Consider the following 230686-nt stretch of genomic DNA (forward strand, 5'->3'; position numbering starts at 1 on the left):
CGTGGTCCGGTGCGCACGGCGGCGGGGTCGGGCAGGGTGAGAGCCATGATCAACGTCGAAGGACTCACGCGCACCTACGGCGCGTTCACCGCGGTGGACGACGTCAGCTTCACCTGCCAGCCAGGCCGGGTCACCGGCTTCCTCGGCCCCAACGGCGCCGGCAAGACCACCACCATGCGGGTCATGGTGGGCCTCACCCCGCCGTCCCGCGGCCGCGTCACCATCGGCGGCCACCTCTACCGCGACATCCCCAACCCCGGTCGCCACGTCGGGGTGCTGCTCGACGCCTCCGCCCAGCACGCCGGGCGCACGGGCCGCGAGATCCTCACCCTGGGCGCCCGCACGATGGGCCTGCCGGCCTCCCGCGTCGACGAGATGCTCGCCCTGGTCTCGCTCGACGAGAAGGAGGCGCGGCGCCGGCTGCGCAACTACTCCCTCGGCATGAAGCAGCGCCTCGGCATCGCCCACGCCCTGCTCGGCGATCCGTCGGTGCTGATCCTCGACGAGCCGGCCAACGGCCTCGACCCCGCCGGCATCCGCTGGATGCGCGGGCTGCTCAAGGGCTACGCCGAGCGCGGCGGCACCGTGCTGCTCTCGAGCCACCTGCTCCACGAGGTGGAGATCATCGCCGACGAGATGATCCTCATCGGCCGCGGCAAGATCGTGGCCCAGGGTGACAAGGCCACGCTGCTGGCCGGCGCCGAGCAGCAGAGCACCAACGTCACCTCGCTCGACAACGAGCGCCTCGCCGGGGCGCTGACCCAGCGCGGGCACACCGTCACCCCCGCCGGGCCGGGGCTGCGTGTCGACGCCTCCCCGGTCGAGGTCGGCCGCGCGGCCGCCGAGCACACGATCGTCCTCACCGACCTGCGCGCCGGCGACGGCGGCCTCGAGGACCTGTTCCTCGACCTGACCTCCGACACCCAGCGCGACTCGCTTCCCGAAGGAGCCCGAGCATGAGCACCGCCACGAGCACCGCACCCGCCGCCCCCACCATGGACGTCTCCTCGACGCCGCACGTGCCGATGACCCGGCTCGCGGGGGTCGAGCTGCGCAAGGCGCTGGACACCCGCGCCGGGCGCTGGTTCGCCGTCTCGATCCTGCTGCTCGTGCTGGCCGTGCAGGTCATCTACGCGTTCGCCGCCCCCGACGACGCGAAGGACTTCGGTGACTTCCTCGGGATCGCCGGGGCCGTGCTCGGCTACTTCATGCCGATCCTGGTGATCATGCTGGTCACCAGCGAGGCCAGCCAGCGCAACGGCCTGGTGACGTTCACCCTCGAGCCGCGGCGCCCGCGAGTGGTCGTCGCGAAGTTCATCGCCGGGTTCGCGCTGGCGCTCGGGCTGGTGGTGCTCGCCTCGGTCGTCGCCGCGATCGGCACCCTGGTCGGCTCGGCCACCGGCGGCGGGGGGGCGTGGGAGGTCGACGGCAACCTGCTGTTCAACGGCTTCGTGCTGGCCAACGTGATCGGCGTCCTCGTCGGCTTCGCCATCGCGACCCTGCTGATGAACACCGCCGCCGCCATCGTGGCCTACTTCGCCTACAGCCTGATCCTGCCGATCGCGGTCGGCATCCTCGGTTCGCTCAGCGAGGGCTTCCGGGACCTCGCGCCGTGGATCGAGTTCAACACCGCGCAGACGCCGCTCTTCTCGGGCGACTTCACCCCGACCGGCGAGCAGTGGGCGCAGCTCGCGGTGTCGGGCACGATCTGGCTGGTCGTGCCGCTGGTCCTGGGCATCCTCCGGCTGCTGCGCATCGAGTTCAAGTAGGCGCTCGCCGCCTGCGGGCGCCGGCGGCGGGCTGGCTAGGGTCGGGGCCATGACTGCACGCGAGGACGGCCGCGCCGACGACGAGCTCCGCCCGATCACCATCACCCGCCACTGGCTCGACCACGCCGCCGGGTCGGTGCTGGTGGAGTTCGGCCGCACCAAGGTGCTCTGCGCGGCCTCGGCGTCGCAGGGCGTGCCGCGCTGGCGCAAGGGCTCGGGCCTGGGGTGGGTGACCGCGGAGTACGCGATGCTGCCCGCGGCCACCCACACCCGCTCCGACCGCGAGTCGGTCAAGGGCCGCATCGGCGGGCGCACCCACGAGATCAGCCGGCTCGTGGGGCGCTCGCTGCGTGCGGTGATCGACTACCGCGCGCTGGGGGAGAACACGATCAGCCTCGACTGCGACGTGCTGCAGGCCGACGGCGGCACGCGCACCGCCGCGATCACCGGGGCCTACGTCGCTCTCGCCGACGCCTGCGCCCACCTCGGGGTCAGTCCTCTCACCGGCTCGGTCGCCGCGGTCAGCGTCGGCATCGTCGACGGGGTGCCGCGCCTCGACCTGCCCTACGTCGAGGACGTGCGCGCCGAGACCGACATGAACGTGGTGATGACCGGCACCGGCAGCTTCGTGGAGGTGCAGGGCACCGCCGAGGGCGCGCCGTTCGACCGCGCCGAGCTCGACGCCCTGCTGGGCCTGGCCGAGCGCGGCTGCGCCGACCTGACCCGCCTGCAGGCCGAGGCGCTGGCCTCCGGGCCCCGTCCGTGAGCGGTGGCACGCCCACCCCGCCGCGGGTGTTCCTGGCCTCGCGCAACGCCAAGAAGGTCGCCGAGCTCGAGCGCATCCTGCGCCTGCACGCCCCCGGCGTGCAGGTCGTGGGGCTCGACGACCTCGCCGGCCTCGGGACTGCGGACTACGACGAGCCGGTCGAGGACGAGCCGACCTTCGAGGGCAACGCGCTGCTGAAGGCGCGCGCCGGCCTGGCCGCCACCGGGCTGCCGTCGCTGGCCGACGACTCCGGGCTCTGCGTCGACGCGCTGAACGGCATGCCCGGCGTGCTCAGCGCGCGGTGGTCGGGCCCGCCCAAGGACGACGCCCGCAACAACACGCTGCTGCTGGCCCAGCTCGCCGACGTGCCCGACGTACGCCGTGGCGCGCACTTCGCCTGCGCGGTGGCGCTGTGCCACCCCGGTGGCGAGGAGGTGGTGCTCGGCCGGATGGACGGGTGGGTGCTGCGCGAGGTGCGCGGCGACGGCGGCTTCGGCTACGACGGGCTGTTCGAGGCCGCGGAGCAGCCCGGTCGCAGCACCGCCGAGCTGACCCGCGAGGAGAAGGACGCGATCTCCCACCGCGGCCGGGCGCTGCGCGAGCTCGGCCCGCTGGTCGGCCGGCTGCTGGCCTGAGCCGCGACGGCGGTACCGTCGCGCCGTGACCAGGCACTTCTTCGTCCGCAGGAACCTCGCCCGGCTGCTGCTGCGCCTCTCGCGGTGGCGCACCACCGGCACCGTGCCGCCGAAGGGCATCCTCGTCGGCGCCCCGCACACCTCGAACTGGGACTGGGTGCTGACCATGCTGCTGGCGTGGGACAGCAGCGTGCAGATCCGGCTGCTGGTGAAGAAGTCGTTCTTCGTCGGGCCGCTCGGCGCGTTCTTCCGCGCCACCGGCGCCGTCGAGCTCGACCGCGACGACCCGGGCGCCACGATGCGGGCGCTGCTGGCCGACGCCGAGACCGACGACTCGTTCCTCCTCGGCCTGGCCGCCGAGGGCACCCGCAGCCGCGGCGAGCACTGGAAGTCGGGCTTCTACCGCATCTCCCAGCAGACCGGGCTGCCGATCACGCTGGCCTTCATCGACGCCCCCTCCCGCACCGTCGGCTGGGGCCCCACGTTCCCCACCACCGGCGACGTGCGCGCCGACATGGACCGCGTCCGGGAGTTCTACGCCGACAAGCGCGGCATCAACCCCGACGACTTCACCCCGCCCCGGTTGCGCGAGGAGGGCTGAGCGGGCGGTTTCCCCGGCCGGCCGGGGAAACCGGAACTGGGCGGCTGAACTTTCGGCCACCAAGAGGCAGCTTCCGCCGCGCCGGCGGGCAACCGCGGCCCGGGCTGTCGTCGTACGGCGGCAGCGTGTGCGCCCGGAGAGATTCGAACTCTCACTGGACAGGACCTAAACCTGTTGCCTCTGCCGTTGGGCTACGGGCGCCGGCGGCCAGTATCCCGTCCCGGCCTCAGGCGCCGAGGCCGAGGTCCTTGCGCAGCTTGGCGACGTGGCCGGTGGCGCGCACGTTGTACTGCGCCAGCTCGATGGTGCCGTCGGCGTCCACGACGAAGGTCGAGCGGATGACGCCCTGGACGACCTTGCCGTACATCGTCTTCTCCCCGAAGGCGCCCCACCGCGTCATCGACTCCTTGGTGGGGTCGGAGAGCAGCGTGATCGTGAGGCCGTCGCGCTCGCGGAACTTCGCCAGCTTCTCCGCCTTGTCGGGGGAGACGCCCAGCACCTCGTAGCCCGCCGCGCGCAGGGAGTCGAGGGAGTCGGTGAAGTCGCAGGCCTGCTTGGTGCAGCCCGGCGTCATCGCGGCGGGGTAGAAGTACACGACCACCTTGCGCCCGCGCAGGTCGGCCAGCGACACCGTCGCGCCGGTGTCGTCACTGAGCACCAGGTCGGGGGCGGGGTCGCCGGGGGAGAGGCGGGCGGGGGCGGTCTCGCTCATCGGGGGCTCCTGGTGGCTGCGGGGGACGTGCCCTATCGTTGCTGTCGCGAACGATGTGCAACAACGCGACATGGGCAACGACCCATCCGTCGTGGGTGTCGGCCACGAACCGTAGCCGACGCCGACAGCGGCGCCCGACCGTCCCGCAGCAGCCCGCACCAGCCCGCAGCAGCCACCACCGGCACCCTGAGCAGCAGGAGCACCCATGCACGTGCCCGACGGATTCCTGGACGCACCGACGTCCGTCGTGACGGGGGTCGTCGCGGCCGCCGCGGTCGGCATCGCCCTGCGCGGCGCGCGCCGCGAGCTCGACGACCGCACCGCCCCGCTGGCGGGGCTGGTCGCGGCGTTCGTCTTCGCGACCCAGATGCTGAACTTCCCGGTGGCCTCCGGCACCAGCGGCCACCTGATGGGCGGCGCGATCGCGGCGGTGCTGGTCGGGCTGTGGACCGGGGTGCTGTGCACCAGCGTGGTGCTGATCGTGCAGTGCCTGCTCTTCGCCGACGGCGGCATCACCGCGCTCGGCACCAACGTCGTGCTGATGAGCGTGGCCACCTGCGTCGTGGGCTGGCTGGTCTTCCGCGGCCTGCAGGCCGTGCTGCCCAAGAAGCTCGCGCTGGTGCCGTTCGCCGCCGGCGTGGCGGCGTTCGTCTCGGTGCCGGTGGCCGCGCTGGTCTTCGTCGGCCTGTACGCCGTCGGCGGCACCGCCCCGCTGCCGCTGGACACCCTCACCACCGCGATGCTCGGCGTCCACCTGCTCATCGGCCTCGGCGAGGCCGTGATCACCTTCCTCGCCGTCGGCGCGATCATCGCCGTGCGCCCCGACCTCGTGCACGGCGCCCGCGGCGTGCTGGCGCGCCGTGAGCTCGAGATCCGCACCCCCGCCGGGGCCGGCGCGTGAGCGCCGTGCGCCGGGTCAGCACCCGCGCCGTCGTCCTCGGCGTCCTGCTGGTCAGCCTGCTGCTGGCCGGCGTGGTCAGCCACTACGCCTCGGCCGACCCCGACGGGCTCGCGAAGGTGTCGCAGGACCAGGGCTTCGCCGACACCGAGACCGACCACGCCGCCGGTGACGGCGTCTTCGCCGGCTACGGCAGCAGCTTCATCGACGACGAGCGCCTCAGCGGCGGCGTCGCCGGTGTCGTCGGCGTGCTCGTGGTGCTCGGCGTGGCCGGCGGCCTGACGCTGCTGCTGCGCCGCCGCGCCCGTGAGAACGCCGCCGGCGCCGGCGCCCCGTCCGCGGAGGACCAGCCGGTCGCCTAGGCGACCGGCGAGCGTCATGGGTGCCGGACACGGGCACCGGCTGCACTTGCACGCGCACTCCCCGGTGCACCGGTTCCCGGCCCACCTGAAGCTGGTGGTGCTGGTCGGCTTCATGGTGGTCGTGGTGGCCACGCCCCGGGAGTGGTACCCGGTCTACGGGCTCTACCTGCTGCTGGTCGCCGCGGTCGTGCGGCTCTCCACGGTGCCGCCGACGTACCTGCTCAAGCGGATGGTCGTCGAGGTGCCGTTCGTCGTCTTCGCGCTGCTGCTGCCCTTCGTGGCGCACGGCCCCGACGTCGAGGTGCTCGGCGTCGCGGTGAGCGAGCCCGGCCTGCTGGCGGCGTGGGGGCTGCTGGCCAAGGCGACGCTCGGGGTGCTGGCCAGCCTCACCCTGGCCGCCACCACCGAGCCGCAGGACGTGCTGGCCGGCCTGGAGCGGCTGCGGGTGCCGCAGCAGCTGGTGCAGATCATGGCGTTCATGATCCGCTACCTCGACGTGGTGACCAGCGAGATGGCCCGGATGAAGGTGGCGCGGGAGTCGCGCGGGTTCACCGCCCGCAACCCCGCGCACTGGCCGGTGCTGGCCCGCTCGATGGGTGCGCTGTTCATCCGCTCCTACGAGCGCGGCGAGCGCGTGCACCTGGCGATGCTCTCGCGCGGCTACACCGGCAAGATGCCCTGATGACCCCTGCGCCCACCGACGCCTCGGACGACGACCGCCCGGTCCTCGACGTCCGTGGCCTGGCCTACGCCTACCCCGACGGCCACCAGGCCCTGTTCGGCGTCGACCTCGACGTGCGTCGCGGCGAGCGGGTCGCACTGCTCGGGCCCAACGGCGCCGGCAAGACCACGCTGGTGCTCCACCTCAACGGCATCCTGGGCGCCGGGTCGGGCACCGGTGCCGGCACGGTCGCGGTCAGCGGCCTGCCGGTGGTCAAGGAGAACCTGGGCGAGGTGCGCCGCCGCGTCGGCATCGTCTTCCAGGACCCCGACGACCAGCTCTTCATGGGCTCGGTGCGCGCCGATGTCGGCTTCGGCCCGGCCAACCTCGGCGTCAAGGGCGCCGAGCTCGAGCGCCGGGTGATGGCCGCGCTCGACCAGGTCGGCATGGCGGAGTACGCCGACCGCCCGCCCCACCACCTCTCCTTCGGCCAGCGCCGCCGGGTGGCCGTGGCCACCGTGCTGGTGATGGAGCCGGAGATCCTGGTGCTCGACGAGCCGTCGTCCAACCTCGACCCCGCCTCGCGCCGCGAGCTCGCCGACGTGCTGCGCTCCCTCGACGTCACCGTGCTGATGGTGACCCACGACCTTCCCTACGCCCTCGAGCTGTGCCCGCGCGCGGTGGTGCTGCACGACGGCACGGTCGTGGCCGACGGGTCGACGTACGACGTGCTGACCGACGACGCCCTGATGCGGCGCCACCGTCTCGAGCTGCCGTTCGGCTTCGACCCGCGCACGGTCGGGCCGCCGCCCGGTGGTCGCCGGTGACCGCGGGTGACCGCCGAGGACCGCCGTGCCGGCGCAGTTGGTAGCGTGCACGTCGTGAGCCACCAAGCGAGTCCGCCGCCCAGCTCCCTCGAGCGCGAGATCGAGGAGACCCGAGAGCGCCTCGCGGGCACCATCGACCAGCTGCTCCACCGGGCCAGCCCGAAGACCATCGCCGGGCGACAGGCCTACTCCGTGAAGGCCCACTACGTCGACCCGGCCACCGGCCAGCCGCGCACCGACCACATCCTCACCACCGTCGGCATCGTCGTCGGCGCCGTGGTGGCCCTCGTGGTCGTGCGCCGGGTGACCCGCTGAGGGTGACCGGCCCCGCTCCGGTCGGGAGGGGTTGAGGTGGCCGACAAGCTGCCGATCAAGATGCTCCACGACCGCGTGCTGGTGGAGCTCGACGCGGAGGCCGGTGAGCGCCGCTCATCGGGCGGGATCGTCATCCCGGCCACCGCCGCCATGGGCGGACGGCGCCTGTCGTGGGCGCGGGTCGTGGCCGTCGGGCCGCACGCACGCGCCGTGGAGTCGGGCGACCGCGTGCTGTTCGACTCCGACGACAAGTCGGAGGTCGAGGTGCACGGCGAGCTCTACGTCGTGATGCGCGAGCGCGACGTGCACGCGGTGGCCGCCGAGCGCGTCGGCGACGAGGCCACCGGGCTGTACCTCTAGCCGCTCCGTGCCTCTGGCCGCTCCGGCCGGCCCGGAATAGACCTCGGCGGGCGACCGCTCAGCGGGCGACCGGGGTGGCCGTGCCGGCGGTGACGATGTCGTCGGGCGCAGCGTCCGTGGCCTCCGACGGGCGCAGGTCGCCCTGGGGGTCGACCCGGTCCGCGGCGGGGTCGTGCACGTCGGGGATGCGCAGCGCCGCGAGGGCGGCGACCAGCATGCCGGCGCCGAGCAGCGCGAAGCCGATGGTGTAGCCGCGCTCCACGGGGAACCCCTCCGGGCTGATCTCGGCGGTCACGATCCCGGCCATCACCGCCGAGCCGATGGAGCCGCCGATGGTGCGGATGTTGGCGTTCATCCCGCTCGCCACGCCGGTCTGCTCGCGCGGCACGCTGGCGATCACGACGCCGGCCAGGCTGGAGAACACCAGCCCCGAGCCGACGCCCTGGATCGTGGTGGCGGCGTAGAGCTGGGCCGTGGTGTCGTGGAACAGCGCCATCGAGGCGAACGCCACCGCGTTGAGCAGCGTGCCGGTGACGATCACCAGACGGGCACCGAAGCGGCCGATGAGGCGCGCGGTGAGGAACCCGACGAGGAAGCTGGCCACGGCGCTGGGCAGCAGCAGGTGGCCCGACTCGGTGATCGTGGCGTCGAAGCCGTAGCCGGCCTCCGACGGGGTCTGCAGGAACTGCGGCAGGAAGCCGAACGACGCGAACATGCCGAACCCGACGAACGCCGCGACGACGTTGGTGGTCCACACCCCGCGCAGGCGCATCATCTGCATGTCGATCAGCGGCACCGGGACCCGGGTCTCGACGCGCATCCACAAGGCGGCCAGCACGACGGCGGCGGCGAACAGCCCGAGCACCTCCGCGGAGCCCCAGCCCCACTTGTTGCCCTGGCTGACCGCGAGCAGCAGGGCGACCAGCCAGCCGGCGAGCAGCACGGCGGGCACGGCGGGCAGGCGCCCCGGCGTACGCACCGGCGACTCCGGCACCAGCAGCAGCGCGCCCAGCGCGGCGAGCGCGGTGGCGACCATCGGCAGCCAGAACAGCCAGTGGTAGCCCAGCGACTCGACGATCGGGCCCGCGATCACGATGCCGGCGCCGAAGCCGACGGCGGTCAGCGAGGCGATGACGCTGAGCGCGCCGGTCACCCGTCCGGTGAACTCGTCGCGGATGATGCCGAACGACAGCGGCAGCACGCCGCCGCCGAGGCCCTGCACGACCCGCGCGACGATGAGCCAGCCGATGCTGGGCGCGAGCGCGGCCATCAGCGAGCCGACCGCCAGCGCGCTCAGGGTCACCACGAGCATCTTCTTCTTGCCCACGGCGTCACCGATGCGGCCCAGCAGGGGCGTGGCGATGGAGGCGGAGAGCAGGTAGGCGGTGAGCACCCAGGTGACCGTGGTCTGGTCGGTGTCGTACTCGAGCTGGATCGTGGCCAGCACGGGCACGATCAGCGACTGCAGGAGCGAGAACGACGAGACCGCGACGGTGAGGACAGCGAAGGTGACGGCCTGGTTGCCGCGGATGCTGGGTGACACGGGTGCGCTGCTCCTGGGGGGTTGGTTGTGCTGGTCAACCGTCACGGAACAGCAGGTCAGGCTCGGTTTGTTCCCGGCACCAGCAAGACGTGGGCCGGGTCACCCCACAGGGGGGACGCCCGCAGGGGTGGACCGCCCGGGGTCGGGACGACGGTACGGTGCTCGCATGTTGAACATCATTGGTCTCCTCGTCGTCGGTCTGATCATCGGCGCGCTCGCCCGTCTCATCAAGCCCGGCCGTCAGTCCCTCGGCATCCTCGGCACCCTCGTGCTCGGCGTCGTCGGCGCCCTCATCGGCGGCCTCGTCGCCTCGTTCCTCGGCTCGGGTGACATCTTCGAGCTGAACATCATCGGCTTCGTCGTCGCCGTCATCGCGGCCTTCCTGCTCATCGGTCTCGCCGAGGCCGTCATGGGCAAGAACAAGTCCCGCTCGCGGGTCTGACCCCCACGCTCCACCGCGGCCGGACTCCACGCTCGGCCGCCGGACCGACCGGCACCCTGATCCCACGCCGGACCTGGTCGGCCCACCGCACGACCTGAAGCACCGACGCCCCGCTGCGCACTGCGCAGCGGGGCGTCGTGCTGTTCCGGGACGCTGCGCCGTCCTGGGCAGGACGCTCAGGCGCCGGCGAACGCGGCGATCGCGGCGCTGGAGAAGGCGGGGAGGTCGCCGGGGTTGCGGCTGGTCACCAGCGGGAAGCCCACCGGGCAGGTCACCGACTCCTCGTCGGTCCAGGTGCCACCGGCGTTGGTGACGTCGGTGCGCAGGCTGGGCCAGCTGGTGAGCGTCTTGCCCTCCAGCACGCCGGCCTCCACGAGCGTCCACGGCCCGTGGCAGATGGAGGCCACCGGCTTGCCGGCGTCGGCGAAGGCCTTCACGAGCGCCACTGCGGCGGCGTCGAGGCGCAGGGCGTCGGGGTTGGTGGTTCCGCCGGGCAGCACCAGGCCGTCGAAGTCGTCGGCCGAGGCGTCGGCCACGGCGAGGTCGGCCTGGTAGGTGCCGGCCTTGTCGACGTCGCCCTCGAACGCCTGCACCGTGCCCTTCTCGGGCGCGATCAGCACGGTCTCGGCGCCGGCCTCGTCGAGCGCACGGCGGGGGTCGGTCAGCTCGACCTCCTCGACCCCGGAGTTGGCGACCAGGAAGGCGATGCGCTTGCCGTCGAGCTCGGGCATGGGGTGACCTTTCGTCGGGGGCAGTCAGCACGGGTCGGCGACGCCGGCCCGTGCTCCCACCCTGCCCCGCCCCTGCGGTGGCCCCACCGCCCGTGGGGGTGAACCTCGCGGGACGGGCGCGAGCGGGCGGGACGGGCCGGGGAGCGGGCGCGGGTCAGCGCGCGGGGAGCGGAGCGCGCAGCAGCCGGCCGCTCCACGTGCCGCGCACGGTGCGGGTGGCGACCATGGCCCAGGCCAGCGCGAGGGCGGAGAGGAGCACCACGGCCACGGCGCGCAGCGCCACCGAGCCGGTGGCGTCGGCCAGCGCGGCGGTGCCGGTGACGACGGTGCCGACGGGGAACGTGAACGACCACCACGGCAGGCCGAACGGCAGCCCGCCGGGGCCGCGCGCGGTGCGCCAGGTGAGGACGCCGGCGACACCCAGCCAGGCCATCGCCGCACCCCAGACCGGCAGGCCGTAGAGCAGCGTGAGCCGCGCCAACGCGTCACCCCACGCCCCGGGCAGCACCTGGGGCGCCAGCGCCCCGAGGTGGTGCACCGCCGTCACCGACTGCCCCAGCGGGCCCAGCACGATGAACAGCGTCGGTACGGCGGCGGCCGGCCCGGCGCCGTACCGGACGACGCGGCGCAGCACCATCGGCACCACCACGACGCTGGCGGCCAGGGCCACCGCGGCGAGCAGGTAGCAGGCCACGAGCAGGCCCTGGCGGGGGAGGCCGGCCGGCAGGTGCGGCACGAGCAGGGCGCCGGTGGCCGCGCTGACCATCGGCGGCACGACCGGCATCAGCCAGGCCCCGCACGCCGCGTCGGGGCCGCGGCCGTGGTGGGCGCGGGCCACCAGCGGGACGACGACGGTGGTGGCGAGGCCCAGCAGGGTGCCGAGCGTCCAGAGCACGACGTCGGCGGCCAGGGCGGCCCGGACGCCGACGACCTCGTGGCCGACCAGCAGCGTGCCGGCGCCCACCGTCATCAGCGCCATGGCCGGTGCGCCGTAGAAGTGCGCGGTGACGGGGTGGCGCAGGTGGGCGCGCGCCGCGGCGGGGTGGGTGAGCGCGTGGGCCACCGTCGCGGCGGTGACCGCCAGGAGCACCAGCACCGACAGGGCCCACGCCGCGAGCGCGAGGGCGGTGCGCCCGGGCAGCGCCACGGGAGCCCCGACCAGGGCCACGGCGAGGATGCCGGTGCCCATCACGGGGGCGAACCAGTTCGGCCCGATGTGCCCCACCGGCGACGCACCGTCGAGCTCGGCCAGGAACCCGCCCCGTGTTCGCCTCGTGGTGGGGGTGGCGGGCGTGGCGGGCGTGGCGGGCGTGGCGGGCATGGCCGTGGCGGCGCCGGCAACGGAGACGGCGTCCGTGCTGGGGTCCGTGCTGGGGTCCGTGCCGGCGCCTGCGGTGACGGCCCGCTCGGGGGTGGCCGCGGCGGGGGCGAGGTCGGCGGCGGGCGCTGCCGGTCGGGGGAGCGCGAGCGGGGCGGTGGTCACGACACCAGCCTGCGGCGGCGTACCGCGGGCCGGTAGCGACCGCGGCGCTGTGTGCTCACAGGGTGGCGCTGTGGGCGGGCGGGTCGGTCGGGTCGTGTGCCTGGCAACGCGTCGGGCCGCGTCGTTGGGCACACGACCTGCGTGCGGCCACCGGGGTCGCTGTGTCTCCGATCGGTGGTCCGGGGTCGTGTGCCTGAGGGCGCGTCGAGCCGCGTCGTGGGGCACACGACCCGGTTCCATCCCTCCGCCGGGCAGCGGGCAGCCGGTCGGCGGGGTCGTGTGCCTGGGGGAGCGCTGGGCCGCGTCGTGGGGCACACGACCCGGTCCCGTCCGTCCGCTGAGCAGCCGGTCGGCGGGGTCGTGTGCCTGAGGGCGCGTTGAGCCGCGTCGTGGGGCACACGACCCGGTCCCGTCCGTCCGCTGGGCAGCTGGTCGGCGGGGTCGTGTGCCTGGCGGAGCGTCGGGCCGCGTCGTGGGGCACACGACCCGGCTCCGCGACCCCAGCCCGCCCGCCCGACAGGGCAGCCGGCGCACCACGGACCCGGAAGGCGGTCAGCGGGTCACCTCCCGGGAGCGCCCGGGCCCGCCTCGGACGCGCCGCCCGGTCGGATCGCCCCGAGGAGCCCGGGGCCGCCCTCGACGACGAGGACGTCGGAGCCGGTCACGACGTCGGCGTCCGCGAGCTCGCGCAGCACGGCCACGATCACCTGGTGCTGGGCGACCCGGGTCTCCATCTGCCTGGCCCCGGACCAGAAGCGCAGGTCCATCCGGACCGTCGCCGAGCCCACCCCTTGCAGCAGCGCCTGCGGCGCCGGCTCGTCCAGCACCTCCGGCACGCCGCGCATGGCCGCCTCGGCCACGTCGGCGGCCCGCGCGAAGTCGGCTTGGTCGTCGATGTCGAGGGTGACGGTCGAGCGCACGTGCTCGAAGCCGGTCTGCACCGTGACCACCTCGGAGTGGACCACCGCGTTCGGGACGAGCGCCTTGCGACCGTCGAAGGTCCGCACGACGGTGCTGGTCAGGCTGATCTCGATCACGGTCCCGGCGACGTCGCCCACGGCGATCTGGTCGCCCACGCGGAAGATGTCACGGGCGAGGATGACGATGCCGGCGAACATGTTGCCGAGGACGGTCTGGAACGCGATGCCGGCGGCGATCGACAGCACGCCGATGCCCCCGAGGGCGTTGACCGGCTTCACGCTGGGGAACACCAGGGTCAGCGCGGCGGCGACCGACAGCACCACCACCAGGGTCTGCGCGAGCGAGGCGAACATCGAGCTCGCGCTGGGGGAGCGACCACGCCACCGCAGCACGTGCCCGGTCGCCCACTTCGCGGCCCGACCCACCACCCAGCCCGCGACGAGGACCCCACCGCCCAGCAGCAGGGCCTCCCCGGTGACGGGCGGCAGGTCGATCGCCGCCACGAGGGCCGGTGGGGTCGGCGGTGCGGGGGCCGTCATGACCCGACCCTCGCACACCGCACCTGCGGGGTGGTGGGTCGTGGCGTGGCCTCCGCCGCGGCGGAGGCCGTGGCCGAGGGACCCGGTCAGGCGTCGGGTGCGGTGACCCGCCGCGTGTCGCTCAGCTGGGAGCTCGGCCACGCGCTGACGGCTCCGAACACCGTGAGCAGCGCCGGCAGCAGCAGCGCCCTGACCACGAGCACGTCGATCATGATGCCCACGAACATGACGAACGCGAGCTGCCGGAAGGGCACCAGCGGCACCACGGAGAGGATGCCGAAGCTCGCCGCCAGGGCGAGTCCCGCCACGAAGATCGCGACGATCGTGGTCGGCATGACCGCCCGCACCGACTCCCGCAGCGGATGTCGACGAGCGTGCTCCCAGACACTGCCGACCGCGAAGATGTTGTAGTCGGACCCGAACGCGAGCAGCAGCACCGCGGCCGCGAACGGCACGTAGAACGTCAGCCCCGCCCCCGGGTCGAGCTGGCCGAAGAGCAGCATCGTCAGCCCGAGCGCCGCGCCGAGCGAGAGGACGCTGCCCACCAGCAGGTACAGCGCGGCGACCACCGCGCGCAGGAACAGCACGAGCATCAGCAGGTTGGCCCCGAGCGCGGCGACCGCGAGCCGCTTGAGGTCGCCGCCGGTCTGGCCGACGATGTACGCCGCCGTGGCGGTGTCGCCGGCGAACCCGGCGGCCGAGGTGCTGACCCCGCTGCTGGACACCAGCGCGTCGAGGTCGGCATCGAGCGCGTCGAGCGTCGAGATGGCGTCGGCGCCGAGGGCGGGGTCCTCGAGCACGACGAGGAAGCGGGCGGCCGAGCCGTCGGCCTTGACCAGCACGTCGCGGGCCAGGCGCGGGGTCACGTCGCCGGGGCCGAGCACGCCGGCGACACCCGGCCGGTCCTCCAGCAGCGTCTCGAGCCGCGCGAGCTCGCGCCCCTGGCGGTCCAGGCCGTCACCCTCGACCAGCAGCGTCGTCGGCGACAGGATGCCCGGCGCGAAGCCCGTGCGTGCGGCGTCGGCGGCCCGGGCGACGCCGGTGTCCTCGGGCAGCGACCCCACGAAGGACACCCCCAGGCTGAGCCCGAGGAGGGGAGTGGCGGCCAGCCCGAGGCCGGCCACGCACGAGGCCGCCACGACTGCGGCGCGTCGTCGCGACCCGGTGAGCCAGACGATGAGCGCGGCGACCCGGGACCCGTCGTCCGGGTCACCTGCCGGAGGCGCGTCGGTGCCCGTGCCCACGGTGCCCGTGTCGGCGGGCGTGCCGGCGCCCGCGCCGGCGGGACGGGGACGGTCGGGCCAGAAGCACCACCGCCCGAGCACCGCCATCAGGGCGGGCACCAGGGTCACCGCGACCACCAGGCCCACCAGCACGGTGAAGACCAGGGCCGGGCCGAGCGCGCGGAAGAACGTCGACTCGGCCACCAGCAGCGCACCCGTGCCCGCGGCGACGGCGAGCCCGGCAACGACCACGATCGGCCCGAAGCTGGTGGCCGCCGCCCGCGCGGCGTCGAGGGAGGTGCGCCCGCGACGGAGCTCACGGCGCATGGCGGTGAGGTAGAAGACCACGTAGTCGGTGACGACGCCGAGCAGCAGGGCCACCACGACGGGTTCGAGCTCGCTGGGGCTCGAGACGCCCAGCGCGGTCGTGAGTGCACCGGAGACCCGCAACGTCATCACGTAGGCCACCCCGGCGCACAGCACGGCCACCAGCGGCGCGACCACCGACCGCATCGCGACACCGACGATGAGGACGATCGCCCCCAGCGTGAGGAGCTCGGCGAGCGGCAGGTTCTCCCGGATCAGGGCGCCCTGGGCGGCACGGGCGGGGACCGAGCCCGACACCCCGACCACCGAGTCGCGCTCGCCGAGGAAGCGCTCGCCGTACCGGCGGGCCTGGCGGGTCTGGGTGCCGAGGCCGACGTCGGGACGGAACAGCAGGTAGGTGATCGCGGTGGTGTCGCGCTCGGCCGAGGAGGGGAACACCCCCAACGCGTTGCTCAGCGGCAGCGCGCCCTCGATGCGCTCCAGGCCCGGGAAGCGCCCGCGGGTCACGGCCGCAGCAGCGGTCGCCGTGCGCCCCTGGTCGTAGACCGACAGGCCCGCCGGGTCGCGCTGCACCAGCGCGGTGCGGCCGATCAGCGGGAACCCGAAGAGCTCGACGCTGCGCAGCTCGGTGGCCACGGCGGGGGTGTCGGAGGGGACGAGCCCGTTCAAGCCGTCGCTGCCCTGCGAGGAGGGGAGTGACGGCAGCACGAACAGGGAGGCCAGGACCGCCGCGGCCCAGCCCGCGATGACGACCCACCGCAGGCGCACGAGCCACCGTGCGGTGGCCCGTGCGACACGACCCCCGTGGTGGTCGGGCGGGTCAGGCGCGTTCACCGGAGCGGCTCAGTCCGAGTCGGGCGAGCTCGGCGTCGGCGAGCCCGCGATGGCGGCCCTCGGCCAGCGCCTGCCACGGGTCGTCGTCGAGGCGGCGCACCTCGCTCCACGACAGGTTGCGCACGGCTCGTTCGGCGAGGTGCCGGTCGAAGCGCGCGTCGGCGCCGGGGCCGCGCAGGACGCGGGCGAGGTCGTCGCGCTCTCGACGGCGCGCCCCGCGCAGCGGCAGGTAGAGACCGACGACCGGTGCGGCCGGCATCACCGCGACGGCGAGGCCGAGCAGCACCGCGAGCTGGCGCAGCTGGCTCTCCACCTGCTGCCCCCGCGCCTCGATGTCCTCCCCGGCAGCGGCGGTCTCCTGCCCCAGCTCGGCCGGGCGCTCACCCACCACCGGCACCTCGCGCAGCGACTCGAGCGCCGCACCGGCGGAGCTGATCGCGCTGCCGGAGCGCGAGACGGTGTCGCCCAGCTCCGACAGCTGCCACGTGGTCCAGGCCGACCAGCCGCCGATGACGATCCACAGCACCGTCCACGCCACCACCGCGCCGTCGAGGAGTCGTATGGTGCTCTCGTCGGCAGTGCGTACGGACAAGGCCATGCCGGACAACCTAGCGGCGGTCGGCCGGCTCGTGCGTCGTGCGGGGCGCCGGGTGTCGCTCCCGGTGGCCGCCACCGGTCGACAGGCCACCAGCAGACCAGGACACCAGCACACCAGGGAGCCCGGGCATGAGCACGTCACACGAACCTCCTCCGGCCGGTCCCCGGCCCGCGAGCCGGTGGGCCGTGGCGGTGCCCGCGCTCGCCCTGCTCGTGGGGCTGGTCCTCGGAGGCCTCGTGGTGGGGGTCGCCCAGGACGGCGAGACCGGGGACGACGCCCGGCCCGACGCGAGCGACGTACCGACGGCCAGCCCGAGCGACGACCCCGCCACGGCGGTGGTCGTGCCCGACTCCTGCCTCGACGCGGCCGAGACCGTGCAGCGCGCGACCGAGCTGATCAGGGGCGGCATCGGGTCGATCCGCGACTTCCGGGCCGACGAGATCATCGACCTGCTCAACTCGCTGGAGGACCTCGACGCCCTGGCCCGCGAGCAGGCCGGCACCTGCACCGGCACGACCGTCACCGACGCCCCGCTCGACTCGGGATCGCCCTCGCCGACGTCGTCCCCCTCCGCCGGTGGGTGACCTCCGCCGCTGGACCCGACGCCCGCGTCCGGCCCGGTCGGCCCGCCGTGCCGGGCTCGTGCGGGGGCGCATGGGGTAGGAAGGCCCCATGTGGTTCGACACCTGGTCAGACGTCCTCCGCGTGGTCCTGGTGGGCCCGGCCGCCTACGTCTTCCTGGTGGTGGTGCTGCGTACGTCGGGCAAGCGCACGCTGGCGAAGCTGAACGCCTTCGACCTCGTCGTCACCGTCGCGCTGGGGTCGACCCTCGCCACGATCTTCCTCAGCTCCGACGTCTCCTGGACCGAGGGGGCCTTCGCCCTCGCCGTGCTCGTGGCGATGCAGCTCCTCGTCGCGGGCTCCACGGCGCTGGTGCCCGCCTCGCGGGCGGTGCTGACCGCCAGGCCCACGGAGGTGCTGCGTGACGGACGGCTGCTCGACGACGCGATACGCCGGCAGCGGTTGACCCCCAGCGAGGTGCGCCAGGCCGTCCGCTCGTCGGGCGTGGGCGACCTCGCCACGGTCGGGTCGGTGGTGGTCGAGAGCGACGGCACGTTCAGCGTGATCCCCGCGGGGAAGCTCGGCGACCGTTCGGCGCTGCAGGACCTGGACGGCCCGGCGACGGGCTCCTCCTCCTGAGGCGGCCCCGGGCGGTCCGTCGCCTCGGGTCTGGCCTCGGGTCGGCGGGTCGTGTGCCTGGGGGCGCGCTGGGCCGCGTCGTGGGGCACACGACCCGGGTTCGCGGGGCAGTCGCGCAATGGGCCAGTCGGATAGTCGGGTCGTGTGCCTGAGGGCGCGCTGGGCCGCGTCGTGGGGCACACGACCCGGATTCGCCGGGAGCCCGGGGTTCGCGGGGCATCCGGGCAGCGGGGCAGTCGGGCTGTCGGGTCGCGTGCCTGGGGGCGCGCCCGGCCGCGTCGTGGGGCACACGACCCCCTCCACCGACCCACCGGCGGACGGTTGACGAGGAAGGGTCGGGAACGACGACAGCCCCTGGCCGGTGGGCCAGGGGCTGTGGTGTCGGTACGGCATCAGGGACTCGAACCCCGAACCCGCTGATTAAGAGTCAGCTGCTCTGCCAATTGAGCTAATGCCGCGCGGTGAAGCGAGGAAGACGTTACCAGCGGCCGACCGGGCAGCGAAATCGAGCCGACGGCTAGCGGGAGGCCAGCACGGCCTGGGCGGCGTTGTGCCCGGCGATGCCGGACACGGCGCCGCCGCGGCGGGCGCCGGAGCCGCAGAGGAGCACCGCGTCGTGCCCGGTCTGCACGCCCCACTGCTCGGCGGGGGTGTCCAGGCGGGCGCGGGCCGGGGCCCAGGGCCACTCGAGGTCGCCGTGGAAGATGTGGCCGCCGGGCATCGCCAGGTCGGCCTCGACGTCCTGGGGCACCTTGGCCTCGATGCAGGGCCGGCCCTCGGCGTCGCGGGCGATGCAGCCGGCCAGGGGTTCGACGAGGTGCTGGTCGAGGGAGGCGAACGCCCGGGCCACGGCCTCGGCCTTCGCGGCCTCGCGGGTCGCGGGGTCGGCGAACAGCGAGGCGGGGGTGTGCAGGCCGAAGTAGGTGAGCGTGTGGGTGCCGGGGGCGGCCGACCCCAGGATGGAGGGGTCGGTCAGCGAGTGGCAGTAGACCTCGCCCGGCAGGGCCGAGGGCACCGCGCCGCCGGCGGCCTCGGCGTGGGCGCGCTCGAGCTGGGTGTAGTCCTCGCCGAGGTGGAGGGTGCCGGCGAAGGCGACCGCGGGGTCGACCCCGGAGCGCAGCGCGGGGAGCCGGTCGAGCAGCGCGTTGATCTTCAGCTGGGAGCCCTGCGGCTTGGTGGCGGCGTCCTCGCCCTGGCCGAGCAGGATCTGCAGCACCCACGGGGCGACGTTGGCCAGCACCCAGCGCGCCTGCACGGTGTGGCGCTCGCCCCCGGCGTCGTAGTCGACCTCGGCGCCTCCGCCCTCCCCGCCGGGGCGCACCGCCGACACCCCGGCGCCGGTGAGCAGCTCGGCACCGGCCCGCCCGGCCGCGGCCGCCAGCGCGTCGGTCACCGCGCCCATGCCGCCGACCGGCACCCGCCACTCGCCGGTGCCGTTGCCGATCAGGTGGTAGAGGAAGCAGCGGTTCTGCACCAGCGAGGGGTCGCGCAGCGAGGCGAAGGTGCCGATGAGCGCGTCGGTGGCGACGACGCCCCGCACGGTGTCGTCGCGGAAGCGGCGCTCCACGGCCTCGCCCAGCGGTCGGGCCACCAGGTCGCGCCAGATGTCGGGGTCGACGCGGTCGCGCAGGTCGCGCTCGCCGGGCAGCGGCTGCAGCAGGGTCGGGGCCACCGCGTGGGCGAGGTCGGCGACGTCGGCGTAGAACTCGCGCCAGGCGGCGTACTCCTCGTCGCCCCCGGTGAGGTCGCGGAACGACTGCGCGGTGGCGGGGCCCTCGGGGCGCTCGACGAGCAGCCCACCGGCCCGGCCGTCGCGCAGCCACGGGGTGTAGGAGGCGGTGGGCCGCGACTCCAGGCGCAGCCCGAGGTCGAGGTCGGCCGCGAGCGCCTCGGGCATCAGCGAGACCAGGTAGGAGTAGCGCGACAGCCGCACGTCGTGGCCGCGGAACGCCGGGGCCGAGACCGCCGCGCCGCCGGTGTGGTCGAGCCGCTCCAGCACCAGCACCGACAGCCCGGCGCGGGCCAGGTAGGCCGCCGAGACCAGCCCGTTGTGCCCACCTCCCACGACCACGACGTCGTAGGAGGACCGTGCCGCACCCGTTGCGCTCATCCGGTCACGGTAGTGCGCGCCCGCCCCGACGGGCGGCGACGGGCCGGGCTAGCGTCACCCACCATGGTCGGACCCGCCCGCACCCGCCGCCCCGCGCACGGCGTGCCGCACCTCGTCGTGGTCGGCATGTCGGTGCGCGAGGTGGCGGCGCGGCCCGCGCTGGTCGACCTCGCCGCCGCCCACGGCGGGTCGGTGGCGTTCCTGCAGCAGGGCGATCCGTCGGTGTCGCGCGAGCTGACCCGCCTCGCCGACGCCGGCGCGACCCACGTCGTGCTGGTCGGGGTGTCGCTCGGCCCGCTCGCGCCGGGCGTCTCCTGGCTGCGCCGGGTGGCCACCCACTGGTGGCGCGAGCGCGGCGGCGCCCCGGACGGCGACCACGGCGACCACGGCGACCACGGCGGCGCGCCGGAGGTCGCGGTGGCCCCGACGCTGCTCGGCGCCCCGGGCCCCGAGCCCGCCGCACTGCGCGCGGCCGTGGCGGCCGCGAGACCGGTCGACGGCGCCGGTGCGGGCCTCGACACCGCCGCGGGAGACGGCGTGCCGGCGCACCGGCGCCAGGTGCTGGTCTGCCGCGGGCCGCGCTGCACCGCCCGCGGCTCCGACGACACCGCCGCCGCCGTGCTGCTCGCGACGATGGCCCACGACCTCGGCGACGACGACGTGCTGCTCACCCAGACTGGCTGCCTGCTGCCCTGCAGCCACGGCCCGGTGGTGGTCGTGCAGCCCGACGACGTCTGGTACGCCGACGTCGACCCGCAGGTGGCCGGGCGGGTGGTGGCCGAGCACCTGGTCGGCGGCGCCGTGGTGGGCGACCACCGGCTGCCGCGGGCACCGGGCGGCGGGCGCGCGGTGGCGCCCGGCTCGGACTAGGCTGCGGCCACACGTCTCGTGGACCCAGGAACCCGGTGCGGCAGCGATGCCCAGTCCGGGGCGGTTCCGCCACTGTGACGCCGCCCCCGCCGTCCTCGGCCGGCGAGGTCGGCCCAGCCAGATACTGGCCACGGGACTCCGCCACTACTGCGGGGCGAGAACCCCGAGGAGGCCCTGTGCGCATCGCGCTGCTCTCGACGTCCGACACCGACCTGCTCTCGGCCCGGGCCTCCGGCGCCGACTGGGTGTGGGCCAACCCCGCCCGGCCCGGCCACCAGTCGATGGCCGAGGTGATCGAGGGCTGCGACCTCGTCGTCGGCCGGGTGCTCGGCTCCCCGCAGGACCTCTGCTCCGGCTTCGCCCGCATCCGCGCCACCGGGATGCCGATGGTGGTGCTGGGCGGTGAGCAGCAGCCCAGCGCCGAGCTGATGGAGCAGTCGTCGGTGCCGATCGGGGTGGCCGCCGAGGCCCACCGCTACCTCGCCGAGGGAGGCCCGGCCAACCTGCGCGAGCTGCACGCCTTCCTGTCCGACACCGTGCTGCTCACCGGCGAGGGCTTCGCACCGCCAGCGGAGATCCCCGCCTGGGGATGGGCCCGCGACGTGCCCGTCGACCCCTCCGCCGACGCCCTCCCGCGCGTCGGCGTGCTGTTCTACCGCGCCCACCAGGCCAGCGGGAACACCGCCTTCGCCCACGCCCTGGCCGACGCCGTCGACGCGACCGGGCGCGCGGTCGGCGTCCCGGTGTTCTCCAGCAGCCTGCGCTCAGCGCCCGACGAGCTGTACGCCGCGCTCGGCACCCTCGACGCCCTCGTGGTCACCGTGCTGGCCGCCGGCGGGTCGACCCCCGCCACGGCGAGCGCGGGCGGCGACGACGAGGCCTGGGACGTCGAGCGGATGGCGGCCCTCGACATCCCGGTGCTGCAGGGGCTGTGCCTGACCAGCAGCCGCGCCGAGTGGGAGGCCTCGGACGACGGGGTGAGCCCGCTGGACTCCGCGACGCAGATCGCGATCCCCGAGTTCGACGGCCGCATCATCACGGTGCCGTTCTCGTTCAAGGAGGTCGACGAGGACGGGCTGCCCCGCTACGTCGCCGACCCCGAGCGGTGCGCCCGGGTGGCCGGGATCGCCGCCAACCACGCCCGGCTGCGGCGGGTGCCCCCCGCGCAGCGCCGGGTGGCGCTGATGCTCTCGGCGTACCCGACGAAGCACAGCCGGGTCGGCAACGCCGTGGGCCTGGACACCCCCGTGTCGACTGTGCGGCTGCTGCGGCGGCTGCGCGACGAGGGCTACGACCTCGGCCCCGCCGGGGCGGTGCCCGGCCTCGACCTCGACGACGACACCGAGGCCGGCGACGCCCTCATCCACGCCCTGATCGAGGCCGGCGGGCAGGACGAGGAGTGGCTGACCTCCGCCCAGCTCACCGACGCCCACGTGCGGATCACGAAGGCGCAGTACGACGCGTGGACCGCGGAGCTGCCGGCGGCCCTGCGCGACGCCGTCGTGGCCACCTGGGGCGAGTCGCCCGGCGGGCTGTTCGTGGCCCCGTCGGTCGACGGCAGCGGTGCGGGCGAGATCGTGCTGGCCAGCATCCAGGCCGGCAACGTCGTGCTGCTGATCCAGCCGCCGCGCGGCTTCGGGGAGAACCCCGTGGCGATCTACCACGACCCCGACATGGCGCCGTCGCACCACTACCTCGCCGCCTACCGCTGGCTGCGGGCCGACACCAGCGAGGGCGGCTTCGGCGCCCACGCCGTGGTGCACCTGGGCAAGCACGGCTCGATGGAGTGGCTGCCGGGCAAGAACGCCGCGCTGTCGGCGGCCTGCGCCACCGACGCCGCGATCGCCGACCTGCCGCTGGTCTACCCGTTCCTGGTCAACGACCCCGGCGAGGGCGCCCAGGCCAAGCGCCGCGCCCACGCCGTCATCGTCGACCACCTGATCCCGCCGATGGCGCGCGCCGAGACCTACGGCGACATCGCCCGGCTCGAGCAGCTGCTCGACGAGCACGCCAACATCGCGGCGATGGACCCCGCCAAGCTGCCCGCCGTGCGCGGGGAGATCTGGCAGCTGATGAAGGCCGCCGAGATGCACCGCGACCTGGGCCTCGACGAGCGCCCCGACGACGAGGAGTTCGACGACTTCATCCTCCACGTCGACGGCTGGCTGTGCGAGATCAAGGACGCCCAGATCCGCGACGGCCTCCACGTGCTCGGCCAGGCCCCGGCGGGGGAGGCGAGGGTCAACCTGGTGCTGGCCATCCTGCGCGCGGCGCAGGTGTGGGGCGGGCAGAGCGCCTCGGTGCCAGGGCTGCGCGCCGCGCTCGGGCTGAAGGAGGGCGCCGAGGCCGTCGTCGCCGTCGACGCCGTGGAGGAGCAGGCCCGCGCGCTCGTGCTCGGCATGGAGGAGGCCGGCTGGGACGTCGCCGCCGCCGCACGGCTGCACGCCGACCCCGAGGTGCAGCGGGTGCTGGCCTTCGCCGCCACCCAGGTCGTGCCCCGGCTGGCCGGCACCACCGCCGAGCTCGACGCCGTGGTGCACGCCCTCGCCGGCGGCTTCGTGGCCGCCGGGCCGTCGGGCTCGCCGCTGCGCGGGCTGGTCAACGTGCTGCCGACCGGGCGCAACTTCTACACCGTCGACCCCCGCGCGGTGCCCTCGCGGCTGGCCTGGCAGACCGGCGTCGCGATGGCCGACTCGCTGGTGCAGCGCTACCTCGACGACACCGGCGCACACCCGACGTCCGTGGGGCTCTCGGTGTGGGGCACCAGCGCGATGCGCACCTCCGGCGACGACGTGGCCGAGGTGCTGGCGCTGCTCGGCGTGCGGCCCACCTGGGACGAGGCCTCCCGACGGGTCAGCGACCTCCACGTCGTGCCGCTGGAGGAGCTCGGCCGCCCCCGCATCGACGTGACGGTGCGGATCTCCGGCTTCTTCCGCGACGCGTTCCCCCACGTCGTGGCGATGCTCGACGACGCCGTGCGCCTCGTCGCCGGCCTCGACGAGCCCGACCACCTCAACTTCGTGGCCGCGCACGCCCGCGCCGACCTCGCCGAGCACGGCGACGAGCGCCGGGCCACCACCCGCATCTTCGGCTCCAAGCCGGGGTCGTACGGCGCCGGCATCCTGCAGGTCGTGGAGTCGGGCACCTGGCGCGACGACGCCGACCTCGCCGAGGTCTACACCGCCTGGGGCGGGTTCGCCTACGGCCGTGGCCTCGACGGCGCGGCCGCCGCCGACGACATGCGCGCCAACTACCGGCGCATCAAGGTGGCCGCGAAGAACGTGGACACCCGCGAGCACGACATCGCCGACAGCGACGACTACTACCAGTACCACGGCGGCATGGTCGCCACCGTGCGCGCGCTGACCGGCACCTCGCCGCAGGCCTACGTCGGTGACTCCACCACCCCCGACGCCGTGCGCACCCGCACCTTGCAGGAGGAGACCAACCGGGTCTTCCGCGCCCGGGTGGTCAACCCCCGGTGGATCGGCGCCATGCAGCGCCACGGCTACAAGGGCGCCTTCGAGCTGGCCGCCACCGTCGACTACCTGTTCGGCTTCGACGCCACCACCGGCGTCGTACACGACTGGATGTACGACACGCTGGCCAAGGAGTACGTGCTCGACGAGACCAACCAGGCGTTCATGCGCACCTCCAACCCCTGGGCGCTGCGCGGCATCGTGGAGAAGCTGCACGAGGCCGTCGACCGCGGCCTGTGGGAGGCACCCGACCCCGACGTCCTCGCCGCCATGCAGGCGGTCTACCTCGACCTCGAGGGCGATCTCGAGGACCGCCACTCGTGACCGCGTACGGTCAGGCCCTTCGGTGGTCGAGTGCCGAGGAGCCCCAGCGACGAGGTGTATCGAGACCTCCGACGCGCGCGCTGGGTCTCGATACGCTCGCTGGCGCTCGCTACTCGACCAACGAGGAGAGGGGTACGACCTGGCCCGTCCGAGGCGGGGGCCAGCGATGAAGCGGGTGCGGGTGATCGGGGTGGGGCCGGGCGACCCCGACCAGGTCACCCTCGAGGCGGTGCGGGCGATGCGCGACGTCGACTTCTTCGTGGTCTCCGACAAGTCGGCGGGCCTCACGTCGCCGCGCGGGGGCATGCCCGACCCGCTGGTGGTCGCCCGGGAGCGGCTGCTCGACCGCCACCTCGACGCCCCGCCCGTGGTCGTGCGCGTCGACGACCCGTCGCGCGAGCGGCGCCCCGCGCGCACCGGCACCCAGGAGCAGTACGCCGCGGCCGTCGAGGCCTGGCACGACGCCCGCGCGGCGGCGTACGAGGCGGCGCTGCGGGCCCACGACGGCGCGGCGGGGTTCCTGGTGTGGGGCGACCCGGCGTTCTACGACTCGACGATCCGGGTGCTGGAGCGGGTGGGACGACGGCTGCCACTGAGGCTCGACGTGGTGCCGGGCATCTCGTCGGTGCAGCTGCTCGCGGCGCGCCACCGGCTGGTGCTGCACGAGGTGGGCCAGGCGCTCCACGTCACGACGCGGCGCCGGCTGGCCGAGGCCGTCGCCCCGCCGCCGCACGGGCAGGGCCAGGACAACGTGGTGGTGATGCTCAACCGCGTCGTCGAGCTCACCGGCCCGGCGCTCGACCTGGGCGACTGGTCGATCTGGTGGGGCGGCAACCTCGGCACCGCCAGCGAGGAGCTGGTGGCCGGGCGGGTGCGCGACGTCGCCGGCGAGGTCGACGCCGCGCGGGTGCGGTGCAAGGAGGCGGCCGGCTGGGTGATGGACATCTACCTGCTGCGCGCCCCCGGCCACGACGCCGCCCCCACCACCGGCGAGGGGGACCTGCGGTGAGCGGGCTGCTGGTGGCCGGCACGACCTCGGACGCCGGCAAGTCGGTGGTGACCACCGGGCTGTGCCGGGCGCTGGCCCGCCGCGGCGTGCGGGTGGCGCCGTACAAGGCGCAGAACATGTCGAACAACTCGATGGTCACCCGGGCCGGCGGCGAGATGGGCCGGGCCCAGTGGGTGCAGGCCCTGGCCGCGGGGGTGGAGCCCGAGGTGGCGATGAACCCGGTGCTGCTCAAGCCGGGCTCGGAGCGACGCAGCCACGTCGTGGTGATGGGCCGGCCCGCCGGCGCGGTGTCGTCGCGCGACTTCGTCGACGGCCGGCGCCACCTCGCGGCCGCGGCCCACGCGGCGTACGACGACCTCGCCGGCCGCTTCGAGGTGGTCGTCGCCGAGGGCGCCGGCAGCCCGGCGGAGGTGAACCTGCGCGCTGGCGACTACGTCAACATGGGGCTGGCCCGCCACGGCGACCTGCCGGTCGTGGTGGTGGGCGACATCGACCGCGGCGGGGTGTTCGCGGCGTTCCTCGGCACCGTCGCGCTGCTGGAGCCCGCCGACCAGGCGCTGGTGGCCGGCTTCGTGGTCAACAAGTTCCGCGGCGACGTCGGCCTGCTCGAGCCCGGGCTGGCCCAGCTCGCCGCGGCCACCGGGCGCCCGACGTACGGCGTGCTGCCGTGGCGCCCCGACGTGTGGCTCGACAGCGAGGACGCCCTCGACCTGGAGGGACGCCGCTCCACCGGCGCGGCCACCGTGGTGGCGGTGGTGCGCTGGCCGCGGATCAGCAACCTCACCGACGTCGACGCGCTGGGCCTCGAGCCCGGCCTCGACGTGCGGTTCGTCTCCACCCCGCAGGCGCTGGCCGGGGCCGACCTGGTGGTGCTGCCCGGCACCCGTGCGACGCTCGCCGACCTGGCCTGGCTGCGCGCCCGTGGCCTGGACACCGCGGTGCTCGCGCACGCCGCGGCGGGGCGGCCCGTGCTCGGCATCTGCGGCGGCGCGCAGGTGCTGGGACGCCGGATCAGCGACCCCGACGGCGTGGAGGGGGAGGCCGGTGCCGAGGTCGACGGGCTGGGCCTGCTCGACCTGCACACCACCTTCGGCGCCGACAAGGTGCTGCGCCGCCACGAGCCCGCGGGCTACGAGATCCACCACGGCCGGGTGGTGGGTGAGACCCGCCGCGGCGCCGTGCAGGCCACGATGGTGCACGGCCGGCTCGAGGACGACGACCACCGCGCGGCGTTCCTGCGCGACGCGCTCGGCGTGGGGTCGACCGTGTCGTTCCCGGCCGCCCGGGAGCGCCGTCTCGACCTGCTCGGCGACCTGGTGGAGGAGCACCTCGACGTGGACGCCCTGCTCGCCCTGGCCCGCGGCGGCGCGCCCGCCGGTCTGCCGTTCCTGCCGCCGGGCGCCCCGTCGCTGCCCGGACCGGCGCCTGGTGCTGTGCCGTGAGGGTGCTGCTGCTCGGCGGCACGGGTGAGGCCCGGGCCCTGGCGGCCGCGCTGGTGGCCGACGGCGTCGAGGTGGTGTCGTCGCTGGCCGGGCGGGTGGCCCGCCCGGCGCTGCCGGAGGGCGACGTGCGCGTCGGCGGGTTCGGCGGTGCGGAGGGGCTGCGCGCCCACGCCCGCGGGTACGACGCGGTGGTGGACGCCACCCACCCCTTCGCCGCCCGCATCTCGGCGCACGCCGCGACCGTCGACGTGCCGCTGCTGCGCCTGGCCCGACCGGGGTGGGCCGACGCGCCCGGCGCCGCGGGGTGGCACTGGGTCGACGGCCACGACGACGCGGCGGCCCGCGCAGCGGCGCTCGGCCGGCGACCGTTCCTCACCGTGGGTCGCCAGGAGCTCGGCCGGTTCACCTCACCGCTCGCCGACCGTGCGGTGCTGGCCCGGGTGGTCGACGCTCCCGAGGTGGCGGTGCCGGCGCCGTGGAGCGTGCTGCGCAGCCGCGGGCCCTACCGTCTCGCCGGGGAGCGGGCGCTGCTGCGCGCCCACCGCGCCGACGTGCTGGTGACCAAGGACTCCGGCGGTGCGCTGACCTGGCCCAAGATGGCGGCCGCCGACGCGCTGGGCGTGCCGGTCGTCGTCGTACGGCGCCCCGCGCCACCGTCCGGGGTCGCCGCCGTCAGCGACGTCGCGGCCGCGCGCGCCTGGGTGGGCGCGCAGCGAGGGGGAGCACCGCGAGGAGCGCCCCCAGAGCGACCCGGCGGGCCAGCCGCCGGGCGCGGGTGACGTCGTGAGGGTCCGGGTCGCGCCCGTCGCCGAGCAGGGGCCGCTGCTCCACGCGCGTGGGGTAGACGGTCTCGCCGCCCAGGCGCAGGCCGAGCGCCCCCGCGAACGACGCCTCCACCGGGCCGGCGTTGGGGCTCGGGTGGTGGCGGGCGTCGCGCCGCCAGGCGCGCACGGCGCCGGCGCGGTCGTCGCCGAGCACGACCGCGAGCAGCGCGCAGAGCCGCGCGCCGGGCAGGTTGAGCAGGTCGTCGAGGCGGGCCGCGGCCCAGCCGAACCGCTCGTGGCGCGGGGTGCGGTGGCCCACCATGGCGTCGAGGGTGTTGGCGGCGCGGTAGCCCAGCAGCCCCGGCACGCCGGCCACGGCCCCGAGCAGCAGCGGGGCCACGACCGCGTCGGAGGTGTTCTCCGCCACCGACTCCACGACCGCGCGGGCCACGCCGGCGGCGTCGAGCACGGCGGTGTCGCGACCCACGAGGTGGGTGAGCCGGCGGCGGGCGTCGTCGAGGCGGCCGGCGCGCAGCAGCGCGTCGACGGCTGCGGCCTCGCGGTCGAGCGACCTGCCGCCCAGCACCACCCAGGTCGCGCCCGCGGTCACCGCGACGTGCCGCAGGGGGCGCTCGCGGACGGCGCGTTCGACCACCGCGCCTCCCACGCCGGTCACGCCGACCAGCACGGCGGCGTACGCCGCGCCGCGCGCCCGGTCGTCGGCCCACCACCGCCGCTCCAGCGCACCGGCCACCGCCCCGAACCCCGCGACGGGGTGGCCCCGGGCAGGATCACCCAGCAACCGGTCAGCGGCGACGCCCACCGCGAGCCCGAGCGCCCGGCTCGTGCTCACCGCAGCGACCCGCGCCTGGCCGGCGTCCGGGCCGGGAGGACGACCAGAGCGACCAGGAGGACCCGATGAAGGTGCTGGTGACCGGGGGAGTGCGCTCCGGCAAGTCGTCGCACGCCGAGGCGCTGCTGGCGCCGGAGGTGTCGACGACGTACGTCGCACCCGGGCCGGCGCTCGACGACGCCGACTGGGCCGCGCGGGTGGCGGCCCACCGCGACCGCCGCCCGGGGGCGTGGTCGACGGCCGAGACCGGCGACCTCGCCGCGGCGCTGCGCGACGCCGACGGGCCGGTGCTGGTCGACTGCCTCGGCACCTGGCTGACCCGGCTGCTCGACGACGCCGGCGCCTGGGAGGCCACCAGCGAGGAGCAGCTGATGCTGGTCGAGGACCGGCTCGCGTCGTTCACCGACGCGCTCGGGGCGCACGCCCACGACGTGGTGGTGGTGACCAACGAGGTGGGGCTCGGCGTCGTGCCGGCCCACCGCTCGGGGCGGGTGTTCCGCGACCTGCTCGGCCTGGCCAACCAGCGGGTGGCCGCGGCGTGCGACGAGGTGCACCTCGTGGTGGCCGGGCGCGTGCTCCGGCTCTGACCCGTGCGACGCGCGGTCGCTCACGACAGCACCACCAGCAGCACGGTGAGGGCGAGCTCGACGCCGGCGCCGTACACGTCGCCGGTGACCCCGCCCAGGCGGCGGGTGGTGCGCCGCACCAGCAGCGCCACCGCGGCCACGGCCAGCACCACCGCCACCGCGCCGCGCGCCCAGCCGGCGCCGGCCGCCTCCGCGGCTACGGCCACCGCCAGCAGCACCACGCCCCACACGGCCGCGGCCGCGAGCGGCGCCACGGTGCCGGTGAACCCGGCGCCGAGCCCGTCGGGGCGCGCCGGTCGCACCCCCCGCAGGCAGGTCAGCACCAGCGCGACGCGCGAGCAGCACACCAGCAGCCCCGCCAGCAGCGGGCCGTCGTCGAGGCGCAGCAGCGAGGCCAGCGCCGCCACCTGCGCCACCGCCAGCACGACCGTGGCCAGCACGCCGGCGGGCCCGGACGTGCCGGTGCGCATCACCTGCAGCGAGCGCTCGGGGTCGTAGGAGGCGGTGAGGCCGTCGGCGGTGTCGGAGAGGCCGTCCCAGTGCAGGGCCCGGCTGCCCGCGGCCAGCAGCCCGACGGCCACCGCCGCCACGGCCAGGGGGGCGAGCCCGGCCTCGCGCCCGGCCCAGCCGACCGCGGCCACCAGCAGCCCGAGCGGCACCACCGCGAGCGGGGCCAGCAGCATCGCCCGGCCGGCCACGGCCCGGTCGACCCGGCCCGGCGGGGCGACGGGCAGCGCGGTCAGCGTGCCGACCGCCAGCCGCCACGAGTCACGCACGCGCGTCACGCACCGGCGTCGGGGGTCTCGGGCGGCAGCAGCTCGGCGAGCAGGGCGACGTCGCGCAGCAGCGCGACCGCCCCCCGCAGCAGCGGCACCGCGGCCACCGCGCCGCTGCCCTCGCCCAGGCGAAGGCCGAGGTCGAGCAGCGGCGCCAGCCCGAGGGCCTCCAGCGCGAGTCCCTGGGCCGGCTCGGGGGAGCGGTGCCCGGCCACGCACCACGCCGCGACGCCGGGGTGCATCCGCTCCGCGACCAGCGCGCACGCCACCGACATCAGCCCGTCGAGCAGCACCGGTACGCCGAGCGAGGCCGCCTGTGCCACGAAGCCGACCGTCGCAGCGAGGTCGGCGCTGCCCAGCGCGCCCAGCGCCTCGCGGGGGTCGCGGGCGCGGTCACCGACGCGGCGCAGCGCGGTGTCGACGACGTCGCGCTTGCGGGCCAGCGTGGCGTCGTCGACGCCCGTGCCGCGGCCGGTGACGGCGGCGGCGTCGAGGTCGAGCGCGGCCGCCACCAGGCAGGCGGCGGCCGTGGTGTTGCCGATGCCCATGTCGCCGGTGAGCAGCAGGTCGGCGCCGGCCGCCACCTCCTCGCGTGCGGTGAGCCGTCCGGCCTCCAGCGCGGCGTCGAGCTCGGCGGGGGTGAGCGCGTCCTCCAGGTGCAGCGCGCCGCTGCCCCGGCGCACCTTGCGGGCCCCGACGGCCGCGGCCACCGCGGGCGGCAGGTCGCCGAGGTCGCCGTCCACGCCCAGGTCGAGCACCCGCACGTGCACGTCGTGGGCGTGGGCCAGGGCCGACACCCCGGCGCGTCCGGCCACGAACGTGCGCAGCATGGCGCCGGTGACGGCCGCCGGGTAGGCCGAGACGCCGTGGGCCGCCACGCCGTGGTCGCCGGCGAAGACGACGAGCCGCACGTGGGTCAGCGGTCGGGGCGGCACCTGCCCCTGCGCGGCGGCCAGCCACGCACCCAGCTCACCGAGGCGCCCCAGCGCGCCCGCCGGGGTGGCCAGGGCCGCCAGCCGCTCGGTGGCCTCCGCCGCCGCCGCCGCCGACGGCGGGTCGATCGTCGGGTCGACCTGCGGCGTCCCCCCGGGCGGCGTCACAGGCTCGCCGCCAGCTCGCGGCGGGCGCGCACGGCACGCTCCTGCTCACCGAGGCGGCCGACGGCCACCGCCAGGCCGAGGGTGAGCACGCCCCACAGGGCGCCGAGGGTCAGCAGCGACCCGCGGCGGAACGACCAGAGCAGGTCGGCCGGCACGTCGCCGGCCGACGCCGCCGCGGGCAGCAGCGCCCCGGCGACGACGACCACGGCGAGGTAGAGGCCGAGCCCGGCGCCGACCGCCAGGGGGACGCCGTACGACCCCTCCAGCCGCCGGGCGAGCTGTCGGGCCAGCAGCACGGCCGCCACGGCGGCGATCAGCGAGAGCGCGACGTAGGCGAAGTACTGCCCGGTGCGGGCCCCGATGGTCTCGGCGCTGCCGACGCCGGGCGGCAGCGCGGGGTACTTCAGGAACGGCACGAGCGCGAACGCCACGAAGCCCGTGCCGCCCACGAGCGCGGCGGTGGGCCCGGGGCGCAGGCCGCCGAGGCGGCCCACCGCGAGCGCCGCGGCGAGCGCCAGCAGCCCGCCGAGGGCGGTGCCGACGGCCACCGAGCCCAGCAGCAGGCCCCAGGTGCGCTGGGTGCTGCGCGAGACGACGGCGTCCGTGCCCTCCCCGCCCTCGCCCGCGGCGTGGTCGTGGGGGGCGGTGCCCTCGTCGTGGTGGTGACCGGCCCCGCCCTCGAGGGCGACGGCCGCCTCCAGCGACGGCTCGCCGGCCCAGGTGGCCACCAGGAAGGTGGCGCAGCCGGCCAGCAGGCCGACCAGCAGGCCACGCACCAGCAGGGCGCGGGCGGTCATCCGGGGGGTGCGACGGGTCGGTCCGGGGTCGCCCCCGGTGGTGCGTGTGCTCATGGGGAGTCCGTTCGGGAACCGGTGCCAGGGCGCGCCGCAGCGCGCCCCGACCACCGAGGAGGTGGCGGGGTGGGCCGGACGGGGCTCAGTGGCAGGGGTAGCCGAGCAGGTGGCGACCGTCGTGCACGAGCTCGTGCAGCGCGGTGCCGGAGAGCAGCGACACCGCGCCCTGGTCGGTGCTGACGAAGAACAGCACGAGGGTGGCCAGCAGGCCGCCGAAGAGGGCCCAGGGGGCCAGCTCGGCGAGCGGCACCGTGGGCACCTGGGCGGTGCCGGCGAGCGTGCCGGTGACGGGGGCGGAGAGGGGAGCAGACGACGACATGGGTCCTCCTGAGGGATGGGTGCGTCCCTGACGGATCGGATGGATTGACGGACACTCGGGTCTGACTCCAGCCGTCCGTGGCGACCCGTGGGTCGGCCTCGGAGGAGCTGTCACAGTAGCGCGACTGTGCCGGATTCCCACCGGCTTCCTCGTGCCCGCGGGCTCACCCTAGGGCACGTCGGCGCCCCGTGGGCCGCGCGGGCTGCACGCGTCGGTCGACCCGGCACGGCGCCGGGTGTTCACCTCGGTGTGGCTGACTGCACGGCATGAAGTCGCTCACACGGGGTACTAGTTGCGTCCGGCTGGAGGGCCGGCACAACCGGGGGCTCGAGGGAGGGTGGTCGTGATGGTCGCACCAGCAGCAGGACGACGAGGGAGCACGACCGGCCAGGAGGCGTGCGGGTGAGCCCGCGCCCCGTCCGGCCCGCCACCCGGTGGAGGGCCTGAGGTGGACGCGCGCCTCCACGAGTGGTTCCGCCGGCGCACGACGTCGGGCCCCGACTGGGACCGCCGGGCTCTCGCCGCCGCCAAGAACGGCACCACCACCAGCGTCGTGCTGCCCGCGCGCAACGAGGAGGCCACCGTCGGCCCGATCGTCGAGCGGCTGCGCCGCGAGCTGGTCGAGCGGGTGCCGCTCATCGACGAGCTGGTCGTCATCGACTCCGGCTCCACCGACGACACCGCCCGCATCGCCGCCGAGGCAGGTGCCCGCGTCGAGCGGCAGGAAGCCGTGCTCGACCACCTCGTCGACCAGCCCGGCAAGGGCGAGGCGCTGTGGAAGTCGCTGCACGTCACCCGCGGCGACATCGTCGCGTTCATCGACGCCGACCTCGAGGACTTCGACCCGCAGTTCGCCGTCGGCCTGCTCGGACCGCTGCTCGCCGACCCCGGCGTCGAGTTCGTCAAGGCCTTCTACGACCGGCCGCTGCAGAGCGGCCAGACCCTGATGCCCGCTGGCGGCGGCCGGGTCACCGAGATCCTGGCCCGCCCGCTGCTCAACCTGCACTGGCCGGCGCTTGCCGGCATCGTGCAGCCCCTCGCGGGGGAGTACGCCGGGCGCCGGCGGCTGCTGGAGCGGCTGCCGTTCCTGTCGGGCTACGGCGTGGAGATCGCGATGCTGATCGACGTCCTGGAGTCGGTGGGCCTCGACGCGATGGCCCAGGTCGACCTCGGCAGCCGGCGCCACCGCAACAGCTCCGACGCCTCGCTGGGGCGGATGGCGGCGCAGGTCTACCTCGCGCTGCTCTCGCGCATCGAGCTGCACGGGGTCGGCGTGCTCACCACCGAGCCGACGCCCCGGCTCACGCAGTTCGCCCGCGACGGCGCGTCGTTCGTGCCGGAGACCCACGACGTCTCGGTGATCGAGCGCCCGCCCATGGTGACCGTCGACGCCTACCGTCGCCGGTTCTCCGAGGTCGGTCAGTGGGTCTGAGCGTCCTGGTCAACGCCGGTCCCTGGCTGCCCGTCCCGCCCGAGGGCTACGGCGGCATCGAGGCGGTGGTCGCCACCCTGGTGCCCGAGCTGCGCGCGCGCGGCGTGCGGGTGGTGCTGGCGACCGTCGGCACGAGCACGCTGGAGGTCGACGAGGTGCTGCCGGTGCTGCCCGAGCCGTGCTTCGCGCGCATCCAGCAGCCCTACAACCAGGTCTCGGGGGTCGCCCACGCCCACATGCAGGGCGTGGTGGCGGCGCTGCGCGACGGCCTCGAGGTCGACCTCGTGCACGACCACCTCGAGGTGGTCGGCCCCGCCGTCCTGGGCGCCATGGGCACCGCGGCGCCGCCGACGGTGCAGACGCTGCACTGGGACCTGGGCAAGCACCAGGAGTTCTACTCCTCCTTCGACGGCCGCGGCCGGGTGCGGTTCGCCGCCGTGTCGCAGTCGCAGCTCGACCGGGCACCTGCCGCGCTGCAGGCCCAGACGATGGGGGTCGTGCCGCTGGCCTCGCCCGACCCCGACCCGTCGACCGGGCCGGTCGCGCGCGGCGACCACGTGCTGGTGCTGGCGCGGATCACTCGCGACAAGGGCCAGGACGTCGCCGTGCGCGTGGCCGGGCGCGCCGGCGTGCCGGTCGTGCTGGCCGGGCCGGTCGCCGGCATCGGCGACCCCGACGAGCTGCGTCGCCGCGTCGCCGAGGGCGACCCGACCCTGACCTCCCACCCGGACGTCCGCTTCTTCTGCGACGAGGTCGCACCGCTGCTCGACGGCGAGACCGCGCGCTGGGTCGGCGGGGTGGCCGGGACCGAGAAGGAGCACCTGCTGGCCTCGGCCCGGGCCCTGCTCACCCCGATCCGCTGGGCCGAGCCCGGCGCCACAGCCGTGGTCGAGGCGCTGCGCCGCGGCGTACCGGTCGTCGGCACCCCGCTCGGGGTGCTGCCCTCCCTCGTGGAGCACGGGCGCACCGGCTACCTCGCCGACACCGAGGAGGACCTCGCCGCCGCGCTGGGCCGCCTCGACACGATCGACCCCGACGACTGCCGGGCAGCCGCCCGGCGGTGGACGCCGGCCGCGATGGCGGCGTCCTACCTCGACCTGTACGACCGACTCCTGGAGGACACCACCCCATGACCACCCGCATCCTGATGGTCGGGGCCGGAGGTGTCGCCCGTCGCCACGTCGAGGTGCTCGCCGGCCTCGACGGCGACGCCCGCACCGAGCTGGTCGGCGTCGTCGACCCCGCGGCCGAGACCGCCGAGGCCCTCGCCCGGGAGGCCGGCACCACCGCCTTCGCCGAGGTGGGCGCCGCCATCGAGGCCACCAGCCCCGACGCGGTCTACGTGTGCGTGCCGCCGTTCGCCCACGGCGAGCCGGAGCGCGCCGCGTTCGCGGCCGGGCTGCCGCTGTTCGTCGAGAAGCCCGTGGGCCTCGACGTCGCCGCCGCCGAGGAGCTGGCGGCGCTCGCCGCGCAGGCCGGCGTGGTCACCGCCACCGGCCACCACTGGCGCTGCCTCGACGTGCTGCCCCTGCTCGACGACCTGCTGGCCGGCGGGCCCGTGCTGGCCAGCGGCTGGTGGCTCGACAAGCGTCCGCCGGTGCCGTGGTGGGCGCGCAGCGACCAGTCCGGCGGCCAGATGGTGGAGCAGGTCGCGCACGTGCTCGACCTGTCCCGCCTGCTGCTCGGCGAGGCCGACGAGGTCTGGGCCGCCGGGGTGCGGCGCGACGCACCGCCCGCCGGCTCCGGCCAGCCCGAGGGCGACCGCGGTGACGTCGACGACGCCACCGCCGCGGCCGTGCGCTTCGCCTCCGGCGCGGTGGCCACCTACACCGCCACCTCCGCGCTGCGCGCCAAGCACGGCGCCGGGCTGCGGCTGGTGGCCGACGGCGCCGTCGTCGACGTCGACGAGACCGGGCTGACCGTGCACCGCGGCACCGACACCCAGCACCACCCGGTCACCGCCGACGCGCGGGTGCTCGTCGACCAGGAGTTCGTGCTGGCCGTGGCCGGCCACGGCCCCGCGCCCCGCTCGTCGTACGCCGACGCCGTGGAGACCCTGCGCCTCTCGCGCGCCGTCGCCCGCTCGGCGGCGGAGGGCCGCGCCGTGCGCGTGCGCACCGACGGGGCGGTCTCGTGAGCACCCTGCAGCGGCTGGTGGCCCTCGGGCCCGGCGAGCTGGTGCTGCGCGAGGAGACCGTCCCGGAGGTGCCCGAGGGCGGGCTGCTGCTCGAGACGGTGGCCACCGGGCTGTCGGCCGGCACCGAGATCACCTTCCAGCGCGGCGACAACCCCGCGCTCACCACCCACCACGACCCCGAGCTGGGCCTGTTCGACCCCAGCCGCTCGGCGCCGGGCACCGCGTGGCCGGTCACCAAGCTGGGCTACATGGAGGTCGCCCGCGTCGCGCAGTCGCGCGCGCCCGGCTTCGCCGAGGGCGGGCTGGTGGCGGCGTCGTACGGCCACGCCACCGCCCACGTCTCCGACCCGGTGCGCGAGCACGTCGTGCGCCTGCCCGACGACCTCGACCCGCTGCTCGGCGTGTACGTCGCCCACCTCGGCCCGATCTGCGCCAACGGCCTGCTGCACGCCGCTGCCGACCTCGTCGGGCCCGGCACCACCAGCCTGGCCGACGGCGTGGCCGGACGGCGCGTCGTCGTGGTCGGCGCCGGCCTGATCGGGCTGATGAGCGCGCTGATGGCGCGCCACCACGGCGCCGAGGAGGTGGTGGTCGTCGAGGACGACGAGCGCCGCCGCGCGGTCGCCGGGCGGCTCGGCCTGGAGACCCTCGACGGAACGGGCGGCGCCGGTGGCTCCGGCGACGACCCCGCGCGGGCGCTGAAGACGCGCTGGCGCCACGGCCCCGGCGACCACGGCGCCGACGTCGTCCTGCAGTGCCGCGGACGCACGGCGGCGCTCGACACGGCCCTGCGGGCCGTGCGCCCGCAGGGCACCGTGGTCGACCTGGCGTTCTACACCGAGCCCGCCGCCGACCTCGTGCTCGGCCGGGAGTTCCACCACAACGGCCTGCGGCTGGTGTGCGCCCAGATCGGTCGCACCCCCCGCGGCACCGCCCACGCCTGGGACCGCCAGCGCCTCTCCGCCGCCACCGTCGACCTGCTGCGCCACGAGGGCGCCGCCGTGCGCGAGCACCTCGTCACCGACGTGCTGCCCCTCGCCGAGGCGCCCACGCTGATCGCCGAGGTCGCCGACCGCCGGCGTCACGTCGTCTCCGCGGTGTTCACCGTCGGCGACTGAGCCGCGCCGCTCCTCTGCTCGCCGCCGGGGCCGGGGCTGGGGCTGGCGTCATACGGATGGTGGAGTCGCATCCACGGTTCGTATGACGTCCGGCTGCTCGCGGGCGCGGCGGTCGGGGGGCTGGGGCTTGCGTCATACGGGTGGTGGAGTCGCATCCACGGTTCGTATGACGTCCTACTGCGTGCGGGTGCGGCGGTCGGGCGGGCTGGGGCTTGCGTCATACGGGTGGTGTAGTCGCATCCACGGTTCGGATGACGCACCACCCCGCCCCCAGCGCGGGCCCCGACCCCGGGAGACGCGGACGAGGTGGGGCTAGCCTTCAGGGCATGGCCCGCCCTCCCGCGCCCCCGCCGCGTCCCGACCGCACCCCGTGGATCGTGGGTGGGATGGGCGCCGTGCTGGTGGTGCTGGCGGTGCTGCTGGCAGTGGTCGGTCCGGTCGACGCACTGGTGATCGGCACCGGCCTGATGGGGCTGCTCGGCATCGGCATCGCGTTCCGGATGCGCAACCTGCAGCAGCGCGGCGTCCCCATCCGCTGACCGCGCCGCACGGCGGGAGCGAGGCGAGCGCCGACGCCGGCACCGAGGGGGCGCAGGTCAGCGCAGCGCGGCGAGCGCGGCCAGCACCCGGTCGGTGACGTCGGGCGGGCGCACGGCGAGGCGCACCCAGGTGTCGTCGAGGCCGGGGAAGGTGTCGGCGCGTCGTACGGCGACGCCGGCGTCGCGCAGCCGTGCGTGGGTGCCGGCGCCCGGGCGGGCCAGCACGAACGACGTCGACGACGCGACGTGGTCGACGCCGAGGCCGGCCAGGCCGCGCTGCAGGTGGGTGCGCCACGCCGCGACGTCGCGGGCACGGCGGGCCGACTCCGCGCGGGCCTGGTCGCCGGCGCAGGCCACCATCACCGCCGCCGCGGTCGTCGAGACCGACCACGGCACCTGCTCGCGGCGCAGGGCGGCCACGGTGCGGGGCGTGGCGAGCAGGTGGCCCGCCCGCACGCCGGGCACGGCCCACTGCTTGGTGAGGCTGCGCACGACCACGAGCCCCGGCAGGCGCGTCCCGGCCAGCGACTCGGGCTCGCCGGGGTCGGTGTCCATGAACGCCTCGTCCACCACCACCACCCGGCCGGGGCGCAGCAGCGCCCGCACGGCGACGGCGGGGTGGAGCACGCCGGTGGGGTTGGTGGGGTTGCCGAGCACGACCAGGTCGGCGTCGTCGGGCACCTGCGCGGCGTCGAGGGCGAACCCGTCGTCCGCCGCCAGCACCACGGAGGTGACGTCGTGGCCGGCCCGCTCGAGCGCCGCGTGGGGCTCGGTGAACTGCGGGTGCACCACCACCGGACGCCGCCAGGGTCGCCAGCGCGCCACGAGCGAGAACGCCTCGGCCGCGCCGGCGGTCGCCAGCACCTCGCCGACGGGCCGGGCGTGCCGCGCGGCGAGGGCGGCCTCCGCGGCGCCGGCGTCGGGGTAGGCGCCGACGTCGGCCAGGCTCGCCCGCAGCGCGTCCTCCAGCCAGGGCGGGCGCGGGCCGGGGTGCACGTTGACGGCGAGGTCGATCAGGGGGCGCACGGCGTCGCGCAGCTCGACGTCGCCGTGGAAGAGCAGCGGGTCGCGCGCGGGCTCAGCCACCGCTCGGGCCCGCGTGGGCGTGCACGGCGTCGGCGAAGCGCTGCGCGAGGTGGGGGTGGCCGGCCCAGTGCGTGTGCAGGTAGGAGGCGTGCAGGGTGGCGGTGCCGAAGCCGACGGCCTCGCCGTCGACCACCCAGGTGGCGGTGTCGCCGGCCACCGGCTCGACGTGGGTGCGGTGGAACTCGTGCCCGGTGACCTGCTCGCCGCGCCGGGTCAGCAGGCTGTCGCCGGCCGCGGTGGCCGTGGGGTAGCGCATGGTGAGCCGCGGCGTCATCGCGGCCGCGGCGGGCAGGGCGCCCACCATGGGGGCGCCGTCGAGGGTGTGGCAGAGGTAGAGCAGCCCGGCGCACTCCGCCACCGTCGGCACCCCGGCCAGCACGGCCTCGCGCAGCCCGCGGCGCAGCGGCTCGTTGGCCCCGAGGTCACCGACGTGCACCTCGGGGAACCCGCCGCCGAGGTAGACCCCGCTGGTGCCGGGCGGCAGCGCCGGGTCGCGCAGCGGGTCGAAGCCGACGACGTCGCAGCCGGCGGCGCGCAGCAGCTCCTCGGTCTCGGCGTAGCGGAAGGTGAACGCCCGGCCCCCGGCCACCGCGACGACGGGACGCCGCCGCCCGCCCGCGTCCGCCGGCGGGGCGACCACCGCCGCCGGCGACCACGGCCCGGCGTCGAGGTCGGGGGCGGTCGCGGCCAGCGCCAGCACGGCGTCGAGGTCGACGTGGGCGGCCACGTGGTCGGCGAGGTGGTCGAGGGCCTCGGCCGACAGGTCGCGCTCGGCGGCCGGCACCAGCCCGAGGTGGCGCGACGGCGCGGCGACGCCGGCGTCGCGCGGGATCGTGCCGAGCACCGGCAGGTCGATCGAGGAGCGCACCTCCGCGGCGTGGCGGGGCGAGCCCGCCTGGTTGAGCACGACGCCGGCCACGGTGACCGAGGGGTCCCAGGTGGCCATGCCGTGCACCACCGCGCCGATCGAGCGCGACGAGCGCGAGATGTCGACGACCAGCACGACGGGGGAGGCGGTCAGCGCGGCGACGTGGGCGGTGGAGGAGAAGCCCCGGCCGCCGACGCGGCCGTCGTAGAGCCCCATCACGCCCTCGACCACCGCGACGTCGGCCGGCGCCGGCGTCCGCGCGCCGTGCAGCAGCAGCGGGACGACGAGCCGCTCGCCGACCAGGTGGGGGTCGAGGTTGCGTCCGGGACGTCCGCAGGCCAGGGCGTGGTAGCCGGGGTCGATGTAGTCGGGGCCGACCTTGTGGCCGCTCACCGCGAGGCCGCGGCGGCGCAGCGCGGCCATCAGCCCGGTGGAGACCGTGGTCTTGCCCTGCCCGGTGGACGGGGCGGCCACCACGACGCGGGGGAGCCGGGTGGTCACCACTCGATCCCTCGCTGGCCCTTCTGGCCGCGGTCCATCTGGTGCTTGACCTTGGTCATCTCCGTGACCAGGTCGGCGGCCTCCACCAGGGCCGGGTGGGCGCGCCGGCCGGTGACCACGACGTACTGGCGACCGGGCCGCTCGCGCAGCGTGGTGACGACGTCGTCGACGTCGACCCAGCCCCACTCCATCGGGTAGGTGAACTCGTCGAGCACGTAGAGGTCGTGGCGCTCCTCGGCGAGGCGGCGCTTGACCTCCGCCCAGCCCTCGGCGGCCTCGGCGGCGTGGTCGGCCTCCGAGCCCTCCTTCCGCGTCCACGACCAGCCGGCGCCCATCTTGTGCCACTCCACCGGTCCGCCCTCGCCGGTCTCCCGGTGCAGCTCGCCGAGGCGCTCGAGCACGCTCTGCTCGCCGATGCGCCACTTGGCCGACTTCACGAACTGGAACACCCCGACGTCCCACCCCTGGTTCCAGGAGCGGATCGCCAGGCCGAAGGCGGCGGTCGACTTCCCCTTGCCGTCGCCGGTGTGCACCATCAGCAGCGGCTGGTTGCGCCGCTGGGCCGTGGTGAGGCCGTCGTCGGGGACGACGACCGGCTTGCCCTGCGGCATCAGGCCACCCGCTCGCGCACGCTGGCCGCCAGCACGTCGGCGCTCACCCGCGCCAGCGGCACGTGCTCGGCGCCCAGGTGCTCGGCGAGCACCCGGCCCAGGCCCAGGCGCATCGCGCCCGACTCGCAGTCGACGAGGAGCGCGGTGGTCCCGGTGGCGGCGAGCGCCGCCGCGGCCCGGCGCGAGCGGGCCACGGCGTCGGGGCCCGACGTCGCGCGCCCGTCGGTCACCACGACCAGCAGCGGACGTCGTCGCGGGTCGCGGCGGCGCTCGGTGGCCAGCACCCGGGCGGCCTCGACGAGGCCCTCGGCCAGCGGGGTGCGCCCGCCCGCGGGCAGCACCTGCAGCCGCGCGGCGGCCACGTCGACCGAGCGGGTCGGCGGCAGCGTCAGCTCGGCGCCGCTGCCGCGGAAGGTCACCAGGCCGACGGTGTCGCGGCGGCGGTAGGCGTCGAGCAGCAGGCTGAGGATGGCGGCCTTCACCTGCTCCATCCGCGTGCGGGCCGCCATCGACCCCGAGGCGTCGACGCAGAACAGCACGAGGTTGGCCTCGCGCCCCTCCCGCACCGCCACCCGCAGGTCGTCGGGCGCCAGCCGCAACCGGCCCGACGTGCGTCCGCGGGCGGCCTGGTGGGGGGCGGCGGCCCGCACGGTCTCGGTCAGGTGCAGCGCGCCGCGCAGCCCGGGCTCGCTGCCGACCCGGCGTCCGGAGTCGGTGGTCGCGCGGCTGCGGCCGCCCGCCTCGCCGCGACCGGTGCCGGCCACGGTGAACAGCCGGGCGCGGTACGTCGACCCCGCGGACACCGTCGTACCCGTGCTGGTGGGGGTGCCGGCGGGGGTGCTGCTGGGGGTGCCGCTCGGGGCGTCGCCCGAGGGGCCCGCGTCCGCCGGGCCGGCCTGGGCCGTCGCGTCGCCGTCGGCCTCGCCGCTGGAGGCCCCACCGGCGTCCGGCCCGGCGGGGGACTGCCCCTGCCCGCCGGGCCCGTCGCCGGGCCCGCCCGGCGCGCCCGGACCGTCAGCGGGCCCGGCGCCGGGCTCGCCTCCGGGACCGTCGCCCGGCCCGTCGCCGTCGGGGGTGGGGTCGGTGCCCGGCTCGGGGCCGAGCACGTCGTCGAGGAGGTCCTCGTCGAGGCCGGGGGCGTCGAACGGGTTGCGCCGGCGCCGGTGGGGCAGCGCCAGGCGGGCGGCGGCGCGCACGTCCTCCACGGTGACCTCGCGGCGTCCGTGCCAGGCGGCGTGGGCCACCGCGGTGCGCGCAGTGACCAGGTCGGCGCGCAGGCCGTCGACGTCGAAGGCCGCGCAGAGCTCGGCGATCCTCAGCAGCACGTCGTCGCCGAGCACCACCTGCGCCAGCAGCGCCCGCGCGGCGGCGACCCGTGCGGTGAGCGCCCGGCCGGCGTCGTCCCAGCGGGCGGCGAAGGCCTCGGGGTCGGCGTCGTGGGCCATCCGGCGGCGCACCACCTCCACCCGCAGCGCCGGGTCACGGGGCGCGGCGACCTCCACGGTGAGCCCGAAGCGGTCGAGCAGCTGCGGGCGCAGCTCGCCCTCCTCGGGGTTCATCGTGCCGACCAGCACGAACTGCGCGGCGTGGGTCAGCGAGACCCCGTCGCGCTCCACGGTGGCGCGGCCGGTGGCGGCGGCGTCGAGCAGCACGTCGACGAGGTGGTCGTGGAGCAGGTTGACCTCGTCGACGTACAGCACGCCGCGGTGGGCCCGCGCCAGCAGCCCGGGCTCGTACTCCGCCCGCCCCTCGGCGAGGGCCTTCTCGAGGTGCAGCGAGCCCAGCACGCGGTCCTCGGTGGCCCCGACGGGCAGCTCCACCAGCCGCACCGGGCGCGACTCGACCGCGGCGTCGGCGGCGAACGGACCGTCGGGCGAGAGCGGGGCGGCCTCGCGGGGGTCGGAGGAGAACCGGTCGCCCGCGACGACGTCGACGGGGGGCAGCACGCCGACGAGGCCGCGCACGATCGTCGACTTGGCGGTGCCCTTCTCGCCGCGCACGAGCACGCCGCCGATCTCGGGCGACACGGTGGCCAGCAGCAGCGCGAGGGACAGGTCCTCGGAGCCGACGACAGCGGCAAAGGGGTAGTGCGTTGGCATGAGAGGCTCCCGCTCGTCCGCCATCGGATGGACGCCGCGAGGCCGGTCTTCGGACTTCCCGGGTCGACGTCTGCACGTCGCCCGGGTCACCGCAGCGGGCCTGCGCCGGATTCTCACCGGCTTCCCGGATTCTCCCCCGGAGGGGCACCTCGTGGCTGTGGCCGCCACGATAGCGTCACGCTGCGTGACCCCCGACCCGCGCCCCCCGGGGCCCTCCGAGGCCCGGCAGCCGGCCCTGGAGCCGGCCCCGCAGCCGGCCCCGCAGCCACCCCCGGCCGGGCACCGCGCGGGCCGGGTGGTGGTGGTCGGCGTGGGTGCCGACGGGTGGGCCTCCCTGCCCGAGGAGGGCCGCGAGCGCGTGCTCCGCGCGCCCGTCGTGCTCGGCGGGCGGCGCCACCTCGACCTGCTGCCGCCGGCCGGGGTGCAGGTGCGCCGGGCCTGGGGCCGGCCGTTCCACGACTCGCTGCGCGCCGTCCTCGCCGAGCACGCGGGCGACGACCTGGTCGTGCTGGCCTCGGGCGACCCGTTCGTCTCCGGAGTCGCGTCCACGCTGCGCGCCCTGCTGCCGCCCGGGGCGCTCGAGGTGCACCCGGCGGTGTCGTCGGTGTCGCTGGCCCGGGCCCGGATGCTGTGGGGCGCCGAGGACTGCGAGGTGGTCACGCTGGTGGGCCGCGACGTCGACCTGCTGCGCCGCCACCTCGCCCCGGGCAGGCGGCTGCTCGTGCTGTCCTCCGACGCCGGCACGCCCGCCGAGGTGGCGGCGCTGCTGGTGGAGGCCGGCCACGGCACCACCGCGATGACCGCGCTCGGCGACCTCGGCACGCCGCGCGCGACGCGCGTCGAGGGCACGGCCGGCCACTGGCACGCCGCGGTGTCGCCGCTGCACGTGCTGGCGCTCGAGGTGGGCGGCGCCGGGGTCGTGCCCGCGGTCGGCGCGTGGGCCGCCGGCCTGCCCGACGACGCCTTCGAGCACGACGGCCAGCTCACCAAGCGCGACGTCCGCGCGGCGGCCCTCGCCCGGCTCGCCCCCCGCCCCGGCGACCTGCTCTGGGACGTCGGTGCCGGTGCCGGCTCGGTCGGCATCGAGTGGCTGCGGGCCCACCCCACGCTGCGGGCCACGGCGTTCGAGGCCGATCCCGCCCGCGCCGAGCGGGCCCGGCGCAACGCCCGGCGCCTCGGGGTCCCGCACCTGCAGGTGCACGAGGGCCGGGCCCCCGGCGTGCTCGACGGAGCGCCGCGCCCCGACGCGGTCTTCGTCGGCGGCGGGGCGACCGCGCCCGGCCTGCTCGGGCTGTGCCGCACCCGCCTGCGCCCGGGAGGCCGCCTGGTCGTGCACGGCGTGACGCTGGAGACCGAGCAGCTGCTCGTCGCGGCGTACGCCGAGCACGGCGGCGAGCTGACCCGCCACGCCGTGGAGAGCGCCGCACCGATCGGCTCGTTCACCGGCTGGACGCCGGCACGCGCCGTCACCCAGTGGGCCTGGACCGCCCCGGCCGACCGTCCCGAGGAGACCCCGTGACCCCCACCGCCCCGCCCGTGCACTTCGTCGGCGCCGGCCCGGGCGCGGCCGACCTGCTGACCCTGCGCGCCGCGCGGTTGCTGGCCGAGGCCGACGTGGTGCTCTACCCAGGCACCTACCTCGACGCCGAGGTGCTCGGCCACTGCCGCGACGGCGTGTGCCTCGTCGACACCCAGGGGCTCGACCTCGACGCGATGACCGCCGAGACCACCACGGCCCACGCCGCGGGGCTGGGCGTCGTGCGCCTCACCAGCGGCGACCCGTCGCTCTACTCCGCGCTGGCCGAGCAGACCCGCCGCCTCGACGCCGCGGGGGTGCCGTGGGACGTGACCCCCGGCGTCGCGTCCTACGCCGCGGCCGCGGCGCTGGTGGGACGCGAGCTGACGGTGCCGCTGGTGGCGCAGTCGGTGGTGCTGACCCGCGCGCAGGCCCGCTCCACCGCGATGCCGGAGGCGGAGTCGCTGGCGGCGTTCGCGGCGACCGGGGCCACGCTGGTGGTGCACCTCGCGGTCACCCGCACCCGTGAGCTGATGGCGCAGGTCGCGCCCCACCTCGGTGACGACTGCCCGGTGGTCGTGGTGCACCGCGCCAGCCAGCCCGGCGAGCTGGTGCTGCGCGGCACCGTGGCCGACGTCGCCGGGGCCGTCGAGGCGGCCGGGCTGCGCCAGGCCGCCGTCATCCTCGTCGGGCGGGCCCTGGAGCGCGACGCCGAGGGGTCGGGGGAGTCCTACCTCTACTCAGCCGGGCGGCACCGCCCGTGAGGTCCACACCCGCCCGCCGGCGGTGACCCGGGTCTGCGCCGAGCCGACGAGCAGCAGGCACTTCATGTCGATGCTCGCGGCGTCGAGGCCGCCCAGCGTCGTCACCGAGAGGCTCTCCTCGGCGCGGCCGACGTCGCGGCCCACCACCACCACGGTGTCGGCGGGCAGCCGCTCCAGCAGCGTCTTCTGCGCCCGCACCACCTGCTCGGTGCGCGAGCGCGACGCCGGGTTGTAGATCGCGAGGACCAGGTCGGCCTCCGCCACCGCGCGCAGCCGCCGCTCCACCACCGACCACGGCTTGAGCCGGTCCGACAGGCTCAGCACCGCGAAGTCGCCGCCGATCGGGGCACCGGCCCGGGCCGCCACGGCCTGCACCGCGCTCACCCCCGGCAGCACCCGCACGTCGACGTCGGCGTACGCCGGGTCGTCGGCGGCCTCGAACACCGCCGCGGCCATCCCGAACACCCCCGCGTCGCCGCCGGAGACCACCGCGACCCGCTCGCCGCGCTGGGCGAGGTCGAGGGCCAGCCGGGCGCGGTCGAGCTCGACGGTGTTGCCCGAGGAGTGCCGGGTGAGCCCGGCGCGCTGCGGCACCCGGTCGACGTACGGCGCGTAGCCCACCACGTGGTCGACCCCGGCCAGCGCCTCGTGCGCCTCGGCGGTGAGCCACCCCTCGGGGCCGGGACCCAGCCCGACCACCAGCAGCTCGGCGGCCGGGCCGGCCGTGGCGGGCGCGCTGCCCGCGAGGGGGTCGGGGCGTCGTCCGGCGGGCGCGGCGTGCCGGCTGTCACCGGGCACCACCACCAGGGAGAAGTACGGCACCTCGTCGGCGTCCACGTCGGCCACCGGCATCCGTCGCTCGCCGGGCATGGAGGCGCGCTCCACGTAGACGGCGTGCTCGAGCCGACCGGCGGCCGCCAGCGCCCGGCGCACGGCGGGGAAGGTGCGGCCCAGCTTCATCACCACCGCGCCGTCGGTGTCGGCGAGACGACGGGCCAGCTCCGGCTCGGGGAGCGTGCCGGGCAGCACGGTCAGCACGTCGGTCTGGCGCACCAGCGGCAGCGCCGCGGCGGAGGTGGCGGCCGAGAACGCCGGGACGCCCGGCACGACCGCGGTCGTGAAGCGCTCGGCCAGCGCGTCGTGCATGTACATGAACGAGCCGTAGAACAGCGGGTCGCCCTCGGCGAGCAGCACCACGTCGCGACCGGCCTCCAGGTGGGCGGCCAGCCGCGCCGCCGACTCGGCGTAGAAGTCGGCCAGCGCGCCGGCGTAGCCGCCGGGGTGGTCGGTGGTGCCGGTGGTGACGGGGTAGCGCAGCTCCACCTCCACGACGCCGGGGCGCACGTGGGCGTCGGCGATGCGCCGCGCGTGCGACTGCTTGCCGACGCCGGCGTGGTAGGCCACCACGTCGGCCTCCGCGACCAGCCGCGCGGCCTTCAGCGTCATCAGCTCGGGGTCGCCCGGGCCCACGCCCACGCCGTGGAAGCGGCCGGACCCGGGCGTCGGGCCCCCAGCGTCGAGAGGGTCCACGGGGTCCACCGGGCTCACTCCTCGTCCTGGGCGAGGGCGTTGACGGCGGCCGAGGCCATCGCGGAGCCGCCGCGGCGCCCCCGCACCGTGACGAACGGCAGGTCGATGCCGTGGTCGTCGTGGAACGACGCCAGCGCCTCCTTCGACTCCGCCGCGCCGATGAACCCGACCGGGCAGCCGATCACCGCCGCCGGCCGCGGCGCCCCGTCGAGCAGCATCTCCAGCAGGTGGAACAGGGCCGTGGGGGCGTTGCCGATGGCCACCACCGCGCCGTCGAGGTGCGGCTCCCACAGCGAGACCGCCGCGGCCGTGCGGGTGGTGCCCCAGGCCGCGGCCAGGCCCGGGACGCGCTCGTCGGGCAGCAGGCACCGCACGTCGTTGTCGCGGGGGAGGCGCCCGGCGGTCACGCCCATCGCGACCATCCGGGCGTCGGTCAGCACCGGCGCGCCGGCACGCAGCGCCGCGCGCGCCGCGCCGACGAGGTCGGGGTGCACGACGAGGTCGTCGACGAGGTCGGTCTGCCCGCTGGCGTGCACCATGCGCACCGCCAGCCGCTCAGCCGCGGCCGGCACCCGGTCGAGGCGGGTCTCGCGGCGGATGGTCGCGAAGGAGTCGGCGTAGATGGCCGGGCCGTCGTCGACGTAGGCGTAGCGCCGCGGGGGCCGGGCCGGCCGGGGGGGACGGGGCGCGCCGACGGAGGCGGGGTGGTCGGGGGTGGTCGGCACGTCGCTCACCGGGTCACCTCCGGCACCAGCACGCCGCGCCAGGGCGTCACGACCAGCACCCCGCCGTCGGGTGGCCGGGCGGTGAGCCCGGTGAGCCCGTCGACCAGGGCGGGGGAGAGCACGCCGTCCGGCGCGGCGACGTGGCGCCCGCCGGGCACCTCGCCGTACGGCAGGGGGTCGCTCGACACCTGCGTGCGGACGTCGCGCGCGACCGCCGGCCGGAGGGGAGCGGCGAGCTCGTCGACGTGCCAGGGCGCGGCCTCGCCCTCGCCGCGCGCCTGCAGGAACAGCCGGGCGAGGTCGAGCAGCCGCGGCGCGGCCTCGTCGAGGGGCACGACGGGCCCCCACCCGTGGCTGCCCACCCGCAGCTGGGCGGTGCGGTCGTCGAGGGCCACCAGCCCCAGGTCGGTGCGGCGGGCGACGAGGTCGCCGCGGCCGTCGTCGAGCACGAACAGGAAGCGCCCGGGCAGCGACGCCAGCGCCGGGTCGGCCCGCAGGCCGGCGTCCAGGGCCCAGGCGACGGGGCGCAGGTCGGCGCGGCCGCCGGACAGCCCCGACTGCGGCGACACCATGAGGTTGCGCACCAGCTCGTGGGTGCGCGAGGGCAGCAGCCCGGTGGCGCCGAGGTCGGCCACCACCTCGGGCGGCAGCCGGTCGTCGTGGTGGGGCAGGCCACGCACCTGCAGGTTGGCCCGGGCGGTCAGGTGCACCGCCCCGTCGCCGTGGCGCTGCGCGACCTGCGACAGGGCGGCCAGCGCGGCCGGCGTCACCTCCCCGCCCACCAGTCGCAGGCGCACCAGCGCGCCGTCGTCGGCCACCCACGGCCGCAGGACGCCGGGGCACCGGTCGTGGCGTCGCCGTACGGCGGCAGGCGAGTGCGGCTGGGCCGGCTGGTCGGGGGCCGAGCGGGGCGCGGGGGACGGGCGCGCGGGGGCAGGGGGGATGCGTCGCATCGGGTCGCTCTCGAGGCCGGGGCTCGTGCGCGAAGCCCGTCACGACCTCACGGCGGGCGCCGCGAGGGCCAGCAGGTCTTCGGACTCGGGATCACCCGGCACGGAGCACCTTCCCGGACTCGCGTCCAGTGGCCTGTCGTGAGACAGAAGCCCCGCCCGTCACCCTCACCGCTGCGCGTCAGTCCCGGATTCCCACCGGGTTCCCTGACCTCCACGACGGCTGCCGTGGAGGTCGACTGGCGCTGCGCACGATACCGGCCCGTGGCCCGGCGGCCAGCCCCCGTCCCGTGCGCGTCCTCAGGTCAGGCGGGGCCGACGTCCCCGCGCGGCACCGGGCCGACACCGCTGCGCCGGCCGGGAGCCATCGCGGCGTGCCGCTGCCCGGGGCCGGGGCCGTCGCTGGACGCGAGCGCGTCGGCGACCAGGCCGGTGGCGAAGGCGTAGACGGTCTTGTGCACCAGGTCGACCACGAGCTCGGTGCGCGGCCACGTCTGCGGCGGGGCGCCGACGCCGGTGGCGTTCTCCAGCACCTGGTCGTTGGTGAACCGCACGACCGCGAACATCGCGGAGGCCACCGGCCCGCGCAGCCCGACGTGCGCCATCACCGCACGCAGCACGCCGGCCACCGCGCCCTGGCCGTGGTGCATCGTCGCGTTCAGCGCCGGCGACGGGTCACCGCTCTCGGCGCGGCCGGTGAGCCGGGCCAGCACCAGCCCGGGCACGGTCGAGTCGGGTCGCCCCGTGATCCGCTGCTCCACCTTCTCGGTGACCGTCATCGCCACGCCGCCCGCGAGCCCCGCGAGGAGCCCCTGCCACACCACTCGTCCGACCATCACCCCTGGTACCCGCTCGAGCCCTGCGTCACGCGGCGCGGGGCCGCGCTGCGCCGGGTGGTCCACAGGCCCACGGCGAGCAGGACGCCCCAGCCGGCGAACAGCGGGTCCCACAGCAGCGCATGGCCGAGCAGGGCGGGGCGGTCAGGGCCTTCGGCGTCCGCGGTGCCCCCGACGGCACCGCCGAGCACCAGCCACGCGCCGACCGTGTTGGCGAGCCCGTAGGCGACCAGGACGACCGCGCCGGCCCAGGACGCCGCGCGCCACGCCGTGCGCCCGGGCAGCCGGCCCGACTCCACCAGCAGCGGCACCACGGCTCCGGCGACCTTGACCAGGGCGACCACCGACAGCACCAGGAGCGCGGTGGTCGGCGCCTCCGAACGCCAGTCGAGCGCCCACCGGCCGACCGTGTCGAGCAGCCAGGAGCCCCCCAGGGCCCAGTAGGCGCTGAACGCCCCGTGGACCAGGCCGGCAGCGCAGGCGAGGACCAGCCAGCCGTTCCGAGAGCTCGACACGGCTCGACGCTACGGCCGGAGGTGCTGTACGGCCAGGTCCGGTGTCACGCCGGGGAACGGAGAAGGCCCCCGACCCGCACGTGCGCGGATCGGGGGCCTTCTCGTCGGGGTGAGTAACGGGACTTGAACCCGCGACATCTGCCACCACAAGGCAGCGCTCTACCAGCTGAGCTATACCCACCAGGTGCCTGTTCCGAGCCAGCCGGAACCGCGCGATGAAGTGTAGGGGACCTGCCCGTCGGCCGGGAAATCGCACCCCCGGCGCGGTGGGGACGAGGGGGGCGGTGACTACTCCGCGGCGGGGGCCACGGCGGCGTCGGCCGTGCCGGCGGTGGCCGCGGCGCTCGCGGTCGCGGCGGCCGGGGCGGGGTCGCCCAGCCCGGTGAGGGAGCCGCCGTGGGTGGCCGCGATGCCGCGGGCGGTGTCGCTGTCGGGTCCGGGGGCGCCCACGAAGACGGCCTCGCGGTAGTAGCGCAGCTCCTCGATGCTCTCCTGGATGTCGGCGAGCGCGCGGTGGTTGCCGCGCTTGGGGGGAGCGGCGTAGTAGGCGCGGGGGTACCAGCGCTTGGCGAGCTCCTTGATGGAGGAGACGTCGACGATGCGGTAGTGCAGGAACGCCTCGAGGTCGGGCATGTCGCGGGCGAGGAACGAGCGGTCGGTGGCCACGGTGTTGCCGGCCAGCGGCGGGCGGGCGCCGTGGCCGCAGTGCTTGCGCACGTAGGCCAGCACCTGCTGCTCGGCGTCGGCCATCGAGAGCCCGCCGTCCAGCTCGGTCAGCAGCCCGGACTTCTCGTGCATCGCGCGCACGAAGTCGCTCATCTGCTCGACGGCGCCCGCCGGCGGCTTGACCACCAGGTCGATGCCGTCGCCGAGGACGTTGAGCTCGAAGTCGGTCACCAGCGCGGCCACCTCGATCAGGGCGTCGGCACCGAGGTCGAGCCCGGTCATCTCGCAGTCGATCCAGACCAGTCGATCACTCATGGGCGCACCCTACGCCGACGGGCGGCCTCGGCCGGCCCGCACGGTCGACCCGCCCGGGGTCTCAGCGCAGGCTCAGGCGGGACACCTAGAGTGCAGGCGATCCGCGTCGAGACCCGCGTGACCACCCCACCCGACGTCGACCGTCCCGGTCGACCAGCCGAGCCGGAGCCGCCCGATGGCCAAGAAGTCCACCGACCAGGGGCGCTCCGCGCGTGCCGCCGAGGCGCTCGAGGCGCAGCGGCGCTCCGAGCGGCGCCGCACGATCCGCAGCATCACCCTGGTGGTGCTGGCCCTGGTGGTCGTGGTCGGCATCGGCGTAGTGGTGCAGGCCCTGCGCGGCCCGGGCGACGTGACGGCCGCCCCCGCCGGGCAGACCGACTACGGCGTGACGATCGGCGACGCCGACGCCGAGCACGAGGTCATCATCTACGAGGACTTCCTGTGCCCCTACTGCGGCCAGCTCGAGGCCGCCACCAGCGACGACCTCGCCCAGCTGGCCGAGGACGGGTCGCTGGTCGTCGACTACCGCCCCTTCAACCTGCTCAGCGGCATCAGCGACTACTCCGCGCGCGCCACCAACGCCTTCGCGGTGGTGCTGGAGGAGAGCGGCCCCGAGGTCGCGAAGGAGTACCACGACCTGCTGTTCGAGAACCAGCCGTCGGAGTCGGGGCCGTTCCCCGACGACCAGGCGCTGCTCGACCTCGCCGTCGAGGCCGGCGCCGAGGAGGGCGACGTGAGCGACGGGATCCTGGAGGGCGCGAAGTCCGACTGGGTCGAGGAGGCCACCACCGCGGCCCGCGACGCCGGCGTGACGGGCACCCCCACGGTGGTGCTCGACGGCGAGGTCGTCTCGGGCGACCCGCAGGACGTCCTCGACACCATCGAGGAGACCGTCGGGTGAGCGACCCCGACCTGCGCTCCTTCATCGCCGGCCTGCCCAAGGTCGAGCTGCACGTGCACCACGTCGGATCGGCGAGCCCCGACATCGTCAGCGAGCTCGCCGAGCGCCACCCCGGCACCGTGCCGAGCGACCCCGACCGGCTGCGCGAGTTCTTCGCCTTCCGCGACTTCGCCCACTTCATCGAGGTCTACCTCGCGGTCGTCGCGCTCGTCCGCACGCCCGAGGACGTCCGCTTCCTCACCTACGAGGTGGCCCGCGAGATGGCCACCACCCAGTCGCTGCGCTACGCCGAGCTGACCTGCACGCCGTACACCTCGGTGACCGCGCACGGCGGCCATCCCGGCATGGCGATCGAGGCCTACACCGAGGCCATCGAGGACGCCCGGGTGGCCGCGGAGCGCGACCACGGGCTGGTGCTGCGCTGGATCTACGACATCCCCGGGGAGTCCGGCCTGCCCGCCGCCGACGCCACCCTCGACCACGCGCTGCGCCACGGCTCGGACGCGCTCGTGGGCTTCGGCCTCGGCGGCCCCGAGGTCGGCGTGCCGCGCCCGCAGTTCCAGCCCCACTTCGACGCGGCCCGCGCCGCGGGGCTGCACAGCGTGCCGCACGCCGGGGAGACCACCGGCCCGCAGACGGTCTGGGACGCCGTACGGCTGCTCGGTGCTGAGCGCATCGGGCACGGCACGTCGGCGGCGCAGGACCCCGCGCTGCTGGCCCACCTCGCGGCGCACGACATCGCCCTCGAGGTGTGCCCGTCGTCCAACCTCGCCACCCGCGCGGTGCCCGACCTCGCCGCGCACCCGCTGCCGCTCTTCCGCGACGCCGGGGTGCCGGTCACGATCGGCTCCGACGACCCGCCGATGTTCTCCACCACCCTCAACCGGGAGTACGAGCTGGCCGCCGGCATGCTCGACCTCGACGCCGAGGGCGTCAAGGACCTGGCCCGCGCCGGGGTGCGCGCCTCCTTCGCCGACGCCGCCACCCGGGCCCGGGTGCTCGCCGAGATCGACGCCTACGCCGGCTGAGCCCGGTCCAGCCGCGGGGGTCTCCACACCCCCCATCGCCGGCGCTCCTCGAGGACGGCCCCCGCGGCGGCCTCGCTCGGCCCGGTCGGCCCGGGGCTGACGTCATCCGAGTCGTGGATGCGACTCCACCTCTCGTATGACGCACGCACCGCAGCCCGTGCCCAGACCGCGCCCGCCCCAGACCGCGCCCGCCCCAGACCGCGCCCGCCCGGGCGGAGCGGTGGGGTCAGAGGCTCACCGGCTCCTCGACGAAGTGCTCGACCGGGGCGGCGAAGTGCGCGAGCACCCGCTCCGACAGCGTCTGCACCTGGCTGGCGTGGGAGCGGACCGCGCGCTGCTTGGCGGCGAGCACGTCGTCGTCGAGGGGCAGGCAGACCAGGCGGTCCCAGGGGGCGTCGTCGGGGTGGGAGCGGGGCCAGAGCCCGACGGGGTACTCCAGCAGCCGGGCCCCCGAGCGGGCGGCCGCCACGGCCGCGGCGCGGCCGGCGGCCTCGTGGTCGGGGTGGCCGTCGTGGCGCCACGGCGCGGCCACGATGGTGCGCTCGCCGGCGCCGACGAGGTCGGTCAGGCTGTCGGCGACCGTGTCCTCCTGCGCCGCCACCTCGCCGTCGGCGGCCCCCAGGAACACCAGGGGGCTGCCGGGCGCCAGCTCCGCGAGCGCGTCGTCCATCTCGGAGAGGCGCGTGGTGGCCAGGGCGTGCCGGGTGACGCTGCGGTCGGGGCGGTGGCTGGCCTCGCCCGCGGTGAGCAGGACGACGTACACCGCGACGCCGTGGCGTGCGGCGGTGGCCATCAGGCCGCCGGCGCCGAGGCTCTCGTCGTCGGGGTGGGCGCTCACGACGACCAGCCGGGTGCAGGGCTCCTCGCCGTTGACCAGCTCGACCCGCGGCACCGCGCCGTAGCGCGGGTGGGCACGCCACTGCGCCACCGTGGCACCGGGCGGCGCAGGGGGCGCGGCGGGGTCGCCGGCGGGGTCGCCGGCGGGGTCGCTGGCGCGCTCGCTGGGCGGGCCGGGGGAGTCCGACGAGGCCGCGGGGCCGCTCGGTCGGCCTCCGGGTCCTGACGGCGTCGTCACCGGCCGGACGTTAGATCTGCCGCGTCGTGTACCGCTTCGCCTCCGCGGGTGAATAGGGTCACCCCATGTCACCCCACGACGGACCCCGGCGCGTAGCGGTGGTCAACGACTACGAGATCGTGGTCGCCGGCGTCGCCGCCCTGCTGGCGCCGCACTCCGACGTGGTCACCGTGGTCGAGCTGGACGCCGGCCGGTCGGTCGCCAGCGACGTCGACGTGGTGCTCTACGACACCTTCGGCCAGGTCGACGGCGTGGGGGTCGACCTCGGGCAGCTGACCCGCGGCTCCGGCGCCAAGGTCATCGTCTTCAGCTGGAACGTGCAGGCCGAGCTCGTGGAGCGCGCCCTGGCCCGGGGGGCGGCGGGCTACCTCTCCAAGGAGGCCGAGGCCGCCGACATCGTGGCCGCCATCGACCGCGTCTGCACCGGGCACGTCGTCCGCCCCGGCCGGGCCGGCGCGCCGGCGGGCTCCGACGACCTCGCGGCGGCCGACGCCCCGGGCAGCGCGGGCGGCACCGCCGGCTGGCCGGGCCGCGAGTTCGGGCTGTCGGCGCGGGAGGCCGAGGTGATCGCGCTGATCACCCAGGGACTGTCGAACCAGGAGATCGCCGAGCTCTGCTACCTGAGCATCAATTCGGTGAAGACCTACATCCGCACGGCCTACCGCAAGATCGAGGTGTCGCGTCGCGCGCAGGCGGTGGCGTGGGGCATGCAGCACGGCTTCGCTCCCGACCGGGTGCGGGTCGTCGGGCCCGGGCGCGGCTGAGGGTGCCCGGACCGTCCCCCACGGGGGGTTCGTCGAGCCGCTGCTGGGTGCGTGCGGGAGGATCGGGGCATGGCTCACGCTGAGCAGGGCGCCGACGGCACCGAGTCGCTCGACCGTCTCGTCCTCGACGCCCTGCCAGACCCGGTGTGGGTGATGAGCGACGCCGGTGTGACCGTGGCGGTCAACCACGCCTGGACGGTGCTCTACGGCCTCGGCCGCGAGCAGGTCGAGGGCCGCTCGGTCAGCGCGGTGGTGGGTGAGGAGCTCGCCGAGCGGATCGTGCGCCACCTCGGTGAGCTGGCCGCCCGCGGGAGCGACGGCCGCGAGGCCTTCCACCGCTCCACCCTCCCCGGCGGCCGCACCCACCCGACGTTCCTGCGGGTGAGCGAGGTCGTCGGCGCCGACGGGGCGCGGGTGGGCTGGCTCCACCGGTTCTGCGACGTCACCGAGGACCGGCTCGGCGTGGAGCGGCTCCAGGCGCGCGAGTCGCAGATGGCCGAGGTCCGCACGCTGGCCGCGATCGGCACCTGGTCCTGGGACGTGCTCGGCGACGTCATCGAGATCGACGTCGCCCCCCTCGCCGGCACCGCGCTGGCCAGCGCCGCCGGCACCCTCGACGTCCCCGAGGACGACCTGGCGACGTCCGGCGGCAGGCGCCTACGGCTCACGACGGAGCAGTTCCTGAGCAACGTGCACCCCGACGACCGCGACGGCGTGGTCGCCGCGCTCGAGGCCGCCGTCGAGGCCGGCGACACCGTCGACTGGCAGGCCCGTGTCGTCAGCGGCGGCGACGCGGTCACCTGGCTGCGCAGCCGCGGCCGCATCACCCGAGACCGCTCCGGGCGGGCCATGACGGCCGTCGGCGTCGTGCAGGACACCACCCTGACCAAGGTCACCGCCGAGCGGCGGGCCCTGTCGCTGGCGGTGGCCACGGCGGCCAACAGCGCCACCACGCTCGCCGACGCGGTGACCTCCGCCGGCGCCCTGCTGCGCAGCATCGAGGGCCTGCGCCCCGTCGCGGTCGTGCGCTCCGGCGACCACGGGATCGAGCTGTTGCTCCCGCCGACCGTCGAGCTCCCGGTCACACCCGCGACCCGTGACCTGGTGGTGGGTCTGATCACCGAGGCCATCGAGGGCGCCGCCACGCGCGTGGGCCGACTCGAGTCGGGCGTGAACATCGTGGTGACCCCGGTCGTCACCGACAACGGCGTCCCGTGCGTGCTGGTGCTGAACACCCTCGCCGTGACCGACCCCACCGACGACGTCGCCACCATGACGCAGGTGGCCGCCGTCCTGGCCCACGTCGCCGACCGCGAGCTCGACGCCGCCCGGCTCGCGCAGGCCCGCGACGAGGCGCTGGGCGCGTCGCGGGCGAAGTCGGCGTTCCTCGCCACGATGAGCCACGAGATCCGCACCCCGCTCAACGGCATCATCGGCCTCGGCGAGCTGCTCGCCAGCACCGACCTCGACGTGCGCCAGCGACGCCTCAGCCAGGGGGTGGGCCAGGCGGCCCGCACGCTGCTCGCCCTGGTCAACGACATCCTCGACATCTCCAAGATCGAGGCCGGGCGCCTCGACCTGGAGACCGTCGACTTCTCCCCGCGGCTGGTGCTCGAGCAGAGCGCCGGCTTCGTCACCGAGCGGGCCCGCGAGAAGTCGCTGGAGCTGGTCGTCTCCTGCCACCCCGGCGTGCCCGAGCGGGTCTCCGGCGACCCGGTGCGCTTCGGCCAGGTCATCTCCAACCTCGCCTCGAACGCGGTGAAGTTCACCTCCACCGGCGAGGTGTCGATCCGGGTGGAGCCGCTGCCGCTCGACGGGTCCGACCCCGGCGGCCTGCGGGTCGAGGTGCGCGACACCGGCTCGGGCGTCGACCCCGCCGACCAGGTGGCGATCTTCGACTCCTTCGCCCAGGCCGACTCCTCCACCACGCGGCAGTACGGCGGCACGGGCCTGGGCCTGTCGATCAGCCGGCAGATCGTCGCGGCGATGGGCGGGGAGATCGGCGTCGACAGCGTGCCGGGGCAGGGGAGCACGTTCTGGTTCACCGCACGGCTCGCGCCGGCCGGCGACCCCCAGCCGCGCGGCGCCTCCGACCTGGCCCGCGCGGTGGCCGGGCTGAAGGTGCTGGTCGTCGACGACAACGAGACCAACCGGTTCATCCTGGTCGAGCAGCTCACCGCCTGGCAGGTGACCACGGAGGCGACCGAGTCACCGTTCCGGTCGCTGGTGCTCCTCGAGGAGGCCGCCCGCGACGGCGTGCCGTACGACGTCGTGCTGCTCGACTACATGATGCCGGGCGCCGACGGCGAGCAGGTGGCGCGCCTGGTGCGGGCCGAGCCGCACCACGACCGCACCCGCATCGTGCTGCTCACCTCGGCGGTGGAGCCCGAGAAGGCCATGCTGCGCGGCGCCGGCATCGACCTGTGCCTGATCAAGCCGGTGCTGGCCTCCCACCTGCTCGACGCGCTGGCCACCGTGGCCGCCCCGCAGCACGACGAGCCGGTCGTCGAGGCCGGCACCGGTGCGGCCCCGGCGGGCCGGGCGCTGGTCGTCGAGGACAACGCCGTCAACCAGATGGTGGCCCAGGGCCTGCTCGAGCGGCTCGGGTACGACGTCGTGGTGGTCGGCGACGGCGCCCAGGCGCTGCGTGCCGTCACCGCGGAGCCGCGGGGCTTCGACCTGGTGCTGATGGACTGCCAGATGCCGGTGATGGACGGCTACGACGCCACCCGGGCCATCCGCGCGCTGCGGCTGCCGGGGCCGCGGCTGCCGATCATCGCGATGACGGCCTCCGCCGTGGCCGACGAGCGGCAGCGCTGCCTCGACGCCGGCATGGACGACTTCCTCACCAAGCCGGTCGACGTGGCCCACCTCGACGCCACCGTGTCCCGCTGGGTGGCCCCGGCCCCCGGTGCGGCAGCGGCCGGGCCGGGCGACGAGGTGGGTGCGCCGGACGACGTGCCGCCCGGGGAGCAGGGGGTGCTCGACGTCCCCCACCTCGACGAGCTGGTCGACCTGCTGGGCCCGGAGCGGATGCGGGCGACCGCGGCCCGCTTCGCCGAGCGGGCGGGCGAGGTGCTGGCCGAGCTGCGCGAGGCCGTACGGGTCGGTGCGTGGGAGGAGGCGTCGCGCACGGCCCACGGGCTGCGGGGGAGCGGGGGCAACCTGGGACTGGTGCAGGTGCACCGGCTCGCCGGCGACGTGGAGGAGGCCGCCCGTGGTGCGGCCGCCCCGCCTGCGGGGCTGCTGCACGCCCTGGAGGCCGCCGTCACCGTCGGCACCGAGGTGCTCGACCAGCGCCTCGGCGGTGCCGGGAGCACCGACGACACCTCGCCGGACTGACCCGCCTGCCCCGTTGCAGGGCCGCGATGCCTCGCCCGTAGGGGTGGAAGTGGGTCCCCCCTGGATGAGCAGGTCGACCTGGCCCTCGCCCGTACGGGCGAGGCTCCGGATCGTGGGCTGTCGGAACCGCCATACGGTGTATACCTTCGAGAACGTGATTACCCCTACGCCTGTCATCGTGACGCTCGTGGACGACTTCCACGTCGTGCTCCCGGGCGTCCGGGCCCTCCTGGAACCCTTCCGCAGCCGCGTCCAGCTCATCGAGCTCGGTGACGCGCTGGTCGACCCGTCGTCGCTCGACGTCATCCTCTACGAGCCCGTGCGGCTCTCGCAGAGCAGCCACTCCATGCTCCGCTCGCTGGCGACCTCCAGCAGCGCCCGCGCCGTGGTCTACACCTGGCGCGAGCACGCCGGGCCGGCCGCCGGTGCGCCCGCGGCGCAGCGGCTCTCGAAGTCGATGACCGGTGGCGAGCTCGTCGCCGGCATCGAGTCGCTCCACCGCGGAGCGCCGACCGGCCTCGGCGTCCCCCGCCCCAGCGTCGACCGGTCGGCCCAGGCCCTGGTCGCGGGCCGCGGCGGCACCGTCGACAGCGGGCTCACCCCGCGGGAGGCGCAGATCCTCGCGCTGATCACGCAGGGCTACACCAACGTCGAGATCGGTCGCAAGCTCTACCTGTCGATCAACTCGGTGAAGACCTACGTGCGCGGTGCCTACCGCAAGATCAACGTCGAGCGGCGCACGCAGGCCGTGGCGTGGGGCCTGCAGCACGGCCTCGGCGACGCCGAGATGGCGCGCCAGCCCAGCGGCACGCGCGTCTCCTGACGTCCCGGGGGTCCCGGCCGCCGGGGTGAGACCCGCCGTGTCCGGCCGCCCGGGAGGCGGCGGACGTCGCAACGACGAGCCCGAGCTCGGGTCGTTGCGCCGCCGGTCGGTGCTTCCCCCCTGCACCGACCCCGGCTCAACGACGCACCCGCCGGTGGGTTACGCCCTCGTCCCGACCTGTCCTGGTCGGCCCGTCGACCCCGCCGGAGGCGTGGTCAGGCCAGTCGCAGGCGCGTGGCCGGCACCCAGGCGCGGACCACCCGCCACGACCCGTCGGTGGCGCGCACGGGGCTCGTGGTGAGCCCCTCCCACGCGGTGCCGGTCCGGCGCCACTCGGTGAGCAGCCCCGGCACCACCTCGTCGTCCGCGCCCGCGTCGTCGGCCGCGCCGACCCAGACGTGCCGTGCGGGCGCGTCGGCGGGCTGCGGGAAGTCGCCGCCGCGCGGACGGCGACCCATGTCGGGCGGGGTGTGGTGTCCGAGCGCCGTCATGCCCCGATGCTGCCACCGCGACGGTCGACCGGGCACGGCGGTGGGGCGGGCCGCCGGCGCACCGCGCAGCCCCTAGACTTCCGCCCGGACCGGTACGACGTGGAGACGCCGGGCGCCCGCGCCCGTGCCCCCACCTCGCCCGGTCCCGGCCCCCGTAGCTCAGCTGGATAGAGCAGCGGCCTTCTAATCCGCCGGTCGCAGGTTCGAGTCCTGCCGGGGGCGCCCGCCCGGCACGAGCGGGCTGCGACGTCGGTGACGCGGACCCGGCGCACGTGGCATGCTCGACGGGCCGCGCCCAGGGCGGCGTCACCCGACCGCTCCGGGCCTCGTCGCGACCGGTGCCCCCGGTCGCCCGCAGGAAGGACCCCCACGTGTCGTCCACCCGCCGAACCCCCTCTCGAGCAGCCGCCCGGGCGACCCGGGCCCCGAGGCACCTCGACCGCGCCGTGGCACCGGTCGTCGGGTCCCTCCTCGTCGTCGCCGGGGTCTGCGTGGTCCCGCAAGCCGCGCAGGCCGGCGGCGCTGACTCGGCCCCCGTGGTGTCCGTCGTGCCCGGTGGCGAGTGCGACCCCCGCAGCGGGACGGTCGTCGTGCAGGTCACCGACGAGGGCGCCTCGAGCGACGACGTCGTGGTGTCGGTCGAGTCCTCCGACGACGGTGTGGCCCTCGCCTGGTCGTCCCCCACGCCCGAGGCCGGTCAGCACACCGTCACCCTCGTCCGGCGGGGCGAGGGCACGGCGACGGTGACGGTGTCGGCCGAGGTCGGCGGCCAGACCGGTGCGACCGACCTGCGGGTCGTCGTGGGCACCGTCGGCCGCGACGTCGTCGGGCGCACGGCGCGCACCGACGTCGTGCTCGGTCTGCGTGGCGCCGACACGCTCGCCGGGGGCCGAGGCGTCGACCTGCTCTGCGGAGGCGTCGGGCGCGACACCGTGGAGGGCGGCGGAGGCGCCGACGTCGTCGACGGCCGCGCCGGCGACGACGTCCTGCGCGCCGGTCCGGGCGACGACCTGCTCGTCGCCGGTGACGGCGACGACCTCCTGCGTGCGGGTGACGGCGACGACGCCCTCGTCGGCGGGGCAGGCTGGGACAGCCTGTGGGGCGGGCCCGGGCGCGACCAGTTCGACGGTGGGTCGGGCGGCGACTCCTACTACGACTTCATCCCGGGCGACGACACCGACGTCAGCCGGTAGCCGGCCGGCCCGGCGGTGGCCGCACCGGATCAGGCGAGGGTGACGCGGCGCTCCTCGCGGAGCACCCGCATCGACGCGGCGATGGTGAGGGCCACGGTGACGACCGTCAGCGACGTCATCAGCAGCGGCTGCAGGAGCGCGAAGGTCTGCACGCTGAGCGACTCCAGGAGCCAGAAGCCGAGGGCGCTCTTGGCCAGCCCGACGGCGCCCCACATGAGGGTCAGCCGCCAGAACAGCCGTCGCAGCCGCGGACGCTCGGCGAAGCCCTGCTGCAGGGGGTAGAAGTCGTGGGCCAGCCGGGCCACCACGGGCGTGGCGGTGCCGAGCGAGACCAGGAACAGGCAGGCCACCACCGCGTCGCTGACCACGGGCTGCAGGAAGTAGACGTAGGTGTTGCCGGTGGACATGGTGAACACGGTGCGGATCGTCAGCACCGACACCGTGAGGGCCAGCAGGCCCGACATGGGCCGGCCGGTGGCCCAGCGCCACACGATCGCGGCATAGCTCCACCCCAGCGCCGCCAGCACCGCCGGGGTCACTCCGGCGCTGACCAGCATCACGTAGAAGAGCGCAGCCGGCACGACGCACGCCACGAGCAGCGTCGAGGCCACCCGGGAGGCGATCGCGACGAGGCAGGGGTGCTCCTGCTCGGGTACGGCGTCGGGGTGCGGTGTGGTCGGAGGTGCGCTCTGCAGGGTGGTCATCGCGGGCCCCCCGGGCTGTGTTCTCCGGCCGCCGCCGTCCCGGGGGGTGGCCGCGGCGGGGGCCGCGGTCGTCGTCCCGGACCCCCACTGTAGGCAGACGCGGACGCGCGGCGGCATCGCGTCCACCGGTGCAGCAGCGAGGTGGGGGCCTCAGCCGATCAGCCGGCCCATCCACTCCTCGACGTCGGAGGACGTGCGCGGCAGCGCCTCGGAGAGGTTGCGCGAGCCGTCGGCGGTGATCAGCAGGTCGTCCTCGATGCGGATGCCGATGCCCCGCAGCTCCTCGGGCACCAGCAGGTCGTCCTCCTGGAAGTACAGCCCCGGCTCGACGGTGAGCACCATGCCCTCGGCGAGGTCGCCGCGGGGGTAGACCTCGGTGGAGGCGCGGCCGCAGTCGTGCACGTCCATGCCGAGCATGTGGCTGGTGCCGTGCAGGGTCCAGCGCGAGTAGACCTTGCTCGCGGGGTCGAGCGCCTCCTCGGCGCTCACCGGCAGCAGGCCCATGTCCTCGAGGCCGTGGGCGAGCACGTGCATGGCGGCCTCGTGGGCCACCAGGAAGCGCGCGCCGGGCCGCAGTGCGTCGATGCCGGCCTGCTGGGCGGTGAAGACCAGGTCGTAGAGCTCGCGCTGCACGGCGGTGAAGCGCCCGTCGACGGGCAGCGTGCGGGTGACGTCGGCGGTGTAGAGGTCGCGGCCCTCCACGCCCATGTCGAGCAGCACCAGCTCACCGGGGGTCACCGGGCCGGAGTTCTCGATCCAGTGCAGGGTGGTGGCGTGGCGTCCGCCGCCGACGATCGAGTCGTAGCCGATGTCGTTGCCCATCGCCCGCGCGCGGCGGAAGAAGGTGCCCTCGATCCACCGCTCGCCGTGCTCGCGCACCTGCGGCCACTCGCGCACCGAGTCCTCGAAGCCCAGCGTGGTGATGTCGCAGGCGTCCTGCAGCTGGGCCACCTCCCAGTCGTCCTTCACCAGGCGCAGCTCGGAGGCCACCCGGGCGAGGTCGTCGTCGAGGGAGCGGTCGGCGGCGACCAGCCCGTCGACGGTGGAGGAGACGCCGCGGTGCACGCGCGTCTTCGCCGACGTCGCCGTCAGGTCGTCCTGCAGCCGGTCGACGTGGCGCACCTCGAGGCCCAGCGACGACGACATCTCCTGCAGCGACGGACGGCGTCCCGCCCACAGCTCGCCGTACTGGCGGTCGCGGAAGAACTCGTCGGTCTCGCGGGAGGAGCGCGGCCGGGCGTAGAGCACGGCGTCGCCGTCCTCGACGACGAGCACGGCGTCGCTGGTCTGGTTGCCGGTGAAGTAGGTGTGGGCGGTGTCGGGGCGGAAGCGGTAGTCGGTGTCGTTCGAGCGCACCTTGAACCCCCCGGCCGGCAGCACCAGGCGCTCGCCCGGGAACGCCTCGGCCAGGCGCGCTCGACGGGCCGCGGCCAGCTCGGCCACCGGGTGCAGCGGCAGGTCGAGCTCGCGCTCGCCCCAGCCCGTGCGCATGAAGGCGGCGTACGCCTCCGGCACGGCGGGGTCGTGCGACTCGGTGGCGGGGGTGCTGCTGGCCTGCTCCGCGGAGGTGTCCTCGCTCATGGACCTCACTGTAGCGACGCCGCCGGCCCGCCGGGCGGTGCGCCGGAGGGCCCCAGGGCGCCCGACCGATAGGCTCCGCCCATGTCCGCCCCCCGCCGCGAGAGTGTCGCCTTCACGGTCGTGGTGGGCGTGCTGGTGGTGCTCGGGGCGCTGCCGGTGCTGCTGGTGATCGCGCTCTCGGGCGCCCCGAGCTCGCTGGCGCTGGCCACCGCCCTCGCCGCGCTGCCCGTCGTCCCGCTGGTGGCCTGCTACCTGTGGCTCGACCGCTACGAGCCCGAGCCCCGCTCGCTGCTGCTCCTGGGGCTGCTGTGGGGCGGCTTCGTGGCCACCGCGGCCGCGCTGCTGGTGCAGGGAGTCGGCGGCCTGGTCGTGGGCTTCACCGAGGCCGCCAGCATCGCGGTCGTCGCGCCGGTGGTGGAGGAGCTCAGCAAGGGCGCCTTCCTGGTGCTGCTGCTGTGGTGGCGCCGTGCGGAGCTCGACGGCGTCCTCGACGGCATCGTGTACGCCGGCATGGTCGGCATCGGCTTCGCGTTCGTCGAGAACATCCTCTACCTCGCCGCGGCCTACAACGGCACCGCCGGCACCGGCCCCGGCGGCACCGAGGCGCTGACCACCACCTTCGTGCTGCGCTGCCTGTTCAGCCCCTTCGCCCACCCGCTGTTCACCACCTTCATCGGCATCGGCGTCGGTCTCGCGGTCTCCTCGCGCAGCGGCGTCGTGCGGGTCCTCGCACCGCTGGCCGGCTACGCCCTCGCGGTGCTCGCCCACGGGCTGTGGAACGGCTCGACCCTCTACGGCTTCGGCGGGTTCGTCGCGGTGTACGTCGTGCTGGTGCTGCCGGCCCTGGTCGCAGTCGTGTGCCTCGCGGCCTGGGCGCGCGGGCGCGAGCGCCGCATGCTGACCGCCGCCCTCGACGACGCCGCCCGCCGCGGGCTGGTGCCGGCCACCGACATCGCGTGGGTCGTCGACCTGCGCGCGCGCCGCGAGGCCCGCGCCCACGCCCGCCGTACCGGCGGCGCCACCGCCGAGCGGGCGATGCGCGACTACCAGCAGGCCGCCGTGGAGCTCGGGTTCCTGCACTCCCGCTACCTGCGCGGCACCCCTCCTCCCGACTTCGCGGCGCGCGGGCAGGCCCACGTGGCCCGCATCGGCGCGGCCAGGCCGGCCATCGCTTTCCCCGGACAGGTGGTCCCGACACGATGACAGCCCCGACCGACGGCCCCAGCGCAGGCAGCTCGAGCGGCCTGAGCGGCCTCAGCGGCGCCGACGCGCAGATGCTCACCGCCCTGGTGCGCCTGCGTGGCGCGCTGCAGGCCGTCGCCCTCCCGCTCGACGTGCCCGGTGCGGCGGCCCAGCGCACCGCGCAGCGCGAGATGGTCGACCAGCTCGAGGACTACGTCATCCCGCGGGTGATGACCATCGACGCCCCGATGCTCACCGTCGTCGGCGGCTCCACCGGCGCGGGGAAGTCGACCCTGGTCAACTCGCTGGTCGGACGGCGGGTGACGCAGCCGGGCCTGCTGCGCCCGACCACGCGCTCGCCGGTGCTGGTCCACCACCCCGACGACCGGGAGTGGTTCGGCCAGGACCGGCTGCTGCCCGACCTCGCCCGCGTCGACCACGCGACCAACGACCCCGACGCGCTGCAGCTGGTCGCCTCCGACACGCTGCCGGCCGGGCTGGCGATCCTCGACGCCCCCGACGTCGACTCGGTGGAGGAGCGCAACCGCACCCTGGCCGCCCAGCTGCTGGCCGCCGCCGACATGTGGCTGTTCGTGACCTCCGCGGCCCGCTACGCCGACCAGGTGCCGTGGGACTCGCTGCGCGGCGCGGCCGACCGGGCCACCGCCGTCGCCATCGTGCTCGACCGCACCCCGGCCGACGCGGTGCAGACGGTCTCGGCCCACCTCGCACGGATGCTGGCCTCGCGCGGGCTCAAGGACTCCCCGATGTTCGTGGTGCACGAGGGGCCCGTCGACGAGCAGGGCCTGCTCCCGCCCGACCACGTCGTCGACATCCGCGGGTGGCTGGCCTCGCTGGCCGAGGACGCCGACGCCCGCACCGCCGTGGTCAAGCAGACCCTCGACGGCGCCGTGCGGGCGCTGACCCACCGGGTGCACCCCGTGGCCGACGCCGCCGCCGAGCAGGCCACCGCCCTGGCGTCGCTGCGCACCGACGTCGACCGGGCCTACGACGAGGCCGCCGCAGGGGCCACCGCCGCCACCGCCGACGGCACCTTGCTGCGCGGGGAGATCCTGGCGCGCTGGCAGGAGTTCGTCGGGACCGGCGAGCTGCTGCGCTCCCTGGAGAACCGCGTCGGCTGGATCCGCGACCGCGTGGTCAACGCCGTGAAGGGCAAGCCGCAGCAGGCCGAGCGGGTGACCGTGGCCGTCGAGTCGGGTCTCGAGCTGCTGGTGCTCGAGCACGCCGAGGCCGCCGCCGAGCGCGCCGAGCAGTCGTGGAAGCGCACCGGCGCCGGCCAGGGCCTGCTCGACGCGGCCGGGCCCGACCTCGGGCGGGCCTCGCGCGACCTGCGCCGTCGTGCCGAGCGCTCGGTGCGCGAGTGGCAGGACGAGGTGCTGCAGATGGTGCGCGACGAGGGCGCCGACAAGCGCTCCACCGCGCGCTTCCTGGCGTTCGGCGTCAACGGGCTGTCCGTGGCGCTGATGGTCGTGGTGTTCTCCAGCACCGGCGGGGTCACCGGTGCCGAGGTCGGCATCGCCTCGGGCTCGGCCGTGCTCGGCCAGAAGCTGCTCGAGGCCGTCTTCGGCGACCAGGCGGTGCGCCGCCTCGCCGAGAGCGCCCGGAGCCGACTCGACGAGCGGGTGCGGGGGCTCCTCGAGGCCGAGCGCGACCGCTGGACCGGCGTCCTCGACGGGCTCGACCTCTCACCCGGGGCCGACGAGCGGCTGCGGCAGGCCGCCCGGCGCGTCGACGACGTGCGCTACGCCAGCACGCGTCGCGAGTCCTGAGGCCGCCGGAGCGGGCGCCCGCGGCGAGTTCGCCCTGCCCGCCACCGGCGGCGTCGGGACCCCCTAAGGTGTGGGGACCGACGCGACCGTGCTGCTGAGTGGGAGAACATGACGTCCTTGCTGGAGGGGGCCAAGAAGCTGGCCACCCGGGGCACCGACATCGGCGCCCGGATCGAGGGCCTGGCCACGGCGACCGAGGCGGCGCGCGGTCGTCTCGACGACGCGCTGCTCGACGGCACCGCGGCCGTCGCCGAGCGCGCCGCGGGTCGGCTGCGGCTCTCGGCCACCCACACCGTCGTCGGCATCGCCGGCGCCACCGGCTCGGGCAAGTCGTCCACGTTCAACGCGCTCACCGGCCTGGAGCTGTCCGCCGTCGGCGTGCGGCGCCCCACCACGTCGTGGGCCACCGCCTGCGTGTGGGGCAGCGACGGCGCCGAGGAGCTGCTGGCCTGGCTCGGCATCCCGCCGCGCCACCAGACCACCCGCGACTCCATGCTCGACACCCGCCGCGAGGGCGGCGCCCTCGACGGCGTCGTGCTGCTCGACCTGCCCGACCACGACTCCACCGAGGTGGCCCACCACCTCGAGGTCGACCGGCTCGTCGAGCTCGCCGACATGCTGGTGTGGGTGCTCGACCCGCAGAAGTACGCCGACGCCGCGATCCACGACCGCTACCTCGCACCGCTGGCCACCCACGCCGAGGTGATGGTGGTGGTGCTCAACCACATCGACAGCGTGCCGGAGGACCGGCGCGCCTCGATGATCGACGACGTGCGCCGCCTGCTCACCGCCGACGGCCTGCCCGACGTGCCCGTCATCGCCCTCAGCGCCCGGCACGGCCTGGGCCTCGACGAGCTGCGCGGTGAGATCGAGCGACGGGTGCGGGCCAAGAAGGTCACCGCCACCCGCCTGGGCGCCGACGTCCGCGCCGCGGCGACCCGCCTGGAGCAGGCCGGTGGCAGCGGCCCTGCGCGCACCCTGCCGGAGCCGCGGGTGCAGGCCATGCGCTCCGCGTTCGCCGAGGCCGCCGGGGTGCCGAGCGTCGTCTCCGCCGTCGAGCGGTCCACCCGGCTGCGCGGCGCGCGCGCCGCGGGCTGGCCCGCCATCGCCTGGACCGGACGCTTCCGCAAGGACCCGCTCGCCAAGCTGGGCCTCGACCTGGGCGACCAGGGCGACGTGCTGCGCGGTCGTCGCGCCGTGCCCGAGGTGGGAGCGGTGCAGCGCGCCCGCGTCGACACCGAGGTGCGCGCGCTCGTCGACGAGGTCACCACCGGCATGCCGCGGCCGTGGGCCGACGCCGTGCGCGGCGCCTCCGTCTCCGGGCTCCCCGAGCTCGGTGACCGCCTCGACACCGCGGTCGCCGGCGTCGACCTCGACGCCTCCCGGATGCCGCTGTGGGCCGGGGTCGTCCGCGTCCTGCAGTGGCTGCTGCTGCTCGCCGCCGGGGTCGGCCTGGTCTGGACGATCGCCGCCGGGGTCTCCCAGACGCTGCCCGACGTGGTGCAGGTCGCCGGCATCGCGCTACCGCTGGTGCTGCTCATCGGCGGCGTCGTGCTCGGGCTGCTGCTGTCGCTGGCCTGCCGTGGGCTCGTCGCCGCCACCGCCCGCACCCGCGCGGAGTCCGCCGACCGTCGGCTGCGCGAGGCCGTCACGTCGGTCGCCGACGAGCTGGTCGTCGCGCCGGTGCAGCGCGAGCTGTCGGCGTACGCCGTGATGCGCGAGGGCCTGGCCCGGGCGCTGGCGTAGCCCCCGGGCCGCCGCTCGACCCACCGCTCGGCCCACGGGCCGTCCACAGCGCGCCTCGCCCGGCCCGGTGTGCACAGCCCTGGTGCGCGCCGACGCCGCGTGTCGGCGCGGCGCAGTTCGCTGGTCTCGTCGCCCCGTCCGGGGCGGCACCGCTCGAGACGAGGAGACCACCGTGACGAACGAGACCACCGTGACCCTGCAGGGCTGGGTCGGGGGAGACGTGACCCTGCGCCGTGCCGGCGACTCGCCGGTCGCCGGCTTCCGGCTGGCGGTGACGCCGCGCCGCTTCGACCGCCGCACCGGGGAGTGGGTCGACGCCACCACCCAGTGGTACACCGTCAACGCCTGGCGCGGCCTGGCCGACAACGTCGCCGCCTCCGTGCGTCGCGGCGACCCGCTGGTGGTGCACGGCCGGCTCAACGCCTCGGTGTGGGTCAACTCCGCCGGGGTGGAGGTCACCACCGTCGAGGTCGACGCCGTGCTGGTCGGCCACGACCTCTCCCGCGGCACCAGCGTGTTCTCCCGCACCCCGCGCGCCGAGCGCCAGCCGGTCGCTGCGGGTGGTGGCGGGGAGGCCCGCGGGGAGGCCGGCGGGGAGGCCGCCGCGTCCGGGACCGAGGCGCCCGGCGGGGAGCCGCGCGCCGCCTGACCCGGCGCGCCGCGACGGCGGCCCGGGGAGGGGCGAGGGAGGAAGCGGGGAGGGGCCGGGGAGGGGCCGGGGAGGGGCCGGGTGGGGGTGGGGCGGCCCCGGCCCCGTGTGGGCGTCGGGGGTCGAGAACCCGTAGGCTCGCTGACCATGGCGGAATATGTGTTCACCCTGCGCAACGTGCGCAAGGCCCACGGCGACAAGGTCGTCCTCGAGAACGTGACCCTGTCCTTCCTGCACGGCGCGAAGATCGGCGTCGTCGGCCCCAACGGCACCGGCAAGTCCTCGCTGCTGAAGATCATGGCGGGGCTCGACCAGCCCAACAATGGCGACGCGATCCTCGACCCCCAGGCGACGGTCGGCATGCTCCAGCAGGAGCCGCCGCTGAGCGAGGGCAAGACGGTGCTGGAGAACGTCGAGGAGGCGGTGGCCGAGACCAAGGCCAAGATGGCGCGCCTCGACGAGCTCTACATGATGATGGGCGACCCCGACGCCGACCAGGACAAGGTCGCGACCGAGGCCGGTGACCTGCAGACCGAGCTCGACGCGGCCAATGTGTGGGACCTCGACAGCCGTCTCGAGCAGGCCATGGACGCGCTGCGGTGCCCGCCGGCCGACATGCTGGTCGACAACCTCTCCGGTGGCGAGCGCCGCCGGGTGGCGCTGTGCAAGCTGCTGCTCCAGCAGCCGACGCTGCTGCTGCTCGACGAGCCCACCAACCACCTCGACGCCGAGTCGGTGCAGTGGCTGGAGGGTCACCTCAAGGACTACCCCGGCGCCGTCCTGGCGATCACCCACGACCGGTACTTCCTGGACAACGTGGCCGAGTGGATCCTCGAGCTCGACCGTGGCCAGGCCCACGGCTACGAGGGCAACTACTCCAAGTACCTCGAGACCAAGAAGGACCGGCTCAAGATCGAGGGCCAGAAGGACGTCAAGCGCGCCAAGATGCTGGAGAAGGAGCTGGAGTGGGTCCGCTCCAACGCCAAGGCCCGCCAGACCAAGAGCCGCTCGCGGCTCGCGCGCTACGAGGAGATGGCGGCCGAGGCCGACCGGATGCGCAAGATCGACACCTCCGAGATCAACATCCCGGCGGGTCCGCGCCTCGGTGACATCGTGCTGGAGGCCCAGGACCTCAGCAAGGGCTTCGAGGGCCGCACCCTCATGCACGACCTCACCTTCACCCTGCCCCGCGCCGGCATCGTCGGCGTCATCGGCCCCAACGGGGTCGGCAAGACCACGCTGTTCCGGATGATCACCGGCGGCGAGCAGCCCGACGAGGGCGTGCTCAAGGTCGGCACGACGGTCAAGCTGTCGTACGTCGACCAGAGCCGCGGCGGCATCGACCCCAACAAGAACGTGTGGGAGGTCGTCTCCGACGGCCTGGACTTCATCAAGGTCGCCAACTTCGAGATGAACTCGCGCGCCTACGTCGCGTCGTTCGGCTTCAAGGGGCCGGACCAGCAGAAGAAGGCCGGGGTGCTCTCCGGTGGGGAGCGCAACCGGCTCAACCTCGCGCTGACCCTGAAGATGGGCGGCAACCTGCTGCTCCTCGACGAGCCCACCAACGACCTCGACGTGGAGACCCTGTCCTCGCTCGAGGACGCACTGCTCGACTTCCCCGGCTGCGCCGTGGTCACCTCCCACGACCGGTGGTTCCTCGACCGCATCGCCACCCACATCCTCGCGTGGGAGGGCGACGCCGAGGACGGCGCGCGCTGGTTCTGGTTCGAGGGCAACTTCGCGGCCTACGAGGAGAACAAGATCGAGCGCCTCGGCGCCGACGCCGCCCGCCCCCACCGCGTCACCCACCGTCGCCTCACCCGCGACTGACCCCACCCGCTCCACCACCCGTCGCCCCGGTCGCCTCGACCGGGGCGACGCGTGCGTTCGGGGCAGGGTGGGCAGTTTCCCCGGCCGGCCGGGGAAACTGCCTCTGGGTGACCGAAATTTCAGCCACCCAGTGACAGTTTCCGGCACCAGGTCCAGCCGTACGCCGGCCCGGTGGCGCGTCCCGGGTTTGCGACACACGCCGTCGCGACCCCGTCCTCGGTCAGGGGTGCTCGCTCGAGCGCCAGCAGCTGCTCCGCTGGAGCGGCCCGGCTAGCGGATGTCGACCTCGGGGTGGCCGGCGACGAGGTGGTCGGCGACGGCGTCCATGACGCGTCCCAGGGCGGCGAGGTCGGCGGGGTCGACGAGGTCGACGAGGTGGTCGCGCACGCCGTTGACGTGCATCGGCGCGGCGCGACGCAGCAGGGCGTGGCCCTCGGGGGTCAGCGACGCCACGATGCCGCGGCCGTCGTCGGGGGAGGAGCAGCGAGCGACGAGCCCGGCGCGCTCCATGCGGGCGACGGTGTGGGTGACGCGGCTGCGGCTGTGGGCCATCGCGTCGGCGAGCTGGGCCATCCGCAACCGGCCGTCGCGCTCGGAGAGGCGCACGAGGATCTCGTACTCGGTCATCGAGAGGTCGAAGTGGCGGCGCAGGTCGTCGTCGAGGCGGGCCAGCAGCAGCTGGTGCCCGACCAGCAGGGCCCGCCACGAGCGCTGCTGACCCTGGTCGAGCCACCGGCCCTCGGCGGGGTCGGCGGCGACCTCGGTGGCGACGTCGTCGTGGGTGCTCATCGCGGCCAGTCTAGGAGGCCGGTCACGTCGTGGTGCCTCGCCGGCACCCGTCACGCACGGGACGCCCGGCCCCGAGGGGGGCCGGGCGTCCAGGCGCCGGCACTCGCCGGCTGGTGGTGCGGGGTCAGACGCGCTCGAGGATCAGGGCCATGCCCTGGCCGCCGCCGACGCACATCGTGATCAGGCCGGTGGACTTGTCGTGCCAGTCGAGGGAGTTGACCATCGTGTTCTGCAGGCGTGCGCCGGTCATGCCGAACGGGTGGCCCACCGCAATGGCGCCGCCGTTGACGTTGAGCCGGTCGAGGTCGATGCCGAGGTCCTGGTACGACGGCACGACCTGCGCGGCGAACGCCTCGTTGATCTCGACGAGGTCGATGTCGCCGATGCTCATCCCGGCGTGCTTCAGGGCGTTCTTCGTCGCCTCGACCGGGCCGAGGCCCATGATCTCGGGGGACAGGCCGCTGACGCCGGTGGAGACGATGCGCGCCAGCGGGGTCAGGCCGAGCTCGGCGGCCCGGGTGTCCGACATAACCACGACCGCCGCGGCGCCGTCGTTCAGGGCGCAGCAGTTGCCGGCGGTGACCACGCCGTCGGGGCGGAAGACCGGCTTGAGGTCCTTGATGGCGTCGTAGGTGACGCCGGCGCGGGGGCCGTCGTCGGTGCTGACGACGGTGCCGTCGGGGGTGGTGACCGGGGTGATCTCGCGGGCCCAGAAGCCGTTGTCGATGGCCTTCTCGGCCAGGTTCTGCGAGCGCACGCCGAACTCGTCGAGCTCCTGGCGCGACAGGCCGCGCATCCGGGCGACGTTCTCGGCGGTCTGGCCCATCGCGATGTAGGCGTCGGGGAGCTGGCCGTCCTGGCGCGGGTCGTGCCAGTCGACGCCGCCCTCGGCGGTCTTCGCGGTGCGCGACTGCGCGTCGTCGAAGAGCGGGTTGACGGTGTGCGGGATGTGGTCGGAGGTGCCCTTGGCGAACCGCGAGACCGTCTCGACACCGGCGGAGATGAACACGTCACCCTCGCCGGCCTTGATGGCGTGGAAGGCCATCCGGGTGGTCTGCACCGACGAGGCGCAGTAACGGGTGACGGTGGCACCGGGCACGGTGTCCATGCCGTTGAGCACGTTGACGACGCGGCCCATGTTGTTGCCCGACTCGCCGCCGGGCAGGCCGCAGCCGAGGTAGAGGTCGTCGACCGTGGCGGGGTCGAGGCCGGGGATCTTCTCCAGCGCCGTGCGCACGATGAAGGCGGCGAGGTCGTCGGGACGCAGGTCCTTCAACGACCCCTTGTTGGCGCGCCCGATGGGGGTGCGGGCGACGGACACGATCACGGCCTCGGGCATGGGGACTCCGGTTCGGTGGGGACGATCTACTGGTGGGTAACGGTGCCTGCCCACCATAGTCCCCGCCGCGGCCGCGCCGGCTACGTCTCGGAGGCGGACCCGTCGAGGGGCCCGTCCTGGGGCCCGTCGTGGGGCCGCTCGAGAGGTCGGGCGAGGCCGTGGGTGACCAGCGTGGTCGAGCGCTCCAGGAACCGGGCGCGCTCGGCGACGGGTCGCAGCAGCGCCGCGCCCAGGATGCCGTCGTACGCCGCGACGAGCGCCTCGGCCCGGTCGAGCGGCTGCTCGTCCGGCCGGTCGGGTCCGGTGTCGGGGGAGTCGCCGTGGCCGCGGGTCGCGGCGAGCACGTGGTCGACGACCACCACGAGCCGGGCCCGCCACGCGCCGAGCAGCTCGGCGACCTCCGGGTCGCGCGCCGCGGCGGCCAGCAGCTCCTGACGGGCCACCAGCAGGACCCGCTCGGCCAGCCACCGCTGCATCAGCTCGACGGCCAGGGCCAGCGCCGGGCCCACCCCGTCGGCGTCGCGGTGCGGGCCGGCGGCCCCGTCGGGGGCCACCGGCAGCGCCGCCACCTGCTCGGCGAGGACGTCCACGTCCGCGGCGAGGCTGCCGGCGACGTGCTCGGCCAGGGCGTGGCGCAGCGCGCGGCTGGTGCGCAGGTAGGCCGAGCAGCTGCCCTCGGCGATGCTGGCGCGGCGGTCGACGGCGCGGTGGGTCAGCCCGCGCAGGCCGTCGTCGGCGACCACCGCCAGCGCGGCGTCGAGCAGCCGGCGGCGCCGGGCGGCGGCGCCCGCGCGGCGGGCGTCACCAGCGGGCTCGGGCACGGCGTCCTCCTCGGCGGCGGGTGTGGGCGCGGACACTACCCGCGACCGTTGCCGGGTCCGCACGCCCGGCGTATGTTCTACACAAGTAGAAAGTCTACGTCTGTAGAAAGACAGGTACCCCCATGGAGCTCCTCAGCACCCCGGTCGTCGTCGCCCTGTGGGCCTTCGTCGTCGTGGCCCTCGTCGCGGGGACCGTCTCGCTCGCCGTGGTCACCGGCGTCCTGCGCACCCACCGCAGCACCCGGATCGCGCGCCACCAGAGCCTCGGCACCTACTACCGCGGCCTGGTCCTCAGCCACTGACCCGGCACCGAGCCGGCACTGACCCGGCACCGACCGACACCGACCCGGCACGGACCGGGCGAGTCGGGCGCCGGTCTGCGAGAGTCGCCCCGTGCGACACCTCTACGAGTGCCAGCTGCGGTGGGCCGACCTCGACCTCCTGGGCCACGTGAACAACGTGGTCTACGTCGACTACCTCCAGGAGGCGCGGGTCGACATGCTGCGCACCCACCGCCCGCCCGGGGCCGAGGCGGTCGACGCGCTGGTCGAGGGGCTCGTCGTGGTGCGCCACCGCGTCGACTACGTCGCGCCGCTGACCTTCCGCTTCGAGCCCGTGCAGATCGAGTGCTGGGTCAGCGAGGTGCGTGCCGCGACCTTCACGATGGCCTACGAGATCTTCGACGAGACCCCCGAGGGTCGGCGCACCTACCTGAGGGCCACCACGGTGCTCACGCCGTACGTCTTCTCCGAGGAGCGGCCGCGACGCCTCGGCGCCGACGAGCGCGCCGTGCTGTCCGGGTTCCTCGAGGACGACGGGCCCGCCGTGCGCGCCCCGCGCACCCCGGCACGGGAGGAGGCCCTGGGCCACTTCCCGCTGCAGGTGCGCTTCTCCGACGTCGACGTCTACGGCCACGTCAACAACGTGAAGTACTTCGAGTACCTCCAGGAGGCGCGCATCGCGATGCTCGCCCGGCTGTGGGGCGAGGCACCCGGGGCGTCGTCGCGGCCCAGCCTCGTGGTCGCGCAGATCGACGTCGACTACCGCGTGCCGATCCTGTTCCGCCCCGAGCCGTACGACGTGTGGAGCTGGGTCTCCCACGTCGGGCGCAGCTCGTCGGTGGTGGAGTCGGAGATCCGCGACGGGGCGCAGGTGCTGGCCCGCGCCCGGGTGGTGCTGGTCTTCTTCGACACCGACACCGGTCGTTCGGCGGAGCCGCCGCCGCAGGCCCGGGCCGCGCTCGAGGCCGCGTACGCCGGCACCTGGTCCGGCTGACCTGGTCCGGCTGCCCGGGCCCGGTGGACGGGCAGGTCGGCTCAGGTCACCGCGGTGGTGCCCGGGCGGTCGGCGAGCTGGCGCAGCCGACGCAGCCCGCGGTGGCGGGCCACCCGCACCGCGACGGTGCTGATGCCGAGGGCGCGGGCGGTGGCGGCGTCGTCGAGGCCCACCACCTCGGTGCAGGCCACCACCTCGCGCTCCCGCTCGGGGAGCCGCTCCAGCACGTGTCGCACCCAGTCGAGGGCGGCCCGGGAGGCCTCCGGCCCCTCGAGGGGCTCCGTCTCCGGCGGCTCGGCGACGGGCGCGGTCTCCCGGCGACCGCTGCGCCGGTGCAGGTTCAGGCCCACCCGTCGGGCGATGCCGAAGAGCCAGCCGGCGAACTCGTCGTCGTCGCCGTCGAACTCGGAGATGCGGCGGGCCGCCACCAGCCAGGCCTCCGCGGCCACGTCGTCGGCGCTGACGGCCGCGTCACCGGTGGGACGGGTGCCGAGCCACAGGACCAGCCGCCCGGCGTGGGCGCGGTAGAGCGCGCGCCAGGCCTCCGCGTCGCCCGTGCGGGCGCGCGCGACCAGGCCCGGGCCGGCGCTGGTCGTGGTGGCGGCGTCGGGGGTGCTCACCCGACCGGGTCCTGTCCGCGGCCGTGTCCCCGTCCGCGCTCACTGCCGTGCGGGCGGTCCTGCGCCGGGGCGTCCGCTCCCGGTGTCGTGGGTCCCGGCCACGACGTCAGGTCGTCCAGCAGGCCGCCGAGGTCGATCCCCCGAGCCTGTCCGGGCGGGGTGGGCTTCGCGGGCTTCCCCGGCTCGTCGGGCTTCCCCGGTTTCGCGGGCTTGTCGGGTTTTCCCGGCTTGTCGGACTTGCCGGACTTCCCCGGCTTCGGCTTCTCGGTCTTCGCGGGCTTGGGCGGCTTCCCGACGGGCTTGCCGGTGGGCAGCGGGGACGGCTGGCCGGTGGGGCCGCCGACGCCGGGCGGGTCCACCGGGGCAGGCGGGGCGGACGGCACGGCGGACGGCGCGGGCGAGACCGTCTGGGACGGCACCGGCGACGTGGGCAGGGGGGTGGAGGGCACGGCGTCGTCGACGCGTGCCGACGGCAGGCCGGTCGGCGCGTCGGGGGACGACGTGCCGGGTGACCCGGCACCGCCGTCCTGAGACTTCGACGGCGGCGCCGGGCTCCCGCTGTCACCGGGCCGGGGGGATGCGCTCGGTGACACGGCCCCTCCCGTTGACGGGGCGTCGGTGGTCCCCGGCGTGGCCGGGGAGGTGGGGGAGGAGGGTGAGGGGGTCGGGGTGGGTGGGTCGGCCGGGTCCAGCGGGGACCCGCCCGGCAGCGCCCCGGCCAGCCAAGCGGTCAGGCCCAGCACCAGCGAGCTGCCAGCGGTCACCACCGCCACTCGCCAACCGGTGCGCGGGAGGTCGACCCCGCTCGGGGCACCGGACGCGCGGGCGAGCAGCGCCAGCTGCTCGACGAACGCGTCGTCGGGCTCGAGCTCGGGCACCTGCAGGCGCAGGTCCTGGCGCTCCATGCGGTCTCCTGCGCGCTCGGGGTGGGCGGTCGTGCCGGTTCTCGAAGCGCGGGGGCGGCCGTCCCACCCCCTACCTGTCACCGGGGCGGTCGGGCGTTACCTGGGCGCCGAGAAAGTTTTCGCGCCCTCACGCGGGCGCGTCCGACCCGACGAGGTTAGGCCCCCGCGGGCCCGCCCGCACGCCGTACGGCCGGGGCGGTCACTCGAGGGTGTTGACCATGAACTGCGCGGCGTGGGTGACGTACTCCCAGAACTGCTGGTCCTGCTCCGGGGTGAGGTCGACGGCGTCGAGGCCCGCGCGGAAGTGGGTGAGCCAGTGGTCGCGCGTCTCCGGGGTCACCGCGAACGGCGCGTGCCGCATGCGCAGGCGGGGGTGGCCACGGGTGTCGGAGTACGTCGTCGGCCCGCCCCAGTACTGCACGAGGAACAGCAGGAAGCGCTCCTCGGCGGGGCCGAGGTCCTCCTCGGGGTACAGCGGCCGGAGCACCTCGTCGTCGCGGACGCCGGCGTAGAACGTCCCCACGATGCGCTGCATCGTGGCGAACCCGCCGATCTCCTCGTAGAAGCTCACGGCCCCATCCTCCCGCGGCGCGCCGCCGCCGCCCACATCGGGGGCGCACCGCCCACGCGCAGGAGGCTCAGCCCGAGGTGCGGTCGGCCAGCGGGCGCCCGGCCGCTGCTCCGGTGCCCGCTGCCCCGGCGCCGCTCGTCCCGGGCTCCCCGGCGGGGGCGTCCCGGTGCCACACGACGCGCTGGGGCAGCGGGATCTCGATGCCCTCGTGCTCGAAGCGCGCCTTGATCCGCTGGCGCATCTCGCGCGCGACGCCCCACTGCTCCCCGGGCGCGGTCTTCAGCGCCACCCGCACGCTGATCCCGTCGATGCCGAGGTCCTGCACGCCCCACACCGACGGCTCCTCGATGACCCGGCCCTGGAAGTCCTCGTCCTCCCACAGGTCGTGCGCGACGTCCTCGAGCACGCGGCGCACCCGCACCAGGTCCTCGTGGTAGCCGACCTGCACGTCGAGCACGGTGCGCGCCCAGTTCTGGCTCATGTTGCCCACGCGCAGGATCTCGCCGTTGCGCACGTACCAGACGGTGCCGTTGACGTCGCGCAGCCGGGTGACCCGCAGGCTCACCGCCTCCACCGTGCCGATCGCCTCACCGAGGTCGACCTCGTCGCCCACGCCGTACTGGTCCTCGAAGATCATGAAGATGCCCGAGAGGAAGTCCTTGACCAGTGACTGGGCGCCGAAGCCGATCGCGACGCCGAGGATGCCGGCGCTGGCGATGATCGGCGCGACGTCGACGCCCACCTCGCTGAGCATCATCGTGCCGACCACGGCGAGCACCAGGCCGGTGACGATCGACTTCAGGAGGCTGCCCATCGTCTTGGCCCGCTGCACCCGGCGCGTGCTGGCGGCGACGTCGGTGCGGCTGGGGGCGGTGCCGGCAGCGGCACGCCGGGCGCGGGAGAAGCGGCCCATCCCGTCGGGGAGCACGCCCTCCTCGGCGCGCGCGACGATCCGGTCGACGGCGCGGTGGGCCAGCCAGCGCACCACCAGGCCCAGCACGAGCAGGCCGACCAGGGCGGCGGGCTTGCCGATCACGACGTCGGAGACGTCGGCGAGCGTGCTGTTGTCGGTCCAGCGCAGGACCGCGGTGCAGACCTGCTGGCCGTCGGTGCAGGGATCGGTGACGAGGGCGGGCATGGCGCCCAGTAAACACACGGCGGCGTCGTGACGCCCGTCGACGAGGTGGGCCGCCGGGCCGCCGTCCGCGCAGGCTCGGCGACCCGGTGCCACCGGTGTGACGTGGTGCACGGCGGGCGGTTCCGGTAGACCCGTGCGGAGCGGATATCCTGCCCCGGTGATGCCTCCCCTCGCCGCCCTCGTCCGACGCGCTGCGGCCGTCGTCGCGCTGCTGGTGCTCGGCGGCGCAGGCGCCGTCGCGCTGGCCGGCCCGGCCTCAGCCGACGTGCCGATCGGCTGGTCCGACCCCGAGTCGGTCGACCCCCTGCACGCCGCACTGGTGCTCGGCGGCATCCCGCTGCTGCTCCTGCTGCTGATCGTGGCGGGCATCTACCTGCCGCCGCTGCTGCGCGGCGAGAAGGTCTCCCCGAGCCCCGCGCGGGTGCAGAACCAGTGGCTGGGCGGCCCGAGCCGGGCCACCGCCGAGCTGGCCGCTCCCGACACCGAGGAGTCGCAGGCGGGTGGCGCAAGTGCCCGCTGGTGACCTCCTCACCGCCGCGGAGCGCGCCTCGCTCGACGAGGCCATCCGCCGCGCCGAGCTGCTCAGCCGCGTCGAGTTCTCCGTCTTCGTGGGCAACGTGCAGGGCGACTCGCGCGCCTTCGCGACCAGCCTGCACAACTCGCTGGTCGCCCCTGCGCGCAGCGTGCTGATCATGGTCGACCCCCGCCTGCGGGTCTGCGAGATCGTGACCGGCGGCCACGTGCGCCGCACGCTGGGCGACAAGCAGGTCGAGCTGGTGGCGCTGCACATGTGCAACGACTTCGCCAACGACGACGTCGCGGGCGGCCTGCGCGCCGGCATCCGGATGCTCGCCGACTACGCCCGCCCGCAGAACACGCTGCACGCCGGCTCCTGAGGCCGCGCCGCCCGCCCTGGCGGCGGGTGCGCGCCACGACGGACGACGGGCCCCACCGCCGCAGCGGTGGGGCCCGTCGGTGCTCCCGGGGGTTCCCCGGGCCGGGGGGTCAGCCCTGTGCGTCGCGCTCCTGGGCGGCCAGGGCGCGCACCACGTCGGCGCGTCCCTCGGCCACGTAGCGCTGCGCCGCCGGCGGGGCCGGCGTGCGGGCGAGCCACGCGTCGACCTGCTCGAGCAGCTCGGGGCTGGCCAGCTGCCGCGGGAACATCGCCTCCAGCGCGGTCGAGGCGCGCTTGTTGCCGAGACGGTCGAACACGTCGTCGGCCTGCTCGAGGTAGCGCGCGACGTAGGGGGTCAGCACGTCGTCCTGCCCGGAGCGCTGGAACGACATCGCCACCGAGCGCTGGGTCTCGTTGGGCGTCTCGGTCGACACCACGGCCTGCTCCCACGCGGTGGCCTTGGCCTCGGCGGTGGGCTGCGCGGCGCGCGCCGCGGCGGCGTGCTCCTGGCCCGAGATGGTGCCGTCGCGGGTGAGCTCGTCGTCGATGCGGCCGCCCGCCCGACCGGCGGCGGCCAGCGAGGTGACCAGCGACCAGCGCAGGTCCTGGTCGACGGCCAGGCCCTCGACCTCCAGCGTGCCGTCGAGCAGCGCCACGACGTCGTCGAGCGCCTGGTCGCTGCGTGCGGCCCCGGCGTAGGAGCGGGCGAAGGTGAGCTGGGCGTCGCTGCCCGGCTCGGCGGCCAGCACCAGCTCGCGCAGCCCGCTCTCCCAGCGCGCGCGCAGGGCGTCGCGGTGGGCGGGTGCGGAGAACGAGCCGACGGCCTGGGCGGCGTACGCCGGGATGCGACTGACGCCCCACGCGTCGGTCTCGCTGCCGATGTTGGCCAGCACCAGCGTGACGAAGTCGGAGGCGGCGAGCTCGGCGTCGCGGGTCATGTCCCACGTGGCGCCCCAGACCAGGGCCCGGGCCAGCGAGTCGTCGAGCTTCGACAGCCCGCCGACGACGGTGGCCAGCGAGCGCTCGTCGAGGCGGATCTTGGCGTAGGCCAGGTCGCCGTCGTTGAGCAGCAGCAGGTCGGGCTGGGTCTCGCCGACCAGCTCGGGCACCTCGGTGCGCTCGCCCTCCACGTCGACCTCGACGGTGCGGCGCAGCACCAGGCGGCCGTCGCGCTCGTCGTACAGGCCGATGCCGAGGCGGTGGCGACGCAGCGTGGGCCAGTCGGGGTGGGCGCTCTGGCGCACCGCGAGGCGGGTGTAGGCGCCCTCGGCGTCGAGCTCGAACTCGGGGGTCAGCGTGTTGACCCCTGCGGTCTGCAGCCACTCCTTGGCCCAGCCGCCGAGCTCGCGGCCCGACGACCTCTCCAGCGCGGCGAGCAGGTCGGCGAACTCGGAGTTCCCGTACGCGTGGTCCTTGAAGTACTGGCGCAGCCCGGCCATGAAGTCGTCGAGGCCCACCCAGGCGACCAGCTGCTTGAGCACCGACGCGCCCTTGGCGTAGGTGATCATGTCGAAGTTGACCTCGACGGCCTGCAGGTCGACGTTGTCGGCCGCGATCGGGTGGGTCGAGGGCATCTGGTCCTGGCGGTAGCCGGTCTGCTTGCGCGCGTTGGCGAAGCCGGTCCAGGAGTCGGTGTACTCGGTGGCCTCCACCTCGGCGTGGTAGCAGGCCCACTCGGCGAACGACTCGTTGAGCCAGAGGTCGTCCCACCACTTCATGGTCACCAGGTCGCCGAACCACATGTGCGCCATCTCGTGGAGGATCACCGAGCAGCGGAACTCGTAGAACGAGCGGGGCTGGCGGCTGCGCGGCAGGTACTCGTCGCGCAGGGTCACGCAGCCGGCGTTCTCCATCGCGCCCATGTTGTACTCCGGCACGTAGAGCTGGTCGTACTTGCCGAACGGGTAGGGGAAGTCGAAGGCCTCCTCGAAGAACGCGAAGCCCTGCTTGGTGAGCTTGACCAGCTCGTCGCGGTCGAGGTGCTCGACCAGCGACTGGCGGCAGTAGTGGCCCAGCGGGATGTCGCCGTGCACGCCCTCGTAGACGTCCTGCACCTCGTGGTACTCCCCGGCCACCAGCGCGGTGATGTACGTCGACATCTTCTTCGTCGGCTCGAAGGACCAGCGCGCCGTGCCGTCGCCGAGCCCCGTAGGCTCCAGCGTGGGGGAGTTGGAGACGACCTTCCACTCCTCGGGGGCGCGCACCACGAAGGTGAACACCGACTTCAGGTCGGGCTGCTCGAAGGTGGTGAACACCCGGCGGGCGTCGGGCACCTCGAACTGGGAGTAGAGGTAGACCCGGTCGTCGACGGGGTCGACGAAGCGGTGCAGGCCCTCGCCGGTGCGGGAGTAGGTGCAGTCGGCGCGCACCACGAGGGTGTTGGTCGCGGCCAGCCCTCCCAGCGTGATGCGGCTGTCGACGTACGCCGTGGCGGGGTCGAGCGCCTCGCCGTTCAGCGTGATCTCGTGCACCTGCGCGTCGACGAGGTCGGCGAAGGTCTCCGCGCCGGGCTCGCTGCAGGTGAACTCGATCGTGGTGGTGGAGGCGAAGGTCGTCTCGCTCGTCGTCAGGTCCAGGTCGACGGTGTAGGACGACACGTCCAGGAGGGCGGCGCGGGTGGCGGCCTCGTCCCGGGTGAGGTTGGTTCCAGGCATGGCGTGCATCCTGCCACCGCGTGTGCCCGACGCCACGCCCGCGTCGTCCGCGTCCCCTGCCCAGGGGTCTCCTGCGGGGTCGTCGGCCGTCGATCGGGCCCCGAGGTGGGGCTGGCGGGGCGGGGGAGACCCGTGTGACCAAAGTGAAAATTAGTCACACAACGGCGTGTCGGTGCTTGACGTGGTGTTACATGGCGTCCCGTGACTCGGACATCCCCTGCCCCTCGCCGTCTTCTCGGGTGGGTCGTCGCGCTCACGACGAGCCTCGCGGTGCTGCCCGGCGTCCCCCTGCCCAGCGCCTCGGCGGCCTCCACCTACCTGTGCACCGGGTACGTCGGCTGCCAGGAGAAGGGGCTGCCGCACTACGGCTACCGCACCGAGGGCCAGAAGATGTGGTGGCAGATGTACGCCGGCCACAACTGCACCAACTACGTCGCCTACCGGTTGGTCAAGGGCGGCATGCCGGCCCAGCGGCCGTGGGTCGGCGGCGGCAACGCCGAGTACTGGGGCGAGCACATGTCCCGCATCACCGACCGCACGCCGATGGTCGGGTCGGTGGCGTGGTGGAAGGCCAACGTGCCGGGCGCCGGCTCCGCCGGCCACGTCGCGTTCGTGGAGCGCGTCGTGTCCAGCACCGAGATCGTGGTCTCCGAGGACAGCTGGGGCGGCGACTTCGACTGGCGCCGCCTCACCAAGGGCGACCCGGGCTGGCCCTCCGGCTTCATCCACTTCGACGACCGCGAGGTGCACGCCACCGTGCGCCCCGACACGGTCGGCGCCGCGCGCGTCGGCGAGCAGCTGAGCGCCACCACCGGTCGCTGGAGGCCCGCAGCGGCCACGTCGGTGCAGTGGCTGCGCGACGGCCGGCCCATCCGCGGCGCGACCTCGCGCACCTTCACCCCCGGCCCTGCGATGATCGGGCACCGGCTCCGGGCCCAGGTGCGGGCCACCGCCCGCGGCTACGCGCCGGCCCTGGTGAGCTCCGGCGCCACGGCGAAGGTCCGCAAGGGCCTGCTCGACAACGTCACCGCCCCGGCCGTCACCGGCACCGCCCGCGTCGGCCAGGTGCTCCAGACCACCCGCGGTGGCTTCGCGCCCCGCCCCGACGGCACCACCGTGCAGTGGTACGCCGACGGCGAGCCCGTCCGGGGCGCCACCACCTCCCGCTTCGCCGTGCCTCCGCGCCTCGAGGGGGCCCGGGTGTGGGCCACCGTGCGGGCCGTCCGTGAGGGCTACCGCCCGCTGGTCCTGCGCAGCGGTCCGGCCCGCGACGTGGCGCCCGGCCGCATCGACTACGACCGGCGTCCCGTCGTGGACGGCGCGACCCGCGTCGGCCAGCGGCTCACGGTCACCCCCGGCACGACCACGCCCGCCGACGCCGACGTCACCTACGTCTGGCTGCGCGACGGCCGTGCCGTCGACGGTGCCACCGGCCGCGGCTACGACCTGCGCCCGGCCGACGCCGGCGCGGCCGTGACGCTGCGCACCCGGCTGAGCCGCACCGGCTACGCCGACCGCACCGTCGACGTGCGGGCCGCCTCGCTGGTCACCACACGCCCCACCGTCACCATCGACCCCGACGGCGGCTCCCGTCGTGCGGTCGTGAAGGTATCGGTGCGCGCCCCCGGCGTGCCCGACCCCGGCGGTCTCGTCACGCTCAAGATCGGCGACCACGAGACGTCGGCACGCCTGCAGGACGGCGCCGCCCGGCTGGTGCTCACCGGCCTCGGCGCTGGCCGCAAGAAGGTGCGCGTGCTGTACGCCGGCACGCAGGTCGTCGAGGCCCGGCGCGAGGTCGGCGTCGTCCGCGTCATGCGCTGACCCGCCGCGGGGTCGGGTCGACGACCCGGCCGCAGGGGCGCCCGGGTCACGCCGGCGCCACCGTGCCCGCTCCCGCTCGCTGGCGGTGGGTGCTTGGATCGGAGCATGACGACCGACGCCGAGTTCTGGTTCGACCCGATGTGCCCCTTCGCCTGGATCACCTCCCGCTGGATCCTGGAGGTGGAGCAGGTGCGGGACATCGAGGTGACCTGGCGGGTGATGAGCCTGGCCTACCTCAACCAGGACAAGGACATCCCCGAGGAGTACCGGGCCATGCTCGAGGGCGGCTGGGGGCCGGTGCGGGTGTGCACGGCGGTGGAGCAGGCGCACGGGCGTGAGCACCTGCTGCCGCTCTACACCGCGCTGGGCACGCGCATCCACCACGACAAGCGCGGCCACGGCAAGGACGTGGTGGCCGAGGCGCTGGCCGAGGTGGGCCTGCCCGCCGAGCTGGTCGAGGCCTACGACGACGACCAGTACGACGACGCCGTGAAGGCCTCGCACCACCTCGGGATGGACCAGGTGGGCGACGAGGTCGGCACCCCCACGATCGCGATCGAGGGCACCGCGTTCTTCGGTCCGGTGATGACCTCGATCCCGCGCGGCGAGGAGGCCGGCAAGGTGTGGGACGGCGCTGTCGCGCTCGCGGCGTACCCGTTCTTCTTCGAGCTGAAGCGCTCGCGCACCGCCGATCTCGACTTCGGCTGAGCCCCTCCCGGGGCCCCGGGGCGGCGGCAGACGGACGCCGACACGCCCCGGGCGGGGTCGACTCCTGTGGTCGGTGTGACGCATGATGTTCGTGATGTCTCACGTTGATGCTGGCCGCCGCAAGCTCCTCCTCGCCGCCGGGGCGGGGGTGGTGGCTGTCCCGATCGTCGGTGCCCTGGCGCGCTGGGGTCCCGGCGACGAGCCGACGACCCCCGACGGTCGGCTCCTGCTCTCCGCCGACGACGGCTCCGACGTCGGTACCCTTGACGTCGCCCTCGACTCCCGCCGCCTGCGCGGCGAGCAGTCGTCGGGCGCCCGCCGGTGGACCACCGGACCGCTCGAGGCGACCACGTTCGCCATGGTCGGGCTCACCTGGACCGGCGACGACCCCGAGCTGCGCGTGCGCACCCGCAAGGACGGCGACTGGTCGCCGTGGGTCACCCCCGCCACGATGAGTGACGGCCCCGACGCCGGCACCGGCGAGGGCGTCGAGGGCCAGCGCGCCACCGACGTCACCTGGGTGGGGCGCAGCGACGCCGTCGAGGTGTCGGTGGAGGGGACCCGTCCCGACGACCTGCGCCTGGTGCTGCTGGACCCGAAGGGCCGCCCCGCCGACGCCACCGTGGTGGCCGTGGTGCCGCCCGAGGCCGAGATCTCCGCACGCCGCTCCGGCGGGGCCCAGCCGGTGTCGCTGTGGCCGGCGATGCACCAGCGCCGCGACTGGGGCGCCGACGAGTCCTGGCGCGCCAGGACGGCGACGTACAACACCACCATCCGGCAGGTGCACGTGCACCACACCGTGAACGCGAACACCTACAGCAAGGCGGAGGTGCCGGCGCTCCTGCGCGGCATGTACCGCTACCACACCAAGACGCTGGGCTGGTCCGACCTCGGCTACAACTTCCTGGTCGACCGCTTCGGGCGCATCTGGGTGGGCCGCGCCGGTGGACCCGGCAAGGCCGTGCGCGGGGCGCACACCCTGGGCTTCAACGACACCTCCACCGGCGTCTCGGTGATCGGCAACCACGAGGCCGCGCGTCCCTCCGAGGACGTGATCACCGCGGTGGTCAAGGTCGCGGCCTGGAAGCTGCACCTGTACGGCCGCTCGCCGGCCGGCACCTGCGCGGTGCGCTCCACCGGCAGCGACCGGTACGCCGCCGGCCGCGTGGTGCGCCTGCCCGTCATCGACGGCCACCGCGACACCAACGAGACCGCCTGCCCGGGCTCGTTCCTCTACGCCCGCCTCCCCGAGATCCGCAGGCGCGCCCGCAAGCGCGTCGCCCGGCTCACCCAGGCCTGACCCGCCCCCGACCGGCGGGCCCGGCCCACGCTCCGGGTCCGGCGCGGGGCGCACGCCCGGTCGTCCCTAGGATCACCCCCATGAGCACCGTGCTGTCCGCAGTCGCCTGGCCCTACGCCAACGGCCCCCGCCACATCGGCCACGTGGCCGGCTTCGGCGTCCCCTCCGACGTCTTCTCCCGCTACATGCGGATGGCCGGGCACGACGTGCTGATGGTGTCGGGCTCCGACGAGCACGGCACGCCGATCCTGATCGCCGCCGACGAGGCCGGCGTGACGCCGCAGGAGCTCGCCGACACCAACCACCGGCTGATCTGCGAGGACTTCGTGGCCCTCGGGCTCACCTACGACCTCTACACCCGCACGACCACGCGCAACCACCACGCGGTCGTGCAGGAGATGTTCCGCGGCGTGCACGCCAACGGCTACTTCGTCGAGCAGACCACCTTCGGCGCGATCTCGCCGTCCACCGGGCGCACCCTGCCCGACCGCTACATCGAGGGCACCTGCCCCATCTGCGGGTACGACGGCGCCCGCGGCGACCAGTGCGACAACTGCGGCAACCAGCTCGACCCGCAGGACCTGCTGCAGCCGCGCTCGAAGATCAACGGCGAGACGCCGGAGTTCATCGAGACCCAGCACTTCTTCCTCGACCTGCCCGCCCTCGCCGACGCGCTGGGGGAGTGGCTCGACGAGCGCGAGGCCACCGGCACGTGGCGGCCCAACGTCATCCGCTTCTCGCAGAACATCCTGAAGGAGATCCGCCCCCGCGCGATCACCCGCGACATCGACTGGGGCATCGCGGTGCCGCTGGAGGGCTGGCAGGACAACCCCACGAAGAAGCTCTACGTGTGGTTCGACGCCGTCATCGGCTACCTGTCGGCCTCCGTCGAGTGGGCCCGGCGCTCGGGCGACCCCGAGGCGTGGCGCCGGTGGTGGACCGACCCGGAGGCGCTGTCGTACTACTTCATGGGCAAGGACAACATCACCTTCCACAGCCAGATCTGGCCCGCCGAGCTGCTGGCCTACGACGGCCGCGGCACCCGCGGCGGCGCCACCCACGCCTACGGCGAGCTGAACCTGCCCACCGAGGTGGTGAGCTCGGAGTTCCTCACGATGGAGGGGCGCAAGTTCTCCTCGTCGAAGAAGGTCGTGATCTACGTGCGCGACCTGCTCAGCCGCTACCAGGCGGACGCGTTCCGCTACTTCGTGGCCTCCTCGGGCCCGGAGAACCAGGACTCCGACTTCACCTGGGCGGAGTTCGTGCGGCGCACCAACGACGAGCTGGTGGCCGGCTGGGGCAACCTGGTCAACCGCACCGCCACGCTGATCGCGAAGAACTTCGGTGAGATCCCGGCCGCCGGGCCGCTCGAGCCCGCCGACGAGGCGCTGCTGGCCTCGGTCGAGGCGTCGTTCGGGGTGGTGGGCGACCTGATCGGGCGCAACCGCATGCGCCAGGCCGTCGGGGAGGCGATGCGCACGGTCGCCGAGGTCAACAAGTACGTCTCCGACACCGAGCCGTGGAAGCTCAAGGGCGACGACCAGCGCGAGCGGCTCGGCACCGTGCTGCACGTCGTCGCGCAGTGCGTGGCCGACCTCAACCTGGTGCTCGCCCCGTTCCTGCCGTTCTCGGCCAACGAGGTGGACCGGGCGCTCGGCGGTGCCGGCGACGTCGCCCCGATGCCCCACCTCGAGGAGGTCGACGACCTCGACGGCGGCGCGCCCTACCCGATCCTCACCGGTGACTACACCGGTGTGCCGCCGTGGCGCCGTCGTCCCCTCGTCCCGGGCACGCCGGTGGCCAAGCCGTCGCCGATCTTCACCAAGCTCGACGCCTCCCTCGTCGACGAGGAGCTCGCGCGCCTCGGCGGCTGAGCGCCCGCCGCGGCCGCGGTCGGGCCGGCTGTGGAGCGGCGCCCCGCGGGAGGGTCGGCACCCGCTAGGTTCCTGCCATGACCGCGGCCATGTACCTGCCCACCTTCTTCGTCAAGCAGAAGTTCGCGATGACGACCAACCGCTACGAGCTCTACGCCGCCAACCCCGACGGCTCGTTCGGCCAGCTCATGGGGCTGGCCGAGCAGAAGCGGCTGGCGTTCAAGGAGGAGGTGACCTTCTACGAGGACGCCTCGAAGGCCCGCGCGGTCTTCAGCTTCAAGGCGCGCAAGAAGATCGACCTCAACGCCGGCTACGACATCTTCGACGAGACGCGCCAGCAGATCGGGTTCTTCAAGAAGGACTTCGGCGCCAGCATGCTCCGCTCGACGTTCCACCTCGAGGGGCCCGGGTACGCCGGCACCGGCCAGGAGCGCAGCCAGGCCATCGCCCTGATCCGCCGGTTCACCGACATCCCGTTCCTGCCGATCCACTTCGACTTCACCAGCCCCGAGGGCCAGGCCCTGCTGGGCGTCGAGCGCCAGGGCTCGGTGCGCGACAAGTACACCGTGCACGTGCCCGACCAGCGCGTCGACTTCCGTGTCGCGGCGGCCGTCGCCGTCGGGCTCGACGCCCTGATGCAGCGCTGAGGCGAGGTCCCGTGCTGTTCCCGCAGGCCCGTCGCGCCCTGGAGGACGCGGCGGGGGAGACCGGCGTCCACGAGCCCGGGTTCGACGTCGGCGCCGCGCGGCGCGAGTCGCGCAAGGCGGCGGCGCGCGAGCCCCGCGAGGCCGTCGCCGAGGTGGTCGATGTCGACGCCGACGCAGTGGCCTGTCGCCTCTACCGCCCCGAGGGCGCCGCGCCGGGGGTGGTGGTCCACCTGCACGGCGGCGGGTTCGTGCTCAACGACGTCGAGGTGCACGACGCGGCGTCGCGGCGGCTGGCCAACCGGGCCGGCCTCGCCGTGCTCAGCGTCGACTACCGCCGCCCGCCCGAGCACCGGTTCCCGGCCGCGCCCGACGACGTCGACGCCGTGCTCGGCTGGCTGGGGCGCGAGGGCGCCGCGCGGGGCCTCACGGGCCCGACGTACGCGCACGGCGACAGCGCCGGGGCCAACCTCGCCCTCGTCGCGGCCCTGCGCCACCCGGGCCGGTTCGCGGCCGTCGCCCTGATCTACCCGTTCCTCGACCCCGAGGGCTCGTTCGAGAGCTACACCACGGCGGCCGACGGGTTCGACCCCCGCGACGCCCGCTGGTACTGGGAGCAGTACGCCGCCACGCCCGACGACCTCACCCACCCCGACCTCGCCCCGCTGCGCTCGGAGCACCTGCACACCCTCCCGCCCACCCTGGTGGTCACCGCCGAGCACGACCCGCTGCGCGACGAGGGCGAGGAGCTCGCCCGGCGCCTGGCGCTCGTCGGGGTGCAGGTCGTCGCGACGCGCTACCTCGGCCAGCTGCACGGCTTCTGGCGCCACCCGGGCGCCTTCGACGCCGCGGAGCCGCTGACCCGCCAGGTCGCGGGCTTCCTGCGCCAGCACCCCTGACGGCGTCCGGGCCTGCGCGCCGGCCGGGCCGACCCGTCCCGACCCGTCCCGCCCGCCGGTCCGCGGGCCGGTGGGGGAGGTGCGCGCCGCTCTGGGAGGATCGGGACATGCGCGTCCACCTCGGCTCCGACCACGCCGGCCTCGACCTGAAGGCCCACCTGCTCGCGTGGCTGCGCGAGCACGGCTACCAGCCGGTCGACCACGGCCCGTTCCAGCACGACCCCCTCGACGACTACCCCGTGTTCTGCCTGCGCGCCGCCGAGGGCGTGGCCACCGACCGCGCCACCGGGCAGGACAGCCTCGGCGTGGTGATCGGCGGCTCCGGCAACGGCGAGCAGATGGCGGCCAACAAGGTGGTCGGCATCCGCTGCGCCCTGGTGTGGTCGGAGGAGACCGCCCGCCTGGCCCGTGAGCACAACGACGCCCAGGTGGTCTCGGTGGGCGGGCGGATGCACAGCCTGGAGGAGATGACCCGCTTCGTGGAGGTGTTCCTCGCCGAGCCCTTCAGCCACGACGACCGTCACGTGCGGCGCATCTCGCAGGTCGGCGACTACGAGCTCACCCGCGTGCTGCCGCCGCTGCCCGCCTCCGCCCAGGCCGGGCCCCCCGACAGGTCAGGTCGCGACGGCTCGGCCGCGGACGACGATGCCTGAGGGCCATACCCTCCACCGGCTGGCCCACGACCTCACGACCACGTTCGCGGGGCGTGCGGTCGCCGTGGGCAGCCCGCAGGGCCGCTTCGCCGCCGAGGCTGCCCAGCTCGACGGGCAGGTGCTCGAGGGCGCGGAGGCCTGGGGCAAGCACCTGTTCGTGGCGTTCCCCGGCGACCGGTTCGTGCACGTGCACCTCGGCCTCTACGGCACCTTCCCGGTGCACCCCGGAGTCGACGCGCTGCTCGGCGTCCCCGACCCGGTGGGCCAGGTGCGGCTGCGCCTGGTCGCCCACGACCCGCGCGGCGCGGCGTACGCCGACCTGCGCGGTGCCACGACCTGCGAGCTGGTGGGCGCCGCCGGGCGCGACGCGGTGGTCGAGCGCTCGGGGCCCGACCCGCTGCGTGCCGACGCCGACCCCGGCCGCGCCTGGGAGCGCATCCGGCGCAGCCGTGCGCCCATCGGCGGCCTGCTGATGGACCAGCACGTGCTCGCCGGGGTCGGCAACGTCTACCGCGCCGAGCTGCTCTTCCGTCACCGCCTCGACCCGATGCGGCCCGGCAACACCCTGCGGTCGGGGCAGTGGCAGGCGATGTGGGACGACCTGGTGGTGCTGATGGCCGACGGCGTGCTGACCGGGCGCATCGACACCGTGCGGCCCGAGCACACCCCGGAGGCCATGGGGCGCCCACCGCGCCGCGACGACCACGGCGGCGAGGTGTACGTCTACCGGCGCCACGGGCAGCCGTGCCTGGTGTGCGGCTCGCGGGTGCGCACCACCGAGCTGCAGGGGCGCAACCTGTTCTGGTGCCCCGGGTGCCAGCGCCGGTTCCGCTCCCGCGCGGGCGGTGCGGGCGGCCCCACCACCTGAGCGGCACGGTTGGGGGCGGACACGCCCCGTGTGGCACGATGAGGCCCGGTCCACCGGTGCTGCCGCCTGCCCACCGGGCGGTGGTCCGCGGGCGTGCGGATGTAGCTCAATGGTAGAGCCTCAGTCTTCCAAACTGATTACGCGGGTTCGATTCCCGTCATCCGCTCTCAGGAGCGTGCCCGACCACCGGGGACGCCTCTTGGCGGGGCGTAGCGTAGTGGCTAGCGCGCCTGCTTTGGGAGCAGGAGATCGCAGGTTCGAGTCCTGTCGCCCCGACGACAGCCACCCCCTCACCGACCGGTGAGCAGACCCCCAACCGACTGAGGAGACACCCTGTGAAGAGCGCCGTCGAGACCTTGAGCCCGACCCGGGCCAAGCTGACCGTCGAGGTGCCCTTCGAGGAGCTCAAGCCGAGCCTCGACGCGGCGTACAAGCAGATCGCCCAGCAGATCAACGTGCCCGGCTTCCGCCGCGGCAAGGTCCCGCCGATGGTGATCGACCGGCAGGTCGGCCGCGGCGCGGTGCTCGACCAGGCCATCAACGAGGCGCTGCCCCAGAAGTACATGGAGGCGCTGCAGGAGAACGACCTCGAGCCGCTGGCCCAGCCCGAGATCGAGGTGACCAAGCTGGAGGACAACGGCACCGACGGCGTCGTGGAGTTCACCGCCGAGGTCGACGTGAAGCCCACCTTCGAGTTGCCCGCCTACGAGGGCCTCGAGGCCGAGGTGGAGGACCTCGAGGTCTCCGACGAGGAGGTCGACGAGCAGGTCGCCGCGCTGCGCGAGCGCTTCGGCACCCTCAGCGACGTCGAGCGGCCCGCCGCCGACGGCGACTTCGTCGTCCTCGACCTCAAGGCCACCAAGGACGGCGAGGTGCTCGAGGGCGCCGAGGTGAGCGGCATGTCCTACCAGGTCGGCCGCGGCGGCATGCTCGAGGGCCTCGACGAGGCGCTGGTCGGCATGTCGTCCGGCGACGAGAAGACCTTCTCCTCCCAGCTGGTGGGCGGTGACCTGGTCGGCGAGGACGTCGAGGTGCAGGTCGGCGTCACCCAGGTGCAGGAGCAGGAGCTCCCCGAGCTCGACGACGACTTCGCCCAGGAGGCCTCGGAGTTCGACACCGCCGACGAGCTCGTCGCCGACGTGCGCGAGCGCCTCGGTCGCGGCAAGCGCCTCGAGCAGGCCGCCGCCGCCCGCGACGCCGTCCTCGAGGCGCTGCTGGAGAAGGTCGAGATCCCGCTGCCCGACAGCCTGGTCGCCGACGAGCTCAACGCCCGCCGCGGCAGCATCGAGCAGCAGCTCGCGATGTCCGGTGTGACCATGGCTGCCTACCTCGAGGACGAGGAGCAGACCCAGGAGGAGTTCGAGGCCGACCTCGAGCGCCGCGTGCGCGACGCGGTCGCCGCGCAGTTCCTGCTCGACGAGATCGCCAAGCGCGAGGAGCTCGGGGTCAACCAGGAGGAGCTCTCGCAGCACCTCGTGCGGCGCGCCCAGCAGTCCGGTCAGGACCCGCAGGAGTTCGCCAACCACATGTTCCAGCACAACCACATCCCCGACCTGGTGCAGGAGATCCTGCGCGGCAAGGCGCTGGCCACCATCGTGGAGTCGGCCGTCGTCACCGACGCCTCCGGCACCGCGGTGGAGCTGAAGAACCTGCGCCCCGACGGCACCATCGGTGCCCCCGAGGCCGAGGTCGAGGGTGACGCCGAGGCGGTCGCCGCCGACGAGGCCGAGGTCGAGGCCGAGGACCAGGACGACACCACGGCCTGATCCCGCGCGGCCACGCCGCACCGCACCACCCACGAGCCCGCCGGTCCCCGGCGGGCTCGTGGCGTTCCCGTCCGGGACGCGCTGAGTGCACGCCTGTGCACTCAGGCGGTACCCTGGGCAGGTGACCCCGCCGCCCGTCGACCACGCAGCGCCCGTGCCCCCGGGTCCCTCCGTCCTCGACGCCGCCTCGCTGCTGCTCGAGGTGGCCGACGAGCTGGTGCTGCGCAGCGTGCGCGACACCCACGTCGCCGTGCTCGACCGGGTGCACGGCGTGGGCCGTGCCGTGGTCGGCGCCGGGCCGGGCGTCGTGGAGCGCACCCACCGCGGCATCGCCGGCGGGGTGTACGGCGGCCTCGGCGCCGGCCTGCGCGCGGCGTCGCGCGGCCTCGACACCGTGGCGGCCTCGGGCGTCGGCCCCCGGCTCGAGGAGGCGCCGCCCGGCCGCTTCCTCAGCGCGGCCGTCAACGGCCTGATCGGCGACCGCCTGCTGCGGGAGCGCCCGCAGATGGCGATCCCGCTCGCGGTGCGCCGCGACGGGCGCGACGTCGAGCCCGACCCCGGGTCGCTGGCCACGGCGTTCCCGCGGGCCACCGGGCGCCTGGTCGTGTTCCTCCACGGCCTGTGCGAGGACGAGTCGTACTGGGACCGCGGGCGCGACGAGGGGCACACCACCTACGGCGACGCCCTCGCCGCCGAGGGCTGGACCCCTGTCTACCTGCGCGCCAACACCGGGCTGCCGCTGCGGGAGAACGGCGTGGCGACGACCGCGCTGCTCCAGCGCGTCGTGGACGCCTGGCCCGTGCCGGTCACCCGCATCGCCTTGGTCGGCCACTCCCTCGGTGGCCTGGTGATCCGCGCGGCGGGCGCGGTGGGGGCCACCGCCGAGGACCCGTGGACCGACGTGGTCACCGACGTGGTCACCCTCGGCACCCCCCACCTCGGGGCGCCCATCGCGAAGGGGGTCGGCCACGGCAGCCGTGGCCTGGGCCTGCTGCCCGAGACCGCGGCCTTCGGGCGCATCCTCGACTGGCGCTCCTCCGGCGTGCACGACCTGGTCGCGGGCCTCACCCACGACGTGCCCCCGCTGCCCCACGCGCGCTACCACCTGGTCGCCGCCACGCTCAGCGGGTCGCCGCGCCACCCGGTGGGCCGGTTCGTCGGCGACCTGCTGGTGCGGCCCCCGTCGGCGTACGGCCGCGACGCCCGCGGGCGCGAGCTGTTCCCCGGCGCCGACGTGCTGCACGTGGGCCACACCGACCACTGGGGCCTGCTCAACCACCCCGACGTCCACCGCGCCCTGCGAGAGTGGCTGGCATGAGCCACCCCACCGACCCCGCCGACGCCCCGGTCCCCGCACCGGCCGCACCAGCGGCAGCACCCGACCGGGAGCTGCGCGTGGAGGGCCACGTCGCCGCCCCGCCCGAGCGGGTCTGGGAGCTGCTGGCCGACGTGTCGCGCATGCCGGCGCGCAGCCCCGAGCTCGTGGCCATGCGGGCGCTGCGGCCCGGCGGCCTGCGTCCCGGGCAGTGGTACCTCGGGATCAACCGGCGCGGCGCGGTGGTCTGGCCGACCCGCTCGGTCGTCGCCGAGGTGCAGGCGCCGCGGCTGCTGTCGTGGGACACGCCCTCGAGCGGCGCCCGGTGGATCTGGGAGCTGCGCCCTGCCGACGGCGGCACCCACGTCGTGCACCGACGCCCGGTGCCCCGGGCGCTCACCCGCACCAGCGGCGTGTTCGCAGGGCTGCTGCTCGGCGGAGCCGCGGGCCACGCCGACGAGCTCGAGGCCGGGATGGCCCAGAGCCTCGACCGGCTGCGCGCCGAGGCCGAGGCGGCCTGACCCGCCGCCAGCCCGCCGCGAGCCCTGATCAGGGCCGCGAAATCCGCTGTCGGCGAACAGGGGTGGATAAGGCGTGGAACTGTCCGGGGCGCGGGCTAGTGTCGGCGACGTGAACCAGAACTCCAGCTCCTCGGCGCACGGCCCCACGATGGGCGGAGCCGGGCTCAACGTCCTCGACGACCACATCTACCAGCGACTGCTGCGCGAGCGGATCGTCTTCCTCGGCTCGGAGGTGCGCGACCAGAACGCCAACGCCATCTGCGCCCAGCTGCTCCTGCTGTCGGCGGAGGACCCCGAGGCCGACATCTTCCTGCACATCAACTCCCCGGGTGGTTCCGTGGACGCCGGCATGGCGATCTACGACACCATGAACTACATCCCCAACGACGTCGCCACGGTCGGCATGGGCCTGGCCGCCTCGATGGGCCAGTTCCTGCTCTGCGCCGGCACCAAGGGCAAGCGCTACGCCCTGCCGCACGCGCGGATCATGATGCACCAGCCCTCCTCGGGCATGGGTGGCTCGGCCTCCGACATCAAGATCCAGGCCCAGCAGTCGCTGCACATCAAGAAGGTGCTGCTCGACCTCATCTCCGAGCACACCGGCCAGCCGGTCGAGCAGGTCATCGCCGACGCCGACCGCGACCGGTGGTTCACCGCCGACCAGGCCCAGGAGTACGGCCTGGTCGACCAGGTCATCAAGAGCGCCCGCGAAGCAGCCGACGACGGCCGTCCGGCCCGGCAGAAGGACTGACATGAACTACTACATCCCCCAGTGGGAAGAGCGCACGTCCTACGGGTTCCGGCGCATCGACCCCTACGGCAAGTTGTTCGAGGAGCGCATCATCTACCTCGGCACGCCGATCTCCGACGACGTCGCCAACGCCGTGATCGCCCAGCTGCTGTGCCTGCAGTCGATGAACCCCGACCAGGACATCAGCATCTACATCAACAGCCCCGGTGGCTCGTTCACCGCGCTCACCGCCATCTACGACACGATGCGCTTCATCAAGCCCGACGTGCAGACGGTGTGCCTGGGCCAGGCGGCCTCGGCCGCCGCGATCCTGCTCGCCGCGGGTGCCCCCGGCAAGCGGCTCGCGCTGCCCAACAGCCGCATCCTGATCCACCAGCCCTACACCGAGGGCACGTTCGGCCAGACCTCCGACATCGAGATCCAGGCCAACGAGATCATCCGGATGCGCGAGCTGCTCGAGAAGATGATCAGCGACCACAGCGGCAAGTCGATCGAGCAGGTCAGCCGCGACATCGAGCGCGACAAGATCCTCACCGCCGAGGCCGCGGTCGAGTACGGCCTCATCGACTCGGTCCTCGAGTCGCTGAAGACCCCCGCGCTCGCCTGACCCACCCGGCGACGCACCCGTGGGTGCGACCCCGGCGCGGTGCTCCTCGTGTCGGCCACCCCGGTGGGGGTGGCCGAGGGGTACCGTCGTCGGGTCGCACCCGCAGGCCGCTCCCGGCGTCCCCGGGCCGGCCACGACCGTGCAGCACACCCAGCACACCCAGCACCACCCCGGCGCAGCGCGCCGGCGACGAGGAGGATGACCGTGGCACGTATCGGTGACGGCGGTGACCTGTTGAAGTGCTCCTTCTGCGGCAAGTCGCAGAAGCAGGTCAAGAAGCTGATCGCCGGGCCCGGCGTCTACATCTGCGACGAGTGCATCGACCTGTGCAACGAGATCATCGAGGAGGAGCTGAGCGAGGGCACCGAGGTCAGCCTCGACGAGCTGCCCAAGCCCAAGGAGATCTTCGAGTTCCTCAACTCCTACGTGATCGGCCAGGAGCAGGCCAAGAAGTCCCTCGCGGTGGCGGTCTACAACCACTACAAGCGGGTGCAGGCCGGCGTGCAGCCGATCACCGGCAAGCACAGCAAGGACGAGGTCGTCGAGGTCGCCAAGTCCAACATCCTGGTCATCGGTCCCACGGGCTGCGGCAAGACCTACCTCGCCCAGACGCTGGCGCGGATGCTCAACGTGCCCTTCGCGATCGCGGACGCCACCGCGCTCACCGAGGCCGGCTACGTCGGCGAGGACGTCGAGAACATCCTGCTCAAGCTCATCCAGGCCGCCGACTACGACGTCAAGAAGGCCGAGACGGGCATCATCTACATCGACGAGATCGACAAGGTGGCCCGCAAGGCGGAGAACCCCTCGATCACCCGCGACGTCTCCGGTGAGGGCGTGCAGCAGGCGCTGCTGAAGATCATCGAGGGCACCACCGCCTCGGTGCCGCCGCAGGGCGGTCGCAAGCACCCCCACCAGGAGTTCATCCAGATCGACACGACCAACATCCTGTTCGTCGTGGGCGGGGCCTTCGCCGGGCTCGAGCACATCATCGAGCAGCGGGTCGGCAAGAAGACCCTCGGCTTCACCGCCGAGGTCCGCACCCAGGCCGAGAAGCAGGAGGAGGACCTCCTCACGCTCGTGCGGCCCGAGGACCTCACCAAGTTCGGCCTGATCCCCGAGTTCATCGGCCGGCTCCCGCTGATCGCCTCGGTCTCCAAGCTCGACCAGGCCGCGCTGGTGCAGATCCTCACCGAGCCCCGCAACGCCCTGGTCAAGCAGTACCAGAAGCTCTTCGAGCTCGACGGGGTCGAGCTCGAGTTCACCGACGACGCCGTCAAGGCCATCGCCGACAACGCCATGGAGCGCGGCACCGGCGCCCGCGGCCTGCGCGCCATCATCGAGGAGGTCCTCCTCCACGTGATGTACGACGTGCCGTCCCGCGCCGACATCGCCAAGGTCGTCGTGCAGGGTGACGTCGCCACCGGCGCCGTCACCACCACGCTGGTGCCCCGCGAGAGCGAGACCAAGAAGAAGAAGTCCGCCTGACCCGACGCCGGTCACGACCGGCGCAGGCGAGCCCGACGGGGCCGCGACCCACCCGGGTCGTGGCCCCGTCGGCATCTCGCGGGCGCGCCCCGGTGGTCGAGCAGCGAGCCCCCGGCGAGCGTCGTCGAGACCTCCGCAGCCCGGGCCGGCGTTGCCCCCGGGATCAGGCCTGGGGGGCCTCGGCGAGCTCGGCGCTGACGCGCAGCTCGGTGGCGTCGGCGACGGGGGTGAAGACCAGGTCGCCGGTGATCCGGCCGGTGCGGCGCAGGTCGTCGGCGGCGAGCTCGGCGGCGCGCACCAGGGCCTCGGGGCCGGTGACCTCGACGCGGGACAGCTCGGCGCGCATCGAGACCTTGGCCTGCGACTTGGCGCCGCGGATGCCGATCAGGGCGGCGGCGACCCCGTCGAGGGTGGAGGCGTCGGCCGCGGCGGGGGAGCCCAGGTCGAGCGCGGTGGGCCACGGGGCGCGGTGGATCGAGGCCACGGCCTCCCCGCGCGGCTGCCACCACGACCAGACCTCCTCGGTCACGTAGGGCAGGAACGGCGCGAGCAGCCGCAGCTGCACCTCGAGGGCGATGGCCAGCGTGGCCTTCGCCGACGCGGCGCCGGCGCTGCCGGACTCGTCGTACGCGCGCTCCTTGACCAGCTCGAGGTAGTCGTCGCAGAACTCCCAGAAGAACTTCTCCACCGTCTCCAGCGCAGTGGTGTAGTCGTAGGCCTCGAAGGCGTCGGTGGCCCGCCCGATCACCACGGCCAGGCGCCCGAGCAGGGCGCAGTCGACCGGCTCGGCGACCTCGAAGGCGTTGAGCGTGGTGGCGCCCACGCCGCCGAGCACGAACTTGGAGGCGTTCAGCACCTTCATCGCCAGGCGGCGACCCACCTTCATCTGGCTCTCGTCGAAGGGGGAGTCGAGGCCGGGGCGGGCCATCGCCGCGCGCCAGCGCACCGCGTCGGCGCCGTACTTGTCGAGCACCTCGGTGGGCACCACGACGTTGCCCTTCGACTTCGACATCTTCTTGCGGTCGGGGTCCATGATGAAGCCCGAGATCATCGCGTGGGTCCACGGCGCGGCGTGGTTCTCGTAGTGGGAGCGCACGACGCGCGAGAACAGCCAGGTGCGGATGATGTCGTGGGCCTGGGTGGCCAGGTCCATCGGGAAGACCCGCTCGAAGAGGTCGGGGTCGGACTCCCACCCGCCCGCGATGTGGGGCGTCAGCGACGACGTCGCCCAGGTGTCCATCACGTCGGGGTCGCCGACGAAGCCGCCCGCGCGGCCGCGCTGCGACTCGTCGTACCCGCGGGGCGCGTCGGTGGACGGGTCGACCGGCAGCTCGGCCTCGGTCGGCAGCAGCGGGTGGGCGTGGTCGGGCTCGCCGTCGGCGTCGACGGGGTACCAGACCGGGAACGGGATCCCGAAGAAGCGCTGGCGCGAGATCAGCCAGTCGCCGTTGAGGCCGCCGACCCAGTTGTCGTAGCGGTGCTTCATGTGGGTAGGCACCCAGGTGATCTCGTCGCCGCGCTGGAGCATCTCGGCGCGCACGTCGCCGTCGCGGCCGCCGTTGCGCACGTACCACTGCCGCGTCGCGACGATCTCGAGCGGCTTGTCGCCCTTCTCGTAGAAGTTGGTCATCCGCTGCGTCGGCGTGGGCTCACCGACCAGGTCTCCGCTCTCGCGCAGCAGCGCCACCAGCGCCTCGCGCGCGCTGAACGCCGTCTTGCCGGCCAGCTCGGCGTACGCCGCGGCGGCGGCCGGCGCGGCCAGCCACTCGGGGGTCTCGCGGGTGAAGCGGCCGTCGCGGCCCACGACCGTGCGCACCGGCAGGTCGAGCTCGCGCCACCAGGTGACGTCGGTGAGGTCGCCGAAGGTGCAGCACATGACCAGGCCGGAGCCCTTGTCCTGCTCCGCGGCCGGGTGGGCCAGCACGGGCACCTCGACGCCGAAGACCGGGCTGGACACGGTGGTGCCGAACAGCGGCTGGTATCGCTCGTCGTCGGGGTGGGCGATCAGGGCCACCACGCTGGGGATCAGCTCGGGACGGGTGGTCTCGACGTGCACCGGGGAGCTCGCGGCCCCGTCGGTCGACACCGGGTGGAACGCGACGCGGTGGTAGGCGCCGGCGTACTCGCGCGACTCCAGCTCGGCCTGGGCCACCGCGGTCTGGAAGGTGACGTCCCACAGCGTGGGGGCCTCCTGCAGGTAGGCCTCGCCGCGGGCGAAGTTGCGCAGGAACGCGCGCTGGCTGACGGTCTGCGCCTTCGGCCCGATCGTCGTGTAGTGCTGCTTCCAGTCCACCGACAGACCCAGCGTGCGCCACAGCGACTCGAAGACCTGCTCGTCCTGCTCGACGAGCTGCTCGCACAGCGCGATGAAGTTGGGCCGGCTGATCGGCACCTGGCGCTTCGAGTCGGGCTTGGCCGGCGGGGTGAAGTCGGCGTCGAAGGGCAGCGACGGGTCGCAGCGCACGCCGAAGTAGTTCTGCACCCGGCGCTCGGTGGGCAGGCCGTTGTCGTCCCAGCCCATCGGGTAGAACACCGACTTGCCGCGCATCCGCTGGAAGCGGGCGATCAGGTCGGTGTGGGTGTAGGAGAAGACGTGGCCCACGTGCAGGCTGCCGCTCACCGTCGGCGGCGGGGTGTCGATGGAGTAGACGTTCGCGCGCGGCTGGGTGCGGTCGAAGGCGTAGGTGTCGTCGGCCTTCCACTGCTGGCTCCAGGTGGCCTCGAGACCCTCCAGCGCCGGCTTGTCCGGTACGACGACGGCGCGGGGAGCGCTCGACGTGTCGGGGGCCTGGGGCGACTGGGTCTCGGTCATGGCCCCAGATTAGGGGTGCCGAGGGTCGGGCCCGAAATCGATTCGCGCTGGTCAGGGCACGGATCGGGGCGGGCGGCCGGGTCGTCGCCGGGTGGTCGCCGGGTCGTCGCCGGGCCGGCCGGCCGCGGAACCGAGGTGCCCCCGGCGCCGGGGTCGCCCTAGCCTCCGGGCATGACCTCCGCCGCGCCCGACCCCGACACCGGGCTGAGCGTCGAGCTCACCACCGACCCCGTCGCGTTCCTGCGCGAGGCCGCCGACGTGCTCGCCGCCGACCCGGTCGTCTCCAGCGTGGTGGTCACGGTGACCCGGCGGGCCGTGGCGGCGGCCGAGCGCGGCGAAGGACCGCCCGCCGACCAGCCGTGCTGGTGGGCGCTGGTGCGCCGCGGTGACGAGCTGGTCGGCGCGGCCATGCGCACGGCGCCGCTGCCGCCGCACCCGCCGTACCTGCTGCCGATGCCCGACGACGCCGCGGAGGCGCTGGCCGACGTGGTGCTCGGTCGCGGGGAGGAGCTGACCGCGGCCAACGGGATGCTGCCGGCCACCCGGGTGTTCTGCGAGCGGGTGGCCGCGCGCGCCGGCGGGCAGGCGCGGGTGCACGAGCACCTGCGGCTCTTCGAGGCCCGCGCGGTGGTGGCGCCCCGGCCGGTGACGGGCCGCCTCCGCGTCGCGACCCGCGGGGACGTCGACCTCGCCGTCGCGTGGTTCGCCGCCTTCCACGACGCCGCCGCCGCGCAGGCCGGTCGCGACCCGGGCGGCGACACCCTCGAGCACGTCGGGCCCGAGGAGATGACGCGTCGCGTCGACGACGGCCTGGTCTGGCTGTGGGAGGACGCCGGCCGCCCGGTGCACCTCACCGCCGTGAGCGCCCCGGGGCTCGGCGTGGTGCGGGTCGGGCCGGTCTACACCCCCGAGGAGAGCCGCGGCCGGGGCTACGCCAGCGCCGCCGTCGCCGCGCTCACCCAGCGGGTGCTCGACGAGGGCCACCGCCCGTGCCTGTTCACCGACCAGGCCAACCCGGTGTCGAACAGGATCTACACCGCGCTGGGCTACCGCCCCGTCGTCGACACCGCCAACCTGCGGGTGGTGCGGAGCCCTCACTAGACTGGGCTCGAGATGACCGAGAGCCCCGCGACACCCGCTGCCCCCCGCCTCGCCGAGACCGCCGCCGAGGTGGAGGACGCGCTGCTCTCGCGCTGGCCCGAGACCCGGCTCGAGCCCTCCCTCGACCGCATCCGCGCGTTCACCGAGATGCTGGGGGAGCCGCAGGCCTCCTACCCCGTCGTGCACCTCACCGGCACCAACGGCAAGACCAGCACCGCGCGGATGGTCGACGCCCTGCTGCGGTCGCTCGACCTGCGCACCGGCCGGTTCACCAGCCCCCACGTCGAGCGGATCAACGAGCGCATCAGCATCGACGGCGAGCCGCTCGACGACGAGGCGTTCGTGCGGGCGTTCAACGACGTCGCGCCGTTCACCCACCTCGTCGACGAGGACCAGCCGCACCCGCTGTCGTTCTTCGAGACCGTGGTCGGCATGGCCTTCGCCGCCTTCGCCGACGCGCCGGTGGACGTCGCCGTCGTCGAGGTCGGCATGGGCGGGTCGTGGGACGCCACCAACGTGGCCGACGCCGCGGTGGCCGTCGTCCTGCCGGTGGCCCTCGACCACGCGCAGTACCTCGGCGACAGCATCGGCGCGATCGCGGGGGAGAAGGCCGGCATCATCAAGCCGGGCTCCCGGGCCGTGCTGGCGCAGCAGGGCCCCGAGGCGACCGAGGTGCTGCTGGCCCGCGCCACCGAGGTGGGCGCCGACGTCGTGCGCGAGGGCCTCGACTTCGGCGTCGTGTCGCGGGTGGCGGCCGTCGGCGGGCAGCTGGTCTCGCTGCAGGGGCTGCGTGCCCGCTACGACGAGGTGTTCCTGCCGCTGCACGGCGCCCACCAGGCGCAGAACGCCGCCGTCGCGCTGGCCGCGGTGGAGTCGTTCGTCGGCGGCGAGCAGCCGCTCGACGCCGAGCTGGTCGCGGCGGCGTTCGCCGGGGTGACCTCCCCGGCCCGCCTCGAGGTCGTGCGGCGCAGCCCGACCGTCGTGCTCGACGCCGCGCACAACCCCCACGGTGCCGCCGCGCTGGCCGCGGCCATCGACGACTCCTTCACCTTCTCCCCGCTCATCGGCGTGGTCGGCGTGATGGGCGACAAGGACGCCGAGGGCCTGCTCGCGGCGCTGGAGCCGCAGCTGGCGCACGTCGTGTGCACCCAGGCCTCCACCGACCGCGCGATGCCCGCCGACGCGCTCGCCGAGGTGGCCCGCAACATCTTCGACGACGACAGGGTGAGCGTGGTGCCGCTGCTGGGCGACGCCCTCGACGCCGCGGCCGCGCTGGCCGAGGCCGGCGACGCGTTCGGCGACCCGCTGGGCTCCGGCGCGGTGCTGGTGACCGGCTCCGTGGTCACCGCCGGCGAGGCCCGGCGCCTGCTGGTGGGCGACCGCGAGCGCCGCGACCGCCGGCGGGCCACCCCGGTGGCCGAGCGTGAGGACCTCCCGTGAAGCGCTCGCCGCGCCGCGCGATGTGCTCGGCCATCCTCAGCCTCGAGGCGGTGACCCTCGGGCTCACCACTCCGGTGCTGCTCACCCTCACCGACGTCTCGACGCCCGTGGGGCTGGCCATCGGCCTCGGCCTGGCGCTGGCCTGCGTGCTGCTCGCCGGCATGCTGCGCTCGTCGTGGGCCTACACCGCCGGCTGGGTGGTGCAGGCCGCGGCCGTGCTGCTCGGCTTCGTGGTGCCGGCGATGTTCCTCCTCGGCGCGATCTTCGCGCTGCTGTGGGGCAGCGCGATCTTCCTCGCCGACAAGATCGACCGCGAGCGGGCCGCGGCGTACGCCGCTGCGGAGCACGACGACGACCCCGGGGCCGACGCCCCCGTCTGACGACCACCCGGTCGTCCACCCGGTCGTCCACCCGGTCGTTCACCCGGTCAGCGCGCGGGCCAGCACCACCAGCACCCGGTCGAGCTCGGCGTCGGTGCACCCGCCGAACCCGACCACCAGCCCGGTGAGGTCGCTGGTGCGGGAGTAGTCGGCGAGCAGCGGCACGTCGAAGCCCGCCGCCCGCGCCGCGGCGTGGGCCGCGCGGGTGCGGGCGGCCTCGAGGCGCACCGTGACGTACATGCCGGCGGCCGGGCCGCCGAGCTCGCCGAGGGGGCCCAGCGCACCCACCACGCGGGCCGCGCGCTCGGCGTACACGCGACGCGCGGAGCGCACCACCGCGTCGACGTAGCCGTCGCGCAGCAGCGAGAGCAAGGCCCGCTGGGCCGGCCACGACGCGGCGTCGTGGGTGGCGGCCCGGCGCCGGGCCACCGCCTCGCCGACGCCGGCGGGCGCCACCAGCCACCCCAGCCGCAGCGCGGGGGAGACGGTCTTGCTGGTGGTGCCGAGGTAGGCCACCTGCTCGCGGTCGAGCGCGGCCAGCGCCGGGATCGGCGCGACGTCGTAGCGGAACTCGGAGTCGTAGTCGTCCTCCACCACCAGCGTCGCGGCGGCGCGCGCCGCGTCGAGCAGCGCCACCCGGTGGGCGCCGGGCATGGTGGTGCCGAGCGGGTGCTGGTGGGCCGGGGTGACGTACGCCGCCACGCACCTGCTGAGGTCGTCGACCCGCTCACCGGCGGGCAGGTCGCGCACCGGGCGCCCGGCGGCGCGCACGGTCTCCACCGCGGCGCGGTAGCCGGGGTCCTCGACGCCCACGGGGCCCGGCGGCAGCGCGGCGAGCAGGTGGCGCAGGCCGTCGGTGGTGCCGGCGGTCACCTGCACCTCGTCGGGGTCGCAGGCCAGGCCGCGGGTGCGCGAGAGCCGGTCGGCCAGGGCCTCGCGCAGCGCGGGCAGGCCGCGGGGGTCGGCGTACCCGGGCGGCGGGCTGGCCGCCGACACCTCGCGCCACGCGCGTCGCCAGGCCGCCCGGTGGCGCGGGTCGATCCACGGGGTGCCGGTGTCGAGGCGCACCAGCGGCGCCCGGTCGGGGGCCACCGGGCCGGCGCGGCGCGGAGGGCGCACGGCGGTCGGCGGGGCGCTGGCGACGTAGGTGCCGGAGCCGCGACGTCCCTCCAGCCAGCCCTCGGCCACCAGCTGGCCCCACGCCTGCTCGGTGACCGCGCGGGCGACCCCGAGCTCGGCGGCGAGCGCTCGGCTGCTCGGCAGCCGGTCGCCCGGGGTCAGCGTGCCGCCGGTGACCAGGTCGCGCACCTGGCCGGCCAGCTGGGCGCCCAGCGGCGTCGCGGCCGCGCGGTCGAGCCGCAGGGGGAGGGCGGGGGGCATCGGAGCTCCTGGGGGAGGTGACCGGCTCAAGTGGCCTGCGCGAGGGAGGCTTTGGTGGCCCGTGCGCACAGGCCACTGTGCCACCAGGATCGACCGGTGACCACCCCCGCCGCCCCGCTCTCGCCCACCCCGCGCACCACCGTCACCCGCGGCCGCACCCGCATGGTGGCCGAGCGCGCCGCGCTGCACGCCGTGCTGGCCGAGGGCCTGGTCGCCCACCTCGCGGTGACGGTGGGCGAGGGCGACGACGCCCACCCGCTGGTGCTGCCCACGGCGTACGCCGTCGACCCCGACGGCCCCGACGACGAGGGCACCCTCTACGTGCACGCCTCGGTGGCGGCGGGGTGGCTGCGCGCCTCGGTGGCGGCGCAGGTCTGCGTGACGGTGACCCTGCTCGACGGGCTGGTGCTGGCCCGCTCGGCGTTCCACCACTCGATGAACTACCGCTGTGCCGTGGTGATCGGCGCCGGCCGGCTGGTCGACGACCCCGCCGAGCGCGCGCACGCCCTCGACCTGGTGGTCGACCACGTCGTGCCGGGCCGCTCGGCCACGCTGCGCGCCACCACCCGCAAGGAGCTCGCCGCCACCGCCGTGCTGGCCGTGCCGCTGCGCGAGGCCTCGGTGAAGGCCCGTGCGGGCGGCCCGGTCGACGACGACGAGGACGTCGCGGCCGGCACCTGGGGCGGGCAGGTGCCGCTGGCGCTGGTGGCGGGCGCGCCGGTGCCCGACGCCGACGCCGTCGCAGCCTCCGGCCCGGTGCCTCCCGACGTGCTCGGGCGCGCGCAGCAGCTGGGTGCGTCGGGGGTGGAGGCGCCCGCGGCGTCGGCTCGGTAGGGTCCGTGCCATGACGCAGCGCACCCTGGTCCTCCTCAAGCCCGACACCGTCCGCCGGGGCCTGGTGGGGGAGGTGCTCTCCCGCTTCGAGGCCAAGGGCCTCGACGTGGTGGCCCTCGAGCTGCGCCACGTCGACGCCGAGCTCGCCGACCGCCACTACGCCGAGCACGTCGAGCGCGACTTCTACCCGCCGCTGCGGGCGTTCGTCACCAGCGGCCCGCTGGTGGCGATGGTGCTCGAGGGCGACGAGGCCGTCGAGGTCGTGCGGGCGCTGAACGGCGCCACCGACGGTCGCAAGGCCGCCCCGGGCACGATCCGCGGCGACCTGTCGCTGTCGAACCGGGAGAACCTCGTGCACGGCTCCGACTCCCCGGAGTCGGCCGCCCGCGAGATCGCCCTCTGGTTCCCCGGCCTCTGAGCCGTGTCGCGGGTTTCGCCAGCCGGCTGGCGAAACCCGCACCTGTCGGCCCACGCGTAGGCCGACAGGTGCCGGAGTCACCAGCCGGCTGGTGAGACCCGCGCCCGCACCGGTCACACGCGCAACACGCGCCCCGGCGTGCCTGCGCCGAACCGGGGGGTGGCCTCCCTACGCTCTCGCCCAGGGTCGGCACGCCGTGCCCTCTTCCCCCTGCACGGCTCGAGCGCACTGCGAGGCACCAGTCATGGCGAACAGCTTCTTCGGCCGGGACATGGCCGTCGACCTCGGCACCGCCAACACGCTGGTCTACGCCCGCGGCCGGGGCGTGCTGCTCGACGAGCCCAGCGTCGTGGCGCTGAACACCGCGACCGGCGAGATCCTCGCGGTGGGCCACGAGGCGAAGCGGATGATCGGGCGCACCCCCGACACCATCACCGCCATCCGCCCGCTCAAGGACGGCGTGATCGCCGACTTCGAGGCGACCGAGCAGATGCTGCGCTACTTCATCCAGCAGGTGCACCGGCGCCGCTCCTGGGCCAAGCCCCGCATGGTCATCTGCGTGCCGAGCGGCATCACCGCCGTCGAGCAGCGCGCGGTGAAGGAGGCCGGCTACCAGGCCGGCGCCCGCCGCGTCTACATCGTCGAGGAGCCGATGGCCGCGGCCATCGGCGCCGGGCTGCCGGTGCACCAGGCCACCGGCAACATGGTCGTCGACGTCGGCGGCGGCACGACCGAGGTGGCCGTGATCTCGCTGGGCGGCATCGTCACCAGCCTCTCGGTGCGCACCGCCGGCGACGACCTCGACGCCGCGATCGTGGCGTGGATGAAGAAGGAGTACTCGCTCATGCTCGGCGAGCGCACCGCCGAGGAGGTCAAGATGACCCTGGGCTCGGCGTTCCCGCTGCCCGACGAGCCCGAGGCCGAGATCCGCGGGCGCGACATGGTCTCCGGCCTGCCGCGCACCGTCGTGGTCTCCAGCGCGGAGGTGCGCCTGGCCCTCGAGGAGCCGCTGCACACCATCGTCGACGCGGTGCGCACCACCCTCGACCAGACCCCGCCCGAGCTGGCCGGCGACATCATGGACCGCGGCATCGTGCTGACCGGCGGGGGAGCGCTGCTGCGCGGCCTCGACGAGCGGCTGCGCCACGAGACGGGGATGCCGGTGCACGTCGCCGAGGACCCGCTCAGCTCGGTGGCCCTGGGCGCGGGCAAGTGCGTCGAGGAGTTCGAGGCCCTCCAGCAGGTGCTGGTCACCGACCCGAGGCGCTACTGATGAGCCTCCTCGAGCGCGTGCGCACCCCTGAGCAGCCCGAGAGCCGACCCGGCGCCACCGGTCCCCGCCTGCGGTCGCGGGCGCGGTCCCAGGGCTCCCAGCGCGAGCGCCGCTGGCGCGCCGGCGGCCCCGGCGAGCCGCCGCAGCGCCCGTCGCGCGCGCTGCTGCTCGCGCTGGTGCTGGCCAGCCTCAGCCTCACCACCCTCGACGCCACCACCGGCGACGACTCCCCGCTGGAGCCCGTGCGCGCCGGCATCGGCGAGGTGCTCGGCCCGGTGGAGGTCGGCGCCGCGGCGGTGGTGCGCCCCTTCACCTCGGTGTCGCAGTGGTTCCGCACCCAGGACGCGCTGCGCGCCGACGTCGACGACCTGAAGGCCGAGAACTCCCTGCTGCGCGGGCGGCTCGCGACCGCCGACCTCGACCGCAACCGCCTCGCCGAGTACGACGCGCTCAGCGACGTCGCCTCCGACCTCGGTCACCGGCTCGTGCCGGCCCGCGTGGTCGGCATCGGCGCGGCCCAGTCGTTCTCCAGCACCGTGACCATCGACGCCGGCTCGGAGGCCGGGCTCACCCCCGACATGACCGTGCTGAACAACGACGGGCTCGTCGGGCGGGTGCTGCGCACCACCCGCACCACCGCCACCGTGCTGCTCGCCGTCGACCCCGAGTCGACCGTCGGGGCCCGCGTCGGGCGCAGCATGGAGGTCGGCTTCCTGCGCGGCGGCGGCAGCCTGGCCGAGGACGGCGACCTCGACCTCGAGCTCGTCGACGACGCCTACGTGCCCGACCGCGACGACACCGTGGTCACCTGGGGCAGCGACAGCGGCGCGCCGTACCTCTCCGGCATCCCGATCGGCCGGGTCACCCGTGTCTACAGCTCGCTGCGCGAGACCACCCAGCGCGCCGTCGTCGAGCCCTACGTCGACTTCTCCGCCCTCGACCTCGTCGGCGTGGTGGTGCCGACCGGCACCACCAGCGACCGCGCGGTCATCGAGGACGACGGGACGCTGCGGTGAGCGCCGTGCGCGCCGCCGTGGCGGGCCTGGCCGTGCTCGTGGCGCTGGTGCTGCAGGTGACCCTCTTCCCGCACCTCGCGTGGCAGGGCATCGTGCCCAACCTGTGCCTGCTCGTGGTGGTGGCCGCGGCCCTGACCCGCGGGCCCCAGTTCGCGATGGTGCTCGGCTTCGCCGCCGGTGTGCTGCTCGACCTCGCCCCGCCGGCCGACCACGTGGCCGGGCGCTGGGCGCTGGCGCTGATGCTGGTCGGGTACGTCGCCGGGCTGGTGCGCCAGGACAGCCGCCCCTCGGCCACCACGGTGGTCGCGACGGTGGCGGCGTCGTCGTTCGTCGGCACGTCGCTGTTCGCGATCACCGGCCTGCTGCTGCGCGACCCCGCGCTGGGCGTCGGTGAGCTGCTGCAGGTGATCGGTGTCGCGCTCGTCTGGGACGTGCTGCTCACCCCGTTCGTGCTGCCGCCGCTGATGGCGGCCTTCCGCCGCCTCGAGCCCGGTCGGGCGCTGGCCTGATGGCCCGCACCCCTTCCCCGGGCTCCCGCCCGTCCTGGCTCCCCGGCCCGTCGCGGTCCGTGCGTCCGTCCGCCGGGCGGGTCAGCGGTCTCAGCGTCACCGGCGAGGAGCAGAGCGGCAGCCGCCGCAGCCGGCTGCGCCTCGTGGTCATCCAGGCCCTGGTGTTCTCGCTCTTCGCGACGCTGCTGGTGCGCCTGTACTACCTCCAGGTCGTCAGCGGCGAGCAGTACCAGACGCAGGCGGCCTCGCAGTCGGTGCGCGACATCGTCGTGCAGCCCCAGCGGGGCCTGGTCGTCGACGACATGGGTCGTCCGCTGGTCGCCAACCGCACGTCGTGGGTGGTCTCGGTCGACCGCACGCTGCTGGGCAACCTGCGCGAGCGCGACGCCCGCACGGTGCTCGAGCGGGTCGCCGACGTGAGCGGCGTGCCGCTGCGCACGGTCGAGCGCTCGCTGGTCACCTGCGGCGACCCCGGCAGCGTCGACGGCGTGTGCTGGAACGGCTCGCCGTACCAGCCGGTGCCGGTGGCCGAGGACGTCGACCAGGGCGTGGCCCTGCGCATCCTCGAGCAGCCCGAGGACTACCCCTCGGTGCTCGCCGAGCAGCAGACCGTGCGGTCCTACCCCCAGCCCTTCGGCGTCAACCTGGCCCACGTGCTCGGCTACCTGAGCCCGATCACCGAGGACGAGCTCGACCAGGCCGAGGCCGACAACGACGCCTCCGTCAACGGCGCCTCGTCGGTGGGCCGCGCGGGCGTGGAGAAGCAGTACGACTCCTGGCTGCGCGGCATGCCGGGCTACAAGTCGGTGGCCGTCGACTCGATGGGCCGGGTGCTCGGCGACGACGGCGAGGTCGAGGCGCGACCCGGCGACACCCTGGTCACCTCCATCGACGCCCGCGTGCAGGGCGTCGTCGAGCGCCAGCTCGCGAAGACCATCGCCACCGCACGCAGGACCTTCGACACCGTGACGGGCAGGAACTACGTCGCCGACTCCGGCGCCGCAGTGGTCCTCGAGGCCGACACCGGCCGGGTCGTGGCGATGGCCAGCCAGCCCACCTACGACCCCGAGGACTGGGTAGGCGGCATCAGCCAGTCGCAGCTCAAGCGGCTGTACTCCGAGGCGGCCGGCACCCCGCTGCTCGGGCGAGCCACCCAGGGCCAGTTCGCCCCGGGGTCCACCTGGAAGCCGTTCATGACCGCGGGCGCGCTCACCCACGGCTACTCGCCCGACACCCGCCTCGACTGCTCCTCGTCGTTCCGCGTCGGCAACCGCGACTTCAAGAACTACGAGTCGGGCGCCTACGGCTCGATCGGGTTCGCGCAGGCGCTCGAGGTCTCCTGCAACACCTTCTTCTACCGCGTGGGCTACGACTACTGGCAGCGCTTCGGCTCCGACGTCGCCGACGTGGACGCCAAGGACCCGCTGGTGGAGGAGTCGAAGGCGTTCGGGTTCGGCAGCGAGACCGGCATCGACCTGCCCGGCGAGGCCGCCGGCCGGATCGCCGACCGGGAGTGGAAGCGGGAGTACTACCGCTCGATGAAGGACTACTACTGCGGCATCGCCGACGCGCCGCAGGACGCCCAGACCTCCGACTTCGTCTACACCTTCGCCGGCGAGTTCTGCGTCGAGGGCTTCGCCTACCGCGCCGGCGACGCGGTCAACTTCGCCATCGGCCAGGGCGACACCATCGTCACGCCGCTGCAGCTGGCCCGGGCGTACGGCGCCCTCGCCAACGGCGGCACCCTCTACGCGCCCCGCGTGGGCAAGGCCGTCGTCGGCCCCGACGGCAAGGTCATCTCGCGCATCGAGCCCAAGGTGCAGGGCACCGTCGACCTGCCCGCCGAGACCCTGCGCTACATCGACGAGGCGCTCAAGGGCGTCACCAGCCGCGGCACCATGGCCTGGCGGATGACCGGCTTCCCCCTCGACGAGGTGCCGATCCGCTCCAAGACCGGCTCCGCGGAGGTCTACGGCAAGCAGTCGACGTCGTGGGTGGCCTCCTACTCCGACGACTACGTCGTGGTGATGATGGTCAGCCAGGGCGGCACCGGCTCGGGCACGTCGGGCCCGGCGGTCCGCGAGATCTGGGAGTCGCTGTACGGCGTGAAGGGCGAGTCGGTCGTGCCGGACGACGCCGCCATCCCCGGCACCACCCCGCCCGCCGGGCTGCCCACCTTCGCCGGTGACGGCTCGATCCTGCCGCCGGTGGGTCCCACGACCACCGATGACCGCACCACCCGGGCGTCGCAGGGAGGCACCCCGTGAGCACCGGACTGCGCCCCGCACCGGCGTCCACCCGACCGCGGCTGCGCTGGGCCGGCATCGACTGGGTGCTGCTCGGGGCCGTGCTCGGCCTCGTCGTGATCGGCACGCTGCTGGTGTGGTCGGCCACCGCGGGGCGCGACGACCTCACCGGCGGCGACCCCACCGCCTACCGCGACCGCCACCTGACCAACGTGGTGATCGGGGCGGTGCTGATGGCCGCCGTCGCCGTCTCCGACCACCGGTGGGTGCGCATCGCCGCGCCGCTGGTCTACCTCGGCTCCGTGCTGGGCCTGGTGCTGGTGCTGGTCATGGGCTCCACCATCAACGGCTCCCGGTCCTGGCTGATGGTCGGTGGGATGTCGGTGCAGCCGTCGGAGTTCGCCAAGCTGGCCGTGGTCATCGGCATGGGCCTGGTGCTCAGCGGCCGCGCCCGCGGTCGCTGGCGCGCGCAGGTGGGGCTGGTGGAGGTGCTGCTGATGCTGGTCATCGCCGCCGTGCCGGCCGCGCTGATCCTGCTGCAGCCCGACCTCGGCACCATGCTCGTGCTCACCGCCACCGTGTTCGGCGTGCTCGCCGTCTCCGGCGCCCGGCGCCGGTGGCTGGCGCTGCTGGCCGGCGGCGGGCTCACCGTGGCCGTCGCCGCCGTGGCGGCCGGCGTGCTGAAGGAGTACCAGGTCGACCGGTTCCTGGCCTTCACCAACCCCGACCTCGACCCCCGCGGCGCCGGCTACAACGTCGAGCAGGCCCGCATCGCGGTGGGCAACGGCGGGCTGTTCGGCGAGGGCCTCTTCGACGGCTCCCAGACCCGCTCGGGCTTCGTGCCCGAGCAGCACACCGACTTCGTCTTCACCGTCGCCGGCGAGGAGCTGGGCCTGGTCGGCGCCGGCGTCCTCATCGGCCTGCTGCTGCTCGTGCTGTGGCGGGCGCTGGCCATCGCCACCCGCACCGACGACGTCTTCGGCCGCGTCGCCGCCGCCGGCATCGCCTGCTGGTTCGGCTTCCAGGCCTTCCAGAACATCGGCATGTGCCTGGGCATCATGCCGGTCACCGGCGTCCCGCTGCCGTTCGTGTCGTACGGCGGCAGCTCGATGTTCGCCGGCATGCTCGCCGTGGGCCTGCTGCAGAACATCCACCTGCGCGCCACCGCGCCGCAGCCCAAGCGCTACACCGCCTCGCCCCGCGTGCTCGCCGTCCGCTGACCTGCGCCTCGGTCCGCTGTTCGACGGCTGCTGGGCTGCTGCGCGGTGCTGCCCCGAGTGGCGCGATCGCGCCGGTCGGGCAGGGCGGGACCAGGCCGCTCGCGCCACCGGTGCGAGCCAGACCGGCAGCGGTCGTCGGCTAGGGCTGCACCGACAGGAACAGGAACGTCGCCAGCAGCACCAGGTGCACGAGGCCCTGGAGCGCCTTGGCGCGGCCCTGGGCCACGGTCAGGACCGAGACCAGGACGGTGATGGCGAGCAGCACCATCTGGGTCGGCTCCAGGCCCAGCTCGAGCGGACCGTCGAGCCAGATCATCGCCACCGCGATGGCGGGGATGGTCAGGCCGATGGAGGCCATCGCCGAGCCGTAGGCCAGGTTGAGGCTGGTCTGCACGCGGTCGCGGGCGGCGTTGCGCACCGCCGAGGCCGACTCGGGGGCGAGCACCAGGAGCGCGATCACGACGCCGACGACGGCGTACGGGAAGCCGAGCGCGGCGACGCCGTCCTCGATGGTGGGCGAGAGCAGCTTGGCCAGGCCGACCACCGACACCAGGGCCGCGGTGAGCAGCGCGAGGCTGGTCAGCGCCTGGCGGGAGGTGGGCGGGTCGGCGTGACCGTCCTCGTCCTCGTCGAGCAGGCCGGTGACGCGGCCGTGGTCGTCGCTGCTGACGGGCAGGAAGAAGTCGCGGTGGCGCACGGTCTGGGTGAAGACGAACCCGGCGTAGAGCGCCAGGGAGGCGACGGCGGCGAAGGCCAGCTGCGAGGCGGAGTACTCCCGGCCCTGCGCGGAGGTGGTGAAGCTGGGGAGCACCAGGGCCACCCCGGCCAGCGTGACGACCGTGGAGAGGGCCGAGCCCGTGCCGCTGGCGTTGAACGCGACCAGGTGGTGCTTGAGCGCGCCCACCAGCAGCGAGATGCCGGCGATGCCGTTGAGGGTGATCATCAGCGCCGCGAACACCGTGTCGCGGGCGTAGCTGCTGGTGCCCTCGCCGCCGCTGGTCATCAGCATCACGATGAGGCCCACCTCGATCACCGTGACCGCCACGGCCAGGATCAGCGACCCGAACGGCTCGCCCACCTTGTGGGCGACCACCTCGGCGTGGTGCACGGCCGCGACCACGGCGCCGACGAGGAAGACCCCGATCAGCACCAGCACGGGCCACGCCTCGTGGCTGGCCCAGGTGGCGGCCAGCACCACCAGGGCGCCCACGGGCACCACCACGGTCCACCGGAGGGAGCCGCGTACGGCGGTGTCGCTCACGGCCTCGACCCTATCGGGGCCGGTCAGGGCGGTGAGGGCCGGTCACGGGCGGTCGGGGCCGGCCCGGGGCGCCTGCGCCGCGGCCGTGGCCGCCGTGTCGTGCGCGTGCGGGAGCCCGCCGTACCCTGGACCGGTCCCCGATCGCTGTGAGGTTGCCGCATGTCCACCATCCCGGGTCTCGAGAGCACCGAGACGAGCCGCGCCACCGGCGCGAGCGTCTTCGCGCGCCTCGAGCCCTTCCTGCCGAGCGTCTCCAAGCCGATCCAGTACGTCGGCGGCGAGCTCAACTCGACCGTGAAGGAGTGGGACTGCGGTGCGGCGACCGGTGACGGCGAGACCGTGCGCTGGGCGCTGATGTACCCCGACGCCTACGAGGTCGGCCTGCCCAACCAGGGCGTGCAGATCCTCTACGAGGTGCTCAACGAGCGCGACTGGATCGTGGCGGAGCGCACCTACGCGGTGTGGCCCGACATGGAGGCCGTGATGCGCGCCGGCGACGCCCACGGCCCGATCCCGCAGTTCACCGTCGACGCCCACCGCTCGGTGCGCGACTTCGACGTCCTGGGCCTCAGCTTCTCCACCGAGCTGGGCTACACCAACATGCTCAACGCCCTCGACCTCGCCGGCATCAGCCTGCACGCCGCCGACCGCGGCGCCGACGAGCCGGTGGTGCTGGCCGGCGGCCACGCGGCCTTCAACCCCGAGCCGATCGCCGACTTCGTCGACGCGGCCGTGCTCGGCGACGGCGAGGAGGTCGTGCTCGCCATCTCCGAGGTCGTGCGCGACTGGAAGGCCCAGGGCCGCCCGGCCGGCGCGATGGCCTCGCCCCGCGACGAGCTGCTGCGTCGCCTCGCGGTGAGCGGCAACATCTACGTGCCGAAGTTCTACGACGTCACCTACACCGCCGACGGCGCGGTGGCCGCCGTCGTGCCGAACGTCGTCGGCGTGCCCCACCGGGTGCGCAAGCACACGCTGATGGACCTCGACGCGTGGCCGTACCCCGCCAAGCCGCTGGTGCCGCTGGCCGAGACCGTGCACGAGCGCTTCTCGGTGGAGATCTTCCGCGGCTGCACCCGCGGGTGCCGGTTCTGCCAGGCCGGGATGATCACCCGCCCCGTGCGCGAGCGCTCCATCGAGACGATCGGCGACATGGTCGAGAACGGCATCCGCACCACCGGCTTCGAGGAGGTCGGCCTGCTCTCGCTCTCCAGCGCCGACCACACCGAGATCGCCGAGGTGGCCGCCGGCCTCGCCGACCGCTACGAGGGCACCAACGTCTCCCTCAGCCTGCCGTCCACCCGCGTCGACGCGTTCAACATCAGCCTGGCCAACGAGTTCTCCCGCAACGGCCGGCGCTCGGGGCTGACGTTCGCCCCCGAGGGCGGCTCGGAGCGGCTGCGCAAGGTGATCAACAAGATGGTCACCGAGGACGACCTGATCCGCACGGTGGCCGCGGCGTACTCCCACGGCTGGCGGCAGGTGAAGCTCTACTTCATGTGCGGCCTCCCCACCGAGACCGACGAGGACGTCCTGCAGATCGCCGACCTGGCCAAGCGGGTCATCGCGACCGGCCGGGAGGTCTCCGGACGCAACGACATCCGCTGCACCGTCTCGATCGGCGGGTTCGTGCCGAAGCCGCACACGCCGTTCCAGTGGGCCGCGCAGCTCGACCACGAGACCACCGACGACCGGCTGCGCCAGCTGCGCGAGCTGGTGCGCGCCGACAAGAAGTTCGCCCGCGCCATCGGCTTCCGCTACCACGACGGCAAGCCCGGCATCGTCGAGGGACTGCTCTCGCGCGGCGACCGCCGCGTCGGCGCCGTCATCGAGCAGGTCTGGCGCGACGGCGGCCGCTTCGACGGCTGGAGCGAGCACTTCTCCTACGACCGCTGGATGGTCGCCGCCGAGCAGGCGCTGGCCGGCACCGGCGTCGACGTCGACTGGTACACCGTGCGCGAGCGGGGCTACGACGAGACGCTGCCGTGGGACCACCTCGACTCCGGCCTCGACAAGGACTGGCTCTGGGCCGACTGGGAGGACGCGATCGACCCGTCCTCCGACGTCGAGGTCGAGGACTGCCGCTGGACGCCCTGCTACGACTGCGGCGTCTGCCCGGAGATGGGCACCGAGATCCAGGTCGGGCCCACCGGTCGGCAGCTGCTGCCGCTCGCGGTGGTCTGAGGACCGCTCAGGCGGTCACGTCACCGCCTCGACCGCCGCCCAGGCGGCGGTCGAGGTCGCTGCCGTCGGTGGCGAAGACCACGCAGACCAGCGCGTCGCCGTCCTGCGGCGGGTCGTTCGGGGTGATGCCGAGCAGGGTGAGGTCGGCGAGGTCGCCGTCGGGCACCACGCCCTGCGACGTGGCGAGGTCGGTGCAGAACGACGACACGTCGCCGGTGTAGTCCTCCACCTCGTCGCCCTCCAGGGTGGTCGCGCCCACGACCTCGCCGCCGTGGGGGCTGTCGCACGCCACGACCTCGATCCCGCTCACCGGCTCGTCGAGGTCGTCGGTGAGGCCGGAGGCGGTGAAGCAGTCGCCGGTCTCGAGCTCGTCGATGCTGCTGTAGCGCTCGCCCACCACGACCACGGCGACCACCGCGCCGACCGCGACCAGCGTGCCGAGCACGCCGACCACCACCGCGGTCACCGCCGCCCACCGGCCGCTGCGCCGTCCGCCGCTGGTGCGTCGCAGCCCGACCACGCCCAGCACCGCACCGACCACCGACAGGCAGCAGGTGAGGCTGAGCACCAGCGCGACCACCGACACCGCGTCGGTCTCCGCGCCCGCGGGCCCGGGCCGGGCGCCGTACGGCGCCGGCTGGCCGTAGGGGTTGGCCTGGCCGTAGGGGTTGGCCTGGCCGTACGGCGCGGGCTGGCCGTGGGGGCCGGGCTGGCCGTAGGGGCCGGGGGAGGGCGGGGCGTCGGGCCGGTCGGGTGCGTCGTCCGGGCCGGTGCCGGGCCCGCCGGGCGGTGTCGTCACGCGGTCACTGTAGGGGCGCGCCGCGCGCGCCGACCTGGTCCTCCACGAACACGGGGCGCGCGGCCAGCGCACCCAGCACCGCCAGCGGCGCCACCAGCGCCGTGAGCAGCAGCAGGGGCACCGTCCAGCCGCCGGTGGCGTCGTAGAGCACGCCCACGACGAACGGCCCGAGAGCGGCCATCAGGTAGCCCGTCGACTGGGTGAACGCCGAGAGGGCGGCCGTGCCGGTGGCGGTGCGCGAGCGCAGGCCGATCAGGGTCAGCACCAGGGGGAAGGTGCAGCAGCCGATGCCGGCCAGCACGGCCCACAGCGGCGCCGCCCACGACGGGCCCACCAGCATGCCGACGTAGGCCACCGGGTAGGTGGCGGTCACGGCCAGCACCAGCGCCCGCGGGCGGGAGGTGGAGGCCAGCCGGCGGGGGAGCCACAGGCTGAGCGGGATGCTCACGCCGGCCACCAGGCCCACCAGCGCCCCGGCCGCCGACGCCGACCAGCCGTCGTCGCGCCACAGCTGGGCGAACCACCCGAAGATCACGTAGGCCTGGATCGACTGCAGGCCGAAGAACCCGGCCATCACCCAGCCCAGCGGGGTGCGGGCCACGTCGGTGAACGTGATCCCGTCCCCGCCGCCGCCGGCTGCTGCGCCGTCCGCGCCGTCGCCGCTGCGACCGCCGGGGCCGCGGTCGGTGGTCGGCGGGCTCCGGTCGAGGCGGGCCAGCACCACCCACGGCACCACGGCCACGACCGCCAGCAGCGCCCAGGTGCCGAGGCCCGAGCGCCAGCCGCCGGTGGCGTCGGCCAGCGGCACGGTGAGGGTGAGGGCGGCGGTCAGCCCGATGGCGAGGGCGGTGGTGTAGAGCGCGGTCACCTGACCGATGCGGTCGGGGAAGTGGCGCTTCACCAGGGAGGGCAGCAGCACGTTGGCCATCGCCATGCCCGCCACCGCCAGCAGCGAGGTGGCCAGGAACACGAGGTCGGAGTCGGTGAGCACGCGGGCCACGAGGCCGGTGACCGCGGCGAGCAGCGCCACCAGCGTCGTGCGGTGGATCCCCGCGCGGGCGGCCGCGGCCGGCGCGAACGCACCGAAGACGGCGAAGGCCAGCACGGGCAGCGACGTCAGCAGCCCGGCCTCGGTGGCCGACATGTCGAGGCCGTCGCGCACCTCCGCCAGCACCGGGCCCACGCTCACCGCCGCCGGGCGCAGGTTGAGCGCCAGCAGCAGCACGCCGACGAGCACGAACGGGACCGGACGTCGACTCACCGCGTCATGCTCGCACCGCACCGACCGGCCCCGAGGATCGGCCCCGGCGGGGACGTCGGTGCGGTGGGGCAGGATGCGCGTCGTGCGCCACATCGACGACGACCGGCGGCGTGCGCGGGTGGCCCGCCGGCACGCGCTGGCCCCCGCCCACCGCCTCGACGACGCGGTGGCGGCCACGCGTGCGATGACGGTGCTGCACGCCACCGAGCCGCCCACGGTCCACCTGTCGCTGCAGGCGCGCGTCGACGGGCTCACCGTGGGCGACGTCGAGCGGGCGCTCCACGACGACCGCAGCCTGGTCAAGCAGCTCGCGATGCGCCGCACGCTGTTCGTGTTCCCGCGTGACCTGCTGCCGGCGGCGTGGGGGAGCGCCTCCGCCCGCGTCGCCGGCCCTGTCGGCGTCCGGCTGGCCAAGGACGTCGAGGCCGCCGGCCTCGCCGACGACGGCACGGCCTGGCTCGAGGCCGCGCGGGCCGCCACCCTCGCGCGGCTCGCCGGCGGCGACGCGCTCACCGCCCAGGAGCTCCGCGCGCAGGTGCCCGAGCTGGCGGGGCGACTCCACGCCGGCCCCGACGGGCGGGGTGGCCTGCCCGTGGGGCCCCGGGTGCTCACCCAGCTCGGCGTCGAGGCCCGCATCGTGCGCGGGAGCAACGCCTCCCACTGGCGGGTCTCCCGCCCGCGGTGGACCACGATGGAGACCTGGCTGGGCGAGGTGCCGCCCGCCCTCGCCGCCGAGGCCGGGTGGGCCGAGCTCGCACGACGCTGGCTGTGCACGTTCGGCCCCGGCACCGCCGCCGACCTGCAGTGGTGGCTCGGGGCCACCGCCGGCATCACGCGACGCGCGCTCGACGACGTCGCGGCCGTGCCGGTGTCCCTCGACGGCGGCGCCACCGGCTGGGTGCTGCCCGGCGACGACGACGGGGGCGACGACGCCCCGGTGGAGCCGTGGGCGGCGCTGCTGCCGGTCCTCGACCCCACCGTCATGGGCTGGAAGGAGCGCGGCTTCCTCCTGGGCCCCCACGCCCCGCGGCTCTTCGACCGCAACGGCAACGCCGGCACCACCGCCTGGTGGGACGGTCGGGTCGTCGGTTGCTGGGTGCAGGACGCCGACGGCGTCGTCGAGGTGCGCCTGCTCGAGGACGTGCCGGCCGCGGGGCGCGACCTGCTCGACCGCGAGGCCCGGCGGCTCACCGACCTCCTCGGCGGCGAGCGCGTCGGCACCGTCTACCCGTCGCCGGCGATGAAGGGCTGAGCGCCACCTCTCGTACCCTTGCGCCCGTGCGTGAGCAGCCCGAGCAGCAGGCCCCCCCGGTGCAGCGACTCCGGATCCGCTACGCCAAGCGCGGGCGCCTGCGGTTCACCAGCCACCGCGACTTCAGCCGGGCCTTCGAGCGTGCGGTCTTCCGCGCCCGCATCCCGATGGCCTACTCCTCGGGGTTCAACCCGCACCCCCGCATCTCCTACGCCGGTGCCGCGCCGACCGGGTCGGCCAGCGAGGCGGAGTACCTCGAGATCGGGCTGGCCGCCGTCGTCGACCCCGCCGGCGTGCACGCCGAGCTCGACGAGGCCCTGCCCACCGGGCTCGACGTGCTCGAGGTCGTGGAGTCACCGGGAGGCTCGCTGGCCGACCTCCTCGAGGGCAGCCGCTGGAGCCTCGACGTCGCCGCCGGCCCCGACGACGCCGCGCGGGCGGTCACGGCGTTCCTGGCCGCCGAGCAGGTGGACGTCGAGCGGATGACCAAGAAGGGCCTGCGCACCTTCGACTGCCGCGCCGCGGTCACTGCGCTGTCCTGCGGGCCGCGCAGCGTCGTCGGGGGCGGCACGAGTCTCGACCTCGTGCTGCGCCACGGCGTGCCGTCGGTGCGGCCCGACGACGTGCTGACCGGCCTCGCCGCCGTCGGCGGGCTGCAGGCGGGACCGGCCCCCCTGCTCACCCGGCTGGCCCAGGGCCCGCTCGACGAGACGGGCACCGTCGTGCGCGACCCGCTGGCGCCTCGCGCATGACCTGATCGGCGGGGCGGTGTGCGATACTCGCCGCGGTCGACGACCCGAGGTGCAACCCGCCGAGGCCGACGACCCGACGACGTTCTCGCCGGCTCGCACTGATGGGGTCGGCACAGTGGGTGCACGTCGTCGCCAGACCGCGACGCGGCCCGGTCGGCCTCGGTGACAGCGAGCCGGCCCTCGGCCCCGAGATCCTCGGGGCAGGCCCAGCGACCGCGGCAGGTGACGAGACGGCAGCCAGTGACGCACCGCGGAGGGTGTCGCCGCCACCGAAGGCTTTGCGCCTCTGCCCTGCTCCCGCGGGCCGGGGCGTCCGACCCGCCCGGGTCGCCAGTGCGCCCCCCGGGCAGAGGAGCACCACATGCCCGACGAGATCCAGGGCGAGGAAGCCCCCGCCACTGCGACCGGTGCCGACACCGGCACGGCCGAGCCGGCCGCGGACACCGCGCCGGTCGTCACCGTGACCACGCGCACCAGCACCCGCAAGACCGCGGCCAAGTCCGCCACCGCCAAGAGCGCCACGAAGTCGGGCGCCACCAAGAAGGCGGCCAAGAAGGCACCGGCGAAGAAGGCCACGGCGGACGACGCGGCCCCCGAGGTGCCTGCCGAGGCCCCGGCCGTCGGTGAGAGCGCCGACGACACCCCTGCCGCGTCGGCGCCGGTGAAGAAGGCCGCCCGCAAGCGGGCCACCAAGAAGACCGCGGCCGCCGAGCCCACGCAGGCCCCCTCCGCCGAGCCCACCGAGGCCGCCGAGGCCGCCGAGGCCCCCACCGACGGCGTCACCGCCGCGACCACGACCGCGCGCAAGGCCCCGGCCAAGCGGGTCCGCAAGACCGCGACCAAGAAGGCCGCCGCCTCCGGCGAGGCCCCGGCCGACGCGCCCGTGACGGCCGACGCCGACCCCGCGGCCCCGGCGGTCGACCCGACCGGCGCCTCCGCCGACACGGTCGCCGCCGTCGACGTCCCCGCTGCCGGCGAGCCCACCGCGGCCCCTGCCTCGGCCGCCGTGCTGTTCCAGGCCCCCGACACCACCCAGGCCGGCAAGGCCACCGTCACCCGCCGCACCCGGTCGAAGGCCTCCCCGGCCACCCGGCCGGCCGCCGCGGCGGAGCCCGCTGCGCCCGTCGCGCCGGAGACCCCGGAGCCCGCGGCCGAGCCGGTCGCCCAGGACGCGACCCCGAACGCGGCCGACGCGGACCAGGCACCCAGGACGCGCACCACCACCACGACCCGCAGTCGCGGTCGATCGCGCGCCGCGCGCCCCGCCGTCGAGGAGGCGCCCACCGAGCCGGCGGTCGACGAGGAGGAGCTCGAGAAGACCGCGGCCGAGGCCGCCGCCTCGACCCCCGACGACACCGTCGCCGCCACGGACTCCGACGACGACGGTGACGACACCGACGGCAGCGCCGACGACGCCGAGGACACCGACGACTCCGAGGACACCGACGGCCAGGGCGGCGGACGCCGTCGCCGCCGTCGTGGCGGTCGCCGCCGTCGCAAGTCCGGTGACTCCTCCGCGCAGGACGACACCGACGCCGACTCCGACGAGGAGCCGGCAGCCCGCCAGCAGCAGGGTGGCGGCCGCGGTCGCCAGGGCCAGCAGGCCGCAGCGCCGCAGGACGCCCAGGACGCCCAGGACGGGGGCGCGGCGGACCGCCCCGACACCGACGGCGCCGGCGACAGCGGTGCCGACGACAGCGCCGACGACAACGGGGACGGCGGGAGCGGCGAGGGCTCGTCGCGCCGCCGCCGCCGGCGTCGCCGCTCGGGCGACGACAACGGCGACGGGGGTGACCGCAGCGGGGACCGCAGCAGCGACCGCGGTGACCGCGGGAGCAACCGGGGCGGCGACGACGCCGACCAGTCGAGCAGCCGGGCGCGCAAGCCGCGCAACGCCGAGGACGAGATCACCGCCATCGCGGGCTCGACGCGCCTCGAGGCCAAGAAGCAGCGTCGCCGCGACGGCCGCGAGGCCGGGCGCCGCCGCGCCCCCATCGTCTCGGAGGCGGAGTTCCTGGCCCGCCGCGAGTCGGTCGACCGCACCATGGTCGTGCGCCAGCGCGACGACCTCACCCAGATCGGCGTCCTCGAGGACAAGGTCCTGGTGGAGCACTACGTGGCCCGCGAGTCGCAGACCTCCATCATCGGCAACGTCTACATCGGGCGGGTGCAGAACGTGCTGCCCTCGATGGAGGCGGCGTTCATCGACATCGGCAAGGGCCGCAACGCCGTCCTGTACGCCGGTGAGGTGAACTGGTCGGCCATGGGCCACCGCGAGGGCCAGCCCCGCAAGATCGAGTCGGTGCTGTCCTCCGGGCAGCCGGTGCTGGTGCAGGTCACCAAGGACCCCATCGGCCACAAGGGCGCCCGGCTCACCAGCCAGATCAGCCTGGCCGGCCGGTTCCTGGTCTACGTGCCCGACGGCACCACCAGCGGCATCTCGCGCAAGCTGCCCGACACCGAGCGCCACCGCCTGAAGACGCTGCTCAAGCAGATCGTCCCCGAGTCGGCGGGCGTCATCGTGCGCACCGCCGCCGAGGGCGCCTCCGAGGACGAGCTCACCCGCGACGTCGAGCGGCTCAAGGCGCGCTGGGAGGACATCGAGAAGCGCACCAAGGGCAGCGCTCCCCAGCTGCTCTACGGAGAGCCCGACCTGACGCTGAAGGTCGTGCGCGACCTGTTCACCGAGGACTTCGCGCGCCTGGTGATCCAGGGCGACGACGCGTGGAGCACGGTGCAGGACTACGTCTCCCACGTCGCCCCCGACCTCGCCGACCGCCTCGAGCGCTACGAGCCGGCCGAGCACAACGGCCACGACCTGTTCTCGACGTACCGCGTCGACGAGCAGATCGCCAAGGGTCTCGACCGCAAGGTGTGGCTGCCCTCGGGCGGCTCGCTGGTGATCGACCGCACCGAGGCCATGACGGTCGTCGACGTGAACACCGGCAAGTTCACCGGCTCGGGGGGCAACCTCGAGGAGACCGTCACCAAGAACAACCTGGAGGCGGCCGAGGAGATCGTGCGCCAGCTGCGGCTGCGCGACATCGGCGGCATCATCGTCGTCGACTTCATCGACATGGTCCTGGAGTCCAACCGCGACCTCGTGCTGCGCCGCATGGTGGAGTGCCTGGGACGTGACCGCACCCGCCACCAGGTGGCCGAGGTGACCTCGCTGGGCCTGGTGCAGATGACGCGCAAGCGCATCGGCACCGGCCTGCTCGAGGCCTTCAGCGACACCTGCGAGCACTGCCAGGGCCGTGGCATCGTCACCCACGACGAGCCCGTCGAGCCCAAGGGCTCCGACGACGACGGTCGCCGAGGCGGCGGTGGCGGCAACGGCGGTGGCGGCGGCAACGGTGGCGGCGGCAACGGCGGACGCCGGGGTCGCAGCGGTCGCGGTCGCGGCCAGGACGACGCCGAGGTGGTCAGCGCACCGCCCAAGGCGCCCTCGCCCAAGGACATCGCTGCGATGGCCCGGCCCGCCGAGCCCGAGCCGTCCGACGTGCCCGTGACCCAGGACCGGACGCCCGACGCCGCCGACGGCGCTCGTGTCGACACCGCGGACGTCGACACCGCCCACGTCGACACCGCGGTGGTCGACAGCGCCGGCGAGCTGGCCCCTGAGGCTGCTGCCGACACCCCGGTGGCCAGCCCGGCCCAGCCGGTGGTCGAGCAGGACCCCGCCGACGCCGCCGACTCGCCCACCGTGGCCGAGCCGGTGACCACGGTGACCCGGGGCAGCCGCCGCCGAGGCCGCGGCGGCGCCTCCCGCGCCGCGCAGCCGCAGGTCGAGGCCGACCAGGCCGACCAGCCCGACCAGCCCGACCAGCCCGTCGAGCAGGCTGCGGAGCCGGTCGAGCCGGAGCAGGTCTCGGAGCCCGAGGCGCCGACGACCCCGGAGCCCGAGGCCCCGGAGTCGTCCGAGGCGTCGGTGTCGCCGGAGTCGCCGGACGCGGCGGCCGACCCGGCCCCCGCGACCACCGTGGTGACCCGCACCCGTCGCCGCACGGCCACCCGTCCCGCCGGGCAGCCGGCCACCGCCGCGGCTCCTGCCGTGGTGGTCGTGGCCGAGCCGACGCCCGCACCGGTCGAGCAGGTCACCGACGCCCCGGCGGCCGCACCGGCCCGGGTGGTAACCCGCACCCGCGGGCGCAGCGCCACCCGGCCCGCCGGCGCGCCGACCGCCGACGCGGCGGACGCCGACAACGCCGCAGGCACGGCAGACGGGACGGCCCCGGCCGTCGCGGCGCCCGGTGACGAGCCGACGTCCGACGGCGGCGAGCCGGCGGGCGCAGGGGAGCAGGCCCCGGTCGTGCGCACCCGCTCGCGCCGGCGCTGACCCGGTCTGCGAGCACCCGACAGCCCGCGACGGGCCCCGCCAGCGCGGGGCCCGTCGCGGCGGGTGGCACCGAATTGCTGTCACCCGCGGGGGTCCGTAGTATGAGTCCTCGGTGCGCCTCGTGCGTGCCCTCCTGCCTGGCACCACCCACCCCGCGGCCCACCGGCCGGCGGTGGCGACGCTGGAGCCGCAGGCCCTGACACACCTGTCAAACAGACGCAGCATGAACCGACGAAGGAGACCGCGGTGTACGCGATCGTGCGCGCAGGCGCCAAGCAGCAGAAGGTTGCCGTGGGCGACGTCATCGAGATCGACAAGGTGACGACCGGCGTCGGCGAGACGCTGACCCTCCCCGTGGTCCTCGCCGTCGACGGCGAGAGCGTCACCGCGGGTGCCGCCGACCTCGACAAGGCCTCGGTCACCGTCGAGGTGCTCGGTGCGACCAAGGGCCCGAAGATCATCATCCAGAAGTACAAGAACAAGACCGGGTACAAGAAGCGCCAGGGCCACCGCCAGCGCTACACCCAGGTCAAGGTCACCGACATCTCCCTCTGACCCTCCCGGTCCCAGGCCCCGAGCAGCACAGCGCACACCAAAGGATCTGACATGGCACACAAGAAGGGCGCGGCGTCCACCAAGAACGGCCGCGACTCCAACTCCCAGCGCCTCGGCGTCAAGCGCTACGGCGGCCAGCTCGTCAACGCCGGCGAGATCATCGTGCGCCAGCGCGGCACCCACTTCCACCCGGGCAGCGGCGTCGGCCGCGGCGGCGACGACACCCTGTTCGCCCTGCAGCCCGGTGCGGTCGAGTTCGGCACCCGGCGCGGTCGCCGGGTCGTCAACATCGTCCCCGGCGAGTGAGCTGACCCCACCCCGCACGACACGTACGACAGGGCGTCCCGGACACCGGGGCGCCCTGTCGTGCCTTCCGGGCCGCCCGCCCGGACCAGCGGCGACACGCACCTGACCCACCCCCGCACCACCCCCGCACCGCACCGAGAGAAGGCACCATGGCTGTCCCCACGTTCGTCGACCGGGTCACGCTGCACGTCAGCGCAGGCCGCGGAGGCGACGGTGTGGCCTCGGTGCACCGCGAGAAGTTCAAGCCCCTCGGTGGCCCCGACGGCGGCAACGGTGGCCCGGGCGGGTCGATCATCCTGCGCGTCGACACCGACGTCACCACGCTGATCGACTACCACCACAGCCCCAAGCGCCGTGCCGAGAACGGCGGCCACGGAGCCGGGTCGCACCGCAACGGCGGCCACGGCTCCGACCTCGTGCTGCCCGTGCCCGAGGGCACCGTGGTCACCGACGCCCGCGGCACGGTGCTCGCCGACATGGTGGGCCCCGGCACCGAGCTGGTGATCGCCCAGGGCGGCCGCGGTGGCCTCGGCAACGCCGCGCTGGCCTCGTCCAAGCGCAAGGCCCCGGGGTTCGCGCTGCTCGGCGAGCCGGGCGACGAGCTCGAGATCGCCCTCGAGCTGAAGGTCGTGGCCGACATCGGCCTGGTCGGCTTCCCCAGCGCGGGCAAGTCCAGCCTGATCGCCGCGGTGTCGCGGGCCCGGCCGAAGATCGCCGACTACCCGTTCACGACGCTGGTGCCGAACCTCGGCGTGGTCAGCGCGGGCGACACCACGTTCACCGTCGCCGACGTGCCCGGCCTCATCGAGGGCGCCAGCGAGGGCCGCGGCCTTGGCCACGACTTCCTGCGCCACATCGAGCGCTGCGCGGCGATCGTGCACGTCGTCGACACCGCCTCCATCGAGCCCGGCCGCAACCCGGTCGACGACCTCGACGTGATCGAGAACGAGCTGAGCCGCTACGGCGGGCTGGAGGACCGGCCCCGGCTGGTGGCGCTGAACAAGGTCGACGTGCCCGACGGGCGCGATCTGTCCGACATGACCATCGACGAGTTCCGCGCGCGGGGCCTGCGGGTCGTGCCGATCTCGGCGGCCTCCGGCGAGGGAGTGCGCGAGCTGACCTTCGCGATGGCCGAGATCGTCGCCGCCTCCCGCACCGCCACCGCCGTCGCCGCGCCCACCCGCATCGTGCTGCGGCCCCCGGGCGTCGACGGCGGCGCCGACTTCACCGTCAGCCGCACCGTCGACGGCTGGCGGGTGCGCGGCACCAAGCCGGAGCGCTGGGTGCGCCAGACCGACTTCAGCAACGACGAGGCCGTGGGCTTCCTCGCCGACCGCCTCGACCGGCTGGGCGTCGAGGCCAAGCTGCTCTCGCTGGGCGCCGAGGAGGGCGACGCCGTGCTGATCGGCGACCCCGACAACGCGGTGGTCTTCGACTTCAAGCCCGGCATGGACGCCGGCGCAGAGATGCTCGGACGCCGCGGCGAGGACCAGCGCATCGACCACTCCCGCCCGGCCGCCTCGCGTCGCCGCGAGATCGACGAGGCCATGGAGTTCCGTGGCGAGAACGAGACCCGCGCCGACGTCGCGCGCCGCCTCGACGCCGAGCGCAAGCCCGAGACCCACGGGCCCACGTCGTACGAGATCGGCGGGAGCGACGACCCCGACTGGGCCGAGCAGGACCCCGACCGGTGACCCGGCCGGCGGTGGCAGGCCGGTGACAGGGCCGGTGACTGGGCCGGTGACTGGGCCGGTGACTGGGCCGGCCGGGCCCCGCGAGGCGGTGCTCGCCGCGCGCAGGGTGGTGGTCAAGGTCGGCTCGTCGTCGCTGACGACCGCTGCCGGCGGGATCGACCCCGCGCGGGTGCGCGACCTCGTCGACGTGCTCGCCGCCGTGCGCGCTCGTGGTGCGGAGGTCGTGCTGGTGTCGTCGGGGGCGATCGCGGCCGGGCTCGCCCCGCTCGGGCTGGCCCGCCGTCCGCGCGGGCTGCCGGCCCAGCAGGCCGCGGCGGCCGTGGGCCAGGGCCTGCTGGTGCACCGCTACACCGAGGAGCTGCGCCGCCACGGCCTCACCGCCGGGCAGGTGCTGCTGACCGTCGACGACGTCACCCGCCGCACCCACCACCGCAACGCCCAGCAGACGCTCGCCACCCTGCTCGACCTCGGCGTGCTGCCGATCGTCAACGAGAACGACACCGTGGCCACCTCCGAGATCCGCTTCGGCGACAACGACCGGCTCGCCGCCCTGGTCTCCCACCTCGTGCACGCCGACCTGCTGGTGCTGCTCTCCGACGTCGACGGCCTCTACGACGCCGACCCGCGCGAGCCCGGCAGCCGCCTGGTGGCGGAGGTGCACGGCCCCGGCGAGCTCGACGACGTGCAGGTCGGCGCCCCGGGCGCGGCCGGTGTCGGCACGGGCGGCATGGCCACCAAGGTGGAGGCCGCCGGCATCGCCACCGGAGCCGGCGTCGCGGTGGTGCTCACCTCGGCCGCCCGGGCCGCGGAGGCGCTCGCCGGGGAGCCCGTCGGCACGCTCTTCCACCCCACCGGACGCCGCCGACCGACGCGGCTGCTGTGGCTGGCCCACGCCACGGAGCCTGTGGGCTCGCTGGTGCTCGACGCCGGCGCCGTGCGGGCCGTGGTCGAGCGTCGGGCCTCGCTGCTCGCCGCGGGCGTCACCGGGGTCAGCGGGAGCTTCCTGGCCGGTGACCCGGTCGACCTCGTGGGCCCCGACGGCACCGTGGTGGCCCGTGGCCTGGTCGGCTTCGACGCCGCCGAGGTGCCCGCCCTGCTGGGGCGGCGCTCCGCCGAGCTCGGCCGCGACCTCGGGTCCGCCTACGAGCGCGAGCTGGTGCACCGCGACGCGCTGGTCGTGCTGTGACCCCGCGCCCGCCCACCCCCGGACGACCGGTGTCGGGCGGCGCGGCCTAGGTTCGCACGCGTGCGGTGGCGACGAGGTCTGTGGTGGGTCCTGCTCCTGGTGACCCTGGCGCCTGCGGTGGTGCTGACCACGGCCCGGCTGGCCGACCTGCGCGCCGCCTGGGCCGTGCAGGCCGTGGCGTTCCTGCCGCTCGCGCTCCCGGCGTACGCCGTGGCGCTGCTGCTCCTGCTCGGTGCGGCCGTCGTCGGCCGCGGCCGACGCGCCCCGGCGCTGCTCGCCGCGGTGGTGGTGCTCGCCGCCGGTGCCCTGCACGCGTGGTGGTGGTCGCCGCTGGTGTCCGGCACGGCGCCCGACGCCCCCGACGGCGAGCGCCTCACGGTGATGACCTCCAACCTGCTGATGGGCGGTGGTGACGGCGTCGCGGTCGTGCGTGCCGCCGCCGAGGCCGACGTCGACGTGCTGGTCGTGGAGGAGGTCACCGACGCCGCGCTGGCCGACATGGAGCGCGCCGGGCTCGCCGAGCTGCTGCCCGAGCGCATCGGCGAGACGGGGGAGACCATCACCGGCACCATGGTCTTCTCGCGCCTGCCCCTCGGCAGGGCCTCCGAGGTCGACACCTACACGCAGTCGTGGGTGGTCGACGTCGGCGACCTCACCCTGCTCGCGGTGCACCCCGCCGCGCCGGTCGACGTCGAGGCGTGGCACGCCGACCACCGCCTGCTGCGCCAGACCGCCGTCGAGACCGGCGCCGACCTCGTGGTGGGCGACTTCAACGCCACCCTCGACCACCAGCCGATGCGGCGCCTGCTCGAGGCCGGGTACGCCGACGCCGCGGCCCAGCGCAACGCCGGGTGGCAGCCCACCTGGCCCGCGAACGGGCTCTTCGACGTGCTCGGCGTCCCGCTGCCCACCAGCGTGGCCATCGACCACGTGCTGCTCGCCGACCCGCTGCTCGCCCTCGACACCCGCACCGTCGAGATCGAGGGCACCGACCACCTGGCCCTCGTCGCCGACCTCGGCCGCGGCTGACCCGGCCCCGTTCGTTGGTCGGCAGGGCGCGCAGCGCCGGCCCCGTTCGTTGGTTGAGCAGGGCGCGCAGCGCCCGTGTCGAAACCCCCGCCGCGTGCGCTGGTACTGGTCCTGGTCGATTCCCAGCGGGGGTTGCCTGGTCTCGATACACCTCGTCGCTGGCGCTCCTCGGCACTCGACCACCGAGGGAGTTCGTTTTCGTTGGTCGGCAGGGCGCGCAGCGCCGGCCCCCCGTTCGTTGGTCGGCAGGGCGCGCAGCGCCCGTGTCGAAACCTCCGCCGCCTGCGCTGGTACTGGTCGTGACCGGTCCCAGCGGAGGTTGCGTGGTCTCGATACACCTCGTCGCTGGCGCTCGTCGGCAGGGCGCGCAGCGCCGGCCCCCCGTTCGTTGGTCGGCAGGGCGCGCTAGCGCCCGTGTCGAAACCTCCGCCGCGTGCGCTGGTACTGGCCCTGGTCGATTCTCAGCGGGGGTTGCGTGGTCTCGATACACCTCGTCGCTGGCGCTCCTCGGCACTCGACCACCGAGGGAGTTCGTTTTCGTTGGTCGGTGGGGCGCGCAGCGCCCGTGTCGAAACCTCCGCCGCGTGCGCTGGTACTGGTCCTGGTCGATTCCCAGCGGATAGGTGACGTGGTCTCGACACACCTCGTCGCTGGCGCTCCTCGGCACCCGACCACCGAAAGCGCGGGCGAGGGGCGCCGTTGGGGGTGCGTGTGCCGGTGCGCCGTAGGCTGGGAGCGACATGAGCACCGCACCCGTCTACCTCGACCACGCCGCGACCACCCCGATGGTCCCGGCGGCGGTGGCGGCGATGACGCAGCAGCTGAGCGGGGTGGGCAACCCCAGCTCGCTGCACGCCTCGGGCCGCCGCGCGCGGCGCGTGGTGGAGGAGGCGCGGGAGACCCTCGCCCAGGCGCTCGGCTGTCGCCCCGCCGAGGTGGTCTTCACCTCCGGGGGCACCGAGGCCGACAACCTCGCGGTGAAGGGCGTCTACTGGGCGCGCCGGGCCGGCGACCCGCGCCGCGTGCGCATCCTGTCGACCGCCGTCGAGCACCACGCCGTGCTCGACCCGCTGCACTGGCTGGCGACCTGCGAGGGCGCCGAGGTGGAGCTGCTGGCGGTGGACGCCGACGGGCGCCTCGACCTCGACGCGCTGCGCGCCGCCGTGGCCCGCGACCCGGAGAGCGTCGCGCTGGTCTCGGTGATGTGGGCCAACAACGAGGTCGGCACCCTGCAGCCCGTGGAGGAGGTCGTCGCGATCGCCGCGGAGCACGGCATCCCGGTGCACACCGACGCCGTGCAGGCCCTCGGCACGGTGCCGCTCGACTTCGCCGCCTCGGGGGTCGACGCGATGACGGTCACCGGCCACAAGGTCGGTGGCCCCTACGGCGTGGGCGCGCTGGTGGTGCGCCGCGAGGTGGAGGTCACCGCGCTGGTGCACGGCGGCGGCCAGGAGCGCGACATCCGCAGCGGCACCATCGACACCCCCGCCGCCGCCGGGTTCGCCGCGGCCGTCGAGCTCGCCGTGAAGCACCAGCCCGACCACGCCGAGCGGGTGCGGGCGCTGCGCGACGAGCTGGTGGCCGGCGTGCTGGCCGCGGTGCCCGGGGCAGTGCTCAACGGCCACCCCGTCGACCGGCTGCCCGGCAACGCCCACCTGTCGTTCCCCGGCTGCGAGGGCGACTCCCTGCTGATGCTGCTCGATGCCCGCGGCATCGAGTGCTCCACCGGCTCGGCGTGCTCGGCCGGGGTGCCCCAGGCCTCCCACGTGCTGCTCGCGATGGGCCGCCACGACGACGACGCCCGCAGCTCGCTGCGCTTCTCCCTGGGCCACACCTCCACCGCCGCCGACGTCGCCGCCGTGCTGGAGGCGATCGGCCCGGTCGTCGAGCGCGCCCGGGCGGCGCGGCTGTGAGCGCCTCGCGCACGGCAGGGCACCGCTGATGCAGGTGCTCGCCGCCATGTCCGGGGGAGTCGACTCCGCGGTCGCGGCAGCCCGCGCCGTCGAGGCCGGCCACGACGTCACCGGCATCCACCTCGCCCTGTCGCGCAACCCGGCGTCCTACCGCTCCGGGGCGCGTGGCTGCTGCACGATCGAGGACAGCAACGACGCGCGTCGCGCCGCCGACGTCATCGGCATCCCGTTCTACGTCTGGGACCTCTCCGAGCGCTTCCACGCCGACGTGGTGGAGGACTTCACCGCCGAGTACGCCGCGGGGCGCACCCCCAACCCGTGCCTGCGGTGCAACGAGAAGATCAAGTTCGCCGCCGTCCTCGACCGGGCCCTCGCGCTCGGCTTCGACGCGGTGGCCACCGGCCACTACGCCCGGCTGCGCACCGGACCCGACGGGCTGGTGGAGATGCACCGCGCCCTCGACGCCGGGAAGGACCAGTCCTACGTGCTCGGCGTGCTCGACCAGCAGCAGCTGGCCCGCTCGCTGTTCCCGCTGGGCGGCTCCACGAAGACCGAGGTGCGCGCCGAGGCGGCCCGACGCGGGCTGCTGGTGGCCGACAAGCCCGACAGCCACGACATCTGCTTCGTCGCCGACGGCGACACCGCGGGATGGCTGCGCGACGCGCTCGGCGACCGCGCGCCCAACCACGGCGGGCCCGTCGTCGACGAGGCCACCGGCGCCGAGCTGGGCCGCCACGACGGCACCTACGGCTTCACCGTCGGCCAGCGCAAGGGCCTGCGCCTCGGCACGCCGGCGCCCGACGGCAAGCCCCGCTTCGTGCTCGACATCGAGCCCGTCAGCGGCACCGTCACCGTCGGCCCGCGCGAGCGGCTCGCGGTCTCCCGCCTGGACGCCGACCGGCCGCGCTGGTGCGGCAGCGCGCCCGACGTCCTCGCGGGCGACGCGGTGACCGTGCAGCTGCGCGCCCACGGCGGCGAGCACCGCGCCCGGGTCGAGGTGGTCGGCGAGCGGGTCTCGATCGAGCTGCTCGACCCCGCCAGCGGCATCGCCCCCGGCCAGGCCGCGGTCGTGTACGACGGCACCCGCGTGGTCGGCTCGGCGACGATCACCGCCACCGAGCGGGTGCCGGCGTGAGCGGGCCCGAGCACGACCGGCCCGCCGTCGCCGTGGTCGCCACCGGCATCGGCTCGATGCCGGGCGACGACGACGCCGCCCACCGCGAGGCCACCCGGCTCGTCCTCGACGTGCTGCCCGACCTGCCGTACCTGCCCGAGCTGCCGGGCCGGGGAGCGGCGGCGTCGATGACCGGCCGCGGCCTGGCCGTGCTGGCCGAGCTCGGCGCCGACCTGCAGCCCGCGGGCTGGCGGCTCACCGGCGGCGGCGCCGGCGCCGACCACCGCCGCGCCCGCAGCCTGCTCGCCCAGGACCTCGACACCTTCGAGGAGCTGGCCCAGGGCCTGACCGGTGCGGTGAAGGTGCAGGTCGCAGGGCCGTGGACCCTCGCGGCCACGGTGGAGCGGCCCCGCGGCGACAAGCTGCTCGCCGACCACGGCGCCCGGCGCGAGCTGGCCCAGGCGCTCGCCGAGGGCCTCGGCGCCCACGTGCACGACGTACGCCGCCGCCTGCCTGAGGCGAGCCGGCTGGTCGTGCAGGTCGACGAGCCGGTGCTGGCCGCCGTGCTCGACGCGCGGGTGCCGACCGCCTCGGGCTTCGGTCGTCACCGCGCCGTGCACCCGCCCGAGGTCTCGGAGGCGCTGGGCTGGGTGCTCGGCGCCGTCACCGAGGCCGGGGCCGAGCCGTGGGTGCACAGCTGCGCCGCCGGTACGCCGCTCGGCCTGCTGCGCGGGGCCGGGGCGCGCGGTCTCGCGGTCGACCTCTCCGTGCTGAGCGCCCGCGACCACGACGACCTCGGCGAGGCGCTGGAGGCCGGTGACAGCGTCGTGCTCGGCGTGGTGCCCTCGACCGACCCGGCCACGGCTCCCACCGAGAAGCAGGTGACCGAGCGGGTGCTGCGCTGGCTCGACGCGCTGGGCCTCGACCCCGGCGAGGTCGCCGGTCGGCTCCTGGTCAGCCCCACCTGCGGCCTGGCCGGGGCGTCGGGGCCCTGGGCCCGCGCGGCGTCGGAGCTGGTACGGGCGACGGCCCGCCACCTCGGTTGAACCCAGCCGGGGTGACGGGCCGTCGGACGACCTGGGGGACGCTCAGCCGATGTGCACCGGTGCGCCCTCAGGCCCGTCGGTGGCCAGCTCCTCGTGCTTGACGTCGAGGAAGAGCCACACGATCAGCGAGCCGACCAGGATCATGACCGCACCCACCAGGAACGCCGCGGTGGCGCCGTCGGTGAAGGTGCCGAGGAACGAGGCGTACTCCAGCTGGGCGGGGCTCAGCTGGTCGGCGCCGGGCACCCCGCGCAGGTCGGAGGAGAACGTCTCCCCGGTGTTCTGGGCGAACTGCAGCGACACGGTGCTGAGCACCGCGAGGCCGAGCGCGCCGCCCACCTGCTGCATGGTGTTGAGGACGCCCGAGCCGATGCCGGAGTCCTCGGCCTTCACGTGGTGCACCGCGGTCAGGGTGAGCGGCACGAAGACCATGCCCATGCCGACCGCCATCAGCGTGATGTAGGGGAAGATCGCCGTCCAGTAGTTCAGGTCGGCGCCGACGTACTCGTTCTGCCCGAGCGCCTGGAGCACGCCGGCGGCGGAGTCGTCCACGGAGATCCGCGAGAAGCCGAACAGGGCCGCCGCGGCCATCAGCGTGCCGATGCCGGCGATGAAGCGCGGGTCGACGCGGTTGACCAGGTTGGACGACAGGCCGGCGCCGACGACGATGCCGACGGAGAACGGCAGGAACGCGAAGCCGGTGTGCAGCGGGCTGTAGCCCACGACCTGCTGGATGAAGAGGCTGAGGAAGTAGAACATCGCGAACATCGCCGCAGGCACTAGCATCATCACCGCGAAGCTCGCGGCGCGGGTGCGGTTGCGGAAGATGCGGATCGGCAGCAGCGGGTGCGCCGCGCGCGACTCGATCAGGCCGAAGACGACGAGCAGCACGACACCGGCCACCAGGGAGGCGATGGTCCAGGTGTCGCCCCAGCCGTGTGCCTCCTCGCCGGCGCGGGTCAGGCCGTACACGATGCCGAGCAGGCCGAGGGTGCCGGTGACGGCGCCGGGCACGTCGAGGTGGCCCTCGCTGCCCTCCGACTCGTTGAGGAAGCGGGGAGCGAGCGCCGCGGCGACCAGGCCGATCGGCACGTTGATCAGGAACGTCAGGCGCCAGCCGTCGATCTCCGTGCCGAGGACCTCGGGGGAGATGCCGGTGAGCCAGCCGCCGAGGATGAGGCCGACGGCCGCACCCGCACCGGACATGGCGGCGTAGATGGCGAAGGCACGGTTGCGCGCCGGGCCGGCCGGGAACGTCGTGGTGATCAGCGCCAGGGCGGCGGGGGAGGCGAGCGCGGCGCCGAGGCCCTGCAGGCCACGGGCGGCGAGCAGCAGCGGCTCGTTGGTGGCGATGCCGCCGAGCAGCGAGGCCACGGCGAAGACGATCAGGCCGATCATGAAGACCCGGCGGCGGCCGTAGAGGTCACCGAGACGACCGCCGAGCAGCAGGAGGCCACCGAAGGACAGGGCGTAGCCGGTGACGATCCAGGTGAGGTTGGCCTGGTCGATGTCGAGGTCGGCGCCGATGAACGGCAGCGCGATGTTGGCGATGGTGGCGTCGAGGACGACCATCAGCTGGGCGATCGAGATGAGCACGAGCGCCCATCCCAGGTGCAGCTCGCGCTGCGGCTTCCCGACCTGCTGGTCGGGCGGTGCGGTGTCGGTCATGACGTGTCCTGGTGTCCTTGTTCTCGGTCCGGTGTGGCGGGGTGGTGCTCGTGGTGCGAGCGGTGGCGCAGCGGTGCGGCGGGTGGTGCGGTCGGGGCCGGGCCCGGCCCCGGGCCCGGTTCAGCGGTGGTGACGGATGGTTCGTGCGGCGGGCGACGTGGCCGTCACGCCGTGGTCGCGGCGGGCAGGATGATCTGGTCGATCACCCGGGTGACCGTCTCGGCGTCGGGCACCTGGCCCAGCACGAAGACGCGGTGCATGACGATGCCGGCCAGGGCCGGCTCGAGGAGGTCGAGGTCGACGTCCGCACGCAGCTCGCCGCGCTCGCGCGCCCGCTCCCAGATCGTGCGGGAGGCGGCCACCTTGTCGCCGAGGACGTCGCGGCGGAAGGCCTCGCCGAACTCGGGGTCGACGGTGAGGGCGGTGATGATGCTGCTGAACTGCGCCACGGTGTCGGGGTCGGTGAGGCCGCCGAATCCGCAGAACGCCGCCTGCAGGTCGCCGCGGAGGGTCCCGGTGTCGGGCACCTCCGGCACCTCCTTCATCGCCTTCAGGGCGTCGATGACCAGTGCCACCTTGCCGCTCCAGCGGCGGTAGAGGGTGGCCTTCGACGCCTTGGCCCGGTGGGCCACGGCATCCATGGTGAGGCGGTCGTAGCCGACCTCCCCGAGCAGCTCGAGGGCAGCGGTGAGGATCTCGCGCTCGCGGTCGCCCTCCACGCGTGGTCGGCTGTCGGGGGTCATCGGGTCTCTCTCACGTCGTTCACACGGATGAAACGGAACGGTTCCGTTTCGTCGAACAGCGTACGGGTCCCCGGTGTTCCCGGCCAAGCGAGATTTCGCTGCGAGGTGGTGACGATCGCGTGTCGCCGAGGTGACCGGGTCGTCGGCCGGGTCGTCGCGAGGGCCGTCGAGAGGGCCGTCGAGAGGGCCGTCGAGAGGGCCGTCGAGAGGGTCGTCGAGAGGGCCGGTCACGGGCCCGGGCCGCCTACGGGAGCAGGTCGAGGCAGGAGTCGAGAGCGAACCGGTTCCACGACGGCACCCGGCGCAGCATGTAGTGACCCACCCGGCCCATGTCGGTGGTCGAGGCCTCGCCGGCCACCTGCGCGGCCCGGGCGACGTACGCCGCGCTCTGCCGCGCCGAGGTGATCTTGTCGCTGCGGCCGTGGGCGACCAGCAGCCGCCGTCCGGCGAGCGCGTCCACGGGGTCGCCCGGCGGCAGCCACGGCGCGAGGGCCACCACGCCCACCACGGAGGGGTCGTCGGCGACCCGCACGGCGGCGCGGGCGCCCATCGAGTGCCCGCACAGCACCACCGGCACCTCGCCGTACGCCGCGCGCACCCGCTCCAGCGCCCACCGGGCGTCGGCGACCACGTCGGCGCCGTCACCGTTCCAGCCGCGGCGGCGGTAGCGCAGCAGCCAGCTGGCGACGCCGGCGGCGTGCAGGTCGGGGGCGAGCGCGCGCTGCAGGGCGTCGACGCGCCGCCACGAGGCGCTGCGCGCGTCGACCGGCAGCTGCGAGGCGGGCTTGCCGCCGTGCAGCAGCAGCACCAGCCCGCGCGGCACGCCCTCCACGTCGAGGCAGGTGAGCGAGGGCTGGCCACCGGGTCCGCCCGGTCGTCCGGGGCGCGGCGCCCCCGGACGCGGTGCGGGCGGGGAGGCGGTCACGGGCGTGGTTCGACACCGGCGGCCCCTCGGATGGGGTGGGGCGGCTGTCGGCGCGACGCGGCAGGATGAGCCCATGAGCGAGCCCACCCCCGTGAGCGACGACGCCCGCGACGAGCACCGCCGGCTCAGCGAGGAGGTCGACGACGCCCGCTGGCGCTACTACGTGCTCGACGACCCGGCGCTCGACGACGCCGACTTCGACCGGCGGCTGCGCCGCCTGGAGGAGCTGGAGGAGCAGTTCCCCGAGCTGCGCACACCCGACTCGCCCACGCAGAAGGTGGGCGGCGCGGTCAGCACCGAGTTCACCGCGGTCGACCACCTGCAGCGCATGGAGAGCCTCGACAACGCCTTCTCCGGTGACGAGCTCGAGTCGTGGCACGCCCGTCTGGTGCGCGACGGCGTCACCGACCCCGCGCTGCTGTGCGAGCTGAAGGTCGACGGCCTGGCCATCAACCTGCTCTACGAGCAGGGCCGCCTGGTGCGGGCGCTCACCCGCGGCGACGGCCGCACGGGGGAGGACGTCACCCCCAACGTCAAGACGATCGCCTCGGTGCCCCACCGCCTCACCGGCACCGACGAGTTCCCCGTGCCCGACCTGCTCGAGGTGCGCGGTGAGGTGTTCCTGCCCGTGGCCGCCTTCGAGCGGCTCAACGAGGCGATGACCGAGGCCGGCAAGCCGGTGTTCGCCAACCCGCGCAACGCCGCCGCGGGCTCGCTGCGCCAGAAGGACCCGCGCACCACCGCGACCCGTGCCCTCGACATGGTCTGCCACGGCATGGGCGAGCGGCGTGGCTTCGAGCCGCAGGCGCAGTCGCAGGCCTACCGCGCGCTCGCCACCTGGGGGCTGCCGGTCTCCGACCAGGTGCAGGTGGTCGCCACGATGGCCGAGGCCGAGGCGTACGTCGCGCGGGTGGGGGAGCAGCGCCACTCGATCGTGGGCTACGAGATCGACGGCGTCGTGGTCAAGGTCGACGACGTCGGGCTGCAGCGCCGCCTGGGCTCCACCAGCCGGGCCCCGCGGTGGGCGATCGCGTTCAAGTACCCGCCCGAGGAGGTCAACACGCTGCTGCACGCCATCGAGGTGCAGGTGGGCCGCACCGGCCGGGTCTCGCCGTTCGGCCGGATGGAGCCCACCCGCGTGGCCGGCTCCACGGTCGAGAAGGCCACCCTGCACAACGCCCACGAGGTGCGCCGCAAGGACGTGCGTCCCGGCGACACGGTGGTGCTGCGCAAGGCCGGCGACGTGATACCCGAGATCGTCGGGCCGGTGCTGAGCCTGCGTCCCGAGGGTCTGCCGGAGTGGGAGATGCCGACCGACTGCCCGGCCTGCGGCACCCCGCTCTACCAGCAGAAGGAGGGCGACCGCGACCTGCGCTGCCCCAACCACGAGGTGTGCCCGGCCCAGGTGCGCGAGCGCGTCTTCCATGTCGCGGGCCGCGGGGCCTTCGACATCGAGGGCCTCGGCTACGAGGCGGCCTCGGCCCTGCTCGACGCCGGCGTGATCACCAACGAGGGCGACGTGTTCCACCTCGCCACCGCCGACCTGCTGCGCACCGAGCTGTTCACCCGCGCGGCCAAGAAGGGCGAGGACGGCGAGCGCGTGCTGTCGGCCAACGGCCAGCGCCTGCTGACCCACCTCGCCGATCGCAAGCAGGTCGCGCTGTGGCGGGTGCTGGTGGCGCTCTCGATCCGCCACGTCGGCCCCACCGCGGCGCGGGCGCTGGCCCAGGAGTTCGGCACGATGGCCGCCGTCCGCGGGGCCAGCGAGCAGCAGCTCGCCGCCGCCGCGGGCGTCGGTCCCACCATCGCCGAGGCCGTCATCGAGTGGTTCTCCGTGCCGTGGCACGCCCGGATCGTCGACCGCTGGGAGGACGCCGGCGTGGCGATGGCCGACGAGCGCGACGAGTCGGTGCCGCGCACCCTCGAGGGCCTCAGCGTGGTGGTCACCGGCTCGCTGGTCGGCTACAGCCGCGACTCCGCGAAGGAGGCGATCCTGGCCCGGGGCGGCAAGGCCTCGGGGTCGGTGTCGAAGAAGACCGACTACGTCGTGGTCGGCGAGAACGCCGGGTCCAAGGCCGACAAGGCCGAGCAGCTCGGCGTGCCGGTGCTCGACGAGGACGGCTTCACCCGGCTCCTCCAGGACGGTCCGCCCCCGGCACCCGAGGAGCCCGAGGAGCCCGAGGCGCCCGAGGAGGTCGCGGAGCCCGCCGAGCCCGCCGACGACGCCTGACCTGGGTCACGGCCAGCCGGGCAGTTTCCCCGCTCGAGCGGGGAAACCTCCTCTTGGAGGCGGAAATTTCAGCCACCATGAGGCAGTTTCCCCGGCCGGCCGGGGAAACTGCCCGGCCCCCCCCGGGGACGCGACGACGCCGCCCCCGCCAGGTGGCGGGGACGGCGTCGAGGGCGCGATGTGAGCCGGGCTCAGCCGGGGTGCTCGGCTCAGGCGGAGGCGGTGAGCCGGTCGCTGACCGTCAGCAGCCGGGTGACCAGGTGGTCGAGGGCGTCGCGGTCGGTGTCGTCGAGGGTGGTGCTCGCGCCGGTGACCTTGCCGACGCCGTACGGGTTGCCGTCGGCGAACTTCACCGGGTCGGTGTAGCCCGGGGGCACGATGATGCCGCCGAAGTGGGCGAACGTCGTGTGCATGGCCTCGAGCGTCGTCTCCTGGCCGCCGTGGGCGGTCTGGCTGGAGGTGAACGCGGCGTACACCTTGTCGGCCAGCTTGCCCTGGCCCCAGAGCGGGCCGAGGGTGTCGATGTAGGACTGCAGCTGGCTGGTGATGTGGCCGTAGCGGGTGGGCGAGCCGAAGAGCACGGCGTCGGCCCAGTCGATGTCGTCGGGGGTCGCGACCGGCTTGCCGGCCTGCTCGTCGACGTGCTGCTTCCAGGCGTCCACGGACTCGACGGCCTCGCGCGGGGCGGTCTCGGCGACGTGGCGCAGGCGCACCTCCCCGCCGAGGCCCTCGGCGGTCTGGGCGAGGCGCTCGGCCATGGCGTGGGTGCTGCCGAAGCCGGAGTAGTAGATGATCGCGAGCTTGCTGGCCATCGGTGGACCTCCTGGTGGGTGCTGCGAAGAATTGGTTGATACGTCAACCACGGTACCCACGCGGCGGCGAGGCACAACAGCCCGTCGGGTGTGGCGGCGGGTCGGGCGGGGTGCGGGCCCGGGGTGCGGGCCGGGTGCGGGCCCGAGGTGCGGGGCCGTCACCGTGCGGGGCCGGGGCGGTCGGCGCCGACCGCGGTCGGCGGCGCCGACGCGCGCGCCTAGGATCAGGGCATGCCCGAGATAACCCGCGAGGAGGTCGCCCACCTCGCCGACCTCGCCCGCATCGACCTGTCCGACGCCGAGCTCGACCACCTGGCCCCGCAGCTGACGGTGATCCTGGAGTCGGTGGCCTCGATCAGCGGCGTGGCCGGCGACGACGTGCCGCCGACGTCCCACGCGCTGCCGCTGACCAACGTGTTCCGCGACGACGTCGTCGTGCCGAGCCTGGGCGCGCAGGCCGCGCTGGCCGGCGCCCCGCAGTCGGAGCAGCAGCGCTTCATGGTGCCGCGCATCCTGGGTGACGAGCAGTGAGCGCCGACCCCACCCGCCGCTCGGCCGCCGACCTCGCCGCCGACCTCGCCGCGGGCTCCACCACCTCGGTCGCGCTGACGCAGGCCCACCTCGACCGCATCGCCGAGGTCGACGGCGCCGTGCACGCCTTCCTCCACGTCGACGCCGAGGGCGCGCTCGCCGCCGCGGCGGCCTCCGACGCGCGCCGCGAGGCCGGCTCCACCGCCTCCCCGCTCGACGGCGTGCCGATCGCGGTCAAGGACGTGCTGGCCACCCAGGGCCTGCCCACTACCTGCGGCTCGAAGATCCTCGAGGGCTGGCTGCCGCCGTACGACGCCACGGTCGTGTCGCGGCTGAAGGCCGCCGGCCTGCCGATCCTGGGCAAGACCAACATGGACGAGTTCGCGATGGGCTCCTCCACCGAGCACTCCGCCTACGGCCCCACGCACAACCCGTGGGACCTCGACCGCATCCCCGGCGGCTCCGGCGGTGGCTCGGCGGCGGCGCTGGCGGCCTTCGAGGCGCCCCTCGCCCTCGGCACCGACACCGGCGGCTCGATCCGCCAGCCCGGCGCGGTCACCGGCACCGTCGGCGTCAAGCCCACCTACGGCGGGGTGTCGCGCTACGGGCTGGTCGCCATGGCCAACTCCCTCGACCAGGTCGGCCCGGTCACCCGCACGGTGCTCGACGCCGCACTGCTCCACGAGGTCGTCGGTGGCCACGACCCCCGCGACTCCACCTCGGTCGACCAGCCGCTGCCGTCGCTGGTGGACGCCGCCCGCCGCGGTGCCGAGGGCGACCTCACCGGCATGCGCGTCGGGGTGATCACCGAGCTGGGCGGCAAGGGCTACCAGGCCGGTGTGCTCGCCCGGTTCCAGGAGTCGCTCGACCTGCTGGTGAAGGCCGGCGCCGAGGTCGTGGAGGTGTCGTGCCCGACGTTCGTGCACGCCCTGGCCACCTACTACCTGATCATGCCGTGCGAGGCGTCCTCCAACCTCGCGAAGTTCGACGCCATGCGCTACGGCCTGCGGGTGCTGCCCGAGGGCGTGGCCTCGCCCAGCGCGGAGGAGGTCATGCGCGCCACCCGTGACGCCGGCTTCGGCGACGAGGTCAAGCGCCGCATCGTCCTCGGCACCTACGCGCTCTCGAGCGGCTACTACGACGCGTACTACGGCACCGCCCAGCGGGTGCGCACCCTCATCGCCCGCGACTTCGCCGCCGCGTTCGGCCAGGTCGACGTGCTGGTCTCGCCCACCGCGCCGACCACGGCGTTCCGCCTGGGGGAGAAGCTCGACGACCCGCTGGCGATGTATCTCAACGACCTGGCCACCATCCCGGCCAACCTGGCCGGGGTGCCCGGCATGTCGCTGCCCAGCGGCCTCGCCGAGGACGGCCTGCCGGCCGGCTTCCAGGTGCTCGCGCCCGCGCTGGCCGACGACCGGATGTACCGCGTCGGCGCCGCGCTGGAGGCGGCCCTGCACGAGCAGTGGGGCGGGCCGCTGCTGGACCGAGCGCCCGACCTGACCGCCCTCACCAGCAGCACGACCAGCAGGAACGGAGCCCCGGCATGAGCCCGACCACCACGGGGGAGCGACTCGTCCCCTTCGACGAGGTGCTGGCCTCCTACGACCCGGCGCTGGGCCTCGAGGTCCACGTCGAGCTGAACACCGCCACGAAGATGTTCTGCGGCTGCCCCACGGAGTTCGGTGCCGAGCCCAACACGCAGGTCTGCCCGACGTGCCTGGGTCTGCCCGGGGCGATGCCGGTGGTCAACCGCAAGGCGGTGGAGTCGGCCATCCGCATCGGTCTCGCGCTGAACTGCGACATCGCCGAGTGGTGCCGCTTCGCACGCAAGAACTACTTCTACCCCGACATGCCGAAGAACTTCCAGACCAGCCAGTACGACGAGCCCATCGCGTTCGAGGGCCACCTCGACGTCGAGGTCGACGGCGAGGTCGTGCGGGTCGAGATCGAGCGCGCCCACATGGAGGAGGACACCGGCAAGTCGCTGCACGTCGGCGGCGCCACCGGACGCATCCACGGCGCCGACTACTCGCTGGTCGACTACAACCGCGCCGGCATCCCCCTCATCGAGATCGTCACCAAGCCGCTGACCGGCATGGGCGCCAAGGCGCCCGAGGTCGCCAAGGCCTACGTCGCGCAGCTGCGCGAGCTGATCGTCGCCCTCGGCGTCTCCGACGCCCGGATGGACCAGGGCTCGATCCGCGCCGACGTGAACCTGTCGCTGGCGCCGTCGGGCTCGGGCGTGCTCGGCACCCGCACCGAGACCAAGAACGTGAACTCCCTGCGCTCGGTGGAGCGGGCCGTGCGCCACGAGATGCAGCGCCACGCCGCGATCCTCTCGGCCGGGGGCTCGATCCTCCAGGAGACCCGGCACTGGCACGAGGACACCGGCGTGACGACCTCCGGCCGCGAGAAGTCCGACGCCGAGGACTACCGCTACTTCCCCGAGCCCGACCTGGTGCCGGTGGCGCCGAGCCGCGCCTGGGTGGAGGAGCTGCGCCTGACCATGCCGGAGAACCCCCGGCTGCGCCTGGGCCGGCTGCAGGAGGCCTGGGGCTTCACCGACCTGGAGATGCGCGACACCGTCGGGGCCGGAGCGCTGCGGCTGGTCGAGGACACCATCGCCGCCGGCGCTGCGCCGCAGGCCGCCCGCAAGTGGTGGCTCGGTGAGATGGCGCGCCGCGCCAACGACTCGGGCGTCGAGATCGGCGCGCTCGGGGTCACCCCGATCCACGTGGCGCGCGTGCAGGCGATGGTGGACGCCGGCGAGCTCACCGACAAGCTGGCCCGGCAGGTCTTCGACGGCCTGCTGGCCGGCGAGGGCAGCCCCGACGAGATCGTGGCCGCCCGCGGCCTCGCGGTGGTCTCCGACGAGGGCGCCCTGTCGGCCGCGGTCGAGAAGGCCATCGCGGAGAACCCGGCGATCGCCGACAAGATCCGCGACGGCAAGGTCGCCGCGGCCGGTGCCCTCATCGGCGCGGTGATGAAGGAGATGCGCGGCCAGGCCGACGCCGCCCGGGTGCGCGAGCTGGTGCTGGAGAAGCTGGCCTGACCCGACCTCCTGCGTGGTGGACGCAGGGGCACACGTGTGCCCCTGCGTGCACCACGGTCCTCGGGTGGGCGCCGCGCAGCTGCGGCGGCGCGGCGTCGCCGAGACGCCCGCCGCGGACGATGTCGTGGCGACCCCGTCCGCGGGGTTACCCTGACGACGCACCACTCATCACGCCCGCAGGTGGGGAAAGCCGGTCCGAGTCCGGCGCTGACCCGCAACCGTAGGCCGAGCCCGCAGCACGGGGCCCGGCGAGCCGGAGCACCCACCGCGACGCGTCTGATCATTCGCTGTCGAGGAACGCGGCGGGTGGCCCGTCCTCGGACCTGCCGGGGCGCCTCCCGTTGCGCGCAGCGGGAACGGAACACATGTCCCACACCCTGCGCCGGCTGGCCACGCTCGCCGTCGTCCCGGCCCTGTCCCTGTCCGCGCTCGCGGTCACGTCCCCGGCGCAGGCCGCGGAGACGCGCGACCCGGCCGCCGCCGAGCGGGCCGCCGCCTGGCTCGCGGGCCAGGCCGAGGGCGGTCTGCTGACCTACCGGAGCTTCGGTGCCGCCACCACCGACTACGGGCTGTCGATCGACGCCGCGCTGGCCCTCGACGCCGTGGGCGGGCAGGACGCCGCCGTGCGCGCGACCGCCGACGCGGTGGCCGAGGACCCGACCCGCTACACCGACTACGCCTACACCTTCAGCGGCGTCGACTACGCCGGCCGCGCGGCCGGGGCCGTGGCGAAGTCGCTGGTGGTCCTGCAGGCCGCCGGCGTCGACCCCGCCACGGTCGACCAGATCGACCTGGTGGGCGCCCTGGAGGCGCAGACCGCCGACCGCGGCAGCGCCGCCGGACGGATCGCCGACCAGGCCACCGCCAACGGTGAGCCCGACCCCGCCGGTGACTACGCGAACGTCCTGGGCCAGTCCTTCGCCGTGCGCGCGCTCGACGCCGCCGGAAGCAGCGAGGCCGCCGCCGCCACGGACTACCTGCTGCTGCAGCAGTGCGCCGACGGCTTCTTCCGCCAGGACCTCCCGGCGGCCGGCGCCGCCTCGCAGACGTGCGGTGCGGACGCCGACGCCAGCACCGACGCCACCGCCCAGGCCGTGCTGTCGCTGCTCCCGCAGACCGACGACCCCCGCGTCGCGGCCACGGTGATCGACGCGGTCGAGTGGCTGCGCGACTTCCAGGAGCCGAACGGGTCCTTCGGCTCCGGCACCAGCGACACCGACTTCCCCGGCAACGCCAACAGCACCGGCCTGGCCGGCTGGGCAATCGGTGCGGCCCTCGACACCGGCGTCACCGACGCCTTCACCACGCAGCACCAGGCTGCCCTGGCGCGGGCCACCGCGTGGCTGCGGGGACGCCAGCTCGCCGGGGTGGGGGAGTGCAACACCTTCGCCCCGCGTGACCTCGGCGCCGTCGCCTACGACACCGCGGCCCTGCGCGCCGCCCGTCGCGACGACATCCGCGCCGCCGACCGCGGTCAGTTCCTGCGGGCCACCGCCCAGGCCGCTCCGGCCCTGGCCTACTCCGTCGACCCCGGTGCCGACGTCGTCGACGCCGCCGACGGCTTCCAGCGCAAGGGCCGCACCACCGACGTCGTCGTCAGCGGGCTCACGCCGGGCAGCGTGGTGTGCGTGAGCAACACCGGCGCGGCCGTGGGCGACACCGCCGACCGCACCGGCACCGCCACCGCCACCGTGCCGCTCACCCGCGCCGGGACGGTGTCGTACGACGTGGCGACCGAGGACGGCTCGCTGGGGACCGTGTCCTTCCGCGTGCTGGGCGCCACCACCCTCGACCTCGCCCTGCGTGCCCGGGTCGCCCAGGGCGAGCAGCAGCGCGTGGTCGTCGACGGCCTGGCCGTCGGCGAGCGCGCCGTGGTGAAGGTGCGTGGCGAGAAGGTCGCGAGCGGCACCGCCGAGGACGACGGCACCTTCCGTGCCCGGTTCACCGCCGAGGGGCCCCTGGGCTCCGCGCGCGTGGTGGCCACCGGCCAGTTCGGCAACCGCACGGGCTCGGCGACCTTCCAGGTCGTGCGCTGACCGTGCGTGTCCTCCCGTCGCTCCGGGTGCTCGCCGCCGCCGTCGTCACGACGGTGGCGGTGAGCCCCGTGCTGGCGCCCGTGCTCGTCGCTGCGCCGGCCTCGGCCGCGGCCTGCTCAAGCTCCACCGGCGCCACCGTCGTGGTGGACTTCAAGGAGCAGGGCGGCGGCACCGTCGCGCTCTGCGTCTCCTCCGGCGGGGGCACCGCCCAGCAGGTCCTCCGGGCGGCGGGCGTGCAGATGACCTACGTGCGGGGCCAGGGCGACTTCGTGTGCCAGGTGCAGGGCAAGCCCGCCGACCAGACCTGCCAGCGCACCCCGCCGGCCACGGCGTACTGGTCGCTGTGGGTGGCCGACGGCACGTCGTCGTCGTGGACCTACGCCACGCGCGGCGTCAGCACCCTGAAGGTGCCCGACGGCGGCTCGGTCGCGTTCGCCTGGGTCGACGGCAACGGCAGCGACCAGCCCGGCGTCCCCCCGGCCACGCACGACGAGCCGGCGTCCGGCGGGTCCGGCGGCACAGGCGGCTCCGGCGGCACAGGTGGCTCCGGCGGTGCAGGTGCCTCGGGTGGCTCGGGCGGCGCAGGCACGGGCTCCGGTGGTGCGGGGACCCCCGCCGCCCCGGCACCCCAGGCCACGCCGGCGCCGGCGACGAGCGCGCCGACCCCCGCGCCCAGCGTCACGCCGAGCCCGACCGACGCGGCCGCCGGTCGTGGCGACCGGCCCCGCGCCGGGCGCGCGGACGGCACGGCTCGCGGCGACCGACCGGCCGCCGACGACCGACGCCGCGGCGACCGTGACGAGCGGGACGGCCAGCGCGGCGGCCGGGACGAGAAGGCCGGACGCGGCGACGCGGCGGCCGAGGACTCCTCGTCCGCGGCTGCGGAGGAGTCCGAGGCGACGACCGACGTCCTGCCCGAGCCGGTCGCCGCGGCGGCCGTCGACGACGGCCTGCCCACCTGGGTGGCCCCGGTGGCGGTCGTGGCGCTGTTCGTCCTCGCCGGTGCCGGTGTCCTGCTGCGACGACGGGCCACGGGCGGGCCCGAGGCGTGAGCGTGGCCCGCCTGGCCCGAGACCTGCACCCCGTGGCCTGGTGGCTGTGGGCGATCGGTCTCGCCGTGGCGGCCTCGACGACGCTCAACCCGTTGAGCCTGCTGCTGCTGGTGGCCGTGGCGGCGGTGGCCGTCGGGCTGCGGCGCTCCGACCAGCCGTGGGGCGCGTCCTTCCGGCTCTACGTCTGGCTCGGCGTGGCGATCGTGGTCGTGCGCGTGCTGTTCCGGGTGGTGTTCGGCGGAGGCGGGCAGGGCACCGTGCTGCTCGACCTGCCGCGGGTGCCGCTGCCCGAGGAGGTCGCCGGCATCGTGCTGCTCGGCCCGGTGGTCCTCGAGTCGCTGCTGGCCGGCGCCTACGAGGGCCTGCGGCTGGCCACGATCGTGATCTGCGTGGGCGCCGCCAACTCGCTGGCCAACCCCAAGCGCCTGCTGCGCTCGGTGCCGCCGGCGCTCTACGAGGTCGGCACCGCGCTCGTGGTGGCGGTCTCGGTGCTGCCCCAGCTCGCCGACAGCGTGCAGCGGGTCCGCACCGCCCAGTCGCTGCGCGCGGTGCCGCCCGGCGGTGGGGGACGCGTCGGACGGGTGCGGGGACTGCGCCGGTTCCTGGTGCCGGTGCTCGAGGACGCCCTGGAACGCTCGCTGGCCCTGGCCGCCGGCATGGACACCCGGGGCTACGGCCGCTCCGGGGGCACCACCGCGACCCAGCGCCGAGTCACCGGCGCTCTGATGCTGACCGGCCTGTGCGGGGTGTGCCTCGGGGTCTACGCCGGGCTCGACGCGCAGATGCCGCGCGGGCTGGCCCGGCCGATGCTGCTGGGCGGCCTCGTGGTCGCCGTGCTCGGCCTGGTCAGCGCGGGCCGGCGCGTCGAGCGCACCCGCTACCGCCCCGACCGCTGGCGCGCCCCCGAGCTGCTGCTGGTCGCCTCCGGAGCGGTCACCGCCTGGGCGGGCCTGCGGGTGGCGGAGACGCAGGAGCTGATCGCGGAGCCGTTCCTCACCGAGGTGCCGACGGTCAGCCTGCTGGTGCTGCTCGGCGTCGGGGCCGCCCTGCTCGGCGTGCTGGCCACCCCGCCGGCACCCACCGCCGGCGCCCGTCGTACCGGCCACCTGTCCACACGCGGGGCCGTGCGCGGGGCCGACGACCGGGAGCTGGTGTCGTGATCGAGCTGCGCGACATCGGCTTCCGCTACGACCCCGCCTCGGCGCCGGTGCTCGACGGCGTCGACCTCCTCCTCGACGAGGGCGAACTGGTGCTGGTCTCCGGGCCGACCGGGGTCGGCAAGTCGACCCTGCTCGGCGTGGTCACCGGCCTGGTCCCGCGGTTCTCCGGCGGGGTGCTCAGCGGCGACGTGCTGCTCGAGGGCCGTTCGGTCGTGCGCACGCCGCCGCGCGAGCGCGCCCACGCCGTCGGGTACGTCGGGCAGGACCCCGCGGCGGGGTTCGTCACCGACACCGTCGAGGAGGAGCTGGCCTACGGCATGGAGCAGCTCGGGCTGCCGGGGGCCACGATGCGCCGCCGCGTCGAGGAGACCCTCGACCTGCTCGGCATCGCCGACCTGCGCGGGCGCGACCTGCGCCACCTCTCCGGCGGCCAGCAGCAGCGGGTGGCGATCGGCTCGGTGCTCACCATGCACCCCCGCCTGCTGGTGCTCGACGAGCCCACCTCCGCCCTCGACCCCACCGCGGCCGAGGACGTGCTGGCCACGCTGACCCGCCTCGTGCACGACCTCGGGGTGTCGGTGCTGCTGGCGGAGCACCGCCTCGAGCGGGTCGTGCCCTTCGCCGACCGGATGTGCCTGCTCACCGGTGACGGCCGGGTGCGGGTGGGGGAGCCGGCCGAGCTCCTGGCGACCTCCCCGGTGGCCCCGCCCCTCGTGGAGCTCGGCCGCGCCGCCGGCTGGCAGCCCCTGCCGCTGAGCGTGCGCGACGCCCGCCGCCGCGCGCGCGACCTGCGCGACCGGCTCGCCGAGCCCCCCGCCGGCCCGCCGGCCGCCGACCCCGCCACCCCCCACGCGGCCCGCACCCGCCACCTCACCGTCGCCCACGGCCAGGCCGTGGCGCTGCGCGAGGTCGACCTGACGCTGCTCGGGGGCCGGGTCACCGGGCTGATGGGCCGCAACGGCGCCGGCAAGTCGACCCTGCTGTGGACCCTCCAGGGCACCCGCCGCCGCCGTGGCGGCGACCTCGAGGTCGACGGCGTCGACACCGCGCGCCTGGAAGCGGCGGAGCGCCGCGCCCACGTCGCGATGCTGCCCCAGAGCGCCGCCGACCTGCTCTACCTCGAGACCGTGGCCGACGAGTGCGCCGCGGCCGACGTCGCCGGGGCGCCCGGCGACTGCCGCGCGCTGCTCGACCGGCTGGTGCCCGGCGTGCCCGAGGACGTGCACCCGCGCGACCTCTCCGAGGGCCAGCGCCTCGCCCTCGCCCTCGCCGTCGTGCTGGTGGCCCGCCCGCGGGTGGTGCTGCTCGACGAGCCCACGCGGGGGCTCGACTACGCCGCCAAGCAGGTGCTCGCCGACGTCCTCCGCGACCTCGCGGCGCGCGGCCACGCGGTGCTGGTGGCCACCCACGACGTCGAGTTCGTCGCCCGGGCCGCCGACGACGTGGTGGTGCTCGCCGAGGGCGAGGTGGTCTCGGCCGGTCCGGTGCGGCGTGTGGTCGCCGAGTCGCCCGCCTTCGCCCCCCAGGTCACCAAGGTGCTCGGCGGTCCCTGGCTGCACGTCGACGAGGTGGTGGTCGCCCTGGCAGCCGGTCCCGCCGGTCCCGCCGTCGGCTCGGACGTGCGCGGGGGCGGGGCATGAGCCCGCGCACGGCGGCGGCCGCGCCCTGCGCCGTACCGCTCTCGCGCCGCTCCGCGGCGGTGCTCACCGTCGCGTCGGTGGCCGGGCTGATGATGCTCGCGTGGCCGTTGCTGCTCGACGTGTCGCCCGAGTCTGAGGTGCACCCGCCGTTCGTCTTCCTCGCGCTGATGCCGGTGGTGATCGCGGTGGTCCTGGCCGAGATCAGCGAGGGGGGCCTCGACCCCCGGGTGCTCGCCGTGCTCGGGGTGCTCAGCGCCCTGGTGGCGGTGGTGCGCGGCGTCTCGCCGGGCACCGGCGGTGTCGAGCTGGTCTTCTTCCTGATCATCCTGGCCGGGCGGGTGTTCGGCCCCGGGTTCGGCTTCGTCCTGGGCTGCACGGGCCTGTTCGCCTCGGCGCTGCTGACGGCCGGCGTCGGACCCTGGATGCCGTTCCAGATGCTGTGCTGCGCCTGGGTGGGGATGGGTGCCGGGCTGCTCCCGCGGCGGGTGAGCGGGCGGGCGGAGATCGCGCTGCTGGCCGGGTACGGCGCCGTCTCGGCCTACGCCTACGGGCTCCTGATGAACCTGTCGGGCTGGCCGTTCCTCACCGGGGTCGCGACCTCGGAGGGCGGCACCTCGCTGTCCTACGTGCCCGGCGCGCCCGTGCTCGACAACCTCCACACGTTCCTCGTCTACACCCTGCTCACCTCCACCCTGGGCTGGGACTCGATGCGCGCCCTGACCAACGTCGTGGCCGTGGTGGTGCTGGGGCCGGCGGTGCTCACCACGCTGCGCCGCGCCGCCCGCCGGGCGCTGGTGGTGGGCCACGTCGCCGACGCCCCCGCCGCGGCCGACGTCCCGGGCGGTCGAGCCCTCGGCGGCGCCGCGGGGTAGCCGGCCGGGTCAGGGTCGACCGGGTCAGGGCAGACCGGGTCAGGGCCGGACGCGCAGGATCCGGTCGTCGCCGCGCTGCGGGTCGCCGCGGCCGTCGCGGTTGCTGGTGGTCACCCACAGCGACCCGTCGGGTGCCACCTCCACCGTGCGCAGGCGGCCGAAGTCGCCGACCAGGTACGACGTCGGCTCCCCGGTGCGGCCGCCGGCGTCGACCGGCACCCGCCACAGCCGTTCTCCCTGCAGCGCGGCCAGCCACAGCGCGCCGTCGGTGTGGGCCAGCCCGGACGGCGAGGCCTCGGCGGTCGGCCAGGTGACGCGCGGGTCGACGTACCCCTGGGCCCGTCCGCCGGTCCCCTCGACGGCGGGCCAGCCGTGGTCGCCGCCCTTCTCGACGGCGTTGAGCTCGTCGGCCTCGCTGTCGCCGAACTCCGAGGCGAACAGGCGGTCGCCGACGAAGGCGAGGCCCTGCACGTTGCGGTGGCCGTAGGACCAGACGGGGGAGCCGAACGGGTTGCCGGGCGCCGGGTCGCCGTCGGTGGTGATCCGCAGGACCTTGCCGCCCAGGTCGTCGCGGTCGGCGGCCCGCTCGGGCTCGCCGGCCTCGCCGGTGGAGACGTAGAGGTGGCCGTCGGGGCCGAACACCATCCGGCCGCCGTCGTGGATGAACCCGTTCGGGATGCCGGTCAGCACGGGCCGCAGCGCCCCGAGACGGTCGTCGCGCAGGGTCGTGCGCACGACCCGGTTGTCGGTGGCGGTGCTGACGTAGAGGTAGATCGTGGCGTCGCGGGCGAAGTCGGGCGAGACCGCGACGCCGAGCAGCCCGGCCTCGCCCTGCGGGGCGGCGACGTCGACCGTGCCGGCCTCGACGACGCGGTGCTGCGGACCCTTCAGGACCAGCACCCGGGTGGTGTCGCGCTCGGTGACCACGGCGTCGCCGTTCGGCAGGAAGTCGAGGCCCCAGGGCGCCTGCAGGCCGGTCGCGACCGTGCCGACCACCCGCGGCGGGCCACCCCCGGCGGAGCGCGACGGGCTCGGCGAGGTGGAGGGTGCGGAGGGCGGGGACGACGGGCTCGACGACGGGGTGGACGAGGACGACGGGACGCCACCGTCGGGGGAGGCCGTGACCTCGACGTCCACGACGGTCGTGCTGCCCTCCTCGAGGCACCCGGTCAGCGCGAGCGCGCCCGCCAGCGCCGCGGCGACCCCGAGGTGCCGCAGGCGGGGGCCGGCCATGTCAGGCCACCCGGGTCAGGAAGTCGCGCAGCAGGGCGTGCAGCAGGGCGGGCTCCTCCAGCGACACGAAGTGGCTGCAGGGCAGCTCGACGTACGTCGCCCCGCTCACCCGGTCGGCCGCGGTGGCCATGTCGCGGGCGCCGGCGAGCAGGTCCCAGGTGCCGGCGACGAACGCGGCGGGCACCCGGACGTCGCGCAGCGGCACCCGGGCGTGCTCGGAGGTGCGCAGCGCGAGGTGGAAGTACCAGCCCAGCGGTGTGGTGAGGAACTCCTTCACCGCGCGGGCCGCCGCGGCCTTGTCGGCCACCGGGAGCATGAAGCCGGTGTGGCTGAGCAGGGTGATCGTGCGCTCGCCGACCGGCAGGCGCGAGGAGAGGGGCGTGAGCAGCGGCCCGGCCACGCGCAGGGCCCGCGAGGCGCCGACGGTGAGCGCCCGCGCCACTGCGTGGGGCAGGTGCAGCGGGCCCAGCATGGTGGCGAAGGTGTCGCCGGGCACGCCGGCCACCGCGAACAGCCCGGAGACCCGCTCGGGGTGGCGCCGGGCCAGCTCGTACATGGTGTTGACCCCCATCGACCAGCCCATCAGCACGGCCCGGTCGATGCCGAAGTGGTCCATCACCGAGAGCCCGTCCTCGACGAAGTCCTCCACGCTCACGCGTGCGGGGTCGCTGGGGCGCTCGGAGCCGCCGGTGCCGCGGTGGTACCACGACACCACCCGCACGCCGCAGTCCGGCTCGAGCAGCGCGGGCCAGGCGAAGGGGCTGGTGCCGAGGCCGTTGCACAGCAGCACGGTCGGGCCGTCGAAGCGGCCCTCGGCGTCGTTGGTCCAGGCCCGGAGCCGGGTGCCGTCGTCGGCGAGCACCTCGTGGTGGCTCAGCGACGGCGGGGTCGCGGTGCGTGCGGGTGAGGTCGACATGCCCCGATCATGCCGCAGGAGCCGCCCCGTGGGGCGTGACCTGCATCGCTCCCTGCCCCGGCCGGTGCGGGGGGTCGGGCGGGGGTCGGGCTGGCTCAGCGGTGGGCGCGCGCGGCGTCCGGACCGAGGGCGGGGGAGCCGGCGTCGAGGGCGCGTGCGGCCAGGAACGTCTCCACCTCCTCGCGCTCGGCGCGGGTGCGGGCCAGGGCGGTGCTGGCCACCATCGCGTTGCGACAGGCGGCCTGCTGGGAGGTGCGGGGCCACGCCTGCGCGGCCACGGCGGCACGCACCACGGGGCGCCACGGGCGGGCGTCGGCGACCGCGCCGACGAGGGCGGCGCCGAGCGAGGTGGGCGGTCGGGGGACCAGCCGGTGGGAGAGGGGACGGGGGAGGTGGTGGGACAGGTCGTGCGACATCGGGGGCTCCTGGGGCCGGAGAGCCCCCACCGTAGGCAGCCCCCACGACGTGGGCGTCACCGTGGTGTGACGTCCCGGTGAACGACGTCCTCGGGCTCAGTCGGGCACGGGCGCCGGCACCGGTCGCCCCGACCTGGTCGCGCCGATGCTGGCCGCGACGACGCACGCCATCGCCAGGCACTGCGCCACGCCGAGGGTCTCGCCGAGCACCAGCAGGCCGGCCAGCGCCGCGGCGGCCGGCTCCAGGCTCATCAGGATGCCGAACACCGCGGGGCGCAGCGAGCGCAGCGCCACCAGCTCGCAGCTGTACGGCACCACCGAGCTCAGCAGGCCGACGGCGGCGCCGAGGAGCAGGATGGTGATCCCGTCGAGGTCGGAGCGGCCCGGCCCGACGACGTACGGCGTGAGCACGACCGTGGCGACCAGGCTGGCCACCACCAGCCCGTCGACGCCCTCCCAGCGGCGTCCGGTCTGCGCGCTGAGCAGGATGTAGCAGGCCCAGGCCGCCCCGGCCAGCAGCGCGAAGCCGACGCCGGCCCAGGTGACGCCGTCGGTGTCGAGCCCGAGCAGGGCCACGCCGGCGGCCGCGAGGCCCACCCACACCAGGTCGCGGCGCCGTCGCGAGCCGAGGACGGCCAGGCTGAGCGGGCCGATGAACTCGATGGTCACTGCGATGCCGAGGGGGATGCGGGCGAAGGCCTGGTAGATGGCCCAGTTCATGCTGCCGAGGGCGAGGCCGAAGCCGACCACGACCAGCCAGTCGGTGCGGGTGTGGCCGCGCAGGCGGGGACGCACGAGCAGCGCGAAGATCACCACGCTGGAGGCCAGCCGCAGCCACACGATCGTGGTGGGGGCGACCTCGTCGAAGAGGCTCTTGGCCACCCCGGCCCCGAACTGCACCGACGCGATGCCCACCAGCACCAGCACGACGGGGGAGGTGAGGACCCGGCGCAGGTCGGGCGATGACTTCCGGGCGCTCACCGGGTCAACCTAGGCACACAGCGCGCGAGGAGAGGAACCGACATGGCACGCACCGTCCTGATGGTGGGCACCCGCAAGGGGTTGTGGCTCGGCACGTCCGACGAGGCCCGGGAGGACTGGACGTTCACCGGCCCCCACTTCGACCTGGAGGAGGTGTACTCCTGCCTCGTCGACACCCGCGACGGGAGGGTGCGGCTGCTGGCCGGTGCCTCGTCGAGCTGGCTGGGTCCGCGGGTGCGCTGGTCCGACGACCTCGGCGCCACCTGGCAGGAGGCACCCGACGGGGGCGTGCGCTTCCCCGCCGGCGTGGACGCCTCCGTCGAGCGGGTCTGGCAGCTGGTGGCGGGCGCGACGCCCGGGGTGGTCTGGGCCGGCACCGAGCCGGGCGCGGTGTGGCGCTCCGACGACTGCGGTGAGACCTTCGCGCTGCAGACCGCGCTGTGGGACCACCCGCACCGACCCCAGTGGGGCGAGGGCTTCGGCGGCCAGGCGTTCCACACCGTGCTGCCGCACCCCACCGACCCGGCCGCGGTGACGGTGGCCATCTCCACCGGAGGCGTCTACCGCACCACCGATGCCGGTGCGTCGTGGGCGCCGGCCAACCACGGCATCCGTGCCGACTTCCTCCCCGAGGGCGAGCAGTACCCGGAGTTCGGCCAGTGCGTGCACAAGGTGACCCGCCACCCCGCGCACCCCGAGCGGCTGTTCCTGCAGAACCACGGCGGCGTCTACCGCTCCGACGACGCCGGCGCGCGGTGGGAGCCCATCCACGACGGGCTGCCCTCCGACTTCGGGTTCCCGGTGGTGGTGCACCCCCACGAGCCCGACACCGTGTACGTCTTCCCCATCGGGGAGGGGCGCTACCCGCCGCAGGGCCGGGCCCGCGTGTGGCGCTCGCGCGACGCCGGCTCGTCGTGGACCGAGCTGGGCGAGGGCCTGCCCGACGACTTCTACGTCGCGGTGATGTGCGACGCGATGTGCACCGACACCCACGCCTCCGCCGGGCTGTACGTCGGCGCGCGCGACGGGTCGGTGTGGGGCTCCGCCGACGGCGGCGACACCTGGCGCCAGGTCGTGCGGCACCTGTCCGACGTGATGGTGGTGCGGGCGGCCGTCGTCGACTGAGGGCCGCCGGGGCGTCCGATCCGCAGGGCCCGCAAATGCAGGGACCCGCCCGGCCGGTGGCCGGGCGGGTCTCCTGTCAGTGGTCCGGTCGCCCCCCGGCGACCTGTGGAGTCCCCCCGGACTCCTGGACCCGGTCCTCGTCGTCGTGACCGCGTTCCCCCCAGGATCGCGGTGCTTCGCCGACTCGGACCGTCGTGCCGGTCAGCCCCCCGGCTGTCCGACGACCAGAACACTAGGCGGGTGGGCCTCACAACGGGGCAAAGCGAAATCCACAGTTCGTCAACAAAACCGGGGGCCGTCGACGTCCGGTCGCGGTGTGCGACCGGGGTGGCCGCTCAGATGAGCGAGACGCCCTCGCCGCCGCCGGCCTGCTCGTCGAAGCTCTCGTGCTCGAGCAGGTGCAGCACCGGCACGCCCAGCTTGCGCCGCGCCTGCGACGACCAGTCGACGTGGAAGAACTCCGCGACCACGTGGGGCTGGGTGAGGATGATCGCCTCGCGGCCGTCGACCTGCGCCACCTTGGCGGCCAGGGCTTCCACCGGCGAGGTCGCGACCAGCTCGCCGTGCACGGTGACGCCGGAGGCCTGGAGGTGGTGCACCGTCGCGGCGAGGCCCTCCACGGCGCGGTGGCGCGCGTCCTGCTCGACGGCGTCGAGGTCGACCTCGCCCAGGGTGACCGCGGGCGCGGCCAGCGGCTCCCCGGACAGCGAGCCCATGGCCGCCTGCACCTGCGCCGCGGCGTCCTCGACGGGCAGCAGCACGTGGTAGGTGACCGGCTCCTCGATGGCGTCGTGCAGCGAGCGCACCTGCGCGGCGTCACCGGCGCTCAGCGCCTGCTCGACGAGCAGGACGACGTCGTAGTCGGCGGGGGCGGAGGACGGGGTCACGGGCTGGCTGTGCTCACTCATGCCGCGACCCTAGTGCGTCGCGGCGACGTCCCCCGAGCCTCCGGAGGCCCCCAGGACGCTGCCCAGGTCGTAGCGCACCGGCTCCTCGAGCTGCTCGTAGCCGCACGACGCCGGGTCGCGGTCGGGCCGCCAGCGCTGGAACTGCGCGGTGTGGCGGAAGCGGCGGCCCTCCATGTGGTCGTACTTCACCTCCAGCACCAGCTCGGGGCGCAGCGGCGTGAACGACAGGTCCTTGCCGGCGCTCCACCGGCTCTGCGTGCCCGGCACCCGGTCGGGGTTGGCCACGGCCCACTCGTCCCAGGCCCCCCACGGGTGCTCCTCGACCGGGCAGACCAGCGGGGCGAGCTCCTCCACGAGCGCGGCGCGCCGCACCGCGGTGAAGCTCGCGCTGACCCCGACGTGCTGCAGCACGCCGTCGGCGTACAGCCCCAGCAGCAGGCTGCCCAGCAGTGGCTTCTCCGGCGTGGAGGTCTTGTGCTCGCGGTAACCCGCCACCACCACGTCGGCGGTGCGGACGTGCTTGACCTTCAGCATGGTGCGCCCGTTCGGGCTGTACGGCGCGTCGAGCCGCTTGGCCACCACCCCGTCGAGCCCGGCGCCCTCGAACTGCTCGAACCACCGCTGCGCCTCGGCCTGCTCGGTGGTGGTGCGGGTCAGGTGGCACGGCCCGCCCAGCCCGGCCAGCGGGGTCAGCGCCTCCTCCAGCGCCGCGCGGCGCTCGCGGAAGGGGTGGTCGACGTACGACGTGTCGTCGAGGGCGAGCAGGTCGAAGGCCACGAACGACGCCGGGGTCGTGGCGGCGAGCAGGTCGACGCGGGACGCGGCGGGGTGGATGCGCTCCTGCAGCACCTCGAACTGCAGGCGGCCCTCGGAGGCGACGAACAGCTCGCCGTCGAGCACGCACCGCTCCGGCAGCTGCTCGCGCGCCGCGGCGACCACGTCGGGGAAGTAGCGGGTGAGCGGCTTGGTGTTGCGCGAGGTCAGCTCCACCTCATCGCCGTCCTTGAACACCAGGCACCGGAAGCCGTCCCACTTCGGCTCGAACGACAGCCCGCCTAGCGACGCCGGGTCGGGCACCCCCGCCACCGACTTCGCGAGCATCGGCTGGACGGGCGGCATCACGGGCAGGTCCACCCCGCCACCGTAGCGATCCGGGCCGTGCGGTGGTCGCGGGCTGGTGTGCGCGGGGGCGGGGCGGGCCATACCCTGTGGCACCTATCCCCGGTTGGTCTGCCGGCAGGGCCCGCCTGACTTTGAATCAGGACTAGCGACGATGGTTCGACTCCATCCCGGGGAGCTGACCGGCCCGTGCCACGGCACGGTGCCACACCCGTCCGCGAGCCGAACGGCCACAGGATCGGCGTTCGTCGGACGCGTGGCCGTGCGGCGCGCACACTGCGGGTGCAGGCAACCGCGACCCCCCCTCGTCTGGAGCACCAGACGGACACTCGCGGTGCCTCGACCGAAGGCGCCCCCATGCTGCCGACCCGTGCCCGTCCCCGCACCACCCCCCGCACCTCGATCGCGCGGGTGGCCCTCGGACTGTCCGCCCTGCTGGTCGTCGTCCCCCTGGCGACGGTCTCGACCGTCGGGGTCGCCTCGGCCGTCGAGGCGCCCACCCCCGCGGTCGACCTCGGCACGACCGAGGCCTACTCGGTGCTGGCCGGTGCCGGCGTCGCCAGCACCGGCGCGGCCACCGTGCTCGCCAAGGACCTGGGGCTCAGCCCCACCGGCACGATCTCCGGGTTCCCGCCGGGCGAGGTCGAGGGCGCGGTGCACGACAAGGACGCGGCCGCCGAGGCGGCGCAGGAGGACCGGCAGGCGGCCTACGACCAGGTGGTGGCGCTGCCCAGCACCAGCGCCTTCGCCGGCGACCAGGCCGGGAAGACCTTCGGGCCCGGGGTCCACACCAGTGCGGCGGCCTTCACCAACACCGGCACGATGACCCTCGACGCCGACGGCGACCCGAGCGCGGTCTTCGTCTTCCAGGTCGGGGCGGCGCTCAGCTCGGCCGCGGCCACGAAGGTGGTGCTGACCGACGGAGCCTTGGCGAACAACGTGTTCTGGCAGGTCAACGGCGCGGTGTCCATGGGCGCCGGCGCCAAGTACGTCGGGACGTTCCTGGCCGCCGGCGCCGTCGCGTTCGGCGAGGGCGCCTCGCTCAAGGGACGTGTCCTCACCCCGTCGACGGTCACCCTCGCCAACACCCCGGTCACCGAGCCCAAGGACGACCTGACGGCCCCGGTCGTCACCATCGACGCCGGCGACACCAGGTCCACCAACGACACGACACCGATGATCTCGGGCACGACCGACGAGCCGACCGGTCGGCCGGTGACCGTCACCGTGGACGGGCCCGGCGGCCAGGTCCTGACCACGAAGGTCGGCGCCGCCGGCGCCTGGGCCGTCAGCGCGACGACGCTGGTCGAGGGGCCCCACGACGTCGTGGCCGCGGTCACCGACGCCTCGCAGAACGTCGGCACGGCGACCCAGGTCCTCGTCGTCGACCTCTCCGCGCCGAGCGTCGGCATCGACGGTGGTGCCCTCCGCGAGACCAACGACGCGGCACCGACGGTCACCGGCACGACCGACGAGCCCGTCGGCACGCCGGTGACCGTCACCGTGGACGGGCGCACCCTCGTCTCGTCGTCGGCCGCCGACGGCTCCTGGAGCGTCGACGCAGGCCCGCTGGAGGAGAAGGCCCACTCCGTGGTGGCCTCGGTCGCCGATCGCGCCGGGAGCACCGGCAGCGCCACCCAGGTCCTGGTGATCGACGTGACGCTGCCGGTCATCGCCATCGACGGGGGCGCCACCCGGTCGACCGACGACACCTCGCCCTGGACCTACGGCACCACCGGTGAGCGGGCCGGCACGACCGTCCGGGTCGCCATCGGTGGGCAGGACCTCACTGCGGTCGTGCGCAGCGGCGGCACCTGGAGCGTCAGCGCGACCGACGTGCCCGAGGGTTCCTACACGGTCGTGGCCACGGTCACGGACGCGGCGCAGAACACCAGCACCGCCCAGCAGACCCTGGTCGTGGGGGACGCGCCGGTCGACCCCGAGCCGCGCCACCGGCCCGACGCCGCGATCCGGTCGACGACGGGGGCCTACGTCGGGGTCGAGTCCTACGGCGCCGACCAGCGGGTGAGCCAGCGGGTCCGGGCGCGGGCCGTCGCCACCTACCAGGTCCGGCTGACCAACCGGGGCGACGTGGGCGACGCCCTGACGGTGCGCGGCGCGGCGCGCAGCCCCGAGTTCACCGTCCAGTACCTGGCCGGCACGACGGACGTGACCCGGGCCGTCACGGCGGGCACCTACCGCACCGCCGAGCTGGCGCCGGGCGGGGCGGTCACGCTGACCGTCAGGACCGGCCCGGCCCGCGCCGCCACCGCGGGCGACAGCCGCAGGCTCGCCGTCCGCGCGGCCTCCGAGCACGCCCCGGCCGTCCGGGACACCGTGGTCGCCGTGGTCCGGATGGTGCGCTGAGGCCACACCCCTCCGCGGCACCGGACCGGCCCGCCGCGCCCGGACCTGTGAAACCATGCGCCCGTACTGACCATCCCCGGCGAGACCCACAGGTGGGACGGGCGAAGTCGCTCCTCGACCAGGACCACTGGCGTAGGTTCGACTCCTGCCCGGGGAGCATGGAGGAACAGTTGAACGACGTGACCGTCATCGTCCTGGCCGCCGGAGGCGGCACCCGGATGAGGTCGAAGACGATGAAGGTCCTGCACCCCATCGGGGGGCGCACGATGATCGGCCACGTCCTGGCCGCCGTCGGTGCGCTGGAGCCGCGGCGGGTGGTGGCGGTGGTGGGTCATCAGCGCGAGCAGGTGGGTCCCCACATCGCCGCGCTGTCTCCCGACGCCGTGCTGGCGGTGCAGGAGGAGCAGCACGGCACCGGCCACGCCGTGCGGGTGGCCGTCGACGCGCTGGTCGCGGCGCAGGGCAGGCCCAGCGGCACCGTGCTGGTGGCGTACGGCGACACGCCGCTGCTGAGCGGTGAGTCGCTGCGTGCGTTCGCCGCCGACCACGAGGCCGCCCAGCGCGCGGTGAGCATCCTGTCGGGACTGGTGCCCGAGCCCCACGGCTACGGCCGCGTGGTGCGCGACCCCGACGGCGACGTCGTGGCGGTGGTGGAGGAGAAGGACGCCACCCCCGCGCAGCGCGAGATCGGCGAGATCAACTCCGGGATCATGGCCTTCGACGGCGACTTCCTGGTGGAGTCGCTGCCCCACCTGCGCAACGACAACGCCAAGGGCGAGTACTACCTCACCGACCTCGTCCAGCTCGCCCGCGACGGCGGGATGATGGTCGGGGCCTACGCCATCGACGACGTCCGCCAGACCGAGGGCGCCAACGACCGCGTGCAGCTGGCCGCGCTCGGCCGCGAGCTCAACCGCCGCATCGTGGAGCGCTGGATGCGCGAGGGCGTCACCGTGATGGACCCCGACACCACCTGGATCGACTCCGACGTGGTGCTCGAGCCCGACGTGACGATCCTGCCCGGCACCCAGCTGCTCGGGGCCACCGTGGTGGCCGAGGACGCCGTCGTCGGCCCCGACACCACGCTGAAGGACTGCGAGGTGGGCGCGGGCGCCCGGGTGGTGCGCACCCACGGCGAGCTGGCCGTGGTCGGCGCCGGCAGCACGGTCGGCCCGTTCGCCTACCTGCGTCCCGGCACCCGCACCGGTGTCGAGGCCAAGGTCGGCACGTTCGTCGAGACCAAGAACGCCGTGCTCGGCGACGGCGCCAAGGTGCCGCACCTCTCGTACGTCGGCGACGCCGAGATCGGCGAGGGCACCAACATCGGCGCCGGCACGATCTTCGCCAACTACGACGGCGTGGCCAAGCACCGCACCACCGTCGGTCGGCACGCCCGCACCGGGTCCAACAACACCTTCGTCGCCCCGCTCACCATCGGCGACGGCGCCGCCACGGGCGGTGGCACCGTGGTGCGCGCCGACGTGCCGGCCGGCGCCCTGGCGGTCTCGGCCGGCCCGCTGCGCATCGTCGAGGGGTGGGCGCAGGCGCGCCGCGCGGGCACCGCCCAGGCCGAGGCCGCAGCGGCGTCGTCCGCGCGACGCGAGGGTGAACGAGAGGTGTCGCACACCCCTGACGCCTGACGTGGACCCGGCGTGGGCACCGCACTCGATCTGCGACACACTGCAGGGGTCCCACCTCCTCGCGACCGAAGGCAGCGACGTGACCGGAATGAAGAAGACCACCGAGAAGAACCTCATGGTCTTCACGGGACGGGCCCACCCCGAGCTCGCGCTCGAGGTGGTCGACCAGCTCGGCGTCAACCTCGTGCCGACGTCGGCCTACGAGTTCGCCAACTCCGAGATCTACGTGCGCTACGAGGAGTCGGTGCGCGGCTGCGACGCGTTCGTGCTGCAGAGCCACACCGCGCCGATCAACGAGTGGATCATGGAGCACCTGATCATGGTCGACGCGCTCAAGCGCGCCAGCGCCAAGCGGATCACCGTGGTCATGCCGTTCTACGGCTACGCCCGCCAGGACAAGAAGCACCGCGGCCGCGAGCCCATCTCGGCGCGGCTGATGGCCGACCTCTTCAAGACCGCCGGCGCCGACCGGCTGATCGCCGTCGACCTGCACGCCGACCAGATCCAGGGCTACTTCGACGGCCCCGTCGACCACCTGATGGCGCTGCCGATCCTCACCGACTACGTGATGGAGAAGTACGGCGACCAGCAGCTGTGCGTCGTCTCGCCCGACGCCGGGCGGATCAAGGTGGCCGAGCGCTGGTCGGCCAAGCTCGGTGGCGCCCCGCTGGCGTTCATCCACAAGACCCGCCGCACCGACCGCCCCAACGAGACCGTCGCCAACCGCGTGGTCGGTGAGGTGGCCGGCAAGATCTGCGTGCTCACCGACGACATGATCGACACCGGCGGCACCATCGTGAAGGCCGCCGACGCGCTGATGGCCGACGGCGCCGCGGGCGTCATCATCGCCGCCACCCACGCGATCCTCTCCGACCCCGCCGTCGACCGGCTGAAGAACAGCCCCGCCACCGAGGTCATCGTCACCAACACCCTGCCGATCCCCGCCGACCGGCACTTCGACAAGCTCACCGTCCTCTCCATCGCGCCCCTGGTCTCCCGCGCCATCCGCGAGGTCTTCGAGGACGGCTCCGTCACCTCGATGTTCGACGGCCACACCTGAGCCGACCCCGGTCGGACGCCCGGCCTCGCTCGTCGGTCGGTCGGCCGGGCGCGCAGCGCCCCTCGCTCGTTGGTTGAGCAGGGCGCGCAGCGCCCGTGTCGAAACCTCCGCAGCCTGCGCTGGGACCTGCCCGCGTCCGGTCCCAGCGAACGGGCGGGTGGTCTCGATACACCTCGTCGCTGGCGCTCCTCGGCACTCGACCACCGAGGGGGGCCCGGTTCGTTGGTTGAGCAGGGCGCGCTAGCGCCCGTGTCGAAACCTCTGCAGCGTGCGCTGGTACCTGTCCCGGGTGGGTTCGAGCGGACGGCTGGGTGGTCTCGACACACCTCGTCGCTGGCGCTCCTCGGCACTCGACCACCGAGGGGGGCCCGGCACGTTCGTCGGTCGGCTGGGCGCGCAGCGCCCCTCGCTCGTTGGTTGAGCAGGGCGCGCAGCGCCCGTGTCGAAACCTCCGCCGCCCGCGCTGGGACCTGCCCGTGTCCGGGTCGCGGCGAACGGGTGGGTGGTCTCGATACACCTCGTCGCTGGCGCTCCTCGGCACTCGACCACCGAGGGGGCCCGGCCTCCGTTCGGGGGTCGGGAGGGCGCGCAGCGCCCGTGTCTAGACCTCCGCAGCCCGCGCTGGGACCTGCCCCGGGCGGGTCAGCCCAGGTCGTCGAGGCGGTCGTCCCAGTGCCGGCGCAGGACCGTCGGCACGTCGCCGGTGAGCGCGTCGCGCAGGCGGGTGACCTGGTCGGGGGAGAAGGCGACGCGGGGGAAGGCGCGGCCGACGACCTGTGAGAAGGCCTGGCCGCGGCGGGCGGCGATGGTGGGTCCCTCGTCGAGGTAGCGGCCCACCCACGGCGAGACCAGGTCGGCCTGCTCGGGCGACCAGAGCCCCGAGAGCAGCGCCTCGAACATCCGGTTCGAGACCTGGTCGTCGTCGGCGGCGGCCCGCCACGCCTGCTCCTTCGCCTCCTCGGTGGGTCGGGCGGCGAGGGCGGCGGCCGCGCCGAGCTCGCCGCCGATGCCGGCGTCGCGGCGGCGCTCGTCGTCCACCAGCGCCTCGTCGGCGCCGCCGAGACCGGCCAGGCGCCGCACGACCGCCCACCGCAGCCCGGGGTCGAGCTCGACGCCGTCGGCGGTGACCCCGTCGCGCAGCCAGCCGCGCAGCAGGTCGGCGTCGTGGGTGCTGCCCGCGAGGCCGCCGGTGAACGCGATCGCCAGCTGCGCGCCGGGCGAGCCGGGGGCGGGAGAGGCCAGGGCGGCCAGCCCGTCGCGGCAGGCGCCCGCCACCACCTCGAGGGCGGCCCCGGCGCGCTCGGCCGGCAGCCGCCGCAGCAGCACGGCGTCGGTGGTGCGGCCCAGCACGGCCTGCAGCAGCGCCACGTTGCGCTCGGCCGGGAGGTGTCGCGCCACCAGGTCGAGGTGGCTGGCCGCGTCGACCGCGCGGTCCTGCACCAGGTCGAACGCGGTGGTCCACAGCACGGTGCGCACCAGGTCGTCCTCCACCGCCCCGAGGCCGTCGACCACCACGCCCCACGACCGCTCGTCGAGGCGCAGCCGGGCGAAGGTCTCGCCGTGGCTGTTCGGCACCACCGCGAGACCCGCCCACTCCTCGAGCCGCACCGGCTCGTCGGCCAGGTCGACCATCCGCGAGCCCACCTCGCGCGGCGCCCCCGCCGCGCCGTCGTACGCCGTGACGCGCAGCCGGTGGGGCCGCACGCCCTCGCGTGCGACGACCGGCACGTCACCGTCGCGGGTGACCCGCACCGTGTCGAAGCCGGGCCGGCGCAGCCACACCTCGGCCCACGCCCGCACGTCGCGCGGCGAGGCCTCGTCGAGGGCGTCGACGAGGTCGGCCAGGGTGGCGTTGCCGAAGCGGTGGCGGCGCAGGTGGGTGTTGACCCCGGCGAGGAAGTCGTCGTCGCCCAGCCAGGTCACCAGCTGGCGCAGGCAGGAGTTGCCCTTGGCGTAGGAGATCGCGTCGAAGTTGGCGAACGCCGCGTCGACGTCGGGCACGTCCTCGGCGAGCGGGGCCACCGGGTGGGTGGAGCGCCGCTCGTCGGCGTCGTGGGCGGCCGGCTTGCGCCCGGCCTCGTGGGCCACCAGCGTGCCGGCGAAGCCGGCCCCGTCGGCGGCCACCCGGTAGCCCATGTAGTCGGCGAAGCTCTCGTTGAGCCAGGTGTCCTCCCACCAGCGCATCGTGACCAGGTTGCCGAACCACATGTGCGCCATCTCGTGGGCGACCACCGTGGCGCGGCGCAGGCGCTGCACGTCGGTGGTGCGCCCGCGCGGCAGGATCTCGTCGCGGTAGGTCACGCACCCCGGGGTCTCGAGCGCGCCCCAGTTCTGCCCCGGCACGAACACCTGGTCGTAGGAGTCGAAGGCGTACGGCTCGTCGAACAGCTCGGCGTAGTGGTCGAAGCAGGCGGTGGTGGTGGCCCTGAGCTCGTCGGCGTCGCGATCGAGGTCGGCGGCCAACGACGCGCGCGCGTGCCAGCCGAACGGCAGGCCGGCGTGCTCCCAGGTGACGGAGTGCCAGGGCCCGGCGCACACCACCAGCTGGTCCACCGGCACCGGGGGAGTGGTGGCGAAGGTCCACCGGCCCCCGCCGTGGTGGGTGCCGCGGCCGTTGGCCAGCACCGTCCACGACGGGTCGGCGCTCACCGAGAGCGTGACCGGCGCCTTCAGGTCGACCTGGTCGAAGCACGGCAGCACCCGCTGGGTGACGTCCATGCCGAGGTACGCCGAGGCGTAGGTCAGTCCGTCGGCGGGGTCGGTGACCAGGTGCATGCCGTCGCCGTCGCTGACGTACGGCACCGACGCGCGCACCCCCACCTGCACCGGCACCCCCGTGGGCAGCCCGGTGAGCGGCAGCCGCCGGCCGTCGTAGGCCACCGCGGTCTCGACCCCGTCGACGGTGACCACGACGTCGCTCCCCGCGGTGAGCTCGAGGAACGTGTCAGGCAGCGAGGTGGTGAAGGTCAGCATCACCTCGACCCCGAAGCGCCCCGACTCCCAGCCGGTGAGGTCGAGGTCGACCACGTAGGCCAGGTCGGTCAGGTGGGTGGCGCGGTGGCGCGCCTCGGCCAGCGTGAGGGACATGGCCCGACCCTAGGCCCGCCCCGCGAGCGCGTGGCGCGCCGCGCGACACGCCGGGCCCGGCGGGGCAGGGGCCGGCCGACCCCGCGAGCCGTGGCCGTTCGCGTGCGCGGGGGCCCCCCTCCGTGGTGTGATCTGTCCTGAGCACGTGTGCCGTCTGCAGAAAGTGGGCACACCACCATCGGCCCCGGCCTCCCGGGACCGTCTGCACGCCTGCCCCACCGCACACCACGAGCACCACCGCGCACGACCACCGCCCGGCGGCCGCCGGTCATCTCGAGGAGAAGCATGTCTGACGCCCGTCACTCGGCGAGGAGCCTGTCCCGCCCTGACCAGCGCCGGGTCACGGTGCGCCGCACCGCCCAGTCGGCCGTCGTCGTCGCCCTGGTCGGCGGCCTGCTGACCGCTGCCAGCACCACCGCGGAGGCCGCCACCGACCAGGTGCTGCAGGCCGTCGACGTACGCCTCGACTCCGACGGCACCATCTCGTCGGTGTCGGGCACGATGGTCAGCCAGGACTCCGAGGGCGGCAGCGACAGCGCCGAGGAGACCTACGACCCCGAGACCGCCGGCGACGACCTGCCGGTGCGCATCTCCACCTCCTACCGCCTCGGCGACCAGGCCGGCACCGACCTCTCCGACCTCGAGGGCCAGAGCGGCCGCGCCGTCATCGACGTGACCGTGCAGAACACCACCGTGCGCCCCGAGCGCATCTCGTACGACGCCGACGGCGTGTCCCGCTCGCAGTACGCCCTGATCGGCGCCCCCCTCACCGTGGTGGCCTCCGCCGGTCTCGGCGACGGCGGCCTGGCCCGGGTGATCACCAAGGGCGAGGACACCACCAACGGCCTGCTCAGCCAGGGTGCCGACGGCGCCGCGCAGGTGCAGTGGGCCTCGCTGCTGGCCCCGCCCCGGCTGGCCCCCAGCGCCACCTACCGCCTCGTGCTCGAGGGCGACGAGCTCACCGTGCCCGACATCGACGTGAGCGTGCAGCCCGGCCTGGTCACCGACTCCTCGGTGGAGGCGCTGCTGGAGAAGGCGTTCTCCGACGACGCCGACAGCACCGTGTCCATGGAGGCCCAGACCATCCAGCTGCTCGGCAACGTCAACGCGGTGCTGGCCGAGGCCAGCGGCGTGCTCGGCGACATCGAGGCCCGCCTCGGCGGCTCCGCCGACCGCCTCGGCGCCGAGACCATCGCCCAGCTGCAGCAGTCCTCCACCGACGTGAGCTCCTCGCTGCGGGGCCTGACCACCGACCTCGACGACCTGCAGGGCTCGATGGGCAAGCAGCTCGCCGGCGCCTCCGACTCCGCCACCGCCGCGCTGGCCACCAGCATCGACGCGGTCAAGGCCAAGCTGGGCGACCCGTCCAAGATCAAGGCCCCCTCGCCCGTCGGCAATCCCGACGGCTGCGGCGTGAGCCTCGGCGGCCGGGGCGGCTCCGACACCGTGTACGGCCAGATGGTCGACGTGGCCAGCCAGCTCGAGACGCTGAGCGCTGCGAGCGGCGCCTGCCGCACCGAGATCACCAGCTCGCTGCGTCGCCAGATCGGCACCGCCGCCGATGCCGCCACCGGCTGCGACGTCGCTCCCGACTCCGCCATCTGCACCATCCAGGGCGCCCGCGAGGAGCTCACCACGCAGAGCAGCCTGCTGGGCGACCTGAAGACCCGCCTGAGCGGTCAGTTCGACGAGGCGCTGGTGACCGACCTCGACTACAACCTCTCCCAGCTGGCCCGCCAGCTCGACCGGGTGCGCGAGGCCGCGGAGGAGCTCGAGGACGAGGACGACGACGGCGCCCCGCTCGAGCCGGCCCTGGCCAAGCTCCGCGCGGCCCTCGTCCAGCTCGACCAGGTGCTGGCCGCCGACGGCCCGGTCGAGAGCGTCCGGGCGACCTTCGCCTCGGCGAACGCGACCGCCAACACCCAGCTCGCCGCCGCGCGCGCCACCCTCCCGGCGCTCGCCACGACCGTCTGCGCGATGGACTCGGTCGCTGCCGCGGAGCCCCTGAAGGCGCAGGTCCTGGAGGCCCAGCGACTCGCCGGCTGTGCCACGCCGGAGTCCGACCTGAACACCATCGTGGCGGGCCTCGAGACCGTCGCGACCGCGACGGCACCGGCGGCCGTCGCCACCGACCTCGCCGCGATCGACAAGAGCGTCGGCGGCGCCCGCGGCCTCGTCGACAACGCCATCAAGCTGACCTCGGGCGACGAGTCCGGCGGTGGCATCGACGACCTGCTCGACGACCTGATCGAGGTCGTCGACCAGCTCTCGCCCGACCCCGGCGTGCCGGTCCCGAACAACAACACCAAGTGCGACGAGGTCCTCGGCACGGTGCCGGCCGGCAACGGCATCAACCGGCTCTACCTCGCCTTCCACAAGCTGCGCTGCAACCAGGAGGGTCTCGAGGCCGACATCGAGGCGACCTTCGGCGAGGCGCAGGACGAGCTGGTCGAGACCAACGGCGACCTCGACGACGCGATCACCGACACCGACGACGCCCGCCAGGACGCCAGCACCCGCCTCGGTGGCCTCTTCAGCTCGCTCGAGAAGGGGTCGGACAAGGTGTCCGACCAGATCACCGGCGAGGGCGCGCAGCGCATCATCGCCCAGCGTCAGCAGCTCGAGCAGACCGTCCGCTCCTCCGGTCTCGCCCTCGACGACGCCGTCGCCGACGCCGTGACCACCATGGCCACGAACATCTCGGCGGCCAACCGCAGCGTCGACGACTCCGAGGCGCGCCTCACCGGCTCGCTGCAGGACGTGCTGGCCGACCTCGGCACCCGCGAGGCGGGCGGCACGGGCATCCTCGGCTCGCTGGTGACCGGGGCGACCCAGACGGCGGTGGCCAACCAGCAGGTCACCTCCGCGACCGCGCAGGCCTCCCGCTTCTCCGGCGTGCGCAGCCAGGCCCTCTCCGACGCCTTCCTGCAGGGCGAGCAGATGGCGCGGGCCGCGGAGCTCCAGGAGGAGCTGCCGGCCTTCGGCACCGAGGTCGCCGACGGCGTCGAGCACCTCACGGTCTACTCCTTCCACCTCGGCCAGGACTGACCGGTGCGCTCCACCCCGCCCCGACGCCGGGTCGTGGCGGTGCGCGGCCTCGCCGTGACCACCGCCCTGACCACCGTCCTGCTCAGCGGCTGCTCCGGCAGCAGCGACGAGGAGGAGGCCGCGCCCGCGCCGTCGGGTGACGCCGCCCCGGCACCCGACGTCGAGCTCGGCACCGCCGACGAGCTCGCCAGCGGCGACCCGCTGCGCCTCGGCGTGGTCGTGAGCCTGCGCTCCGAGCCCGGCGAGGGCCAGGACGTGCTCCCGGCCGCGGAGGGCGCGCGCGTCGCGGCGTACCGCCTCGTGCTGGGCGGGGCCGACGTCGAGCTGCAGGTCGTCGACGACGGCGGCACCGCGGCCGGCGCGGCCGACGCCGTGGGGCAGCTCGTCGAGGACGGCGTGGCCGGCATCGTCGCCGCCACCACCGGCACCCACGTGCGGGGCGCGGTCAACGCCGCGTCGGCCGGTGACGTGCCTCTCCTGCTGCCGTACGCCCGCGGCCTCGGCACCCTGCCCGAGGGGGTGTGGGCCACCGGTCCGTCGGCCGACGCCGTCGACCAGGCGCTCGGCACCGCCCTGGGCGAGCAGGACCTCCAGCAGCCGTTCGTGGTGGCCGCCGACGGGGTGCCCGTCGGCGTCGACGCCACCGCCCGTGAGGACCTCGCCGGGGCCGACCTGACCGGCGTCGTCGACCGGGTCGTGGCCGCGGTCGAGGCCGGCACCGCCGACAGCGTGGTGGTCGCGGCCTCCGCGCCCACCCAGGCCCGCGTCGTCGCCGCGCTCCAGGGAGGCGGGGTCTCGGTGCCGCTGGTGCTCACCCCCGAGGCGCTCAGCCCCACCTTCGCCGCCGACCTGACCGAGGCCGGCGGCACCCCGGCGGGGCAGTTCACCACCGCCGGCGTCGACGCCTCCGACACCACGACGCTGGGCCAGGGCGACCAGGCCGACGGCGCCGCGTCGTACTTCTCGGCGCTGCGCCTGGCCTCGGGCGACCCCGAGCTGCGCGACCTCTTCGACAGCGTGCCGTTCGCCGACGTCGCCGCCGGCGCCGACACCGCCAGCCACGACGCCGTGATCGCGCTGGCCGCGGCCGCCGCGGAGGCCGGCTCCGCGGAGCCCGCCGAGGTGACCGAGGCGCTCTCCGGCCTCGCCGTGGGCCTGGAGGAGGGCCTGGCCGGTCCGGCCCTCGACTTCTCCTCGAGCCAGGCGCTGCCCGACGACGCCGTGGTGGCCCTCCAGGCGACCACGCAGGACCCGCAGGTGCGTCCGGTCGCGACCGAGCAGACCCCGCGGCTCTACTGGTTCGCCACCCGTACGGCGGGCTGAGCGCCGTGCCCGGGTGCCCTCGGACGACGAGCGTGGGTCGGTGAGCCGCCGCGCCCTCGGCAGCCGCTACGAGCTCGTCGACGAGCTCGGCGAGGGCGCCATGGGCACCGTGTGGCGCACCTGGGACCGCGTCGAGGAGTCCTGGGTGGCGGCCAAGGTGCTGCGCCGCGAGCTCGCCCACGACCCCCAGATCGTCGGCCGCTTCATCCAGGAGCGCGCGATCCTGCTGTCGCTGCACCACCCCAACATCGTCGAGGTGCACGACCTCGTGGTGGAGGGCGACGCCCTCGCGATCGTGATGGACCTCGTCGACGGCACCGACCTGCGCAAGCACCTGCGCGACGTCGGCACGCTCGGCGCGCGTGACGCCGTACGGCTGACCGCGGCGGTGCTCGACGCCCTCGACGCCGCCCACCAGCAGAACTGCCTGCACCGCGACGTCAAGCCCGACAACGTGCTGCTGCGCGGTGCCGGGCCCTACGACGCGGGCGACCTGCTGCTCACCGACTTCGGCATCGCCCGGCTCGCCCAGGAGTCGACCGTGCAGGCCACCGGACTGCTCGGCACCCCCGGCTACATGCCGCCCGAGCTGTTCGTGCAGGGCAGCTTCAGCGCCGCCTCCGACGTGTACGCCGCCGGCATCCTGCTCTACGAGCTGCTCGGCGGCCGCACGCCGTTCTCCGGCTCCGGCACGGCCCACACCGTCGGGTTCCGCCACGCCTCCGTGCAGCCGCCCCAGCTGCCGGTGGACGCCGAGCTGTGGACCGTGCTCGCCACGATGCTGGCCAAGGACCCCGCCACGCGGATGACCGCCGCGGCGACCGCCCGGGCCCTGCGCGAGCTGCCCGACAGCGTGCTCGACGCCCCGCGCCTGGAGGTGCAGCCGGCGCCCGAGGAGTGGGACATCGTGCAGGGCACGATGCTGCGAGCCCCGGCGGTGCAGATCGACGCCAGCCCTGCGCGTCTCGACGTCGGCGCGACCAACCTGCACCCCGCCGGCCTCGGCCCGCGCCCGGCGACGCCGCCCACGTCACCGCCCACGTCCCAGGACGCAGCGGCCGCCGGCGGCACCCTCGGCGGTCGGCGCGCCGTCGGTCGCCGCGGTTGGCTGCCCTGGGCCGTCGCGGGTGCGGTGGCGGTCGTGCTGACCACCGGGGTCACCGTGGCGGCGCTGTCGCCGACCGACGAGCCGGCGCCCCCGCCGGGGACACCGGGCACCGCGACGACCGCGGTGGCCGCGAGCACCCGGCTCGACGGCAGCCCGTCGCCCACCGGCCTCACCGTCGACCGCGAGGCGTCGTACGACCCCGACAGCGGCGAGGTCACCCTCACGCTCACCTACTCCGCGCAGGACGCGCCCCTCACCGGCCCGTTCCTCGAGGTCGTGCCGGCCACCGGGACGGCGACCTGCCCGGCCGTCACCTGGGGCGGGGCCAGCGCCACGCCCAACAACGTCGCCGCCACGGGGGTGCAGGTGGACTGCGGCTGGAGCGTCGACCCGGGCCAGGTGCCCCGCCAGGGCTCGGTCGAGGTGACCGCGGACTTCCCGCTCGAGCTCGGCGACGACACCGAGGACGAGCTGGAGGACTGGGTGGACACCGCGGCGGAGGCCGGCCGCACGGCGCTGCGCGCCCAGACCCGCGACGACGCCTACCCCGTGCAGCGGATGACCGACGTCGTCGTGGTGGTGCCGCCGGTGCTGGAGGCCGACGCCGGGGGCGCCGACGTGCCCTACGACGTCTTCCCCGTGTGGGGCGGCGAGCCCGACCGGCTGCACCCGCTGCTCAGCTCGACCGCCGGCGAGGCCACCACGCTGCTCACCTCCGTGGCCGGCGGCCGCGAGGGCGCCCGCCTCGAGGGCTGCCCCGAGCTCACCTTCTCCACCGACGGGCTCGCCGCCACCGTCACGTTCGCGACCAGCTGCTACCTGCGCGCCGTCGTCGGCGAGCTCGACCCGAGCAGGCGTACGGCGTTCCGCGTCGCCGACGCCCCCTGAACCCCACCACCGCCGCAGCATGCGCATCACCGTCACCCTGGAGACCCCGGCGACGAGCGTCGACGTGCTGGTCGACGCCGACGACGGCGCTCCCGCGGCCACCCTCGAGCGGGCCCTGCGCGAGGTGGTGGCCGCACCCGACACGCCGATGTCCTTCCCGCGGGCGGTGCCGGGCACCCTCGACGGCGGCATCCCGACCGGGCGCGGGGTGGTGGCCGACCTCGGCCTGCTCGACGGCACCCGGGTCGGCTTCCGCGGCGCCGACGTGGGCGCGCCGCGCCTGGGGCGGGGCCTGCAGCTGCACGTCGTGAGCGGGCCCGACAGCGGCGCGGTGTTCCCGCTGCCCGTGGGTGCCCACGACCTCGGACGAAGCGGCCACCTCTCCTGGGGAGACCACTCCCTCTCGCGGCGCCACTGCCGGGTGAGCGTCACCTCGGTCGCCGTCACCGTGACCGACCTCGGCTCCAGCAACGGCACCGCCGTCGACGGCCGTGCGTGCCCGCCGCAGGTGCCGGTGTCGTGGCGCCAGGGGGAGTCGCTCGAGCTGGGTGACTCGCTGTGCGAGCTGCGGGTCGGCACGAGCGCCGCTCCCGTCACCGAGCCGCTCTCGCCGGGCTGGCTGCGCCTGACCCGCCCGCCCCGGGTGCGCCCCGCCGGCGCCGCGCTGGTGGTCGACCTGCCGGCGCGACCCCGAGGGCTGCTGCGGCGCGGGGCCCGGGAGACCGCACGGCCCGACGCGGCCGACCCGACGCGCGACGACGTGCAGCGGCTGCTGCGCGAGGCGGTGGTGCAGGAGCAGCAGCGGCTGCGCCAGGACCTGCCCGACCCCGCCGCCACCGGGGTGACCTGCCACGTGCACGGCCGGCGGCTGTGGGAGCGGCGTCCCGACGACCCCGACGCGCTGCTGCTGCGCCTCGGCACCGGTCCGGCGCCGTCGGCCGCCGTGGTGCGCGGGGGCCGCGCCGACGAGCGGACCTGGCTGCGCGACGTACCGCTCGCCGTGCCGCTGGCGAGCACCGGTGTGCTGGGCCTGGCCGGACCCGCCGACGCGGTCGACGCGGCGACGCGCTGGGTGGTGGTGCAGCTGGCCGCGCTGCACGCCCCGCGCGACCTCGAGCTGAGCTTCCTGACCGCGGGCGAGGGCGCGGCCGGGCCCGACGGCTCCGGCGGCCCGGACGGCTCCGGCGTCGCTGCCGCCTGGGGGTGGCTGCGCTGGCTGCCGCACCTGCGCACCGACGACCCCGGCGCGGCGGTGGCGCGGGTCGCCGGTGACCCGGCCGCGCTGCAGGCGCGCCTGACCGCCCTCCTCGACCTGGTACGACGGCGCCGTGCGGGCGAGGCCGGCCCCGCCCACGTCGTGGTGGTGCACGGCCACCGCGCGCTGCGGGCGCAACCGGCCCTCGCCGCAGCCCTCGCCGAGCTGCTGGCCACCGGCCCCGCGGTCGGCGTCCTCGCCGTCTGCACCGACGTCGCGGAGACCGGCCTGCCCGAGCAGTGCGCCGCCACGGTGGTGGTCGACCCCGCGCAGCCGTCGTGGGCCGCCCTCGAGCGGCGGGGCGCGGCGCGGGTCGCGCGGCTGCGGGTCGACGGCGTGTCGGCCACCTGGGCCGACCGGGTCGCGCGCCGGCTCTCCCCGGTGGTCGACCTCGGCAGCGGGCCGGGCCTGCCCGAGCAGGTGCGCCTCCGGGACCTGTCCGGCGGGCCGCTCGCCGCGGCCGGGTCCGTCGCCGTGCCCGACGCCGGGCCCGACGCCGGGTCCGACGGCGGATCCGACGGCGGGCACGACGACGCCGTGGCCGCGGTGGTCCGCGCCTGGTCGACGTCGCCGCCCGGGCCGCCGGCCGTCGCGGTCGGCGCTGCTGCCGACGGCCCGCTGCTGCTGGCACCCACCGCGCCCGGGACCCACCTGCTGGTCGCCGGCGCTGCGGGGTCGGGGCGCAGCGAGGCCCTGCGCACCCTGGTCGCCGCCGCGGCGCTGGCCCTGCCGCCCCGCCGGCTGCGCGTGGTGCTGGTCGAGGGCGGCGCCGACGGGTCGCTGGCCGGGTGTGCCGCACTGCCGCACGCCCGGTCGGCCGCTGCCGCTGCGGCCGGCGCCGGCCCCGACGCCGCCGGTGCCGGCCCCGATGCCGCCGGCCTCGGTGCCGCGGGCCAGGCTGCCGCGGTGGCGCGCGCCGTGGCCGACCTGCCCGCCGACGCGGCGGCGCTCGTCGTGGTGGACGACCTCGACCGGCTCGAGGAGCGCGCCCCCGGCACCGCCGCCGCGCTGGCCGGGCTGGTCGTCGCCGACGCGCGACTGCACCTCGTGGTGTCCACCGGTGCACCCCGGCGCGTGCCCCCCGCGCTGCGGGCGCTGGTCTCCGACCGCCTGGCCCTGCGCCTGTCCGTCTCCGACAGCGACGACGTCCTCGGTGGCCCGGGCGCTGCCCGCACCCCCGCGCGCACCCCGGGCCGCGCCGTGCACGCCCGCGGGTCGGTGCCCCACCGCGTCGCCCAGCTCGCCGCCGTCACCTCGCCGCGCGGGTCGGTGCCGCCTGCGCCGCCCGCACCCTCGCCCGGCGCGGCCGAGGGCGACCCGCGCGCCCGGGTGCAGCGGGTCACCTGGGCCGGCCTGGCGCTGCCGCCCCCGCCGCTCCCGCCCGCCGCCACCACCGACCGCCCCACCGACCTCGACCTGCTGGCCGACGTGCTGCAGGCCGCCGCTGTCGCGACCGACTGACCGGCCGCCGTTCCTCGACCGCGCACTCGGCCGGAGCCGCGGGGGAGCGTCATCCGGATCGTGGGTGCGACTCCACGGAACGTATGACGTCCGGTGCGCTGCCCGGGTGGGGGTGGGGAGCGTCATACGAATGGTGGGTGCGACTCCACGGGACGTATGACGTCCGGTGCGCTGCCCGGGTGGGGGTGGGGAGCGTCATACGAATGGTGGGTGCGACTCCACGCAACGTATGACGCAGGGCCCACCCCGCCACCACCGCCACCACCGCCACCCCGAGCGACCCCGAGCGACCACGGGCAGCGGGAGAATTCGCACCCGACGACCCACCCCGCTAGGCTGTGGAGGTTGCCTCGGCGAGGGACGCCTCCGGGTGTCCGTGATCGACGCGGTCGGCTGCCTCACCGCGCCGCGCTGCTCGACGTCCTCGAGTGCGCGGCGCCTCGTGCGTCGTGCGCCCGCGCCGGGTGACCCCCACGCAGCACGACCCGCAGTCCGACCACGCACGAGGAGACGCCATGTCCGCCGAGAAGATCACCGCCGAGGCCCGCACCGAGTTCGGCAAGGGCGCCGCCCGCCGCATCCGCCGCGAGGACAAGGTGCCCGCCGTCGTCTACGGCCACGGCAAGGACCCGCAGCACATCACGCTGCCCGGCCACACCACGATGATGGCCCTCAAGCGCGGTGGCGCGAACGCGCTCATCGAGCTCGACATCGACGGCACCAGCCAGCTCGCGCTGACCCGCGAGGTGCAGATCGACCCGATCAAGCGCCACCTCGAGCACATCGACTTCGTCGCGGTCATCCGGGGCGAGAAGGTCACCGTGCAGGTGCCCGTCACCGTCCTCGGCGAGGCCGGTCCCGACACGCTGGTCGTTACCGACACCACCGAGATCGAGCTCGAGGCCGAGGCCACCCACATCCCCGAGACCATCGAGGTCTCCATCGAGGGCCTCGCCGCCGGCACCCAGATCCTCGCCTCTGACCTCGTGCTGCCCTCGGGCTCGACGCTGCTGCTCGACCCCGAGACGCTGATCGTCAACATCACCGAGCAGATCTCCGCCGAGGCCCTCGAGGCCGAGCTGGAGGAGGCCGAGGCCGAGGCCGGCATCGAGCGCGAGGAGTCCGACGAGGAGCAGGCCGCCGAGGCCGCCGAGGGCGACGCCCCCGAGGGCTCCGAGGACTCCTCCACCGACGAGTGACCGTCTCGAGCGACGCCGGCGGCACCGCCGACGTCTGGCTCGTGGTGGGGCTGGGCAACCCCGGCCCCACCTACGCCGGACACCGGCACAACATCGGCTACCTCGTCGCCGACGAGCTGGCCGGTCGTCTCGGCTCGGGGTTCCGCGCCCACAAGTCGGGTCGCGCCGACGTCGTCGAGGGCCGCCTCGGCACGCCGGGCACGCCGGGCCCGCGCGTGGTGCTGGCGCGCCCGCGCTCCTACATGAACGACCTCGGCGGTCCGGTGAAGGCGTTGGCGTCGTTCTACAAGGTGCCGCCCGCCCGTGTGGTGGCGGTGCACGACGAGCTCGACCTGCCCTTCGACACGATGCGGGTCAAGCTGGGTGGCGGCGACAACGGCCACAACGGGCTGAAGTCGATGCGCGGCTCGCTCGGCACCGGCGACTTCCACCGCGTGCGGGTCGGCATCGGCCGCCCGCCGGGGCGCCAGGACGTCGCCGACTTCGTGCTGTCGAACTACTCCACGACGGAGCGCAAGGTGCTGCCGTTCGCCGTCGACCTCGCCGCCGACGCGGTGGAGAGCCTGCTGACCCACGGCCTCGAGCGCACCCAGCAGCAGTACAACTCCTGAGGCGCACCTAGGGTGGTGGCGTGACCTTCGACCCCGGTACCCCGCCGCCCGCCGCCGCCTCCGACGACCACGCCCTCGCCGCCTGGTTGGCCGAGGTGGCCGGACGCCGCCTGCTCGAGGTGCGCCGCGAGGGCCTCGAGGGCCGCGAGCTCAAGGACGCCGGAGACCGCGCCGCCCACGAGCTGCTGATGGGCCTGCTCGCCGAGCTGCGCCCCGCCGACGCCGTGCTGTCGGAGGAGGGCAAGGACGACAAGGCCCGCCTGGTCGCCGACCGCGTCTGGATCATCGACCCGCTCGACGGCACCCGCGAGTTCTCCGAGCCCCCGCGCGACGACTGGGCCGTGCACGTCGCGCTGTGGGAGCGCGCCGGCGACGGCGGCGACCTCACCGCCGGCGCCGTGGCCCAGCCGGTGCTCGGCGAGACCTTCCGCACCGGTGCCGCCCCGGTGGTGCCGCCGTCCACGTCGAGCCGCCCGCGCATCGCGGTGTCGCGCAGCCGCCCGCCGGCGTTCGTGCAGGCGCTGGCCGAGCAGATCGACGCCGAGCTGGTGCCGATGGGCTCGGCCGGGGTGAAGATGATGTCGGTGGTGCGCGACGTCGCCGACGCCTACGTGCACGCCGGCGGCCAGTTCGAGTGGGACTCCGCCGCGCCCGTGGCCGTGGCCCGCGCCGCCGGCCTGTTCACCTCCCGCGTCGACGGCAGCCCCCTGGTCTACAACCAGGACGACGTCTACCTGCCCGACGTCGTGGTCTGCCGCCCCGAGCTCGCCGAGCCCATCCTGGCCTTCATCGCCTCCCACGGCACCGCCTGACCACCGCCTGGCAGCGCGGGCGCCGGCAACCCGGTTGCCCGCTGGGCCGTCGGGACGCCAGGGTGGCGCGATGACCTCCTTCGTGTCCCACACCAGCATCGACTGCGCCGACGCCTACACGCTGTCCCAGTGGTGGAAGCCGGTGCTCGGCTACGTCGACGTCGACGGCGACCCCAACCTCCCCGGCCACGAGGAGTGCATGGTGCTCGACCCCGCCACCGACCACCGGCTGCTGTTCATCGAGGTGCCCGAGGCCAAGCAGGTGAAGAACCGGCTGCACCTCGACCTGCGCCCCCGCGAGGGCACCCGCGACGACGAGGTGGCGCGGCTGCTCGCGCACGGCGCCACCCAGGTCGCCGACCTGCGCGGCCTCCACGGTCCCGGCACGGGCTGGGTGGTGCTGGCCGACCCCGAGGGCAACGAGTTCTGCATCCTGCGCTCCCTCGCCGAGGTCGAGGAGGGCGAGCAGGCCGGCTGACCCGCGGGTCGCTGCCGCGCCGGAGCCCCGCCGCCCCCCATCATGTGGCGGTGCCGCGCTCCCGACCCCCCGCCCGCAGCGGTCCCGGCGGCCCGCCGCGGGGGCTGCTGCCGCTCGCGCTGCTGCTGGTGGCGGTCAGCGGCGGCGGGTGGGCGGCGTCGCGGCTCTACGCCGAGCAGCGCCCGGTCGACCTGACGCCGACCGGCGACTACGTCTCGGCCCCCCTGCCGCCGCAGGGCGGCGGCACCCCGGGACAGCTGGTCGACCAGCGCTGGCTCGAGCGCACCGCCGCCCACCTCGACGTGCCGGTGCCGGCGCTGCGGGCGTACGCCGACGCGCAGGTCTCCGACGTCGGCGGCTGTGACGTCGGCTGGACGACGCTGGCCGGCATCGGGTGGGTGGAGTCGCAGCACGGCACGCTGGGCGGGCGCACCCTGGGCGACGACGGCCGCAGCTCCTCGACGATCCTCGGCCCGGCCCTCGACGGGGCCGGCGACTTCGCCGCGGTGCCGGCCTCGCCCGGCTCGCAGCGCTGGCACGGCGACCCGGTGTGGGAGCACGCGGTGGGGCCGATGCAGTTCCTGCCGGCCACCTGGGCGCAGTGGGGCGCCGACGGCGACGCCGACGGCACCACCGACCCCCGCGACCTCGACGACGCCGCGGCCGGTGCGGCCCGCTACCTCTGCAGCGGCGGGGAGGACCTCACCACCAGCGCCGCCTGGGTCGACGCCGTGCTGCGCTACAACCCGTCGCGGGAGTACGTCGACGCGGTGCACGCGGCCGCCACGGCGTACGCGGCCCGCGCCCGCGGCTGAGCCGCGCCCGTCTGCGCCTGCCGGGCCCGCTCGGGCCCGCGCGGCCCGTCACGCCTCCTCAGCGTCCCCACAGGCCCGAGCCCTAGGGTGTGGCGCGTGGTCGCGGAGTCGTGGGAGGACGAGGTCGGGCGCCTGGGCCAGGACTTCCGGCGGTTCATGCTGGAGTACAAGTTCGGGCTCGAGGAGATCGTCACCAAGCTCGAGATCCTGCGCGACGAGTTCGCCCACCTGCACGCCTACAACCCCATCGAGCACCTGTCGTCGCGGCTGAAGTCGCCGGCCAGCCTGGTCGAGAAGATGGAGCGCAAGGGCTGCGAGCCCACCTTCGAGGCGCTGCGGGCCACCGTGACCGACATCGCCGGGGTGCGGGTCACCTGCAGCTTCCTCTCCGACGTGCGCCGCGTCTTCGACCTGCTCGCCGCCCACGACGACGTCACCGTGCTCGAGGTGCGCGACTACATCGCGACGCCGAAGGCCAACGGCTACCGCTCGCTGCACGCCCTGGTGGAGGTGCCGGTGTTCCTCTCCGGCGGCGTGCGCCCGGTGGTCGTGGAGGTGCAGTTCCGCACGATCGCGATGGACTTCTGGGCGAGCCTGGAGCACAAGATCTTCTACAAGTACCGCCGCGACGTCCCGCAGGACCTCCTCGACGGCCTCGCGGAGGCCGCCGAGACCGCCTACGCCCTCGACGCCACCATGGAGCGGCTGCACAGCGAGGTGCGCGACCTCGACGTCGCCGAGACCGCCGGGACCGCGGAGGTCGCCGTGGCCGTGCCGACGTCGGGCTCGGGTCCGCTGCGGGGCACCGAGCCGACCGAGCCGACCGCGCTGCCCGGGCTGCTCGACGCCCTGCGCCGCCTGACCGGCCCGGGCTCGGCGCCGCCCCCGGGCTGAGCGCCGGGAATCCGTTCGCCCCCGGCGCCGCGGTGGGGGAGGATGTCGGCTCGTGGGACACGTGGACGTCGCCGGGGTGCGCTACGAGCTGCCGGACGGGCGGGTGCTGCTCGACGACGTCTCGTTCCGGGTGGGCGAGGGTGCCAAGGTCGCCCTGGTCGGCGCCAACGGCGCGGGGAAGACCACCCTGCTGCGCCTGATCACCGGCGATCTCCAGCCGCACGCCGGCGTGGTCACCCGCTCCGGCGGGCTCGGCGTGATGCGCCAGATGGTCGGCCGCGACCTGGGGGAGCGCCCCACGGTGGCCGACCTGCTGCTGAGCGTGGCGCCCCCGCGCGTGCGCACCGCCGCGGCCGAGGTCGACCGGCTCGAGATGGCCCTAATGGAGAGCGACGACGAGGCCACTCAGATGGCCTACGCCACCGCGCTGGGCGAGTACGCCGACGCGGGCGGCTACGACGTCGAGGTGGTGTGGGACGTGTGCACCATCGCCGCCCTCGCCGTGCCCTACGACCGGGCCAAGCACCGCGACCTGTCCACGCTGTCGGGCGGGGAGCAGAAGCGGCTGGTGCTGGAGTTCCTGCTGCGCGGGCCCGAGCAGGTGCTGCTGCTCGACGAGCCCGACAACTTCCTCGACGTGCCGGGCAAGATCTGGCTCGAGGACCGGCTGGGCGAGTCCGACAAGACCGTGCTGATGATCAGCCACGACCGCGAGCTGCTCGACCGCACCGCCACCCGGGTGGTCACCGTCGAGCTCGGCGCCGCGGGCAACACCGTGTGGACCCACCCGGGCGGCTTCACCTCTTACCACCAGGCCCGCACCGACCGGTTCGCCCGTTTCGAGGAGCTGCGCCGGCGCTGGGACGAGGAGCACGCCAAGCTCAAGGCGCTGGTGCTGCGCTACCGCGTGAAGGCGGAGTACAACGACGGCCTGGCGGCGCAGTACAAGGCCGCGCAGACCCGGCTGCGCAAGTTCGAGGAGGCCGGGCCGCCGGCCGACCAGCCGCGCGAGCAGCAGGTGACGATGCGCCTGAAGGGCGGGCGCACCGGCAAGCGCGCCGTGGTGTGCGAGCAGCTCGAGCTCAGCGGGCTGATGCGGCCCTTCGACCTCGAGGTGTGGTTCGGCGAGCGGGTCGCGGTGCTGGGCTCGAACGGCTCGGGCAAGTCCCACTTCCTGCGGCTGCTCGCCGCCGGCGGCACCGACCCCGACGTCGAGCACCGTCCGGTCGGCGACGTGCCGATCGAGCCGGTGCTCCACCGCGGTCGGGCCCGGCTCGGCGCGCGGGTGCGGCCGGGGTGGTTCGTGCAGAGCCACGACCACCCCGAGCTGGTCGGGCGCACGCTGGTGGAGGTGCTGCACCGCGGCGACGACCGCCGCTCCGGCATGGGCCGGGAGCAGGCGGCGCGGGTGCTCGACCGCTACGAGCTGGCCCACGCCGCGGAGCAGAGCTTCGAGTCGCTCTCCGGCGGGCAGCAGGCGCGCTTCCAGATCTTGCTGCTGGAGCTCTCGGGCGCCACGCTGCTGCTGCTCGACGAGCCCACCGACAACCTCGACGTGCAGTCGGCCGAGGCCCTGGAACAGGGCCTGCTGGCCTTCGAGGGCACCGTGCTGGCGGTCACCCACGACCGGTGGTTCGCCCGCGGCTTCGACCGGTTCCTGGTCTACGGCGCCGACGGCGAGGTCTACGAGTCCGACGGCCCGGTGTGGGACGAGGGACGGGTGGCCCGGTCGCGATGAGCCCGGCCCGATGAGCCCGGCCCCGATGAGCCCGGTCGGGACGAGCCCGCCCGCGGTGGTGGCCGTCGACGCCCGCGACGCCGCGGCGTACCTGCCGTGGCACGCCGCCCTGCGCGCCGCCGACCTGGCCGGGCTGGGCGAGGCCGCCACCACCTGGACGGCGCCCGAGCTGGCCGAGGCGCTCACCGAGGGCGGACGCCGGCGCCACCGCGAGGCGTGGGCGCTGCGAGCGGACGGCCGCGCCGACGGCGAGGTGCTGTGCGCGGGGTTCCTCGACGCCCCGCTGCTCGACAACCTCGAGTCGGCGCTGCTGCACGTCGCCACCCCGCCCGCCCACCGTCGCCGCGGCCACGCCCGGCTGCTGCTGGCCCACCTCGAGGAGCGCGCCCGCGCGCTGGGCCGCCGCCACCTCGACGCGGAGATCGGCTGGCTGCACGCCCACGGCTCCGACCCCGCCGGCGTGCCCGGCTGGGAGCTGGCCCGGCGCCACGGCTACGAGTTCGGGCTCGGTGACGTGCAGCGCCGGCTGCGCCTCCCGCTGGCGTCGGCGCGCCTCGACGCGCTCGCCGCCGGGGCGGCGCCCCACCACCGCGACCACGAGCTGCGCTGCTGGGTGGGACCGGTGCCCGACGAGCTGGTGGCGGGCTGGCTGCGGCTCAGCAGCACCCTGGCCACCGAGGCGCCGACGGGGAGCATCGAGCGCGAGGACGAGACCACCGACGTCGCGGCGCACCGTGAGGCCGAGGCGCTGCAGGCCCGCCAGGGGCGGACGTCGTTCCACGCCGTGGCGCTCTCCGCCGAGGGCGAGGTCGTGGGCCACAGCCACCTGGTGACCACACGCCACGAGCCGGGCCGCGCCTACCAGTGGGGCACGATCGTGCGCCGCGACCACCGCGGTCACCGCCTCGGGCTCGCTCTGAAGGTGTCCGCCCTGCGGCTGCTCCAGGAGACCGACCCCGCCGCCACGTCGGTGACCACCTGGAACGCCGAGGAGAACCTGCACATGGTGGCCGTCAACGAGGCCCTCGGGTTCCAGCCGCAGGCGCGGCTGGCGGAGGTCCGCAAGCGGCTCTGAGCCCCGTGGAGCCTCGGCTCAGGAGCCGGTGGCGTCCGAGTCGAGCTCGAGGTCGGTGGTGGCGCTCTCGCCGTCGCGGACGTAGGTCACGGTGACCGAGTCGCCGGGGCGGTAGGAGCGGATCGTGGCGATCAGCGAGTCGGAGCCCGAGATGGCGGTGTCGTCGATCCGGGTGATCACGTCACCGGCCTGCAGGCCGGCGTCGCCGGCGGTGGAGCCGTCGCCGATCTCCTGCACCTGCGCGCCGTCGGTGACCACGGCCTGGCCCGTCGTGCCCTCCGGCGCGGTACCCGGCGTACCGCCGGTCGCGGCGCTCTGCGCGCCGACGTCGCTGACGGTGATGCCGAGCCGGGCGTGGGTCGGGGTCTCCCCGGCCACCATCTGCTCGACGATCGGCACCACCTCGTCGATGGGGATCGCGAAGCCGAGCCCGATCGACCCGCCCGACTCGCTCTCGGCGTACGGCGAGGTGCTGCTCGCGGCGGTGCGGATGGAGGAGTTGACGCCGACGACGTGGCCGTACATGTCGACCAGCGGGCCGCCGGAGTTGCCGGGGTTGATCGCCGCGTCGGTCTGCACCGCGGGGTAGGCCGTCACGTTGCCCTCGCCGTCCTCGCCGACGTCGACGGGACGGTCGAGCGCGCTGACGATGCCGCTGGTCACGGTGGCGTCGAGGCCGTACGGCGAGCCGACGGCCACCACGCCCTCCCCGACCTCGAGGTCGTCGGAGGAGCCGATCGTGGCGGGGGTCAGCCCGCTGACGCCCTCGGCCTGGATGACCGCGGTGTCGGTGAGCGGGTCGGTGCCGACGATGGTGGCCGCCGCGCTGCTGCCGTCGTCGAAGTCGACGAGGATCTCGCCGTCGTCGCCGGCGACCTCGACGACGTGGTTGTTGGTGAGGATCTGGCCGTCGGAGCTGAGCACGATGCCCGAGCCGGAGCCCGACTCCTCGGCGCCCTGCACCTCGATCTTCACCACCGACGGCAGCACCTCGGCGGCGACCTGCTGCACCGACCCGGCCTCGCCGGGGTCGGCCGGGGTGTCCACGACCTGGGCGGTCGTGCGCGAGCCGTCGGCGGAGGAGGCCGCGCTGGTGGTGGCGTCGTCGCTGAGCGAGGCGAACACCGCCGCGCCGCCCACCCCGGCGCCACCGCCGACGACCAGCGCCGCGGTGAGCACGCCGGCCGCGAACGTGGCGCGGCCGCGTCGGCGCTCCCGGGGGAGCGCGGCAGTGGGGGCCGCACCCGGAGGCGCACCCGGCGGCGGGCCGGCCGGCGCCCAGGCCGGCTGCGGCTGCGTGTCGTGGGCCCAGCTGTCGGTCCAGCCCGGCAGCCCGGTCTGCTGCCCGGTCTGCTGCCCGGTCTGCTGCCCGGTCTGCTGCGGGGCCTGCTGCGGGGCCTGCGGCTGGTGCGGGAGGGGCTGGTCGCCCTCGTGGGGGGTGCGGGGAGTCTCGCTCATGTCCACGACAGTGCCCGCGCAGGCTGTGACGAGGCTGAGACCTGGCTAGTCGGCGGTGAAGAAGCCGAACGGGCCGCGCTCGGCGCGGGCCGCCTCCTCCTCGCGCTCGGCCGCCTCGGCGGCCAGGGTCAGCTTCTTGAGCAGGGCGTTGAGGGTGCGCCGCTCCTGCGGCGTCAGCGCCCGGGCGAGCAGCTCCTCGTCGTGCCCGCGCACCGCCATGGCCGCGCGCCAGGCGTCCTCCCCGGCGGGCGTCACCTCCACCTCGACCCGGCGCCGGTCGGTGGCCGACGTGGTGCGCTGCAGCCGGCCCGCACGTTCCAGGGCGTCCAGGCGCCCGCTCATGCCGGCGTTGCTGATCTGCAGGTCGGCGGCCAGCGCCGACGGGCTGGCGTGGCCGGGGGTGTCGCGCACCATGAGGTGGTGCAGCGTCACGTACTCGTGGTCGGCGAGGCCGGCCTGCGCGGCCGCGCCACGGGTGCGGCGCCCGAGGTGGCGCACCAGCTGGGAGACGCGGATCCACAGCGCCTCGACCTCGGGGTCGAAGCTGACGCCCAGCTCGTGGTCGCGCCACCGCTCGACGTGCTCGTCGGCCCGGTCGCGGCCGGAGGCCGCCGGTGACGCACCGGAGGGGGAGGCAGGAGCGGGGTCGGCCATCCACCCATCCTAGGACGGTATTTCGTTGACGAACAGTTCGTGAGCGAATTGAATGACGGAGTGACCTCCTCACCACCCCGGCCCGACGTGGGCGCGCCACCGCGGTGGCGCCGCGGCCCGCTCGCCTCGCGCGACTTCCGCCTGCTCGTGGCCGGGATCACCGTGAGCGCGCTCGGCAGCGCGGTCGCCCCGCTGGCGCTGGCCTTCGCCGTGCTCGACCTCGGCGGCGGGGCGGCCGAGCTGGGGCTGGTGGTCGCGGCGTTCGCGCTGGCCGAGGTGGTCACCACGCTGGCCGGCGGGGTGGTCGGTGACCGGGTGTCGCGCAGCCTGCTGATGCAGGGCTCCGCCGCCGTGAGCGCGGTGGTGCAGGCCGTCGCCGTCGCCGTGATCGTCACCGACCACGCCACCTTCGCGCTGCTCGCGGTGCTGGGTGCGGTCGTCGGCTGCCTGTCGGCGCTGAGCCGCCCGTCGTCGCAGGCCATCACCCGCCACACCGTGCCGGCGGCCGACCTGGCTGCGGCCGTGGCCCTGCGCGGTGTGCTGCAGACCGCGGCGTTCGCCGCTGGCTCGGCGTTGGGCGGGGTGCTGATCGCGGTGGTCGGGCCCGGCTGGGCGCTCGCGGTCGACGCCGCGTCGTACGCCGTGGCCGCGCTCTGCTTCGCCGGGGTGCGTGCCGGGCGGGCCGCGACGGCGCCCGCGACGGGCTCGGTGCTCGGCGACCTCGGGGAGGGGTTCGCGGAGGTGCGCCGGCACGCCTGGCTGTGGCTGATGATCGCCCAGGCGCTGGTCTACCACCTGTTCTACGGCGGGGCACAGGGCGTGGTGGGGCCGATCGTGGTGGCCGACGACCACGGTCGGGCGGCGTGGGGGCTGGCGCTCGGCGTCCTGATGAGCGGCTTCGTGGTCGGTGGGCTGGTGTCGCTGCGCTGGCGTCCGCGCCGTGGCCTGGCCGCGGGCGCCGCGCTGCTCTCCCTCACCTCGGTCTTCCCGCTGGCGATGGCGCTGTCCGACCGGCTCGGCCTGCTGCTGCTGGGTGCCTTCGTGCACGGCCTGGTGCTGCAGCTCTTCGACGTGCAGTGGGACCTCGCGATCCAGCAGCACGTGCCGGAGGACCGGCTGGCCCGCGTCTACTCCCTCGACCTCGCCGGGTCGTTCCTCGCCCGGCCCGTCGGCCTGGCGCTGACCGGGCCGGTGGTGGCCCTGACCGGGCTGCGCACCTGGCTGCTCGTGGTGGCCGCGGTGATGGCCGTCGGTGCCCTCGCGACCCTGCTCTCGCGCGAGGTGCGCCACCTCGAGCGGGCCCCTGCCTAGGCCGCGAACCGACCCTTGTGGCCCACCTGTGGGCTGCGTCACACTCGGGCCCATGACCACGACCCGAGCCGACGCCCCCGCCACCGAGCGGTCCGACGCGCCGCCCCACGTCTTCGTCGACGACCGGGTGGCCCACTGGGCCGCGACCACCCCCGACGCGGAGTGCCTCACCTACCGCGGGCGCACCTGGACCTGGGCGGAGTGGGACGACCGCGTGCGCCGCGCGGCGGGTGCGCTGCGCGCCCTGGGTGTCGGGCGCGGCGACGTGGTGGGGTTCCTCGACAAGAACCACCCGGCCTGCGTCGAGGTCTCGCTGGGCGCCGCGTCGCTGGGCGCCGCCAACGCGGTGGTCAACTGGCGCCTGGCCGGCGCCGAGGTCGACTACGCGGTCAACGACTCCGGTGCCACCGTGCTGGTGGTCGGCAGCGAGCTCGTGCCGCTGGTCGAGGAGATCCGCGACCGGCTCACCCACGTGCGCCACGTCGTCGAGGTCACCCCCGACGGTGGCGACGGTGACGCCTACGAGGCGATGCTGGCCGCGGCGACCCCGGTGGACCGCTCGCCCGACGTGACCCCCGACGACGTCTGCCTGGTGCTCTACTCCTCCGGCACCACCGGTCACCCCAAGGGCGTGATGCTCACCCACCGCAACATGACCGCCCACACCGTCAACGCCCACGACGGCTGGGTCTTCGAGCCCGGTGACAAGTCGATGGTGGCGATGCCGCTGTTCCACGTCGGCGGCTCGTCGTACGTGCTGTTCGGGCTGCACGACGGCATCCCGACCGTGATGACCCGCGACCCCGACGGCGCCTCGCTGGCCGGGGCGATCATGGCCGGCGCCAACCGCACGTTCCTGGTGCCGGCGGTGCTCGCGCAGGTGCTGCAGTCGGGCGAGGACGCCGTGCGGCTGTTCGGCCGGCTGCGCACCTACACCTACGGCGCCGCGCCGATGCCGGCCCCCCTGCTGCGGGCGGCGATGACGGCCTGGCCCGAGACCGACTTCATCCAGGTCTACGGCCTCACCGAGGTGGCCGGGGTGGCGACCCACCTGATGCCCGAGGCCCACCGCGACACCGCCCACCCCGAGCGGCTCACCTCGGCGGGCCAGGCCGTGCCCGGCGTCGAGATCCGCGTCGTCGACCCCGCCACCCTCGAGGACGTCGCCACCGGCGGCCACGGCGAGGTGTGGCTGCGCACCCCCCAGCTGATGAAGGGCTTCCTGCACAAGCCGGAGGCCACCGCCGAGGTCGTCACCGGCGACGGCTGGTTCCGCACCGGCGACATGGGCCGCCTCGACGACGAGGGCTTCCTCTACGTCGAGGACCGGCTCAAGGACATGATCATCTCGGGCGGGGAGAACATCTACAGCCCCGAGATCGAGCGGGTCCTCGCCGAGCACCCGGCGGTCGCGGAGGTGGCGGTGATCGGCGTTCCCGACGACACCTGGGGGGAGTCGGTGAAGGCGGTGGTGTCGCTCAAGGAGGGCGCCGCGGCGGGCGAGGAGGAGCTCATCGCGTTCTGCCGCGACCAGCTCGCCCGGTTCAAGTGCCCCCGCTCGGTCGACGTGCTGCCCGCGCTGCCGCGCAACCCCACCGGCAAGATCCTCAAGCGCGAGCTGCGCAAGCCCTACTGGGAGGGCCGCGACCGCGCGGTCAACTGAGCCCCGCGGGGCTCGGACGGGGTCACATCCTGTAGTCGTCGACCTGGGAGAGCTGGGTCGCTGCGTTCAGCGCGATGTCGGGGGTCTTCAGGGTCGCCGCACCCCAGGCCTTCTCGAACTTCAGCAGGTCGTCGCCGACGCTCTGGGCCAGCGTGAGCAGCTCGTCGAGCAGCGAGCCGAACCGGCCCATCGACACGATGAGGTCGTCGAGGAACTTGCCGATCTTGGCCGACAGCTGGGCGACCTTCATCGACAGGCTGCGCACGGCGTCGGGGGCGAGGACGACGGAGAGGAACTTCGCGATGGCCGAGCCGATCGCGCCGACGATGTCGGCGATCGCGTCGCGCACCGTCGACCGCACGCCGCCGACCAGCGCCCCGGCCGCCTCCACCCCGCCGGCGAGGCCGGTGATCATCGACGACATGCCGTCGAGGGTGGTGGCCAGCGCGTCGGCGGTGCTGCCGTACGCCGTGCTGGCCAGGCCCTCCCACTGGGCGGTGGTGGTGTCGACCGCGCTGCGGAAGTCGCCGGCGGTGCCGCGCACGTCGCCGGCCACGTTGTGCCACGTGGAGGCGAAGGAGTGGATGACGTCGGGGTCGCCGCACAGCTCGTCGAGCCAGGTCGGGAACGGCTCCACGTGCTCCATCAGCCAGCCGACGCCCCAGGAGAACAGCGAGCCCAGCGGGTCGGAGATGAAGCCGAGCACGTCGAGCCCGGCGTCCATGCCGAGCAGCGAGCCCTCGATCCACTCACCCGAGCCGATGTTGTCGGCGGCGCCCACGAACCCGTCGACGGGCTTGAGCAGTCCCAGCGGGCCCGACGCGGGGAGCTCCTGCTCCGCCACGACGAGAGGGTTGTCAGCCATGGTCAGCCCTTCAGGTAGTCGAAGGCGTCGCGCACGACGCGGTCGGTGGTCTCGAAGGTGTCGGCGACCACCTTCAGCGTGTCGGCCAGGGTGGCCAGCGAGCTGACGGCGCTCTGGGCGGCGGCGATGCCACCCTCCTGGGCCGGCACCAGCGCGCCGCCGATGAAGGAGCAGAGCACGCCGTAGGCGGACCCGTTGGTCTGCACGTACTTCCCGGCGGAGACGGCGGTCTCGCCCGACTCCGAGATGGTGTGCAGCCGCGACGCGTGCGCCCGCAGCTGGTCGGCCACGACCTCGACGTCCACGTCAGCGCCCCCGTCCCTGGCCGTAGGCCGAGGACGGGCCCTGGTCGTCCTGCGCCGGCGCGGCGGCCGGGAACAGCTGGTCGTACTTCTGGCCGAAGTCGGCCGCCGTCGCGCTGTCGGCGCCGTAGTGCAGCGCCGAGAGCCGGGTGACCTCGCCCTGCAGCCGGAACTGCGCGTCGGCGTTGGCCTCGGCGATCGACGACTCGAGGCGACGCAGGTCGGCGTGGCGCAGCGTGTCGCCGAGCTGCACGGAGACCAGCGCGCCGGTGTGGCCGAGGGTGACCACGGCTCCGTCCCGCGAGCGTCCGACGACCCTGAGGGCCTCCATTTCCGTGACCATGCGCTGCGCGGCCTCGGCGCGCTCCTGGGCCTGCTCGACCATGCGGCGCACGTGGTCGCGCGCTTCCTGCTGGGTGGTCACGAGAGCTCCTCTCCGTGGGCGTCGCCGTCGTCCTACCCCCCGGCGCTGCGGCGAAACGCGGTCCGCCGGCCGCGCCGCCGACCGCCGACGCGGGCCTGCGTTAGGTTCTGCGGCGGGCCCGGACCCGGGCCCGCCGATCCGAGGAGCGCGCCGTGGAGAACCGCACCATCCGGACCTCGCCGCTGTGGCGGCTCGTCGTGCTCGCCCTGGCGGTGGCCGCCCTGGTGGGCACCGCGGTCAACGTGGCCTCGGGCGCCCCGCTCGGCGTCCTGCTCGCGCTGGGTGCGGTCGACCTGGTGCTCGTGGGCGGGGTGTGGCTCTTCGCCACGGTGGGCGTCGTCGTCGACCCGGTCGCCAACACCCTCGAGGTGTCGATGTTCGGCCGCACGCAGGTGCGCTCCCTCGACGCGCCGGCCCGGGTGGACGTGCGGTGGGTCAACGTGGGCAACCTGGAGCAGGTCCGGTTCCGGGTCACCCGTCCCGACGAGGCGGCGCTGTCGGTCACCACCCCGATCCTCGGCGACGCCCCCGAGCTGGCCCGTCAGCTGCGCGCCACCCTGGAGCGCAACCCCGACCTCCCCGCCGACGACTTCACCCGTGACCACCTGGTCCGCGACGGCGCCCTGGGCCGGGGCCGGTGAGCCGGGGTGCTCCCCACGCCCGACACCCACCGTTCACGTCGTTGCGCCAACCTCCGCCGGTGACCGAGACGCCCAGCCCGCTCCTGGCCAGCGCCGCCGCTCCCGCCCCCCGCACGCTGGTCGACGTCTTCCGCGCCACGGTGGCGGCCTGGCCCGACGTCACCGCGGTCGACAGCGGCGCCGAGCAGCTCACCTACCTCGAGCTGGCCGAGGCCGCCGGCGGGGTGGCCGACGAGCTCGCCGCGCTCGGCGTGGGGCCCGGCGACAAGGTCGGGGTGCGGCTGCCCAGCGGCACCACCGACCTCTACCTCGCGATCCTGGCCACGCTGCTGGCCGGCGCGGCCTACGTGCCCGTCGACGCCGACGACCCCGACGAGCGGGCCCGGCTGGTCTTCGGCGAGGCCGACGTGGCCGCGGTGGTCGGCGCCGACCTCGCGATCGAGTCGCGGCGCCCCGCCGCGGCCCCGCGGGAGCGCGCGGACCCGGCGTACGGCGACGACGCGTGGGTGATCTTCACCTCCGGCTCCACCGGCAGGCCGAAGGGCGTCGCGGTGACCCACCGCAACGCTGCGGCGTTCGTCGACGCCGAGGCGCGGATGTTCCTGCAGGACGCGCCGCTGGGGCCCCACGACCGGGTGATGGCCGGGTTGAGCGTGGCCTTCGACGCCAGCTGCGAGGAGATGTGGCTGGCCTGGGCCCACGGCGCCACGCTGGTGCCGGCGCCGCGAGCGCTGGTGCGCAGCGGCGTCGACGTCGGGCCGTGGCTGGAGGCCAACCGCATCACCATCGTCTCCACGGTGCCGACCCTGGTGAGCCTGTGGCCCGACACCGCGCTCGAGCGGGTGCGGATGCTGATCATGGGCGGCGAGGCGGTGCCGCCCGAGCTGGCCACCCGGCTGGTGCGCCCGGGCCGCGAGGTCTGGAACACCTACGGCCCCACCGAGGCGACCGTGGTGGCGTGCGGCGCGCTGCTCACCGCCGACGGCCCGGTGCGGATCGGGCTGCCCCTCGACGGCTGGGACCTCGCGGTCGTCGACGGCGAGGGCCGGCCGGTGCCGGTGGGGGAGACCGGCGAGCTGATCATCGGCGGCGTGGGCCTGGCCCGCTACCTCGACCCCGAGAAGGACGCCGAGAAGTACGCCCCGATGCCGACCCTCGGCTGGGAGCGGGCCTACCGCTCCGGCGACCTGGTGGTGCACGACCCCGCCGGGCTGCTGTTCGGCGGTCGCGCCGACGACCAGGTCAAGCTCGGCGGGCGCCGCATCGAGCTCGGCGAGGTCGACTCCGCCCTGCTCGCGCTGCCCGGCGTGGTGGGCGCGGCCGCCGCGGTGCGCCGCACCCGCACCGGCAACCAGCTGCTCGTCGGCTACGTCACCGTCGACGCGCGCTACGACGCCGCGGCGGCGGTGGCCGCGCTGCGCCGGGGGCTGCCGGCGGCGCTCGTGCCGCGCCTGGCCGTCGTCGACGACATCCCGACGCGCACGTCCGGCAAGGTCGACCGCGACGCCCTTCCGTGGCCGCTGGCCACCGCCAGCCCGGTCGACGCCGGCCTCACCGGCACCGCCGCGCACCTCGCCGAGCTGTGGAACGAGGTGCTGGGCGCCTCGGTGACCCGCCTCGACGAGGACTTCTTCGACGTCGGCGGCGGCAGCCTCACCGCCGCCCAGCTGGTCACGCTGCTGCGCCGCGACCACCCCGACGTCGCGGTCGGCGACGTCTACGACCACCCGACGGTCGGGGCGCTGGCCGCCCACCTCGACGCGATGGGCGCCGGGGTCGACAACGCCACCGACCGCGACGTGCCGCCGACCCCGGTGAAGACACAGGCCGGCCAGGTGGTGGCGCTGGCGCTGCTGCGTGCCGTGGCGGCGCCGCGGTGGCTGGTGTGGCTGCTCGGGGCCAGCACCGCCGTCCACGACCTCGGCGCCGGCCTCGGGGTCGGGCCGGCGGTCGACGCGCTGCCCACGGCTCCGTGGTGGCTGCTGGTCGTGGCCGCCCTGGTCGTGCTCTCCCCGCCGGGACGAGCGCTGCTGGCCGCCGGCGGCGCCCGGCTGTGGCTGCGCGGCGTGGAGCCCGGCGACCACCCGCGCGGCGGGCGCGTGCACCTGCGGCTGTGGGCCGCGGAGCGCTTCGTCGACCAGGTCGGCGCCACGTCGCTGTCGGGTGCGGCCCTGGTCACCTGGTACGCCCGCCTGCTCGGCTGCGAGGTCGGACGCCACGTCGACCTGCACTCCCTGCCGCCGGTCACCGGCTTCCTCACCCTCGGCAAGGGCTGCTCGGTGGAGCCCGAGGTCGACCTCACCGGCTACTGGGTCGACGGCGACGTCCTCCACGTCGGCCGGGTGGCGGTGGGCCAGCGCGCCCGCGTCGGCACCCGCTCCATGCTGTGCCCCGGGGCCGCGGTCGGCGACGACGCCGAGGTGGCCCCCGGGTCGGCGGTCTTCGGCAGCGTGCCCGAGGGCGAGTTCTGGTCGGGCGCTCCCGCCAGCCGCCTCTCCGGCGCCGCGCGCGGGCCCTGGCTGCCGCGCCCGGCGAGCCCGGCCGCCTGGTGGGGGGCGTACGCCGTCACCGCCGTGCTGCTCGCCCTGCTGCCGGCCGTCGCCATCGCCGCCGGGGCGTGGTCGGCGCTGCTGCTGGCCGACCTCGACGACGTCGACGGCCCCGCCGACCTGCTCGTCGCGCTGCTGCCGTGGGTGCTGCCGGCCACGCTCGTCGGGCTGGTGGCGCTGGCCGCGCTGGTGCTCGGCGTGGTGCGGCTCGCCGCGGTCGGCGTCGTGCCCGGCGTCCACCCCGTGCGCAGCCGCCCGGCCCTGCAGGTGTGGGCCACCGTGCGGGTGCTCGACGACGCCCGCACCTGGCTGTTCCCGCTGTACTCCTCGATGCTCACGCCGGTCTGGCTGCGGCTGCTGGGGGCCCGGGTGGGCGCCGACGTGGAGGCCTCGACGGTGCTGATGGTGCCGGCGATGACCCGGGTCGGCGACCTGGCGTTCCTCGCCGACGACACCCTCATCGGCGGCTACGAGCTCGGCGGCGGCTGGCTGCGCATCGAGCGCGTGTCGATCGGCAAGCGGGCCTTCGTCGGCAACTCCGGGATGGCCGCGCCCGGGCGCAAGGTCCCGAAGCGGGCGCTGGTGGCGGTGCTCTCGGCCGCGCCCAACCGCAAGACCGCACGCAAGGGCGAGTCGTGGCTGGGCAGCCCGCCGGCGCCGCTGCGGCGCACCGGTGCCGAGGGCGACGACGAGCGCACCTACGCACCGCCCACCCGGCTCAAGGTCGCCCGGTCGCTGTGGGAGGCCGCGCGGGTCGTGCCGCTGGCCTGCTCGGTGACCCTGCACGCCGCCGTCGGGCTGCTGGCCCTGCAGGTCGCCGCCGACACCCACCTGCTGCTGGCGCTGCCGGCGATCGCGGTGCTGCTGTGGGTGGCCGGCCTGCTCGCCGCGGCCCTGGCCGCGGTGGCCAAGTGGGTGCTGGTGGGACGCCACCGCGCCGGCACCCACCCGCTGTGGAGCTCGTTCGTGTGGCGCAACGAGCTGGCCGACACGTTCGTGGAGGTGGTGGCCGCGCCGTGGTTCGCGCGGCTGGCCACCGGCACCCCGCTGCTCACCACGTGGTTCCGCGCGATGGGCTCCACGGTGGGTCGCGGCGTGTGGTGCGAGACCTACTGGCTGCCGGAGGCCGACCTCGTCGAGCTCGGCGACGGGGCGACGGTCAACCAGGGGAGCGTGCTGCAGACCCACCTCTTCCACGACCGCCTGCTGGCCTGCGACAGGGTGCGCGTGCGACGCGGCGGCACCCTCGGGCCCAACTCGGTGATCCTGCCCGCGGCGAGCATCGGCCGGCACGCTACGGTCGGTCCGGTGTCGCTGGTGATGAGGGGTGAGACGGTGCCCGACAAGACCGTCTGGATCGGCAACCCGATCGGTCCGTGGGCCGCCGACGACCGGGTGAGCCCGTCCGGTGCGCAGCCCGCAGCGCCCTCCGCGGTGCAGCCCGACGGGGCGGTCCGGTGACGACCCCCACGGCCGACGACTACCTCCCGGGCCACGGCGACCCGTCGTACGCGGTGGGCCACTACGACCTCGACCTCGACTACGCCGTCGACGGCAACCGGCTCGACGGCGTGGCCACGCTCGCGGTCACCGTGGTGGAGCCGACGCGACGCCTGGTGCTCGACCTCGCCCACCTCAAGGTCGACAAGGTGCGGGTGACCGGGGCCCGGCTCGCCAAGCACACCCACCGGTCGAACCGGCTGGTGCTGACCCTCGCCGACGAGGCGGCGCCCGGCACGGCGCTCACCGTCGTGGTGCGCTACGGCGGGCAGCCGCGGCCGGTGGTCGACCGGCACCTCGGCGACGCCGGCTGGGAGGAGCTCACCGACGGCGTCATCGTGGCCGCGCAGCCGCACGGCTCGCCGACGTGGTTCCCCTGCAACGACCGGCCCGACGACAAGGCGTCCTACCGCATCACGGTGCGGGTCGGGGCCGGCTACCACGTGGTGTCCAACGGCGTGCTGAGCGAGCACCGTCGTGGCGGCAGCACCGAGTCGTTCCTCTTCGAGCAGGAGGAGCCCATGGCGACGTACCTCGCCACGGTGCAGGTGGGCCGCTACACCGACCTCCCGCTCGCCGGGCGCCCCGCCTCGGGCCTGCCGCTGCGCCTCGTGGCCCCTGCCGACCTCGACGAGGCCGAGCACACGGCGGCGTTCGGCCGCCAGCACGAGATGGTCGACGTCTTCGAGCGGCTCTTCGGGCCCTACCCGTTCGCCGGCTACACCGTCGTGGTCACCGACGACGACCTGGAGATCCCGCTGGAGAGCCAGTCGCTGTCCACGTTCGGGCGCAACCTGGTGCGCGGCGACTGGGACGCCACCCGGCTGATTGCGCACGAGCTGGCCCACCAGTGGTTCGGCAACGCCGTGACGCTGCGCCGGTGGAAGGACATCTGGCTGCACGAGGGCTTCGCCTGCTACAGCGAGTGGCTGTGGTCGGAGGAGTCGGGCGGCGACAGCGCCGACGACCACGCCCGTCGCCACCACGAGCGCCTCGGCGGCCTCGACCAGGACCTGCTGCTCGCCGACCCCGGCCCGGAGCTGATGTTCGACGACCGGGTCTACAAGCGCGGTGCGATGGCCCTGCACAGCCTGCGCCTGGTCGTCGGCGACGACGTCTTCTTCGCGCTGCTGCGCAGCTGGGTCGCCGAGCGCTCCGGCGCCTCCGTCACCACCGAGGACTTCCTCGCCCACGCCGGTGAGCAGACCGGCATCGACGTCGCCGCCCTGCTCCACCCCTGGCTCCACGACACCCCCCTCCCCGCCCTCCCCGGCGCCTGACCCCCGCCGGCCGCGGCGCGGACCGCGAGGTCCCTTCGTTGGTCGAGTAGGGCGCGCTAGCGCTCGTATCGAGACCTCCGCAGCCTGCGCTGGTACCCGTTAGTCGGGTGGTGGTCTCGATACACCTCGTCGCTGGCGCTCCTCGGCACTCGACCAGCGAGGGCGGGTCTGTCTTCGTTGGTCGAGCAGGGCGCGTTGGCGCTCGTGTCGAGACCTCCGCAGCCTGCGCTGGTACCCGTTAGCCGGGTGGTGGTCTCGATACACCTCGTCGCTGGCGCTCCTCGGCACTCGACCACCGAGGGCGGGTCCGTGCGTCGGTCGAGCAGGGCGCGCAGGGCGCGGTCCCTTCGTTGGTCGAGTAGCGCGCGTTGGCGCTCGTGTCGAGACCTCCGCAGGCCTGCGCTGGTACCCGTTAGTCGGGTGGTGGTCTCGATACACCTCGTCGCTGGCGCTCCTCGGCACTCGACCGGCGAGGGCGGGTCCGTGCGTCGGTCGGGCAGGGGCGGACCGCGAGGTCCCTTCGTTGGTCGAGCAGGGCGCGCTGGCGCTCGTGTCGAGACCTCCGCAGCCTGCACTGGCACCTGTCCTCGGACCGGTCCCGGCGACCCGGGACGCCGGCCGGGGCGGGTCAGGCGAGGGACCAGCGCAGGGTCACGGGGGCGGCGGGGAGGACGGCGAGGGTGCCGACCCAGCCCGGGGGGAGGGGGAGCGGCGTCGTCCAGGCGTCGTCGGGGCCGACGGTGGCGGGGTCGCGGCGCAGCCCCTCGCCGGTGGCCTTCAGCACCGCCTCGGCGCGGGTCCAGGCGGCGCGGTCGGGCAGGCCGACCGGCGGCGGGCCGTCGGGCTCGACGTCCACCCCGAGGCGCAGCCCGCGGTGGGCGGTGCGCGCAACGATCGCCACGCTGTCGGCGTACGCCAGCGACAGCGGGCCGGCGGGGGAGCGGGGCCGGCCGTGGTCGGCGCCGCCGCAGCGCGGGCACAGCCGCGTGGTGGGGCCGACCACCGCCTCGACGGCCGCGCGCAGACCGGTCCGGTCGGTGCCGGGACGCCACAGCGCCGTCACCTCCACGACCGGGAGCGCCGGGCTCAGACCGGCAGCCCCAGGGCCCGCAGGTCGCGGCGCAGCGCCACCGCGTCGGTGAACACCACGCCGCGCATGCCCAGCGCGTCGGCCGCCGCGACGTTCTCGGGCCGGTCGTCGACGAACGCCAGGTCGGCGAGCCGGTGGCCGCTGCGGGCCTCCACGACGCGGTAGACCCGCGGGTCGGGCTTGGCGACGCCCTCCACCCCGGAGACCACGACGTCGCGCAGCAGCGCCAGGAAGTCGAAGCGCGCCGGGGCGTGCGGGTAGAGCTCGGCCGACCAGTTCGTCAGCCCCCACATCGGTACGCCGGCGGCGTGCAGCTCGCGCAGCAGGTCGACGCTGCCCGGCACCTCGCCGACCAGCGACGCGGCGAAGTTGCGGCGGTAGGCGTGGGCGTGCGGACGCCAGTGGGGGTGGGTGCGGGCGACCTCGGTCTCCACGTCGTCCCACGCGGCGCCGGCGTCCGCGCTGTGGTTCCAGGCGCGGAAGTCGAAGTCGGTGGCGGCCAGGAACCGCTGAGCCTCCGCAGGCCCCACGCCGGCGGCGATCGCGACGGCGGGGTCCCAGTCGACCAGCACGTTGCCCAGGTCCCAGACGACCCCCGCCGGGGTCCCGGCGGGGGTCGTGGTGGTGGTGCGGTCGTTCAGGGGATCAGGCCCAGCGCTCGGCGGCCGGGGTGAAGTCCAGGCGGCGGTCGCCGGTGTAGATCTGCTTCGGGCGGGCGATCTTCTGCTCCTTGTCCTGCACCAGCTCGACCCACTGGGCCAGCCAGCCGGGGGTGCGGCCGATCGCGAACAGCACGGTGAACATCTCCGGCGGGAACTGGAAGGCCTCGTAGATGAGCCCGGAGTAGAAGTCGACGTTGGGGTAGAGCTTGCGCTTGATGAAGTACTCGTCCTCGAGCGCGATCTTCTCCAGCTCCTGGGCGATCTCGAGGAGCGGGTTGACCCCGGTGACCTCGAAGACGTCGTCGCAGGCCTTCTTGATGATCGTGGCGCGCGGGTCGTGGTTCTTGTAGACCCGGTGGCCGAAGCCCATGAGCTTCTCGTTGCCGGCCTTCACGCCCTCGATGAAGGCGGGGATGTTCGACTTCGACCCGATGCGCCGCAGCATCCGCAGCACGGCCTCGTTGGCACCGCCGTGCAGCGGGCCGAAGAGCGCGCCGACGCCGGCGGAGACCGCCGAGTAGGGGTCGACCTGCGAGGAGCCGACCGAGCGCACGGCGTTCGTGGAGCAGTTCTGCTCGTGGTCGGCGTGCAGGATGAACAGCACGTCGAGGGCCTTGACCAGGCGCTCGTCGGCCTCGTACTTGGCCTCGCTCATCTTGAACAGCATGGAGAGGAAGTTGGCGGTGTAGCTGAGGTCGTTGTCGGGGTAGACGTACGGCTTGCCCTGCGCGTGGCGGAAGGCCCAGGCACCCAGGGTCGGCATCTTCGCGATCATCCGCACGATCTGGATGTGGCGGTTGTCGGCGTCGCTGATGTTGCGGGCGTCGGGGTAGAACGTGGACAGCGCCCCGGTGGAGGCCATCAGCATGCCCATGGGGTGCGCGTCGTAGCGGAACCCCTGCATGAACGACTTCACGTTCTCGTGGACGAAGGTGTGGTAGGTGATCTCGTGCACCCACGCCTCGTACTCCACCTTGGTCGGCAGCGCGCCGTGGATCAGCAGGTAGGCCACCTCGAGGAACGACGACTTCTCGGCCAGCTGCTCGATCGGGTAGCCCCGGTACTCGAGGATGCCCTTGTCGCCGTCGATGTAGGTGACCGAGCTGCGGCACGAGGCCGTGTTGACGAAGCCCGGGTCGTAGACGGCGAGGCCTGGTGCGTCCTCGGCGGCCTTGATCTTCCCGAGGTCGGCGGCCTTGATGGTGCCGTCGAGGATCGGGACGTCGTACTCCTGTCCGGTGCGGTTGTCACGGACGGTCAGAGAATCAGTCACGTCTCTCAACGTATCCGTCGCGCGGAGCCCGCGTGAAGCCGGTGTCCACCTCTCGGGTCGGGCGCCGGGTCGGGAGGCCTCCCGCGCGTGCGACGGGGCAGCGTTTTGACCCCGCCGGTCGCGCCCCCCTATTCTCGAACGTCGCGACTCCTGCCGCGCCCCGTCCCAGCTGTGGGACGAGGTGCAGTCCCGGACGCCGTCCGCCCCGTCACGCGGGGCCGGCGAGCCGGGCCGTGTTCGTCAGAAGTCGCGGTTCCACCCACCCGGCGGGTCCATCCGCCCGGGAACGACGAACGAAAGAGCAGAACAGCCGTGCGCACCTACAGCCCCAAGCCCGGTGACGTGACCCGTGAGTGGCACGTCATCGACGCGACCGACGTGGTCCTGGGCAAGCTCGCCGTCCAGTCCGCCAACCTCCTGCGTGGCAAGCACAAGGCGATCTTCGCCCCGCACGTCGACGCCGGTGACTTCGTCATCATCATCAACGCGGAGAAGGTGGCCCTGTCGGGCACCAAGAAGACCACCAAGATGGCCTACCGCCACTCCGGCTTCCCGGGCGGCCTCTCGGCCACCCCGATCGGCGAGCTCCTCGAGAAGGACGCGCGCAAGGCGATCGAGAACGCCGTGTGGGGCATGCTCCCCAAGAACAAGCTCGGCCGTCAGGTGCTGAAGAAGCTCAAGGTCTACAGCGGCCCGAACCACCCGCACGAGGCCCAGAAGGCCACCCCGTTCGAGATCTCGCAGATCTCCCAGTGAGCCTTGGCTCCTTCAACGTCCATGCAGAAAGCTGAGTGAGGATCACCGTGGCTGAGACCACCACCGAGGTCGAGGAGACCTTCGAGACCGACGAGCGGGGCGTTGCCTACAGCTCCGAGAGCTCCCCGTCCGCCGACGCCCCCGAGCGCCCGGCGACCATCGCCCCCGCCAACGCGACCGGCCGTCGCAAGGAGGCCGTCGCCCGCGTCCGCCTCGTGCCCGGCTCGGGCGTGTGGACCGTGAACGGTCGCACCCTGGACTCCTACTTCCCGAACAAGCTGCACCAGCAGGTCGTGAACGAGCCGTTCGCCACCCTGCAGCTCGAGGGCCGCTTCGACGTCGTCGCCCGCATCCACGGCGGCGGCATCACCGGCCAGGCCGGCGCCCTGCGCCTCGGCGTGGCCCGCGCCCTCAACGCGATCGACGAGGAGGCCAACCGCGCCACGCTGAAGAAGGCCGGCTTCCTGACGCGCGACGCGCGCGTCATCGAGCGCAAGAAGGCCGGTCTGAAGAAGGCGCGCAAGGCGCCCCAGTTCAGCAAGCGCTGATCCCCGCCGACGTGGTGGCTCCCACCGGGCCCCTCTTCGGCACCGACGGCGTCCGGGGCCTGGCCAACGGCGGTGTGCTCACCGCCGAGCTGGCCATGGCCCTGGGAGTGGCCGCCGCCCGCGTGCTCGCCGACCACGGCGAGTTCCGCGGCCGGCGGCCACTGGCCGTCGTGGGCCGGGACACCCGTATCTCCGGGCAGTTCCTCGAGCACGCCGTCGTGGCCGGGCTGGCCTCGGCCGGCGTCGACGTGCTGCGCCTGCGCGTGCTGCCGACCCCGGGTGTCGCCCACCTCACCGACACCCTCGGCGCCGACCTCGGCGTGGTCATCAGCGCCTCGCACAACGCGATGCCCGACAACGGCATCAAGTTCCTCGCCCGCGGCGGGGTGAAGCTCGACGACCAGCTGGAGCGCGAGATCGAGGCCCACCTCGGTCAGGAGTGGGTGCGCCCCACCGGCGCCGACGTCGGCCGGGTGCGCCCCTACGCCCCCACCGTCGAGGAGTACGCCGCCCACCTCGTGCGCAGCACCGGCACCCCGCTGGCCGGCCTGCGCGTCGTCCTCGACTGCGCCCACGGCGCGGCCAGCGAGGTCGGGCCCCGTGCGCTGGCCGCCGCCGGTGCCGACGTCGTCACGATCGGCGCCGAGCCCGACGGGCTCAACATCAACGACGGCTACGGCTCCACCCACCTCGAGCGGCTGCAGCGCGCCGTCGTCGACGAGGGCGCCCACGCCGGCTTCGCCGTCGACGGCGACGCCGACCGCTGCCTGGCCGTCGACGCCACCGGTGCGGTGGTCGACGGCGACCAGCTGCTGGCCGTGCTGGCCCTGGCCCTGCGCGAGCGTGGCCGGCTCGCCGACGACACCCTGGTCGCCACCGTGATGAGCAACCTCGGGCTGGTGCAGGCGATGCGCCGCGAGGGCGTCACGGTGCGCCAGACCAAGGTCGGCGACCGCTACGTGCTCGAGGAGATGCGCGCCGGCGGGTTCAACCTGGGCGGCGAGCAGTCGGGCCACGTGATCATGAGCGACCACGCCACCACCGGCGACGGCCTGCTCACCGCGCTGCACGTCTGCGCGCGCATGGTGAGCACCGGGCGCAGCCTGCGCGACCTCGCCGCGGTCATGACGCGGCTGCCGCAGCTGCTGGTCAACGTGCCGGGCGTCGACAAGGACCGCTGCGACACCGACCCCCACCTGCAGGCCGCCGTCGCGGCCGAGGAGGCCGCGCTCGGCGAGACCGGTCGGGTGCTGCTGCGCCCGTCGGGCACCGAGGCGCTGGTGCGGGTGATGGTGGAGGCCCCGACGCAGGTGCTCGCCGCCGCGGTCGCCGAGCGGCTCGCCGGCGTCGTGCGCGACCGGCTCGCGCTGGCCTGAGCCCGCCCGCCCGGGCCCGCCCGGCTCCCGGGCCGGCCTCGCAGGTGCCCGGCGGGCTCAGAGCTTGCGCAGCCGCACGTAGCGCACGGAGTGGTCCTGGTCCTTGCGCATCACCAGCGTGGCGCGCGAGCGGGTGGGCAGCACGTTCTGCACCAGGTTGGGGCCGTTGATCGTGTCCCAGATGCGCTGGGCCTCCGCCACGGCCTCCTCGTGGGTGAGCGCGGCGTAGCGGGCGAAGTACGAGCCGGGGTCGCGGAACGCCGTCTCGCGCAGGCGCAGGAAGCGCGAGACGTACCAGTCGCGGATCTTGTCGCGCCCGGCGTCGACGTAGACGCTGAAGTCGAAGAAGTCGCTGACGGCCAGGCTGGTGCGCCCGTCCTCACGGACCCGCGCCGGCTGGAGCACGTTGAGGCCCTCGACGATGACGATGTCGGGGCGGCTGACCACCACCTTCTCGTCGGGCACCACGTCGTAGACGAGGTGGGAGTAGATCGGGGCCTCCACCTCCTCGCGGCCCGACTTGATGTCGACCACGAAGCGCAGCAGCGCGCGCCGGTCATAGGACTCCGGGAAGCCCTTGCGCTGCAGCAGGCCGCGGCGCTCCAGCTCGGCGTTGGGGTAGAGGAACCCGTCGGTGGTCACCAGCGCGACGTTGGGGTGCTCGGGCCAGTGGGCCAGCACCTGCTGCAGCACCCGCGCGGTGGTCGACTTGCCGACCGCGACGGAGCCGGCGACCCCGATGACGAACGGGGTGCGCGGCGGGGTGCGCCGGTGCAGGAAGCCCTCCTGCTCGCGGTGGAGCCGGCCCGCGGCGCCGACGTACAGGCTCAGCAGGCGCGACAGGGGCAGGTAGACCTCGCGGACCTCGTCGAGGTCGAGGTTGTCGCCGAGGCCGCGCAGCCGCCGGATCTCCTCGGCGCTCAGCGGGCTCTCGGTCTCCTGGGCCAGCGCCGCCCACGCCGCGCGCTCGAGCTCGATGTACGGCGAGCTCTCCCGCGCCGACTCGTCGTGCGGGTGACCGCCGCCGCCGGGAGGGGTGGCGCCGGCCGGGCCCTGGAGGGCCTGGAGGGCCCGCTGCGCCTGCTGGGTCGCCCGTGGCCCGAGGTGGGGGCCCTGGCTCGGCCCGTGGTGCGACATGGTCTGCATCCTTCCAGTCGCCGCGCCCTGCACGCCGTCGGGTCCGGCGGTCGATAGACTCTCGCCCCATGTGCGGCATCGTCGGGTACGTCGGGGACAGGCCCGCTCAGCAGGTCGTGGTCGAGGGCCTGCGTCGCCTCGAGTACCGCGGCTACGACTCCGCGGGCATCGCGCTGGTCGACGGCGGCACGCTCGCGACGCGGAAGAAGGCCGGCAAGCTGGCCAACCTCGAGAAGCTGGTCGCCGAGGACCCGCTGCCCGAGGCCACCCTCGGCATCGGGCACACCCGCTGGGCCACCCACGGCGCGCCCAACGACGTGAACGCCCACCCGCACGTCGGCGCCGGGCGCCGCGTGGCGCTGGTGCACAACGGCATCATCGAGAACTTCGCCGACCTGCGCGCCCGCCTCGAGGCCGACGACCACGTGCTGGTCTCCGAGACCGACACCGAGACCGTCGCCCACCTGCTCGAGCTGCAGGTGCAGTCGGGCGAGGACCTCACCACCGCCATGCAGCGGGTCTGCGGCATGCTCGACGGCGCGTTCACCCTGGTCGCCGTGGACGCCGAGGACCCCCACCGCGTGGTCGCCGCGCGGCGCAACAGCCCGCTCGTGGTCGGCCTGGGGGAGGGCGAGAACTTCCTCGGCTCCGACGTCGCGGCGTTCATCGAGCACACCCGCGAGGCCCTCGAGCTCGGCCAGGACCAGGTCGTCACGCTGACCCGCGACGGGGTCAGGATCACCGGCTTCGACGGCCGGCCCGCCGAGGGGCGCCAGTTCCACGTCGACTGGGACCTGTCGGCGGCGGAGAAGGACGGCCACGACTGGTTCATGCGCAAGGAGATCTTCGAGCAGCCGCGCGCCGTGGCCGACTCGCTGCTCGGCCGGCGCAACCGCGAGGGCGCCCTGCAGCTCGACGAGATGCGCCTGTCGGACCAGGAGCTGCGCGACATCGACAAGATCATCATCATCGCCGCCGGCACGTCGTTCTACGCCGGCATGGTCGCCAAGTACGCCATCGAGCACTGGTGCCGGGTGCCGGTCGAGGTCGAGCTCAGCTCGGAGTTCCGCTACCGCGACCCGATCCTCGACTACTCCACGCTGGTGGTGGCGATCAGCCAGTCCGGCGAGACCGCCGACACGCTCCAGGCCATCCGGCACGCGCGCGAGCAGCGCTCGAAGGTGCTCGCGATCTGCAACACCAACGGCTCCACGATCCCGCGCGAGTCCGACGCGGTCATCTACACCCACGCCGGCCCCGAGATCGGCGTCGCCTCGACCAAGGGGTTCCTCACCCAGCTCGTGGCCTGCTACCTGCTCGCGCTCTACCTCGCCCAGGTCAAGGGCACCCGGTACGGCGACGAGATCGCCCAGGTGGTGGAGCAGCTCGAGGCCGTGCCGGCGCAGATCGAGGCCGTGCTCGGGCGAGCCGAGACCGTCTACGAGCTCGCCCGCTCCCACGTCGGCACCCGCTCGGTGCTGTTCCTGGGCCGCCACGCCGGCTACCCCGTGGCGCTCGAGGGCGCGCTGAAGCTCAAGGAGCTGGCGTACCTGCACGCCGAGGGCTTCGCCGCTGGCGAGCTCAAGCACGGCCCGATCGCACTGGTCGAGGAGGGCCTGCCGGTGCTGTGCGTCGTCCCGCCCCGGGGCCGCGACCAGCTGCACGACAAGATGCTGTCGGGCATCCAGGAGGTGCGGGCCCGCGGCGCGGTGACCATCTGCCTGGCCGAGGAGGGCGACGAGTCGATCGTGCCCTACGCCGACGTCCTCATCCCGCTGCCGCGGGTGCCGGTGCTGCTGCAGCCGCTGGTGGCGGTCGTGCCGCTGCAGCTGTTCGCCTGCGAGCTGGCCTCGGCCATGGGCCACGACGTCGACCAGCCGCGCAACCTGGCGAAGTCGGTCACCGTCGAGTGAGCACGCCGTGCCCGTGATCGGCGTCGGCATCGACGTCTGCGACATCGAGCGGTTCGGTGCCTCCCTGGCCCGCACGCCCGGGCTGCGTGAGCGGCTGTTCACCCCGTCGGAGGCGGTGCGCCCGCTGGCCTCCCTGGCCGCGCGGTTCGCCGCGAAGGAGGCGCTGGCCAAGGCGCTGGGCGCGCCCGTCGGCATGTCCTGGCACGACGCCGAGGTCGTCTCGGAGTCCACCGGCCGCCCGGTGATGGAGATGCGCGGCTCCGTGCTGGCCCGCGCCGCCGAGCTCGGCGTGGTCTCCACCCACCTCTCGCTCTCCCACGACGCCGGTGTCGCCTCGGCCGTGGTGGTGCTGGAGTCGTAGGCCCCGCTTCCGGCCTGGTCGTGCGGCTGGGTCGTGTGCCCGGGTCGTGTGCCTGGTTCGTGTGCCTGGGTCGTGTGCCTGGGTCGGGTGCGTGGGTCGTGTGCCCGGGGACGCGTCATGCCGCGCTCTCGGGCACACGACCCGGCCCGCCCACCCCGAGGGACCGCAGGTCGGCCACCAGCGCCGCGGCCTCGTGCCGCAGCTCGTACGCCGTGCACCCCACGACGACGCGCCCGGGCGCGGCGAGCCGACGTGCGCGCTTCTTGTCCTCGGTCCACTGCCGGACCTCGACGTGGAACCCGCCGTCGACCTCCAGCACCACCGTGCTCCCGTCGGGCAGGTCCCACTCCGCGTCGGTCCAGCGACGGCGACCGAGGCTGTCGTCGCGGGCCCGCTGCCGGTCGGGCAGGGGGAGCCGGTGGCGCCGGCAGACGCGGGCCAGGTCGAGCTCGGCGCCGGAGTGCGACCCGCCGTCGACGTCGCTCAGCGTGCGCGCGAACGCCTTGGCGCGGCGCAGCGGGCGCAGCAGGTGGATCCACTCGACGAGGCGGGTCGGCGTGGTGAGCCGCTGCTGCACGGCCGCGGCGAGCACGGCGTGGGCCGGGCGCGAGTCGGCGACGTACCCGGCCCACAGCAGCAGCGACGGCTCCAGCCGGGCCACCGGCAGGCCGGTCCGCGGGTGGGCCAGCAGCTCGAACGGCCGGCGGGTGCGGAAGAACCGGACGCCGTCGACCGGCTCGAAGGCGAGCTCGTCGTCCACCCAGACCGTCACGTCGTCGCGCTCCCAGCCCTGCAGCCCGTGCACCGCGGCCGCCGACAGCCCGCCGACCAGGGCCCGTGGCCCCGCGTGGAGGACCGCGACCCACCGCCGCTGCTCCACGGTGAGCGCGCCGGTGCTCGTCGTCAGGACCCGCGGCGTGCGCTCGGCCCACCGCCTCGCCGCGAGCTGGTTGCGCACCGCGTCGGAGTCGATGCCGTGGGCCCGCAGCTGTCGTCGCGCCACGACCTGGTGCTGCGTCGCGAGGATGCGGGCGAGGTCGGTGGTCAGGGGTTCGGGTGCCATGCCAGGACCGTTCCCCGTCCGCCGCCAGTGCTCGGGGGGTTCTCCACAGGTGGCCTGACGTCGGCCGGGTGCTGGTCGGGTCGTGTGCCTCAGGACGCGGTGGGGCGCGTCGTGGAGCACACGACCCGGGTGGTGGGTCGCCCCGGGTATTGCCGCCGCGGTGGGGTGGTGGGGTCGTGTGCCCAGCAACGCGGCGGGGTGCGTCGCCAGGCACACGACCCCGCTCACCGCGAGCCAGGCACACGACTCGGGCACACGACTCGGGCACACGACTCGGGCACACGACTCGGGCTGGCGCGGCGCGGGCCGGTGGTGGTCGGGTCGTGTGCCTGAGGGCGCGGTGGGGTGCGTCGTGGGGCACACGACCCGGGTGGTGGATCGCCCGGGGTGACGCCGCCGCGGTGGGGTGGTGGGGTCGTGTGCCCAGCAACGCGGCGGGGTGCGTCGCCAGGCACACGACCCAGGCACACGACTCGGGCTGGCGGGGCGCGGGCCGGTGGTGATCGGGTCGTGTGCCTGAGGGCGCGGTGGGGTGCGTCGTGGGGCACACGACCCGGGTGGTGGGTCGCCTCGGGTGACGCCGCCGCGGTGGGGTGGTCGGGTCGTGTGCCTGGGGGCGCGGCGGGGTGCGTCGTGGGGCACACGACCCACGCAGGGTGACTAGGGTCGGGCGCATGAGGCAGGCCCACACCGTCGAGCAGGTCCGGGCCGCGGAGGCCGCGCTGATGGCGCGACTGCCGGAGGGGGCGCTGATGCAGCGCGCGGCGACGGGGCTGGCGCACGCGGTGGCGCGGCTGCTCGGGACGACGTACGGCGCGCGGGTGCTGCTGCTGGTGGGATCGGGCGACAACGGCGGTGACGCGCTGTGGGCGGGGGCGGCGCTGGCGCGGCGCGGGGCGGGCGTGGAGGCGCTGCTGCTCGCGCCGCGGGCGCACGGCGCGGGGCTGACGGCGCTGCGGGCGGCCGGCGGGCGCGTGGTGGAGGCGCTGCCCGACGACCCCGCGGGGCGCTACGACGTGGTGGTCGACGGCATCGTCGGCATCGGCGGGCGCGGCGGGCTGCGCGACGACGCCGCGGCGGTGGTGGAGCGGCTGCGGGGCGTGCCGCTGGTGGCGGTCGACACGCCGTCGGGCGTCGACGTCGACACCGGGACCGTCACCGGGCCCCACGTGCGCGCCGACCTCACCGTCACCTTCGGCACCCACAAGGTGGCCCACCTCGTCGACCCGGCGGCCGCGGCCTGCGGGGTGGTGCACCTCGTCGACCTGGGCCTCGACCTGCCGGCCCCCGCGGTGGAGGCGCTGCAGCCCGCCGACGTGGCGGCGCTGCTGCCGCGGCCCGAGCGCGAGGCCCACAAGTACACCCGCGGCGTGGTGGGCGTGCGGGCCGGCTCCGCGACCTACCCCGGTGCCGGGCTGCTGTCGGTGGCCGGCGCGGCCACCGGCCTGGTCGGCATGGTGCGCTACGTCGGCGACTCCGCCGTGGCCGACCGCGTGCGCGAGGCGCACCCCGAGGTGGTGGGCGCCGGCCGCGTGCAGGCCTGGGTCGTCGGCTCCGGCGGCGGGGCGGGCGCGGGGGAGGAGCTGCGGGCGGCGCTGGCCGACGGCGTGCCGCTCGTCGTGGACGCCGACGCCCTCGGCCACGTCGAGGGTCCCCTCGGCCCGCCCGCCGTGCTCACGCCCCACGCCGGCGAGCTCGCCGCGATGCTCGGCGTCGAGCGCACCGCCGTGGAGGCCGAGCCGCTGCGCCACGCCCGGCACGCCGCGGCCACCTTCGACGCCGTGGTGCTCCTCAAGGGCGCCCGCACGCTGGTCGCCACGCCCGACGGACGCGTGCGCGCCACCACCACCGGCACCCCGTGGCTGGCCACGGCCGGCGCCGGCGACGTGCTCGGCGGGCTCGTCGGGGCGCTGCTCGCCGCCGGCCTCACGCCGTACGACGCCGCGTCGGTCGGGTCGTGGCTGCACGGCGCGGCGGCCACGACGGCCTCCGCGGGCGGGCCGCTGGTGGCCGCCCAGGTGGCCCCTGCGGTGCCGGTCGTGGTCCGCGCGCTGCTCGCCGGGTGACCCGCCGCCCGTGACGGGTGGGACAATCGCGGCGATGACCCCGCCGCCCACCCGTCCCGAGATCGTCGTCGACCTGGCGGCGATCCGCGCCAACGTGCGCCTGCTGAGCGAGACGGTGGCCGCCGACGGCGCCGGGGTGATGGTGGTGGTGAAGGCCGACGGCTACGGCCACGGCATGGTGCCGGTCGCCCGGGCGGCCCGCGCCGCGGGAGCCGGCTGGCTCGGGGTGGCCACGCTCGCCGAGGCCCTCGAGCTGCGCGCGGCCGGCGACCAGGGGCGGCTGCTGGCCTGGCTCACGGTGCCCGGCGACGACCACGCGCCCGCCGTCGCCGCGGGCGTCGACGTGACCGCCTACGACCTGGCGCAGCTGTCGGCGGTGGCCGCCGCCGTGGAGCGCGCCGACCGGCCGGCGCGCCTGCAGCTCAAGGTCGACACCGGGCTGTCGCGCGGCGGCGCCACCCTCGCGCAGTGGGCCGACCTGGTGGCCGCCGCGCGCGAGGGCGAGCGCGCCGGCGCCTGGCGGGTCACCGGCGTCTGGTCCCACCTCGCCTGCAGCGACGAGCCCGACCACCCGGCCAACGACGCGCAGGAGTCCGCGTTCCGCGCCGCCCTCGACGTCGCGACGGCGGCCGGCCTCGAGCCGGAGGTGCGCCACCTCGCCAACTCCGCGGCCGCGCTGCTGCGGCCCTCGGCCCGCTTCGACCTGGTGCGCTGCGGGCTGGCGGCGTACGGCCTGGACCCCGCTCCCGGCCACACGCCCGCCCTCGGGCTGCGCCCCGCGATGACCGTGCAGGCGCCGCTGGCGCTGGTCAAGCAGGTCGACGCCGGCGCTGGCGTCTCCTACGGCCACCGGTGGACCGCGCCGGGCCCCACCACCCTCGGCCTGGTGCCGGTCGGGTACGCCGACGGCGTGCCGCGCCACGCCTCCGATCGGGTCGAGGTGTCGGTCGGCGGCGTGCGGCGGCCGGTGCGGGGCACCGTGTGCATGGACCAGCTCGTCGTCGAGCTCGGGCCGGACGACCCCGCCCGGGCCGGTGACCCGGTCGTGCTGTTCGGGGCCGCGCCGGCCCCGAGCGCCCAGGAGTGGGCGCAGGCGTGCGGGACGATCAGCTACGAGATCGTCTCGCGGGTCGGCGGCCGCCTCGCGCGGCGCTGGACCGACCAGCCCGACGACGACCCGCACCACGGCCAGCACCACGACAGCGACCACGACCAGCACCACCCCCGAACCGAGGAGACCCGATGAGCACCGTGGGCAGGGCCCTGCGCGTCGCAGCCGGCGCGCTGGGCGTCGCCGCGGCCGGCACCGCCGTGCAGGTCGTGCGCCACCGCCGGGTGATGGGGCGCCGTGGCCACGGCGACGACGTCCCGCTGGGGTCGCTGCGCGCGAGCCCGCTCACCGTGGTCGCCGAGGACGGCGTGCTGCTGCACGTCGAGGTCGACGAGCACGACCCCGAGGTGGACGCCGTGGACGCGGCCGACTTCGGCGACCGGGTGCCGGGCGGGGAGCCCCTCACCGTCGTCTTCGTGCACGGCTACGCCCTCACCCTCGACTGCTGGCACTTCCAGCGTGCGGCCTACCGCGGCCTGGTGCGCGCGGTCTACTACGACCAGCGCTCCCACGGCCGCTCGGGTCGCTCGCCGCGCGAGGGCGCCACCATCGACCAGCTCGGCCGCGACCTGCGCCAGGTGCTCGCCGAGGTCGTGCCCGAGGGGCCGGTCGTGCTGGTGGGCCACTCGATGGGCGGCATGTCGATCATCGCGGCCGTCGAGCAGGCGCCCGAGCTCGTCGGCGACCGCGTCGTCGGCATCGGCCTGATCTCCACCACCGCGGGCGGGCTCGACCCCAGCCGCCTCCTGCTGCCGCTCGTCCCGGCCCCCCTGGGCAGGCGCGTCACCGGCCCCGCGGTCGCCACGCTCGCCCGGGGCCACCGCCTCGTCGACCTCGTGCGCCGCGCGGGCCGCACCTTCGCCGCCGTCGCCACCGACGTGTTCGCCTTCGGCGACGAGGTGCCCACCTCCTACGTCCGCTTCGTCGACGAGATGCTGGGCAGCACGCCGTTCGCCGTGGTCGCGGAGTTCTTCCCCAGCTTCAAGGGCCTCGACAAGTTCGACAGCGTCGAGGTGCTCGGGCGGGTGCCGACGTCGATCATCTGCGGCACCGCCGACAAGCTCACCTCGGTGGGCCACAGCCGCAAGCTGCACAGCCGCATCGCGGGCTCGCGGCTGCTGGAGTGCGAGGGCGCGGGCCACCTGGTCGTCATGGAGCGCCACGACCTGGTCAACGCCGAGCTCGACCAGCTGCTCGCCGCGGCCGCCGAGGGGGTCGGCCGCCGGTGAGCCTGGTCGTGCGGGCCGTGGGCCCGGAGGCCGCGGCGCAGGTGCTCGAGGTGGTCTCGGCGGCGTTCTCCGCGCGGCCCCCGCTCGACCCGCCGGCCGACGCGCTCGCCGAGACCGTGGAGACCATCGCCGCCCACCTCGACCGCGACGGTGCCGGCGGCGGGGGCCTGCTCGCCTGTCTCGACGGGGAGCCGGTGGGGGCGCTGGTGCTCGACCCCGTGGGCAGCACCACCTACCTGCGGCGCTTCGCCGTCAGCCCCGACCACCAGGGCCACGGCATCGCCGGCGCCCTGATCGACGCCGCCGTCGAGGCCGTCGACGCCTCGGGCGTCGGCACCGACGACCTCACCGTGGTGGCCCGCGAGGAGCTGCCGCGCACCGTGCGGTTCTGGGAGCGCCAGGGCTTCAAGGAGATCCTGCGCCGCTCGCCGCACGTCGAGATGCGCCGCCCGCTGCGCACCGCGGTGCTCGCCGCGCCCTCGGCCGAGGCGATGCGCGGCATCGGCCGCTCGCTGGCCGGCCAGCTCACCCGCGGCGACCTGATCGTGCTCACCGGCGAGCTCGGCGCCGGCAAGACGACGTTCACCCAGGGCCTCGGCGCCGGACTCGGCGTGCGCGGCGGGGTCACCTCGCCCACCTTCGTCATCGCCCGCGTGCACCCCTCCGAGGTGGGCGGACCCGAGCTGGTGCACGTCGACGCCTACCGCCTCGGCGGCCTCGACGAGCTCGACGACCTCGACCTCGACACCTCCCTCGAGGACGCCGTCACCGTGGTGGAGTGGGGCGCGGGGCTGGCCGAGGGCCTGGCGGAGTCGCGCCTCGAGGTCCACATCGTGCGCGACCTCGACCCCGAGGGCGACCACGACCCCCGCCGGGTCGAGATCACGCCGGTCGGGCCGCGCTGGCACGCGCTGTCCTTCCGCGGCCTGGGCTAGCCTCGGCGCCGTGCTGCTCGCCTTCGACACCGCCACCCCGCAGGTCAGCGTCGCCCTCCACGACGGCGACGACGTGGTGGTGCAGCTGACCTCCGAGCGGGCGATGAAGCACGGCGAGCAGCTCGCGCCGCTCGTCGAGCGGGCGCTGCGCCAGGCCGGCGTGGTGCGCCAGGACCTCACCGCCGTCGCGGTGGGCGCCGGCCCCGGCCCGTTCACCGGGCTGCGGGTCGGGCTGGTGACGGCCCGCACGCTGGCGATGGTGCTCGAGGTGCCGGCGTACGCCGCCTGCTCGCTCGACGTGCTGGCCGTGGAGGCCGTGGACACCGGTGTGGTGGCCCCCGACGGCCCCGGCTTCCTCGTGGCCACCGACGCGCGGCGCAAGGAGGTCTACCTCGCCTCCTACGACGCCGCCGGCACCCGGCTGACCGGTCCGCAGGTGGGCCGCCCCGCCGACCTCGCCAGCGACCTGCCCGTCGTGGGGGAGGGCGCCCGGCTCTACCCCGACGCGTTCCCGGGCGCCACCGGCCCGCAGCGCCCCGGCGCCGGCTGGCTGGCCCGCGCGATCGCGGAGGAGCGGGTCGAGCTGATGGACCCCGAGCCGCTCTACCTGCGCCGGCCCGACGCCGTCGCGGGCGCCGCGCCCAAGCGCGTCTCGTGATCCGCGTCGCCACCCCGCACGACGCAGCGGCCGTCGCCGCGCTCGAGGTGGCCGGCCTGGGCGACGACGCGTGGTCGCCGGGCCTGGTCGCCGAGGCGGTGGGCGGACGGCTGCCGACCCTGGAGTGCCTGGTCGCGGAGGTGGGCGGCGAGGTCGTCGGCCACGCGGTGGTCAGCGTCGTGCCCGACGTCGCCGAGCTGCAGCGCATCGCCGTGGCCGCGGCCCACCGTCGCGGCGGCCTGGCCAGCGCCCTGCTCGACGCGGTGGTCGACCTCGCCCGCGGGGCCGGGGTGGAGCGGGTGCTGCTGGAGGTGCGCGAGGACAACCACGGCGCCCGGGCCTTCTACGCCGCCCGCGGCTTCGCCGAGCTGGCCCGGCGCCGTCGCTACTACCGCGACGGCGCGACCGCGGTGGTGCTCGAGCGCGTCGTCGGGCCCGACACGAAGGTGTGCACCGGGGCGTAGCCGAGGCGCCGGTAGACCGCGAGCGCCGCGGCGTTGTCGGCGTACACGCCCAGCGTCACCACCGGCCCGCGCGCCAGCCCGGCGCGGGTCAGCGACGCCGAGACCGCGGCGCCCAGGCCCCGGCCGCGCTCCTGGGGCAGCACGGCCACGCCGCGCAGGTGGGCGGTGCCGTCGGGCTGGCCGGTCAGCGCCCCCACCGCCACCAGCCGGCCCCCGCGCCGCACGCCGTGCCAGGTCAGCACGCCGGGGGTGCCGGGGCGGGCGAAGGAGTCGGGGTTGGCCTCGTCGAGCACGGCGTCGACCTCGGCGTCGTGGTCGAGCCCCAGGTCGACGACCTCGGGCGTCGGGGGCGGTGCCACCTCCCCGCCGGTGAGCATCCAGTGCCAGGTCCAGGACCGCGCGTGGCGCCACGCGGGCGGCACGGCGTCGGCGGCGTGGGACTCCACCGAGAGCCGGTCGGGCACCGGCGCGCCGTCCGCGGCGGCGGCGAGCAGCGGGGCCAGCAGGTCGACCGGCCCGACGGCGGTGACGACATCGGTGACGGCGGTGACGGTGGTGACGGCGCCGCGCGCGGGTCGCCCGCCGGCGCCCCACCACGCCGCGGCGGTGCCCTCGGGGCCGACGTGCAGCCAGGCTCGCCGCACCGACGTGGGCGCCACCTGGCGGTGCAGCAGCGGGGCGGCGCAGGCGGCGTACAGCTCGTCGACGTCCACCTCGTGCACCCCGCCATCCTGCCGTGGGCCCACCGACGGGCCCACCGCCGGGGCCACGGCCGGGGGCGGGGCACAATGGCGGGGTGCGCGACGAACCCCTGGTGCTGGGCATCGAGACCTCGTGCGACGAGACCGGCGTCGGCATCGTGCGCGGCCGCACGCTGCTCGCCGACGCCGTGGCCAGCAGCGTCGACGAGCACGCCCGCTTCGGCGGGGTGGTGCCCGAGGTCGCCAGCCGCGCCCACCTCGAGGCCATGGTGCCCACCGTCGAGCGGGCCTGCGACACCGCCGGCATCGCGCTGCACGACGTCGACGCGATCGCGGTGACGAACGGCCCCGGCCTGGCCGGCGCGCTGCTGGTGGGCGTGGCCGCGGCGAAGGCGCTGGCGCTGGGCCTCGGCAAGCCGCTGTACGGCGTCAACCACCTCGCCTCCCACGTCGCGGTCGACCAGCTCGAGCACGGCCCGCTGCCGGAGCCGTGCATCGCGATGCTGGTCAGCGGTGGGCACTCCAGCCTGCTGCGCGTCGAGGACGTCACCGGCCACGGCCGCGGCATCGACCCCCTGGGCGCCACCATCGACGACGCCGCGGGCGAGGCCTTCGACAAGGTGGCCCGGCTGCTGGGCCTGCCGTTCCCCGGCGGCCCCCACATCGACCGGATGGCCCGCGAGGGCGACCGGGTGGCCATCGACTTCCCCCGCGGGCTGACCTCGCGCAAGGACCTCGAGCGCCACCGCTTCGACTTCTCCTTCTCGGGGCTCAAGACCGCCGTGGCGCGCTGGGTGGAGGCCCGTGAGCGCAGCGGCGAGCCCGTGCCGGTGGCCGACGTCGCCGCGGCCTTCCAGGAGGCGGTGTGCGACGTGCTGGTGCGCAAGGCGCTCGACGCCGCGGTCAGCGAGGGCATCGACGACCTCCTCGTCGGCGGCGGCGTGGCGGCCAACTCGCGGCTGCGCGCGCTCGCCGAGGAGCGCGCCGCTCCGCTCGGCATCCGGGTGCGGGTGCCGCGCCCGGGGCTGTGCACCGACAACGGCGCCATGGTGGCCGCCCTCGGTGCCGAGATGGTGGCCCGCGGGCGCACGCCGTCGTCGCTCGACCTGCCGGCCGACTCGTCGCTGCCGGTGACCGACGTCCTGGCCGGCTGACCCCGCTCACCGGCTCACCGACCCCACGGGTGGTGCGGGCCGGCCCCGTCATGGGGTTGCATGGGGTCAGCGGCGACGTCGCCGCCGGACGCGAGGAGACACATGCAGCAGGTGAAGGCCGTGGTGGCCCGCAGCAAGGGCGCACCCGTCGAGGTGACCACCATCAACGTCCCCGACCCCGGGCCCGGCGAGGCGGTGGTCGCGGTGCAGGCCTGCGGGGTCTGCCACACCGACCTGCACTACCGCGAGGGCGGGATCAACGACGAGTTCCCGTTCCTGCTCGGCCACGAGGCCGCCGGGGTCGTGGAGGCCGTCGGCGACGACGTCACCACGGTCGCCCCGGGCGACTTCGTGGTGCTGAACTGGCGAGCGGTGTGCGGGGAGTGCCGCGCCTGCGAGCGCGGCGAGCCGCAGTACTGCTTCGCCACCCACAACGCCACCCAGAAGATGACGCTCGCCGAGGGCGACGACGCCGGCACCGAGCTCAGCCCGGCGCTCGGCATCGGCGCGTTCGCGGAGAAGACACTGGTCGCCGCCGGCCAGTGCACCAAGGTCGACCCGGAGGCCCGCGCGGCCGCCGTCGGCCTGCTCGGCTGCGGCGTGATGGCCGGCATCGGCGCGGCCATCAACACCGGCGCCGTCACCCGCGGCAAGTCCGTGGCCGTCATCGGCTGCGGCGGCGTCGGCGTGGCCGCCGTCGCCGGCTCCGCCCTGGCGGGGGCCTCGCCGGTCATCGCCGTCGACATCGACCCCCGCAAGCTGGAGACCGCGAAGCGGATGGGCGCGACCCACACCGTCGACTCCTCCCAGGTCGACGTGGTCGCGGCGGTCAAGGAGATCTGCGCGCAGACCTACGCAGGTGCCGAGGGCGCCGACGTGGTGATCGAGGCCGTCGGGCGTCCCGAGACGTGGGAGCAGGCGTTCTACGCCCGCGACCTCGCCGGCACCGTCGTGCTGGTGGGCGTGCCCACCCCCGACATGCAGCTGCCGCAGCTGCCGCTGATCGACGTCTTCGGGCGCGGCGGGTCGCTGAAGTCGAGCTGGTACGGCGACTGCCTGCCCAGCCGTGACTTCCCGATGCTGGTCGACCTCTACCGCCAGGGCCGCCTCGACCTCGACGCCTTCGTCACCGAGGAGATCGGCATCGACGACGTCGAGGCCGCGTTCACGAAGATGCACGGCGGCCCCGGCGTCGACCCGGTCCTGCGCTCGGTCGTGGTCCTGTGAGCGCCCGCATCGACCACGCCGTCTCCAGCGGCACGTTCAGCCTCGACGGCGAGACCCACGAGGTCGAGAACAACCTGTGGGTCGTCGGCGACGACGCGGAGTGCGTCGTGATCGACGCACCGCACTCGGTGGACGACATCATGGCGCTCGTCGGGGGCCGCACGGTGCGCGCGATCCTGCTGACCCACGCCCACGACGACCACAGCCGGATGGCGCCGGCGCTGCGCGAGCGGGTGGTGGCGCCGATCATGCTGCACCCCGACGACCGCCCGCTGTGGGAGCTCACCCACCCGCAGGACGCCGACGGCCACCTCTGGGACGTCGACCTCGGCGACGGCTTCGAGATCATGGTGGGCGGCACGGTGCTGCGCGCCCTGCACACCCCGGGCCACGCCCCGGGCGCCGTGTGCTTCCACGCCCCCGCGCTGGGGTGCGTGTTCACCGGCGACACGCTGTTCCAGGGCGGTCCCGGCGCCACGGGCCGCTCGTTCAGCGACGAGGACCTGATCAAGGGCTCCATCCGCGCGCGGCTGCTCGAGCTGCCCGACGAGACGGTGGTGCACACCGGGCACGGCCCGGACACCACGATCGGCGCGGAGCGGGCCGGTCTGGCCTGACCCGGCGCGACCCCCGGCCGGGCGCGGTCCGGGGGTCGCACCGCCCGACCTGCCCGGAGCTCAGCCGAGCGGGCGCACCAGCAGTGCGGTGCCCTCGCCGGCCACCCGGGTCAGCACGATCGTGGCCTCGGCGTCGCCCTGCAGCGCGAGCCGCTTGCGCAGCTGCTCCGGCACGACGTCGACGCCGCGCTTCTTGATCGTCAGCCGGCCCACGCCGCGCTCGCGCAGCGCGGCGCGCAGCTGCTTCTCGCGGTAGGGCAGCACCTCGAGCACCTCGTAGCCCCGCGCGAACGGCGTGCGCGCGGGCTCGTCGGAGGTCAGGTAGGCGATGTGCGGGTCGAGCAGGCCCGCCCCGGCGCCCACGTGGCCGGTCGTCAGCGCGGTCACCAGCCCGGCGCGCACCACCGCCCCGTCGGGCTCGTGCAGCCACCGGCCGACGGGCCGCACCGCGGCCCCGGGGTCGTCCTCGTGGGTGATCGTGGCCAGGCCGCCGTCGGCGATCACGGTCGCACGGCGCCGCGTCGTGGCCAGCCCGCCCGACCAGAGCGCGGCCTCCTTCACCTCGCCGCGGTCGCTCACCCACTCCGCCTCCACCCCCAGCGGCACCAGGTCGTGCGGCACACCGGGGGCCACCTTCACGCAGGCGTCGCGACGCAGCAGCGACTCGACGAACGACCACGGCGGCGTCCAGTCGTCGACGTCGAAGGTGCGCCCGCGCGCGCCGCGGCGGGCGGGGTCGGCGTAGGCCACGTCGAACGGCGTGGTGTCGAGGGTGGTGGCGTCGGCGACGCTCACCGCGCCGTCGAGACCGAGCGCGGCGAGGTTGGCGCGGGCCACCTCGACCCGCACGGGGTCGAGGTCGACCCCGGCGCACACGATGCCGGCCCGGGCCGCCGCGAGCAGGTCGCCGCCGAGGCCGCAGCCGAGGTCGACCAGCGACCCGGTGCCGAAGGCGCGCAGCCGGGCCGCCCGGTGGTCGGCCACCGGGCGGCGGGTGGCCTGCTCGAGGGCGTCGGGGGTGAAGTACATCCGCGTCGCGTCGGCGCCGTACTTCGCCGCGCCGCGCACGCGCAGGGTCGCCTGCGTCAGCGCCGCGGCGACGTGGGCGGGCGCGGTGCCGGGGTGGTCGCGGCGCAGGCCGGCGCTGGCGCGCAGCGGGTCGTCGCCGGCCACGGCGTCGGCGTCGGCGAGCAGCCGCTGGCCGTCGTCGGTGAGCAGCCACCGGAAGGCGTCGAGGTCCATGGCGGCGATCCTCGCAGGGGCGCAGCGCCCCTCCGGGGCCGGGCACGGGACCGGCGCCGCACCGACACCGGACCTGGTCTGGCACTCCTCGGGCACGAGTGCTAGTTTCAGTGCTGGCACTCTCCCCGTGAGTGTGCCAACAGCCTGCAGCAGCGCACGACCCCCGCGACGGCGTGCTCGACCGCCAGGCGACCCAGACGTGCATCACCCGCCATCAGTAGTGACGAAAGTGGAGGTCGACATCGTGTCGGTCAACATCAAGCCCCTCGAGGACCGCATCGTGGTCAAGACGCTCGAGGCAGAGCAGACCACGGCTTCCGGCCTGGTCATCCCGGACACCGCCAAGGAGAAGCCGCAGGAGGGCGAGGTCGTCTCGACCGGCCCCGGCCGCATCGACGACAACGGCAACCGCGTGCCCCTCGACGTCGCCGTCGGCGACAAGGTCATCTACAGCAAGTACGGCGGCACCGAGGTCAAGTACGCCGGCGAGGAGTACCTCATCCTCTCCGCCCGCGACGTCCTCGCCGTCGTTTCCTGATCCACACCTGTCGGCTCGTGGGGCCCGGGGCGCACTGCGGTGCACCCCGGGACCCACGAGCCGGATCTCGTTAGAGGAGAGCAATGCCCAAGATCCTGGAGTTCGACGAGAACGCCCGCCGCGCGCTCGAGCGCGGCGTCGACGCCCTCGCCAATGCCGTCAAGGTGACGCTCGGCCCCAAGGGCCGCTACGTCGTGCTGGACAAGAAGTGGGGCGCGCCGACCATCACCAACGACGGCGTGACCGTCGCGCGTGAGATCGAGCTGGACGACCCGTTCGAGAACCTCGGCGCGCAGCTGACGAAGGAGGTCGCCACCAAGACCAACGACGTCGCCGGTGACGGCACCACCACGGCCACCGTGCTCGCCCAGGCGATGGTCCACGAGGGTCTGCGCGCGGTCGCCGCCGGCGCCAACCCGATGGGCCTCAAGCGGGGCATGGACCTCGCCGCGGCCGCCGTCGGCGACGCGCTGCGCGACGCCGCCCGCGAGGTCGACTCGGTGGAGGACATGGCCTCGGTGGCCACCATCTCCAGCCGCGACCAGCACATCGGCGAGCTGCTCTCGCAGGCCTTCGACAAGGTCGGCAAGGACGGCGTCATCACCGTCGAGGAGTCCAGCTCGATGGGCACCGAGCTCGAGTTCACCGAGGGCATGCAGTTCGACAAGGGCTACCTGTCGCAGTACATGGTCAGCGACCCGGAGCGCATGGAGGCCGTCCTCGACGACCCCTACATCCTCCTGCACCAGGGCAAGATCTCGGCGATCGCCGAGCTGCTGCCGCTGCTGGAGAAGGTCATCGCCGCCGGCAAGCCCCTGTTCATCCTCGCCGAGGACGTCGAGGGCGAGGCGCTCTCGACCCTGGTCGTCAACAAGATCCGCGGCACCTTCAACGCCGTCGCAGTGAAGAGCCCGGCCTTCGGTGACCGCCGCAAGTCGATGATGCAGGACATCGCCACCCTCACCGGTGGCCAGGTCGTGACCCCCGAGGTCGGGCTCAAGCTCGACCAGGTCGGCCTCGAGGTGCTGGGCCAGGCCCGTCGCGTCGTGGTCACCAAGGACGACACCACCATCGTCGACGGCGCCGGCGACACCGCCGCCGTCGAGGGTCGCGTCAACCAGATCAAGGCCGAGATCGAGAACACCGACTCCGACTGGGACCGCGAGAAGCTCCAGGAGCGTCTCGCCAAGCTCGCCGGTGGCGTGTGCGTGATCAAGGTCGGCGCCGCCACCGAGGTGGAGCTGAAGGAGAAGAAGCACCGCATCGAGGACGCCGTCTCCGCGACGCGTGCCGCGATCGAGGAGGGCATCGTCGCCGGCGGCGGCTCCGCCCTCGTCCACGCGGTCTCCGTGCTCTCCGACGACCTCGGCCTCACCGGCGACGAGGCGGCCGGCGTGCGCATCGTGCGCAAGTCCGCCGACGAGCCGCTGCGCTGGATCGCCGAGAACGGTGGCGAGAACGGCTACGTCGTGACCACCAAGGTCCGCGAGCTCGGCGTCGGCAACGGCTACAACGCCGCCACCGGCGAGTACGGCGACCTGGTCGCCCAGGGCGTCCTCGACCCGGTCAAGGTCACCCGCTCCGCGCTGGTCAACGCCACCTCGATCGCGGCGATGCTGCTGACGACCGAGACGCTGATCGTCGAGAAGCCCGAGGAGGAGGACGAGTCCGCGGCCGGTTCCGGCCACGGGCACGGCCACGGTCACTGACCTCTCCGCCGCGACAGCGGCACCCGCACCACCGCGCAGGCCGTCGTCCCCCTCGGGGGGCGGCGGCCTGCGGGCGTCGTGGGGCAGGTCGCTGCGCGTGACGGGGCCGGTGGCTCAGCCGCAGGTGGGCGCGACCTCGGGGCGGTCGGTGCCGGCGAGCAGCCACACGGTGCGCTCACCGCCCGCGTCGCTCTCGGTGTCCTCGCCGCAGCCGGCGCCGTGCGCGACGTACCGCTCCTCCACGAGCCGCTCCAGCGCAGCGCCGCCGTCGTCGCTCCAGATGCGCCAGTCCACCCACTCCACGATCCAGGTGGGGCGCTCGGGGCCCGACACCACGGCCTGCAGCTCGGCGAGGTCGGGGTCGAGCGTGCGCATCGGCAGGCTCCACAGGTGGGCGTACGGCGAGGCCAGCCCGCTGGTGAGCTGCAGGTCGGCGCGGCCGCCGAAGACCAGCAGCGTGTCGCCCGGCTCCGCGGCGGCCTCGACGGCCTCGCCGGTGCGGACCTCGTCGAACTCCTGCAGCCCGGCCAGCTGGATCGCGGCCCACCCGAGCGCGCAGACCACCGTGGAGGCCGCGGCCCCCACGATGACCGCGCGCATCCGCACCCCGCGGCGCGACCCGTGGCGCACCATCAGCGCCACGCACAGCGCGGTGGCGGGCAGCAGCGCGAGCAGGTAGTCGCGCCAGAAGCTGCCGCCGAGCACCAGGGCGGCGAGGTCGACGACGACCAGGGCGACGGTGGCGGCGGTGAGCGCCGGGTCGCCGGCCCACTCGCCGCGCACGTGCACGAGGAACCCGGCGATGATCAGCACCATCCCGGCGCCGATCGCGCTGAGCAGCAGGGTGACGAGGCGGGTGGTGGGCTCCGCGGTGGTGTCGCCGGCGAGCACCACGGCGGCGTCGGAGCGGAAGCCGTAGACGGCGTACCAGAGCACGTCGAGGCGCACGCCGGCCGCGCGGGCCCAGGCCACGGTGGCCAGCACCGGCACGGCGGCCCCCACCAGGCCGGCGACGGCGAGGCGGGCGAACACCGCCGGCGCGACGGCGCGGGTCAGCACCGACGTCAGCAGCAGGACGCCGGCGAAGGCGAGCCCGCCCACCAGGTTCTGCTTGAAGCCGACCGCGGTGCAGGCCAGCACCCCCGCCACGAACGCCAGCGCGACCGACTGGCGGCGCAGGGCGAGCAGGGAGAGCCAGCAGCCGGCCATCACGAACGGCACGCCCAGCAGCTCGCCCTTCACCGCCACGGCGTCGATGAGGGTGTTGGCGGTGACCGCGGCGACCGCGACCGCCGTCCAGGACGCCGCGCGGTCACCGGCCACGAGCCGAGCGGTCTGCGCGGCGGCGACCACCAGCAGCGCCGCGGCCAGGGCGCCCAGCAGCCGGATGAACAGCGGGCCGCCCACCTGGTCGGAGAGCCGGAACACCTCGATCAGCAACGGGGGCCGGTCGACGAAGTAGCGGCCGTAGACGCTGTCGGGGCGCGGGTCCCACGCCCGTGCCACCAGCAGGAAGCCCGCCTCGTCGGCGCGGATCGGACGCGACAGCCCGGGCAGGCGCAGCAGCACCACCAGCACGGCGCACACCGTGACGGTCCACCGCGACTCGACCACGGCGGCGGCCCGGGCGGTCCAGCGCACCCCGCGCGACGTCGACGGGTCGGTGGGGGTCATGGCCGACACCTTCTCAGGCCGCGGGCCCGCGCGGCTGCACCCGGGTGGGGGGCTCGCGGGCCGGTGGGGCACACCTCGGCGGCGACCCGTGTGACCCGGGCGAAACACGCCCGACCCCGACGGGCAACAGGCGGCGCGCACGCTGCGAGCACGGCCGGGCACGGCCGAGCGCGGCCGAGGACAGGCCGACGACCGACGGACGACGAGGAGGGCGACGACATGCTGTGGAGAGTGCGCACGACGCTGCCCGACCAGCCCGGGGGGCTGGCCCGCCTGGCGCGGGAGTGCGGGGAGGCAGGGGTCAACATCCTGGGGGTGCAGGTTTTCCCCGGCGCCGACGGCGTCACCGACGAGCTGGTGCTGCGCACCCCGCCGACGTGGGGGGAGCACGACATCGCGCTGCTCGTGGAGGCCTCGGGGTGGCGCCACGTGTCGGCGACCCGCTGCACGGCGGCCGCCCTCACCGACCAGCCCACCCGCTACGTGCAGGCCGCCCGCACCATCCTGGCCCGGCCCACGGCGTTCCCCGAGGTGGTGGCCCAGCTCTTCGACGCGGAGTCCGACCCCGCTGACGACGACGGCCCGCCCCAGGACGCGATGGAGCTGACCGTCGGCGACGTGCAGGTGCAGGTGCGCCGCAGCACGCCGTTCACCGACACCGAGCGCGCCCGCGGCGAGGCCATCGCCGACCTGGTCAGCGACGTGCTCCAGCGCAGCCGCGAGTCGGCGGCGATCGGCAGCGGGAGCACCGGGCGCCGCCTGGGCGGCGGCGCCGCGCCCGACTACCTGCGCGACGGCAGCTCGATCTCCGCGGTGCACGCCGGCGTCGTGGTCGGCGTCGCCACCGTGCACCCTGCCAGCGACGAGCCCGACGTACGGCCGCTGAGCCTGCGCGTCGACCCGTCGTGGCGCCGGCGCGGCGTCGGTACCCGGCTGCTCGTGGACGCCTCGCGCCTGGCCCACTCGCTCGGCGCGACGGAGGTGCTGCTGACCACCCGCTCCGACAACCAGGCGGTGCTGCCGATGGTGCTGGCGGCCGGCATGCGCGGACGCATCCGGATGGCCGCCGACGTGCTGACGGTGCGGGTGCCGGTGCGCGACCTCAAGCCGCTGCCCGCCTGACCGGGGCGCCCGCGTCGGGGCCCACGCCGACCCGTCGTCGGCCTCGGGTCGCCCGTAGGATGGGGGTGTGGAGCTCCCCGACAAGTTCGCCGCCCTCGGACTGACCTACGACGACGTCCTGCTGCTGCCGGGTCACTCCGACATGGCGCCCGCCGACATCGACACCGGCTCGCGGCTGACCCGCGAGATCAGCCTCAACGTGCCGCTGGTCAGCGCCGCGATGGACACCGTGACGGAGTCGCGGATGGCGATCGCGATGGCCCGCGAGGGCGGCCTCGGGGTGCTGCACCGCAACCTCTCGATCGATGACCAGGCCTACCAGGTCGACCTGGTCAAGCGCACCCAGACCGGCATCATCTCCAACCCCGTCACCATCGGCCCCGACGCGACGCTGGAGGACCTCGACCGCATCTGCGGTGAGTACCGCGTCTCCGGGCTCCCGGTCGTGGACGCCGACATGCGCCTGCTCGGCATCATCACCAACCGCGACCTGCGGTTCACCCCGGTCGCCGAGTGGGCCACCACCAAGGTCGACGAGATGATGACGCCGATGCCGCTGATCACCGGCCACGTCGGGATCTCGCGCGACGAGGCCACGCTGCTGCTGCGCAAGCACAAGCGCGAGCGGCTGCCGCTGGTCGACGACGCGGGCCGGCTGGCCGGGCTGATCACCGTCAAGGACTTCGTCAAGGGCGAGCAGTTCCCGCAGGCGTCGTACGACGGCGCCGGCCGGCTGATGGTGGGCGCGGCGATCGGCTACTTCGGCGACGCCTGGCAGCGCGCCACCACCCTCATCGACGCCGGCGTCGACGTGCTGGTCGCCGACACCGCCCACGGCAACGTGCGGCTGCTGCTGGAGATGGTGCAGCGGCTGAAGTCCGACCCCGCCACCCGGCACGCCCAGGTGATCGGCGGCAACGTCGCGACCCGCGAGGGCGCCCAGGCGTTCGTGGACGCCGGCGCCGACGCGGTGAAGGTGGGGGTCGGGCCGGGCTCGATCTGCACCACCCGCATCGTGACCGGGGTGGGGGTGCCGCAGGTCACCGCCGTGTACGAGGCCTCGCTGGCCTGCAAGCCGGCCGGCGTGCCGGTGATCGCCGACGGCGGCATGAAGCACTCCGGCGAGATCGCCAAGGCGCTGGTCGCGGGCGCCGACACGGTGATGCTCGGCTCGCTGCTCGCCGGCTGCGAGGAGTCGCCCGGCGACCTGGTGTTCGTCAACGGCAAGCAGTACAAGAAGTACCGCGGCATGGGCTCGCTCGGCGCGATGTCGAGCCGGGGCAAGAAGTCCTACTCCAAGGACCGCTACTTCCAGGCCGAGTCCACCGACGACAAGATCGTGCCCGAGGGCATCGAGGGCCAGGTCGCCTACCGCGGCCCGCTCGGTGCGGTGGCCCACCAGCTGATCGGCGGGCTCACCCAGTCGATGTTCTACGTCGGCGCCCGCACCGTGCCGGACCTGCAGGACAAGGGCCGGTTCGTCCGGATCACCTCGGCGTCGCTGACCGAGAGCCACCCCCACGGCGTGCAGATGACCGTCGAGGCGCCGAACTACTCCGGTCGGTGACCGGCGACCGTCCGCGCCGCGGCTACGACAACAGCGGGCGCCTGAGGGCCGCCCAGGAGCGGCGCCGCCGCATCCTGCAGGAGGCGTCGGCGAGCTTCACCGAGCTGGGGTGGTCGCGCTCCACCATCGCCGGCATCGCCGCCCGGGCGGGCGTCTCGGAGGAGCTGGTGCTGAGCAGCTTCGGCAGCAAGGTCGACCTGCTGCTGACCGCGATGCGCCGCGCCTTCGCCCCCCACCCCGGGCTCGACGCCGCGGTGCGCGGTCTGCACCTCGAGCGCGAGCCCGACCTCGACGCGCGCATCGAGCGCGCGGTGGCCTTCGTGGTGGGCTCGGTCGCCCCGGTCACCCGCTTCGGACCCGCGCTGCGCCACGCCGCCGACGCCGACGAGCGCGCCCGCGGGGTCCTCGAGCGGCTGCGCGACGCCCGCCGCGGCACGGCCCTGCTGCTCACCCAGGGCCTGGTCGGGGCGGGGGCGTCCGGGGACGGGGACGGGCGCGAGGTGGACGACGTGGCGCTCGCGACGGCCGCCGAGGAGGTGTACGTCGCCACTGCGGGCCAGACCTACCTGCTGTTCCGCGACGAGCTGGGGCTCTCCGACGCGGCGTACGGCGCCTGGCTGCGGCGCACCCTGCTCGAGGTGGTCGGCCGTGCCCGGGCCGCCTCCGCCGCGCGCCGGGGGACCGGCCGCGGGACCGGCCGGGGGACCGGGGCCGGGGGCGGGCTCTAGTAGCCTTCCCCGGTGACCGAGATCGAGATCGGCCGGGCCAAGCGGGCTCGGCGTGCCTACTCCTTCGACGACATCGCGATCGTGCCCTCGCGGCGCACCCGCGACCCGGAGGAGGTCAGCACCGACTGGCAGATCGACGCCTACCGCTTCGACCTGCCGGTGCTCGCCGCGCCGATGGACTCCGTGATGTCGCCGCAGACCGCGATCGCCTTCGGTCGGCTCGGAGGGCTCGGGGTGCTCAACCTCGAGGGGCTGTGGACCCGCTACGACGACCCCACCGCGCTGCTCGAGGAGGTCGCCGGGCTCGAGGGCACCGCGGCCACCGCCCGGATGCAGGAGATCTACGAGGAGCCCATCCGCGCCGAGCTGATCACCGAGCGGCTGCGCGAGGTGCGGGCGGCCGGGGTGACCGTCGCCGGGTCGCTCTCGCCCCAGCGCACCAAGGAGTTCGCCAAGACCGTCGTCGACGCCGGGGTCGACATGTTCGTCATCCGCGGCACGACGGTGTCGGCCGAGCACGTCTCGAGCCAGTCGGAGCCGCTCAACCTCAAGGACTTCATCTACGAGCTCGACGTGCCGGTCATCGTCGGCGGGTGCGCGACCCACCAGGCGGCGCTGCACCTGATGCGCACCGGGGCGGCCGGCGTGCTGGTCGGCTTCGGCGGGGGAGCGGCCCACACCACCCGCACCGTGCTCGGCATCGCGGTGCCGATGGCCAGCGCGGTGGCCGACGTCGCCGCCGCGCGCCGCGACTACCTCGACGAGTCGGGCGGTCGCTACGTCCACGTGATCGCCGACGGCTCCATCGGCCAGTCCGGTGACGTCGCCAAGGCCATCGCCTGCGGTGCCGACGCCGTCATGGTCGGCTCGCCGTTCGCCCGTGCCAGCGACGCGCCGGGGCGCGGGTTCCACTGGGGCACCGAGGCCCACCACGCCGAGCTGCCGCGCGGGCGGCGGGTGCAGTTCGAGACCGTCGGCACGCTCGAGGAGATCCTGTTCGGCCCGTCGCGGGTCGCCGACGGCACGATGAACCTGATGGGGGCGCTGCGGCGCTCGATGGCCACCACCGGCTACACCGACGTCAAGGAGTTCCAGCGGGTCGGCGTCGTCGTCGGCTGAGCCAGGCCGCCACCGCGGACGGCTCTCGGCGGTGTCCGCAGCAGGCCGATGCTACTGAAGGGTAGTGTCGGAGACCGCAGTCACATACTCTCGGTACATGAACGCCGTCACCCCCGGCTCGGCCGGTGGTCCCCTCGTGGTCGGGCCGCCCGATCCCGAGCACGACCCGACCGCCTCCTACGCCCTCGAGCCGGCCTACGCCGCCTCGCTGACCCGCCGGGTGCTGGCCACCGGCGGACGCAGCGTCGTCGTCCGCTCGCCGCTGAACGACGCCCCGCTCGCGCACGTGCCGCAGTCGAGCGACGGCGACGTCGCGGAGGCGTTCGTGCGGGCCCGGCGGGCGCAGGCGGCGTGGGCGCGCACCAGCCTCGACCACCGCGCCGCGATCCTGCTGCGCTTCCACGACCTGGTGCTGGAGCGCCAGGAGGAGATCCTCGACCTGGTGGTGCAGGAGTCGGGCAAGGCGCGCAAGCACGCCTTCGACGAGGTGCTGCACGTCGCGCTGACCGCGCGCTACCACGCCCGCACCGCCCACGAGCACCTCGACCCGCGCCGGCGCCCAGGGGTGGTGCCGCTGCTGACCCGGGTGGACGTCGACCGGGTGCCGAAGGGCGTGGTCGGGCTGATCTCGCCGTGGAACTACCCCTTCACGATGGCGCTGTGCGACGGCCTGCCGGCCCTGCTCGCCGGCAACGCCGTCGTGGCCAAGCCCGACGCCCAGACGATGCTGACCGCCCTGCTCGGGGCGCAGCTGCTCGAGGAGGCCGGCTTCCCTCGCGAGCTGTGGCAGGTGGTGGCCGGTCCCGGCCCGCAGGTCGGCGCCGCGGTCATCGCCGCGGCCGACCACGTGAGCTTCACCGGGTCGACCGCCACCGGCACGCTGGTGGCCCGGGCGTGCGCCGAGCGGCTGGTGAGCTGCTCGCTCGAGCTCGGGGGCAAGAACCCGATGCTGGTGCTGCGCGACGCCGACGTCGAGAAGGCCGCCGAGGGGGCCGTGCGGGGGGCGTTCTCGAACGCCGGCCAGCTGTGCGTCTCGACCGAGCGGCTGTTCGTGGCCGACCAGGTCTACGACCGCTTCGTCGAGCGCCTCGTCGCCCGCACCCAGGCCCTCACGCTGGGGGCGACGCTGGCGTGGGAGAACGACATGGGCTCCCTGGTCTCCGCCGCACAGCTCGCCACGGTGGTGGCCCACGTGGAGGACGCCGTGGCCAAGGGCGCGCGCGTGCTCGCCGGTGGCCGCGCCCGGCCTGACCTGGGGCCGTACGTGCACGAGCCCACCGTGCTCGAGGGGGTGACCCCCGACATGACCTGCTTCGCCCAGGAGACCTTCGGCCCGGTGGTCTCGCTCTACCGCTTCCACGACGAGGCCGACGCCGTGGCCCGGGCCAACGACGGCGACCACGGCCTGAACGCGTCGGTCTACAGCCGCGACGGCGCCCGCGCCCGAGCGGTGGCCCGCGAGCTGCGCTGCGGCACCGTCAACGTCAACGAGGCGTTCGCCGCCACCTTCGCCAGCATCGCCGCCCCGATGGGCGGCATGCGCCGCTCGGGGATGGGCCGGCGCCAGGGCGCCGAGGGCGTGCACCGCTTCACCGAGACCCGGTCGATCGCGACGCAGCGGCTGCTGCGCCTCGCGCCCGTGCTGGGCATGTCCGACGAGACCTACGCGAAGGTGATGACCGTCAACCTCCGCGTCCTGAAGAAGCTGGGGAGAGCCTGATGGCCGAGCAGACCTACGACTACGACGTGCTGGTGGTCGGCAGCGGGTTCGGCGGCTCCGTCGCCGCGCTGCGGCTGACCGAGAAGGGCTACCGGGTGGGGGTCGTCGAGGCCGGCGCCCGGTTCGAGGACGACGACTTCTCCTCCGGCACCCTCGACATGTCGACGTACCTCTGGGCGCCCGCCCTGGGCATGTACGGCATCCAGCGCATCGACGCCGTGCGCGACACGATGATCGTGGCCGGCGCCGGGGTCGGCGGCGGCTCCCTGGTCTACGCCAACACCCTCTACGAGCCGCTCGGGCAGTTCTACGCCGACCCGCAGTGGGCCTCGATCACCGACTGGCGCGACGAGCTCGCGCCGTACTACGACCAGGCCAAGCGGATGCTCGGCGTGGTCGACAACCCCGTGCGCACCCCGGCCGACGACGTGATGGAGAAGGTCGCCGGCGACATGGGCGTCTCCGACACCTTCCACCCGACCCCGGTCGGCGTGTTCTTCGGCGGACCCGGCACCGAGCCGGGCGAGCGGGTCGCCGACCCCTACTTCGGTGGCGCCGGTCCCGAGCGCAACGCCTGCCTCAGCTGCGGGGAGTGCATGTCGGGGTGTCGGCACAACGCGAAGAACACCCTGGTGAAGAACTACCTGCACCTCGCCGAGGGCAAGGGCGCGCGGATCATGCCGTTGACCACGGTCACCCGCATCTCGCCCCGCGACGGCGGCGGCTACGACGTCCGGGTCAAGTACACGAAGGCGCGGCGGGCCACCGCCCGCACCACCCGCACCCTCACCGCCGAGCACGTGGTCATGGCGGCGGCCTCGCTCGGCACCCAGAAGCTGCTGCACCGGATGAAGGACGAGGGCCACCTGCCCCGGCTCTCCGAGCGCCTCGGCTACCTCTCGCGCACCAACTCGGAGTCGATCCTCGGCGCGATCGCGCCGGTCGACGACCCCACCGACTACTCCTACGGCGTGGCCATCACCTCCAGCTTCCACCCCGACGAGCACACCCACATCGAGCCGTGCCGCTACGGCAAGGGCTTCAACACCATGGCCATGCTGCAGACGGTGCTGACCGACGGCGACCAGCAGGGGCCCCGCTGGAAGGCCTGGGCCAAGGCGATGTGGACCGAGCGGCGCCAGCTGCGCGAGCTCTACGACCTGCGGCACTGGTCGGAGCGCACCGTCATCGCCCTGGTGATGCAGAGCCTCGACAACTCGATCACCACGTACGGCAAGCGCAGCCGTGTCACCGGCACGTGGCGGATGACCTCGCGGCAGGGCCACGGCGCGCCCAACCCCACGTGGATCCCGGTGGCCAACGAGGCGGTGCGGCGCATCGCCGGCGTGCTCGGCGGCACCCCGGGCGGCAACATCGGCGAGCCGTTCAACATGCCGCTCACCGCGCACTTCATCGGTGGCTGCGCGATCGGGGAGTCCACCGAGACCGGGGTGGTCGACGCCTACCAGCGCGTCTACGGCCACCCCGGCCTCCACGTCGCCGACGGCTCGGCGATCAGCGCCAACCTGGGGGTCAACCCGTCACTGACCATCACCGCGCAGGCCGAGCGGGCGATGGCGTACTGGCCCAACAAGGGCGAGGCCGACACCCGTCCGGCCCTGGGCGAGGCCTACCAGCGGCTCGCGCCCGTCGAGCCCCGCTCGCCGGCCGTGCCGCCGCACGCCCCGGCCGCGCTGCGGCTGCCGATCGTCGCGGTGAGCTGAGGCCCCGCACGCCCCGGCGGACCACCCGCCCGGGCGTGGCGAGAAATCCCGCGACCAGGGCCGTAACGCGGCCGGGAGGGGGTCGTTGAGGTGGTCAGACCCGGCAGTCATGCTCCCTCCCAAGGGCCGGGTCGTCGTTCCAGGCGCTGTCCAACGGTGCGTGGACGCCCAGGGCCCGGCCACCCTCCCTCCCCGGCCGGGCCCTGGTGTCATTTCTGAGCGGCCCTCGGCCGAGCCCGCGACGGGCGTGTCGAGACCGACGGCCCGCGAGGCCGACACCGGCCCCGCGGCCCCGCGCCGATAGGCTGCGGCCATGACTGAGACGCCCGACCACGACCTCGTCCTGGTGGTCGACTTCGGCGCGCAGTACGCGCAGCTGATCGCCCGCCGCGTGCGCGAGGCGCGGGTCTACTCCGAGATCGTGCCCCACACCGTGCCGGTCGAGGACATGCTCGCGCGCCGGCCGAAGGCCATCATCTTGTCGGGCGGTCCGTCGTCGGTGTACGCCGACGGCGCCCCCGGCATCGACAGCGCGCTGTTCCGCGCCGGCACCCCGGTCTTCGGCATGTGCTACGGCTTCCAGCTGATGGCGCAGGGCCTGGGCGGCACGGTCGCCCCCACGGGCGCCCGGGAGTACGGCCGCACCGGCGTCACCGTGTCGGCCGGCGGGACCCTGCTGGCCGACCTGCCGGAGCAGCACACCGTGTGGATGTCGCACGGCGACTCCGTCACCGAGGCCCCCGCCGGCTTCGACGTCCTCGCCTCGACCGCCACCACGCCGGTGGCCGCCTTCGAGGACGTCGCCACCGGCCTGGCCGGCGTGCAGTGGCACCCCGAGGTGCTGCACACCGAGCACGGGCAGCGGGTGCTGGAGCACTTCCTCGTCGACATCGCCGGCTGCCGCCAGACCTGGACGATGGTCAACATCGTCGAGGAGCAGATCGATTCGATCCGTGCCCAGATCGGCGAGCGCGGCCACGCGATCTGCGGCCTGTCGGGCGGCGTCGACTCCGCCGTGGCGGCCGCCATCGTGCAGCGCGCCATCGGCGACCGGCTGACCTGCGTGTACGTCGACCACGGGCTGATGCGCCAGGGCGAGACCGAGCAGGTGGAGCGCGACTTCGTGGCCGCTACCGGCGTCGACCTCAAGGTGGTCGACGCCGAGCAGCGGTTCCTCGACGCGCTGGCCGGTGTCGTCGACCCCGAGGAGAAGCGCAAGGTCATCGGCCGGGAGTTCATCCGCGTCTTCGAGGCGGCGGAGGCCGAGGTGCTCGGCGAGGCCGTGCGGGCCTCGGGGGAGACGGTGGCGTTCCTGGTGCAGGGCACGCTCTACCCCGACGTCGTCGAGTCGGGCGGGGGAGCCGGCACCTCCAACATCAAGAGCCACCACAACGTGGGCGGCCTGCCCGACGACCTCGAGTTCGAGCTCGTCGAGCCGCTGCGCACGCTGTTCAAGGACGAGGTGCGCCTGGTCGGCGAGCAGCTGGGCCTGCCCCCGGAGATCGTGTGGCGCCAGCCGTTCCCCGGCCCCGGGCTCGGCATCCGCATCATCGGCGAGGTCACCCACGACCGGTTGGAGATCCTGCGCCAGGCCGACGCCATCGCCCGCGAGGAGATGACCGCCGCCGGGCTCGACCGCGACATCTGGCAGATGCCGGTCGTGCTGCTGGCCGACGTCCGGTCGGTGGGCGTGCAGGGCGACGGCCGCACCTACGGGCACCCCGTCGTGCTGCGCCCGGTGACGTCGGAGGACGCGATGACCGCCGACTGGGCGCGGCTGCCCTACGAGGTGATGGAGAAGATCTCCACCCGCATCACCAACGAGGTGAGTGAGGTCAACCGGGTCACCGTCGACATCACCTCCAAGCCCCCGGGCACCATCGAGTGGGAGTGAGTCGCCGGGACTGACGCGATTCCGACGTGCAGTGCCGCCGCGACAAGCGCACTGGTCGTCGGCTCGCACCGCGCCGCGGGCCGGTGACGACACCGCTGCCGGGCACTGCCCGTTCGGCTCCGCCCCGTCCGAGCAGGGGAGCACGAAGGCCCCCGGCGGGTGCCGGGGGCCTTCGTCGTGCGGGGTGCGGGCGGGCGCCTCAGACCGCGAAGGTGTCGGGGTCGGTGTCGTCGGGCACGATGTGCACCGCGGCCTCCTCGGCCGACGCGGCGGCGTCGTCGATGCCCACGTCGTCGCCGACGAGGTCCTTCTCCACGTCCTCGCCGAGGCCCTGGTCGGGGTCGACCAGACGGCCGGCGCGCAGGGCGCCCACCTCGCCGTCGTCCACCGAGTCGAGCCCGTTCTCCGGGTCGGAGGCGGCCTTCTCGGCCTCGACGTACGGGTCGGGCTCGGGGATCTCCTGCGCGACCCGCTGGTCGAGGGTCTCGCCGAGCGCCTCCTCGTAGGGCGTGTTGCCGAAGCCCTGCGCGGCGGAGTAGTGCTCGGGCGGGGAGTAGCCGCGGTCGAGGGCGTCGCCGACGTCGGGGTCGCCGAGGTCCTCCAGGTTGCCGGGCTGGTCCTCGTCGTCGACGGAGTAGTCGCCGTAGGTCTCGGCGTCGGTCGTCGGGTCTCCGGTGCTCTCGGTCATGGGCACAGCCTAGGCAGGCCCCGAGCGGGTCGGGTCACCCGTAGGGACCGAGGGTTGACTTTAGTTCGACGTCCGTACTTAATAGGGGGGTGACGTACGTCCTAGGCATCGACTCCTCCACCCAGAGCACCAAGGCGCTGCTGGTCGACGCCGCCGACGGCACCGTCGTCGACAGCCGCAGCGTGCCCCACCCCGACGGCACCGAGGTCGATCCGCGGGTCTGGCTCGCCGCCGTGGACGCCGCCACCGACGGGCTGCGCGAGCAGGCCGCGGCGATCGCCGTGGGCGGGCAGCAGCACGGCATGGTCGCCCTCGACGAGGCCGGCGAGCCGGTGCGCGACGCGCTGCTGTGGAACGACACCCGCTCCGCGGGCGCCGCCCGCGACCTGGTCGAGGAGTGGGGAGGCCCCCAGGCCTGCGCCGACAGCGTCGGCAGCGTGCTGGTCGCCTCGTTCACCGCCACCAAGCTGCGCTGGCTGCGCGACCACGAGCCCGCGGCCGCGGCGCGCGTCGCGCAGGTGCTGCTGCCCCACGACTACGTCTCCGCCCACCTGTGCGCGCCCGGCACCCCGGTCTTCACCGACCGCGGCGACGCCTCCGGCACCGGCTACCTCGACGCGCGCAGCGGCGAGTGGCGCCGTGACCTGCTCGCCAGCGCGCTCGGTCACGACGCCGCGCTGCCCGAGGTCGTCGCCCCTGGCGCGGTCGCCGGCCGCACCGCCGCCGGCCAGGTGGTCGCCGCCGGCACCGGCGACAACATGGCCGCCGCCCTCGGCCTGGGCCTCGGGCCCGGCGACGTCCTGGTCTCCGTCGGCACCTCGGGTGTCGCCTCCGCCATCAGCACCCGCCCGGTCGCCGACGCGACCGGCACGGTCACCGGCTTCGCCGACGCGCAGGGCGGCTGGCTGCCGATGGTCACCACGATGAACGCCGCCCGCATCCTGGCCCACCAGGCCCGGTGGCTGGGGGTCGACCTCGACGAGCTCTCCGACCTGGCCCTCACGGCCGCCCCCGGCGCCGGCGGGGTGACCCTGTCGCCGTACTACGGCGGCGAGCGCACCCCCGACCGCCCGCAGGCCGTCGGCACCTGGACCGGCCTGAGCGACACCACCACCCGAGCCGACCTGGCCCGCGCCGCGTTCGAGGCCCTGCTCTGCTCGCTGGCCGACGCCGTCGACCGCCTCGTCGCCGAGACCGGCGAGCAGCCGCGCCGGGTGCTGCTGGTCGGCGGCGCCACCCGCAGCCCCGCGCTGCGCGCGCTGGGCCCCGCCGTGCTGGGTCGAGCGCTGACCCTGCCGCCGGCGGGGGAGTACGTCGCCCTGGGCGCCGCCCGCCAGGCCGCCTGGGCCCTGTCGGGGGCGGCGACGCCGCCCGACTGGCCCCTGCACGGCACCGTCGAGCTGCCGCTCGACACCCCCGCCCCGTCCCCAGCCGACGCACCCGACGTGCGCGCGGCCTACGCCACCCTGCGCGACCGCACCGAGTCGTGGTCGTGACCAGCCAACCGAGAGGCACCACCGTGCAGATCCCCACCCCGACCCCCGAGGACAAGTTCTCCTTCGGCCTGTGGACCGTCGGCTACTCCGGCCGCGACCCGTTCGGCGACGCGACCCGGGCACCGATGGACCCCGTGCACGCCCTGGAGCAGCTCGCCGGGCTCGGCGCCTACGGCGTGAACTTCCACGACGACGACCTGATCCCCTTCGGCAGCGACGACGCCACCCGCGACGGCATCATCCAGCGCTGGCGCACCGGCCTGGCCGACACCGGCCTGGTCGTCACCACCGCCACCACCAACCTGTTCACCCACCCGGTGTTCAAGGACGGCGGCTTCACCGCCAACGACCGCGACGTGCGCCGCTTCGCGCTCCGCAAGGTCATGCGCAACATCGACCTCGCCGCTGAGCTCGGCGCGCAGACGTACGTCGCGTGGGGCGGGCGCGAGGGCGCCGAGTCGGGCGCGGCCAAGGACGTGGCGGCCGCCCTGGACCGCTACCAGGAGGCCTTCAACGTGCTCGGCGACTACGTCGTCGAGAAGGGCTACGACCTGCGCTTCGCGATCGAGCCCAAGCCCAACGAGCCCCGTGGCGACATCCTGCTGCCGACGATCGGCCACGCCCTGGCCTTCATCGAGACCCTCGAGCGTCCCGAGCTGGTCGGGGTCAACCCCGAGATCGGCCACGAGGAGATGGCGGGCCTGAACGCCGCCCACGGCTACGCCCAGGCGATGTGGCAGGGCAAGCTCTTCCACATCGACCTGAACGGCCAGCACGGCCCCCGCTTCGACCAGGACCTGCGCTTCGGTGCCGGCAACGTGCGCGGCGCCTTCTGGGTCGTCGACACCCTGCTCGCCGGTGGGTACGACGGTCCTGTGCACTTCGACTACAAGCCCGCGCGCACCGAGGGCGAGGACGGCGTCTGGGCCTCGGCCAAGGGCTGCATGACCAACTACCTCGTGCTGCGCGAGAAGGCCAAGGCGTTCCGCGCCGACCCCGAGGTGCAGGAGGCGCTGGCCGCCGCCCGCGTCGCCGAGCTCAGCACCCCGACGATGGACGAGGGCGAGGGCTGGACCGAGCTGCTCGCCTCGCCCGAGCCCGACGTCGAGGCCCTCG

General features: G+C 75.0%; 196 protein-coding genes, 7 tRNA genes, 1 pseudogene and 2 riboswitches (1 of these 206 cut by a window edge). Of the genes and pseudogenes, 138 read left to right on the forward strand and 66 right to left on the reverse strand.

All coding sequences use genetic code 11. The features are described 5' to 3' along the window. The first annotated feature begins 45 nt into the window (after positions 1 to 45). From AC4OR8_RS07945 to AC4OR8_RS07965, 5 genes are read left to right on the forward strand one after another with little or no spacing between them, the layout of a single operon-like run. A complete protein-coding gene (locus AC4OR8_RS07945; protein ID WP_492164998.1) occupies positions 46 to 960 on the forward strand; it encodes an ABC transporter ATP-binding protein in 915 nt (304 codons plus the stop codon). After that, on the forward strand, positions 957 to 1769 hold the full coding sequence (locus AC4OR8_RS07950; protein ID WP_492164999.1) for an ABC transporter permease: 813 nt from the start codon (positions 957 to 959) through the stop codon (positions 1767 to 1769). Before AC4OR8_RS07945 ends, AC4OR8_RS07950 begins: the two co-directional genes overlap by 4 nt. A gap of 49 nt (positions 1770 to 1818) precedes the next feature. Beyond that, on the forward strand, positions 1819 to 2535 hold the full coding sequence (gene rph, locus AC4OR8_RS07955; RefSeq protein ID WP_492165000.1) for a ribonuclease PH: 717 nt from the start codon (positions 1819 to 1821) through the stop codon (positions 2533 to 2535). Then, entirely contained in the window at positions 2532 to 3170 is a 639-nt protein-coding gene (locus tag AC4OR8_RS07960) for a non-canonical purine NTP pyrophosphatase (protein ID WP_492165001.1), read from the forward strand. Before rph ends, AC4OR8_RS07960 begins: the two co-directional genes overlap by 4 nt. A gap of 25 nt (positions 3171 to 3195) precedes the next feature. Continuing rightward, positions 3196 to 3771: a 1-acyl-sn-glycerol-3-phosphate acyltransferase gene (locus AC4OR8_RS07965; protein ID WP_492165002.1), complete on the forward strand. Its 576-nt coding sequence runs from the start codon at positions 3196 to 3198 to the stop codon at positions 3769 to 3771. A gap of 128 nt (positions 3772 to 3899) precedes the next feature. Here AC4OR8_RS07965 and AC4OR8_RS07970 read toward each other — a convergent pair. Then, positions 3900 to 3972, reverse strand: a tRNA-Leu gene (locus AC4OR8_RS07970). Positions 3973 to 3997: 25 nt separating this feature from the next. Beyond that, positions 3998 to 4483 (reverse strand): thioredoxin-dependent thiol peroxidase, encoded by a 486-nt coding sequence (gene bcp / locus AC4OR8_RS07975; protein ID WP_492165003.1) that lies wholly within the window; start codon positions 4481 to 4483, stop codon positions 3998 to 4000. A gap of 205 nt (positions 4484 to 4688) precedes the next feature. Between bcp and AC4OR8_RS07980 the strand changes: the two genes are divergently transcribed. From AC4OR8_RS07980 to AC4OR8_RS08005, 6 genes are read left to right on the forward strand one after another with little or no spacing between them, the layout of a single operon-like run. Continuing rightward, complete coding sequence (locus AC4OR8_RS07980) at positions 4689 to 5384, forward strand: energy-coupling factor ABC transporter permease (RefSeq protein WP_492165004.1); 696 nt, start codon at positions 4689 to 4691, stop codon at positions 5382 to 5384. Further along, positions 5381 to 5743, forward strand: coding sequence for a PDGLE domain-containing protein (locus tag AC4OR8_RS07985; RefSeq protein ID WP_492165005.1), 363 nt, complete (start codon positions 5381 to 5383; stop codon positions 5741 to 5743). Before AC4OR8_RS07980 ends, AC4OR8_RS07985 begins: the two co-directional genes overlap by 4 nt. A 46-nt stretch (positions 5744 to 5789) precedes the next feature. Continuing rightward, the gene (gene cbiQ / locus AC4OR8_RS07990) at positions 5790 to 6425 is read left to right on the forward strand and encodes a cobalt ECF transporter T component CbiQ (RefSeq protein ID WP_492165006.1); all 636 of its coding nucleotides are present in this window, start codon (positions 5790 to 5792) and stop codon (positions 6423 to 6425) included. Beyond that, positions 6425 to 7231 (forward strand): energy-coupling factor ABC transporter ATP-binding protein, encoded by an 807-nt coding sequence (locus AC4OR8_RS07995; RefSeq protein WP_492165007.1) that lies wholly within the window; start codon positions 6425 to 6427, stop codon positions 7229 to 7231. The genes cbiQ and AC4OR8_RS07995 overlap by 1 nt, the downstream gene beginning before the upstream one ends. Positions 7232 to 7285: 54 nt before the next feature. Then, positions 7286 to 7546 carry a DUF3618 domain-containing protein gene (locus AC4OR8_RS08000; protein ID WP_492165008.1) on the forward strand — a complete coding sequence of 87 codons (261 nt, stop codon included), beginning with the start codon at positions 7286 to 7288 and terminating at the stop codon, positions 7544 to 7546. A 60-nt stretch (positions 7547 to 7606) separates the two neighbouring features. Continuing rightward, positions 7607 to 7906, forward strand: a complete 300-nt coding sequence (locus tag AC4OR8_RS08005) for a GroES family chaperonin (protein WP_492165318.1) — start codon at positions 7607 to 7609, stop codon at positions 7904 to 7906. Positions 7907 to 7964: 58 nt separating this feature from the next. Here AC4OR8_RS08005 and AC4OR8_RS08010 read toward each other — a convergent pair whose 3' ends face one another. After that, on the reverse strand, positions 7965 to 9449 hold the full coding sequence (locus AC4OR8_RS08010) for an MFS transporter (RefSeq protein WP_492165009.1): 1485 nt from the start codon (positions 9447 to 9449) through the stop codon (positions 7965 to 7967). A 166-nt stretch (positions 9450 to 9615) separates the two neighbouring features. Here AC4OR8_RS08010 and AC4OR8_RS08015 point away from each other — a divergent pair, with 166 nt between their 5' ends. Next, a complete protein-coding gene (locus AC4OR8_RS08015) occupies positions 9616 to 9891 on the forward strand; it encodes a GlsB/YeaQ/YmgE family stress response membrane protein (protein WP_492165010.1) in 276 nt (91 codons plus the stop codon). Positions 9892 to 10067: 176 nt separating this feature from the next. Here the strand turns inward: AC4OR8_RS08015 and AC4OR8_RS08020 are convergent, their stop codons facing one another. The 5 genes from AC4OR8_RS08020 to AC4OR8_RS08040 form a co-directional block, all read right to left on the reverse strand. Further along, positions 10068 to 10622, reverse strand: a complete 555-nt coding sequence (locus tag AC4OR8_RS08020; protein ID WP_492165011.1) for a type 1 glutamine amidotransferase domain-containing protein — start codon at positions 10620 to 10622, stop codon at positions 10068 to 10070. Positions 10623 to 10776: 154 nt separating this feature from the next. Next, positions 10777 to 12105 carry an SLAC1 family transporter gene (locus tag AC4OR8_RS08025; protein WP_492165012.1) on the reverse strand — a complete coding sequence of 443 codons (1329 nt, stop codon included), beginning with the start codon at positions 12103 to 12105 and terminating at the stop codon, positions 10777 to 10779. A gap of 560 nt (positions 12106 to 12665) precedes the next feature. Beyond that, positions 12666 to 13565 (reverse strand): mechanosensitive ion channel family protein, encoded by a 900-nt coding sequence (locus tag AC4OR8_RS08030; RefSeq protein WP_492165013.1) that lies wholly within the window; start codon positions 13563 to 13565, stop codon positions 12666 to 12668. A gap of 86 nt (positions 13566 to 13651) precedes the next feature. Beyond that, positions 13652 to 15883, reverse strand: a complete 2232-nt coding sequence (locus AC4OR8_RS08035) for an MMPL family transporter (RefSeq protein WP_492165014.1) — start codon at positions 15881 to 15883, stop codon at positions 13652 to 13654. Between the two features lie 52 nt (positions 15884 to 15935). Then, complete coding sequence (locus tag AC4OR8_RS08040; RefSeq protein ID WP_492165015.1) at positions 15936 to 16547, reverse strand: hypothetical protein; 612 nt, start codon at positions 16545 to 16547, stop codon at positions 15936 to 15938. 185 nt (positions 16548 to 16732) lie between these two features. Here AC4OR8_RS08040 and AC4OR8_RS08045 point away from each other — a divergent pair, with 185 nt between their 5' ends. Both AC4OR8_RS08045 and AC4OR8_RS08050 read left to right on the forward strand, forming a co-directional pair. After that, on the forward strand, positions 16733 to 17131 hold the full coding sequence (locus tag AC4OR8_RS08045; protein WP_492165016.1) for a hypothetical protein: 399 nt from the start codon (positions 16733 to 16735) through the stop codon (positions 17129 to 17131). Between the two features lie 88 nt (positions 17132 to 17219). Further along, on the forward strand, positions 17220 to 17747 hold the full coding sequence (locus AC4OR8_RS08050; RefSeq protein WP_492165017.1) for a DUF421 domain-containing protein: 528 nt from the start codon (positions 17220 to 17222) through the stop codon (positions 17745 to 17747). A 385-nt stretch (positions 17748 to 18132) separates the two neighbouring features. Here AC4OR8_RS08050 and AC4OR8_RS08055 read toward each other — a convergent pair. Both AC4OR8_RS08055 and AC4OR8_RS08060 read right to left on the reverse strand, forming a co-directional pair. Next, positions 18133 to 18205 (reverse strand) — tRNA-Lys (locus tag AC4OR8_RS08055). A gap of 59 nt (positions 18206 to 18264) precedes the next feature. After that, positions 18265 to 19857 carry a phytoene desaturase family protein gene (locus AC4OR8_RS08060; RefSeq protein WP_492165018.1) on the reverse strand — a complete coding sequence of 531 codons (1593 nt, stop codon included), beginning with the start codon at positions 19855 to 19857 and terminating at the stop codon, positions 18265 to 18267. A gap of 63 nt (positions 19858 to 19920) precedes the next feature. Here AC4OR8_RS08060 and AC4OR8_RS08065 point away from each other — a divergent pair, with 63 nt between their 5' ends. The 5 genes from AC4OR8_RS08065 (at position 19921) to AC4OR8_RS08085 (ending at position 27760) form a co-directional block, all read left to right on the forward strand. Continuing rightward, complete coding sequence (locus AC4OR8_RS08065) at positions 19921 to 20727, forward strand: (2Fe-2S) ferredoxin domain-containing protein (protein WP_492165019.1); 807 nt, start codon at positions 19921 to 19923, stop codon at positions 20725 to 20727. 176 nt (positions 20728 to 20903) lie between these two features. Continuing rightward, positions 20904 to 24530, forward strand: a complete 3627-nt coding sequence (gene cobN, locus AC4OR8_RS08070) for a cobaltochelatase subunit CobN (RefSeq protein WP_492165020.1) — start codon at positions 20904 to 20906, stop codon at positions 24528 to 24530. A 166-nt stretch (positions 24531 to 24696) separates the two neighbouring features. Next, on the forward strand, positions 24697 to 25539 hold the full coding sequence (cobF, locus tag AC4OR8_RS08075) for a precorrin-6A synthase (deacetylating) (protein ID WP_492165021.1): 843 nt from the start codon (positions 24697 to 24699) through the stop codon (positions 25537 to 25539). Further along, a complete protein-coding gene (locus AC4OR8_RS08080) occupies positions 25536 to 26981 on the forward strand; it encodes a cobyric acid synthase (protein ID WP_492165022.1) in 1446 nt (481 codons plus the stop codon). Before cobF ends, AC4OR8_RS08080 begins: the two co-directional genes overlap by 4 nt. Next, on the forward strand, positions 26978 to 27760 hold the full coding sequence (locus tag AC4OR8_RS08085; protein WP_492165023.1) for a cobalt-precorrin-6A reductase: 783 nt from the start codon (positions 26978 to 26980) through the stop codon (positions 27758 to 27760). Before AC4OR8_RS08080 ends, AC4OR8_RS08085 begins: the two co-directional genes overlap by 4 nt. Here the strand turns inward: AC4OR8_RS08085 and AC4OR8_RS08090 are convergent. Continuing rightward, the gene (locus tag AC4OR8_RS08090; RefSeq protein ID WP_492165024.1) at positions 27654 to 28598 is read right to left on the reverse strand and encodes a cobalamin biosynthesis protein; all 945 of its coding nucleotides are present in this window, start codon (positions 28596 to 28598) and stop codon (positions 27654 to 27656) included. The genes AC4OR8_RS08085 and AC4OR8_RS08090 overlap by 107 nt on opposite strands. Positions 28599 to 28663: 65 nt before the next feature. Here AC4OR8_RS08090 and AC4OR8_RS08095 point away from each other — a divergent pair, with 65 nt between their 5' ends. Next, on the forward strand, positions 28664 to 29185 hold the full coding sequence (locus tag AC4OR8_RS08095) for a bifunctional adenosylcobinamide kinase/adenosylcobinamide-phosphate guanylyltransferase (protein ID WP_492165025.1): 522 nt from the start codon (positions 28664 to 28666) through the stop codon (positions 29183 to 29185). 20 nt (positions 29186 to 29205) lie between these two features. Here AC4OR8_RS08095 and AC4OR8_RS08100 read toward each other — a convergent pair whose 3' ends face one another. The 4 genes from AC4OR8_RS08100 to AC4OR8_RS08115 form a co-directional block, all read right to left on the reverse strand. Beyond that, positions 29206 to 29961, reverse strand: coding sequence for an adenosylcobinamide-GDP ribazoletransferase (locus AC4OR8_RS08100; protein ID WP_492165026.1), 756 nt, complete (start codon positions 29959 to 29961; stop codon positions 29206 to 29208). 5 nt (positions 29962 to 29966) lie between these two features. Continuing rightward, the gene (gene cobT / locus AC4OR8_RS08105; RefSeq protein WP_492165027.1) at positions 29967 to 31061 is read right to left on the reverse strand and encodes a nicotinate-nucleotide--dimethylbenzimidazole phosphoribosyltransferase; all 1095 of its coding nucleotides are present in this window, start codon (positions 31059 to 31061) and stop codon (positions 29967 to 29969) included. After that, positions 31058 to 31912: a CbtA family protein gene (locus tag AC4OR8_RS08110; protein WP_492165028.1), complete on the reverse strand. Its 855-nt coding sequence runs from the start codon at positions 31910 to 31912 to the stop codon at positions 31058 to 31060. The genes cobT and AC4OR8_RS08110 overlap by 4 nt, the downstream gene beginning before the upstream one ends. 85 nt (positions 31913 to 31997) lie before the next feature. Then, on the reverse strand, positions 31998 to 32234 hold the full coding sequence (locus AC4OR8_RS08115) for a CbtB domain-containing protein (protein WP_492165029.1): 237 nt from the start codon (positions 32232 to 32234) through the stop codon (positions 31998 to 32000). Between the two features lie 448 nt (positions 32235 to 32682). On the opposite strand from AC4OR8_RS08115, the gene AC4OR8_RS08120 reads away from it, so the two are divergent. From AC4OR8_RS08120 to AC4OR8_RS08140, 5 genes are all read left to right on the forward strand, one after another. After that, on the forward strand, positions 32683 to 33666 hold the full coding sequence (locus tag AC4OR8_RS08120) for a glucosyl-3-phosphoglycerate synthase (RefSeq protein ID WP_492165030.1): 984 nt from the start codon (positions 32683 to 32685) through the stop codon (positions 33664 to 33666). After that, entirely contained in the window at positions 33657 to 34799 is a 1143-nt protein-coding gene (locus tag AC4OR8_RS08125) for a glycosyltransferase (protein WP_492165031.1), read from the forward strand. Before AC4OR8_RS08120 ends, AC4OR8_RS08125 begins: the two co-directional genes overlap by 10 nt. Then, complete coding sequence (locus AC4OR8_RS08130; RefSeq protein WP_492165032.1) at positions 34796 to 35803, forward strand: Gfo/Idh/MocA family protein; 1008 nt, start codon at positions 34796 to 34798, stop codon at positions 35801 to 35803. Before AC4OR8_RS08125 ends, AC4OR8_RS08130 begins: the two co-directional genes overlap by 4 nt. Continuing rightward, the gene (locus AC4OR8_RS08135) at positions 35800 to 36921 is read left to right on the forward strand and encodes a zinc-binding dehydrogenase (protein WP_492165033.1); all 1122 of its coding nucleotides are present in this window, start codon (positions 35800 to 35802) and stop codon (positions 36919 to 36921) included. Before AC4OR8_RS08130 ends, AC4OR8_RS08135 begins: the two co-directional genes overlap by 4 nt. A 326-nt stretch (positions 36922 to 37247) precedes the next feature. Beyond that, positions 37248 to 37460 carry a hypothetical protein gene (locus tag AC4OR8_RS08140; protein WP_492165034.1) on the forward strand — a complete coding sequence of 71 codons (213 nt, stop codon included), beginning with the start codon at positions 37248 to 37250 and terminating at the stop codon, positions 37458 to 37460. A gap of 57 nt (positions 37461 to 37517) precedes the next feature. Here the strand turns inward: AC4OR8_RS08140 and cobBC are convergent. The 3 genes and pseudogenes from cobBC to AC4OR8_RS08155 form a co-directional block, all read right to left on the reverse strand. Then, positions 37518 to 39915: pseudogene (gene cobBC / locus AC4OR8_RS08145) on the reverse strand (bifunctional hydrogenobyrinic acid a,c-diamide synthase/histidinol phosphate aminotransferase CobBC). Continuing rightward, positions 39912 to 40526: a cob(I)yrinic acid a,c-diamide adenosyltransferase gene (gene cobO / locus AC4OR8_RS08150; RefSeq protein ID WP_492165035.1), complete on the reverse strand. Its 615-nt coding sequence runs from the start codon at positions 40524 to 40526 to the stop codon at positions 39912 to 39914. Before cobO ends, cobBC begins: the two are co-directional and overlap by 4 nt. Next, on the reverse strand, positions 40526 to 42625 hold the full coding sequence (locus AC4OR8_RS08155) for a VWA domain-containing protein (RefSeq protein ID WP_492165036.1): 2100 nt from the start codon (positions 42623 to 42625) through the stop codon (positions 40526 to 40528). The genes cobO and AC4OR8_RS08155 overlap by 1 nt, the downstream gene beginning before the upstream one ends. 23 nt (positions 42626 to 42648) lie before the next feature. After that, a riboswitch (cobalamin riboswitch) is annotated at positions 42649 to 42792 on the reverse strand. Positions 42793 to 42809: 17 nt separating this feature from the next. On the opposite strand from AC4OR8_RS08155, the gene cbiE reads away from it, so the two are divergent. Together cbiE and AC4OR8_RS08165 are read left to right on the forward strand one after the other, a co-directional pair. Beyond that, the gene (gene cbiE / locus AC4OR8_RS08160) at positions 42810 to 44144 is read left to right on the forward strand and encodes a precorrin-6y C5,15-methyltransferase (decarboxylating) subunit CbiE (protein WP_492165037.1); all 1335 of its coding nucleotides are present in this window, start codon (positions 42810 to 42812) and stop codon (positions 44142 to 44144) included. After that, entirely contained in the window at positions 44141 to 44905 is a 765-nt protein-coding gene (locus AC4OR8_RS08165; RefSeq protein WP_492165038.1) for a cobalt-precorrin-4/precorrin-4 C(11)-methyltransferase, read from the forward strand. Before cbiE ends, AC4OR8_RS08165 begins: the two co-directional genes overlap by 4 nt. Here AC4OR8_RS08165 and AC4OR8_RS08170 read toward each other — a convergent pair. From AC4OR8_RS08170 to orn, 7 genes are all read right to left on the reverse strand, one after another. Next, on the reverse strand, positions 44882 to 46444 hold the full coding sequence (locus AC4OR8_RS08170; protein ID WP_492165039.1) for a precorrin-2 C(20)-methyltransferase: 1563 nt from the start codon (positions 46442 to 46444) through the stop codon (positions 44882 to 44884). The genes AC4OR8_RS08165 and AC4OR8_RS08170 overlap by 24 nt on opposite strands. 5 nt (positions 46445 to 46449) lie before the next feature. Beyond that, positions 46450 to 47160: a precorrin-8X methylmutase gene (locus AC4OR8_RS08175; RefSeq protein WP_492165319.1), complete on the reverse strand. Its 711-nt coding sequence runs from the start codon at positions 47158 to 47160 to the stop codon at positions 46450 to 46452. A gap of 5 nt (positions 47161 to 47165) precedes the next feature. Then, the gene (locus AC4OR8_RS08180) at positions 47166 to 48113 is read right to left on the reverse strand and encodes a ferredoxin-like domain-containing protein (RefSeq protein WP_492165040.1); all 948 of its coding nucleotides are present in this window, start codon (positions 48111 to 48113) and stop codon (positions 47166 to 47168) included. A gap of 53 nt (positions 48114 to 48166) precedes the next feature. Continuing rightward, positions 48167 to 48368, reverse strand: a riboswitch (cobalamin riboswitch). A 47-nt stretch (positions 48369 to 48415) separates the two neighbouring features. Continuing rightward, positions 48416 to 48946: a hypothetical protein gene (locus AC4OR8_RS08185; RefSeq protein WP_492165041.1), complete on the reverse strand. Its 531-nt coding sequence runs from the start codon at positions 48944 to 48946 to the stop codon at positions 48416 to 48418. After that, the gene (locus tag AC4OR8_RS08190; protein WP_492165042.1) at positions 48946 to 49461 is read right to left on the reverse strand and encodes a DUF3995 domain-containing protein; all 516 of its coding nucleotides are present in this window, start codon (positions 49459 to 49461) and stop codon (positions 48946 to 48948) included. Before AC4OR8_RS08190 ends, AC4OR8_RS08185 begins: the two co-directional genes overlap by 1 nt. A gap of 108 nt (positions 49462 to 49569) precedes the next feature. Continuing rightward, a tRNA-His gene (locus AC4OR8_RS08195) sits at positions 49570 to 49642 on the reverse strand. A 107-nt stretch (positions 49643 to 49749) separates the two neighbouring features. Further along, positions 49750 to 50442, reverse strand: a complete 693-nt coding sequence (gene orn / locus AC4OR8_RS08200) for an oligoribonuclease (RefSeq protein WP_492165043.1) — start codon at positions 50440 to 50442, stop codon at positions 49750 to 49752. Positions 50443 to 50617: 175 nt separating this feature from the next. Between orn and AC4OR8_RS08205 the strand changes: the two genes are divergently transcribed. Continuing rightward, entirely contained in the window at positions 50618 to 51343 is a 726-nt protein-coding gene (locus AC4OR8_RS08205) for a DsbA family protein (RefSeq protein ID WP_492165044.1), read from the forward strand. Continuing rightward, positions 51340 to 52371, forward strand: a complete 1032-nt coding sequence (locus AC4OR8_RS08210) for an adenosine deaminase (protein WP_492165045.1) — start codon at positions 51340 to 51342, stop codon at positions 52369 to 52371. The genes AC4OR8_RS08205 and AC4OR8_RS08210 overlap by 4 nt, the downstream gene beginning before the upstream one ends. 226 nt (positions 52372 to 52597) lie before the next feature. Here the strand turns inward: AC4OR8_RS08210 and AC4OR8_RS08215 are convergent, their stop codons facing one another. Beyond that, positions 52598 to 53446: a PIG-L deacetylase family protein gene (locus AC4OR8_RS08215; protein ID WP_492165046.1), complete on the reverse strand. Its 849-nt coding sequence runs from the start codon at positions 53444 to 53446 to the stop codon at positions 52598 to 52600. Positions 53447 to 53511: 65 nt separating this feature from the next. Here AC4OR8_RS08215 and AC4OR8_RS08220 point away from each other — a divergent pair, with 65 nt between their 5' ends. The 3 genes from AC4OR8_RS08220 (at position 53512) to AC4OR8_RS08230 (ending at position 58375) form a co-directional block, all read left to right on the forward strand. After that, complete coding sequence (locus AC4OR8_RS08220; protein ID WP_492165047.1) at positions 53512 to 54210, forward strand: response regulator transcription factor; 699 nt, start codon at positions 53512 to 53514, stop codon at positions 54208 to 54210. A 69-nt stretch (positions 54211 to 54279) separates the two neighbouring features. Continuing rightward, positions 54280 to 57552, forward strand: a complete 3273-nt coding sequence (locus AC4OR8_RS08225) for a response regulator (protein WP_492165048.1) — start codon at positions 54280 to 54282, stop codon at positions 57550 to 57552. Positions 57553 to 57730: 178 nt separating this feature from the next. Next, complete coding sequence (locus AC4OR8_RS08230) at positions 57731 to 58375, forward strand: helix-turn-helix transcriptional regulator (RefSeq protein ID WP_492165049.1); 645 nt, start codon at positions 57731 to 57733, stop codon at positions 58373 to 58375. A 215-nt stretch (positions 58376 to 58590) separates the two neighbouring features. Here the strand turns inward: AC4OR8_RS08230 and AC4OR8_RS08235 are convergent, their stop codons facing one another. After that, positions 58591 to 58866: a hypothetical protein gene (locus AC4OR8_RS08235; RefSeq protein ID WP_492165050.1), complete on the reverse strand. Its 276-nt coding sequence runs from the start codon at positions 58864 to 58866 to the stop codon at positions 58591 to 58593. A 148-nt stretch (positions 58867 to 59014) separates the two neighbouring features. Here AC4OR8_RS08235 and AC4OR8_RS08240 point away from each other — a divergent pair. Then, positions 59015 to 59088 (forward strand) — tRNA-Arg (locus tag AC4OR8_RS08240). Between the two features lie 314 nt (positions 59089 to 59402). After that, the gene (locus tag AC4OR8_RS08245; RefSeq protein ID WP_492165051.1) at positions 59403 to 60059 is read left to right on the forward strand and encodes a calcium-binding protein; all 657 of its coding nucleotides are present in this window, start codon (positions 59403 to 59405) and stop codon (positions 60057 to 60059) included. A 29-nt stretch (positions 60060 to 60088) separates the two neighbouring features. Here AC4OR8_RS08245 and AC4OR8_RS08250 read toward each other — a convergent pair whose 3' ends face one another. Together AC4OR8_RS08250 and AC4OR8_RS08255 are read right to left on the reverse strand one after the other, a co-directional pair. Next, a complete protein-coding gene (locus tag AC4OR8_RS08250; RefSeq protein WP_492165052.1) occupies positions 60089 to 60763 on the reverse strand; it encodes a VC0807 family protein in 675 nt (224 codons plus the stop codon). Between the two features lie 150 nt (positions 60764 to 60913). Then, positions 60914 to 62344 carry an aminopeptidase P family protein gene (locus AC4OR8_RS08255; protein ID WP_492165053.1) on the reverse strand — a complete coding sequence of 477 codons (1431 nt, stop codon included), beginning with the start codon at positions 62342 to 62344 and terminating at the stop codon, positions 60914 to 60916. 81 nt (positions 62345 to 62425) lie between these two features. Here AC4OR8_RS08255 and AC4OR8_RS08260 point away from each other — a divergent pair, with 81 nt between their 5' ends. The 5 genes from AC4OR8_RS08260 to ettA all read left to right on the forward strand — a co-directional run bounded on the left by AC4OR8_RS08260 (position 62426) and on the right by ettA (position 69541). Beyond that, a complete protein-coding gene (locus tag AC4OR8_RS08260) occupies positions 62426 to 63547 on the forward strand; it encodes a PrsW family intramembrane metalloprotease (RefSeq protein WP_492165054.1) in 1122 nt (373 codons plus the stop codon). 71 nt (positions 63548 to 63618) lie between these two features. After that, positions 63619 to 65316 carry an ABC transporter gene (locus tag AC4OR8_RS08265; protein ID WP_492165320.1) on the forward strand — a complete coding sequence of 566 codons (1698 nt, stop codon included), beginning with the start codon at positions 63619 to 63621 and terminating at the stop codon, positions 65314 to 65316. A 108-nt stretch (positions 65317 to 65424) separates the two neighbouring features. After that, a complete protein-coding gene (locus AC4OR8_RS08270) occupies positions 65425 to 67062 on the forward strand; it encodes a YfjP family GTPase (protein WP_492165055.1) in 1638 nt (545 codons plus the stop codon). Positions 67063 to 67234: 172 nt separating this feature from the next. Beyond that, positions 67235 to 67711 (forward strand): single-stranded DNA-binding protein, encoded by a 477-nt coding sequence (locus tag AC4OR8_RS08275; protein WP_492165056.1) that lies wholly within the window; start codon positions 67235 to 67237, stop codon positions 67709 to 67711. Between the two features lie 147 nt (positions 67712 to 67858). Continuing rightward, positions 67859 to 69541: an energy-dependent translational throttle protein EttA gene (ettA, locus tag AC4OR8_RS08280; RefSeq protein WP_492165057.1), complete on the forward strand. Its 1683-nt coding sequence runs from the start codon at positions 67859 to 67861 to the stop codon at positions 69539 to 69541. Between the two features lie 270 nt (positions 69542 to 69811). Here the strand turns inward: ettA and AC4OR8_RS08285 are convergent, their stop codons facing one another. From AC4OR8_RS08285 to AC4OR8_RS08295, 3 genes are all read right to left on the reverse strand, one after another. Then, complete coding sequence (locus AC4OR8_RS08285; protein WP_492165058.1) at positions 69812 to 70330, reverse strand: MarR family winged helix-turn-helix transcriptional regulator; 519 nt, start codon at positions 70328 to 70330, stop codon at positions 69812 to 69814. 124 nt (positions 70331 to 70454) lie between these two features. Beyond that, positions 70455 to 71669, reverse strand: coding sequence for an acetyl-CoA C-acetyltransferase (locus AC4OR8_RS08290; RefSeq protein ID WP_492165059.1), 1215 nt, complete (start codon positions 71667 to 71669; stop codon positions 70455 to 70457). 80 nt (positions 71670 to 71749) lie between these two features. Next, positions 71750 to 72490: a TetR/AcrR family transcriptional regulator gene (locus AC4OR8_RS08295; RefSeq protein ID WP_492165060.1), complete on the reverse strand. Its 741-nt coding sequence runs from the start codon at positions 72488 to 72490 to the stop codon at positions 71750 to 71752. A gap of 122 nt (positions 72491 to 72612) precedes the next feature. On the opposite strand from AC4OR8_RS08295, the gene AC4OR8_RS08300 reads away from it, so the two are divergent. Both AC4OR8_RS08300 and AC4OR8_RS08305 read left to right on the forward strand, forming a co-directional pair. Then, complete coding sequence (locus AC4OR8_RS08300) at positions 72613 to 72792, forward strand: hypothetical protein (RefSeq protein ID WP_492165061.1); 180 nt, start codon at positions 72613 to 72615, stop codon at positions 72790 to 72792. A 91-nt stretch (positions 72793 to 72883) separates the two neighbouring features. After that, positions 72884 to 73765 carry an acyl-CoA thioesterase gene (locus AC4OR8_RS08305; protein ID WP_492165062.1) on the forward strand — a complete coding sequence of 294 codons (882 nt, stop codon included), beginning with the start codon at positions 72884 to 72886 and terminating at the stop codon, positions 73763 to 73765. Positions 73766 to 73806: 41 nt separating this feature from the next. On the opposite strand, the gene AC4OR8_RS08310 is transcribed toward AC4OR8_RS08305, so the two are convergent. Beyond that, on the reverse strand, positions 73807 to 74385 hold the full coding sequence (locus AC4OR8_RS08310) for an RNA polymerase sigma factor (RefSeq protein WP_492165063.1): 579 nt from the start codon (positions 74383 to 74385) through the stop codon (positions 73807 to 73809). Between the two features lie 159 nt (positions 74386 to 74544). Between AC4OR8_RS08310 and AC4OR8_RS08315 the strand changes: the two genes are divergently transcribed. Further along, positions 74545 to 74916 carry a hypothetical protein gene (locus AC4OR8_RS08315; RefSeq protein ID WP_492165064.1) on the forward strand — a complete coding sequence of 124 codons (372 nt, stop codon included), beginning with the start codon at positions 74545 to 74547 and terminating at the stop codon, positions 74914 to 74916. A gap of 573 nt (positions 74917 to 75489) precedes the next feature. Here AC4OR8_RS08315 and AC4OR8_RS08320 read toward each other — a convergent pair. After that, positions 75490 to 75861, reverse strand: coding sequence for a globin (locus AC4OR8_RS08320; protein WP_492165065.1), 372 nt, complete (start codon positions 75859 to 75861; stop codon positions 75490 to 75492). A 67-nt stretch (positions 75862 to 75928) separates the two neighbouring features. After that, the gene (locus AC4OR8_RS08325; RefSeq protein WP_492165066.1) at positions 75929 to 76999 is read right to left on the reverse strand and encodes a mechanosensitive ion channel family protein; all 1071 of its coding nucleotides are present in this window, start codon (positions 76997 to 76999) and stop codon (positions 75929 to 75931) included. A 157-nt stretch (positions 77000 to 77156) separates the two neighbouring features. On the opposite strand from AC4OR8_RS08325, the gene AC4OR8_RS08330 reads away from it, so the two are divergent. Next, a complete protein-coding gene (locus AC4OR8_RS08330) occupies positions 77157 to 77522 on the forward strand; it encodes a hypothetical protein (RefSeq protein ID WP_492165067.1) in 366 nt (121 codons plus the stop codon). Then, positions 77509 to 77895, forward strand: a complete 387-nt coding sequence (locus AC4OR8_RS08335; RefSeq protein ID WP_492165068.1) for a DUF5130 family protein — start codon at positions 77509 to 77511, stop codon at positions 77893 to 77895. Before AC4OR8_RS08330 ends, AC4OR8_RS08335 begins: the two co-directional genes overlap by 14 nt. A gap of 109 nt (positions 77896 to 78004) precedes the next feature. Here AC4OR8_RS08335 and pepN (AC4OR8_RS08340) read toward each other — a convergent pair whose 3' ends face one another. Next, entirely contained in the window at positions 78005 to 80548 is a 2544-nt protein-coding gene (gene pepN / locus AC4OR8_RS08340) for an aminopeptidase N (protein WP_492165069.1), read from the reverse strand. 270 nt (positions 80549 to 80818) lie between these two features. Between pepN (AC4OR8_RS08340) and AC4OR8_RS08345 the strand changes: the two genes are divergently transcribed. The 16 genes from AC4OR8_RS08345 to clpX all read left to right on the forward strand — a co-directional run bounded on the left by AC4OR8_RS08345 (position 80819) and on the right by clpX (position 95763). Beyond that, entirely contained in the window at positions 80819 to 82369 is a 1551-nt protein-coding gene (locus tag AC4OR8_RS08345) for a CHAP domain-containing protein (protein WP_492165070.1), read from the forward strand. A gap of 105 nt (positions 82370 to 82474) precedes the next feature. Further along, positions 82475 to 83077: a mycothiol-dependent nitroreductase Rv2466c family protein gene (locus AC4OR8_RS08350; protein ID WP_492165071.1), complete on the forward strand. Its 603-nt coding sequence runs from the start codon at positions 82475 to 82477 to the stop codon at positions 83075 to 83077. 94 nt (positions 83078 to 83171) lie between these two features. After that, entirely contained in the window at positions 83172 to 84377 is a 1206-nt protein-coding gene (locus AC4OR8_RS08355) for an N-acetylmuramoyl-L-alanine amidase (RefSeq protein ID WP_492165072.1), read from the forward strand. Positions 84378 to 84457: 80 nt separating this feature from the next. Continuing rightward, positions 84458 to 86251: a methionine--tRNA ligase gene (gene metG / locus AC4OR8_RS08360; protein ID WP_492165073.1), complete on the forward strand. Its 1794-nt coding sequence runs from the start codon at positions 84458 to 84460 to the stop codon at positions 86249 to 86251. A gap of 77 nt (positions 86252 to 86328) precedes the next feature. After that, positions 86329 to 86898, forward strand: a complete 570-nt coding sequence (locus AC4OR8_RS08365; RefSeq protein WP_492165074.1) for an LURP-one-related/scramblase family protein — start codon at positions 86329 to 86331, stop codon at positions 86896 to 86898. Between the two features lie 11 nt (positions 86899 to 86909). After that, on the forward strand, positions 86910 to 87794 hold the full coding sequence (locus AC4OR8_RS08370; protein WP_492165075.1) for an alpha/beta hydrolase: 885 nt from the start codon (positions 86910 to 86912) through the stop codon (positions 87792 to 87794). Between the two features lie 107 nt (positions 87795 to 87901). Then, a complete protein-coding gene (locus tag AC4OR8_RS08375; RefSeq protein ID WP_492165076.1) occupies positions 87902 to 88447 on the forward strand; it encodes a ribose-5-phosphate isomerase in 546 nt (181 codons plus the stop codon). Further along, positions 88440 to 89315: an Fpg/Nei family DNA glycosylase gene (locus tag AC4OR8_RS08380; RefSeq protein ID WP_492165077.1), complete on the forward strand. Its 876-nt coding sequence runs from the start codon at positions 88440 to 88442 to the stop codon at positions 89313 to 89315. The genes AC4OR8_RS08375 and AC4OR8_RS08380 overlap by 8 nt, the downstream gene beginning before the upstream one ends. A gap of 95 nt (positions 89316 to 89410) precedes the next feature. Then, positions 89411 to 89481, forward strand: a tRNA-Gly gene (locus AC4OR8_RS08385). Between the two features lie 37 nt (positions 89482 to 89518). Further along, positions 89519 to 89591, forward strand: a tRNA-Pro gene (locus AC4OR8_RS08390). A 59-nt stretch (positions 89592 to 89650) separates the two neighbouring features. Continuing rightward, the gene (gene tig, locus AC4OR8_RS08395) at positions 89651 to 91081 is read left to right on the forward strand and encodes a trigger factor (RefSeq protein WP_492165078.1); all 1431 of its coding nucleotides are present in this window, start codon (positions 89651 to 89653) and stop codon (positions 91079 to 91081) included. Between the two features lie 121 nt (positions 91082 to 91202). Continuing rightward, complete coding sequence (locus AC4OR8_RS08400) at positions 91203 to 92399, forward strand: esterase/lipase family protein (RefSeq protein ID WP_492165079.1); 1197 nt, start codon at positions 91203 to 91205, stop codon at positions 92397 to 92399. Then, positions 92396 to 92917 (forward strand): SRPBCC family protein, encoded by a 522-nt coding sequence (locus AC4OR8_RS08405; RefSeq protein ID WP_492165080.1) that lies wholly within the window; start codon positions 92396 to 92398, stop codon positions 92915 to 92917. The genes AC4OR8_RS08400 and AC4OR8_RS08405 overlap by 4 nt, the downstream gene beginning before the upstream one ends. 148 nt (positions 92918 to 93065) lie before the next feature. Next, a complete protein-coding gene (locus AC4OR8_RS08410; protein ID WP_056864552.1) occupies positions 93066 to 93668 on the forward strand; it encodes an ATP-dependent Clp protease proteolytic subunit in 603 nt (200 codons plus the stop codon). Position 93669: 1 nt separating this feature from the next. Further along, positions 93670 to 94275, forward strand: coding sequence for an ATP-dependent Clp protease proteolytic subunit (locus tag AC4OR8_RS08415; RefSeq protein WP_492165081.1), 606 nt, complete (start codon positions 93670 to 93672; stop codon positions 94273 to 94275). A 204-nt stretch (positions 94276 to 94479) separates the two neighbouring features. Continuing rightward, a complete protein-coding gene (gene clpX, locus AC4OR8_RS08420) occupies positions 94480 to 95763 on the forward strand; it encodes an ATP-dependent Clp protease ATP-binding subunit ClpX (RefSeq protein WP_492165082.1) in 1284 nt (427 codons plus the stop codon). Positions 95764 to 95926: 163 nt separating this feature from the next. Here the strand turns inward: clpX and valS are convergent, their stop codons facing one another. Beyond that, on the reverse strand, positions 95927 to 98575 hold the full coding sequence (gene valS / locus AC4OR8_RS08425; RefSeq protein ID WP_492165083.1) for a valine--tRNA ligase: 2649 nt from the start codon (positions 98573 to 98575) through the stop codon (positions 95927 to 95929). A gap of 171 nt (positions 98576 to 98746) precedes the next feature. Here valS and AC4OR8_RS08430 point away from each other — a divergent pair, with 171 nt between their 5' ends. From AC4OR8_RS08430 to AC4OR8_RS08440, 3 genes are read left to right on the forward strand one after another with little or no spacing between them, the layout of a single operon-like run. Then, positions 98747 to 99676, forward strand: coding sequence for a GNAT family N-acetyltransferase (locus AC4OR8_RS08430; RefSeq protein ID WP_492165084.1), 930 nt, complete (start codon positions 98747 to 98749; stop codon positions 99674 to 99676). 12 nt (positions 99677 to 99688) lie between these two features. Further along, a complete protein-coding gene (locus AC4OR8_RS08435) occupies positions 99689 to 101116 on the forward strand; it encodes a bifunctional folylpolyglutamate synthase/dihydrofolate synthase (RefSeq protein WP_492165085.1) in 1428 nt (475 codons plus the stop codon). Continuing rightward, positions 101113 to 101496, forward strand: a complete 384-nt coding sequence (locus tag AC4OR8_RS08440; protein WP_492165086.1) for a DUF4233 domain-containing protein — start codon at positions 101113 to 101115, stop codon at positions 101494 to 101496. Before AC4OR8_RS08435 ends, AC4OR8_RS08440 begins: the two co-directional genes overlap by 4 nt. A 39-nt stretch (positions 101497 to 101535) precedes the next feature. Here AC4OR8_RS08440 and pdxR read toward each other — a convergent pair whose 3' ends face one another. Next, positions 101536 to 102876 (reverse strand): MocR-like pyridoxine biosynthesis transcription factor PdxR, encoded by a 1341-nt coding sequence (gene pdxR / locus AC4OR8_RS08445; RefSeq protein WP_492165087.1) that lies wholly within the window; start codon positions 102874 to 102876, stop codon positions 101536 to 101538. A gap of 96 nt (positions 102877 to 102972) precedes the next feature. Between pdxR and AC4OR8_RS08450 the strand changes: the two genes are divergently transcribed. The 7 genes from AC4OR8_RS08450 (at position 102973) to rodA (ending at position 110392) form a co-directional block, all read left to right on the forward strand. Further along, positions 102973 to 103710 carry a pyridoxamine 5'-phosphate oxidase family protein gene (locus tag AC4OR8_RS08450; protein WP_492165088.1) on the forward strand — a complete coding sequence of 246 codons (738 nt, stop codon included), beginning with the start codon at positions 102973 to 102975 and terminating at the stop codon, positions 103708 to 103710. Positions 103711 to 103720: 10 nt separating this feature from the next. Beyond that, positions 103721 to 104128 (forward strand): nucleoside-diphosphate kinase, encoded by a 408-nt coding sequence (gene ndk, locus AC4OR8_RS08455; RefSeq protein WP_492165089.1) that lies wholly within the window; start codon positions 103721 to 103723, stop codon positions 104126 to 104128. Positions 104129 to 104372: 244 nt separating this feature from the next. After that, on the forward strand, positions 104373 to 105401 hold the full coding sequence (locus tag AC4OR8_RS08460) for a rod shape-determining protein (RefSeq protein WP_492165090.1): 1029 nt from the start codon (positions 104373 to 104375) through the stop codon (positions 105399 to 105401). Then, complete coding sequence (gene mreC, locus AC4OR8_RS08465; RefSeq protein ID WP_492165091.1) at positions 105401 to 106417, forward strand: rod shape-determining protein MreC; 1017 nt, start codon at positions 105401 to 105403, stop codon at positions 106415 to 106417. Before AC4OR8_RS08460 ends, mreC begins: the two co-directional genes overlap by 1 nt. Further along, on the forward strand, positions 106414 to 106926 hold the full coding sequence (gene mreD / locus AC4OR8_RS08470; RefSeq protein ID WP_492165092.1) for a rod shape-determining protein MreD: 513 nt from the start codon (positions 106414 to 106416) through the stop codon (positions 106924 to 106926). The genes mreC and mreD overlap by 4 nt, the downstream gene beginning before the upstream one ends. A 59-nt stretch (positions 106927 to 106985) precedes the next feature. Beyond that, positions 106986 to 109193 (forward strand): penicillin-binding protein 2, encoded by a 2208-nt coding sequence (gene mrdA, locus AC4OR8_RS08475; RefSeq protein WP_492165093.1) that lies wholly within the window; start codon positions 106986 to 106988, stop codon positions 109191 to 109193. Beyond that, positions 109190 to 110392 carry a rod shape-determining protein RodA gene (rodA, locus tag AC4OR8_RS08480; RefSeq protein WP_492165094.1) on the forward strand — a complete coding sequence of 401 codons (1203 nt, stop codon included), beginning with the start codon at positions 109190 to 109192 and terminating at the stop codon, positions 110390 to 110392. The genes mrdA and rodA overlap by 4 nt, the downstream gene beginning before the upstream one ends. Before the next feature lie 139 nt (positions 110393 to 110531). On the opposite strand, the gene AC4OR8_RS08485 is transcribed toward rodA, so the two are convergent. Then, a complete protein-coding gene (locus tag AC4OR8_RS08485) occupies positions 110532 to 111653 on the reverse strand; it encodes a calcium:cation antiporter (RefSeq protein ID WP_492165095.1) in 1122 nt (373 codons plus the stop codon). Between the two features lie 159 nt (positions 111654 to 111812). Here AC4OR8_RS08485 and AC4OR8_RS08490 point away from each other — a divergent pair, with 159 nt between their 5' ends. After that, positions 111813 to 113834, forward strand: coding sequence for a TIGR03960 family B12-binding radical SAM protein (locus AC4OR8_RS08490; RefSeq protein WP_492165096.1), 2022 nt, complete (start codon positions 111813 to 111815; stop codon positions 113832 to 113834). Positions 113835 to 113841: 7 nt separating this feature from the next. Here AC4OR8_RS08490 and AC4OR8_RS08495 read toward each other — a convergent pair whose 3' ends face one another. Together AC4OR8_RS08495 and AC4OR8_RS08500 are read right to left on the reverse strand one after the other, a co-directional pair. Next, entirely contained in the window at positions 113842 to 114633 is a 792-nt protein-coding gene (locus tag AC4OR8_RS08495) for a hypothetical protein (protein ID WP_492165097.1), read from the reverse strand. A 4-nt stretch (positions 114634 to 114637) separates the two neighbouring features. Beyond that, a complete protein-coding gene (locus AC4OR8_RS08500; protein WP_492165098.1) occupies positions 114638 to 115894 on the reverse strand; it encodes an MFS transporter in 1257 nt (418 codons plus the stop codon). Between the two features lie 82 nt (positions 115895 to 115976). Here AC4OR8_RS08500 and AC4OR8_RS08505 point away from each other — a divergent pair, with 82 nt between their 5' ends. From AC4OR8_RS08505 to AC4OR8_RS08555, 11 genes are all read left to right on the forward strand, one after another. After that, positions 115977 to 117146: a winged helix DNA-binding domain-containing protein gene (locus AC4OR8_RS08505; protein WP_492165099.1), complete on the forward strand. Its 1170-nt coding sequence runs from the start codon at positions 115977 to 115979 to the stop codon at positions 117144 to 117146. A gap of 26 nt (positions 117147 to 117172) precedes the next feature. Then, a complete protein-coding gene (locus tag AC4OR8_RS08510; RefSeq protein WP_492165100.1) occupies positions 117173 to 117898 on the forward strand; it encodes a TIGR03936 family radical SAM-associated protein in 726 nt (241 codons plus the stop codon). A gap of 361 nt (positions 117899 to 118259) precedes the next feature. After that, a complete protein-coding gene (locus AC4OR8_RS08515; protein WP_492165101.1) occupies positions 118260 to 122237 on the forward strand; it encodes an Rne/Rng family ribonuclease in 3978 nt (1325 codons plus the stop codon). A gap of 246 nt (positions 122238 to 122483) precedes the next feature. Then, complete coding sequence (gene rplU / locus AC4OR8_RS08520; RefSeq protein ID WP_492165102.1) at positions 122484 to 122792, forward strand: 50S ribosomal protein L21; 309 nt, start codon at positions 122484 to 122486, stop codon at positions 122790 to 122792. Between the two features lie 51 nt (positions 122793 to 122843). Next, a complete protein-coding gene (gene rpmA / locus AC4OR8_RS08525) occupies positions 122844 to 123098 on the forward strand; it encodes a 50S ribosomal protein L27 (RefSeq protein ID WP_492165103.1) in 255 nt (84 codons plus the stop codon). Positions 123099 to 123247: 149 nt separating this feature from the next. After that, the gene (gene obgE, locus AC4OR8_RS08530; RefSeq protein WP_492165104.1) at positions 123248 to 124792 is read left to right on the forward strand and encodes a GTPase ObgE; all 1545 of its coding nucleotides are present in this window, start codon (positions 123248 to 123250) and stop codon (positions 124790 to 124792) included. Positions 124793 to 124850: 58 nt separating this feature from the next. Beyond that, positions 124851 to 125978 (forward strand): glutamate 5-kinase, encoded by a 1128-nt coding sequence (gene proB / locus AC4OR8_RS08535; protein ID WP_492165105.1) that lies wholly within the window; start codon positions 124851 to 124853, stop codon positions 125976 to 125978. Positions 125979 to 126038: 60 nt separating this feature from the next. After that, entirely contained in the window at positions 126039 to 127007 is a 969-nt protein-coding gene (locus AC4OR8_RS08540; RefSeq protein ID WP_492165106.1) for an endonuclease/exonuclease/phosphatase family protein, read from the forward strand. A 740-nt stretch (positions 127008 to 127747) separates the two neighbouring features. Then, positions 127748 to 128920 carry a cysteine desulfurase family protein gene (locus tag AC4OR8_RS08545; RefSeq protein WP_492165107.1) on the forward strand — a complete coding sequence of 391 codons (1173 nt, stop codon included), beginning with the start codon at positions 127748 to 127750 and terminating at the stop codon, positions 128918 to 128920. 28 nt (positions 128921 to 128948) lie between these two features. Then, positions 128949 to 130055: a tRNA 2-thiouridine(34) synthase MnmA gene (mnmA, locus tag AC4OR8_RS08550; RefSeq protein ID WP_492165108.1), complete on the forward strand. Its 1107-nt coding sequence runs from the start codon at positions 128949 to 128951 to the stop codon at positions 130053 to 130055. Further along, a complete protein-coding gene (locus AC4OR8_RS08555) occupies positions 130052 to 131080 on the forward strand; it encodes a uroporphyrinogen decarboxylase/cobalamine-independent methonine synthase family protein (RefSeq protein ID WP_492165109.1) in 1029 nt (342 codons plus the stop codon). Before mnmA ends, AC4OR8_RS08555 begins: the two co-directional genes overlap by 4 nt. A gap of 42 nt (positions 131081 to 131122) precedes the next feature. Here the strand turns inward: AC4OR8_RS08555 and AC4OR8_RS08560 are convergent, their stop codons facing one another. The 3 genes from AC4OR8_RS08560 to AC4OR8_RS08570 form a co-directional block, all read right to left on the reverse strand. Further along, entirely contained in the window at positions 131123 to 132748 is a 1626-nt protein-coding gene (locus tag AC4OR8_RS08560; protein WP_492165110.1) for an MFS transporter, read from the reverse strand. A 164-nt stretch (positions 132749 to 132912) separates the two neighbouring features. Further along, positions 132913 to 133491 carry a TetR/AcrR family transcriptional regulator gene (locus tag AC4OR8_RS08565; RefSeq protein WP_492165111.1) on the reverse strand — a complete coding sequence of 193 codons (579 nt, stop codon included), beginning with the start codon at positions 133489 to 133491 and terminating at the stop codon, positions 132913 to 132915. Positions 133492 to 133735: 244 nt separating this feature from the next. After that, the gene (locus AC4OR8_RS08570) at positions 133736 to 134416 is read right to left on the reverse strand and encodes an alpha/beta hydrolase (protein ID WP_492165112.1); all 681 of its coding nucleotides are present in this window, start codon (positions 134414 to 134416) and stop codon (positions 133736 to 133738) included. 73 nt (positions 134417 to 134489) lie between these two features. Between AC4OR8_RS08570 and ligA the strand changes: the two genes are divergently transcribed. Continuing rightward, on the forward strand, positions 134490 to 136646 hold the full coding sequence (gene ligA, locus AC4OR8_RS08575; protein WP_492165113.1) for an NAD-dependent DNA ligase LigA: 2157 nt from the start codon (positions 134490 to 134492) through the stop codon (positions 136644 to 136646). A 209-nt stretch (positions 136647 to 136855) separates the two neighbouring features. Here the strand turns inward: ligA and wrbA are convergent, their stop codons facing one another. Further along, entirely contained in the window at positions 136856 to 137458 is a 603-nt protein-coding gene (gene wrbA / locus AC4OR8_RS08580) for an NAD(P)H:quinone oxidoreductase (RefSeq protein ID WP_492165114.1), read from the reverse strand. Positions 137459 to 137689: 231 nt separating this feature from the next. Here wrbA and gatC point away from each other — a divergent pair, with 231 nt between their 5' ends. The 8 genes from gatC (at position 137690) to AC4OR8_RS08620 (ending at position 147804) form a co-directional block, all read left to right on the forward strand. Then, the gene (gene gatC, locus AC4OR8_RS08585; RefSeq protein ID WP_492165115.1) at positions 137690 to 137989 is read left to right on the forward strand and encodes an Asp-tRNA(Asn)/Glu-tRNA(Gln) amidotransferase subunit GatC; all 300 of its coding nucleotides are present in this window, start codon (positions 137690 to 137692) and stop codon (positions 137987 to 137989) included. Next, positions 137986 to 139539: an Asp-tRNA(Asn)/Glu-tRNA(Gln) amidotransferase subunit GatA gene (gene gatA / locus AC4OR8_RS08590; RefSeq protein ID WP_492165116.1), complete on the forward strand. Its 1554-nt coding sequence runs from the start codon at positions 137986 to 137988 to the stop codon at positions 139537 to 139539. The genes gatC and gatA overlap by 4 nt, the downstream gene beginning before the upstream one ends. Then, positions 139536 to 141044, forward strand: a complete 1509-nt coding sequence (gatB, locus tag AC4OR8_RS08595; RefSeq protein WP_492165117.1) for an Asp-tRNA(Asn)/Glu-tRNA(Gln) amidotransferase subunit GatB — start codon at positions 139536 to 139538, stop codon at positions 141042 to 141044. Before gatA ends, gatB begins: the two co-directional genes overlap by 4 nt. Positions 141045 to 141409: 365 nt before the next feature. Continuing rightward, positions 141410 to 143080, forward strand: a complete 1671-nt coding sequence (locus AC4OR8_RS08600; protein ID WP_492165118.1) for a hypothetical protein — start codon at positions 141410 to 141412, stop codon at positions 143078 to 143080. 2 nt (positions 143081 to 143082) lie between these two features. After that, positions 143083 to 144132: a hypothetical protein gene (locus tag AC4OR8_RS08605; RefSeq protein WP_492165119.1), complete on the forward strand. Its 1050-nt coding sequence runs from the start codon at positions 143083 to 143085 to the stop codon at positions 144130 to 144132. Further along, positions 144129 to 145292, forward strand: a complete 1164-nt coding sequence (locus AC4OR8_RS08610) for an energy-coupling factor transporter transmembrane component T (RefSeq protein WP_492165120.1) — start codon at positions 144129 to 144131, stop codon at positions 145290 to 145292. Before AC4OR8_RS08605 ends, AC4OR8_RS08610 begins: the two co-directional genes overlap by 4 nt. Further along, entirely contained in the window at positions 145289 to 146932 is a 1644-nt protein-coding gene (locus tag AC4OR8_RS08615; RefSeq protein ID WP_492165121.1) for an ABC transporter ATP-binding protein, read from the forward strand. Before AC4OR8_RS08610 ends, AC4OR8_RS08615 begins: the two co-directional genes overlap by 4 nt. Then, a complete protein-coding gene (locus tag AC4OR8_RS08620) occupies positions 146929 to 147804 on the forward strand; it encodes an ECF transporter S component (protein ID WP_492165122.1) in 876 nt (291 codons plus the stop codon). The genes AC4OR8_RS08615 and AC4OR8_RS08620 overlap by 4 nt, the downstream gene beginning before the upstream one ends. 39 nt (positions 147805 to 147843) lie before the next feature. On the opposite strand, the gene AC4OR8_RS08625 is transcribed toward AC4OR8_RS08620, so the two are convergent. The 4 genes from AC4OR8_RS08625 to AC4OR8_RS08640 all read right to left on the reverse strand — a co-directional run bounded on the left by AC4OR8_RS08625 (position 147844) and on the right by AC4OR8_RS08640 (position 151350). Then, positions 147844 to 149037: a PQQ-dependent sugar dehydrogenase gene (locus AC4OR8_RS08625; protein ID WP_492165123.1), complete on the reverse strand. Its 1194-nt coding sequence runs from the start codon at positions 149035 to 149037 to the stop codon at positions 147844 to 147846. 1 nt (position 149038) lies between these two features. Next, on the reverse strand, positions 149039 to 149953 hold the full coding sequence (locus tag AC4OR8_RS08630) for an alpha/beta fold hydrolase (protein WP_492165124.1): 915 nt from the start codon (positions 149951 to 149953) through the stop codon (positions 149039 to 149041). A 95-nt stretch (positions 149954 to 150048) separates the two neighbouring features. Continuing rightward, entirely contained in the window at positions 150049 to 150369 is a 321-nt protein-coding gene (locus tag AC4OR8_RS08635; RefSeq protein WP_492165125.1) for a hypothetical protein, read from the reverse strand. A gap of 96 nt (positions 150370 to 150465) precedes the next feature. Beyond that, positions 150466 to 151350, reverse strand: coding sequence for an EamA family transporter (locus AC4OR8_RS08640; RefSeq protein ID WP_492165126.1), 885 nt, complete (start codon positions 151348 to 151350; stop codon positions 150466 to 150468). A gap of 42 nt (positions 151351 to 151392) precedes the next feature. Here AC4OR8_RS08640 and AC4OR8_RS08645 point away from each other — a divergent pair, with 42 nt between their 5' ends. Beyond that, positions 151393 to 152475 carry a WD40/YVTN/BNR-like repeat-containing protein gene (locus tag AC4OR8_RS08645; RefSeq protein ID WP_492165127.1) on the forward strand — a complete coding sequence of 361 codons (1083 nt, stop codon included), beginning with the start codon at positions 151393 to 151395 and terminating at the stop codon, positions 152473 to 152475. Between the two features lie 335 nt (positions 152476 to 152810). On the opposite strand, the gene AC4OR8_RS08650 is transcribed toward AC4OR8_RS08645, so the two are convergent. Next, positions 152811 to 153383 carry a hypothetical protein gene (locus tag AC4OR8_RS08650; protein ID WP_492165128.1) on the reverse strand — a complete coding sequence of 191 codons (573 nt, stop codon included), beginning with the start codon at positions 153381 to 153383 and terminating at the stop codon, positions 152811 to 152813. A 9-nt stretch (positions 153384 to 153392) separates the two neighbouring features. Next, positions 153393 to 154517, reverse strand: a complete 1125-nt coding sequence (locus AC4OR8_RS08655; RefSeq protein ID WP_492165129.1) for an ATP-dependent DNA ligase — start codon at positions 154515 to 154517, stop codon at positions 153393 to 153395. Between the two features lie 84 nt (positions 154518 to 154601). Here AC4OR8_RS08655 and AC4OR8_RS08660 point away from each other — a divergent pair. The 4 genes from AC4OR8_RS08660 (at position 154602) to AC4OR8_RS08675 (ending at position 159569) form a co-directional block, all read left to right on the forward strand. Further along, a tRNA-Gln gene (locus AC4OR8_RS08660) sits at positions 154602 to 154680 on the forward strand. 179 nt (positions 154681 to 154859) lie between these two features. After that, entirely contained in the window at positions 154860 to 156869 is a 2010-nt protein-coding gene (locus AC4OR8_RS08665) for an ice-binding family protein (RefSeq protein WP_492165130.1), read from the forward strand. A 179-nt stretch (positions 156870 to 157048) separates the two neighbouring features. Then, positions 157049 to 158509: a bifunctional UDP-N-acetylglucosamine diphosphorylase/glucosamine-1-phosphate N-acetyltransferase GlmU gene (glmU, locus tag AC4OR8_RS08670; protein WP_492165131.1), complete on the forward strand. Its 1461-nt coding sequence runs from the start codon at positions 157049 to 157051 to the stop codon at positions 158507 to 158509. Positions 158510 to 158588: 79 nt separating this feature from the next. After that, positions 158589 to 159569 (forward strand): ribose-phosphate diphosphokinase, encoded by a 981-nt coding sequence (locus tag AC4OR8_RS08675; protein WP_492165132.1) that lies wholly within the window; start codon positions 158589 to 158591, stop codon positions 159567 to 159569. Between the two features lie 642 nt (positions 159570 to 160211). Here the strand turns inward: AC4OR8_RS08675 and pepN (AC4OR8_RS08680) are convergent. Continuing rightward, positions 160212 to 162656 (reverse strand): aminopeptidase N, encoded by a 2445-nt coding sequence (gene pepN, locus AC4OR8_RS08680; RefSeq protein WP_492165133.1) that lies wholly within the window; start codon positions 162654 to 162656, stop codon positions 160212 to 160214. A gap of 285 nt (positions 162657 to 162941) precedes the next feature. Here pepN (AC4OR8_RS08680) and AC4OR8_RS08685 point away from each other — a divergent pair, with 285 nt between their 5' ends. The 12 genes from AC4OR8_RS08685 (at position 162942) to AC4OR8_RS08740 (ending at position 179361) form a co-directional block, all read left to right on the forward strand. Then, positions 162942 to 165704 (forward strand): hypothetical protein, encoded by a 2763-nt coding sequence (locus tag AC4OR8_RS08685; protein ID WP_492165134.1) that lies wholly within the window; start codon positions 162942 to 162944, stop codon positions 165702 to 165704. Between the two features lie 3 nt (positions 165705 to 165707). Continuing rightward, positions 165708 to 167027, forward strand: coding sequence for an ABC transporter substrate-binding protein (locus tag AC4OR8_RS08690; RefSeq protein WP_492165135.1), 1320 nt, complete (start codon positions 165708 to 165710; stop codon positions 167025 to 167027). Between the two features lie 40 nt (positions 167028 to 167067). Continuing rightward, positions 167068 to 169023, forward strand: coding sequence for a serine/threonine-protein kinase (locus tag AC4OR8_RS08695; protein WP_492165136.1), 1956 nt, complete (start codon positions 167068 to 167070; stop codon positions 169021 to 169023). 19 nt (positions 169024 to 169042) lie between these two features. Beyond that, positions 169043 to 171739, forward strand: a complete 2697-nt coding sequence (locus AC4OR8_RS08700) for an FtsK/SpoIIIE domain-containing protein (protein WP_492165137.1) — start codon at positions 169043 to 169045, stop codon at positions 171737 to 171739. A gap of 515 nt (positions 171740 to 172254) precedes the next feature. After that, complete coding sequence (locus AC4OR8_RS08705; protein ID WP_492165138.1) at positions 172255 to 172938, forward strand: 50S ribosomal protein L25/general stress protein Ctc; 684 nt, start codon at positions 172255 to 172257, stop codon at positions 172936 to 172938. Continuing rightward, a complete protein-coding gene (pth, locus tag AC4OR8_RS08710) occupies positions 172935 to 173549 on the forward strand; it encodes an aminoacyl-tRNA hydrolase (protein WP_492165139.1) in 615 nt (204 codons plus the stop codon). The genes AC4OR8_RS08705 and pth overlap by 4 nt, the downstream gene beginning before the upstream one ends. Before the next feature lie 20 nt (positions 173550 to 173569). After that, positions 173570 to 174361 (forward strand): 3'(2'),5'-bisphosphate nucleotidase CysQ, encoded by a 792-nt coding sequence (locus AC4OR8_RS08715; protein ID WP_492165140.1) that lies wholly within the window; start codon positions 173570 to 173572, stop codon positions 174359 to 174361. Between the two features lie 70 nt (positions 174362 to 174431). After that, positions 174432 to 174839: a VOC family protein gene (locus AC4OR8_RS08720; protein ID WP_492165141.1), complete on the forward strand. Its 408-nt coding sequence runs from the start codon at positions 174432 to 174434 to the stop codon at positions 174837 to 174839. Positions 174840 to 174889: 50 nt separating this feature from the next. Then, the gene (locus AC4OR8_RS08725) at positions 174890 to 175654 is read left to right on the forward strand and encodes a lytic murein transglycosylase (protein ID WP_492165142.1); all 765 of its coding nucleotides are present in this window, start codon (positions 174890 to 174892) and stop codon (positions 175652 to 175654) included. Positions 175655 to 175750: 96 nt separating this feature from the next. Further along, positions 175751 to 176548: a GTP pyrophosphokinase gene (locus AC4OR8_RS08730; RefSeq protein WP_492165143.1), complete on the forward strand. Its 798-nt coding sequence runs from the start codon at positions 175751 to 175753 to the stop codon at positions 176546 to 176548. A 52-nt stretch (positions 176549 to 176600) separates the two neighbouring features. Next, entirely contained in the window at positions 176601 to 178286 is a 1686-nt protein-coding gene (locus AC4OR8_RS08735; RefSeq protein WP_492165144.1) for an ABC-F family ATP-binding cassette domain-containing protein, read from the forward strand. Positions 178287 to 178296: 10 nt separating this feature from the next. After that, on the forward strand, positions 178297 to 179361 hold the full coding sequence (locus AC4OR8_RS08740; protein ID WP_492165145.1) for a GNAT family N-acetyltransferase: 1065 nt from the start codon (positions 178297 to 178299) through the stop codon (positions 179359 to 179361). A gap of 18 nt (positions 179362 to 179379) precedes the next feature. Here the strand turns inward: AC4OR8_RS08740 and AC4OR8_RS08745 are convergent, their stop codons facing one another. Both AC4OR8_RS08745 and AC4OR8_RS08750 read right to left on the reverse strand, forming a co-directional pair. Continuing rightward, positions 179380 to 180819, reverse strand: coding sequence for a S1C family serine protease (locus AC4OR8_RS08745; RefSeq protein WP_492165146.1), 1440 nt, complete (start codon positions 180817 to 180819; stop codon positions 179380 to 179382). Between the two features lie 45 nt (positions 180820 to 180864). Continuing rightward, positions 180865 to 181473 (reverse strand): MarR family winged helix-turn-helix transcriptional regulator, encoded by a 609-nt coding sequence (locus AC4OR8_RS08750; RefSeq protein WP_492165147.1) that lies wholly within the window; start codon positions 181471 to 181473, stop codon positions 180865 to 180867. A 60-nt stretch (positions 181474 to 181533) separates the two neighbouring features. Here AC4OR8_RS08750 and AC4OR8_RS08755 point away from each other — a divergent pair, with 60 nt between their 5' ends. Together AC4OR8_RS08755 and AC4OR8_RS08760 are read left to right on the forward strand one after the other, a co-directional pair. After that, a complete protein-coding gene (locus tag AC4OR8_RS08755; protein ID WP_492165148.1) occupies positions 181534 to 182784 on the forward strand; it encodes an MFS transporter in 1251 nt (416 codons plus the stop codon). Between the two features lie 52 nt (positions 182785 to 182836). After that, positions 182837 to 184447 (forward strand): long-chain-fatty-acid--CoA ligase, encoded by a 1611-nt coding sequence (locus tag AC4OR8_RS08760; RefSeq protein WP_492165149.1) that lies wholly within the window; start codon positions 182837 to 182839, stop codon positions 184445 to 184447. 22 nt (positions 184448 to 184469) lie between these two features. Here AC4OR8_RS08760 and AC4OR8_RS08765 read toward each other — a convergent pair whose 3' ends face one another. The 3 genes from AC4OR8_RS08765 to AC4OR8_RS08775 are packed head-to-tail and all read right to left on the reverse strand — an operon-like array spanning position 184470 to position 186038. Next, positions 184470 to 185312, reverse strand: a complete 843-nt coding sequence (locus AC4OR8_RS08765) for a WXG100 family type VII secretion target (RefSeq protein WP_492165150.1) — start codon at positions 185310 to 185312, stop codon at positions 184470 to 184472. Positions 185313 to 185314: 2 nt separating this feature from the next. Next, positions 185315 to 185617, reverse strand: coding sequence for a type VII secretion target (locus AC4OR8_RS08770; protein WP_492165151.1), 303 nt, complete (start codon positions 185615 to 185617; stop codon positions 185315 to 185317). Position 185618: 1 nt separating this feature from the next. Beyond that, on the reverse strand, positions 185619 to 186038 hold the full coding sequence (locus AC4OR8_RS08775) for a YbaB/EbfC family nucleoid-associated protein (RefSeq protein WP_492165152.1): 420 nt from the start codon (positions 186036 to 186038) through the stop codon (positions 185619 to 185621). A 152-nt stretch (positions 186039 to 186190) separates the two neighbouring features. Here AC4OR8_RS08775 and AC4OR8_RS08780 point away from each other — a divergent pair, with 152 nt between their 5' ends. The 3 genes from AC4OR8_RS08780 to AC4OR8_RS08790 are packed head-to-tail and all read left to right on the forward strand — an operon-like array spanning position 186191 to position 192008. Next, positions 186191 to 186679, forward strand: coding sequence for a hypothetical protein (locus tag AC4OR8_RS08780; protein ID WP_492165153.1), 489 nt, complete (start codon positions 186191 to 186193; stop codon positions 186677 to 186679). A 59-nt stretch (positions 186680 to 186738) separates the two neighbouring features. Continuing rightward, positions 186739 to 190689 carry a Pls/PosA family non-ribosomal peptide synthetase gene (locus AC4OR8_RS08785; RefSeq protein WP_492165154.1) on the forward strand — a complete coding sequence of 1317 codons (3951 nt, stop codon included), beginning with the start codon at positions 186739 to 186741 and terminating at the stop codon, positions 190687 to 190689. Continuing rightward, positions 190686 to 192008, forward strand: a complete 1323-nt coding sequence (locus tag AC4OR8_RS08790; RefSeq protein WP_492165155.1) for a M1 family metallopeptidase — start codon at positions 190686 to 190688, stop codon at positions 192006 to 192008. Before AC4OR8_RS08785 ends, AC4OR8_RS08790 begins: the two co-directional genes overlap by 4 nt. Before the next feature lie 628 nt (positions 192009 to 192636). Here the strand turns inward: AC4OR8_RS08790 and AC4OR8_RS08795 are convergent. The 3 genes from AC4OR8_RS08795 to AC4OR8_RS08805 are packed head-to-tail and all read right to left on the reverse strand — an operon-like array spanning position 192637 to position 195033. Beyond that, positions 192637 to 193071 (reverse strand): 4'-phosphopantetheinyl transferase family protein, encoded by a 435-nt coding sequence (locus tag AC4OR8_RS08795; protein ID WP_492165156.1) that lies wholly within the window; start codon positions 193069 to 193071, stop codon positions 192637 to 192639. A 23-nt stretch (positions 193072 to 193094) separates the two neighbouring features. Then, on the reverse strand, positions 193095 to 193739 hold the full coding sequence (locus AC4OR8_RS08800; RefSeq protein WP_492165321.1) for an HAD family hydrolase: 645 nt from the start codon (positions 193737 to 193739) through the stop codon (positions 193095 to 193097). A gap of 4 nt (positions 193740 to 193743) precedes the next feature. Then, positions 193744 to 195033 (reverse strand): citrate synthase, encoded by a 1290-nt coding sequence (locus AC4OR8_RS08805; RefSeq protein WP_492165157.1) that lies wholly within the window; start codon positions 195031 to 195033, stop codon positions 193744 to 193746. 312 nt (positions 195034 to 195345) lie between these two features. Here AC4OR8_RS08805 and rplM point away from each other — a divergent pair, with 312 nt between their 5' ends. From rplM to glmM, 3 genes are read left to right on the forward strand one after another with little or no spacing between them, the layout of a single operon-like run. Then, on the forward strand, positions 195346 to 195789 hold the full coding sequence (gene rplM / locus AC4OR8_RS08810; protein ID WP_492165158.1) for a 50S ribosomal protein L13: 444 nt from the start codon (positions 195346 to 195348) through the stop codon (positions 195787 to 195789). Between the two features lie 41 nt (positions 195790 to 195830). After that, a complete protein-coding gene (gene rpsI / locus AC4OR8_RS08815) occupies positions 195831 to 196337 on the forward strand; it encodes a 30S ribosomal protein S9 (protein WP_492165322.1) in 507 nt (168 codons plus the stop codon). Positions 196338 to 196348: 11 nt separating this feature from the next. Then, positions 196349 to 197713: a phosphoglucosamine mutase gene (glmM, locus tag AC4OR8_RS08820; protein WP_492165159.1), complete on the forward strand. Its 1365-nt coding sequence runs from the start codon at positions 196349 to 196351 to the stop codon at positions 197711 to 197713. 57 nt (positions 197714 to 197770) lie between these two features. Here glmM and coaA read toward each other — a convergent pair whose 3' ends face one another. Further along, positions 197771 to 198850, reverse strand: coding sequence for a type I pantothenate kinase (gene coaA / locus AC4OR8_RS08825; protein WP_492165160.1), 1080 nt, complete (start codon positions 198848 to 198850; stop codon positions 197771 to 197773). A gap of 68 nt (positions 198851 to 198918) precedes the next feature. On the opposite strand from coaA, the gene glmS reads away from it, so the two are divergent. Both glmS and AC4OR8_RS08835 read left to right on the forward strand, forming a co-directional pair. Continuing rightward, positions 198919 to 200763 carry a glutamine--fructose-6-phosphate transaminase (isomerizing) gene (gene glmS, locus AC4OR8_RS08830; protein WP_492165161.1) on the forward strand — a complete coding sequence of 615 codons (1845 nt, stop codon included), beginning with the start codon at positions 198919 to 198921 and terminating at the stop codon, positions 200761 to 200763. Positions 200764 to 200770: 7 nt separating this feature from the next. Beyond that, on the forward strand, positions 200771 to 201124 hold the full coding sequence (locus tag AC4OR8_RS08835; RefSeq protein WP_492165162.1) for a holo-ACP synthase: 354 nt from the start codon (positions 200771 to 200773) through the stop codon (positions 201122 to 201124). 115 nt (positions 201125 to 201239) lie between these two features. On the opposite strand, the gene AC4OR8_RS08840 is transcribed toward AC4OR8_RS08835, so the two are convergent. Next, positions 201240 to 202187 (reverse strand): hypothetical protein, encoded by a 948-nt coding sequence (locus AC4OR8_RS08840; protein ID WP_492165163.1) that lies wholly within the window; start codon positions 202185 to 202187, stop codon positions 201240 to 201242. 674 nt (positions 202188 to 202861) lie between these two features. Between AC4OR8_RS08840 and AC4OR8_RS08845 the strand changes: the two genes are divergently transcribed. The 6 genes from AC4OR8_RS08845 to rimI are packed head-to-tail and all read left to right on the forward strand — an operon-like array spanning position 202862 to position 208650. Continuing rightward, positions 202862 to 204253, forward strand: coding sequence for an NAD(P)H-hydrate epimerase (locus tag AC4OR8_RS08845; protein WP_492165164.1), 1392 nt, complete (start codon positions 202862 to 202864; stop codon positions 204251 to 204253). A gap of 34 nt (positions 204254 to 204287) precedes the next feature. After that, complete coding sequence (alr, locus tag AC4OR8_RS08850) at positions 204288 to 205499, forward strand: alanine racemase (protein ID WP_492165165.1); 1212 nt, start codon at positions 204288 to 204290, stop codon at positions 205497 to 205499. Further along, positions 205496 to 206593 (forward strand): alpha/beta fold hydrolase, encoded by a 1098-nt coding sequence (locus tag AC4OR8_RS08855; RefSeq protein WP_492165166.1) that lies wholly within the window; start codon positions 205496 to 205498, stop codon positions 206591 to 206593. The genes alr and AC4OR8_RS08855 overlap by 4 nt, the downstream gene beginning before the upstream one ends. After that, positions 206590 to 207528: a tRNA (adenosine(37)-N6)-threonylcarbamoyltransferase complex ATPase subunit type 1 TsaE gene (gene tsaE / locus AC4OR8_RS08860; RefSeq protein WP_492165167.1), complete on the forward strand. Its 939-nt coding sequence runs from the start codon at positions 206590 to 206592 to the stop codon at positions 207526 to 207528. The genes AC4OR8_RS08855 and tsaE overlap by 4 nt, the downstream gene beginning before the upstream one ends. A 10-nt stretch (positions 207529 to 207538) precedes the next feature. Beyond that, on the forward strand, positions 207539 to 208186 hold the full coding sequence (gene tsaB, locus AC4OR8_RS08865) for a tRNA (adenosine(37)-N6)-threonylcarbamoyltransferase complex dimerization subunit type 1 TsaB (protein ID WP_492165168.1): 648 nt from the start codon (positions 207539 to 207541) through the stop codon (positions 208184 to 208186). Further along, positions 208183 to 208650 carry a ribosomal protein S18-alanine N-acetyltransferase gene (rimI, locus tag AC4OR8_RS08870; RefSeq protein ID WP_492165169.1) on the forward strand — a complete coding sequence of 156 codons (468 nt, stop codon included), beginning with the start codon at positions 208183 to 208185 and terminating at the stop codon, positions 208648 to 208650. Before tsaB ends, rimI begins: the two co-directional genes overlap by 4 nt. On the opposite strand, the gene AC4OR8_RS08875 is transcribed toward rimI, so the two are convergent. After that, positions 208575 to 209372 (reverse strand): GNAT family N-acetyltransferase, encoded by a 798-nt coding sequence (locus AC4OR8_RS08875; protein WP_492165170.1) that lies wholly within the window; start codon positions 209370 to 209372, stop codon positions 208575 to 208577. The genes rimI and AC4OR8_RS08875 overlap by 76 nt on opposite strands. 74 nt (positions 209373 to 209446) lie before the next feature. Between AC4OR8_RS08875 and tsaD the strand changes: the two genes are divergently transcribed. From tsaD to AC4OR8_RS08890, 3 genes are all read left to right on the forward strand, one after another. Then, positions 209447 to 210505, forward strand: coding sequence for a tRNA (adenosine(37)-N6)-threonylcarbamoyltransferase complex transferase subunit TsaD (gene tsaD, locus AC4OR8_RS08880; protein WP_492165171.1), 1059 nt, complete (start codon positions 209447 to 209449; stop codon positions 210503 to 210505). A gap of 102 nt (positions 210506 to 210607) precedes the next feature. Next, complete coding sequence (locus tag AC4OR8_RS08885) at positions 210608 to 211732, forward strand: S-(hydroxymethyl)mycothiol dehydrogenase (protein ID WP_492165172.1); 1125 nt, start codon at positions 210608 to 210610, stop codon at positions 211730 to 211732. After that, positions 211729 to 212349 (forward strand): MBL fold metallo-hydrolase, encoded by a 621-nt coding sequence (locus AC4OR8_RS08890; RefSeq protein ID WP_492165173.1) that lies wholly within the window; start codon positions 211729 to 211731, stop codon positions 212347 to 212349. Before AC4OR8_RS08885 ends, AC4OR8_RS08890 begins: the two co-directional genes overlap by 4 nt. 60 nt (positions 212350 to 212409) lie before the next feature. Here AC4OR8_RS08890 and AC4OR8_RS08895 read toward each other — a convergent pair whose 3' ends face one another. Continuing rightward, complete coding sequence (locus AC4OR8_RS08895) at positions 212410 to 213591, reverse strand: THUMP-like domain-containing protein (RefSeq protein ID WP_492165174.1); 1182 nt, start codon at positions 213589 to 213591, stop codon at positions 212410 to 212412. A gap of 244 nt (positions 213592 to 213835) precedes the next feature. Between AC4OR8_RS08895 and groES the strand changes: the two genes are divergently transcribed. Both groES and groL read left to right on the forward strand, forming a co-directional pair. Next, complete coding sequence (gene groES, locus AC4OR8_RS08900) at positions 213836 to 214129, forward strand: co-chaperone GroES (protein ID WP_492165323.1); 294 nt, start codon at positions 213836 to 213838, stop codon at positions 214127 to 214129. Between the two features lie 83 nt (positions 214130 to 214212). Continuing rightward, complete coding sequence (gene groL, locus AC4OR8_RS08905; protein ID WP_492165175.1) at positions 214213 to 215838, forward strand: chaperonin GroEL; 1626 nt, start codon at positions 214213 to 214215, stop codon at positions 215836 to 215838. Between the two features lie 114 nt (positions 215839 to 215952). Here the strand turns inward: groL and AC4OR8_RS08910 are convergent, their stop codons facing one another. Then, complete coding sequence (locus AC4OR8_RS08910; RefSeq protein WP_492165176.1) at positions 215953 to 217512, reverse strand: hypothetical protein; 1560 nt, start codon at positions 217510 to 217512, stop codon at positions 215953 to 215955. 219 nt (positions 217513 to 217731) lie between these two features. Here AC4OR8_RS08910 and AC4OR8_RS08915 point away from each other — a divergent pair, with 219 nt between their 5' ends. The 7 genes from AC4OR8_RS08915 (at position 217732) to guaA (ending at position 227386) form a co-directional block, all read left to right on the forward strand. Further along, a complete protein-coding gene (locus AC4OR8_RS08915) occupies positions 217732 to 218634 on the forward strand; it encodes a GNAT family N-acetyltransferase (RefSeq protein WP_492165177.1) in 903 nt (300 codons plus the stop codon). 67 nt (positions 218635 to 218701) lie between these two features. Continuing rightward, positions 218702 to 220201 carry an IMP dehydrogenase gene (gene guaB, locus AC4OR8_RS08920; RefSeq protein ID WP_492165178.1) on the forward strand — a complete coding sequence of 500 codons (1500 nt, stop codon included), beginning with the start codon at positions 218702 to 218704 and terminating at the stop codon, positions 220199 to 220201. Next, positions 220198 to 220929, forward strand: a complete 732-nt coding sequence (locus tag AC4OR8_RS08925) for a TetR/AcrR family transcriptional regulator (RefSeq protein ID WP_492165179.1) — start codon at positions 220198 to 220200, stop codon at positions 220927 to 220929. Before guaB ends, AC4OR8_RS08925 begins: the two co-directional genes overlap by 4 nt. A gap of 12 nt (positions 220930 to 220941) precedes the next feature. Further along, positions 220942 to 222048, forward strand: coding sequence for a GuaB3 family IMP dehydrogenase-related protein (locus AC4OR8_RS08930; protein WP_492165180.1), 1107 nt, complete (start codon positions 220942 to 220944; stop codon positions 222046 to 222048). Positions 222049 to 222145: 97 nt separating this feature from the next. Next, positions 222146 to 223768 carry a succinic semialdehyde dehydrogenase gene (locus AC4OR8_RS08935; RefSeq protein WP_492165181.1) on the forward strand — a complete coding sequence of 541 codons (1623 nt, stop codon included), beginning with the start codon at positions 222146 to 222148 and terminating at the stop codon, positions 223766 to 223768. Continuing rightward, entirely contained in the window at positions 223768 to 225492 is a 1725-nt protein-coding gene (locus AC4OR8_RS08940; RefSeq protein WP_492165182.1) for a GMC family oxidoreductase N-terminal domain-containing protein, read from the forward strand. The genes AC4OR8_RS08935 and AC4OR8_RS08940 overlap by 1 nt, the downstream gene beginning before the upstream one ends. A 313-nt stretch (positions 225493 to 225805) precedes the next feature. Then, positions 225806 to 227386: a glutamine-hydrolyzing GMP synthase gene (gene guaA, locus AC4OR8_RS08945; protein ID WP_492165183.1), complete on the forward strand. Its 1581-nt coding sequence runs from the start codon at positions 225806 to 225808 to the stop codon at positions 227384 to 227386. Between the two features lie 199 nt (positions 227387 to 227585). Here the strand turns inward: guaA and AC4OR8_RS08950 are convergent, their stop codons facing one another. Beyond that, entirely contained in the window at positions 227586 to 228074 is a 489-nt protein-coding gene (locus AC4OR8_RS08950) for a DUF5709 domain-containing protein (protein ID WP_492165184.1), read from the reverse strand. An 89-nt stretch (positions 228075 to 228163) separates the two neighbouring features. On the opposite strand from AC4OR8_RS08950, the gene xylB reads away from it, so the two are divergent. Both xylB and xylA read left to right on the forward strand, forming a co-directional pair. Beyond that, on the forward strand, positions 228164 to 229570 hold the full coding sequence (xylB, locus tag AC4OR8_RS08955) for a xylulokinase (protein ID WP_492165185.1): 1407 nt from the start codon (positions 228164 to 228166) through the stop codon (positions 229568 to 229570). A 23-nt stretch (positions 229571 to 229593) separates the two neighbouring features. Further along, a protein-coding gene (gene xylA / locus AC4OR8_RS08960; RefSeq protein ID WP_492165186.1) for a xylose isomerase crosses the window boundary here: on the forward strand, positions 229594 to 230686 show its 5' portion. Its footprint extends 68 nt past the window's final position; 1093 of the gene's 1161 nt are visible here — the first part of the coding sequence; it begins with the start codon at positions 229594 to 229596; the stop codon falls past the right edge of the window.

It is taken from the genome of Nocardioides sp. FY1077 (genome assembly GCF_058681775.1).

Excerpts from the sequence above, each read along its gene's own strand:
- AC4OR8_RS08115 (WP_492165029.1), bottom strand. The coding sequence starts at position 32,234 with ATGTCGTCGTCTGCTCCCCTCTCCGCCCCCGTCACCGGCACGCTCGCC.
- AC4OR8_RS08685 (WP_492165134.1), top strand. The coding sequence starts at position 162,942 with ATGTCTGACGCCCGTCACTCGGCGAGGAGCCTGTCCCGCCCTGACCAG.
- AC4OR8_RS08225 (WP_492165048.1), top strand. The coding sequence starts at position 54,280 with ATGGCTCACGCTGAGCAGGGCGCCGACGGCACCGAGTCGCTCGACCGT.
- AC4OR8_RS08365 (WP_492165074.1), top strand. The coding sequence starts at position 86,329 with ATGACCGCGGCCATGTACCTGCCCACCTTCTTCGTCAAGCAGAAGTTC.
- AC4OR8_RS07995 (WP_492165007.1), top strand. The coding sequence starts at position 6,425 with ATGACCCCTGCGCCCACCGACGCCTCGGACGACGACCGCCCGGTCCTC.
- AC4OR8_RS08740 (WP_492165145.1), top strand. The coding sequence starts at position 178,297 with ATGAGCCCGGCCCCGATGAGCCCGGTCGGGACGAGCCCGCCCGCGGTG.
- AC4OR8_RS08935 (WP_492165181.1), top strand. The coding sequence starts at position 222,146 with ATGAACGCCGTCACCCCCGGCTCGGCCGGTGGTCCCCTCGTGGTCGGG.
- AC4OR8_RS08620 (WP_492165122.1), top strand. The coding sequence starts at position 146,929 with ATGAGCCCGCGCACGGCGGCGGCCGCGCCCTGCGCCGTACCGCTCTCG.
- AC4OR8_RS08140 (WP_492165034.1), top strand. The coding sequence starts at position 37,248 with ATGGCCCGCCCTCCCGCGCCCCCGCCGCGTCCCGACCGCACCCCGTGG.
- AC4OR8_RS08915 (WP_492165177.1), top strand. The coding sequence starts at position 217,732 with ATGCTGTGGAGAGTGCGCACGACGCTGCCCGACCAGCCCGGGGGGCTG.
- AC4OR8_RS08065 (WP_492165019.1), top strand. The coding sequence starts at position 19,921 with ATGGTCGGACCCGCCCGCACCCGCCGCCCCGCGCACGGCGTGCCGCAC.
- AC4OR8_RS08765 (WP_492165150.1), bottom strand. The coding sequence starts at position 185,312 with ATGGCTGACAACCCTCTCGTCGTGGCGGAGCAGGAGCTCCCCGCGTCG.
- AC4OR8_RS08050 (WP_492165017.1), top strand. The coding sequence starts at position 17,220 with ATGTGGTTCGACACCTGGTCAGACGTCCTCCGCGTGGTCCTGGTGGGC.
- AC4OR8_RS08250 (WP_492165052.1), bottom strand. The coding sequence starts at position 60,763 with ATGACCACCCTGCAGAGCGCACCTCCGACCACACCGCACCCCGACGCC.
- AC4OR8_RS08405 (WP_492165080.1), top strand. The coding sequence starts at position 92,396 with ATGAGCCACCCCACCGACCCCGCCGACGCCCCGGTCCCCGCACCGGCC.
- AC4OR8_RS08560 (WP_492165110.1), bottom strand. The coding sequence starts at position 132,748 with ATGACCGACACCGCACCGCCCGACCAGCAGGTCGGGAAGCCGCAGCGC.
- AC4OR8_RS08645 (WP_492165127.1), top strand. The coding sequence starts at position 151,393 with ATGGCACGCACCGTCCTGATGGTGGGCACCCGCAAGGGGTTGTGGCTC.
- coaA (WP_492165160.1), bottom strand. The coding sequence starts at position 198,850 with ATGTCGCACCACGGGCCGAGCCAGGGCCCCCACCTCGGGCCACGGGCG.
- AC4OR8_RS08845 (WP_492165164.1), top strand. The coding sequence starts at position 202,862 with ATGAGGCAGGCCCACACCGTCGAGCAGGTCCGGGCCGCGGAGGCCGCG.
- AC4OR8_RS08720 (WP_492165141.1), top strand. The coding sequence starts at position 174,432 with ATGACCTCCTTCGTGTCCCACACCAGCATCGACTGCGCCGACGCCTAC.
- cobF (WP_492165021.1), top strand. The coding sequence starts at position 24,697 with ATGAAGCGGGTGCGGGTGATCGGGGTGGGGCCGGGCGACCCCGACCAG.
- AC4OR8_RS08300 (WP_492165061.1), top strand. The coding sequence starts at position 72,613 with ATGGAGCTCCTCAGCACCCCGGTCGTCGTCGCCCTGTGGGCCTTCGTC.
- AC4OR8_RS08750 (WP_492165147.1), bottom strand. The coding sequence starts at position 181,473 with ATGGCCGACCCCGCTCCTGCCTCCCCCTCCGGTGCGTCACCGGCGGCC.
- AC4OR8_RS08940 (WP_492165182.1), top strand. The coding sequence starts at position 223,768 with ATGGCCGAGCAGACCTACGACTACGACGTGCTGGTGGTCGGCAGCGGG.
- AC4OR8_RS08260 (WP_492165054.1), top strand. The coding sequence starts at position 62,426 with ATGTCCGCCCCCCGCCGCGAGAGTGTCGCCTTCACGGTCGTGGTGGGC.
- gatC (WP_492165115.1), top strand. The coding sequence starts at position 137,690 with ATGCCCGAGATAACCCGCGAGGAGGTCGCCCACCTCGCCGACCTCGCC.
- glmS (WP_492165161.1), top strand. The coding sequence starts at position 198,919 with ATGTGCGGCATCGTCGGGTACGTCGGGGACAGGCCCGCTCAGCAGGTC.
- AC4OR8_RS08885 (WP_492165172.1), top strand. The coding sequence starts at position 210,608 with ATGCAGCAGGTGAAGGCCGTGGTGGCCCGCAGCAAGGGCGCACCCGTC.
- AC4OR8_RS08270 (WP_492165055.1), top strand. The coding sequence starts at position 65,425 with ATGACGTCCTTGCTGGAGGGGGCCAAGAAGCTGGCCACCCGGGGCACC.
- AC4OR8_RS08435 (WP_492165085.1), top strand. The coding sequence starts at position 99,689 with ATGACCGAGAGCCCCGCGACACCCGCTGCCCCCCGCCTCGCCGAGACC.
- AC4OR8_RS08745 (WP_492165146.1), bottom strand. The coding sequence starts at position 180,819 with ATGAGCGAGACTCCCCGCACCCCCCACGAGGGCGACCAGCCCCTCCCG.
- AC4OR8_RS08350 (WP_492165071.1), top strand. The coding sequence starts at position 82,475 with ATGACGACCGACGCCGAGTTCTGGTTCGACCCGATGTGCCCCTTCGCC.
- AC4OR8_RS08565 (WP_492165111.1), bottom strand. The coding sequence starts at position 133,491 with ATGACCCCCGACAGCCGACCACGCGTGGAGGGCGACCGCGAGCGCGAG.
- AC4OR8_RS08950 (WP_492165184.1), bottom strand. The coding sequence starts at position 228,074 with ATGACCGAGAGCACCGGAGACCCGACGACCGACGCCGAGACCTACGGC.
- AC4OR8_RS08325 (WP_492165066.1), bottom strand. The coding sequence starts at position 76,999 with ATGCCCGCCCTCGTCACCGATCCCTGCACCGACGGCCAGCAGGTCTGC.
- gatB (WP_492165117.1), top strand. The coding sequence starts at position 139,536 with ATGAGCCCGACCACCACGGGGGAGCGACTCGTCCCCTTCGACGAGGTG.
- ndk (WP_492165089.1), top strand. The coding sequence starts at position 103,721 with ATGACGCAGCGCACCCTGGTCCTCCTCAAGCCCGACACCGTCCGCCGG.
- AC4OR8_RS08460 (WP_492165090.1), top strand. The coding sequence starts at position 104,373 with ATGGCGAACAGCTTCTTCGGCCGGGACATGGCCGTCGACCTCGGCACC.
- AC4OR8_RS08855 (WP_492165166.1), top strand. The coding sequence starts at position 205,496 with ATGAGCACCGTGGGCAGGGCCCTGCGCGTCGCAGCCGGCGCGCTGGGC.
- AC4OR8_RS08490 (WP_492165096.1), top strand. The coding sequence starts at position 111,813 with ATGTCCACCATCCCGGGTCTCGAGAGCACCGAGACGAGCCGCGCCACC.
- AC4OR8_RS08515 (WP_492165101.1), top strand. The coding sequence starts at position 118,260 with ATGCCCGACGAGATCCAGGGCGAGGAAGCCCCCGCCACTGCGACCGGT.
- AC4OR8_RS08290 (WP_492165059.1), bottom strand. The coding sequence starts at position 71,669 with ATGCCCGAGGCCGTGATCGTGTCCGTCGCCCGCACCCCCATCGGGCGC.
- AC4OR8_RS07980 (WP_492165004.1), top strand. The coding sequence starts at position 4,689 with ATGCACGTGCCCGACGGATTCCTGGACGCACCGACGTCCGTCGTGACG.
- AC4OR8_RS08380 (WP_492165077.1), top strand. The coding sequence starts at position 88,440 with ATGCCTGAGGGCCATACCCTCCACCGGCTGGCCCACGACCTCACGACC.
- AC4OR8_RS08630 (WP_492165124.1), bottom strand. The coding sequence starts at position 149,953 with ATGTCGACCTCACCCGCACGCACCGCGACCCCGCCGTCGCTGAGCCAC.
- AC4OR8_RS08265 (WP_492165320.1), top strand. The coding sequence starts at position 63,619 with ATGCTCACCGCCCTGGTGCGCCTGCGTGGCGCGCTGCAGGCCGTCGCC.
- guaA (WP_492165183.1), top strand. The coding sequence starts at position 225,806 with ATGACTGAGACGCCCGACCACGACCTCGTCCTGGTGGTCGACTTCGGC.
- AC4OR8_RS08635 (WP_492165125.1), bottom strand. The coding sequence starts at position 150,369 with ATGTCGCACGACCTGTCCCACCACCTCCCCCGTCCCCTCTCCCACCGG.
- AC4OR8_RS08545 (WP_492165107.1), top strand. The coding sequence starts at position 127,748 with ATGAGCACCGCACCCGTCTACCTCGACCACGCCGCGACCACCCCGATG.
- AC4OR8_RS08155 (WP_492165036.1), bottom strand. The coding sequence starts at position 42,625 with ATGCCAACGCACTACCCCTTTGCCGCTGTCGTCGGCTCCGAGGACCTG.
- AC4OR8_RS08910 (WP_492165176.1), bottom strand. The coding sequence starts at position 217,512 with ATGACCCCCACCGACCCGTCGACGTCGCGCGGGGTGCGCTGGACCGCC.
- AC4OR8_RS08060 (WP_492165018.1), bottom strand. The coding sequence starts at position 19,857 with ATGAGCGCAACGGGTGCGGCACGGTCCTCCTACGACGTCGTGGTCGTG.
- AC4OR8_RS08840 (WP_492165163.1), bottom strand. The coding sequence starts at position 202,187 with ATGGCACCCGAACCCCTGACCACCGACCTCGCCCGCATCCTCGCGACG.
- AC4OR8_RS07945 (WP_492164998.1), top strand. The coding sequence starts at position 46 with ATGATCAACGTCGAAGGACTCACGCGCACCTACGGCGCGTTCACCGCG.
- AC4OR8_RS08220 (WP_492165047.1), top strand. The coding sequence starts at position 53,512 with ATGTCACCCCACGACGGACCCCGGCGCGTAGCGGTGGTCAACGACTAC.
- metG (WP_492165073.1), top strand. The coding sequence starts at position 84,458 with ATGAGCACCGTGCTGTCCGCAGTCGCCTGGCCCTACGCCAACGGCCCC.
- rpmA (WP_492165103.1), top strand. The coding sequence starts at position 122,844 with ATGGCACACAAGAAGGGCGCGGCGTCCACCAAGAACGGCCGCGACTCC.
- AC4OR8_RS08285 (WP_492165058.1), bottom strand. The coding sequence starts at position 70,330 with ATGAGCACCCACGACGACGTCGCCACCGAGGTCGCCGCCGACCCCGCC.
- AC4OR8_RS08600 (WP_492165118.1), top strand. The coding sequence starts at position 141,410 with ATGTCCCACACCCTGCGCCGGCTGGCCACGCTCGCCGTCGTCCCGGCC.
- AC4OR8_RS08205 (WP_492165044.1), top strand. The coding sequence starts at position 50,618 with ATGGCCAAGAAGTCCACCGACCAGGGGCGCTCCGCGCGTGCCGCCGAG.
- mreC (WP_492165091.1), top strand. The coding sequence starts at position 105,401 with ATGAGCCTCCTCGAGCGCGTGCGCACCCCTGAGCAGCCCGAGAGCCGA.
- AC4OR8_RS08030 (WP_492165013.1), bottom strand. The coding sequence starts at position 13,565 with ATGACGGCCCCCGCACCGCCGACCCCACCGGCCCTCGTGGCGGCGATC.
- pepN (WP_492165133.1), bottom strand. The coding sequence starts at position 162,656 with ATGTCCCTCACGCTGGCCGAGGCGCGCCACCGCGCCACCCACCTGACC.
- AC4OR8_RS08410 (WP_056864552.1), top strand. The coding sequence starts at position 93,066 with ATGGGCGGAGCCGGGCTCAACGTCCTCGACGACCACATCTACCAGCGA.
- alr (WP_492165165.1), top strand. The coding sequence starts at position 204,288 with ATGACCCCGCCGCCCACCCGTCCCGAGATCGTCGTCGACCTGGCGGCG.
- rph (WP_492165000.1), top strand. The coding sequence starts at position 1,819 with ATGACTGCACGCGAGGACGGCCGCGCCGACGACGAGCTCCGCCCGATC.
- AC4OR8_RS08625 (WP_492165123.1), bottom strand. The coding sequence starts at position 149,037 with ATGGCCGGCCCCCGCCTGCGGCACCTCGGGGTCGCCGCGGCGCTGGCG.
- AC4OR8_RS08415 (WP_492165081.1), top strand. The coding sequence starts at position 93,670 with ATGAACTACTACATCCCCCAGTGGGAAGAGCGCACGTCCTACGGGTTC.
- AC4OR8_RS08005 (WP_492165318.1), top strand. The coding sequence starts at position 7,607 with ATGCTCCACGACCGCGTGCTGGTGGAGCTCGACGCGGAGGCCGGTGAG.
- AC4OR8_RS08020 (WP_492165011.1), bottom strand. The coding sequence starts at position 10,622 with ATGCCCGAGCTCGACGGCAAGCGCATCGCCTTCCTGGTCGCCAACTCC.
- AC4OR8_RS08235 (WP_492165050.1), bottom strand. The coding sequence starts at position 58,866 with ATGACGGCGCTCGGACACCACACCCCGCCCGACATGGGTCGCCGTCCG.
- AC4OR8_RS08110 (WP_492165028.1), bottom strand. The coding sequence starts at position 31,912 with ATGAGCACACGCACCACCGGGGGCGACCCCGGACCGACCCGTCGCACC.
- cobO (WP_492165035.1), bottom strand. The coding sequence starts at position 40,526 with ATGCCGCAGGGCAAGCCGGTCGTCGTCCCCGACGACGGCCTCACCACG.
- groL (WP_492165175.1), top strand. The coding sequence starts at position 214,213 with ATGCCCAAGATCCTGGAGTTCGACGAGAACGCCCGCCGCGCGCTCGAG.
- AC4OR8_RS08130 (WP_492165032.1), top strand. The coding sequence starts at position 34,796 with ATGACCACCCGCATCCTGATGGTCGGGGCCGGAGGTGTCGCCCGTCGC.
- AC4OR8_RS08185 (WP_492165041.1), bottom strand. The coding sequence starts at position 48,946 with ATGGTCGGACGAGTGGTGTGGCAGGGGCTCCTCGCGGGGCTCGCGGGC.
- AC4OR8_RS08015 (WP_492165010.1), top strand. The coding sequence starts at position 9,616 with ATGTTGAACATCATTGGTCTCCTCGTCGTCGGTCTGATCATCGGCGCG.
- AC4OR8_RS08255 (WP_492165053.1), bottom strand. The coding sequence starts at position 62,344 with ATGAGCGAGGACACCTCCGCGGAGCAGGCCAGCAGCACCCCCGCCACC.
- ligA (WP_492165113.1), top strand. The coding sequence starts at position 134,490 with ATGAGCGAGCCCACCCCCGTGAGCGACGACGCCCGCGACGAGCACCGC.
- wrbA (WP_492165114.1), bottom strand. The coding sequence starts at position 137,458 with ATGGCCAGCAAGCTCGCGATCATCTACTACTCCGGCTTCGGCAGCACC.
- AC4OR8_RS08895 (WP_492165174.1), bottom strand. The coding sequence starts at position 213,591 with ATGGACCTCGACGCCTTCCGGTGGCTGCTCACCGACGACGGCCAGCGG.
- AC4OR8_RS08180 (WP_492165040.1), bottom strand. The coding sequence starts at position 48,113 with ATGCGACGCATCCCCCCTGCCCCCGCGCGCCCGTCCCCCGCGCCCCGC.
- AC4OR8_RS08355 (WP_492165072.1), top strand. The coding sequence starts at position 83,172 with ATGTCTCACGTTGATGCTGGCCGCCGCAAGCTCCTCCTCGCCGCCGGG.
- AC4OR8_RS08375 (WP_492165076.1), top strand. The coding sequence starts at position 87,902 with ATGCGCGTCCACCTCGGCTCCGACCACGCCGGCCTCGACCTGAAGGCC.
- valS (WP_492165083.1), bottom strand. The coding sequence starts at position 98,575 with ATGACCGAGACCCAGTCGCCCCAGGCCCCCGACACGTCGAGCGCTCCC.
- pdxR (WP_492165087.1), bottom strand. The coding sequence starts at position 102,876 with ATGCCCCCCGCCCTCCCCCTGCGGCTCGACCGCGCGGCCGCGACGCCG.
- pepN (WP_492165069.1), bottom strand. The coding sequence starts at position 80,548 with ATGCCTGGAACCAACCTCACCCGGGACGAGGCCGCCACCCGCGCCGCC.
- orn (WP_492165043.1), bottom strand. The coding sequence starts at position 50,442 with ATGAGTGATCGACTGGTCTGGATCGACTGCGAGATGACCGGGCTCGAC.
- AC4OR8_RS08705 (WP_492165138.1), top strand. The coding sequence starts at position 172,255 with ATGTCCGCCGAGAAGATCACCGCCGAGGCCCGCACCGAGTTCGGCAAG.
- AC4OR8_RS08430 (WP_492165084.1), top strand. The coding sequence starts at position 98,747 with ATGACCTCCGCCGCGCCCGACCCCGACACCGGGCTGAGCGTCGAGCTC.
- mnmA (WP_492165108.1), top strand. The coding sequence starts at position 128,949 with ATGCAGGTGCTCGCCGCCATGTCCGGGGGAGTCGACTCCGCGGTCGCG.
- AC4OR8_RS07950 (WP_492164999.1), top strand. The coding sequence starts at position 957 with ATGAGCACCGCCACGAGCACCGCACCCGCCGCCCCCACCATGGACGTC.
- AC4OR8_RS08665 (WP_492165130.1), top strand. The coding sequence starts at position 154,860 with ATGCTGCCGACCCGTGCCCGTCCCCGCACCACCCCCCGCACCTCGATC.
- bcp (WP_492165003.1), bottom strand. The coding sequence starts at position 4,483 with ATGAGCGAGACCGCCCCCGCCCGCCTCTCCCCCGGCGACCCCGCCCCC.
- AC4OR8_RS08760 (WP_492165149.1), top strand. The coding sequence starts at position 182,837 with ATGACCACGACCCGAGCCGACGCCCCCGCCACCGAGCGGTCCGACGCG.
- AC4OR8_RS08095 (WP_492165025.1), top strand. The coding sequence starts at position 28,664 with ATGAAGGTGCTGGTGACCGGGGGAGTGCGCTCCGGCAAGTCGTCGCAC.
- AC4OR8_RS08650 (WP_492165128.1), bottom strand. The coding sequence starts at position 153,383 with ATGAGTGAGCACAGCCAGCCCGTGACCCCGTCCTCCGCCCCCGCCGAC.
- ettA (WP_492165057.1), top strand. The coding sequence starts at position 67,859 with ATGGCGGAATATGTGTTCACCCTGCGCAACGTGCGCAAGGCCCACGGC.
- obgE (WP_492165104.1), top strand. The coding sequence starts at position 123,248 with ATGGCTGTCCCCACGTTCGTCGACCGGGTCACGCTGCACGTCAGCGCA.
- AC4OR8_RS08700 (WP_492165137.1), top strand. The coding sequence starts at position 169,043 with ATGCGCATCACCGTCACCCTGGAGACCCCGGCGACGAGCGTCGACGTG.
- AC4OR8_RS08040 (WP_492165015.1), bottom strand. The coding sequence starts at position 16,547 with ATGGCCTTGTCCGTACGCACTGCCGACGAGAGCACCATACGACTCCTC.